The organism is Cupriavidus sp. 30B13, assembly GCF_049059565.2.
Lineage (GTDB): Bacteria > Pseudomonadota > Gammaproteobacteria > Burkholderiales > Burkholderiaceae > Cupriavidus.
The window spans coordinates 563,323-790,711 of the sequence record NZ_CP188224.1 but is presented as its reverse complement, the minus strand read 5'-3'; the positions used below and the strand labels follow the sequence as shown (position 1 = coordinate 790,711).

The following is a 227,389-nucleotide window of genomic DNA, read 5'->3' as shown; positions in this document are numbered from 1 at the left end:
CGGCGCGCCGGCCCATGTCCGGCGTGCTGAGCATCGCCGCGCAGCCGCGCGCGATGTTCGACGCCGCGGTGGCCGGGTCGAAGCGCCGGATCACGGCCAGGCAGCGTTCCGCCGTGGCCTGCGTGTCGGCGAAGGCCTCCACCGCGCGCGCCATGCCAGCCTGCAGCGCGGCGGCGTCGCGCACCGGCACCGCGAAACCGGTCTCGCCTTCCTGCACCAGTTCCGGCACGCAGCCGCAGATGTCGCTGGCCACCGTCGGGCAGCCGTGGCTCAGCGCCTCGTTGACCACCAGGCCCCACGGCTCGCTGTAGCTGGGCAGCACCATGCAGACCGCGCGGTAGTACTCCTGCGACAGGCCCTCGTCCTGCATGCTGCCGACCAGGCTCACCGCGTCCTCGATGCCGAGGCTGGCGGCCATCTGGCGCAGCGTGCCGGCCAGCGGGCCGGTGCCGACCATGCGCAGCGTCGCCGCCGGCATCTGCTTGCGCAGCCCGGCGAAGGCGACCAGCAAGGTATCGAGCCCCTTCTCCTCGGACAGCCGGCCCACGTAGAGGAACACCGGCTTGCCGTCGGCGCGGTGGCTCAGCCGCTGGCGCACCACCTGCTCGGGCTGGTACGTGGCCGGCATGGCGGCAGCCTGGCACGGCGTGAAGATGCGCTCGGGCTTGGCGCCGAGCGACATCAGGTATTCGCGGCTGCGCTCGCCGAAGCCGAAATAGCCGTGGCACAGCGAGAAGAACAGGCGCTTGGGGATCGAGGTCAGCATGCGCCGCGGCCGGTCGTGCCCGGTGGAATCGCAGAACACGGCGCGGCGCTTGCCGGTGACGATGCAGGCCAGCAGCATGGCCCAGTACTCTGGCCGGTGGTAGCCGGGCAGCACCACCAGCTCGCTCTTGGCCTTGATCACTTCCCAGGTCAGGCGCGCGGTCATCTTCCAGCGCGGCACGTCTTCGTAGCAGCCCGAGTAAAGCTGGTGCATCGGGTACTTGTGGAAGGAGTAGTCCACGTCGGAGAAGCCCACCCGGTAGTGCTCGGTCTCGGCGATCTGCACCATGGTGTAGTGGATCGGGCTTGCCACGGACTGGCTGTACAGCGCCGAGAGCACGGCACCCTTGTGGCGCGACCAGACGATGTTATGGAATATGGTGACTGAACCTGCCATGATTCGCTCCTTATCTCGTCACTCGATGACAGCGCTTGCCTGTACGTCGGCCTCGGCCGCCGCACCCCCGGGCAATGCGCCGTCCCTGCGGCTCGCGTACTCGCGATAGACGGCCTCGATGCCTTCGTCGAGCCCGATCGCGGGCTGCCAGCCGAGCCGCGCGAGCCGGGACACGTCGAGCCGCTTGCTCGGCGTGCCGTCCGGCTTGGCGGTGTCGAACACCAGGCCGCCGCGGAACCCGGCCACGCGGCAGATGCGCTCGGCCAGCTCGCGGATCGGCAGGTCCGAGCCGGTGCCGACGTTGAACACGCCTTCGGCGACGTCGTGCTCGAGCACGAACAGCGTTGCCGCGGCAAGGTCGTCGACGTGGAGAAACTCGCGCCGGGGCGTGCCCGTGCCCCATATCTGCAGGCTCGGCGCGTCGTCCTTCACCGCCGTGTAGGCCTTGCTGACCAGCGCCGGCAGCACGTGGCTGGTGGCCAGGTCGTAGTTGTCGTTGGGGCCGTACAGGTTGGTCGGCATCAGCGAGACGTAGTGCGTGCCGAACTGCCGGTTGTAGGCCTCGCACAGCTTCAGCCCGGCGATCTTGGCGATGGCGTAGGCCTCGTTGGTGCGCTCCAGCGGCCCGCTCAGCAGGTACTCCTCGCGGATCGGCTGCGGGCAGTCGCGCGGATAGATGCACGAGGAGCCGAAGAACACCAGCCGGCCCACGCCGGCCTGGTAGGCGGCGTGGATCACGTTGGTCTCGATGACCAGGTTCTCGTAGAGGAAGTTGACCGGCCGCAGCGCATTGGCGAGGATGCCGCCGACGCGCGCCGCCGCCAGCAGCACCACGTCGATGCCCTCGTCGGCGAAGAAACGGTGCACCGCTCCCTGGTCGGTCAGGTCCAGCTCGGCGCGGTCGCGCACGACCAGGTTGCGGTATCCCTCGGCGCGCAGCCGGCGCAGCAGCGCGGAGCCCACCATGCCGTTGTGCCCGGCGATATAGATGACGGCGTCTTTTTCCATGGCTCTTGTCGGTCGGTTCGCTTTTCAATTGGCTCGTGGATGGCGGCCGGGATCACTCGTGGTGTTCCAGCGCCTGGAAGCCGGCCAGCGTCACCAGCGCGTCGCGCCGGGCGATCTGGAAGTCGGCCCGCACCATCTCCTTGACCAGCCTGGAGAACGGCGTGGTGGGCGACCAGCCGAGCTTGTCGTGGGCCTTGGACGGATCGCCCAGCAGCGTCTCCACCTCGGTGGGGCGGAAGTACTTGGGGTCCACGCGCAGGATCACCTTGCCCGGCGAGAGGCGGGTCTCCTTGCCCTGTACCCGCTCGACCACGCCCACCTCGTCCACGCCCGTGCCTTCGAAACGCACCGTCACGCCCAGCTCGGCCGCGGCGCACTGCACGAACTCGCGCACGCTGTACTGCACGCCGGTGGCGATGACGAAGTCCTCGGGCTTTTCCTGCTGCAGCATCAGCCACTGCATCTCGACGTAGTCGCGGGCATGGCCCCAGTCGCGCAGCGCCGACAGGTTGCCCAGGTAGAACTCGTCCTGCAGCCCCGCGGCGATGCGCGAGATCGCGCGCGTGATCTTGCGCGTGACGAAGGTCTCGCCGCGCACCGGGCTTTCGTGGTTGAAGAGGATGCCGTTGCAGGCATACATGCCATAGGCTTCGCGGTAGTTGACCGTGATCCAGTAGGCGTAGAGCTTGGCCACCGCGTAGGGGCTGCGCGGGTAGAACGGCGTGGTCTCCTTCTGCGGGATCTCCTGCACCAGGCCGTACAGCTCGGAGGTGGAGGCCTGGTAGAAGCGCGTCTTCTTCTCCAGCCCGAGGATGCGGATGGCTTCGAGCAGGCGCAGCGTGCCGAGCCCGTCGGCATTGGCGGTGTACTCGGGTTCCTCGAACGACACCGCCACGTGGCTTTGCGCGGCCAGGTTGTAGATCTCGTCGGGCAGCACCTGCTGGATCACGCGCAGCATGCTGGTCGCGTCGGTCAGGTCGCCGTGATGCAGGAAGAAGCGCCGGTCGGGGTCGTGCGGCTCGCGGTAGAGGTGGTCGATGCGGTCCGTGTTGAACAGCGACGTGCGGCGCTTCACGCCATGCACCTCGTATCCCTTTTCCAGCAGCAGCTCCGCGAGATAGGAGCCATCCTGTCCGGTAATGCCTGTGATCAGAGCAACCTTGTGCGACATTGTGTTTCTCCTGCCGTGCGTTGGTGTGACTGGGTGTCGGGTGTCGGGGGTCGGTAGCCGGCTATCGCGCGCTGCCCTGGTATCCGTAGTAGCCGCTGTAGCCCGAGCGCAGCTGCAACGGCGGCTTGGGCACGTCGGTGAGCAGCACGCCCTGCAGCAGCACGCTGCCGTTGTTGAGGCGCCGCGCGGTCTCGGCCACCTCGGCGGCCGAATGGCGGCCGTGCCGCACCACCAGCAGCGTGGTGCCGGCGTGCCGGCCCAGCAGCGCGGCATCGGTCACGGCGAGCACCGGCGGGGTGTCGATGATGACCATGTCGTAGCGCTGCTTGAAGCAGTCGAGCAGGGAGTCCAGGCGGTCGCTCATCAGGAGTTCGGCCGGATCGGCGGGCAGCGTGCCGCGCGGCAGCACGTCCAGCCCCGGCAGCACGTCGTACGTGACCACCGACTCGATGTCGGTGCCCGTCAGCGCGTCCGACAGGCCCGGCACCTGCGGCAGGCCGAAATGCGAGTGGATCTCGCCGCGCCGCATGTCGCCGTCGATCAGCAGCACGCGCTTGCGCCCGGTGGCCACCAGCGCGGCCAGGTTGACCGACATGAACGACTTGCCCGCGTCCTGGCTGGCGCCGGTCAGCATCACCACGTTGTTCCTGGCGCTGGCGAGCGCGCCCTGCAGGCTGGTGCGCAGGCTGCGCACGCCTTCCACGGCGATGTCGTCGGGCGCGCGCGCGGCCAGCACGCTCTGGCGGCTGCGGCCCAGGCGCAACTCGCGCTGCAGCCGCAGCTGGGTGCGGCTGCGCGGCACCACCGCGCAGACCGGCACCCCCAGCATCCGTTCGAGTTCCTGCGGGTTTTCCACGCCGCCCCACAGCCCCTTGCGCAGGAACGCCAGCAGCGCGCCGAGCACCAGGCCCACGCCGCCGCTGATGAGGACCAGCACGGCGCGCTGCGGGCGCACCGGCTCGTCCGCCGGCTCGGCGAAGTCCACCACGCGCACGTTGCCCACCTGGCCGGCCTTGACCACGCGCAGCTGCTGGGCGTTGTTGAGCAGGTTGGTGTACAGCTCCGTGCTGACGCGCACGTCGCGCTCCAGCCGCACCGCGGCCTGCTCGGTGTCGGGCAGCACCGAGACGCGGCGCTTGAGCGTGCCCTGCTGCGCGGTCAGCGCGGCGATCTGCGCGGTGATCGCGGTCACCGCGGGGTTCTGGTCGGTATAGAGCGTGCGCACTTCGGCCAGGCGCGTGGTCAGCTTGTCCAGGGCGGCCTTGTTGTCGACGATCTGCTGCAGCAGCAGCCGGCTTTCCTCGCCCAGGTTGACGGTGCCCTGGCGGTTGCGGAAGGCGTTGTAGCGTTCCTCGGCCTGGTCCACCTGCTTGCGCAGCGCCGGCAACTGCTGGTCGAGGAAGGCCAGCGTGTGCTCGGCCTCGGCCGAGCGGCGGCCGATGTCCTGCTGCACGAACTGGCGCGCGATGGTGTTGATGATGTCGGCGGTGAGCTTGGCGCTGGGCCCTTCGATGCTGGCGCGGATGATGCCGGACTGCAGGGCCAGCTCGCCCACCGAGAGCGCGCGCTGCACGCGCTCCACGGTGCCGACCGTGGAGTAGCGCACCAGCTCGAACTGGGAGCCCTTGCGCCCGGCCAGTTCGTCCACGCGCACGCTGACCGGGCCCAGCGGCGTGGTGCCGCTGGCCTCCTCGCCCACGCGCCCCTGCAGCACGGTCTTGCCTTCGGGGTCGCGCACGGTGAAGCTGCGCTCGCCGTCGGACACCAGCACGAAGCGCTTGCCGTAGTACTTCTGCGGCGTCTCGAACGACGACACCGTGATCGACTCGGCGCCCCAGGCGTAGTCGGACAGGCCCAGCAGCGAGGTCGGCGCCGCCATGCCGCCGTTGAGCGAGGCCAGCAGGCGCCCCACCACCGGGAAGTAGCGCGGCCCCGCGGCGATGTCGAGATGCAGCTTGCGCACCGCCTCTTCCACCACCAGCCGCGAGCGCAGCAGCTCGGTCTCGGCGGCCGCGGTGGACTTGGAGTCGAAGATCGACGACAGCGTCTGCAGCGAGTTCTGGTTCTGGTTGTTCGGATTGCCCTTGCTGTCCTCCACCTGGATCAGCGCGTCGGCGCGGTAGACCGGGCTCTGCAGCAGCGCGAAGGCGGTGCCCGCCAGCAGCGCGATCAGCGTGACCGCCACGATCATGCGCCAGTTCTCCAGCAGCGTGACGAGGTAGTCGGACAGGCGAAGCTCCGTGGCGCTGGAGACATCGACGTACTGGGTATCGAACTTGGCAGCCATAGCAAGCGACTCCCTGGTGGCCATTGCTTCCCGCCGGGGGCTGCGCCAGCGCAGTCCCCGGTCCCCTCTGTGTCAATACGCGTTGCGGTGAATCAGCCCTCTGGCCACGGTGGCCGCGATGATGCGCATGTCCAGCGCGAACGACCAGTTGCCCAGGTAGTACAGGTCGCAGGCGATGCGGCCTTCCATCTTCTCGATGCGGTCGGTCTCGCCGCGAAAGCCGTTGACCTGGGCCCAGCCGGTGATGCCGGGCTTGACGCGGTAGCGGTGGATATAGCCGCTCACCAGCTTCTGGTACTGGTCGTCATGCTCGATGGCGTGCGGGCGCGGGCCCACCACGGACATGTCGCCGCGCAGCACGTTGAAGAACTGCGGCAGCTCGTCCAGGCTGGTGCGGCGCAGGAAGGCGCCCACCCGCGTGATGCGCGGATCGTTGCGGGTGGCCTGCGTGACCACGCCGCGGGCTTCCACGTGCGCGCGCATCGAGCGGAACTTGTAGATGGTGAAGATGCGGCCATCGGCGCTCTTGCGCTTTTGCTTGAACAGCACCGGCCCGGGCGAGGTGAGCTTCACCGCGATGGCGATCGCCAGCAGCAGCGGCGACAGGCCGATCAGCGCGGCGGCGGCGAACAGGCGGTCGAACACGTCCTTCTGCCGCAGCGCGCTGTCGGACAGCGGCGAGGCCACCAGGTTGATGGCGGGCATGCCGATCAGGTTGATGGTGCCGCTGTCGAACAGCGCCAGGCTGCGCAGGTCCGGCATGAAGCGCACGTTGACCAGTTCCTCGCGGAACTCCGCCACGAATTCCAGGATGGTGCGCTCCTCCGACAGCGGCAGCGCCAGCCACACTTCATGGATGTCCTGCGAGCGGATATAGCGGTGGAACGCGGCGCGGTCCTCGAAGGTCGGCACCTTCACGTTGAGGCTGCCGACCGCCGGCGCCACGTTGAACGCCGCCACCACGCGAAAGCCGGAGGCCGGCGCCGCCGCGCTGCGCCGGATGACCCCGCTGCAATGCGCGCCGCATCCCACCACCGCGACCTTGTGCAGGTTCATGCCGGCGGTGCGCATCTGGCCCAGCACGCTGTGCGTGAGCAGGCGCGAGAGAATCAGCAGCGCGCCGGTGGAGGCCGTCCAGTAGGCGAACCACAGCCGCGACACGATGGCGGCATGGTGCAGGGAGAACAGCACCATGATGCCGCACAGCTGCACCAGCAGCCAGGCCAGCGCGAGGTGGCCGGCCAGCCCGATCTTGGAGCGCCCGCGCCAGGAATCGTAGATGCCGAAGGCGGGGAACAGCGCCAGCGTGAAGGCGACCGACAGCGCGAGGAAGACATCGTAGAAGGTGCGCTGCGCCATCTCGTCGAAGCGGATGTGCGAAGCGATGGCAGCACCCGCGAACACCAGCGCGACATCCAGCAGGCGCGCCAGCAAGCCTTCGATCTTCAGCATTTCCCCTCTCCCGATGCCTTCCTGCCCCAACCCGGAACAACCCCTGCGCCACGCCTTGCTGCCTGCTGCTTGCTTTGCTGCCTTGCCGTCCTGCCCTCTCGCTGCCTTGTGCCTCCTGTGTTGTCCCGCGTCCCCACGCGCCCCGGCGCCGCTTCAGGCGCAGCGCCCGTAGGTGTCGTCGACGCGCACGATGTCGTCCTCGCCGAGATAGCCGCCGGACTGCACCTCGATGATTTCCAGCGGCAGCTTGCCGGGGTTCTCCAGCCGGTGGAGCACGCCCAGCGGGATGAAGGTGGACTGGTTCTCGCTGAGCAGGAATTTCTCGTCGCCGCGCACCACCAGCGCGGTGCCGCTGACCACCACCCAGTGCTCGGCGCGGTGGTGATGCAATTGCAGCGACAGGCGCGCGCCCGGCTGCACCACGATGCGCTTGACCTGGAAGCGGTCGCCGTGCTCGATGGAGTCGTAGAAGCCCCACGGGCGCCGCACCTTGCGGTGGGCGTCCGCTTCCGGCGCGTGCTGGATCTTCATGCGCGCCACCACGTCCTTGACGTCCTGCACGTGCGAGCGGTCCACCACCAGCACCGCGTCGGCGGTCTCGACCACCACGATGTTGCTGGTGCCCACGCAGGCCACCAGGCGTCCGTCCGAGTGCACATAGCTGGAGTGCGCGCCTTCGAACACCACGCGCCCGCGCGCGGCGTTGCCGGCGGTGTCCTTGTCCATCGCGTCCCACACCGCATCCCACGAGCCGAGGTCCGACCAGCCGGCCTCGAGCGGCACCACCACGCCGCGGCAGGGCGCGTCGCCGCAGTCGAGCCGCTCCATCACCGCGTAGTCGATCGAATCCGAGGGGCTCAGCAGGAACTGCCTGGGGCACGGGCGGAAGAACTGGCCGTCCTGCTCGCCCTCGGCGGCGGCGGCGACGCACATTTCATGGATGGCCGGGTGCAGCGCCTCGATGGCGCGCAGCCATACCGAGGCGCGCACCACGAAGATGCCGCTGTTCCACCAGTAGTTGCCGCTGGCCACGTATTGCGCGGCCAGCTCCAGCGCGGGCTTCTCGACGAAGCGCTCCATGTGGCGCACGCCGTCGGGCATCACGTCGCCCAGCTTGATGTAGCCGTAGCCGGTATCGGGCCGCGTGGGCGGCACGCCGAGCGTGACGATGGCGCCCTGCTCCGCGTGGCCCGCGGCCAGCGCCAGCGCGCGATGAAAGGCGCCGGTGTCGGGGATGGCGTGATCGGCGGGCATCACCACCAGGATCGCGTCGCTGCCGTCGGCCTGCGCCAGCGAGGCCGCCAGGGTCAGCGCCGGCGCGGTGTTGCGGCGCGCCGGCTCCACCACCAGCCGGCCTTGCATGCCGCCGGCCTGCAGTTGCTCGGCGGTGACGAAGCGGTGCTCGTCGCCGCACACGATGATGGCGGTGGCATCCACCGGGTGCTTGCCGGAGAAGCCCTGCATGCGCCGCACGGTGGCCTGCAGCAGCGAGTCCGGGCCGACCAGGTCGATCAGTTGCTTGGGAAAGTGCTCCCGCGACAACGGCCACAGCCGGGTGCCGGCGCCGCCGGCCAGCACCACCGGGGTGATGCGCAGGCGCGTGGCCGCGTCCTGCGCCTGCGCGGGCACCGCAGCCGGTGCCTGCATGGATTGCGCCGAGTGCGACGATGGCATCGACAACGGGCCGGCTCCGGCTTCCACGAGCGTCTTCGACATTTCCCTGCCCTCCTCGATCGGGAGCCGCGCTCCCGGCGCGCCGCCGTGCGGGGCGCCCGTTGTCCGATGCGGCATCGCGCATGCGCAGCGATGCCGCCTGCGCTGCGCCCTGTGCAGCTGCCGCAGTCCGCGCATGGCCTTACCCCGCGTAGGCGGCGCCGGCCTTGCTGCGCTGGCGGTACTCTGTGGGGGAGATCGACATGCGCTTGCGAAAGATCTTCGCCAGCCGGTCGCCATTGCCCATGCCGCAGCGGCGCGCCACCTTGTCGACCGGCAGCTCCGTCTCGGCGAGGAAGCTGCAGGCCGTGTCGAGCCGTGCATGCAGCAGGTAGTCCGAAGGCGTCACACCCATCTCGAGCTTGAAGCGGCGCAGGAAGTTGCGCTCGCTCATGGTCGCCACCTGGGCGGCGTCGGACACGGAGATCTGCTGTTCGCAGTGTTCGTGCAGCCAGCGCGCGGCGGCGCGGATCTTGTCGCCCACGCTGGTGGTGCCGGTGTCGGCCAGGCGCGGCATCAGGCGCGCGGTCCAGGCCGGCATCACGCGGCTGCCCACCGCGCGCGCCACATCCAGGCCGAGGTCGCGCTTGATGAGGGTGAGCGCGCTGCGCACCAGCTCATACTGCTCGCCCGATTCGTCGGCGCTGTGCAGTCCGTAGACCACATTGCCATGCTCGCCACCCTGCGACTTGAGGATGCCCGCGGCGGCCAGCACCGCGCGCCCCTCCGCGATCGGCCTCACCGTGGCGGTGCGGGGCGTCACCACGCGCAGCCAGCGCAGCAGCCGCTCGTCGGCCGCGGCGTTGCGCGCGCCGGCGCCGCCGGCAATGAACAGCACGTCGAAGCCGGCGAACTCGCGCGGGTCGAGCCCGTCGGTCCAGACCCGCAGCGCGGCCGAGCAGGCCACGCTGCCGCCATCCACGGACAGCAGCTGAACGTCATAGGCCGCTTCCTTGCCCGAGGCAGCCGCGGAGCATTCGTTGGCAGTCTGGAACAGCTCTGCCACCAAACCGGCACCTAATAGTGAAAATCCGTCAAACAGGAGAATACCGACGCGTCGCGCGGCGCACTTTGAACGATTAATTGAAGTACTTATCGAGGAACTGAGCCAACTAACCGTCGCCGGTTCGAGCTGCGCATAGGGCATGGTTTTCCCCCCAATGAATTGACCGTTTCCTTCGAGATTTTTTTAATTGGTGTTGCGTTGCATCGTAGACATCCCGAAACCAGACGAATACGGCGGTGTCGGAAAGTAGCGAGGTGTTGGCGGAAGGCGTCCGTCTATCAGAATAATCCCTGAAAAATCCGTGCGACTCCCACTCCACCAGCAGGATTCAGGCCTGCCAAGCCGGCTCCCGGGCGGCTGTGAACAACGCTCCTGCACTGTAGTGCAGCATGTTGCGAAGCAGCAAATCTATCTTGAAAAGCAGTGCGTGCCAGCGAACATAGTGACCAATTAAAGTGCATGCAGGCATATAGGCAAGCCATTAACTTTTGCTTACAATTTTCTTCATGCGCGCCATGTATCGTTCTGTAGTTATTTACAAATAAAAAAATTCGGAAAAAATAATTAATATGCCGCATTCGATATTGCCGGATGCGGCGCACAGTTCGCGTAGTTCTTCTATTGTTACGGTGTCTTCCGCCGCGTCGGCGGGCGTGCGGGCGCCCCGCGCGCCACCTGGAGCGCCCCCGGTGGCGCGCGGCGCAGGTCCGCGCGCACGGTGGCTCCGGTTGGCGGGAAAAGATAGGCAGCTAGGCGCCGGGCATGCGCACATGCCCTCTCCCGCGTCGCGCAGGGAGGAGCGGAAACTTCCGCGATACAGGCAGAGCGGCGCGGCCGCGCGCCAGGGCTCGCTCAGCCGCTCCAGCGCATGCGCAGGACGTGCAGCACCTCGGCCAGCGCGAAGCCGGATTCGGCGCCGCGCCACTGCGCGAGCGCGGTGACGCCCTCCACCCCGACCAGGTGGCCCGCGCCTTCCTGGATCTGCGAGGCGTGCCTGCGCAGCGCGTCGATCTTGCGCTGCCACGTCGCGCTCACGTCGATGTACAAGGTGCCGCCGGCCACGCTGACGATGCCGCCACCGCCCCAGCACGTGGCCGGGTACTCGTAGGCGGCCACCAGGCCGGGCGCGTGCTTGGCGCGGCTCGGCCGCGTGGCGGCGAGCCCGACCTCCCAGCAATAGCGGTGGTCCTGGTGCGAGGACGCCAGCGGGATCAGCACCTCGTCGGGCTCGAAGCGGTTCTGCAGCATGTCCAGGCGGTGGATCATCTGCGCGCGCGGCACGGTGTCGAGCGCGCCGTCGAAGCCGGTGGTCAGGACCTCGGTGGCCTGCACGCCCAGCACCTGCATCGATTCGAGGAACTCGTTGAGCCGCTCCCGCTCGCCCACCACCCGGCCGAGGTTGAGCGAGCGGCTGGTGCCGGCCGTGGCCAGCACCACCATGACCTCGCCGCCGCCGTCGACGACGCGCGCCAGGTAGCCGCCCACGCCGAGCTCGGCGTCGTCCGCGTGCGGGCTCAGCACAAGTACACGCTTGCGTTCCATATCTGCCTCCTCCGTTCTCCCCGTATGTCTTTCCGTACGCTCCCCCGCTCCCCCGCTCTCCCGCTGCCCCGCGCTCAGGCCGAGCTCACCAGCCGGCGCGCCAGCGCGCGGTACTGGCCGGCGGTATCGTTGAGCGTCAGCCCGTCCAGCGGGCGCGCCATGCGCGGCTGGGCCAGCGCGCGCGTGAGCGCCGCGCCATAGGCGGCGGCGTCGCCCGTATCGAGCAATTGCACGCCCGGGTAATCGCGGGCAAAGGCGAAGGCCGGAATGGCGCTGGCCACGACCGGCACGCCGACGGCCAGCGCTTCCAGGAACGCGATGCTGTGCGCCTCCGAGGCCGACGGCATGGCGAACACGGTGGCCGCCGCCAGCAGCTCCGGCACGTTGTTCTGCGGGCCCTTGACCCACACCTTGTCGCCCAGGCCCAGGCTCGACACCTGCGCGCAGACCTCGGCGTAGTAGGCCGGATCCTCGATCACGCCATACATCTCCAGCCGCGCGTCCGGCACGCTGCGCAGCGCCTCGCGGAACGCCAGCACGGTCTGCAGCTGGTTCTTGATGGCCGCGTAGCGGCCCACCTGCACCACCAGCGGCGCGCGCGCCGGGGCGGCCGGGCGGACAAAGAAGCGCCCGGTGTCCACCCCGTTGGGGATGACCGCCATCAGCGGATGCTCGCCCACCGCGCCGATGTAGTCGCGGATATTGCCCTGGGACACGCCGATCACCGCGCGCGCGCGCGTGGACAGCAGGCGCTCGACGTTGCGGAACAGCTTGCGCTCGAAATCGTTGGCGGCCGAGTGCATCACGTAGACCACCGGCACGCGCGACGGCAGCGCGCGCGCGTAGAACGCCGGGATGGTGGCGTGGGCGAACAGGATGTCGGGCCGGCAGGCGCGCAGCGCGCCGTGCAGGTGCCACAGGCGCCCGGGCAGCTTGTGCGGCCGCGCGGGGAACAGGCAGCGCACGCCGGCGGCGTCGAGCTGGGCGCGCAGCGGCGCGAAGTCGTCCTGCTGCGGCATCAGCGCCGACACACACACGGTGTCGCCGTGGGACTGCTGGTGGATCGCCAGGTCCTTGGCCAGCATTTCCGCGCCCGACAGGCGCGGGGTCAGTACCAGATGGAGAATCCGCATCATGCCTCCTTGGTGTTGCGCAACCCGCGTATCCGGTAAAGCATCCAGCCCGCCGCGCACGACAGGCCCAGCGTCATCGCCCAGGCGATGCCGACCGCGCCCCAGTAGTGCGTGGCGAACGGCACGGTGGCGAGCAGCACGCAGACCTGGATCACCGAGGCCTGCGTGGTGGCCTTGGGCAGGCCCACCGCGCGCAGGTACGCCACCAGCACGGCGATCAGCGCGCCGATCGCCATATAGATGGCGAAAATGCGGAACAACGGCACGGCGCCGAGCCACGCCGGCCCCAGCACCAGCAGGAAAAGCGGCTCCGCCGCCAGCCGCAGCGCCACCACCACGATGGCCAGCCCGAGCCCGCCGAGCAGCACGAAGCGCCGCAGCAGCGTGGCGTCGGAGCCGTCCTGCTTGCGAAAACGCGCGGCGAAGGTGGGGAACAGGTACTGCGACATGGCGATGCCGGCGTCGGCCAGCAGCATCTGCGCGAACTTGGACGACATCTGGTACACGCCGAGCTGCGCCGGCCCGAGCAGCTTGCCGACGATGACCTTGTCGAACTGGTTGAGCAGCAGGTTGACCACGCTGCCGGCCCAGATCCAGCGGCTGAAGCCCATGTAGTGGCCGATGCCCGACCAGTGCGGGCGCAGCCGCGGGCGCGGCTTCATGGCCAGCCAGGTCAGCGCGCTCTTGAGCGATTCGCCGGCCAGCAGGCCGATCAGGATGGCGGCGGCGCCGGCGCCGGCCAGCGCGCAGGCCAGCCCGACCGCGCAGTCGGTGGCGGCAGCCGCCACCTCGACCCCGGCGATCTGCTGGAAGCCGCGCTCGCGCGTGACAATGAAATAGGCCGGCGAGGCCAGCCCGCGGATCAGCGGCAGCGCGGCGGCCATCAGCAGCGGCAGCAGGCCGCCTTCCAGGTGGAACTGCGTCTGCAGCACCGGCGCCAGCGCCGCCAGCAGCAGCGCCACCAGCGCGCCGCGGCAGGTCAGCACGGTCCACAGCGCGCCGAACTGATCGTCGGTGGGGGCCTGCTGGCCCTGCACCACGGCCTGCGGCAGGCCGGTATCGCTGAGCGCCTCGGCGATGGCCACGGCCAACAACGCCACCGCGGCGATGCCGACCGCGGACGGCCCGAGGATGCGGCCCACCATGAGGAACTTGACGGCGACCAGCCCGCGCACCAGCACCTGCTGGCCCAGCACCCACGCGGCCGAGCTCGCGTGCAGCCCGGACAGCGGCAGGAAAGCCGCGCCTTTCAGGGATCTGGCCATGTTTGCTGTGCCCCTCGGTGACGTCGTGAACAGGCGCCCGGCCGCGCCGCCCGCCGCCAACCGCCGGCTTCAGTGACGCAGCGGGCTCTTGCGAGCCATGTGGCCCAATCTACCGTAGCCGCACGGGCAGCAATCGCCAGGGCATAGCTTTAATCCGTCACCCTGGCCACGGGGTCGGGCGCGGCGCCGGCGCGGCGCCGCGGCCCGGTCCTTCCAGTCCTTTTCCGCCAGCCGGGCGCAGATTGGCGGCTGGCGCGGCTGGCGCGGTGCTAATGTGAAACGGAGGATTCTCCGCAACCTGCCGCACGGCGGCCCGCGCCGGGCCCGCTGCGTCCGTGCTGCGTCCGGATACGCCATGCCCGACCCGACCGCCCTGATCATCGAGCACGACTTCACCGGCCACCGCTGGCGCTATGTCGAGTGGGCGATGCAGGCCTACCGCGAAGCCGGCTACCACTGCATGGTAGCCACCGATCCGGCCAACCGCGAGCACCCGCTGGCCCGCCGGCTGCTGGCCGGGCAGCAGCCGCACACCACGCTGCTGTTCGTGCCGGCCCCGGCCGGCGCCGGCAGCGGCGCGGGCCGCGTGTCCTATGTGCGCTTCTGGCGCATGTTCCGCCATGCCTTCCGCATCGCCAGCGCGGAGCGGCCCGCCTCGCTGGTGGTGGTGCCGTATGCCGACTACTTCCTGTACGCGCTGCCGCTGCTGGGCTCGCCGTTCGGCGACGTGCCCTGGGTCGGCATCACCATGCGCGCGAGCTTCCATCACAGCAAGGTGGGGGTGAAAGCGCCGCGCCAGCCGCTGGTCAACGCGGTCAAGACCTGGCTGTTCCGGCGCGCGCTCGACACCGGCGGCATGAAGACGCTGTTGTCGATCGACCCGACCCTGCCGCAGTGGTTCGCGGCGGCCAGCGGACGCGCCCAGGCCATCGCGTATCTCGCGGACCCGTGCCCGGAAGCGCTGCCGGCCGACCCCGCGGCGGCCCGCGCGCGTCTCGGGCTGGGCGCCGGCAAGCACTTGCTGGTGTACGGCGCCATCAGCGAGCGCAAGGGCATCCGCGAGCTGGTGGCGGCGCTGGCCGGCCATCCGCGCGCGCCCGCGCTGGTGGTGGCGGGGCAGCAGGATGCCGGGTTGCGCGCGTTCCTGCGCGAGGCGGCCCGCACGCTGTCGCCGCCGATGGTGGTGCTGGACCGCTTCATCTCCGACGAGGACGAGGCCGCCCTGTTCTGCGCCTGCGACGCCGTGTGGCTCGGCTACAAAGGCCACTACGGCATGAGCGGCGTGCTGGTGCAGGCCTACCGCGCGGGCAAGCCCGTCATCGCCACCGCCGACGGGCTGATCGGCTGGTTCTGCCGCGGGCGCGAACTCGGGCCGGTGCTGGAGGATCTCTCGGTCGCTGCCATCAGGCGCGCGCTGGACCAGATCGACCAGAGCGGCCAGAGCGGCCAGAGCGGCCTGTTCGCGCCGCCCTCGCAGCCGACGCTGCCCGCCGCTGCCGCCGCGGCCCCTGCGCCGCGCGCGCACCTGCTGGCGCGCAATACCCTCAGCGAATTCAAGCAGACGCTGCGCCGCGCGGCTGCCTGAGGCGCCGGCCTTGCGCGCCGTAGTGCCAAGCCGCCAAAACGCCCCTTGCGAAAGGCCAATCCCGACAAATAGCGTTTCGCCCTCTGTTTCACGTTCGATAATTTTCCCGACAGGAACGAAATGAATGAAATCGCGAAGGGTACGCGTAGGGCGAAGGACCGGACATGAAAACCGAAGCTTATGCAGACTACCTGGAGCGCGCGGCCGAGCCGCGCGAGGCCGACGCCCCGGATGTGCGCGATGGCAGCCGCCAGGCATTCGCGGGCCGCGCGGCCGGCCGCGTGGTGGAGCTCGACCTTGCGGGCCCGGGCAACTATGTGCGCCGCCGCGGCGTGCTGGTCGAGGCGATCTGGTTCGTGATCGAGGCCGCCATCATCAGCAACAAGCTGATCCCGTTCTCCGGCCTGCGCGCGGGGTTGCTGCGGCTGTTCGGCGCGCGCATCGGGCGTCACTGCCGGCTGCTGCACCCGATCCGCGTCAAATCGCCGTGGAACCTGGAGGTGGGCGATAGTTGCTGGTTCGGCATGGACGTGTGGATCTACAACCAGGCGCCGGTGCGCATCGGCTCGAACGTGTGCATCTCGCAGGGCAGCTTCCTGACGGCGGGCTCGCACGAGCTGGACGGCAACATGGACCTGCAGGTCGCGCCCATCGTGATCGAGGACGGCGTGTGGATCACGGCGGGCTGCGTGGTGCAGAAGGGCATCACCATCGGGCGCTCGGCGGTGGTCACGCCGCTGTCGGTGGTGCATCGCTCGCTGGAGCCGGAAGGCATCTACGGCGGCAATCCGTGCCGCTTCATCCGCAAGCGCTTCGGCGCGCCGGGCACACCTGGCTAACCCGGCGCGCACTGCATGCGGCAGGCGGCAGGCGGCGCGCCAGCCGCATGCGCCGGCCGGGCCCCGGGGCCGGACCGCGGCAGGCTGCCCGTTCCGCGGCCGGGCCAGGACCATCACGACAGCGCGCTTGGAGGAGAACAGCATGGAAAACCCGGCAACCCGCGGCAAGCACATAGGCAGCCGCTCGATCGAACTGGACTTCGTGCGCGGGCTGGCCATCATCGCCGTGATGGGCATGCACTTCCATACCGTGGGCACCGGCAGCCAGCTGATCGCGCTGATCGAGTACCCGCTCAAGAACTTCGGCCGCGAGGGCGTCAACCTGTTCTTCACGCTGAGCGGCTTCCTGGTGGGCGGGCTGCTGCTGCGCCAGTATGCGCAAAACGGCCACGTAGACGCGCGGCGCTTCATCATCCGCCGCATCTTCAAGATCTGGCCGGCCTACTACGCGCTGATCCTGTTCCACGTGCTCGCGGGCCGGCATCCGACCAGCACCTTCCTGTACCAGAACCTGACCCACCTGCAGAACTACCTGGGCAGCTCCATCAGCCAGACCTGGAGCCTCGCGGTCGAGGAGCACTTCTACCTGTTCCTGCCCGCGGTGCTGCTGCTGGTGGCGCGCCTGTCGCTGCGCGCCGGCACCATCCTGTGGATGACGGCGGCGCTGTGCGTGGTGGTGCTGGCCGCGCGCTGCTTCGCGGTGGCCAGCGGCGACCTCGAAGGCGCCTCGGCCTATACGCAATACCGCATCGACAGCCTGCTGTACGGCGTCATGCTGGCCACGGTCTACTGGATGAAGCCCGAGCTCTACCGTCGCATCGCCAGCCAGAAGATGCTGCTGGTGGCCACCGTGGCGGCGACGGTGGCGTGGCTGGTGCTGCTGCAGCGGAACCTGGTGCTGGAGGAAACCATCGGCTACACCATCCAGTCGATCGGCTTCGCCGCGCTGATCGTGCTGGTGCTCGAATATTCGGGCAAGCTGCGCGGCGCGTGGCTGTACCGCGCCGTGGCCTGGACCGGCGTGTACTCGTACGGGATCTACCTGTGGCATTCGGTGGCGCTGGCGCCCGGCGACATATTCATCCGCAAGGCGACCGCCTTCGGCGTGCCGGCGGTGCCGTTATGGGGCCTTGCGCTGGCGCTGCAGTTCGCCATCGCCATCGTGGTGGGCTATGTCGCCACGCGGGCGATCGAGTTTCCGTTCCTGCGCATCCGCGATGCGCTGTTCCCGGCCAAACGCCGCGGCGAGCCGGCGCTGCAGCCAAGCGAGCGTCCCGCCGCCTAGCGCACCGGCCATCGCATCGCACGGAGAAAACAGGGTGAACCACAGTGGCTAGGTACGCTCAGTCCATCAAGGATCTCGCCGTGGCGCGCATGTTGCCGCCCGAGAACGCCAGCGTCGAGCAGGTCTCGGCCGAGATGCGGATTTCGATGGCGGCGCTCGGGCGCTGGCGCGCCGACGCGCTGGCCATGCCCCCGGCCGACCCGGCCGCGGCGGGCGAGGCCCGGCTCGAGGCCGTGCTCGCCACCGGCGCCATGGGAGAGCAGCAGAAAAGCGAGTGGTGCCGCGAGAACGCCATCGACCCGCTCGAGCTGGAATACTGGCGCCGCAGCGCCGCCGCAGCGCTGTCCGACAGCCGCGGCATGGGCGCGGTGCGGCGCCTGCACGAGCAGGACCAGCGCCGCATCCGCGAGCTGGAGCGCGAGCTGCGCCGCAAGGAGCAGGCGCTGGCCGAGGCCGCCACGCTACTGGTGCTGACCAAGAACGTCACCGCGCTGTTCGAGACTTCCGGGCACAAGTAGCACGCAGGCGGCGCACAAGCGGCGCGCAGGCGGCGCCGCACGCACCGGCTGCCGCGCCGCTACTGCGCCACGTAGCCCTCGGGCGTGGTCACGCCGGCCTGCGCCACCGCGACGTTGGCCGAGATCACGTAGAGCGGCGACTCCGTCAGCGCGAGCGTGAGCGCGCCGTTGGCGTAGGGCACCGCGGCCGCGTTGCCCATCATGTCCAGCACCGTGACGCTGCCGCTGGTGCCGGGCGCGTCCACCGTCAGGGTGTACGGCACGCTGTAGGTCGCGCTGAAGCCGCTCGCGGCGCTCCAGTTGGCATTGTTGTGGGTCCACAGCGCGGTCACCACGCTGTCGCTGCCCAGGCGCTGGAACGCATAACCGTACACGCCCTGCGGCAGGCCCTTGAGCGGCCCCAGCGTGTTGGTGCCGTCGACCAGCCGGGTCATCGCCGCCACCGCCATCGCCGCCGGCTTGGGGCTGACGCGCGCCGGGCCGTGGCTGCCGTTCGGGTTGTCCAGGTTGAAGAAAATGCCGTAGCCCGGTTCGTTGGGCGGATCGGCGGCATAGAACACGAAGCTCACGTCGGCGCCCTCGCCCAGCAGGATCAGGTGCGCGCGCGCGACCACCGCGCCGTGCGCGTAGAGGATGTTCTGGGTCGGGTAGTCGGGGCCGTACACCGCGCCGATGTCGTAGCTGATGCCGGTCTCGGTGACGAACAGGCGGGCGCCGCGCTTGAGGCGCGTGGCCACCACGTGGCGCAGCTCGCGCATGGCCGCCGGCAGGGCATTGGCGGCGTCCGCGGCGCTCGGCGCGCCCACCAGGCGCTCGGGCGGGTGCGACGGCGACGTGCCCGCGTCGTAGTAGCCGTGCGCGCTCACGCCGTCGAGATACTGCGTGAGGCCCAGCGGCACCAGGCGCTCGATCCAGACCGAGTTCTGCCGCAGGAAGGCATTGGTGGTGCCCATCACCACGGCGTTGGGATCGTTGGCGTGGATGCCTTGCCAGGTCGCCTTGTACATGGCCACGAGGTTCGCGTCGGTGTCTTTCCACGGCCGGCCGCCGTCGTAGTCCGGCTCCCAGGTCACCTGGTAGTAGTTGGCCGACTGCGCCGGGAAGTAGCGCGCGCGCGCGGCGGCCGATTCCTGCCCGACGCGCGTCATGTAGTCCTGGTAGGCCGGCAGGGACTTGGGGGCGTAGCCGTAGGTGAGCTGCCCGGTCGGGCTGGCCCAGCCGGGAATGCCGTCGAGCTGGATCAGCCGCATCAGGTCGCCGGGCTGGAAGTGGGCGGCCAGCGGATAGGTGGCCGGGTTGAAGGTGTTGGGACCGCTGGGCTCGGTGACCGACCAGTTGCGGTTGTCGTTGGCCCACGACAAGCCCAGCGCCGGATAGATCGGGCGATAGCCGTCGCCGTCGCAGCAGGTCTGGCCGGGCCCCACGAAAGCCGTGCCCTGCCCGCCGAAGCGGTGCAGGTCCTGGCGCGCGTAGCTGGCCGCCGGCAGCACCGGCGAGACGTCGGGCAGCACGCCAAAGGTGGCGATGCCGTTGGGGCGCGTGCCGCGCGAGCGCAGGCCGCCGCCGGCCGAGGCCAGGCTCACCGACACCGCGAAGTAGCCGGCGGCGGTGGCCTTGCAGTCCATCGTCGAGACGCGCGGGCCGGCATCCACCGGGAACTGCCCGTTCGCCTTGACGCGGCCCCAGGTGTCGGCGATGGACCAGTTCGCGACGTCGGCGGCGGCCGCGCGCGTGGTGACGCTCAGCTGGAAGATGCTGCCCGGCGGGAACATCCGCGAACCGTCGCTGCCGGGCGTGTCCGCCTCGATGGTGTCGCCGTCCGGCTGGGCATCGGTGCTGGCGCCGGGCGCGGCGCAGGTGATGGTGCCGCTGTCCGTCACGCCGGCCGCGGCGGGCGGCGGCGCGCCGCCCGCCCCCGACGGCTTGGACTTGTCGGCGCCGTGGTCGCCCCCGCAGGCCGTGGCGGCGAACAGGAACAGGAAGGCCAGCAGCGCGGCGGGGATGGTGTTTCCCACGGCGCGCCGGCGGCGGCCCGGCGTGCGCGGCATACGGGAAAGCGCGCGGGAAAACGTGCGGAGAAACGCGCGGAAAAGAAACGAGCGGGGAAGAAGCATCGCACTAGCCTCCCTGGTAGCAGATCACTTGAGCGTAATACGGAGAGTAGTGCCAGATGATCTGCTGCAGCGGCGCATGGCGCCCGTAGGCCACCGTGCACAGACCCAGCAGCGCCGCCCCGGCGATCACGCCCCTGCCGAGCCGCAGCGGCGCGCGCGCGCAGGCGCGCACCACCCAGCCGGCGATGGCGGCGCCGAGCAGCCAGCCGGCGACGACCTCGGCCGGCGTGTGCGCGCCGAGCAGCACGCGGCTCAGGCAGATCAGGGTCGCCAGCGCCAGGCCCAGCACGAGGCCGCCGCCGCGCCAGGCCGGCCGGATCCCGCGCAGCAGCAGCGCGAGGAAGACCGACCACACCGCCGCCGAGAGCATCGCGTGGCCGCTGATCACGCGCATGTCGAAGCTCTCCAGCGCCATGCCGCAGCCGGCGTTCAGCAGCTTGCTGGCCAGCACCGCCGCCGCGCCCGCCGCCAGGCACGAGACCCAGCGCAGCGCGGCGCGCCACCCGTCGGCCTGCAGTAGCCACAAGGCCGTGGTCAGCGCCAGCGGCAGCGTCACGGCAGCATCGCCAAGGTCTGTGATGCGATACCAGTTCATCGTTCTTCTTGGTTGTGCACGCGCGCCGGCAAGCACTTGCCTGCGCATGGCCCGACTGTAAGGCCGCCGCGCCGGCCCGGGGAGGCCCTCCTCCCGTGCTGTCTGAATACGGCGAACTGTTGGCAGATGCCCATCTGGCCACGGCGATACGCTGGCTGCACCTGGGCGAGCCGCGGCCGTCCGGAGCGCGGACGCGACGCGGCGGGACCCGGCCACATCGGCGGCCGGATTGGCGACCACATCGGCAGCGACCCGGCAACGGCACGGCAGCCGCCTTGACCGACCAACTACGACACGGGGGTAGATCCATGCTCAAGATCAGGAAAGCCGTATTTCCGGTGGCCGGCCTAGGCACGCGCTTCCTTCCGGCCACCAAGGCAAGCCCCAAGGAGATGCTGCCGGTGGTCGACAAGCCGCTGGTCCAGTACGCGGTGGAAGAGGCCATCGCGGCCGGCATCACCGAACTGATCTTTGTCACCGGGCGCAGCAAGCGCGCCATCGAAGACCACTTCGACAAATCCTACGAAGTGGAGGCCGAACTGTTGGCGCGCGGCAAACAGTCGCTGCTCGACCTGGTGCGCAGCATCAAGCCCGCCCACGTCGACTGCTTCTACGTGCGGCAGGCGGAGCCGCTCGGGCTCGGCCACGCGGTGCGGTGCGCCAGCAAGCTCATCGGCGACGAGCCGTTCGCCGTGATCCTGGCCGACGACCTGCTGGACGCGCGCACGCCCGTGCTCAAGCAGATGATCGAAGTCTTCGACCACTATCACAGCAGCGTCATCGGCGTGGAGGCGATCGCGCCGCAGGATTCGCGCTCCTATGGCGTGATCGACGGCAAGCCGTGGGACGAGCGCGTGTTCAAGATGTCCGGCATCGTGGAGAAGCCCGCGCCCGAGGCGGCGCCGTCCAACCTTGGCGTGGTGGGCCGCTACGTGCTGATGCCGAGCATCTTCGCCCACCTCAACGCGCTCACGCCGGGCGCGGGCGGCGAGCTGCAGCTGACCGATGCGATCCAGGCGCTGCTCGCCCACGAGCAGGCGCTGGCCTACCGCTACGAAGGCCGCCGCTTCGACTGCGGCAGCAAGCTCGGCTACCTGAAGGCCACGGTGGAGTTCGCGCTGCGCCACCCCGAGGTGGCGGCGCCGTTCGCCGAATACCTGCGCACCGAATGCGCGGTGTTCGCGCCGGCGGCCCAGCCTGCCGGCACGCCCGCGAAGGCGGCCGAGGCAGCCGAGGTCACCGGGGCTACGGGGGCGATCGAAGCCGCCGCCAAGGCCGCGCAACGCGCCGGCCTGGTCCCCGAGGCCGCCTGAGCGCCGCCGTGCGGCCGGCACCGGGCCGGGGCCGCTTCAGCGGAAGTAGGCCTTGGTGTTCTCGTGCACGTCGTCGCGGCCGAGCAGTTCCGCCGGGCTCATCCAGCAGTAGGCGCTGTGCTGGTCCGGCGTGCCCACGGCATGCCCGCCCGCCGCGCCGTCCTCCGGCATCGTCCAGGCGTAGGCCAGCACCACATAGTGAGTGGTGACACCCTCCTCGCCGGCGAAGTTGTCCGGGTAGTGATGCTCGAACACCCCGCGCGCCACCGCCCCGGCCCGCTCGGCGCCGGCAACGCCCAGTTCGTCCGCGACGATGCGCCGGAATGCCGCATCGAGGCTTTCGTCCTTGCGGATACGCCCGCCCGGCACGAACCACGTATCGCGCGCGGGGCGGTTGCGGCGGCGGCCGAGCAGCGCGCGGCCCCGGGCATCGGTGACGATCAGGTCGATCGACACCAGCGGGGCGTGGCGCACCACGGCGAGGAAATCCATTGCACCAAGCATGGAGGACGGCTCCTGGCAGTAAGTAAGGGGTGGCGGACGGCGGACGGCGGAACGCGGGGGCCGCGCCGGCGGGAAGAATGACCGGAAACCGCCGGCCCACCCGCGCCGGCAGAAAGGCGCCCCGCCCACCGGGGGATAGGCGAGGCGCAAAACGCGGGCAAGTGGGTCAGACCTGCCCGCGACGTTCCGAGCCTAGCCGTGTCCGCGCGATCATAACGTGGGCTAGCGCACCGCGCGTTGCCACGGGCGAACGATTGGCGGAAGGCGCCGGTCCGCCCCCGTTTTATCGATCCACCCATAGGTTGGGTATCCCTTCAGACTGCCCGGCGGCTGACGTTATTGCGGGAGCGGCCGGGAGTGGCCTGCCGCATGCCCGGCGCCCGCGCCCGGGCACCATCGCGCCGGCAAGGCGCGCCCGAACCCCACGCAGAGCCAAATGCAATCCGACCTGACCCTTCTGGCGGCGCTGTGCTGCGCCTTCACCGCGGTGCTTTTTGCCGCGCTCCGCATTCGTTACCTGCGCAGGCGCTCGCGCGTCGACCTGTGCATTTCCCGGCTGGAGCAGCAACTGCGCGAGCGGCGGCTCAGCCGGTGACCGCCGTGGCGCCGCCTGACGCCACCTCTTGAGGCCAAAAAATCACATCTGCGCGGTAATCGCACAACGACGGCACGAGGCAAGCGCGCGCCAGCGCCGGAATAGAGCGGAAAAATGGCGGCTATTCTCAACACGATGTCTTATAGAGAATACGTATGATTTCCCGCGTGACAAGTCGCAGTACATAGATGAATAAGTTTGACAACTGGACCACCGGCCGGCTGGCCGCGTGGACGACTTGGTTGCCGGTCTTCGCAGCGTGATTCCATCGGGCCCATGCAGGACATAGAGCCAGCAGGGTTGGAACAACGGGGTGTGGATGTCGCGGGGTGTAAAAGGCCATTCTTCGGAATGGCTTTTTTTATGGTTGCCAGGGCGGTGGATTGGGGGACTTTCGGCAAGCGCCACAGGCGCCCATCGCGCATTCAACTGCGGCCACACGTCAATGCCGGATGTGGAGGTCCTTGAGACTGACCATCCCCGCGCTCGCCAGCAACCGAAGCCGCGCTGAGCGCCACTCCGATAGCGCCCGCACTCGCTCTTGCGCCGCATCCGCCCGTGCCATCTGGACACTCAGCATTTCCAGGATATCGACGATGCCCCGGTCATACTTGCGCTGAACGTTGTCCAACGCGTCTTGGGACGCATCGATCAGCCGCGCGGAGGCATCCAGATTCCTCAATGCCGCCACGGCATCCGCATGGGCCTTGACCACCTCACCCAGCACCCGGTTTCGGGTATCGCGCAGTTCCGCCTCTTTGACTTCGATCTGCGCCTGTGCGCCGCGCACCTTATAGGTTCGCCCAAAGCCTTCGAACAGCGAAAAATTCACGGTGATGCCGACGACGGATTCCTCCGTCTGCGTTGCCGACAAACCTTGGCTGGGCCGTCCATTCAGGTATCGGCTTTGCGTGAAGTCCAACGTGGGCAATCCCTCGGAACGCGTTACCGTCAGTCTCTCTTTGGCCGACGCCACCTGAGCGCTAGCGGCTACCAGGGATGGATGGTGCTCCTGCGCCAGTGCCAGCCAGTCTGACAAGTCTTGCCGCAAGGCATCTTCGGTGTCGAGGTAATCCTGGGCCAAAGTGAGGCGGTCCCGGGTCCCGAGCATTTCGGCCGGCAGGCCCAGGGCAACCCCCAATGCGGCCAGCGATCTCTCGTGGCCGCCGATGGCGCGACCGCTCTCCAATTCCGCCTTGGCCAGCGCCATCTTGGCCTGCAACGTATCGGACTGCGCGCCTGCGCCCCGTGCCTCGCGTTTCCTGGCCGTTTCCCATGTTTGTTGCGCCAGAGCCTTGCCCTTTTCCTTGGCTTCCCGGGTGGCCTTGGCCGTCTGCGCGTCGAAATACGCGCCGATCACGTTGGCGAGCATCTCCTGCAGCACCGCGTCGTGGCTGGCCAGCGCGGCGTCGAGCAGGGCGCTGGCCGAGCGGCGATTCGCTCCGCGTCCCCCGAAGTCAAGCAATCGCCAGGTAAGCGTGGCGTACTGCGTCCGGCTCTTGCGTTCCGCATCTGCCAGCACCCGGGAATCGGGATAGCGGGTCTTCTGCCTCAAATCACTCACGCCAACGGTGACGGTCGGCAGATACGCGGCCCGTGCCTCCCCCAGTTGAGCGGCCTGTACCTTGATGGCCGCCCACGCGCTTTGCACCCGCGGGTTGTGGCACAAGGCCAGATCCACCGCCTGCGACAACGTCAACGGCGCCGTGCTGTCATGGCCGCCTTCGCAAACATGGACCTGCGCATCTCCGGGCAGCAGTTGGCCGGCGTCGAGCCGGGGAGGCCGAGCCAGCAACGGATCGGCAAAAGGTGTTGTCGCCAGGTCCGCCCAATCCCGCGCATGGATGCCTCCCGTTACCGACATCGCGAATGCAAACATCGTCGCAGTCACGCTTCGCCGAATGAGCGCGCTACCGCTCATGCAGTGCCTCCCGCTGGTGCCGTATCAGGGGCGACAGTACATACTCGATCACACGCCGCGTACCCGTCTTGATCTCCACATTGACCGACATGCCAGCCGAAAGCGGCAAGGTCTTGCCGGCCACGAGAATGCCGCTGCGATCCAGCGCGATCCTGGCCGCATAGATCAGGCGCCGCTCGTCATCTTGAATGGCGTCGTGCGAAACATGCCTGACCTTGGCTGCAACGGTCCCGTACTTCGTGTAGTCGAAGGCATCGATCTTCACCTGCGCATCCTGGTCGACGTGCACAAAACCCACGTCCTTGTTTTCCAGGAACGCCTCTACCTCGATGACAGTTTCCCTGGGAACAATCTGCATCAGCGGCTGCGCGGCAGGCACCACGCCGCCGACCGTATGCACCGTCAGTTGCTGCACCGTGCCATCCACCGGCGCGGTCAGTCTCAACAGCTTGCTGTGCTCCCCCGCACGGCGCTTGTCTTGCGCTCCGGCGGACATGGTCCTGTTGGCCTCGGCCATGGCCTCGTGCGCTTCCTTGCGGATCTGGGCGATCAGCGCGGCGCGCTGGTTTCTCGCGTCAACCAACTGGCCTTCAAGGTCCAGCCGGGCTTGCTCCTTTTCCAGCCACGCATGGTGCGACACCGTGCGATCCGGCAGCAACGCCTTGAAGTCCTCGGCCCGCTGCGCGGCCAGCGGCAGCGCAGCCGCATAACGAGAGATTTCGCCATCGATCCGCCTGAGCCTGGCGTGAAAATCGCGATACTGGCCATCGAGCTGCAATCTGGCTGACTGCCATTGGGCGGCCGTTGCCCCCTCCACCTCATCCAGACGCGGCGCTCCGTGCCGATCCAGCGCACCAATCATGGCCAGAGAGCGCGCCACCTGCAACTTGGCCTGGACCACGGCATCTGCGGCCTTGTCACGTTCGGCATCGCTGCTGCTGGAGTCCAGCTCAATCAGCACATCGCCAGCGCGCACTTCCTGACCTTCGGTGACATACAACGTCCGCACACTGGCAACGTCCACGGAACCTATCGTCTTGGTGCGCGCCGACGGGATGATCTTGCCGGTGGCGTTCACAATGATGTCCACCTGCCCGAAGATCGACCAAAGCACGCCGAACGCCACCATCGCCATCAGTATCCGCCCGGTCCAGCGCAAAGTCGGAGACCCCGGCACTTCCTGCAACGACAGCCCCGCGGGCAAGAATTCCGCTTCCTGCTTGTTGAAGAAATCGGTCCGCATGGCGTGGCGCATACTCCAGCAATGCGCGAATACAGCGCCATAGCGCCGGACCAGATCACACCAGGCTTGCAGACGATGGCGCGCACTCATGACGATACCTGCGGCGATATTCCGGCTGTGCCGGGAGCAACACTGGCATGGGCATTCTGCAGGCCGTACAGGTGTCCGTAGATGCCCTGCGGAACGCGCAGCAGTTCCTCGTGACTGCCTACCTCCGCGATCTGCCCCCGCTCCATCACCACGATCCGGTTGGCATGGCGCACTGCGCTCAGCCGGTGCGCGATGATGAGCACGGTGCGTCCCGCGCAGATTCTCAGCATATTGTCCTGGATGATCTTCTCCGACTCGTAGTCCAGGGCACTGGTCGCCTCGTCGAAAATCAGGATGCGCGGGTCGGAAATCAAGGCGCGGGCAATGGCAATGCGCTGGCGTTGTCCACCGGACAAGCCCGTACCGTGTTCTCCAACCAGCGTGTCATACCCTTCGGGCAACTCACAGATAAACGCGTGCGCGCCCGCCAGTTTCGCCGCTTCGATGATGGACTCGATCGGCAGTGACGGGTCGGTTAGCGCGATATTGTCTCGGATCGAACGCGAAAACAGCATGTTCTCCTGCAACACCACGCCGACCTGCTGACGCAGCGACGCCGTATCGATGATGGCAATGTCCTGCCCGTCAACGGTTATCCGCCCGCGATCCGGCACATACAGGCGCTGGACCAGCTTGGTCAACGTGCTCTTGCCGGAACCAGAGCGACCCACGATGCCGATGACCTCGCCCGGTTCGATCTTCAGCGCGACAGAACGGATCACGTCCGCCGCGTCGGGCCGGTAGCGGAAAGAGACCTGATCGAACTCGATCGTTCCCGACACACGCGGGATGCGGGTCTTGTTGCCAGTCACTTCGGCGCGGGTATTCAGGATATCGCCCAGGCGGCTCATGGAAATGCCCACCTGCTGGAAATCGTTCCACAGTTGAGCAAGCCGCAGGATCGGGGAGGATACCTGGCCCGCCAGCATATTGAAGGCTACCAACTCGCCCACCGTCATCTTGTTGTCCACCACCAGCAAAGCGCCCAGCCACATGATGCCTGCCGTGACCAGCTTGCTTACCAGACTCACGCCGCCACTAGCCACCAGCGAGATGTTGGTGGTGGATAGCCCTGCGGACACGTAGGCCGCGAGGTGCTTGTCCCATCGCTGCTGCCAGCGCGGCTCCACGGCCATCGCCTTGACGGTATCCATGCCATTCAAGGTCTCCACCAGGAAAGACTGGCTTTCCGCGCTCTTGTTGAATTTGTCGTCGAGCCTGGCTCGCAGGATCGGCGTAAAGACAAGCGACAGGAGCAGGTATGCCGGAATGGAAGCAACCACGATCAGGGTGAGCATCGGGCTGTACCACACCATGACTCCCAGGAACACAAACGAAAAAACGATATCCAGCACCAGCGTCATGGCGTTGCCGGTCAGGAAGGAGCGGATGTTCTCCAGCTCCCGGATGCGGGCTACGGAGTCTCCCACCCGCCGAGCCTGGAAGTAGCTGATGGGCAAGCTCATGAGATGACCGAACAACCAGGTACCCAGCTCCACGTCGATCTTGCTGCTGGTGCTGGCGAACACCGCCGTGCGAATGCCTGTCAATACGGCGTCGAACAGGATGGCTGCGATCAAGCCGATGGCAATGACGTTGAGCGTCTTCATGGCGTGGTTCACCAGCACCTTGTCCATCACCACCTGGAAGAACATCGGTGTAATCAGGCCAACGATCTGCAATACCAGCGAGATCAGCAACACTTCGCCCAGGGCCTTGCGATGCTTGACCACCGCGGGGATGAACCATGTGAAATCGAACTTCGCCATCTCCCCCGCAAAGCTGGCCTTGCTGGTGAAGAAAATCAGTTCCCCAGTCCATTGCGCCACGAAGCTGTCCAGGCCAAGAATCTCGGGAGAGCGCCCGGGGCGCTGAATCAGTACGCGAGCCGGAGCTTGCGCGGCGTCCATCTTGCCCACCAGGAAATAGTCGCCCGCACGGTCGATGCCAATCGCGGGCAGTGGCGCGCGATCGAGGCGCGCGAGCTCCTGCCGCACCCGTCTGGACGTCAGCCCCAGCTTCCTGGCTGCCAGCAGGATCGTCTGCGTCGTGAATTTCTCGCGCCCATATTGGTGCTGCAATTGCACCGCATCGGCGGCTATGCCGTGGAGCCTGGCCATGAGCATCAGGCACTGCAATCCGGTATCCATGGCGGACTGTGCGCCGGAGTCGGTCGTGGAAGAAGCGCTTGTTCCCGTCACGGAAAGGTAGAAGGCGAAAAGATGTTCGTCATACGGCTCAGCAAGGCGAGCCGTCCGGATGCATGATGGCCGGGAGAGGCGGCTCTTCGCCGCCTCTCCCGGCAGGAGCCAGTGCCTCGGGCCGCCTAGTGCGTGACGGTCAACAACACCTGCCCGTTGCTGGCCTGTCCGCTGGTCCAGGAGGTCTGCGCAGCAGTGGGCGGGGCAAATGCGGCCATGGCCTGCACGAACTTCTCCACATCGGTGTTGTACATGGTCAGGCCATCGGCGGTCTTGATGCGCTCCACCTGGTTGTCGCGGCCCGAGGTACCCCCGACATACCAGTCCTTGACGGAAATCTGGTCCGCCGTTCCCATGACCTGGATCTGCAGGTCGTTGCCGACGTGCTTGAACCACAGATTGGTCTGCTTGACGTTTTCCAGGCGCAACACGTCGGCGTTGCCCTTCGTCGCATCGTTTTCCACGATGGTGTCCCGTCCGTCGCCTTTGGTGAATACATAGGTGTCGTTCCCCGCGCCGCCGATCAGCGTATCGTTGCCCTTGCCGCCCGTGAGAACGTTGTTGCCCCGGTTGCCGGTGATGACGTTGTCCAGTTCGTTGCCCGTGCCGTTGATGTTCTCTTCCCACAGCTTGATGGGATCGATGGTGTAAATGGTGTAGGCATTGGTCACATTGGCATCGGCTCGGAAATCGGCAATGGCAACGTAGCGGGTCATGTCGTTGACCTTGCCGCGGCCGGAGTCGGCAATGTAGAAACCGTTGATCGCTCCGGTGGCCTCATTGCAGGCCACGCCCGTCACGGTCACCACGTGGTTGACGCCACCGTTGTCCAGGTACGCGCTGTCCCCCCACAACTTGCCGGCGTTGACGCCGATGATCACGCCGCGCCCGCCTTTGATGAGGTTGGCAATGCCCTGTTCGTTGTAACCCGCGATGATGCCGTTACGGATACCGTAGTTGTCGAGCAAGGCTTGCTGCCCCACGTAATTGGAACCGCCACGCTGGTAGTCCGTCTTGGTGGCATCGGTGACGCACCATTTGTTGTCGATGGCCGTGCGCACCACGTCGGCTTCCGAGCGCGCCTGATTGGCCTGCGTGCTCAGGTTGGCAATGGCCGTCAGTGCGCAAGTGCCCTTGTAGCCCGCCACTGCGTCACCCTGCATGTAATCCAGCTCGAATGCCTTGGGGTAGCCATAGACCAGGATGGAAACCCCATCGGCCAAGCCGCGTTCCGCTTTGGAGAAATCCAGCAAGGTCAGGTTTTCCAGATTCGCGCCCAGCTTGTAGCTGATGCTGGCGTTCACGGTGTCCGTGCCCTCACCGGCCATTTCGGTGGCCTTGTCGCCGGCGTTGTCGACATAGTAGGTGTCGTTGCCCAGGCCGCCGATCATGGTGTCCGCGCCGGTGACACCGTCGAGAATGTTGTCGCGGCTATTGCCAATGATGCGGTTGTTCAGGCGATTGCCCGTGCCGTGGATGTCGTAGCCCTCGACCAGGCGCAATTCCTCGATGTTGGCGTTCAGGATGTCGTTGGCGCTGCTGACGACGGTGTCGTAACCCTCGTCGCGTTGCTCCAGGATCACGTCGTTGACGCTGTTGACGACATAAGTGTCATTGCCGAGACCACCCTCCATGTGGTCGGCACCAGCGCCGCCATCGAGATAGTCATTGCCCAGGCCACCGACCAGAGTGTCGTTGCCGGCGCCGCCATACAGGAAATCATTGTCGCTCTCGCCCGCAGACAGCGTCTGCTTGGCTTCATTGCTGCCGGTGAAACCATAGAGGATGTCGTCGCCGGCCCCGCCGTAAATGACATCATTGCCAGCCTGACCGAAAAGTCTGTCGTTTCCGGCCTCGCCGTACATCACGTCATTGCCGTCGCCACCCTGCATCTCGTCGTTGCCGGTCCCACCCCAAAGCTGGTCGCTGCCCAGGCCGCCGAGCATGAGGTCATCGCCCGCGCCGCCGTACATCACGTCATTGTCGGTCTCGCCGGTAGCCAGTGTCTGCTTGCTGTCGTTGCTCGCGGTAAAGCCCAGCATGATGTCGTTGCCGTCGCCGCCCCACATGCGGTCGTTGCCGACGCCGCCGAACATCTTGTCGGCGCCGGCACCGCCGTCCATGGTGTCGTTGCCCGCGTCGCCGCTGACTTCGTCGTCGGCGGCTGCGCCGAACAGGGTATCGTTGCCGTCGCCGCCGGCCACCAAGTCGTTGCCGGCGCCGCCGTCCATGTAGTCGTTGCCAAATCCGCCATACATCTGATCGGCGCCGTTGCCGCCGAACATGACGTCGTCGTCGGTTTCTCCAGTGCCCAGCGTCTGCTTGGCATCGTTGCTCGGCGTGAATCCCAGCATGACATCGTTGCCTTCGCCACCGTTCATGGTGTCGTTGCCCACGCCGCCGAAGAGCCTGTCGTCGCCGGTGCCACCGTCGAGCTGGTCGTCGCCCGCGCCGCCCTGTAGCTCGTCGCGCCCGTCGCCGCCGGCCAGGATGTCCTGTCCATCCCCACCGAACAAAACGTCGTTGCCTGCACCGCCGTTCAGGACGTCATTGCCCGCGCCGCCGTCGAGCTGATCGTCGCCCTCTTCGCCGTAAAGCTTGTCGTCGCCCGCATAGCCCAGCAGCGTGTCGTTGCCGGTGCCGCCCCACAGATTGTCGTTGCGAGCGCTGCCGCCCATCAGGTCGTTGCCGCCACCGGCATAGAAATTCTGCACAAGGCCAAGGTTGAAGAATTTCCCGTCGTATGCGGCGAAATAGCCAATGTCGAACGAATCGTTGCCGTCGGTGCCCACCATGTTCTGCTGGTTGCTGGACAGCTTGATCTGCGTGGGCAGCCAGTCGATCCACAGTGCGTTGTTGATCCGGAAGCGCTGATCCGTTGCCCGCAGCGTGGCGTAGTTGCTGGCAAGCGCCGCCGGCATGCCGGGTGCGACGCGCGAATTCAGCGGCGCGGACGCGGTACTTTGCGCCACGGTACGGGAATTGGCGTTGCCCGTGGTATGAAAGGCATAGTCGCTGCCGCGCAGGCTGCTCAGGCCCAGGCCAGCCAGTGCCGCGTTCAATGTCGCGAACTCGTTGGCAGCCGTCTCGGACTGGTTCAGAATGCCGTCTTCATTCAGGTCGCTCCAGGCATACAGGTCGTTCAACTCGGCACCGGTGAGCTTGCCGTCGCCATCGGCGTCCCTGGCCGTAAGCTCGGCGGCGGTCACGCTGGCACCGGCACTGGTCACGATGCGGAAGGTCCTCTTGGCAATGGATGCGGCGCTATCCCGGCCAGCGGACTTGCTCTCGTAAAATGCGCCGAAAGGTCCCAGATCCAGCGCATTGCAGACCTGCGGGCGGGTGACCGCGCTGTTCACATAGTAGTCAGTCGATGCACCGAACAGGCTTTGAAATGTGACCTTGTCGATGACGCCTTTGCCAAAACCCGCCCACACCGTATAGTCGGTCGCCAGCGCCGCGGCCATGTTGTCGAAAGCATAGGCAGGCGCGCTCCAGGTGATGCCGTCCGCAGAAGTCTGAGTCACCGTGAGGCCGCTGACATAGGCACCGCCGATACTGTTGACGGTGCGGCTGATCAGGCCCGAGGTGGGGTCATAGCGGAAATTGGAGCTTCCCCCGTTCACCAACGTACCAGCACCGCCGGAGGGATCGAAGCTTCCCACATAAGTGCCGCCCTGATAGACGTGCATCCTGCGATCGACCAGGAAAGAGACATTGCCGTTGGCGGCGATGTTGCCCTGAGATGTCGTGCCATTGGCGCTTTGCATCTGGTACGTGATCTGGCCAGTTCTCGTGTTTGTCGTGGTGACAAAGCTGAACCCCGCCATTGCACCACTGCTGATGGGACTGGTAGTAATCCTGTAGGAGGGCGCCGTACCATTTGGCGCCTTGACGGTGGCAACTGCGGTGACACCACCATTCGGAGCTTGCTGCAGGGAAAGTGAGCTCACCGAACTCACGAAGGCGTTGTCGAGATCCGGACTCACGGAGCCTGTCGCCGTCCTGCCAAATACCGCTTCCTTGAGTGCCCAGAGGGATCTCTTAACCTGTTCGATATTAGCAAGACCAGGGGTCTTATCGATCCAATCCTGCGCGGCACGAGCGATATTCGGATCATTTGAAAACGCTAACTGGCCGACACGGCTGGAAAGCATCGTACTGGCAATAATGCTGTCCGCCCCATCGCCGCCTGTGTCGCGCAGGGATTGCCAGATTTGTTCGAGGGCCGCATCCCCTTGCGCCTTGCGTATCAATGCCATCGGGGTTTCGAGCGTCCAATTGTCGATGCTCAGACCATTGGACTGGAACACTTGGGTGTGAAATGCTTTGGTTTCTTTGAAGTCAATATCTCGGCTTACGATACCACCCTCCCCCTTCGCGATACTAATCAAGGTCGTAACATAGCCGATAGCCATACCGACACGAATAGTTTCGATCTGTGCAGGCGAAAGCTTTCTACAAGCATCTATCCCGATACCCAATAGCGCTGTACTGGAAAGAAAATCTAAGGCCGACACACCCGTAACCGTATTCCCAGTCGCTACCCCCCTAGCCCAGCCCGCATAGTTGTAGCCTTGACCATAGAGCTCGCCATACACCTTTATGACTTCGGAAATTCCGCCGCTCCTAATGCGAGATTCGTAGCGATTTAACTGAACTAGTGACAGGGTCGCTGGCATGAACATTTCTCCTTATTTTCTACGAAAAACAACAACAGATATGGAGAGGTCACGGTGTACCCGGCTGCGCGACCCTCGAAACGGAACTCTTCAAGGCGACTTCGATCTCGAAGCTATGGATAAGATCGCTCACATTACGCTGAATTTTCTGCCATTGTGGCAACCAGTATCGTGGATACTGGATAGAAATCTTTGCATGCATGGACGGCTCAAGATTGATGTACTGATCACAAATCGTGCGCTTCATATTTGGCAAATTTCGGTTGGTGCATTCGATATATACATCGACCTTTCCATCCCTGCCGCGATGAACAAACAGATCTTTTGCATAATCGTCTTCGCGGTATGGCTTCCCAGTTGCCGGATCAATACCTGATGGCGCATACATCGTTAGCCCGTACTCTACCCTTGGCAGACCACCGTAATTTCTATAGGCTAGATTTGGATATCCATCTCGCTCGGCGTTAAATTCAAGCGTAGCATTGACTGTATTCTCCAGAAAATCCTTCCCTGGATATTTCCAACCGCTGCTTATACCAACGTCAATCCAAGGCGAAATTGAATCGTAGTAACCTTTCCAATAGGGATCGCTGTATTTCTCGAAATCACCCCACAACTCAGGACTGGAAAGCCCAGCCATGTCTGGAAAGCGCACCTTGAAGCCAAAGCTCGCCAGCCGGGATTGGTAGGTACGTAGCGGTATCGGTTCTTTGCGTTTTTCCCCAAAACCTGGATCGCCGTCGTACTCGACATAGTTGGCAAAATAATGTGGAATCCTCACTGACACGCCCCCCAGGTCACCAATCACGAAATCCGTCCGCGCATCACGCGCCGCGTTCATCTCGGGTGGAAACAAGGGGTTGCCTTGTCCTCGACTGAGCTGTCCCCACGCATACATCCACTTCAGACAGAGAAACCCCACAATCAACAGCAATCCAAACATAGCGAGAACTGTGAGTTTCCCTTTGGAGAAGGATTTCATGACGTCAGCTTTCCGGCAGTCTGTTTTTTTTGGGACTTACTATTGAATCTGGTGGCCTCTGGATTGGTGGCAATCGGCGGAACAGCGCACCCATGCACACGGAGACACAGTCCAATCACACACATCGACCTATCGTACTGGTCTCATTGCCTCGGATAAATCAGTCATTTCCCAATCTGACATCAGAAATCGACACCCAGAATTCGAAAAAACTTAATTCACCAATTCCGAAGGAATGATCCGCGTTCAGGAAATTTCTTGGAAATATTCATGGATCACAATTTATTACATTGCAGTCAACGCAGCGGACAGGGCGATCTCTTCACACTTGACCTGGACGATTTGTCCCATCCCGGCTAGGCCAGCAGATACATGGAGTACAGTCCGGCAGCGCGATATCGGAGCCTGCGCCCGGCATTGGACCGTTTATTCCACATCTCGAAGCGCTGCTCGGGGCAGACCAGGAGCGAGCCCCTTCTATTGGCTGCGGCGTGATCCTGAGATGTCGCGCCCTCCCCGCTGCGCAATTGACGTTTGGCCTGACCGCTTTTTGCACCAGAGCGGCCGGTTTCGTGTGGGAAGCAGTTACCCGCTCCACGAGAAAGTGCTTTATGGCGCTCTCCCACACAGTCTCGCCCCACACGATCCCGGCCGAGCCATACCCGGCGTGCCAGCAATGGCAGGCGGCCCGTCAGAAAAATCGATGATCCATCCCGGAATCGAGAAAGTGCGAATCGCGCTTGTGCATTTCGCTGCCTATACTGTGGGGACAAACACAAACCCCACCGTTGTCGCCATGCCCAGGAGGGTTTCCATGGTAACGATGAACAGGCGCCAGTTTCTGAAGATAACCGGCGCATCCCTGGCGGGCTCCAGCCTGGCCTTGATGGGATTCTCCCCCGGCCAGGCGCTGGCGGAAGTGCGTGCCTATAAGCTGGCCCGCGCCACCGAGACCCGCAACACCTGCCCGTACTGCTCCGTGGCCTGCGGCCTGCTGATGTACAGCCTGGGGGACGGCGCCAAGAACGCCACCGCCAGCGTGATCCACATCGAGGGCGACGCGGACCATCCGGTCAACCGCGGCACGCTGTGCCCCAAGGGGGCCGGCCTGATCGACTTCATCCACAGCCCCAGCCGGCTGAAATACCCGGAATACCGGGCGCCCGGCTCGGACAAGTGGGAGCGCCTGTCGTGGGACGACGCGCTGGACCGCATCGCCCGGCGCCTCAAGGAAGACCGCGACGCCAACTTCGTCGAAAAGACGGCCGACGGCAAGACGGTCAACCGCTGGCTGACCACCGGCATGCTGGCGGCCTCGGCCAGCAGCAACGAGGTGGGCTACCTCACGCAGAAGACGATCCGCAGCATGGGGATGCTGGGCTTCGACAACCAGGCGCGCGTCTGACACGGCCCGACGGTGGCAGGTCTTGCCCCGACGTTTGGCCGCGGTGCGATGACGAACCATTGGGTCGACATCAAGAACGCGGATGTGGTGCTGGTGATGGGCGGCAATGCGGCCGAGGCGCACCCGTGCGGCTTCAAATGGGTGACCGAGGCCAAGGCGCACAACAAGGCCCGGCTGATCGTGGTAGACCCGCGCTTCACGCGCTCGGCCTCGGTGGCCGACATGTACGTGCCGATCCGCACGGGCAGCGACATCGTCTTCCTGGGCGGCGTGATCAGCCACCTGCTGGCCAACGACAAGATCCAGCACGAGTACGTGAAGAACTACACGGACTTCACCTTCATCGTGCGGGAGGACTTCGCCTTCGACCAGGGCATCTTCTCCGGCTACGACGCCGGCAAGCGCAGCTACGACAAGACCACCTGGGACTACGAGCGCGGCGACGACGGCTTCGTCAGGACCGACCCGACGCTGGCGCACCCCCGCTGCGTCTATAACCTGCTCAAGCAGCACTACGCGCGCTATACGCCCGAGATGGTGGAGCGCGTGTGCGGCACGCCCCGGGACAAGTTCCTCGCGGTATGCGACATGCTGGCGTCCACCGCCACGCCGACGCGCTCCATGACCATCCTGTACGCGCTGGGCTGGACGCAGCACTCGATCGGCTCGCAGATCATCCGCACCGGCGCCATGGTGCAGCTGCTGCTGGGCAATATCGGCGTGGCCGGCGGCGGCATGAACGCGCTGCGCGGGCACTCCAACATCCAGGGGCTGACCGACCTGGGGCTGCTGTCGAACCAGTTGCCCGGCTACATGACCTTGCCGACCGACGCCGAGCAGGACTACGACAAGTACATCGCCGCGCGCGCGCTCAAGCCGCTGCGGCCCAACCAGCTCAGCTACTGGCAGAACTATCCCAAGTTCCATGTCAGCCTGATGAAGTCGTGGTGGGGCGACGCCGCCACCGCGGACAACCACTGGGCCTACGACTACCTGCCCAAGCTCGACAAGCTGTACGACCTGCTGCAGGTGGTCGAGCTGATGAACCAGGGCAAGGTCAACGGCTACATCGCGCAGGGCTTCAACCCGCTGGTGGCCGGCCCCAACAAGAACAAGCTCGCGGCCGGGCTGGCCAAGCTCAAGTTCCTGATCGTGATGGACCCGCTGGCGACCGAGACCTCCGAGTTCTGGCGCCACGCCGGCGAGATGAACGACGTCGACCCGGCCAAGATCCAGACCGAGGTGTTCCGCCTGCCCACCACCTGCTTCGCCGAGGAAAACGGCGCGCTGGTCAATTCCGGGCGCTGGCTGCAGTGGCACTGGAAAGGCGCCGAGCCCCCGGGCGAGGCGCGCAGCGACCTGGAGATCATGGCCGGGCTGTTCCTGCGCATGCGCAAGCTGTACCAGACCGACGGCGGCAAGTTCCCCGACCCGATCCTCAACCTGACCTGGCCTTATGCCGACCCGTACAGCCCCAACCCGGAAGAGCTGGCCCGGGAATACTCCGGCCGCGCCGTCACCGAGCTGAAGGATCCCAAGGACCCCACCAAGGTGACGCGGCGCGCGGGCGAGCAGCTGGCCGGCTTCGCCGAGCTGCGCGACGACGGCAGCACCGCCAGCGGCTGCTGGATCTTCTGCGGCGCCTGGACCGCCGCCGGCAACCAGATGGCGCGGCGCGACAACTCGGACCCCACCGGCATCGGCCAGACCCTGAACTGGGCCTGGGCATGGCCGGCCAACCGCCGCGTGCTGTACAACCGCGCCTCGTGCGATCCGGCCGGCAAGCCGTTCAACCCGGCGCGCAAGCTGATCGGCTGGAACGGCACCAGCTGGGGCGGCGCCGACGTGGCGGACTTCAAGGCGGACGAAGATCCGGCCGGCGGCATGGGCCCGTTCATCATGAACCCGGAGGGCGTGGCGCGCTTCTTCGCCCGCGCCGGCATGGCCGAGGGGCCGTTCCCGGAACACTACGAGCCGTTCGAGACGCCGCTGGGCTACAACCCGCTCAACGACAAGCAGCCGCAGGCCACCAGCAACCCGGCCGCGCGCGTGTTCAAGGACGACCTCGCCGCGATGGGCAAGGTGGCGCAGTTCCCGCACGTCGCCACCACCTACCGGCTCACCGAGCATTTCCACGGCTGGACCAAGCACGCGCGCATCAACGCCATCCTGCAGCCGGAGCAGTTCGTGGAGATCGGCGAAGCGCTGGCCAAGGAAATCGGCATCGTCGCCGGCGACCACGTCAAGGTGTCGTCCAACCGCGGCTTCATCAAGGCGGTGGCGGTGGTGACCAAGCGGCTCAAGGCGCTGCAGGTGGACGGCAAGACGCTGCACACGGTCGGCATCCCCATCCACTGGGGCTTCACCGGGCTGGCGCGGCCGGGCTTCATCACCAACACGCTGACTCCGTCGGTCGGCGACGGCAATACGCAGACGCCGGAATTCAAGTCCTTCCTGGTGAAGGTCGAGAAGGCTTAGGGAAGCACGGGAAAGGCACAGGGACACAGGGGAACGCCATGGCATTGCAGTCTCTCGATATCCTCCGGCGCTCGGCCACCACCACGCCGTCGACGCAGGTGCGCATGCCGGTGACCGGCACCGTCGCCAAGCTGATCGACACCACCAAGTGCATCGGCTGCAAGGCCTGCCAGGCGGCCTGCATGGAGTGGAACGACCTGCGCGACGAAATCGGCCACAACGTGGGCGTCTACGACAACCCGGCCGACCTCAGCGACCATTCGTGGACCGTGATGCGCTTTGCCGAATACGAAAATCCCAACGGCAACCTCGAATGGCTGATCCGCAAGGACGGCTGCATGCACTGCGAGGATCCCGGCTGCCTGAAGGCCTGCCCTTCGCCGGGCGCCATCGTGCAGTACACCAACGGCATCGTCGACTTCCAGGAAGAGAACTGCATCGGCTGCGGCTACTGCATCACCGGCTGCCCGTTCAATATCCCGCGCATCTCGCAGAAGGACCGCAAGGCCTACAAGTGCACCTTGTGCTCGGACCGCGTCGGGGTGGGGCAGGAACCGGCCTGCGTGAAGACCTGCCCGACCGGCGCCATCGTCTTCGGCACCAAGGAAGACATGAAGCAGCATGCCGCCGAGCGCATCGTCGACCTGAAATCGCGCGGCTTCGACAAGGCCGGCCTGTACGACCCCGCCGGCGTGGGCGGCACGCATGTGATGTACGTGCTGCACCATGCCGACCAGCCCTCGCTCTACCATGGCCTGCCCGACGCGCCGCGCATCAGCCCGCTGGTGGGCCTGTGGAAAGGCCTGGCCAAGCCGCTCGCGGTGGCCGGCATCGCGATGACGGCGCTGGCCGGCTTCTTCCACTACATCCGCGTCGGCCCCAACGAGACCACCGAGGAAGACGAGGAAGCCGCGCGCGCGGAGCTGGCCCGCGAAAGCCGCGCGGCCGGCGAGGAGGGACGCCATGAAACCCGCTGACAGGCCCGGCCTGATCCTGCGCTACACGCCCGGGGAGCGCACCAACCACTGGATCGTCGCCATCAGCTTCATCCTGCTGGCGCTGTCCGGGCTGGCACTGTTCCACCCGTCGATGTTCTGGCTGAGCAACGTGCTCGGCGGCGGCACCTGGACGCGCATCCTGCACCCGTTCCTGGGCGTGCTGATGTTCGTCTCCTTCCTGCTGCTGGCCCTGCGTTTCTGGCGCCACAACCTGCTCGACGCCAGCGACGGCGTGTGGCTGCGCCGCATCGGCGACGTGCTCACCAACAACGAAGAAGCGCTGCCCGAGGTCGGGCGCTACAACGCCGGCCAGAAGCTGCTGTTCTTCGTGATGGTGCTGTGCATGCTGTTGCTGCTGCTCTCGGGCATCGTGATCTGGCGCGTCTACTTCACCGCGTACTTCCCCATCACGGTCGTCCGCCTGTCGTCGGTGGTGCACGCCATTTGCGCCTTCGTGCTGATTTGCGGCATCATTGTCCACATCTATGCGGCGTTGTGGATCAAAGGCTCGGTTGCAGCCATGACGCGCGGCACGGTGACCTACGGATGGGCCTGGAAACACCATCGCGCGTGGTTCCGGGAAATCTTCAGGCAGGGCAACAAGTAACGCCGGACGGAGGCTGCCGCCCGCACCGCCGGCGCCTCCGGCGTCCTCCGGGACGCGGTTCCATGAACCCGGGACAGCCATGGTGCAGCGCATCCTCCAGCCCCACGAAATCGAATCGCTCGACCACGTCGCGCTGGCGCGCCTGCGCCTGCCGCCGCGCGCGGGCACCTTCGCCGCGCGCGCGCAGCGCCTGCGCCAGCTCGCGGCCGGCAATCCGCTCGGCCCCTACCTCGCCCTGATGGCCATCGTGGCCGACGCCCAGGAAGCGGCCGCCGGCATCGCGGCCGTGCCGCCGCCGGACGCGCAGGCCATCGTGCTGGCGCGCGAGCACCGCATGCCGCCGCTGGCCGCGGCGGGCGGCCAGGGGCAGGGCACGTGGCATGCCGCGCTGGCGGCGCTGCTGGCGGCGCTGCAGGTGGCGCCCGGCCTGCCGGCAGCCGCCACGGCGGCGCTGGAACGGCTGGCGGCGCTGCCGCCCCATGCCCTGGACGCGCAGGCGCAGGCCCTGCTGGGCGGCCGCGACGACGAGGCCGACCTCGCCATCGCGCCGTTCCTGATGGCCGCGCTGCAGGTCGGCTGGACCGGCCAGGCCAGCCAGCTCGCCGAGGCCGACGTGCCGGCGCTCGACGTGCACACCGTGTGCCCGGTGTGCGGCACGCTGCCGGTGGCCAGCATCGTGCGCATCGGCGGGCGCTACCAGGGCCTGCGCTACCTGCAGTGCGCGCTGTGCGCCACCGAATGGCACATGGTGCGCATCAAGTGCAGCCATTGCGAGTCCACCGCGGGCATCTCCTACCATGTCGCCGAAAACGAGACGCAGCGGCGCGAGACCGGTGAAAAGAGCGATGGCCTGCACGCCGTCAAGGCCGAGTCCTGCGAACACTGTCATACCTACCGCAAGGTCTGCTACATGGAGAAGGACATGGCGGTCGAGCCGGTCGCCGACGACCTCGCCACGCTGGCGCTGGACGTGCTGATGGGCGAAGCCGGCTACGCGCGCGCCAGCGGCAACCCCTTGCTGTGGCAGGGAGCGCAATCTTGAGCGCGCTGGACGACCGCACGCCCGCCATGCCCGCCATGCCCGCCCTCGCCGGGCCGGCGGACATCCCCTCGGTCGACCGCCTGCTGGGCGGCCCCGAACTGCAGCCGCTGCTGGCCAGCCATGGCCGCACCCGGGTCACCGCCACGCTGCGCGGCCTGCTCGACGGCTGCCGCGCGCAGGCGGTGGCCGGCCGGCTCGCGGCCGCCGCGGTGGCGCCCCAGGCCCTGGCCGACGCCACGCGCGCGGCGCTGGAGCGCGCCGACGCGCCGCGCCTGCGCGCGGTGTTCAACCTCACCGGCACCGTGCTGCATACCAACCTCGGGCGCGCCCTGCTGCCCGACAGCGCGGTGCAGGCGGTGGCGCGGGCGCTGACCGCGCCCGCCAACCTGGAGTTCGACCTGGCCAGCGGCGCGCGCGGCGACCGCGACGACCTCATCGAAGACCTGCTGTGCGAGCTGACCGGCGCCGAGGCCGCGACCGTGGTCAACAACAACGCCGCGGCCGTGCTGCTGATGCTCAACGCGCTGGCGCAGCGGCGCGAGGTGGTGGTCTCGCGCGGCGAGCTGGTGGAGATCGGCGGCGCCTTCCGCATCCCGGACATCATGCAGCGCGCCGGCGCGCGGCTGGTCGAGGTGGGCACCACCAACCGCACCCACCCGCACGACTACGCGGATGCCATCGGCCCGCGCACGGCGCTGTTGATGAAGGTCCATTGCAGCAACTACCAGGTGACCGGCTTCACGCGCAGCGTGGAGGTGGCCGAGGTGGCGGCGCTGGCCGCGCCGCACGGCCTGCCGGTGGTGGTGGACCTCGGCAGCGGCACGCTGGTGGACCTGACCCGCTGGGGCCTGCCGCCCGAGACCACGGTGCGCGAGACCATCGAGGCCGGCGCCAGCCTGGTGACGTTCAGCGGCGACAAGCTGCTCGGCGGGCCGCAGGCCGGGCTGATCGTCGGGCGCGCCGACCTGATCCGCAAGATCAAGAAGAACCCGCTCAAGCGCGCGCTGCGCGTGGGCAAGCTGACGCTGGCCGCGCTCGAGCCCGTGCTGCGGCTCTACCGCACGCCGGAGCTGCTGGCCGACAGCCTGCCCACGCTGCGCCTGCTCACGCGCGCGGCGCCGGACCTGCACGCGCAGGCGCTGCGCCTGTGCCCGCTGCTGCAGCCGGCGCTGGGCGACGCCTACCTCGTCGCCGACGCGCCGATGTTCAGCCAGGTCGGCAGCGGCGCGCAGCCAGGCAGCCAGTTGCCCAGCCATGGCCTGGCGATCACGGTGGCCGCGGGCGGGCGCCGCGCCGGCGCCGGGCGCCGGCTGCAACAGCTCGAAGCCGCGCTGCGCGCGCTGCCCCGCCCCGTCGTCGGCCGCATCGCCGACCAGACCCTGTGGCTGGACCTGCGCTGCCTGGAAGAAGCCGACGAAGCCGCCTTCGCCGCCCAGTGGCAGGCGCTGCGCCCATGATCGTCGGCACCGCCGGGCACATCGACCACGGCAAGACCACCCTGGTGCGCGCGCTGACCGGCGTCGACACCGACCGCCTCAAGGAAGAAAAGGAGCGCGGCATCTCCATCGCGCTCGGCTACGCCTACACGCCGCTGCCCAACGGCGACGTGCTCGGCTATATCGACGTGCCCGGCCACGAACGGCTGATCCACACCATGGCCGCCGGCGCCAGCGGCATCGACCTGGCGCTGCTGGTGGTCGCCGCCGACGACGGCGTCATGCCGCAGACGCGCGAGCACGCCGCCATCATCGAGCGGCTGGGCATCGCGCGCGCCGCGGTGGCGCTGACCAAGGCCGACCGCGCCGGCCCGGCGCGCCTGGCGGCCGTGCGCGGCGAGATCGCGGCGCTGCTGGCCGGCACGCCGTTCGCCGGCGCGCCGGTGTTCGCGCTCGACGCCACCCGCGCCGGCGTGGCGGCGCTGCGCGCCTGGCTGCACGAGACCGCCCAGCAGGTGCCGCCGCGCAGCGCGGACGGCCTGTTCCGGCTGGCGGTGGACCGCGTGTTCACGCTGCCCGGGCACGGCACGGTGGTCACCGGCACCGTGCTCGGCGGCCAGGTCCGCGTCGGCGACACGATGCAGGTCGCGCCGTCCGGCAAGCCGGTGCGCGTGCGCAGCATCCACGCCCAGCAGCGCCCCGCCGACACCGGCCTCGCCGGGCAGCGCTGCGCGCTGAACCTGGCCGGCATCGACAAGGACGCGGTCGGCCGCGGCGACTGGGTGGCCGATCCCGCGCTGGTGGCGCCCTCGGTCCGCCTCGACGTCGCACTCACCCTGCTGCCGCACGCGGACCTGCGCCTGACGCACTGGACCCCGCTGCACGTCCACCTCGGCACCACGCACCAGCTGGCCAATGCCGTGCTGCTCGACGCCGAAGCGCTGGAGCCCGGCGGCACCGCGCTGGCCCAGCTGGTGTTCGCCACGCCGGTCTGCGCGCTGCCCGGCGACCGCTTCATCGTGCGCAACGCGCAGGCAAGCCTGACCGTGGGCGGCGGCCGCGTGCTCGACCCGTTCGCGCCCGAGCGCCGCCGCCGCACCGCGCGGCGGCTGGCATGGCTGCAAGCGTTGCGGGAGATGACCGACGGCGCCGGGCTGGCGCCGCTGCTGGCGCAGGCCGCCCACGGCATCGCCACCGCGCGCCTGGCCTGCCTGACCGGCAGCGGCCCGGCCGGCTGGCGGCTGCCGGCCGACGCGCTGACCGTGCCGGCGGCGGGCCATGCCGATGCCTGCGTCATCCTCGCCACGCACTGGCAGGCGCTGCAGCGCACCGTGCTCGACACCATGGCGGCATTTCATGCGCGCATGCCCGACGAACCCGGCCTCGACGCCGGCGCCCTGCGCCGCGCGGCCCTCGCCGGCGCGCCGGCGCTGCCCGACGCGGCCTGGGCGGCGCTGCTCGACACGCTGGTCGAACAGGGAGCGCTGCGCCGCAGCGGCGCGTGGCTGCAGCTGCCATCGCACGCCATCGCGCTGTCCGCGGAAGACCTCGCCCTGGCGCAGCGCATCGAGCCGATGCTGGCCGCCGGCGGCTACGACCCGCCCTGGGTGCGCGAACTCGGCACGGCCCTCGGCGTGCCGGAGGACCGGATGCGCCAGCTATTGCGCAGGATGGCGCGCCAGGGCACCCTGCACCAGGTCGTGCCCGACCTGTTCTACGCCGACGGGCGGGTGCGCGAACTGGCCACGCTGATCGCCACGCTGATCGGCCGGCACGGCAGCGCCGACGCGGTGCGCTTTCGCGACGCCACCGCGCTGGGCCGCAAGCGCGCCATCCAGATTCTGGAGTTCTTCGACCGCGTCGGATACACTCGGCGCGTCGGCAATGGCCGCGTGCTGCGGCCCGGCAATGCATGGCAGGCCGCCCGCGCCGATGCGGCCGAAGGCGGAAGCCCGCCGCCGCGGGATTCCTAGCTTGCGGCCCGTGGCCTGAAGTCTGTAGTCCGAGAAGGAAGGCATGCGTATCCGGTGATGCGGCCGGGCTTCAAACCCGGTTGGGGGCGTCAGCCGTTCCCAGGTAGGTTCGACTCCTGCTGCTTTCCGCCAAGAGGTTTCCGAGGCTCTGTCGGCATCGCAACAAGCGAAGACTGGAAGGCGTATGTGTTCTTCCGCCCGTCTCCCACCGGAGCCTCGCCCGGCCGACCGCCCGCCGGGACACTACCCGGACCACTGTATATCCACACAGTAGACTCAACTATACGCACTCGACCCGGGACGGCTCATACACTGTATATTCGTACAGTACCCAAACCGCTGCATCACCCACCGCAGCCACCATCCGGAGAGTCGCCGCCATGTCCAATACCCGCGCCATCAAGTACATCGTCGTGCCATACCGCCAGGGCAAGGGCGACGCGCTCCAGCCCGGCGAGATCCGCCAGGCCTCCAGCGAGGTCGGCGCCATCCGCATCGCCAACGCGATGGCATCGAGCTTCGCCGGAGTCGCTGCCTACGAAGTGCTGGTCGACGAGGAAACGGGCGAGATGGGATCCCCTCGCATTCTGGTGCAGGAGGGGAGCATTCCGGCTCTCGGGGAGTGAGGCAGGAAGCGGCACGCGGGCGCGAGCGCCGCTTCTCACTCGCTGTCGGCGCGGCCGCACTCTCGCCAGGCAAACAGACATAGCAGCGGGCGCGGCATGACTGATCTTCCCCCAGATGCGGATGGCTTGGCCGAGTGCCGAATGCTCAACTCACCTGTCCGAAATTTGACATTATTTTTCGGACAAATGCCTTGTTTGGCATCTGAAAAAGATATACAAATATCGGACAAGGAGCTCACATGTCCGCCCTCAAGTCCAGAATCTCCGCATCGATCGATTCCGCCGCGCGCGGCCAGGTCTGGGTGCCATCCGATTTCGCCGGTCTCGGCAACCGTGACGCAATCGACAAGGCTTTGCAGCGCATGGTCGCGGCAGGAGAGTTGCGGCGCATCGAGCGGGGACTTTACGACCGGCCCACGACGAACCGGCTGACAAAAAAACCCAGCACACCGGACTATCGTGCCGTGATAGCGGCAATTGCCCGCCGCGATCAGTTGCGTGTATTGGTGGACGGCCTGACGGCGGCCAACGATCTGGGGCTGACCGACGCCGTACCCGCCCGCGTCATCGTCCATACGGATGCGCGACGCCGTGGTATCCGGCTTGGCAATCTGGACGTCCAGTTCAAGCACACTGCGCCAAGCCGGCTCTACTGGGCCGGACGCCCGGCCATGCGCGTGGTGCAGGCCCTTCACTGGCTGAAGGACATGCTGGCTTCCGACCGCGACCGCATCCTCGACCGGTTGCGGGATATCCTCGCCGGCCCGGCAAATGGCGACGAGATTCGCGAGGATCTGGCAAAAGGACTGGGAATGATGCCCGCCTGGATGCAGGAGTTTGTCCGGGATTTGCTCCGCACCGACATGCCACCGGCGCAGAGGAAGCCGGCACCAGGCCCTTTGGCAAACGCAGGAGAGTGAAGAGTTGAACGAGGCTTACCAGGAAATCCTGACGGCTTCCGATGCCGACCGGCGCGACCTGTTCCTGCGCACCGCCACGCGCCTGGGCACGGCGGTCCAGAATGTCGAAAAGGATTTCTGGGTCTGCTGGACCTTGGATGCGCTGTTCAACGGACTGCCCAATGGCGGTCCGAGATTGCTGTTCAAAGGCGGGACCTCCCTGTCCAAGGCGTTCGGCCTGATTACCCGGTTTTCGGAGGACATCGACGTCACGGTCTTCCGCGACGATCTTGGCCAGCAGGCGGATGCCGCCGAACTGGAGACGCTGAGCGCCAGGAAACGCCGGGAGCGGCTCAATGCGATCAAGGAAGCTTGCCAGGCATATATCACCGGCTCCCTGGCGGCGCAATTGAGCGAGTGCGCGCTCGCCGCGATCGGCGAAGGGCGTTTCCGGCTCGAGCCAGACCCGGGCGATGCGGATCGCCAGAGTCTGCTTTTCTGGTATCCCGCTGTCACATCGGACACGGGAGATTACGTCCGCTCGGCCATCAAGATCGAATCGGGCGCCAAGTCGGCCCTCGATCCGCATATCCTTGCCGGCGTCATGCCATACGTTGCCGCCGACGTGCCAGGCCTGGATCTGGCCGTGCCTGACATCACCACGGTGGAGGCGAAACGCACGTTCTGGGACAAGGTCATGATCATTCATGGACTGCGACAGTGGCATGACCGCCGCGCCGAACTCCGGCATGGGGGCCAGCGGGTTTCCCGCCACTACTACGACTTGCACCAGCTCTTGCGGATTGCCACCGCTGAAGGCTGGCTCGGCGATCACTCGCTTGCGGCGGACTGCGCGCGACACGCGCGGCTCTTTTTTGGCAGCGCAGACCTGGGACTCGACACCGCGCAGCCAGGCGCTTTTACCCTGGTTCCGAGCGCGGCCATGCGCGATACGCTTGCCAGGGACTACGCGGCAATGGCTGGCATGGTCTTCGGCGACGCGCCGGAGTTCGACATGGTGCTCGAAGCCACCGACCGCCTCGAGCAGGCTGTCAACGTGATCACCTCGCAAGGGCAAGTGGCCGGCTCACGCCGCGATTGACTGCGCCCGCGCGTCGGTTCTCCTCCCTACCCTACCGCTACCCCTCTGCCGTGCCGCAGCATGCCTGCACGGCACTTTTTGCTCCCCACTTGCGCCCCGGCCGCCTACTATGCATTGGTCAGGCTGACGGCCGGACAGCCCCACTTCGTCCTGGCCACCGAATCGGAGGAATGCAAATGGACCGTCGCTCTTTCCTGAAAGCGGGCGCCGCCGCGCCCGTCCTTGCGGGAGCCGCCGGGATTCCCGGCCTGGCCCGCGCCGGCGCGCAGGGCGCCGAGGCGTTGCCGACCGCCGAGGGCTGGCGTGTCTACGAAGTCACCACGGCGGTGACGCTGCCTCCCACCGCGGCGCCGGCCAGCGTATGGGTGCCGATCACCGCCGGGCGGATCGGCGACTACCAGCGCACGCTGTCCACGACCTGGGCCGCGCCCGGGGCACGGGCCGAGGATGCCCGCGCGCCCGGCTACGACGTGCGCATGCTGGCGCTGAGCTGGCCTGCCGCGGGCGCGGCCGAAGGCCAGCCCTTGCATGCCACGCTGACCAACGTGGTGGCGCTGCGCGACCGCAAGGCCGACCTGGGCCAGCCGCCGTCGTCACGCGGGCCGCGCGAATCGGCCGAGACCTTGCGCGAATACCTGCGGCCCACGCAACTGCTGCCCACCGACGGCATCGTCGAGGCCACCGCGCAGCAGATCACCGCCGGCGCGCCGGACGACATGACGCGCGCCCGCGCGCTCTATGAATGGGTGGTCGACCATACCTGCCGCGAGGCCAGCGTGCGCGGCTGCGGCGTGGGCGACGTGGCGGCCATGCTGCGCACCGGCGGCATCATGAACGGCAAGTGCGCCGACATCAACGCGCTGTTCGTGGCGCTGGCGCGCGCCTCGGGCATCCCGGCGCGCGACGCCTACGGCGTGCGCGTGGACAATTCGGCATATGGCTTCAAGGCGATGGGCAAGGCCGGCGACATTTCCAAGGCGCAGCACTGCCGGGCCGAGTTCTACAATGCCGGCTACGGCTGGGTGCCGGTGGACCCGGCCGACGTGCGCAAGGTCGCGCTCGAAGAAGTGCCCGGCGGGCTGCCGATGACGCACTGGAAAGTGCGCTCGGCGCGCGCCATGCTGTTCGGCGCCTGGGAGATGAACTGGGTGGCCTACAACCACGGCCACGACGTGGCGCTGCCCGGCAGCAAGGCGGCGCCGGTGCCGTTCCTGATGTACCCGAACGGCGAAACCGTCGCCGGCACGCTGGACAGCGTCGATCCCGACGCGTTCGGCTACCGTATCACCTCGCGCCGCGTCGCATAGGGAGACTCATGACGGCAAACACGATGGCCGGCCGGCCGGCTGGAGAGTCGATCAAGCTGACGGCCTTTTCCCACGGCGGCGGGTGCGGCTGCAAGATCGCACCCGGCGTGCTCTCCGAGATCCTCAAGAACACGCGCGGCTTCCCGGCCCCGCCGGCGCTGATGGTGGGCATCGAGACCAGCGACGACGCCGCCGTCTACAAGCTCAACGACACCCAGGCGCTGGTCGCCACCACGGACTTCTTCATGCCGGTGGTGGACGACCCCTACGACTTCGGCCGCATCGCCGCGGCCAACGCCATCTCCGACGTCTACGCCATGGGCGGCACGCCGATCATGGCGCTCGCGCTGGTGGGCATGCCGGTGGACAAGCTGCCGCCGGAGGTCATCGGCACCATCCTGGCCGGCGGCGAGGCGGTCTGCGCGCAGGCGGGCATTCCCGTCGCGGGCGGCCACACCATCGATTCGGTCGAGCCGATCTACGGGCTGGTGGTGATGGGACTGGTGCATCCCGACCACGTCAAGCGCAATTGCGCCGCGCGGCCCGGCGACGTGCTGATCCTCGGCAAGCCGCTTGGCGTGGGCATCATGTCGGCCGCCATCAAGAAGGACAAGCTGGACGCCGACGGCTACCGCGAACTGATCGCCAGCACTACGCGGCTCAATACGCCGGGCCGCCTGCTGGCCGGCCTGCCGGGCGTGCACGCGCTCACCGACGTGACCGGCTTCGGCCTGCTCGGGCACCTGCTGGAAGTCTGCCGCGGCAGCGGCGTGGGCGCGCGCCTGGCAATGGACCGCATCCCGCTGCTGCCCGGCGTGGCGGCGCTGGCCGCCGCGGGTGCGGTCACCGGCGCGTCGGGGCGCAACTGGGCCAGCTACGGCGGCGAGGTCACGCTGACGGCGGGCATCGCGCCGGCGCAGAAAGCCCTGCTGACCGATCCCCAGACCAGCGGCGGCCTGCTGGTGGCCTGCGAGCCGGCCGCGGTGGAGGACGTGCTCGCCGTGTTCCGCGGCGAAGGCTTCGATCATGCCGCGGTGATCGGCGAGACCACGGCGGGGCCGGCGCGCGTCACGGTCTGAACGGCGTCGGCCGCAACGACCGAGCAAGCTATTGCCCCCTCCCGTTCTAAGCTAAGACGAAACCATCAGTTCGCGCGGCGTCGTGCCGTTCCTATACTTGGCGGCCACGCAACAGCCTGGGAACGGGACAATGAAACGATGGCACGCGGCCGCGCTGGCGGCGCTGGCGATGGCATTCGGCGCCGGCGCGGCGCAGGTGCAGGCGCAGGAAAAGACGAAGATCAAGGTCGGCGTCTCGGTCGGCAACGCCGAGCAGACCTTCGAGGTGGTGCGCAAGGTCGCCGCGCGCGACGGCCTGGACATCCAGGTCGTCACCTTCAGCGACTACCTCCAGCCCAACGAGGCGCTCGCCGCCGGCGACCTGGACGCCAACGCCTTCCAGCACAAGCCGTTCCTGGACAGCCAGATCAAGGCGCGCGGCTACAAGATCGTGCCGGTGGGCCTGACGCTGACCGCGCCGCTGGGCATCTACTCCAGGACCTACAAGTCGGTCGCGCAACTGCCGCAGGGCGCGCGCATCGGCATCCAGAACGATCCGTCCAACGGCAACCGCGCGCTGCTGCTGTTGCAGAAGGCGGGGCTGATCAAGCTCAAGCCGGGCGTGGGCGAGAACGGCGTCAACGCCACCCCGCTCGACGTGGTGGAGAACCCGAAGAGGCTCAAGCTGATCGAACTGGACGCCGCGCAACTGCCGCGCGCGCTCGACGACCTCGCCGCCGCCTCGATCAACAACGACTATGCGTACCGCGCCGGCCTGTCCTTGCAGCGCGACACCATCGCGGTGGAAGATGCGCGCGGCCCTTATGCCAACCTGATCGCCACGCGCGCCGAGGACAAGGACAAGCCGTGGGTGAAGAAGCTGGTGAAGGCTTACCAGTCCGAGGAAGTGCGCAAGTTCATCGAAACCGAGTTCAAGGGTTCGCTGATCCCGGCCTTCTGAGCGGCGCCGGCGCGCGGCCCGCGGGCGCCGGCCGATCCCGCCGATGTGTCCTATAGTACAAAGCCGATCCCAAGCGGCGGTACGAGGAGGCACATCATGGCAACCTGGAAGCCCGACCCGAGCTTTTACCCGTCGCCGCGGCTGGCGGCCAAGGCGCCGCCGGAATCACTGGCCTACGTGGCGATGTTCGATCCCACGCGCAGCCAGCCCGACGGCATCGCCGTAGTGGACACGGACCCGGCCTCGCCGTCCTACGCCACCATCGTCGGCCAGGTGGCCATGCCGCACGCCGGCGACGAGCTGCACCACTTCGGCTGGAACGCCTGTTCCTCCTGCCTGTGCCCCAACGCGCCGCACCCGCACATGGAGCGGCGCTACCTGGTGGTGCCGGGCCTGCGCTCCTCGCGCGTCTACATCCTCGATACCAGGCCCGATCCGCTGCACCCCGTCATCGTCAAGATGATCGAGCCGGGCGAGCTGGCCGAGCGCACCGGCTATTCGCGCCCGCACACCGTGCACTGCGGTCCCGCCGGCATCTACATCACGGCGCTCGGCAACGGCGAGGGCAAGGGGCCGGGCGGCATCATGCTGCTCGATCAGGAAAGCTTCGCGCCGCTCGGGCAATGGGAAGTGGAGCGCGGCCCGCAGCATTTCGCCTATGACGGCTGGTGGCATCTCGGCTACGACACGCTGGTGACCAGCGAATGGGGCACGCCGGACATGATCGAGGACGGCCTGGTGCCGGAGATCCTGCTCGGCTCCCGCTACGGCCGGCGCCTGCATTTCTGGGACCTCAACAAGCGCCGTCACCTGCAGGAAATCGACTTCGGCGAAGAGCACCAGTTGGTGTTCGAGCTGCGCCCCGCGCACGATCCGACCAAGGCGTACGGTTTCGTCAATTGCGTGATCAGCCTCAAGGACCTGTCCTCGTCGATCTGGACCTGGTACCGCGACGGCGACAAATGGGCCGTGCGCAAGATCATCGAGATCCCGGCCGAGCCCGCCGACCCGGACCTGCTGCCGCCCATCCTCAAGGGCTTCAAGGCGGTGCCGCCGCTGGTGAGCGACATCGACCTGTCGATGGACGACCGCTTCCTCTATGTGTCGTGCTGGGGCACCGGCGACCTGCTGCAGTACGACGTCTCCGACCCGTTCGCGCCCAAGCAGACCGGCCGCGTGCGCATCGGCGGCATCGTCTCGCGCGCCACGCATCCGGGCGCCGGCGGCGCCGCGCTCAACGGCGGCCCGCAGATGGTGGAAGTGAGCCGCGACGGCCGCCGCGTCTATTTCACCAACTCCCTGTACGGCGCCGTGGACGCGCAGTTCTACCCGGAAGGCATCGACGGCTGGATGGTCAAGCTCGATGCCGCGCCCGAGGGCGGCATCGCCTTCGACCCGCGCTTCTTCCTGCGCTGGCCGGCCGGCCACCGGCCGCACCAGGTGCGGCTGCAGGGCGGCGACTGCTCGTCCGACTCGTACTGCTATCCGTAGCGGCGCGCCATGCCCGCTGCCGCGCCGGACCCCCATCTCGCCACGCAATGGGCGGCGCTGTGGCCGCTCTGGTGGCCGTGGCTGGCCGTGGCCGCGCTCGGCCTGTTCCACGGCGTCAACCCGGCCATGGGCTGGCTGTTCGCGGTCGCGCTCGGGCTGCACCGCGGCCGGCGCAAGGTGGTGCTGCTGGCGCTGCTGCCGATCGCGCTGGGCCATGCGCTGGCGGTCGCGCTGGTGCTGGCCGCCACGCTCACGCTGGGCAGCCTGCTGGACCCGGCCTGGATGGCGCGCGCCGGCGGCGCGGCGCTGATCGGCTGGGCCGCGTGGCACGCGCTGCGCGGCCACCGCCACCGCCCGCGCGTGGGCATGCAGGCCGGCATGGCGGGGCTGGCGCTGTGGTCCTTCCTGATGGCCGGCGCGCACGGCGCCGGGCTGATGCTGGTGCCGGTGATGCTGCCGCTGTGCGGCGCCGCCGCGCCCGCCGGCGGCGCGCTGCTGCCGGCGCTGCTGGCGCTGGGCCTGCACACGCTGGCCATGCTGCTGGCCATCGGCACCGTGGCGCTGCTGGTGTACGACCGCCTCGGCGTGGCCTTCCTGCGCACCGGCTGGATCAACCTGGACCGCGTGTGGACAGTGGCGCTGCTGGCCTGCGGCGCATTGCTGCTATTCGCGGCCGGCCGCTGAGCGGGTACCATCTCGCACCGCACGCCAGTCAGGCGGGAACAAGCATCGGCGAGAACAAGGCATGAGCACCGAACTGAAGATCGAAGACATCGAACCCGGCACCGGCAAGGCGGTCGTCAAGGGCGCCCTCATCACCACCGAGTACACCGGCTACCTCGAAGACGGCACCCGCTTCGACTCCTCGCGCGAGCGCGGCAAGCCGTTCCAGTGCGTGATCGGCACCGGACGCGTCATCAAGGGCTGGGACCTCGGCCTGATGGGCATGAAGACCGGCGGCAAGCGCCGGCTGTTCGTCCCCGCGCACCTCGCCTACGGCGAGCGGCAGGTGGGCGAGCACATCAAGCCGGGGTCGAACCTGGTGTTCGAGATCGAACTGCTGGAGGTGCTGACGCGCGACGACTGAGCGCGCGCGGCGGCCCCGCCCGCGGCGCCGACCGTATAAGGTTTTCACCAATCCTTCGTTGTGCGCGCGGCGCGCCGTGGCTACTGTCATCCGATACGCCACAGCCCCGGAGGAACCGCCGCATGCCATCCCGCCAGCGCGCACCGCGCGCCGAACCCGACCCGCCGGACACCGCCTCGCCAGACACCGCCTCGCTGGACGCCGACGTGCTGGTCATCGGCGGCGGCCCCGCCGGCACCTGGGCGGCCGTCGCCGCTGCCGAGCGCGGCGCGCGCGTGGTGCTGGCCGACAAGGGCTATTGCGGCGCCTCGGGCGCCACCGCGGCGGCCGGCACGGCGATCTGGCACGTCGCGCCCGATCCCGCCGCGCGCGCCGCGGCCAAGGCCAGCCGCTACACGCTGGGCGGCGAGCTCGCGGAGCCCGCCTGGATGGACCGTGTGCTGGACCGCACCCACGCCGGGCTGGAGCGGCTGGCCGAATGGGGCTACCCGTTCCCGCGCGACGAGAACGGGCAAAGCCAGCGCATCTCGCTGCAGGGGCCCGAATACATGCGGCTGATGCGCCGGCGCGTGAAGGCCGCGGGCGGGCGCATCCTGGACCACAGCCCCGCGCTGGAACTGCTGGTGGACGACGGCGGCAGGGTGCGCGGCGCGCGCGGCCTGCACCGCCAGCCGCGCGCCGGCCAGGCAGCGCAATGGCGCGTGCGCGCCGGCGCGGTGGTGATCGCCACCGGCGGCTGCGCCTTCCTCAGCCGCGCGCTGGGCTGCAACGTGCTGACCGGCGAAGGCCACCTGATGGCCGCCGAGGCCGGCGCCGAGCTGTCGGGCATGGAGTTCTCCAACGCCTACGGGCTCGGCCCCGCGTTCGCCTCGGTCACCAAGTCGCTGTTCTACCAGTGGGCCACCTTCTACGACGCGCAGGGCCAGGTGCTGGAAGGCGCGGGCTCCGCGCACGGCCGCGGCGTGATCGCGCGCGCCCTGCAGACGCAGGCCGTTCACGCGCGCCTGGACCGCGCCGACGCCAGGGTGCGCGCCTGGATGCGCAGCGCGCAGCCGAATTTCTTCCTGCCGTTCGACCGGCTCGGCATCGATCCCTTCACGCAGCGCTTCCCGGTCACGCTGCGCCTGGAAGGCACCGTGCGCGGCACCGGCGGCCTGCGCATCGCCGACGCGCAATGCGCCACCGGCGTGCCCGGCCTGTACGCGGCCGGCGACGCCGCCACGCGCGAGCTGATCTGCGGCGGCTTCACCGGCGGCGGCAGCCACAACGCGGCATGGGCGATGTCGTCCGGCTGGTGGTCCGGCGAAGGCGCGGCGGCCTTCGCGCAAGACGCGGGCGCGCCCGGCGGGGAAGACCTGCGCGGCGCCGGCGGCGGCCTCGACGACGGCGCGCCGGCCGCGCCCGATCCGCAGGCGCTGGTCGGCGCCGTGCAGGCCGAGGTCTTTCCCTACGCGCGCAACTGGTTCCGCGACGGCGACGGGCTCACCGCGTCGCTCGCGCGCCTCGACACGCTCTGGCAGCGGTGGAGCCGCTACGCGCCGCCGCGCGACAGCGCGCTGGCGCTGCGCGCGCGCGAAGCCACCGCCATGCTGGCCACCGCGCGCTGGATGTACCGCAGCGCGCTGGCGCGCACGGAAACGCGCGGCATGCACCGGCGCACCGACCATCCCGGACTCGATGCCGGCCAGCGCTACCGCCTGGTCAGCGGCGGCCTGGACGAAGTGTGGACCGCGCGCGAAGCCGTGCGCGACGAGATACATGATGCGGTGTCCGCCGCGCCGCAGGACGGGCCGAAGCCCGCGTGGCGAGCCGCGGCATGATCGAACTGCTCAACGGCGCGCGCTGCACGGGCTGCAATATCTGCGTGCGCGTCTGCCCCACCAACGTGTTCGCCATCGTGCCCGGCAAGATGCCGGCGATCGCGCGGCAGCAGGACTGCCAGACCTGCTTCATGTGCGAGCTGTATTGCCCCGAGGACGCGCTCTACGTGGCGCCCCTGGCGGATGCCTGCCAGCCGCCCGACCATGCCGCGTCGGAGCCGCCGCGCCACGCCGGCAGCTACCGCTCGGCGGTGGGCTGGGGCAAGGGGCGCGCCCCGACCGCCGCGCAGGACGGCAGCCACGCGCTGCTCGCCCTGGCGCGCCCGGCGCCGCGCGCCGGCGACAAGCGCGGCGCGCCATGAAAGACCTGCTCGACTGGATCACCGCCATCGCCGCCGTGGTGCTGGTCTACGCGGCCCTGCGGCATCCGCTCTACCCGCCCCGCGGCGGCAAGGAAAAGGCAACGGCGGAAAAGGACGGCGCGGACGACGCGGACGACGCCGGGCGCTGAGGCCCGCGCCGCGCCGATTTCCGCCGGAAACCGATATTCAAAAATTCTGAACGATAAATCCGGATAAGCACAGTCTCAGGCTTTGGCGGCTCTTCTATAGTTCGTCACATGGACGGCACGCAAACAAGCAACAACGCAGCAGCGACGTCCTGGCAGATGCAGACGAACAATCAACGAAATTCAACGAATTTTCAGATACTGGAGCCCATCATGACCAAGACCTTCGCCCTCAAGCTCGCTTCCACCCTCGTGCTCTCGCTCGCCGCCATCGGCGCCGCACAGGCAGCCTCCACCCAGGACCTCCAGGCTGGCGACAAGTACGGCTACAACTTCCGCACCGGTGTCCCGGCCGACAAGTACGGCTACGACTTCCGCACGCACGACGCCTTCACCGACGGCGCCCGCAGCGGCAAGGCCGATCCGTTCACCGAAGGCGCCCGCATCGCCGGCCTCGACCGCGCCGGCGTCTCGGCCACGCCGGCCCGCAGCTTCGACCCGTACACCGAAGGCGCCCGCGCCGGCAAGGCCGATCCGTACACCGACGGCGCCCGCATCGCCGGCCTCGACCGCAGCGGCGTCTCGGCCGCCCCGGCCCGCGGCTTCGACCCGTACACCGAAGGCGCCAACGCCTGATGCGGACCACCCTCCGCTTCCACCGCGCCCGCGGCGCCGGCTGATCCCGGCGCCGTTTTTGTTTTGGCGGGCCGGATTCACTCCCGCTGCGGGACGGCCAGCTGCAGCGCGCGCACCAGCGCCAGCAGCGGCTCGCTCTGCCCCGTGCGGCGCAGCCACATCGCGCCGACCGCCGGCAGGTCCCAGGTCAGCGTGTGCGGCAGCACCGCGGCGCTGCCGGTGGCGGCCAGCTCGGCCGCCACCCCGCGCGGCACGATGGTGATGGCGCGCGGCTGGGTGCGCAGCAGCGTGGCGATGGTCTTGATCGAGTAGGTCTCCACCATCGGCGTGGGCGGCACCGCGCCGGCGGTGGCGAACAGCGTGTTGATGGTGCGCCGGATCGGCGTATGCCCGGGCGGCAGGATCCAGTCCAGCGCGGCCAGGCGCTGCCAGTCCAGCTTGCCGCGCGCCAAGCGCGCCGCGGCCGCCGGCGGCACCACCAGCGCCGGCTCTTCCCGGTACAGCGGCGCCTGCACGATATCGTCGCCGGGCGCATAGAAAGAGCGCGCGATCACGCAATCGAGCTCGTGCGCGCGCAGCGCCGCCACCAGTTCGTCCGTGGTGCCCTCGCGCACCAGCACCGCCGCGCGCGGCTGCTGCCGCAGGCCATGCGAGCAGACCGCATCCAGCACCACCGGCGCCACGTAGGGAATCACGCCGATGCGCAGCCGCCCGTGCAGGCCGGCGCCGATCACCGCCAGCTCGCGGCCCAGCGCCTCGGTGTCGGCCATCGCCAGGCGCGCGTGGACCAGCACCGCCGCGCCCGTGTCGGTGGGCTCCAGCCCGCGCCGCGAGCGCACGAACAGCGGCACCATGAAGATCTCCTCGATCTCGCGCAGCGCCTTGGTCACGGCGGGCTGGGACAGGTCCATCGCGGCGGCCACGCGCGAGACCGAGCGCTGCCGGTCCAGCGCCAGCAGCAGCGCGAGGTGCTTGAGCCGCAGGCGGGAGATCAGGTTGTGCTGGAGCTTGTCGGCGGATGGCATGGCGTGGTGGTGTGGTGTAGCCCGGTACGTTGTGCAGGATAAGTCGTTCGCAAGGCGTGCGTTCTATAACCAAACGTTCATACAACAATAATTATTCGGCTGCAAACGGTTATTCCGGACTCTTATACTGGCGCTCAGCCCATCCCAACACTGATCGCCCACGGAGTCCCCATGTTCACCACCCGCCCGGAAATCGTCGGTACCTTCGGCGTGGTCTCGTCCACCCACTGGCTGGCCTCGCAGACCGCCATGAGCGTGCTGGAGCGCGGCGGCAACGCCTTCGACGCGGCGGTGGCGGGCGGCTTCGTGCTGCAGGTGGTGGAGCCGCACCTGAACGGCCCCGGCGGCGAGGTGCCGATCCTGCTGTGGAGCGAGCGCGAGCGCGCGGTGCGCTCGATCTGCGGGCAGGGCCCGGCGCCGGCGCTGGCGGACCCGGCCGCGCTGCGCGCCATGGGGCTGGACCTGGTGCCCGGCATCGGCCTGCTGCCAGCCACGGTGCCGGGCGCCTTCGGCGCCTGGCTCGCCATGCTGCGCGACTACGGCACCTGGACGCTGGCCGACGTGCTGGCGCCGGCCATCGGCTATGCGCGCGACGGCTTCCCGCTGGTGCCGCGCATCTCGCAGGCCATCCTGGCGGTGCGCGAACTGTTCCAGCAGGAGTGGCACAGCTCGGCCGAGGTGTGGCTGCCCGGCGGCCGCGTGCCGCGCCCCGGCAGCCTGCACGCCACCCCCGGCGTGGCGCGCACCTACACCCGCATCCTGGAAACGGCCGCGGCCGCCGGCGGCACGCGCGAGCAGCAGATCGACGCGGCCATGGCGTGCTGGTACCGCGGCTTCGTGGCCCGGGAGATCGACGAATTCTGCCGCACGCAGGCGGTGCGCGACACCACCGGCGAGCGCCACAAGGGCCTGCTGCGCGCGGACGACATGGCCGGCTGGACGCCGGCCGTGGAAGCCCCGGCCACGCTCGACTTCGGCCGCTACACGGTGGCCAAGTGCGGCATCTGGAGCCAGGGCCCGGCCTTCCTGCAGCAGCTCGGCATGCTGCGGCACGCCGACCTGGCGGCCCACGCGCCGACCTCGGCGGAGTTCGTGCACCGCATCGCGGAGGCGGCCAAGCTCGCCATGGCCGACCGCCTGGCCTGGTACGGCGACCCGCGCTTCGGCGACGCGCCGCTGCCCGGCCTGCTCGAAGCCGGCTACCTGGCCGCGCGCGCGCAACTGATCGGCCAGCAGGCCTCGCTCGAGATCCGCGCCGGCACGGTGGACGGCCGCGCCCCGCGCCTGCCCGACCTGGGCGCGGCCGAGCGCACCCTGCGCGATGCCGACGTGCGCTTCGGCGTGGGCGAGCCCACCTTCGCGGCGATGCCGCCGGTGACGGAGTGGGCCGAGCGCGAGATCTTCGTCGGCGATACCTGCCATATCGACGTAATCGACCGCCACGGCAACATGGTCGCGGCCACGCCGTCGGGCGGATGGCTGTCTTCCAGCCCGGTGATCCCGGCGCTCGGCTTCGCGCTCAACACGCGCCTGCAGATGACCTGGCTGGAGCCGGGCCTGCCCAACACGCTGGCGCCCGGCAAGCGCCCCTGCACCACGCTGTCGCCCTCGCTGGCGCTGCGCGACGGCGAGCCGTACATGGTGTTCGGCACGCCGGGCGGCGACCAGCAGGACCAGTGGTCGGTGGCCTTCTTCCTGCGCCACGCCGTGCACGGCATGAACCTGCAGGAAGCCATCGACGCGCCGGCCTGGCATATCGACCATTTCCCCGGCTCCTTCTGGCCGCGCTCGGTGGTGCTCAACCGCCTGAGCGTGGAGTCGCGCCTGCCCGAAGAGACCATCGCCGGACTGCGCGCGCGCGGCCACGAAGTGAAGGTGGGCGAGCCGTGGTCGGAAGGCCGCATGTCCGCCTGCACGCGCGAGCGCGACGCGCAGGGGCGGCTGGTGCTGCGCGCCGGCGCCAACGCGCGCGGCATGCAGGGCTACGCGGTCGGGCGCTAGGCAAGGACAAGAAAACAGGACAAGGAGACAAAAGCCGGCGCGCAGCCGCCGCCGGACCACATGAATCAAGGCGGGCCGCCCCGTGCCGCCCGCATCGCCATCGGAGAGTTGAAGACATGAAAGCCGTACTCAAGCGCTGCCTGCTGGGCCTTGCCGCGTTCTCGCTGTGGTGCGCCGCGTCGGGCGCCGGCGCGGCGGATGCCTATCCGCAGAAGCCCATCACGCTGATCGTGCCGTGGGCCGCGGGCGGCTCCACCGACATCCTGGCGCGCGTGCTGTCCGAGCACCTGACGCGCTCGCTGGGCCAGCCGGTGATCGTCGACAACAAGCCGGGCGCCTCGGGCAATATCGGCTCGGCCATGGTGGCGCGCGCCAGGCCCGACGGCTACACGCTGCTGGTCGGCTCGATGAGCACGCACGCGATGAACCCGGCGCTGATGCCCAACATGCCGTTCCGCGGCGTGGAGGACTTCACGCCGCTGGGCCTGCTGGCCTACGTCACCAACACCATGGTGATCCATCCTTCTGTGCCGGCCCGCAACGTCAAGGAACTGATCGCCTACGCGCGCGCCAATCCGGGCAAGCTGGCCTACGCCAGCGCCGGCCCCGGCTCCACCAACCACCTGAGCGCCGTGCTGTTCGAGAAGATGGCCGGCGTGCAGATGCTGCACGTGCCCTACAAGGGCGGCGCGCCGGCGGTGGTGGACACGGTTGCCGGGCAGACCCAGCTGCTGTTCTCGGCCGGCACGCAGACGCTGCCCCACGTGAAAGCCGGCAAGCTGCGCCTGCTCGCCGTCACCGAGAGCAAGCGCTCGCCGCTGCTGCCCGACGTGCCGACCGTGGCCGAGACGGTGCCCGGCTATGAGCTGGCGGTCTGGTACGGCGCTTTCGGCCCGGCCGGCATGCCGCCCGCGCTGGTGGCGCGCCTGAACCAGGAAATCAACCGGATCATGTCGCTGCCCGAGGTGAAGGAAAAGATGAACGCCATCGGCGTGGAAACCGCCACCTCCACGCCGCAGCAGTTCGCCGCCACGCTGCGCCGCGACGCGGACCGCTATGGCAAGCTGATCCGCGAGCTGGGCATCAAGGGGGAATGAGGACGTGAGCGGACGCACTCCCGATACGGCCAGCGTGACGCTGCCCGCGGCCCTGCTGGACACGCTGTGCCGCGCACTGGCGGCGGCCGGCGCGCCGGCCGCCGCCTTCGGCGCGATCGGCGGCGCCACCGCGGCGCTGCTCGGCCCGGGCCTGCTGACCATCAACGCGTGGCGGCGCGACAGCGCCGAGGTGGAGCGGCTGTGGTCCTCGGACCCCGGCGCCTATCCCGTCGGCGGCCGCAAGCACAAGCCCGATTCCCCGTGGTCGCGCCAGGTGCTGGGCCAGGGCGAGGCCTTCGTCGGCGAGGGCGACGACGCGCTGGCCGCCGTGTTCGACGACATCGCGGTGATCCGCGGGCTGGGCCTGTCCGCCGTGGTCAATGTCCCGGTGTGCGAGGGCGGGCGCTGCGTGGGCACCTTCAATTTCCTGGCGGCGCGCGCCGCGTGGACGCCGGGCGAGGTGGCCACGCTGCGCATGCTGGCGCAGATGGCCACACCGGCGGTGATGGCGGCGAGCCGCGCGGACCGAGGCGGCGGCACCGGCGACCTCAGTACGTCAGGCGCAGCGTCGCGGTGACGTTGCGCGGCGCGCCGAACTCGCCGAAGAAGGAGTTGGGCACGCGGGCGTAGTAGTGGCGGTCGGCGATATTGTTCAGCGCCAGGAAGGCTTCGACGTGGCGGTTGAAGCGGTAGCCCACGCGGGCGTTGAACAGCGCGTAGCCGCCCTGCGTCCAGTAGCCGCGCGTGGTGCCGCTTTGCGCCAGCATGCTGGCGCCGAGGAAGGTGCCGGCCAGCGGGCCCGAGGACAGCCGGTAGCTGGTGGCCAGCTTGAACAGGTGGCGCGGCTCCTCGGCGTCGTAGGCGCTGCCCTGCAGCGTGGGGCTGGAGGTGTAGCGCGTGTTCAGCAGCGTATAGCCGGCCGAGATGTTCCAGTTGGGCAGCGGCATGCCGGCGACCTCGGCTTCCCAGCCCTGGCTGCGCACGGCGCCGCTGGCCACCGAGCCGACCGGGTGGTCCTGGTCCTCCACCGCGAGATCGTTGCCGTTGATGCGGAAGGCCGCCACCGACGCGTTCAGGCGGCCGTCGAGGAAGGCGGCCTTCAGCCCTGCCTCGTACTGCTCGCCGGAGAACGGCGGCAGCGCGCCGCCGTCGAAGGTGGTCTGGGTCTGCGGCGAGAAGATCTTGGCGTAGCTGGTGTAGGCCGACAGTTGCGGCGTGATGCTGTAGACCAGCCCGGCATACGGGATGAACTTGTGCTCCTCGGCCGCGGCCACGCTCCAGTCGCTGCCCGGCGCCGGCAGCACGGTGCGGGTCTTCTGCTGGAACCAGACCTCGCGCCCGCCCAGCACCAGCGACAGCGGATCGAGCACCTGCAGCCGGGCCTGGCCGTAGACGCCGTACTGGATGGTGCGCGTATCGGTGCCGTTGTCGAAGTTGTTCAGGTCGGGCCTGGGGATGACCGGGTTGAAGATGTCGTGCGTGCCGAGGTCGGGATAGGTGTTCAGGCTGTCCTGCCACAGCGACGAATAATTGGCGCCGAACAGCAGGTGATGCTCGCGCCCGAACAGCTTGACCGTGCCCGACACGTTGGAGTCGAAGCCCAGCCATTCGTTGGTGTTGCGCTGCCCCTGCCCGAAATAGTCGGCCAGGCCGGTGCCCGCTTCCGGCGTGGCGGCGTAGGCATACGCGCCGCGGCTCAGCGAATGGCGGTAATACAGCGTGGTCTGCGACTTCCAGTCGTTGTCGAAGCGGTGCGTCACCGTGCCGTTGACTTCCTGCATCGACTGGTAGGAGGTGTTCCAGCCCGGCCCGTAGTTCTGCGAGCGGCCGCGCGGCCCGATCACTGGCGTGCCGCTGGTGTCGACGCCCACGCCGTAGTCGAAATTGTCGAGCGGATTGACCTGGTAGGCGGCCGACAGCGACACCGTGGTGCGCGGCGTCAGGTCGTACTCGATGATGCCGTAGCCCAGCCCGAGCTTGCTGCTCTGGCCGTCGACGAAGCTGTTGCTCTTGCTGCCCACCACCACCGCGCGGCCGCGCAGCGTGCCGGCCTCGTTGAGCGGCCCGGTCACGTCGATCATCTCGCGCAGCGCGGCCCAGGAGCCGACCGAGGTTTCGCTGACGAAGCGGAACTTGTCGCCGGGCTGCTTGCGCACCAGGTTGACGCTGCCGCCCAGCGAACCCTGCCCGTCGATCAGGCCGGAGGGGCCGCGGAAGACTTCGAGGCGGTCGTACATGGCCAGGTCGAACTGCGACTGGTACTGGATGCCGTTGAGCAGCGAGATGCCGTCGTACTGCACGTTGACGGGAAAGCCGCGCGCGTTGAAGTAGGCCGAGCCGTCGCCGTAGTTCACCGAGGTCAGGCCGGGCGTGTACAGCAGCGCCTCCTGCAGCGTGCGGATGTCCTGGTCGTCCAGCTGCTGGCGGGTCAGCACCGAGACCGAGCTGGGAATGTCCTTCTGCGCGACGGGCGCCTTGCCGAAGTTCGTCACGGCGCGCGCGCCGTAGCTGCCGCTGCCGTCGGTGGTGGCGCTCAGCTCGCGCTGGCCGCGCACTTCCACGGCGGGCAGCGTGGGCCCGGCGGCCGCGGGTGCCGCGGCGATGGCGGCGGCGCTGGCCTTGCGCAGGCTGTAGCCGCTGCCGGCCTGCGGCACGGCCTCGAGCCCGGTGCCGTCGAGCAGCCGGCGCAGGCCGGCCTCGACGCCGTAGCTGCCGGACAGGCCATGCGTGGCCAGGCCGCCGACGGCGGCGGCGTCATACGACAGGTTGATGCCCGCGGCGCGCGCGAACTGGTTCAGCGCGGGCTCCAGCGGTCCGGCGGCGATGCCGTAGGCATGGGCGTTGGCCGGGGCCGTGGCGGCCTGCGCGCAGGCCATGCGCGGCACGGCCGCGCTGCCCAGCGCCAGGCCCAGCAACGCGGCGCGCAGGGCCAGCGTCAGCGGGCGCGGGGCCGGGGCGGCATCGGCGCGGAGGGAGAGGGCACGGCGGGAGAGGGCACGGCGGGACAAGCGCGAGAAACGGGGGGCAGGAGCGGACATCGGCGGATTCGGGCGGATCGGATACGGCAGGTTGCAGGAGGGCTTCTACTTGTCTGCCGAGCGAAAACGCCAATCCCCTCAGTTTTTCTCCGTTTTTTTTCGGGCGGGCCGCCGCGGGACCGCCCCGGCCCGCTCAGGCCGTGCCGTCCGGGCCCACCATGACCCAGAAGCGCGTGAGGAAACGCACCTTGACCGGCAGCGTCTGCACCAGGAATTGCAGCGTGGCGTCGGTGTCGCCGAGCTGGAACACGCCCGACACGGGCAGCGCGGCCACGCGCGCGTCGCAGCCGACATGGCCGCTGCGGTAGCGGGCCAGCTCGGCCAGCAGCGCGTCCAGCCGCATGCCGCGCGCGGCGATCACGCCGTCCACCCAGCCGGCCGGGTCGGCCGCGGGCGCCGGCACCAGCGAGGCACCGTCGGCGCCGAGCCGGCCGCTCTGCCCGGCATGCACGATGGGCGCGCCGGGATCGGCGGGCAGGCCGGTGGCCGGATGGAGCTGCACCGCGCCCTCCTGCACGCTGATGCGCGCGTCCGCCGCGTACAGCCGCACCGTGAAGCGCGTGCCCAGCGCCTGCATGGCGCCGAACGGCGTGCCGACCCAGAACGGACGCCGCGCGCGCGCCTGCGCATCGTGCCCGGTGGTGACCAGCATCTCGCCGCGGCGCAGCGTGATGCGGCGCTGCACGCTGTCCATGCGCACGTCGACGGCGCTGTCGGTATTGAGCACGACCACGGTGCCGTCCGCCAGCGCGATGGTGCGGCGCTCGCCGGTGGCGGTGCTGTAGTCGGCCACGAGGCGCTGCCACGGTGCGTGGCGGTAGCCGGACCATCCCGCCGCCAGCGCGACGCTGCCGAAGGCCAGCGCGCGCAGGGCGTCGCGGCGCTGGCGCGCGCGCGCCGCGCGCAGGGCGTCGGCGGCGTCGAGGGTGTCGTGCGCGAGCCGCGCCGGCAACCGCGCGAAGTCGGCGTTGAGCGACTGCACCCGCCCCCATGCCGCGGCATGCAGCGGGCTGGCCGCCAGCCAGCGGGCGAACGCCTCGCGGCCCTGCGGCGTGGGCACGTTGAAATCCAGGCGCACCGCCCAGGCGATGGCCTCGTCGACGATGTTGCCGGGGATCTCGGCGGCGTCCGCCGCCGCGGCCATGCCGGCGGACGCGCTGCGGGCCGCGCTCATGCGTGGAAGCGCAACTGGTAGCAGTGGCGCAGCGCGCTGGCGATATAGCGCTCCACCGTCGACAGCGACACGCCCAGGCGCGTGGCGATCTGCGGGCAGGTCAGCCCGTCGAGCTGGGCCAGCAGGAAGGCGGTGCGGACCTTGGGCTTGAGGCTGTCGAGCATGGCGTCCACCGCGATCAGCGCCTCCAGGAACAGTAGCCGGCTCTCGGGCGACGGCGCCTCGGGCTCGGGCAGCGCGGCCAGCGTCTCCAGCCACGCCAGCTCCAGCTCGCGCCGCCGCCAGCGCTCGACCACCAGCCCGTGGGCGATGGTGCTCAGGTAGGCGCGCGGCTCGCGCATCTCGACGGCGGCCGGACGCGCCAGCAGGCGCATGAACACGTCCTGCGCCACGTCGGCGGCGTCGAAGGCGTTGCCCAGCTTGCGGCCGAGCCAGCCCTGCAGCCAGCGGTGGTGGTCGCTGTAAAGCGCGTGGATGTGTTGGTGCGGGAGAGGTGCGGCGGCCGGCATCGTTGTTCCCCTGGCAGGGCTCGTGCCCCCGATTCAATTGCAAATAAGAATTGTTTGCATTCTATCGAAGGGCATACCGGGCTGCAATCGCGGCGCGTCCGCGTTGACTTATGCGAAGATACCTTCTACTATTTTTTGCGAGAATATCCTCGCATATCGACACCTGCAAGCAGAGCGCCAAGATGCCCGACGCCATCACCCGGAACCCGCCCCGCGCGCCGGATTCCGCCACCGGAAAGGCCGGCCGCGTGCTCCGCTGGGTGGCGCTGGCGGGGTTTTCCGCCGCGCTCGCCGCCGCGCTGGAGTGGCTCGGCGTGCCGGCTGCGCGGCTGTTCGGACCGTTGCTGGCAGGCATCATGGCGAGCGCCGCCGGGGCGCGCCTGCGCGTGGCGCCGGCGGCGTTCCTGGTGTCGCAGGGGCTGATCGGCTGCATGATCGCCAGCATGCTGCCGTCATGGTTCTACGGCACGGTCGCCGGGCGCTGGCCGGTGTTTGCCGCCGGCGTGGTCTCGGTGATCGCGGTCAGCGGCGCGCTGGGATGGTGGCTGACGCGCCGGCGCGTGCTGCCCGGCACCACGGCGCTGTGGGGGCTGAGCCCGGGCGCCGCCACCGCCATGATCCTGATGGCCGAATCCTATGGCGGCGACGCCGAGCTGGTGGCCTTCATGCAGTACCTGCGCGTAATCGTGGTGGCCGCGGTCGCCGCCGTGGTGGCCAGGATCTGGGGTGTGGGCGAGCATCATGCGCACCTCGCGGCCGGCTGGTTCGCGCCGGTCCCCTGGCTGCCGCTGCTCGAGACGCTCGCGCTTGCCGTGCTGGGCCCGGCGATCGCGCACCGCTTGCGCATCCGCGCCGGCGCCTTCCTGCTGCCGCTGTTCGCCGGCATGTACCTTGCCCATCATGGCTGGATCCGGCTCGCGCTGCCGCCCTGGCTGCTGATGCTGGCCTACGCCATGGTCGGCTGGCGCATCGGCTTTCGCTTTACCCGGCCGCTGCTCCTGCATGCGGCCCGGGCGCTGCCCCGGCTGCTGATGTGCACGCTCGCGTTGGTCGGCGCATGCGGCGCGCTCGCCGCGCTGCTGGTGCTGGCCACCGGCGTCGATCCGCTCAGCGCCTACCTGGCCATGAGCCCGGGCGGCGCGGACACGGTGGCCCTCATCGCCGCCTCCAGCCATGTCGACGTGCCGTTCGTCATGGCCATGCAGATGCTGCGCTTCCTGGCCGTCCTTCTGCTGAGGCCGCCGCTGGCGAGGTTCTTCGCCGCGCGGGCCGGCCGCCGCGCCTCTCTTTCCTGACCCCGCTCCTCAACCATCACGGCGACGCCATGATCCACTTCTCCACCTTCTTCTGCGGAGCGCTGCTCTGCAACAGCATTCCGCACCTCAGCTCGGGGCTGCGCGGCATGCCGTTTCCCACGCCGTTCGCGCGGCCGCGCGGGGTCGGCGATTCCCCGCCCATTCTCAACAGCTTGTGGGGCTTCGCCAATCTCGTGGCCGGCCTGTTCCTGCTGTCCCGCCATCCGGTCGGGCTGGCGTTCGGCGCGGAGCTGGCGGTGCTGCTGGCCGGCGCGCTGGCGATGGGCGTGTACCTGTCGCTGCATTTCGGCAAGGTCCAGCGCAGCCGGCACCGGGAACGGGCCGCGCGGCCCCCGTGCTAGCATGCCCCGCTCCTCCTATCGCATCCCCGCCGACATGTCTTCCGAACCCTTCACCCAGCCGGGCGCCGGCGCCAACGAACCGAAGCGCCAGCGCGGCCGCATCCGCGTCGCGGCGATCCTGGAGGCGGGCGCGGAGATCTTCCTGGAAAAAGGCTACGAGGCGGCCACCATGACGGAGATCGCGGCGCGCTCGGACACGGCCATCGGCTCGCTCTACCGCTTCTTCCCGTCGAAGGAAGCGCTCGCCGATACCCTGCTGCTGCGCTACGCCAAGCTGGCCGTCGACGGCCTGGCCGAGGTGGAGCAGCGCGCCGCGGCGATGCCGCCCGAGGCGCTGGCGGCCGCGCTGGTGGACTTCATGCTGGCGCTCAAGGCCGAGCGCAGCTTCGCCATCGCACTGCTGGACGCCGGCGCCGGCAGCGACGACAAGCGCGCCCAGTTCCGCGCGGCGATGCGGCACGGTGTGATGGCTATCGTCAAGAAGGCCGCGCCCAACCTGCCCGCGGCGCGCGCGGAAGCGATGGCGGCAGTCCTGCTGCACCTGCTCAAGGGCGTGCTGGGCGCGCGCGGCGCCGATCAGGACAAGCCGGCGCTGCGCCGCGCGGTGGCGAACGAAACGCGCGAACTGGTGCGCATGTACCTCGCATCGGCGCGCGCATTGCCTGCCGCGTAGCCCCCTGTCCGCGCCGATGCCGGCGGACGCCACCGTCGGCGGCGCCGGCACCGGGGAGCGCCGCCGCGCTCAGTTCATGCGCACGTTGGCGTCCTTGACGACCTTGCCCCACTTGGCCACGTCGGTCTTCACCAGCGCGGCAAGCTGTACCGGCGTGCTGGCCTCCAGCACCACGCCCTGGCTGGCCATGCGCTCCGCCAGGTCCGGCGCGGCGACCGCCTTCTGCACCTGCGCGTTGAGCACTTGCACGATCTCCTTGGGCGTGCCGGCCGGCGCCAGCAGGGCGAACCAGTTCTTGACCTCGAACCCGGGCAGGCCGGCTTCGGCAAGCGTCGGGATATCCGGGCTGGTGGGCAGGCGCTTCGCGCCGACCACGCCGAGCGCCTTGAGCTTGCCGTTCTTCACCAGCGGCATCGACGACGGCACGCTGTCGAAGAACACCGAGACATTGCCCGCCAGCAGATCCGGCATGACGTTGTTGCTGCCCTTGTAGGGCACATGCAGGATGTCGACGCCGGCGGCCTCCTTGAACATCTCCAGCTCCAGGTGGGACAGCGTGCCGTTGCCCTGCGACGCCGCGCTCAACTGTCCCGGCCTGGATTTGGCCAGGGCGATCAGTTCCTTTACCGAGTTGGCCGGGACCGACGGATTCACCACCAGCATGTGCGGCACGTGGCCGACCAGCGAGACCGGCGTGAAGCTCTTGATCACGTCGAAGCCAAGCTTGCCGTAGAGGTTGGCCGCGATGGCGAGCGAACCGGATGCCAGCAGCAGCGTGTAGCCATCGGGCGCCGCCTTGGCGACCTGGTCCGAGCCGATGGTGCTGCCCGCGCCGGGACGGTTTTCCACCAGCACCGGCTGGCCGAGGCCTTCCGAGAGCTTCTGGGCGATGGCGCGGCCCAGCACATCGGTCGCGCCGGCCGGCGGGAAGGGCACGATCAGCCTGACCGGCCTGGCCGGATATGGCTGCGCCATGGCGGCGCCGGTGGCCAGCGCGCAGACGGATAGCGCCAGCGTTACCAGGCGCGCGACTTTTTTCCTCATTTGGAGATTTCCCGGAAACCGACGGAAGCGAAATGCCGCGCAGCGGGGCGCGGCGGCCAGCGTGGCACGCAATGTCTGTGCCAGCAGTCATTGACGGTGCCGGCTCGATGGATGGCGCCCCGGCCAGCGCCGCATCCGCGCGATTGCCGCCGCGCGGGCGACAGACTGTCTCCGTGCGCGCCGTTTATCGCGGCCCGGCGCATGGTTATGGTGGCGGGCGATCCGCTGCCCGCAAGCGCGCCCGCGCGCGGGCGGCCTTGCCTTCGTCAACCCCGCCACCTTGAAAACCACAATGACAATCGAATCGTTCCCGCACGTTGCCCACGGCAGCCCGTCCGCCGTGCCAGTCGCGCGCACGGCGAAGCTCTTCGAGCCCGTGCGCATCGGCCCGCTTGCGCTGAAGAACCGCATCGTGATGCCGCCGATGACGCGCACCATGGCGCCCGGTGGCGTGCCCGGCCCGGCCAACGCGGCGTATTACGCCCGGCGCGCGCGCGGCGGCGTGGGGCTCGTGATCACCGAGGGAACCTGGGTTCCCCACGCGGCGGCCGCTAATGAAGAGAACGCGCCGCGCATGTACGGCGACGACGCGTTGCAGGGCTGGGCCGCGGTGGTGCGCGCGGTGCATGCCGAAGACACGCCGCTCATCGCGCAGCTCTGGCACGTCGGCCAGATGAAGCAGCACATGGTCGAGAGCCTGTACGCACCGCGCGCGGCCGGCGACGCGCCGCCGCCGCGGGTCGGCCCGTCGGGCTGGTTCGGCGGCATCGGCCACGCGCTCACGCACGACGGCGAGGCGGCGACGCAGCAGGACATCGACGCCGTCGTCGAGGCCTTCAGGCAAGGCGCGCTGAACGCGCAGGCCGCCGGCTTCGACGGCGTGGAGATCCACGCCGCGCATGGCTACCTGTTCGACCAGTTCTTCTGGCCGGGCACCAACAAGCGCACCGACGAGTACGGCGGCTCATTGCAGAACCGCGTGCGCCTGGCCGCCGATACCGTGCGCGAGATCCGCCGCGCCACCGGCCCCGGCTTCGCGATCTCGCTGCGCTTCTCGCAGTGGCGCGTCCAGGACTTCCATTCGAAACTGTTCGCCGATCCCGGCGAGCTGCTGGGCTTCCTCGAACCGCTGAGCGATGCCGGGGTGGACGTGTTCCATTGCTCGCAGCGCCGGTTCTGGGAGGGCGAGTTCGGCACCGACCGCAACCTGGCCGCCTGGACCCGCGAGCTGTCCGGCAAGCCGAGCATCACGGTCGGCTCGATCGCCATGACGGGCGAACACATCGACACCTTGATGGGACAGGAAAGCGGCGTCACGGGCATCGACCACCTGCTGAAGATGGCCGAGCGCGGCGATTTCGATCTCGCCGCGGTCGGCCGGGGCCTGCTGGTGGATCCCGACTGGGCGCGCAAGGTCCGCGAAGGCCGCCTCGACGAGCTCAAGCCCTGGAGCCGCGAGGTGCTGTCGACCCTGGTCTGAGGGCCGCGGCGCCCGGCGGCAGCGCGCGGCCGCACCCAAACCGGGCGCCCGCCGCACCATCCTGACGCGGCGGCACAAGACCTTTTGATCCAACTTGGACCATTTGGTCAAACAGATGCCGTCGCGATTTTACAAGTAACTGATTTTTATAGGTTTATATATTTGGCACGACGATTGCTAAACGTTCATGCGCCTATCGCACTCACTCTCACCCATGAGGCCCTTCATGAACGTCGGCATCTTCATCCCCATCGGCAACAACGGCTGGCTGATCTCGGAGAACGCACCGCAGTACAAGCCGAGCTTCGAACTGAACAAGCAGATCGCACAGAGCGCGGAACACTACGGGCTGGACTTCGTGCTGTCCATGATCAAGCTGCGCGGCTTCGGCGGGAAGACGGAGTTCTGGGACCATAACCTGGAATCGTTCACGCTGATGGCGGGCCTGGCCGCCGTGACCAGCAAGATCAAGCTGTTCGCGACTTCCGCCTCCCTCGTGATGCCGCCGGCCATCGTCGCGCGCATGGCATCGACCATCGACTCGATCTCCAACGGCCGCTTCGGGCTCAACCTGGTGACCGGCTGGCAACGGCCCGAGTACTCGCAGATGGGCATGTGGCCCGGCGACGAGTTCTTCTCCACGCGCTACGCCTACCTGTCCGAATACATCCAGGTCCTGCGCGACCTGTGGGAGTCCGGCAAGTCCGATTTCAAGGGCGACCACTTCCAGATGGAAGACTGCCGCCTGAGCCCGCGCCCGCAAGCCGACATGAAGGTCATCTGCGCCGGCCAGAGCGATGCCGGCATGGAATTCTCCGCGCAGTACGCCGACTACAACTTCTGCTTCGGCAAGGGCGTGAACACGCCCAAGGCCTTCGCGCCGGCCGCCGAGAAGCTGATCGAAGCCACCGCCAGGACCGGGCGCCACGTCACCACCTACGTGCTGATGATGGTGATCGCCGACGAGACCGACGAAGCGGCCCGCGCCAAGTGGGAGCACTACAAGGCCGGCGCCGACCAGGAAGCCATTGCGTGGCTGGGCCAGCAGGGCGCGGCCGACACCCGCTCCGGCAAGGACACCAATGTGCGCCAGATGGCCGACCCGACCTCCGCCGTCAATATCAACATGGGCACGCTGGTCGGCTCCTACGCCTCCATCGCCCGCATGCTGGACGAAGTGGCCGAGGTCCCCGGCACCGAGGGCGTCCTGCTGACCTTCGATGACTTCGTCGGCGGCGTGAAGGCGTTCGGCGAACGGATCCAGCCGCTGATGAAGAGCCGCGCCGGCGCCGATACGCCGGTGCCGAGCCTGGCGGGACAAACGGCGCTTGCCGCCTGAACGGAGCCAGCCATGACGCCCCCGAAAAACCAGACCCTGACCTCTGATACCGCCGCCGGCCTGCCCTCGCTGCCCGGCACGCCGGCCCCGCTGGTGATACCCGCGCGCCCGGAGCCGCTCGCGGTGCAGCGCGGCAACACGGCGCTGATCGTCGTCGACATGCAGAACGCCTACGCCACGCCCGGCGGCTATGTCGACAGCGCCGGCTTCGACATCTCCGGCGCGCGCGGCGTGATCGACAACGTGGTGCGCGCCGTCGCGGCCGCGCGCGCCGCCGGCATGCCCGTCGTCTTCCTGCAGAACGGCTGGGATGCGGCGTACGTGGAGGCCGGCGGCCCCGGCTCGCCGAACTGGCACAAGTCCAATGCCCTGAAGACCATGCGCCGGCACCCGGAACTGCAGGGCCGCTTCCTCGCCAAGGGCGGCTGGGACTACGCGCTGATCGACGCGCTGGTGCCCCAGGCCGGCGACATCGTGGTGCCCAAGACGCGCTACAGCGGCTTCTTCAACAGCACGCTCGACAGCACGCTGCGCGCGCGCGGCATCCGCAACCTCGTGTTCACCGGCATCGCCACCAACGTGTGCGTGGAATCCACGCTGCGCGACGCGTTCCATCTCGAATACTTCGGGCTCATGCTCGAAGACGCGACGCACGAGCTTGGCGGCCCGGCCATCCAGGCCGCGGCGGTCTACAACGTGGAGACCTTCTTCGGCTGGGTCGCCACGGTCGACGACTTCTGCCGCGCGGTGGCGCACGCCCCCGCCTGCGCCGCCACGGCCGAACCCGCCTGACCCCGCTCTCGCCCCCAAACCCCGCGCACAGGAAACCACCATGCCCAAGCAAGCCCTGATCCCGGCCGGTACCGGCACCCCCATCGCCCCCTTCGTGCCCGGCGTGCTGGCCGAAGGCTTCGTCTTCGTCTCCGGGACGCTGCCGTTCGACAAGGACAACAACGTGGTCCACGTCGGCGACGCCGCGGCCCAGACCCGCCACGTGCTGGACCTCGTCAAAGGCGTGCTGGCCGAAGCCGGCGGCACCCTGGACGACGTCACGTTCAACATGATCATGCTCAAGGACTGGGCCGACTACGCCGCCATCAACGCGGTCTATGCCGAGTATTTCGCCGGCGTGAAACCGGCGCGCTATTGCATCCAGTGCGGCCTGGTCAAGCCCGACGCGCTGGTGGAAATCGCCTCGATCGCCAACGTCGGCAAGCGGGCCTGACCATGACCGTGACCTACGACATCCACGGCACCGGAGATGCCGGCGCGCCCACCGTGCTGCTGTCCTCGGGCCTGGGCGGCGCGGCCGCCTACTGGCGGGCGCAGATCGCCGGCCTGGTGGAAGCCGGCTACCGCGTGCTCGCCTACGACCAGCGCGGCACAGGCCGCAGCGCCGGCGCCCTGCCCGCCGACTATGCCATCGCGCACATGGCCGCGGATGTGATCGAGATCCTCGATGACAGCCATACCGCGCGCTGCCACGTGGTGGGCCACGCGCTGGGCGGCCTCGTCGGCCTGCAGCTCGCGCTCGACGCGCCCGCACGGGTGGCGAGCCTGGCGCTGGTCAACGCGTGGGCGCGCCTGAGCCCGCATACGGCGCGCTGCTTCGCCGCGCGGCTGGCGCTGCTGCACGCGGCGGGCGCGCGCGCCTATGTCGAGGCGCAGCCGCTGTTTCTCTACCCGGCGGCATGGTCGGCCGCCAACGCCGCGCTGGTGCAGGACGAAGTCGACCACGCGTTTGCCCACTTCCCGGGCACGGAGACCATGCTCGCGCGCATCGGCGCGCTCAAGGCCTTCGACGTGCATGCCCGGCTCGGCGAGATCGCCGTACCGGTGTGGGTCAGCGCCGCGCGCGACGACCTGCTGGTGCCCTGGACCAGCTCCCAGGAGCTGTCGCTCGGCCTGGCCCGCGCCACGCTGGAACTCGCGCCCACCGGCGCCCACGCGCACAACGTGACCAGCCCCGCGGCCTTCAACCGCGGCCTGCTCGCCTTCCTCGCCGGCGCGGCAAGCCTCGCCCCCACGACGACGGAGCACGCAGCATGACCACAGCCATCGGCCAGGACGCCCTGGACACGCTCTTCACCGGTGCCCGCAGCCACAATGGCTGGCACGACGAGCCGGTCGCCGACGAACTGCTGCGGCGCCTGTACGGCCTGCTCAGGATGGGACCGACCTCGGCCAACTGCTCGCCGGCGCGCTTCGTTTTCGTCCGCACGCAGGAAGGCAAGCGGCGCCTGGCGCCGGCCCTGTCGAAGGGCAACCTCGAGAAAACGATGGCGGCGCCGGTGACGGTGATCGCGGCGTGGGACACGGCGTTCTACGACAAGCTGCCCGCGCTGTTCCCGCATGCGGACGCGCGCAGCTGGTTCACCGGCAGCCCCGCCGCGGCCCACGAGACCGCGTTCCGCAACGGCACGCTCCAGGCCGCCTACCTGATCCTGGCCGCGCGCGGGCTGGGGCTGGACGCGGGGCCGATGTCCGGCTTCGACAAGGCGCTGGTCGACCAGGCCTTCCTGGCCGGCACCACGTGGACCACCAACTTCCTGATCAACCTTGGCCATGGCGACAGCGCCAAGGTGTTCGGGCGCCTGCCGCGCCTCGGTTTCGACGAAGCCTGCGTGCTGGCCTGACGATCGCGCTTCTGCCAAACCTCTGCCGAACCTCTGCCGAACCGCTGCCGAACCTCTGCCGAACCTCCCGCCCCCCGGACCTCTGGAGCAAGCCATGACCCACCTTCGACCCGCGCAGCCCGCCGCCCCCGCCTGCGCGGCATGGAACGACGCCGATGCGGCGCAGCCAAGCAAGGACGACTTCCGCCATGCGATGTCGCGCCTCGGCGCCGCGGTGAACATCATCACCACCGACGGCCCCGGCGGCCGCGCCGGCTTCACCGCCTCGGCGGTCTGCAGCGTCACGGACGCGCCGCCGACCTTGCTGGTCTGCCTGAACCGCAGCGCCTCGGTCTATCCGGCCTTCGACCAGAATGGCGTGCTCTGCGTCAATGCGCTGCGCGCGGGGCACCAGGCGATCTCCGGCCTGTTCGGCGGCAAGACGCCGATGGCGGAGCGCTTCGCCGCGGGCCGCTGGCAGCGCCGCGCGACGGGAGCGCCGGTGCTGGAGGACGCGGCGGTCTCGTTCGACTGCCGCATCGTCAGCCGCACCAGCGTGGGCACGCATGACGTGCTGTTCTGCCAGGCGCTGGCCATCTCGGTGGGCGACAGCGCGCACGGCCTGATCTACTTCGACCGGCGCTATCACGAGATCGCGCCGGCCTGAGGCCGGGGCCTGCGTGAGACCTAGGACCCGGCCTGCGGCAGCACGCCGTGCAGCACGATACGCTGCACGTTGGCGACGGCCTCCTCGAAGAACCCGGGGTCTTCGAGCGTGCGGCCGGTCAGCGCCTGGACCTGGACGCCGAAGTCGGCGTAATGCTGCGTGGTGGACCACAGCGCGAACAGGAAGTGATGCGGCTCGACCGGCGCCAGGCGGTTGTCCGCCACCCAGGCGCGGATGACCTCGGATTTCTGCTCGACCAGCTCGCGCAACTCATGCGCCAGTTCGTCGCGCAGCAGCGGCGCGCCCTGGACCACCTCCAGGCAGAACAGGCGCGACGCGTCCGGATGGTCGCGCGAGGTGACGAGCTTGCGGCGGATATAGTCGCCGATGGCCTGGCTGGGATCCTGGTCGGCGCTGAAGTCCCGCAGCGGCGCCAGCCACACGGTCAGCAGGTCGCGCAATACGGCGAGGTAGAGCTCTTCCTTGTTGGGGAAGTAATAGAGCAGGTTGCTCTTGGAAACGTCGGCGCGCTGCGCCACCTGGTCGAGGCTGGTGCCGTGCAGGCCGAAGCGGGAAAACAGGCCCAGCGCGGCGCCGATGATGGTCTCGCGCTTGGCGTCGATCTGGCGCTGGCGCCGGTTGATCGCCGACTCGCTGCGCACGGCGGGCGCCCTGGCGGCGCGGCCGCGCGGCGCGGCCGGCTTGGCGGACGGCGCCTTGGCGGCGGCTTTCCCGACCGCGGCGGGGGTGCGCCGCCGGGCCGGCGCCGCGGCGCGGTCGTCCCCATGACCGGCCAAGGTCTCGGCGCCGTCCGGCTGGGTCTTGGTTTTCGGCATGTCTGCCCGGCTCCTGGATACCTGGATTGCTCTCGCGCCCGGCCATGCCGTGCGGCGCGCCGCACGGCGCGCAGGCAGCACTATACCGCCCCTTGAAGCACGGGAAAAAAGCGCGCAAGAAGACTGCGGAAAAGAACCGCGGAAGAGCCTCCGGGAGGCAGGCGCCGCGCGGCTAGAAGCCCGCGGCCTGGGCCGGGCTGGCGACCAGCGACGACAGCGAGGCGATGTCGCTCGCCAGCGCGGCGATATGGCCGCGCATCGCCACCCGCGCGCGTTCGGGATCCATCGAGAAGATCGCCTCGACGATGTCGGCGTGCTCCCGGACCGACTTCTGGATGAGGCCTTCGTGGTAGGAGATCTGCCGCCGGTACGGTTCGAGCCGCACGCGCAGCGCGCGCGCCTGCTGGCGCAGGTAATCGTTGTGCGCGGCCGAGTAGATGGCGTCGTGGAAACGCACGTTGGCGGCGTAGAAGGCGACCGGGTCGGGCCCGGCCTGGGCCGCCTCGCATTCGCGCCGGGCCGCGCCGATGGCCGCGCGGTCGGCGGCGGTGTGGCGGCGGGCCGCCATTTCGGCGCACGCCACTTCGAGCACGCCCATCATCTCGAGCATTTCGGCGATCGACTGCAGCGTCAGCTGCGCCACGTAGGCGCCCTGGTGCTGGCGCACGTCCAGCAGGCCAGACGACGACAGCGCCTTGATGGCTTCGCGCACCGGCGTGCGCGACAGGCCGAAGCGCGCGGCGATCTCTTCCTCGTCCAGCTTCTGCCCCGGGCGCAGCTTGCCCGACACGATGTCCTGCTCGAGCTGCAGCCGCAGGCTCTCCGTCCGGGTCCGGGCCAGGGGCAGCGCGGCTGGGCTGGGCGGCGGTCGACTCATTACTCGTTCACTCCTCGTTCACTCCTCATTCCCGCCTCGGGGCCGCGGCGCGGCCGGCAACAATGGCGGGTCATAGATCGAGCGTCAACGGCGAAGTGGGCACGCAGACGCAGGGCAGGCACCGGCCGCCCGGCACCGGGGCGCTGCCTTCCGGATGCGCCACGCTGCCGTCGATCACCCGGATTATGCAGCTTTCGCACTGGCCTGCGCGACAACCGCTGGCCATGGCCCGGCCCGACGCCGCCAGCTGGTCCAGCAGCGAGCCGCCATCGGGGCGCCACGTCATGGTGCCGCCGGAGCGCGCGAAGGTGACGGCCTGCGGGACCAGGTCCGCGCGGGGCGCCGCCTCGAGGCTCGACGGGCCGAAGGCTTCGGCATGGATGGCGCCGTCCCCGGCGCCGGCATCGCGCAGCGCCCGGGTCAGCGCCCGCACCATCGGGCCGGGACCGCACAGATAGGCATCCATGCCGGGCACGTACCACGGCAGCAGGGCCTGCGCGTCGAGACGGCCGGCCCGTTCGTGCCCGCCGTCCGCGCCGGCCGCCGGCGCGCTGAAGTAGGTCAGCACGCGCACATTCGGCATGGCCGCGCGCAGCGCCTCGAGCTCGGCACGGAAGGCATGGTCGGCCCGCGCGCGCACGCCGTACAGCAGCGTGACAGGCCGCGCCGGATTGCGCCGCCGCGTCTCGTGCAGCATCGACAGCAGCGGCGTGATGCCGATGCCGGCCGCGGCCATCAGCACCGGCGACGCGGTATCCATGTCGCGCAGGTGGAAGCGCCCGGCCGGCGCCTGCAGCGCCAGCACGGCGCCGGCGTCGAGCGCGTGGATCGCCGCCGAGCCGCTGGGCGCGCCCTGGCCCCCACGCGCGTCCCCGCGCGCCAGCTTGACCGAGATCCGGTAAGCCGGCCCGCCGGCCGCACCCGACAGGGAATAGCAGCGCACCAGCGGCGCTGCGCCGTCCGGCGCCGGTATCCGCACCGTGACGTGCTGGCCGCCGCGGAACGGCGGCAGCGGCAGGCCGTCGACCGGCGCCAGCCTCAGCGAGACCACGTCGGCGGATTCCCGCCGCATCGCCTCGACGCGGAAATCGCGCCAGCCTTCCCAGGCCCGCGGCGCCCGGCCGGCCGCAAGGCGCACTTCGCAAAGCCCCGAGCGCAGCCCGACCGAGCCGCTCACGGGATCGGCCTGCGCGTCGGGCAGCACGCGGTTCACGCTGGCGCTGCCGGCCGCCAGCGCATCGTAGCCGGGCAGGCCCAGCGCCGCATTGGCCTGCCACCAGCCGTACTGCGCGCACACCACGCGCGCGTCCAGGCTGCGGTCGAACCTGGCGCGGGCCTGCGCGCCGCCCATCGGCGTCAGCAATTCGATCTCGTCGCCGTCGGCGATGCCGCGCGCGGCCGCCGCGTCGGGGTGCAGGCTGACTTCCGGGTGCGGCGCGCGCCTGCGCAGCGAGGGGATGTCGCGGTGCTGGCCGTGGCAGTACTGCACCACCTTGGCCGAGGTGAGCACCAGCGGGTAGGCGCGCGCGGCCGCATCCGCATCGCGCAGCGGCGAGGCGGCCGGCTCCACGAACGCCGGCAAAGCCGGCTGCCCGGCGAGATGGAACACCTCCGAGTAGATCTCGGCCAGCCCGGTCGCGGTCTTGAAGCCGCGCGTCTCGTATTGCCGGTAGCGGGTCTCGGCAGGATAGGAGATGCCGCCGGGCTGCGCGCGCAGCATGGCGGGCGTCAGGCCCGACGGCGCCAGCACGTGCGCCAGCCCGGCTTCGATGTCGCCCTGCCAGAAGGCGTCGCCCATGCCGAGGCGCCTGGCCAGCTCGAACACCACGAAGCCGTCGGCGCGCGACTCGCCGCGGCTCGGGATCGCGGCCTGCCGCAGTTGCACCAGGCGCTCGGCGGCGGCGCTGCCCTCGAAGCCGACGCGCAGCGATTCGCGCTCCCACGGCGTGTTGATCGGCAGGAAGATGTCGGCATGCGCCGCGGTGGGGTTCATCACCACGTCGCAATGCACGTAGAACTCGAGCGCCGCCAGCGCCCGCGCGCCGCGTTGCGCGTTGGCGTGGTTGACGAGGAAGTTGCGCCCGAAGTTCACCAGCGCGCGCACCGCGTAGGGCTGCTTCTCCAGGATGGCGGCGTACAGCGAGTCGGCGCCGATCCAGCGGTCCCGGCCCGGCCCCAGCGGCGAGCGGGCCAGCTCGATGCACTTGGCGGCCTGCTCGGCCGGCATCCATTCGGCGCCGGACACGTCGGCCGCGGGCGGGCGCCCGAAGCTGACGTTGCCGCCGGGCGCGTCGAAGCTGCCGGTCAGCGCCATCAGGATCGCCAGCGCGCGGTCGGTCTGCGTGGCGTTGGTGTGCTGGCCGATCCCGCTCCACGCGTAATAGCAGACCGGGCCGGATTCGTGCAGCAGCCGGGCCGTCGCCGTGACCTGTTCCGCGGGCACCCAGCACAGCGCTTCGACGCGCGCGGGGGGATATTGGGCGCACAGCGCCTCGTACAGCGTGAAGGCGGTGCGGCAGTCCACCGTGCGGCCGTCGGCCAGTTCCGCCGGCAAGGTGCCGCGCAGGGCGGGCAGGCCGTCCGTGCCGAAGGTGCGCGTGTCCGGCGCGTACGGCACCGGCTCTCCCTTGCCGCCGAGCGCCACCAGGTCGCCCGGCCGGCTGCCCGCGGGCGGCCGGGCCAGCTCGCGCGCGCGCAGGAATTGCCCGTTGTCGTCGCGCACCAGCAAAGGGCCGTTGGTCCAGCGGCGCACGAAGTCCTGGTCGAACCAGCCATTGGCCAGCATCTGGTTCGCGATGCCGAGCGCCAGCGCGCCGTCGGCGCCCGGGCGCACCCGCAGCCACTGGTCGGCGCGCGCGGCGAAGCCGGCGCGGCGCGGGTCCACCACGATCAGCCTGGCACCGCGCGCCACCGCCGCGCCGGTGGCGGTGGCGTGGTCGAGCCAGGTCGCGCTGGGGTTGTGGCCCCACAGCACCACGCAGCCGGTGTGCTCGAAGTCGGGCGAGGCGATCGAGCGGCCGAAGGTATAGGCATGCGCGTGGTCCTTGTGCCAGTTGCAGATCTCGGTGCCGTAGGCCACGTTGGGGCTGCCGAAGATATTGGTGAAGCGCTCGACCCAGCGCAGGTCGTCCGAGAACGGCGTGCCGCTCGGCGTGGTCCAGCCGAAGGCAACGCTCTCGGCGCCGTGCGCGCGGCGCTGCGCGTCGAGCGCGGCGGCGGTGCGATCCAGCGCCTCTTCCCACGAGATGCGGACCCAGCCCGGATCGGCGCTGCCCTTCGGGTTCGTGCGGCGCAGCGGGTAGAGCTGGCGCGACTCGCGGTAGATCATCTCGGCCGCGGCCTTGCCCTTGACGCACAGCGCCTGGCCGGTCGGGTGCGCGGGATTGGGCTCCTGGCGCAGGAAGCGGCCGCCCTCGGTCACCATGACCGAGCCGCAGCGCGACTTGCAGAGGGCGCAGAAGCCCGGTGTCCTGACTTCGCTCATGAAACGACCTGCATCCTGGCGACCGGCGCCGGCACCGCCGGCGCGCCGTCCACGACGCCCAGGAAGCGGCGCGTGCGCTCATGGGACGGCGCGTCGATCACCTGCTCGGGCGGCCCCTGCTCGATCACGCGGCCGCCGTCCATGAACACCACGCGGTCGGCCACTTCGCGCGCGAAGCGGATCTCGTGCGTGACCACGATCATGGTCATGCCGGCGCGGGCCAGCTTGCGCATGACGCTCAGCACTTCGCCCACGAGTTCGGGATCGAGCGCCGAGGTGGGCTCGTCGAACAGCATCACGCGCGGCGAGATCGCCAGCGCGCGCGCGATCGCCACGCGCTGCTGCTGCCCGCCCGAGAGCCGGTGCGGCAGGTGATCGGCATGGCGCTCCAGCCCGACTTCGGCCAGCAGGCGCAGCGCGGTCTCGCGCGCCTCGGGTTCGGGCACGCCGTGCACGCGCACCGGCGCTTCCATGACGTTCTCGAGCGCGGTGAGATGGCTGAACAGGTTGAAGTGCTGGAACACCATGCTGATGCGCGCGCGGGCACGCGCGGCGGCGAGGTCGTGGCGCGGCTTGATGACGCCCATCGGCGACTTGTCGTAGCCCACGTGCTTGCCGCCGACCGTGATTTCGCCGTGGTCCATCGCCTCCATGTGGTTGACCATCCGCAGGAAGGTGCTCTTGCCCGAGCCGCTCGGCCCGAGCAGGACCACCACCTCGCCCGCGTTGACGGTGAGGTCGATGCCGGCGAGCACCTCGCGCCCGTCATATTGCTTCTGCACGTTGCGGCAGACGATCAGCGGCGCGCCGCCGGCATTGGCGCCGGCAACGTCGGAGCGCGGGGAGATCAGGCGCCCCAGCCAGCAAGGCGCTTCGGCCCCGGCCGGCGGCACCGGCGCCGCCGGCACGGGGCTCGCGGCCGCCGGCCGGACTGCGCGGGCGGGCCGGGCCGGCGTCCATCCCAGCAGGCGCCGCCACGGACTCGCCTCCGGCGCCGGGCGCGGACGGTCGAGGTCGAGCCGGCGCTCGAGCCAGCCTTGCACCAGCGAGATCACGCTGGTCATCAGCAGGTAGAGCAGCGCCGCCGCCGCGAACACCGTGAAGAAGCGGAAGTTCTGCCCCACCACCTGCTGCGCGCGGAAGGTCAGTTCCTGCACGAAGACGATGGAGGCGATGGAAGTCAGCTTGAGCATGCTGATGACGTCGTTGCCGATGCCGGGCAGGATGGTGCGCAGCGCCTGCGGCAGGACGATGCGGCGCAGCGTCAGAAACGGCCCCATGCCGAGCGAGCCCGCAGCGACCGCCTGGTTCCGGTTCACCGAAGCGATGCCGCCGCGGATGTTCTCGGCACTGAAGGCGGCCTGGTTGAGGCCGAAGCCGATGACCGCCGTGGCGAAGCTGCCCAGCTTGATTCCCAGCGCGGGCAAGGCGTCGAAGATGAACACCAGCTGCAGCAGTTGCGGCGTGCCGCGCATCAGCCAGATATAGAACCACGCGCCGCCGCGCAGCGGCGCGAAGCGCGAGCCGCGCATCAGCGCCAGCACCAGGCCGAGCGCCAGGCCCATGGCCATCGCCAGCGCCGTGATCTGGACCGCGATCCACGCGCCGCCCCACAGGAAACCGGAGAGCAGGTAGGAAGCGAATTCGTTCAAAGCCGAAGGGGAATTCATGTTCAGCACTCACGACAGCGGTTGGCATCGCCGCGGGCGCCATCGCGCCGGCGCGATGACGGTCCCGCCTGCGGAAAAACAAGGGGGGCGAGGTCCGTCTTCATTCACTCGGCCTTGATGATGCTGGCGGTTTCCAGCGCGGGATCGACGCCGTACTTCTGGAAGATGCGCTTCTGCGTGCCGGCCGCCTGCACCGCGCGCAGGCCGTCGTGGATCGCGTGCAGCAGGTCCTGGCGCTGCTTGGCAACCGCCGCGCCGACCACGAAGCCCTCGGAGACCGAGAACGCGCGCGCGTATTTCTGCTTCTGCGTGCTGGCCAGGTTGTCGACGAAAGCCAGGTCCCACATGATCACGTCCGTGCGGCCGCTGTCGAGCAGGCGCAGGCCGGAGGCCAGGTCCTGGAACGGCACCATGGTGATGGCGGGCTTGCCCGCGGCCACGCAGGCCTCGCTGTGCTTCCTGGTCAGGCCCTCGTTGCTGCTGCCGATGGCGAACGATGCCGTCAGCCCGCACAAGCCGGCCGGCGCGGCGAGCTTGCGCGGATTGCCCGCCGGCACCAGCGCGCCGGTGGCCGCGGTCATGTAGGTGGAAAAGTCCACCACCTTGGCCCGCTCGGCCTTGTAGTAGAGGTCGTCCCACATCACGTCGATCTGGCCGCTCTGCACCGCCGGCAGCAGGCCCGACCACGCACCCAGCACGAATTCGTGCCCGATCCCGATGCAATCGAACACGGCGCGGGCAAGATCGGCGTCCACGCCGACGACCTTCGAGAAATCCGCGGCGTCGCGGTAGACATAGGGCGGCGTCTGCGGGTCCGCGCCGACACGAATGGTCTTGCCTGCCAGCGTCGGATACTTCTCGGCGACCTTGGCGGGCTGGCACGCGGCATCGGCCGCGTGCGCGGCCCCGGTCCAGAGGCCACCGAGGGCCATGAGCAAGACGGCTTTTCTTACCTGGTGATGCAGCTTCATGTTCGCTCCATTCGTTTGGCTGATACGGTCACTGATGAGCACTGATGGGCACCTCGCTTCGGGGACGGCCTCATTATCCAAAGCAAGAGTAATTGCATACAAATATTATGCAATCTGCCTGAAGCAACGACCGTGCCTGTCAAAAGCAACCGATTGCCCGCCTGTTTAGGGTCCGGGAAGCACACGATTTGACCAAACGGTCTGAAATGGAGCGGCAGGCACGCGACCGTGCCCGGGAAGCGAGCGCGCGTGCGCCCGATTGGTGCAAAGGCGCTGCCCAGAGGGAGGCGGGCAAGGCGGGCTGTCGGTCAGGACGGAAAACGGGAAGAGCCCGCACGGACCTGCCGGCGGGCCTGGAGCGGAGAAACGGTGCAGCGGCTGCGATGGGCCGGGCCCGCGCCGGAGGCAAACGGCCGATGCGCTCAGGAAGCTACGCGGCGCCGGCCTTCGCCCTGCTGCGGGGACGGGCGGGGGCAGCCGCCTTCGCCTTCGTCAGGGACGTATCGGGATAGTCCTTGATGACGAGCTCCATCGTGCTGCCGAAGTGCGCGACCAGCAACTGGCACGCCCGGATCGCGTCGCGCGCCAGCACCGCGTCGAGAATGGCCTTGTGCTCCAGCGCGATGTCGCGTTTGCCGCCGTGGTCGCTGCGCAGCGACAGATGCCGGTAGCGGGCGCTCTGGTCGCGCAGGTCGCGCGCGATCCGCATCAGGCAATCCGAGCCGCAGCCGGACAGCACGGCTTCGTGGAACGCGTCGTGGGCGCGCTCCCAGTCGGGATGCATGGTCCCCGCCGCAGGCTCGAACAGGGGAAGGCGCGACAACTGGTGATGCGCCGCCAGCACGCGCGCTTCCCAAGCCACGTCGCCGTTCGCCACGGCTTCCTTCAGGGCCAGGGCCTCGATCTGCTGCCGGGTGCGGGTGATGTCGAGCAATTCCCGGCGCGAGACCGGCGCCACCCGGAAGCCCTTCTGGTCCTCCGCGACGACCATCCCGCTGGCAACGAGGCGGGAAAGCGCCTCGCGCAGCGGAATCACGCCGCCGCCATATCGAGCGGCGACGTCCTTGAGCTTGAGCGACGCGCCCGGGCGCAGCCTGCCGGCGATGATGTCGGCCTTCACCAGCCGCTCGAGCTTCGACGCCGCCGTGGTCCCGGCTTCCGGCGTGCGTGACTGTGCTTTTTCCTCGATGGCCGCCACCGGCATCGCCTGCCTCCAATAGATCCCGCCCGCTCGTGGCGGGCGGCCCCATTGTATGTCAGCGGTATCGGCGCCACCGGCCCGCGCCGCACGGAAAACACCCGCGCCGGAGCGGGGCGGCCGGTGCGACATCACGCGGCCGCCGCCAGCCATGCGTCGTCGGCGTCGAGCAGGGGCCGGACGGTTTCCGGGCGGTCGCTGCCGGCCAGGTCGGCGCTGGGCTGCTCGCCGTTTTCCTCCAGCAGGTAGGCGAGGAAGCGGTAGCTCGGCCGATGGCGCGCCAGGCGCGCCGCATCGATTTCCACCGAGTCAGCCGGATTCACCAGGCTCAGCATGTCGCGCAGATACACGATGCTGAGCCGGCTGATGCGCCACTGGCCGCCGCGCTTCTCCAGCCGCTGGTGCAGGCGCGAATGCGCGGTCACCTCGACCTCCACGCTCCTGAGCCGGGTGCGGATGGAAACCGCGCACGTGGTCTGCGCCAGCGCGCGGCTGCCGTTCTGCGTCACCAGCGTCGGCCCCATCTGGTGCGCGGAGTGTCCGCCGGACTCCAGCATCCGCCGTGAAGCCGCGACGAACTCCGGGCCGCTGCCCGTGAACCAGGACAGGCTCACCACGGCGTCGTCGTGGTACATGCGCAGCATCAGGTCCCATTGCGCCTGGTCGCGCGCCGCGCGCTCGGTCTGCACGATGTCGACGATCTCCGCCTTGTCCAGCAGGCGTTCGAGTTTCTCTTCCATCCGTTCTCCTGTCATGAGTGTAGCCATCCGGTCAGCCGGCATTCTGCGTGGCAACCGCGCCCGCGACACGCTCCGACTGCTTGCCGAGATACAGGCGCATGCCGCCGACCCGGGCGGCCAGCAAGGCCGTGACCGCACAGGCCGCGATGGCCGGATAGAGCGGCACGCCAGGGCCATGGTCGCGCACCAGCCAGGCCAGCATCAGCGGTGTCAGGCCCGCGAACAGCGCGGCCCCGATGTTGTAGGGAAAGGCGTATCCGCTTTGCCGGATATTGGTGGGGAACAGCGCGGCCATGAGGCCGGGCACCAGGCTGATGACGGCCGCCACGGCGACGCCCTGCACTGCGAACGGCACGGCGAGATTGCCATGCGCCGCGGCCACATCCGCGAGGCAGTGGAAGAACCACACGGTGGCCAGCAGCATGGCCGCGGCGCCGGTCGCCAGCGCGCGGCCCCAGCCGATGCTGTCGCTCAGCCGGCCCCAGAACGGCATGGAGACGGCCAGCGCGAAAGTGCCCCACATATTGGCGTTCAGGGCCTCCTGCCGCGGCACGCCGTATTGCGTGATCAGCAGCGTCGGCATGTACTGGAAGAACACCGTCGAGCAGGTCGCCATCACGAACATCAGGCCGAAGCCGAAGCAGCAGGCGCCCGCGTGCTCGGTCAGCACCACCTTCAGCGGGGTGGCCTTGGAGAGCTGCTTCGACTGCTGGATCTCGGCGTACAGGGGCGACTCCTCCAGGTGGCGGCGCAGGTAGGCCGCGGTCAGGCCGAAGATGCCGCCCACGATGAACGGCAGGCGCCATGCCAGCGAGGGGATGCCCGCCTGGGCGGCAATCATGCCGGCCAGCGCCGCCGCGCCCGTGCCCAGCAGCAGGCCGAGGTGGACCACGCCGTGCAGCGTGCCGCTCGCGGTGCCCAGGCGCGAGGCGGACGCGTGCTCGGAGACGAAGACCGCCGCGCCGGGCAGCTCGCCGCCGACCGCGCAGCCTTGCAGCGCGCGCAGGATCAGCAGCCCGATGGGCGCCAGCACGCCGACCTGCTGGTACGTCGGCAGCACGCCGATCAGGAAGGTCGGGACCGCCATCAGGACGATCAGGAAGATGAACATCTTCTTGCGCCCGACCCGGTCGCCGAAATGCGCCATGACGATGCCGGCGACCGGACGCACCAGGTAGCCGATGGCGAAGATGGCGAAGGTCTGTATCTGGCGCACCCAGGGCGAGATGTCGGGCGGGAAGAACACCTCGCTGATGGCGGCCGCCACGAACAGGAAGATCACGAAATCATAGAACTCCAGGGTCGCGCCCAGCGCGGCCAGGCCCAGCGTCCTGGCCTCCTTTTTCTTCATCATCTGTCGTCTCCTCGGTGGCGACGGCTCTTGCGCCATCGCTCGGGTGGTATGTGCGTTGTGGATCTGCTCTTGTATTGCGCTTGGGTTGCGCTTGGGTTGCGGCTCAGTCGCGCGCCACCGCCGCGCTTGCCATGCGCGCGTACTTTCCCCGGTAGAACAGCAGCGGATTCGCATGCTCGTTCTCGACCAGATGCTCGGCTTGGCCGATGAACAGCTTGTGGTCGCCGGCCTGGTGGATGTCGACGACGCGCGCGACGATATGGGCGAGGCTGTCCCGGATGTATGGCGTGCCGGCTTCGTAGCCGATGGGAACATCGATCCCCGCCACGGCGCGGCCGCCGAAATGGGCGCTGAGGTCTTCCTGGTGCTCGGCGAGGAAATTGACGCTGAAGGTATCCCCGGCCGCCACCGAAGCGCAGAAGCGCGATGCGTTGCGTGCCGACACCAGGATCAGTTGCGGCTCGATCGAGACCGAGAGAAACGCGTTTGCCGTCATGCCGGCGGCATCGCCCTCGCGCATATACGTGATGACCGTGACGCCCGTGGCGAATTTCCCCATCACCCGGCGGAACTGTTGGGCGCGCTCGGCAATATTGGTTGCCATATTGTGTCTCCTTCGTGTGGAACGCCGGCCGCCGGCGTTCCGCGTGCTGGCGGCTCAGACGAGGGGGGTGTTGGGGACCTGGCCGCAGAGGATGCGGCCGAACAGTTCGAGGTTGGTGGTCGGGCAGACGATGCCGTGCAGGTTGGCGATGCGCGCGTCGCGCCAGATGCGGTTGAACGGGTTGCGCGAGCCGGCCAGCGAGCCGCCGGAAGCGGTGGCGAGGATATCCACCGCCTCCCAGATCAGCTTGCCCGCGTAGCCGGTATCGCGGCGGATGCGCGCACGCGTCTCGACATCCATGTATTCGCCGCGGGCGGCGCTGGCGTCCAGCTCGTCGACGCAGCGCGCGATCACCAGTTGCGCGGCGTCGATCTTGGCCGAGGCCTCGCCGACCTGCAGGTGGGTCACCGCGGCCTCGGCCTGCTTCTCGTACCAGGTGTACTGGATCGGCCGCCCGGGCAGCTTCTGCAGGAACAGCTCGAGCGCGGCCCGCGCAATGCCCATCGCCGGAAAGACCAGGATGATCGCCAGGAACGGCACGAAGGCGGTACGGTACAGCGCTTCGCCGCCCAGGTGCGCGCTGGCGTATTGCCCTTCGATGGCGGCCGAGAGCGCGGCAATGCGCTCATCGGGCACGAAAACGTTCTTGACCGAGACCGAGGTGCTGCCGCTGCCGCGCAGGCCGATGGTGTCCCAGTCATGCAGCAGCGTGACCTGTTCGGTCGGGATCAGCGCGAGGCCCTGGTCGGCCGCCACGCCGGTCTCGTCGACCAGAGGAATGCCAAGCAGGTCCCATTGCGCGTGATAGACGCCGCTGTTGAACCCCCACAGGCCCTCTTCGATCAAGTAGCCGCCCTGTTCCCGCCGGACCTTCGCCACGCGCGGCGACAGCACGCCCGAGGTCCGGATCTTGCCCCCGGCGGCGAAGATCTCGTCGGTGACGTGCTGCGGGTAAAGCGCCGCCACCATCCAGTTGCAGATATTGATCAGCGCGCAGGCCCAGGCCGCGGAGCCGTCGCCGCGGCCGATTTCCGTGACCACTTCCATGTAGGTCCGCACCGAGGTCTGCAGGCCGCCATGGGTGCGCGGCACCATCAGGTCGAAAATGCGCGCCTCGTCGAGCTCCCGGATGGTCGTTTCGGGGAGCCTGGCCAGGGTGTCCACTTCCGCGGTCCTGGCGCGCAGGGCCGGCACCATGGCGGTGGCGCGGCGCACGAGTTCGGCCGGGGTGGCGGGAGAAGCGGGCGAGAAGGTGCCGTTGCCGTCGATGGTGCTGCCGGTGCTGCTGGTGCCGATGGTTGCCAGGGTCATGGCGGTCTCCTTGGATGTCCGCAGCGCTGCCGCTGCGTGCGTTTCGTGTCAGAATGACGTTTTCGTTATTGTAGTTATGCGATCACGCGCGGCAAGATAGGGTTTTCGCCCTCGTCGGCGTACACAAACGTCACAATGACGACGCGTCATTCATCCCGCAGCGAGCAGGAGCCCGGCATGACCAGCGACCACAGCGGCTTTACCCCGACGGAGCGCGAAGACCATCGCTCGGTCGTCGCGCGCAAGAAGCGCGAGCAGATGCGGGCGCGGATTCTCGCGGCGATGATGGACCTGCTCTCGGACCGCGCGAACGTCTCCACCTCGATCGAGGACGTGGTGAACGCGGCGGGCGTCTCCCGGGGCACCTTCTACAAGCACTTCACCTCGCTGGACGAAGCCTTCGTCGCGGTGGGCCGCGAGGTCACCGACCAGATGACGCTCGGCATCCTGCCCATCTACGACGTGCTGACGGACCCCGTGCAGCGCGTCAGCACCGGCATGCGGCTGTTCCTCACGCGGGCGTTGTCGGACCGGCGCTGGGCCGGCTTCGTGCTGCGCGCCGAGCTGGTCCCGCATGAATCGGTGCTGCTGGACTACCTCATGAACGACCTGCGGGCCGGTGCCTATGAAGGAGCAATGGATTTCGAAGACCTGCAGGCCGCTGCCGACTCGGTGATGGGAGCCACCACCGAAGGCATCCGCACGGTCCTGCTCGGCCGCACCCGCGAGCCGCGACAGTACATCGACAACGCCATCCGCATCACCCTGCGCGGACTCGGCGTGGACAAGGCGCGCGCGCTCGAGGCCACGGCCTTTTCCCGCTCCTACCTGATGGCGCACGCAAGCGGCGCCGTGGACCACTGGGCCACCGTGCCCTGAACGGTCCTGCCAGGCGACACGGACTTCCCCTTCCGGCGGCCCTGCAATGGCGCGCGGCGAGCGGGCGCGCGATTCTCGCACTGCCGTCCGGCACCGTCAATAAATAGGTTTACCACTAAAATATATATTTTTTAGAAATAAACTACGTGGCGAGGTTCGCACGGAGCCGACCGCATCGGCCTCCGGACCGTCACGCGGCCATCGGCTCCCTGCGCGACCTCCCCGGCCCGATCCGGTCCGGGCGGACGCTGCATGAAAGGGATTTGCATGGAAGTCACCGCCATCGTCACCTCGGTCGCCAAACCTGGCGCCGAACACAACTTCGAAGCCGCCATCCGGCGCGTGATGGATGCCACCAGGGACGACCCGGGCTTCATCCGCTACGACGTCTACCGCGACATCGGCCACGCCGGCACCTTCGTCTTTCACGAAATCTGGGAAAGCGAAGAGCATCTCGCCGCGCACCTGCGCACAACGCATGTCGCCGAGTTCCAGGAGACCGCGGCGGCCCTGCTCGAACGCAAGGAGGTCCGGCTGCTGCGCCACGCATTCCCGGCCTAGCCAGCCACCGCGCCGCGCGGCGCTGGGCAGTCCGGCGCGGCCGCAAGAACGAAAAAATCAAGAACACATGGAGGAGAACATGAAGAAAAAATGCCTGGCGGCAATGGCCGCCGCATTGTGCTCGGCCGGGGCGCAGGCCCAGTCGTCCGGCTCCGGACTGGCACTGTACGGACGCACCGACGTCGGCGTCGTCACCCAGACGTCCAGGGCGCCCGGCGGCTCCGCGCAGGCCGTCAACTCCAACGTCTGGCAGCCTTCGTTGTGGGGACTGCGTGGCCAGGAAGACCTTGGGGGCGGCCTGGCCGTCTACTTCAATGCGGCATCCACGATCCTTGTCGACAGCGGCGCGCCCGGCAGCACGGTGCGGTTGTTCGACCGCCACGCTTATGTCGGCCTCACGGACCAGGACCTCGGCACCATCTCGTTCGGGCGGCACGTCAACACCCTGGCCGAACTGTTCTATGTCACCGATCCTCTGCGCGCGAACAATTCGGCCACCAACATGAATGTGCGCTTTGGCTACCTGGGCGGCCCGGGCGCGGTGCTGGCAGGCAATTTCGGCGCCAATGCCGGCATGGCCGGCAACAATCTCGACCGGCAGGACAACACCATCAAGTACGCCTATGTGGGAACCGGCGGCATCGTCGGCATGGCCATGTACTCGTTCGGCGAGAACGCCGGCAATTTCCGCGGCAACAGTTCCGCGGGCTTGCTGGCCGGCTACGACGGCGCCTCGTTCAACGTCCGCGCCGCGGCCATGAAATTCAAGGACGCGGACGGGGTCGCGCTCAATGCATACGCGGTGGGAGGCGCGTACACGGTGGGCGGCCTGAAGCTGAAGGCCACCTGGACGCAGAACAAGGCCGACAGCGGCGTTGCCCCCTACGGCCATCTCAAGACCCAGGTGTACTCGGGCGGCGCCACCTATTCGCTGGCGAAGAGCCTCGACGTCACCCTCGCCTACTATCACGGCAGCCGCAGCCAGGATGCCATGCCAAAGCAGGTGGCAAGGAAGTTCTACCTGACGCCCGAGTATTACCTGTCCAGGCGCACCATCCTGTTCGGCATCCTCGAACTCGAACGGTTCAACGCGACCGGTGCGCTGCTCGATACGGGAACGCCGCTGTCCGCCGGTGCGCGGTCGTCCGTGCAGGTCGCGGTGGGCATCAGCCACTCGTTCTGAGCGGCGGCAACGCTGCAGGCGGCGGGGTGCCGGCGCCTGCAACGCCTCAATTCCAATTTATGGAATTGAGAAATCCCAAGCCTGCCATTCCCGCGCCATGGTGAGCGGTATCACAATGCGCGTAGCGCAACGTTGCCGCTGCAGCCTCCATGCTGGCGCGCCGCGGCGCCGGCGGCCGGCTGCCATGCCGGCCATCCCTCCCCGCTTGACCATCCCCCACGAATCCATGAGAACAATCACGATCAACGGTCAACCGCATTCGGTCGACCTGCCCGACGACGCCCCGCTGTTGTGGGCCGTGCGCGACCATCTCGGCCTGACCGGCACCAAGTTCGGCTGCGGCATGGCGCTGTGCGGCGCTTGCACGATGCATCTGGACGGGCAACCCATCCGCTCTTGCGTGACCCCCATCTCGGCCGTGGCCGGCAAGAAGATCACCACCATCGAGGGCTTGTCCGCGGACAAGACCGGCCAGGCGCTGCAGGCGGCGTGGGAGGAATTCGGCGTGCCGCAGTGCGGCTACTGCCAGGCGGGCCAGCTGATGTCCGCCACGGCCCTGCTCCACTCTAATCCGCACCCGACCGAGGCCGACATCGACGGCGCCATGAGCGGCAATATCTGCCGCTGCGGCACCTATACGCGCATCCGCGCGGCGATCCAGCATGTGGCCAAGTCCGGTGTGGCCGGCACCAAGGCCGGCGCCAGGGCTCCCGCGGCGACCGGCAAGCGGAGCGCCAAATGAACGCCCGCGACACACTCGCGAGCGCAGCCGCCGGCCCGCGCTCGGCCGCGCGCCGCCGCTGGCTCAAGGGCATCGGCGCCCTCGCCGGCCTGACGCTCACGGTAGGCCTGGACGGCATCGTGCTGGCCGCCGAGGAGGGAACCAAGCAATACGGGCGCGACGGCATGCCGGGCGGCGCGGTGGACAGCCCGCTGGTGTTTCTCTCGATCGGGGAGGACGGCAAGGTCGCCATCGTCTGCCACCGCTCCGAGATGGGCCAGGGCGTGCGCACCAGCCTGCCGATGGTGGTAGCCGACGAACTCGAGGCGGACTGGGCGCAAGTGCGCGTGGTGCAGGCTCCGGCCGACGAAACGCGCTACGGCAACCAGAACACCGACGGCTCGCGCAGCGTGCGGCATTTCTTCGACCCGATGCGCCGCGTCGGCGCCAGCGCGCGCAGCATGCTGGAAAGCGCCGCGGCCGCGCGCTGGGGCGTGCCGGTGAGCGAGGTGCAGGCGCGCAACCACACGGTGGTGCACGCCGCCAGCGGCCGCAGCCTGGGCTACGGTGAGCTGGCGAAGGACGCCGCGCGCCTGCCCGTGCCGGCGCCCGCCACCCTCAAGCTCAAGGACCCGGCGCAGTTCCGCTATATCGGCAAGAACAGCACGCGCAGCATCGACGGCCACGACATCGCCACCGGCCGCGCGCAATACGGCATCGACGTGCGCCTGGACGGCATGCTGTACGCCGTGGTGGCGCGCCCGCCGGTGTACGGCGGCAAGGTGACCAGCTTCGACGCCGCGCAGGCGATGAAGGTGCCTGGCGTGGTCAAGGTGGTGGAGATCGCCGGCAGCCCGGCGCCGGCCATGTTCCACCCGCTCGGCGGCGTGGCGGTGATCGCCACCAATACCTGGTCGGCCATCAAGGGCCGCGAGGCGCTCAAGATCCAGTGGGACGACGGCCCCAACGCCAGCTACGAGTCCGCCGCCTTCCGCGCCACCATGGAGAAGGCCGCCAGCCAGCCCGGCAAGGTGGTGCGCAACCAGGGCGACACGATGGCCGCGCTGGCCGGCCCCGGCAAGCGCATCACCGCGCAGTACTACCTGCCGCATATCGCGCACGCCACCATGGAGCCGCCCGTGGCCACCGCGCGCGCTGCCGGCGGCAAGTGCGAGGTGTGGACCTCGGTGCAGGCGCCGCAGGCCACCTGCGAGACCGTGGCCGCGCACCTGGGCCTCAAACCCGCCGACGTCACCGTGCACGTGACACTGCTGGGCGGCGGCTTCGGGCGCAAGTCCAAGCCGGACTTCGCCGCCGAGGCCGCGCTGCTCTCCAAGGCCATGGACGGCAAGCCGGTCAAGGTCACCTGGACGCGCGACGACGATCTGCACCACGACTATTTCCACACCGTCTCGGTCGAGCACATGGAGGCCGTGCTGTCCCCCGACGGCCGCGCGCAGGCCTGGCTGCACCGCACCGCGGCGTCGAGCATCAGCTCGATCTTCGTGGCCGGCTCCAAGAACGAAGCGCCGTTCGAGCTGGGCATGTCGGCGGTCAACGTGCCGTTCGACATCCCCAACGTGCGCGTGGAGAACCCCGATGTGCCCGCGCATACGCGCATCGGCTGGTTCCGCTCGGTGTCGAACATCCCGCATGCGTTCGCCGTGCAGTCGTTCGCGGCCGAGCTGGCCGCCGCGGCCGGGCGCGACCATCGCGACTATCTGCTGGCGCTGCTGGGGCCGGACCGCAAGATCGATCCGGCGCAGTTGTCCGATTCGTGGAACTACGGCGAATCGCCGCAGCAGTATCCGGTCGACATCGCGCGGATGCGCAACGTGATCGAGGTGGCCACGCGCGAGGCGGGCTGGGGCCGGAAGCTGCCGAAGGGCCGCGGCCTCGGCCTGGCGGTGTGCTATAGCTTCGTGACCTATGTGGCGGCGGTGATCGAGGTGGCGGTGGACAAGGACGGCGGCATCACCGTGCCGCGCATCGACATGGCGGTGGATTGCGGCGCGCAGGTCAACCCGGACCGCATCCGCTCGCAGGCCGAAGGCGCCTGCATCATGGGCATCAGCCTGGCCACCACGGGCGAGATCACCTTCAAGGACGGACGTGTCCAGCAGGACAACTTCCACCAGTACGAGGTGATGCGCGCACCGTCCGCGCCGCGCGCCATCCATGTGCACCTGGTGCCGGGCAGTTTCGACGCGCCGCTCGGCGGCGTGGGCGAGCCTGCCACGCCGGTCGTCGCGCCGGCGCTGTGCAACGCCATCTTCGCGGCCACCGGCAAGCGCATCCGCGCGCTGCCGATCCGCGAGCAGTTGAAGGCGTAAGCCCTGGCGCCCTGGCGCCACCGGGGCCGGGCCGGGCGGGCATCCGCCGCGCCCGGCCCTTTTTATTTCGGGCGCCGGACCTTGAGTTCCCGGCACCGCTCCAGCAGTTGCAGCACCGCCGGCGAGCGTTCGTTGCGGCGATGGATCACTGCCAGGTGGGACAGCACGTCGTTGCGCGCGAGCGGCTTGAATACCACGTCCGGCGGCGCGAACGCGCGCATGGAAGCCGGCACCAGCGCCACCCCGAAACCGGCCGCCACCATGCTGATGATGGTGGCCATCTGCCGCGACAGCGCCTCCACGCGCGGCTGGAATCCGGCATTGCCGCAGATGGCCAGCGTGATGGCATAGAAGCCGGTGCCGTGCTCGGTATGGGTGCAGATAAAGGTCTCGTCGCGCAGCAGCGCCACGTCGATGCGCGCGCGGCGCGCCAGCGGGTGCGTGGCATGCAGGGCCACCACCACGGCTTCCGCGGCGATGTCGAGCAGCGCCACGCCTTCGGGCAGCGCGCGCAGCGGCGGCCGCACGAAGCCGATGTCGAGCTCGCCGCGCGCCACCGCCTCCAGCTGCGCCGGCACATCGGTCTCGCGCATGGCCATGCCGACCGCCGGGTGATCCTGGCGGAAGCGGTGCACCAGCCCCGGCAGCAGGCCGGACAGCGCGGCCGAGGCCACATAGCCGATCGACACGCTGCCGACGTCGCCGCGGCTGGCGCTGGCCGTGGCCAGCTCGGCCTGGCGCACCTGCCGCAGGATGCCGGCGGCTTCCTCGTGGAACACGCGGCCGACCTCGGTCAGCGCCAGACGTCGCTTGTCGCGCGCGAGCAGCGGCGCGCCCGCCTCCTGCTCGATCCAGCGGAACTGCTGGCTCAGCGCCGGCTGCGAGATGCCGAGCCGCTCCGCCGCACGGCCGAAATGCAGCTCTTCGGCCAGCGCCACGAAATAGCGGTAATGGCGCAGTTCCAGGTTCATCGCGCGGTTTCCTCCAGGGGGCCGGCGCTTGCCGGTCTTTGTCATATCGATAAGCCTAGCTTATCAAAGATTAAGCCGGCCATACTTGCACCTATGGCGACGCAGGACGCATCATGCTTGCCTTGGCGGCGCGCGGCGCCGCGGCGTGGAGCGGGAGCGAGCCCGGCATGGGACTGGTGAACAAACAGGTGGCCGACTGCGGCGAGGCCGTGGCCGGCCTGCATGACGGCGCCACCGTGATGGTGGGCGGCTTCGGCAGCTCCGGGCTGCCCGGCGGCCTGATCGGCGCGGTGCTGGCGCATGGCGCGCGCGGCCTCACGGTGATTTCCAACAACGCCGGCTACGACGGCGAGGGCGTGGCCAGCCTGATCGCGGCGGGCCGCGTGCGCAAGCTGGTCTGCTCCTATCCGCTGACCGCGGGGGCCACCGACTTCCGCGACGCCTACCGGCGCGGCGAGATCGAACTCGAACTGGTGCCGCAAGGCACGCTGGTGGAGCGCATCCGCTGCGCGGGCGCCGGCCTGGGCGGCTTCTACTGTCCCATCACCGCCGGCACCATCCTCGGCGAGGGCAAGCCCGTGCGCGAGATCGGCGGCGTGCGGCACGTGCTGGAGCTGCCGCTGCATGCGGACTTCGCGCTGATCCGCGGCCGCCACGCGGACCGGCTCGGCAACCTGGACTACCACCTGGCCGAGCGCAATTTCAATCCCGTCATGGCGACGGCCGCGCGCGTGGTGGCGGTCGAGGTGGATGCCATGGTCGAGGCCGGCGCGCTCGACCCCGAACAGGTCGTGACGCCGGGCATCTTCGTGCACCGGGTGGTGGTCGTGCCGCGGCACGGCGGGAGCGGGCAATGACGACAACGACGGCAACGACGGCAACGAAAGAAGCGGCGGCAACGACGGGATGGAGCCGCGAGCAGATCGCGCGGCGCGCGGCGCAGGACATCCCCGCCGGAGCCTACGTCAACCTGGGCATCGGCCTGCCGACCCGGGTCGGCGACCTGATCCCGGCCGGGCGCGAGGTCTTCCTGCACAGCGAGAACGGCATCCTCCACCTCGGCCCGCGGCCGCCGGCCGGCGCGGAGAACCCCGACCTCATCAATGCCAGCAAGCAGCCGGTCACGCTACGCGCGGGCGCGGCGATCTTCGATTCCGCGCTGAGCTTCGCCGTGATGCGCGGCGGCCATCTCGACCTGGCCATCCTCGGCGCCTATGAAGTGGCCGCCAACGGCGACCTCGCCAACTGGACCCGCGGCGACCCGGGCACCCCGCCCGCGGTGGGCGGGGCGATGGAGCTGGCCTACGGCGCGCGCGAGGTGTGGGTGCTGATGGAACACACCACGCGCGACGGCCGCCCACGCCTGCTGCGGCGCTGCAGCCTGCCGCTCACCGCGCGCGGGGTGGTCGGGCGCATCTACACGGACCTGGCGGTGCTGCGCGTCACGTCCGCCGGACTGCACGTCGAAGCGATGGCCGAAGGCATGACGCTGGCGCGCCTGCAGGCGCTCACCGAGGCGCCCCTGCTGGCCTGAGCCTTAGCCGAGCCGCTTCACCACCGCGTCGGTGAACTGCATGGTGGAGGCCGAGCCCTTGAGGTCGCCGGTGCGCACCTGGTCCTGGTTGAGCGCCGCGTCGATGGCGCCGCGCAGGCGCGCGGCCAGGTCTTGCCGGCCCACGTGCTCGAGCATCAGGCCGGCGGCCAGCATCAGCGAGATCGGGTTGGCGATGCCCTTGCCGGCGATGTCCGGCGCCGAGCCGTGCACGGCCTCGAAGATGGCGGCGCTCTCGCCGATGTTGGCCCCGGGCGCCATGCCGAGCCCGCCCACCAGCCCGGCGATCTGGTCGGACAGGATGTCGCCGAACAGGTTGGTACAGAGCAGCATGTCGAACTGCCACGGATTGAGCACGAGCTGCATGGCGCAGGCGTCGACGATGCGGTCGTCCATCTCCACGCGGCCCGCATAGTCCTGCGCCACCTCGCGCGCGGCGTCGAGGAAGATCCCGGTCAGCGCCTTGAGGATGTTGGCCTTGTGCACCACGGTGATCTTCTTGCGGCCGTTCTTCACCGCGTACTCGAAAGCAAAGCGCGCGATGCGCCGGCAGGCGTCGCGCGTGTTGGTGCCGGTGGACACCGCCACTGCGTGCGGGTCGTCGCCCACCGCGATGTAGTAATCGTGCGCCACGTAGAAGCCGCCCACGTTCTCGCGCACCAGCACCAGGTCGATGTCCTCGAAGCGTCCCGGCACCAGCGTGCGCGCGGGGCGCACGTTGGCATAGAGGTTGAACGCCTCGCGCAGGCGCACGTTGACCGAACGGAAGCCCCCGCCCACCGGCGTGGTAAGCGGTCCCTTGAGCGCCAGGCCGGTGCGGCGGATGCTCTCCAGCGTCGCCTCCGGCAGCGGGTCGCCACCCTGCGCGATACCCGCCATGCCGGCCTGCCGCACGTCCCACGAAAACGGCGCACCGAGCGCGTCCAGCAGCTTGACGGTGGCCTCCACGACTTCGGGGCCGATGCCGTCGCCCGGGATCAGGGTGGCGGGGATCTGTTTGGGTGTTTCGGTGACCATTTGGGCGTCCTGTGGTTGAAATCCGGTTTACAAGGATAGTTGATCGGACGCGCGCCAGCGCGCGGGACATGGACGCGCCGTCACGCCAGCCCCGGCGCGGGACGAAACATAAGGTTCACAAAAGCCATGTCCGCGTCGGCTTGACACCCCTATCCCGATCGTCAAGAATGACCGGGTCCGGTTGCCTGCGCGCCAGGCGCACCGCCCTCGGCGCACCGCCGCGGGCATGACAGGCGGGCACGGCGAATGCCGCAGGCATCGCAGGCATCGCCGGCACCGCAGATACCGCAGATACCTCGGACACACCGCAAACATCGACAGTCTGGCCGACAGGCAACAGACGCAGGCTACGGCCAACGTGCAACGCGCACGGCAATACGCATGGCGCCGGGGAAGCAGCGCAGAAACGCCAGGCGATCTTTTCGGGCCCGCTTCCCTTGCATGGGAACAAGCGCAAGCGGGTCGCCACTTCCAGAGAGGCACCCTTGCGCCAGAACGCCCGCAACAATACCAAGCCCGCCGCTGGCGGCGCTTCCTCCGCCGGCCCCGCCGCCAGTCCTGCCGCCACCGTGCCGTTGCCGTCCGGGCCCGTCATCGGCCAGCACGCCGAGCTGGTCACCGAACTGATCGACCTGGCGATTGCCGCCCGGCCCGATCCCCGCGTCCCCGAGCTTGCCGCCCTCATCGAGGTGCTGGGCCAGGAGATCGGCCTGCGCGTGACCAGCGGCTGCGCAGAGCTCGAGAACGTCAGCGCCGGGCTGGACAGCGTGCTGACGCTGGCGGAGATGCAAAGCGAGAGATCGGAGGATGCCTACGGCATGTACTGCCTGCTGAAGCTGCTCAAGCAGCAGCTCGACAAGGCAGCGGGACAGCTCAGGCAGGTGCTCTGAGCCGGGCGCCGCGCAACGCCGCCACGCACGCATGTCGACGCCTGGGCTGCTGCCCGGGACCGAATGTGGAGGGCCGGCGAGGGTCTTTGCGTTTCAGGCGGTGGTGTTCACCATCGAGCCCGAGGCGCCGCCGGTTTCGGCCAGCAATGCCTGGGTCAGCGCGTTCATGGCCGTCTGCAGCGATGCCGAGATGCTGGCGACCTGCGACTGGACCGCGCCCACGGCGGCCGCCTTGGCCTGGTCGTCCATCTTGCTGGCTTCGACGGACTTGAGCTGGCGCTGTGCTTCGGCCAGTTGCTTCTGCAGCTCGGCGATCTGCTTCTTCAACTGCTTGACGGTGTCGGACTCGGTGCTGCTGCTGTCGCTGCCGTCGTCGGCGCTGCTGGCAGGCACGGCGCCCGACAGCGCCGGGCCGGCGATGCTGCCACCCGCGGCTGCGGCGCCGGCGGAGGCGGCCTGGCTGTCCTGGTCCTTGGCAGAGGCGGCGTTGACGGGGGTGCTCGATCCGGGCAGCGTCACCTGCGGGCTGATTGCGCTGATGCTCGACATGTCGGGTTTTCCGTTACGTTTGGGATAACCACATCATCGGCACGATCCCGCAGAACTTTAGGGCGGAAAAACGCGCCTGCCCGCGCCCTCCCGCTCACCGGTCGACGATAGTCCCGAGGTTGGTCCGCACGCGCTGCAACAGGCCAATCAACTGGTCGCGCTCCTGCGCGCTCAGGCCCGCCAGCGCTTCCGCGGCCACCTCGTCGCCGACGCGGCGCGCCTTGTCCAGCGCCATCTCCGCCTTGCCCGTCATGCGCACCACGCGCTCGCGGCGGTCGCCCGGGTTAGGCTGCCGCTCGATCCAGCCGCCCTCCTCCATGCGGTCCAGCAGGCGGCCGGCGGAAATCGGCGCCACCTCCAGCAGGTCGGCCAGGCGGGCCTGGTTGACTTCGCCGTAGTGGCCCAGGTAGGCCAGCACGCGGCATTGCGCGCGGGTCAGGTCGAGCGAGGACTTTGCCAGGTCGTCGAAGCGCTTGCCGCACAGGCGGCCGACATCCGAGACCAGGAAGCCAAAGCGCTTTTCGAGTTTCGTTTCCATGGCGCGATTGTACAAAGATCCCGGCCGCGTCCGCCGCCGGCCGCCCGCACCTTGCCGGCCGGCTGGCGGTTGCCACGCGCGCGCGCCGCGGCCGTATAATAAGCATGCTTATCATCCTGCCAGGCCGTCCCCCAACATGTCCTCCCTAGCGGTGCCTGCGCGCGTCGAGACGCCGCTCAACCGGCCCATGATCACCATCGCGATCATGGCCGCCACCCTGATCCAGACGCTCGACAGCACCATCGCCAATGTTGCGCTGCCGCATATGCAAGGGGCCCTGTCCGCCTCGCAGGACGAGATCACCTGGGTGCTCACCTCCTATATCGTCGCCGCCGCGATCGCCACGCCGCTGACCGGCTGGCTGTCCGACCAGCTCAGCGTCAAGCGGCTGCTGGCCGTCTCCATCGCCGGCTTCACGGTGGCATCGGCCTTGTGCGGCCTGTCGGAGACGCTCACGCAGATCGTCGCCTCGCGGCTGCTGCAGGGTATCTTCGGCGCCTCGCTGGTGCCGCTGTCGCAGTCGATCCTGCTGGACATCAACCCGCGCGAGAAGCAGGGGCAGGCCATGGCGGTATGGGGCATGGGCGTGATGGTGGGGCCGATCCTGGGCCCCACGCTGGGCGGCTGGCTGACCGACAGCTACAACTGGCGCTGGGTGTTCTTCATCAACGTGCCGATCGGCGCCTTCGCGCTGTTCGGCGTGCTGTCGTTCCTGCCGAGCCGGGCGCCGCAGCGCAGCGTGAAGTTCGATGCGTTCGGCTTCGTCACGCTGGGCCTGGCCATCGGCGCGCTGCAGGCCATGCTGGACCGCGGCGAGCAGCTCGACTGGTTCGGCTCGCTGGAGATCCGCATCGAGGCCATCCTGGCGGGGCTGGCCTTCCTGTATTTCATCGCGCACACCGCCACGGCCGGCCCCGGCTCCTTCTTCCGCTACCAGTTGCTCAAGGACCGCAACTTCACCACGGGCGCCTGCTTCATCTTCGTGATCGGCGCGGTGATGTACGCCACGCGCGCGCTGCTGCCGCCGATGCTGCAGAACCTGATGGGCTACCCGGTCGCCACCACCGGGCTGGTGACGGCCCCGAGCGGCGCCGGCACCATGCTGGCCATGCTGCTGGCCGGACGCCTGCTCAAGCGCATCGACGCGCGCCTGCTGCTGCTCAGCGGCTTCCTGATCTCGGCCTTCGCGCTATGGCAGATGATGCAGTACACCATCGTGCTGTCGGTGTCGGACATCGTGTGGCCCGGCATCGTCCAGGGCTTCGGGCTGGGGCTGGTGTTCGTGCCGCTGAGCGCGCTGACCTTCTCCACGCTGGCGCCCGGGTTGCGCGCGGACGGCACCGCCACCTACAGCCTGATGCGCAATATCGGCAGCAGCATCGGCATCTCGGTGATCCAGACCCTGATGACGCGCAACACGCAGGTCGCGCATGCAGACCTGGCCGCCAACGTGAGCATCTTCAACCCGGCCATGCAGTCGATGCTGGCCGGCGGCTCGCGCTACGACCTCGCCGTGCTCAACCAGTCGATCAACCAGCAGGCGGCGATGATCGCCTACCTCAATGACTTCAAGGTGATGTTCGTGGCCACGCTGCTGGTGGTGCCGCTGATCCTGCTGATCCGCCCCAGCCACCACGCCGACGAGGCGGTCGCGCACGCGGCCATGGACTGAGGCAGCCCGCTCGGCCAGATCAGCCCGCGCCGGCCGCGCGCGCCTGCCGGTCGAGGTAGTCCGCCACCGCGCGCTGGAACACCGGCAGCTTGCCGGTGAAGAAATGGTTGGCGCCCGGCACCACCACCACCGGCAGCTCCTGCGGGCGCGCCCAGTCGAACACCGCCTGCAGCGGCACGTTGGCATCTTGCTCGCCATGGATGACGAAGGCGTCGGCGGGCACCGCGGGCGTGTCGTAGCTGCGCCCGCCCGGGGCCGGCCCGGCCGGCATGCCGGCCAGCACCAGGCTCGCCAGCTGGCCGCCGGCGGCCAGCAGCCGCTGCGCCACGCGGGTCTGCACATAGGCGCCGAACGAGAAGCCGGCCAGCGCCAGCGGCAGGCCCGGATGCGCCTGCATGAGCTGCCGGGCCACGGCCTCGGTGTCGTCGGTCTCGCCCTCGCCGACGTCGTGCTGGCCCTGCGTGCCGCCCACCCCGCGGAAATTGGGGCGCACCGCGAGCCAGCCGCGCGCCTCGAACAGCTTCGCCAGCGCCACCGGGATCTTGTGGGTGGCGCTGCCGCCGAGCAGCGGGTGCGGATGGGCGATCACCGCGACGCCCCGGGGGGCGCCCTGCGGCGTGTCCGCCAGGGCCTCGATGCGGCCGGCGGCGCCCTCGAACCAGAGCGTGTTGGCGGATGCGGAAAGCGATGACATAAGGGGCGAAGGGCGGGGAAACGGGAAACGACGCCGCAACGGCGCGCGAACCGGCATTGTAATGCGAGGCGCCGTGGCTGGCGCGGACCGCCAGGCCACGGCGGGCGCCGGCGAGCAGCCTCGCGCGGCGGCAAGTAGAATGCACCTCGCCATACCAAGACAGGAGACAGCCCATGCCGATTCCCGCCACGCTGGCATGCCTTTGCGGCCAGGTCCAGTTGCGCATCGCCGGCGAGCCGGTGGCGAAAGCCAATTGCCATTGCCAGGCTTGCCGCGATTTCTACGCAACCCCGGTATTCGCGGCCACGGCCTGGGAGCCCGCGCAGGTAACGGTCGAACGCGGCGCCGAACACGTGGCCACCTATCATCACGCCACCCGCGCGCAGCAGCGCCAGTTCTGCCGCCATTGCGGCGAGACCTTGTTCGGCATCAACCGGCTGGGCATGTCGGTGGTGTCCAACAGCCTGTTCGCGCGCGCCGCCGGCGGCATGCTGCCCGAGGCCCTGCAGCCGGCCATGCACCTGTTCTACCGCCACCGCGTGGTGGACGTGGCCGATGCGCTGCCCAAGTACCTGGACGACTGGGACGGCCCCCTCCACAAGGCCGGCTTCTGAAGCACCGGCGCAAGCGCCCGCGGCGCGCGCCGCCTACGCGCCCAGCCCGCGCAGGAACGACAGGCTCGGCGCGAAGAAATACTCGCCGCCCTTCATCGTGACGTGCCCGGAGAAATCCAGCGGCGCGCTCAGCGTCTTGCCGTAGACCGCCGGCCAGCGCTGCTTGCCGCCGCCGGCCGGCTGCCCGATGACGGGATCGATGCCGGTGTCGCTGGCCGGGAAGCCGGCGTTGTTGACCCACTTGACCTGCGTGAATTCGAACTGCCTGGCGATGTCGCTCTGGTAAGCCATGAACAGCAGTCCCACGCCGCCGGACGGCTTGTTGTCGGTGCGGCCGTCGTTGGGGCCATCGCTGCGGGTGCCATAGGGAATGCCGCGCCGCGCCATCAGGTGGCTCTTCGCGTTGGCGATGCCGTCGCGCGGGTTGCTCTTGCGGATATGCCCGGCGAACGGGCATTTCAGGCCATCGGGATCGCCCGCGTAGTCGAAGTTGTTGGACACGCCGGGCGCGGCGAACGGCAACTCGCTGGCCGACGCCACCACGGGCGTGCCGTTCTCGAAGCGGCCCACCACGCTGGCCCCGGCCCGCTCGCCGATGCCGCCGAGCGCGTCGGCCAGCGCCTCCTCCCGTTCCTTGAAGGCCTTGACGTCCTGCTCCAGCTTGCGGAACACGAAATAGCTGCCGCAGCTCACCGCGAGCTTGCCGCCCGGGTCCTTGACCAGCACCTGGCTGAGCGGGATGGCGGGGTTCCACTTGTCGATGCCGTCCGTGTTCTGCTCCTCGTTGTCGACGTCTTCCTGCAGCGGCAGCGGCTGGCTGCGGCCATCGACGTAACCGAAATGCTCGATGCCCTGCCGGTCGCCGTTGAACAGCGCGTTGCCCGTCTCCTCGCCGGCGATGCGCACCGCGCCCAGCGTGGCGGCCACGAGCTGGCGGAACTGCGCCGCGTCGCGGTCGCGCTGCGCGGCGGTGCTGCTGGCGATCAGCATCATGGCGTGCACGTCGCCGGCAAACGCCCCGCCCCAGGCCGACGGCGCCGGGTCGCCGAGCTGCCGCGCCTTCATGCCCGCGAGGAAGGCGGCATCGCCGGGCCTGGCGTCGGCGCGGCCCAGCGCGTCGTAGCCCCTGGCAGTGAGCAACAGCGAAACGAACGTGCCCGCGTCCAGCCCCGAGGCCTTGAACACCAGCGCGCCGGTGAGCTGGTCCAGCGCCGAGCCGATCTGCACGGCGAGCGAGGACAGGAAGTGCCGGCTCGCGGCCTGCCTGCCCGGGTCGAACACCAGGAAAAGATTGGCCGTGCTGTGCCGGCCGTGGCCCTTGAGGATGTTCCCCTGCAGGTCGCTGAGCATGGCAAGCTCCGCGGCCGCGCCTGGCGTGGCGGCGGCGAGGCTTTTCTTCCATGACAAGGTCTGGCTGAGATCGAGGTCCATATTTCCTCCTTGCTGGAGATTGGACGTGACCGGTTCCCCCGGATGCGGCCGCTTGCCGTGCAAGGCGCGGCTGGCGCGGCTCAATCACTCTAGGCACTCGGCGGGGTGGTGCAATTAGATCGATTGCATGGGAGTGATGCGGCGTTTCTACTTCGTAAGGATGATGAAACGCGGAGCGGCGCCGGCCTCGCGCAGCCGCGCGCAACAAGCGCCAAAATCGCGAAAGATCCCAGAAACCCGTCAAAAATTCCAGGTCGCGCCAACGCGCACGGTGCGCGGCTCGGCGGGATGGATATGGTGGTCGCCGATGCCCGCGGGCGCGCCGCCGGCGTCGGGCGGCGCGGTCTCGCCCTTGAGCAGCGAGGCGTAGTAGTAATCGATATCGTTGGCGCGCTTGCCCAGCACGTTCAGCACTTCGGCGAAGACCCGCACGTTCTTCAGCACGCGGTAGCCGAGCTTGAGGTTGACCAGGAACGACGACGCCGAGCGCACGCTGTCGTCCTCCACCAGCGGACGCGGGCCGAAGTAGCGCATGCGCGCGCCGAAGGACCAGCGCCCGCGCTCGGCCGACACGCCCATCGACGCGGTGGCCTGGATCGACTCGGGGATGTAGTCGCCCACGCTGTCGTGGTCGCGGTAGCGCGCGCGGGAAAAGGCCGCGTCCGCGTCGACGATGATGCCCGCGGCGGGCACGTAGTACGCCGCCAGCTCGATGCCGGTGCGGCGGCTCGGGCGGCTCGGCTCGGTGGTGCCGCTGTCGCCCGAGAACACCAGCTCGGAGCCGATGTCGAGCCGCCACAGCGAGGCCGACAACTGCAGGCCGGGCAACACGTCGGCGCTGCGCACGCCGAGCTCGTAGCCGGTGGCGGGCACCAGCACGCTGACCTTCTGCGCGGGCGCGCCGGAGGCCGGGTCCACCGTGGTGGTGGCGCCGCGCACGTCGTTGCTGTGATAGCCCCGGCCCCAGTTGAGGAACACGTCGGTGCGCGCGCCCGGCGACAGCGCCAGGCTCAGCTTGGGGCTGAGGATATGGTCGCCGCCGTGGCCGGAGTTGGCCGGATTGTCGCTGGCCACGCCGTACCAGAACTGGTCCGCACGCAGGCCCGCGACCGTGCGCAGCCAGGGCAGCCACTGCACCGAGTTGCGCGCATAGAGCGCGGCGCTGGTTTCGTTGACGCGGTCGCTGCGCACCTGCTGGTAGACCTGCCGCGCCTCGGTGTCGTAGAGCGCGATGGGGTCGAGCCGGTCGTAGCGCAGCTGCGTGCCGATCTCGGTTTCCGCGTCGCTCCCGGCCAGCTTGCCGAACCACACGCGCGCGGCATTGGCGCCGGTGGTCACGCGGTTCTCGAACTGCTCGAACTGGTCGCCGCGCCCGGGGTTGTCGAGCGCATAGGTGAAGTTGGAAAACAGTTGCAGGCGGCTCTTGATCACGTAGGCACTGGCCTTGGCCAGCCCGTCCTGCAGCGGCCGCAGCCAGTCCGCCGACAGGCTGTAGCGCGACGACGCGCCGCCGTCGCTGGGATCGATATAGCCGAAGCGCGAGATCAGGCCCTGGTCGATGGCGCGCTGCGGCACCTGGTCGGTCGACTGCCAGCTGTTCTTGTAGGCCATCGCCGTCACGCCCAGGCGTTCGCCGCCGCCCAGCGGCAGACTGTAGCGCAGCACGCCGTTGAGCTTGCGCACGCCCTCGGGCAGCACCCACGGTCCGTTCTCGCCCATCCATTCCAGCCCGTACAGCAGCGTGCCCGGGCCCGCCTGGAGCGAGTCCGCCAGCAGTCCGCGGCGATAGCCGTGCTGGCCGATCTCGCCCTGCGCGATGCCCTGCGGCAGGCTCGACACGTAGTCCATGCGCACCGCGCCGGCGGCGGAAAAATCGCCTTCCCCGGCATAGTAGGTGCCCTTCTCGTAGGCAATGCCGCCGACCAGTTCGGGGATGACGAAATTGAGGTCCGTGTAGCCCTGCCCATGCGCATGGGTGCGCATGTTGACCGGCATGCCGGCCACGGTGGTGGCGAGGTCGGTGCCGTGGTCGAGGTTGAAGCCGCGCAGGAAGTACTGGTTGGCCTTGCCGTCGCCGCTGTGCTGCGTGACGATCAGGCCCGGCACGGTTTCGAGCAACTCGCCGGGGCGCAGCAGCGGCCGGGTCTCGAGCTGCTCGCGCGTGACATAGCCTTCGCTGGCGCTGTCGCCCGCCAGGGCTTCGGCCAGCGCGCCATGGACCGTCACCGCCTGCAACTGGGCCTCGGGCGGGGCCTGCTGCAGGCCGCCCGCGCCGGCGCCGCCATGCAGTCCCGCGCCGCAGCTTGCCGCCGCCCACAGCGCCAGCCGCAGCGGGCGGCGGCGCCAGCCGCGCGGCAGGCCGGGAATGGCGGGCGCGCCCGCCAGCTCAGGGAAGCGCGCCAGGCGCCCGAGGTAGTCCCGCATCGTTATTTTTTTGCAATATGAAAATGTATGAAGTTTTTAGCAAACTTCATACCAGCGGACGTGCGCCGTCGCGGTGCGGGCGCGCGCCGTCGTCAGTCGTGCGCGTGGGGATGCGGATGCGGGTGGGAGTGCGCCTGGAAGTCGTCGGCCTCGGCCATGACCACGTTCAGCGTTGCCTGGCGCACGCCACGCTCGCTGCCAATGGCGTCGGCCAGGTGCCGGACGGCGCGGGCCGGGCCTTTCAGTATCACCGTCTCGATGCAATTGTCGCTGTCGAGGTGCGCGTGCATGGTCGACACCGTCAGGCCGTGATGCGCATGCTGGATGCGCGTAAGCCGCTCGGCCAGGTCGCGCTCGTGGTGGTTGTAGACGTAGGACAGGTTGGCCACGCAGGGGCCGTCGGCATCGCAGGCTTCGCGCCAGCGGTCCAGGTGGCTGCGCAGGATGTCGCGCACCGCCTCGGAGCGGTTATCGTAGCCGCGCTCGGCGATCAGCCGGTCGAATTCGGCGGCAAGCTGGCTGTCCAGCGAAATGGTGAAGCGTTCCATGGTGGGGGCAAGAAGGCCGGACGGAGTGCGCGCCCGGCACCGGCCCGGTGCATGCTCATGCAGGCTGCGGGCGCGGCTGGCGGCGCGCCACACAATATACCCCCTGTGCGGGCCCGCCGCCGCTATGCCCCGCCGGCGCGGCGCCGCGCCGGCAGCGTCATGGCGGCCACGCCCGTCACCACGCAGGCCAGCCCCAGCCATGCCGGGGCCGCCAGCGATTCGCCCAGGAACACCATGCCGATGGCCACGCCGACCGGCACGCGCAGGTAGGCCTGCGCCGTGGTTCCCACCGGCCCGAGCGTGCGCACCAGCCGGAAGTAGATGACGAAGGCCAGCGCGGTGGAGAACACCGAGAGCGCCAGCAAGGCCGCGAGCGATGCCGGCGAAGGATGCAGCGTCCAGGGACGGTCGAGCGCCAGGCTGGCGGGCACCAGCAACGCCGCGCCGACGACCAGCGACCCCGCGGCCGGCGCGATCGCCGGCAGGTCGCGGAAGCCACGGCCGTAGATCGCCGCGCCCGCGTAGCAGACCGTGGCCGCCACGATGGCCAGTTGCGGCACCAGCTGCCGCCCGAGCCCGTCCAGCGCGCTGGCGCCGACGATCAGGCAGATGCCGGCCAGCCCGGCGGCCACGCCGAGCAGCTTGCGCGCGGTGATGCGCTCGTGCCGCGTGACGAGCCACGTGCCCAGCACCGCGATGACCGGCGAGGAGGAGTTCAGGATGGTGGCCAGCCCGGCCGGCACCGACTGCTCGGCCCAGGCGATCAGCGTGAAGGGCACCACGCTGTTGAGCATGGCCTGCACCGCGAAGCGCCGCCACACCGCCGCGCCGCGCGGCAGCGGCACGCCCGTGGCCGCCATCCACGCGACCAGCAGCGCGCCGGCGATCAGCGTCCTGGCCGCGATCAGCGTCACGGGCGCAATGGTGGCGACGCCGATGCGGATGAAGGTATAGGACGCGCCCCACAGCGTGGACAGCGCCAGCAGGAGCAGCAGTTGCCCCGCGCGGCCGTGCGGGCCCTGGGCGGGATCGGCAATCGCGTCCGCAGGAGTGGTGGCAGAGATGGTGGCAGAAGCGGCCGCAGAGGGGGTCGCACGGGCGGTCGGCAAGGCTGGCATGGGTGTCTTCGCGCAAGAGGTTGCCTCCATTGTGGAAGCGCGGCGCGGGGAAACGTTTCAGCGCGTGCCGAAGCATGGATTGCACGCGGCCGGATGGCGCGCCGGGCCCGGCGGCCCGGCGCATGCCTACTTCGAGCGGCTGCTGTCGCCGCCGAGCGGATCGAGCGTGATCTGCACCTGGCGCAGCACGCCCTGGTCGTCGAAGTAGCAGTTGAACAGCGACGACAGCATGCCGTCCTGGCGGTAGCGGTAGGACCAGACCTCGCGCCGCATCAGCGGGAAGTACTGCACCGGCTCGCGCGGCTTGCCGAAGTGCTCTTCCACGTCGCGCTTGGTCCAGACGTCGACCCGCGCCTGGTAGATTTCCGCGTTGGTCAGCATCTGGCGGAAACCGGTCAGCTTGCCGGCGGCGTCGAAATCGGCCGCGTAGGCCTGGTAGCCGAGCGGCTGCCGGGAGTAGATCCAGCGGGTCGTGCCGCCGGCCAGATGGTAGACGTCGGTGGGGGTGCCGAAGGTGGCCTTGACCGCATCCTCGGGCGCGCCGAGCATCTTTTGTGCCGTTTCAACCGGCTGCAGCACCGCGCAGGCCGGCAGCACCGCGACGGCCGCGCACAGCAGCCAGCCGCCGAGATATCGTGAGGTAGTCTTCATGGTTACGCGTCAGGTCCGGGCCGGCGTGGCGGGCGCGCTGCCCGGCCACGGCACGGTGGCGCGGCGGCCCGGGGCGCCACGCCTGCCTGCAATATAGAGCATCGGCCGGCATGGCGGCCGGGACATTGCGGCCGGGCCGGGCCGGGCGCCTCCCGCTCCGCGCCCGCGCTCAGGCCGCGGCGGCCGCGTAGCCGCGCGCGCCCGCATCCCGGGCCGGTGCCGGACGCCGCCCGCCGCCCGCGCCGGGCAGGCGGAAGAACGCGACCGCCTCGTCGAGGTCGCGGCCCTGCTCCTGCAGCGCGCGCGACGCGCTGGCGGCCTGCTCGACCATGGCGGCGTTCTGCTGCGTGACCTCGTCCATCTGCGAGATGGCCACGTTCACCTGCTCGATGCCGCGGCTCTGTTCCTGCGCGGCGGTGGCGATCTCGTCCACGATGCCGCTCACGCGCGCCACGGCCCTGGTCACCGACGACATGGTCTCGCCCGCTTCGCCCGCCAGCGTGGAGCCGTTCTGGATCTGCTGCATCGAGCCCGCGATCAGTTCCTTGATCTCCTTGGCCGCGCTCGACGAGCGCTGCGCCAGCCCGCGCACTTCGCTGGCCACCACGGCGAAGCCGCGGCCCTGCTCGCCGGCACGCGCGGCTTCCACCGCGGCGTTGAGCGCCAGGATGTTGGTCTGGAAGGCAATGCCTTCGATGATGCCGGTAATGTCCGCGATCTTGGCGGAGCTGGCGCTGATGTCCTGCATGGTATCGACCACGCGGCCCACCGCCGTGCTGCCGCGCTGGGCGATGTCGGCGGCCTCACGGGCCAGCTCGTTGGCCTGGCGCGCATTCTCGCTGCTCTGCCGCACCGTGGTGGTGAGCTCCTCCATGCTGGCGGCGGTCTCTTCGAGCGAGGCGGCCTGCTCTTCGGTACGCCGGCTCAGGTCGGCGTTACCGGCGGCGATCTCGGCCGAAGCGCCGGCGATGCTGCCACTGCCCTCGCGCACGCGCGCCACGATCGCGGTGAGGCGCTCGTTCATGTCGCGCAGCGACATCAGCAGGCGCCCGGTCTCGTCGCGCGAGGTCACTTCGATATGGCTGCCGAGGTCGCCGCGCGCCACCGTCTGCGCCACTTCCACGGCCATCCGCAGCGGCCCGGTGATCGCGCGCGTGATCAGCAGCCCGCCCACCGCGGCCAGCACCACGGCGGCAATCGACATGACGATCAGCAGCCTGCGCTGCGCCACGTATTCCTCTTCGAGCCGGCGCACGGTCTCGGCCTGGCGCGCCTTGGTGAACTCGGTGTAGGCGTCGCTGGCCTTGACCAGCGCCGCCAGCAGGGGCCGGCATTCGTCGTTCATCTTGAGGATGGCCTCGTCGCGCTTGCCGGCCAGCGCCAGGTTGACGATGGCCGTGGCCACCGGACCGTAGCGCGACTCGACGCGGTCGATCTCGCCCACCAGTCCGCGCGCGGTGTCGCTCGCGTCGCTGGCCTGCGCCATCTCCTTGAGCCGCGCCATGCGCGACTGCACGTCGTCGTGCGCGCGCAGCGCCGCGGCTTTTTCCAGGGCCACGTCCTCGGGCCTGGCCACCAGCACCAGGTTGCGCGCGGCGATGGCGCGCTGGTCGACGGCGGTGCGCACCTGCGCGGCCATCTCGGCGCGGGCGTTGATGCCGCGCAGGTAAAGCGTGAAGCCTTCGGTGGTCTGGTAGAGCGCGCTCAGCGAGAGCGCGGAAATGGCCAGCGCGATGAGCGCAAGCAGGCTGAAGCTCATCAAGAGCTTGCTCTTGATGCTCAAGTTGACGAATTTCAAGTCGATCCCCTCTGTCCCTGTCAGGACATTGACGCTGCGAACTGGTCCGCGGGCTTTAGCTTTGCCCACCCGCGGGAAATGGTCTGATGCCAGATACGAACCGTTTGCGCTGCCATCCCGTTCCCAGCTTGACCTCGTGTTTTTTTGTGATGAATAAGGCGAAACGACCGCGCCGCATTCACCGTGAGGTTCGCTGTATTTTTCTTGCTACGAACAGGCTAACGGCAGCAAGCCGCGCAAATCACTCCCTACCGGAGAGGGGGCCGCTTTTCCCGCGGACGGCCATGCCGCACCGCCGCACAAGCGCGTCGCGCCGGGAGAGAAAACAACAGCCGGCAGGGCCAGCCGCAAACCCGGCATTTGCAGGCGCCGCCATGGAAGACGATAATTGCGCGGCCGCGCAAGCCGCGCGGCGCTGTCCTCGCCGCCTCTCTCCCCTCGCTTCCATGCAGCCACACCAAGGCCTACCCCGTCCCCAACGCACCTGGGCCATCCTCACCGTGTTCTGCGGCCTCATCATGGCCGTGCTCGACGGCTCGATCGCCAACATCGCGCTGCCGTCGATCTCGCGCAAGCTCGCCTCCGATCCGTCCAGCACCATCTGGGTGGTCAACGCCTACCAGCTCACCGTCACGGTGTGCCTGCTGCCGCTGTCCTCGCTGGGCGACATCCTCGGCTACAAGCGCGTGTACCGCGCGGGGCTGGCGATCTTCCTGCTCGGCTCGCTGCTGTGCGCGCTTTCGCCCAACCTGCCGATGCTGGTGGCCGCGCGCGTGCTGCAGGGCATCGGCGGCGCCGGCATCATGAGCGTGAACACGGCGCTGGTGCGCTTTATCTATCCGCCCACCAAGCTCGGGCGCGGCATCGGGCTCAATGCGCTGGTGGTGGGCATCACCATTGCCGTGGGCCCGTCGGTGGGCGCGCTGATCCTGTCCGTGGCGAGCTGGCAATGGCTGTTCGCCATCAACGTGCCGGTCGCGGTATTCGCCCTGCTGCTGGCGCGCAGCGCGCTGCCGGCCACGCCGCCGCAGCCGCACGGCTTCGACTACCGCAGCGCGCTGCTGTCGGCGGTGGTGTTCGCGCTGTTCATCCTCAGCGTGGACGGCGCCGGGCACGCCAGCCTGCGCCCGGCGGCGGCCGCGGGGCTGGCCGCGGCGGCGCTGCTGGGCTGGTGGCTGGTGCGCATGCAGCGCGGCAAGCCCGCGCCGCTGGTGCCGGTGGACCTGTTCCGCAGCCGCGCCTTCACGCTGGCGGTGGGCACCTCGTTCTGCTCCTTCATGGCCCAGATGCTGTCCTTCGTGGCGCTGCCGTTCTACCTCGAATACCAGCTCGGCCGCTCGCTGCACGAGACCGGCCTGCTGATCACGCCGTGGCCGCTGATGGTGGCGGTCATGGCGCCGCTGTCGGGCCGCCTGTCGGACCGCTATCCGGCCAGCATCCTGGCCGGCATCGGGCTGGCGCTGCTCGGCAGCGGGCTGGTCGGCCTGGCCATGCTCGGCCCGGACGCGTCGAGCTTCGCCATCGGCTGGCGCATGGCCATGTGCGGGCTGGGCTTCGGGCTGTTCCAGTCGCCCAACAACCGCGCCATGATCGGCGCCACGCCGCCGGCGCGCAGCGGCGGCGCCAGCGGCGCGCAGGCCACCACGCGGCTGCTCGGGCAGACCACCGGCACGGCCATCGTCGCGCTGCTGTTCAGCATCGACCAGTCGGGCGCGGCCCGGCTGGCCCTGTTCGTGGCGGCCACCGTGGCCACCGTGGGCGCGGTGGTGAGCTTCAGCCGGCTGCGCAGCAGCAGCGACACGGGCTCGCAGGCGCGGGGCGCGGCCGAGGCGGATATCTGAGCGCAGGGCGGCCTTTGCAGCGTGCGCGGCGCCGCGAAGGCATTGCTTCGCAGCGCTGCCGCGCTAAACTGTCGGCCTGTTCCGTTTCCCGCCCGCCATGTCGCATCCTTCCCATCTTCGCCAGTGGTATCAGGTACACAAGTGGACGAGCCTGATCTGCACGCTGTTCCTGCTGCTGATCTGCCTGACCGGGCTGCCGCTGGTGTTTTCCGAGGAAATCGACACCCTGCTCGACGGACCCACGCACTACGCGCAGCTTCCCGCCGACACGCCCCCCGCCAGCCTGGACGGCCTGGTGGCCGAGGCGCGCCGGCGCCATCCGCAGGAGACGGTCACCTCCGTCTTCATCGACGACGACGAGCCGCAGGTCATGGTGTGGATGGCGCCGAGCTGGCAGGCCTTCACCGCCGACACGCGCTCCAGCCACGCGGTGCGCTTCGACGCGCGCACGGGCCAGATGCTGGAAGACGGCAAGCCGTCGACCGAGCGCGGCCTGCGCTTCACCGACTGGATGCTGCGCCTGCATACCGACCTGTTCGCCGGCCTCGCCGGAGAGCTGTTCCTCGGCCTGATGGCCGCGCTGTTCGTGGCGGCCACCGTGTCCGGCATCGTGCTGTACGGCCCGTTCATGAAGAAGCTGGACTTCGGCACCGTGCGCACCGGCCGCGCCAGCCGCCTCAAATGGCTCGACCTGCATAACCTGCTGGGCATCGTCACGCTGGCCTGGACCCTGGTGGTGGGCGCCACCGGCGTGATCAACGAACTGTCCACGCCGCTGTTCGCGCTCTGGCAGCGCACCGACGTGGCGGCCATGCTGGCGCCGTGGCAGGGGCAGCCCCGCCCCGGCCCCGGCGAGCTGGCGCCGGTGCAGGCGGCGGTGTCGCGCGCCGGCGCGGCGGTGCCGGGCAAGGCGGTCGTCAGCGTGGTCTTCCCCGGCAGCCCCTTCGGCTCGCCGTTCCACTACGTGATCTGGACCAAGGGCGACAGTGCGCTGACCAGCCGCCTGTTCACGCCGGTGCTGGTCGACGCCCGCAGCGGCGCGCTGAGCGGCGTCGCCGAGATGCCGTGGTACCTGCGCGCGCTGGAGGTCTGCCGCCCGCTGCACTTCGGCGACTACGGCGGCACGCCGATGAAGGTGCTGTGGGTGCTGCTGGACCTGATCACGCTGATCGTGCTGGGCAGCGGCCTCTACCTCTGGTTCGCGCGGCGCCATGCCAACGCGGCGCGGCTCGAACGCCTGGTGGCCGCGCACGCAGCCGCCGGCGCGGCGCCGGCCGAGGCCGGGGCACAGCCCGCGCGGCGCGCGCCGATGGCGGCAGCCCCGGCGATGCCGCGCGGGCCGGGCGCAGAGGGCAAGCCATGACCACCTCCGCCGCCAAAGCCGCGGTCTCGCGCAACGACAAAAGCCGCCGCGGCGGCGCCTGGGCGATCTGGCGGATCCCCGTGGCGCTCGCGCTGCTGACGATGGCCGGCCTGCTGGTGGCGCTGCTGGCGCCGGCCGGCGTGCGCTGGATAAGCTGGATCGCGCTGGCGATACCGGTGCTGGTCGCGCTGGCCTGCGCGCGGCCCGCCTGGCGCCGCAAGGGCCGCCAAGCGTAGGCGGCGACGGCCCCCCGCTCCGCACCTCCGGCAAAGCAAGAGCAGGGAACCGATCGAAGACCGGAGCGCTTGGGCGCCAGCGCACGCGCAAGCGCCCGGCGAGGTATGCCGCCCGCCTACTCCGCCTTCGCCCCCGACTCCTTCACCACCTTCGCCCACTTCGCGATCTCGCTGTGCTGGTAGGCCGCCAGCTTCTCGGGCGTGCCGAGCACCGGGTCGAGGCCCAGCGTCTTGAGCTTGGCCTGCACGTCGGGCAGGGTGTAGATGCGGTTGAGTTCGGCGTTGAGCCTGGCGATCACGTCCTTGGGCGTGTTGGCCGGCGCGAAGATGGCAAACCACGAATCGGCCTCGAAGCCCGGCAGGCCCTGCTCGGCCAGCGTGGGAATCTCCGGCGCCGACGGCGAGCGCCTGGCGCTGGTGACGCCGAGCGCGCGCAGCTTGCCTTCCTTGACCACCGGCAGCGCCGACGGCAGGTTGTCGAACATCATCGTGATATGGCCGCCGAGCAGGTCGGGGATGGCCATCGCGCGGCCCTTGTAGGGCACGTGCGTGATCTTCACGCCCGCCATCGAGTTGAACAGCTCGCCCGCCACGTGCAGCGAAGTGCCGACGCCCGGCGTGCCGAACGTCAGCCCGCCCGGCTTGGCCTTGGCCAGCGCGATCAGCTCCTGCACGTTCCTGGCCGGCACCGCGGGGTTGACCACCAGCACGTTCGGCGTGGACGCGACCAGGATCACCGGCGTGAAGTCCTTGACCATGTCGTACGGCATGCGCGCGTAGAGCGCGCCGTTGATCGAGTGCGTGCCCACCGTGCCCATGGCCAGCGTGTAGCCGTCGGGCGCGGCGTGGGCCACGGCTTCGGCGCCGATATTGCCGCCGGCGCCGGGCTTGTTGTCCACCACCACCGGCTGGCCCAGGGAAATCTTCTCGGAAAAGATGCGCGCCAGGATGTCCGGCGCGCCGCCGCTGGGAAAGCCGACCACGAGGCGGATCGGCTTGGAGGGATAGCTGTCCGCCCGCGCCGCGGGCGCGGCCAGCATGGACAAGGCGGTGCAGGCGGCCAGCATGGCCGCCGCGAGAGGTTTGCTGCGCATGGTTGTCTCCAGGTGTTTTTTGCTTTTTTTGCTTTTCGATGATGCCGATGCTGCGGGGTGCCGCGCGGCGCGCGGCCGTGTTCACACCACGGCGCCGCCGAACTCCGCCATCACTTTATCGTGCAGGCGGCGCATTCCCTTGAGCCAGCGGTCGTAATCCTGGCCCTTGCGCTGGTAATACTCAAGCACTTCGGGGTGCGGCAGGATCAGGAAGCGCTCGTCCTTCACGCCTTCGAGCGTGACCTGCGCCACGTGCTCCGGCGTGACCGAGCCGGCCTGCAGGAAGCCCTTGCGCGAGCCGTCCTCGCCGAACAGCATGTTGGTCTGCACGCCCTGCGGGCAGATGCAGCTTACCTTGATGCCGCGGTCGCCGTAAGTGATCGACAGCCACTCGGCAAAGCCGATCGCCGCGTGCTTGGTCACCGCGTACGGCGCCGAGCCGATCTGCGACAGCAGCCCGGCGGCCGACACGGTGTTGACGAAGTAGCCCTCGCCGCGCGCCAGCATCTGCGGCAGCACCGCGCGCGCGGCGTGGATGTGGGCCATCACGTTGATCTCCCAGATGCGCTGCCATTCCTGCGCGCTGGCGTCGAGGCCCTTGCGCAGGATGATGCCGGCGTTGGAGCAGAACACGTCGACCTGGCCGAAGCGCTCGGTGGCGGCATCGGCCAGCGCCTGCACCGCGGCGGCGTCGGCCACGTCGGTGCGCTGCGCGAAGACCTGGCACGCGGGGCTGGCCTGCGCCATTTCCGCGGCCACCTTGCGCGCGCCGGCTTCGTCGAGATCGGCCACGGCCACGCCGCGCGCGCCGCCGGCCGCCAAGGCCAGCGCCAGCGCGCGCCCGATGCCGGTGGCGGCACCCGTCACGATCACGGTCTTGTTGCGAATCTCCATCGTTGTCTCCTTTGTTTTCTTTGTCTGCAATGCCTGCTGGATGTATGGCCCCTCGGGTGCATGCCCCGCGGAGCCGCGTCGACGCGTTATGCGTTGGCGATGTGCGCGTGGATGATGCTCGTTATCCGTGTCCTTGCCAAAGGCGCCCTTGCAGCGCATCGGCCAGTTCGCGGATGCGCGGGCCGAGATTGCCATCCAGTATCTCCGGCGTGAGCCGCGTGGCGGCGCCGCCGATGTTGATGGCCAGCACTTCCGCGCCGCCCTCCAGCACCACCGGCGCGGCCACGCCGCTCACGGTGCGGTCCCACTCCGCGTGCGCGAGGCAGAAGCCGCGCCGGCCGTAGTCGCGCAGCGCGCGCTCGAGCTTGGCGCGGATGGGCGGCCAGCGCGTGCCGTAGAAATGCTCGAGGTCCGCGATCACCGTGGCGCGCCGCGGCGCTTCGAGCCCGGCCAGCCACGCGCGGCCGATGGCCGAAGTGGCGGTCGGCAGGCGCGAGCCCGGCGCCAGCCGCATCACCAGCGCGCCGCGCGGCTGGCAGACCTCCAGGTAGACCATCTCGTGGCGGTCGGCGGTGGCCAGCGCCACCGTGCAGTCGGTGGCGAACGCGAGCGACTGCATCAGCGGCCGCGCGATCTCGCGGATGCGCGAGCCGGCGAGGTAGCGCTGCCCGAGCACCATCGCGCCCTGGCCGAGACGGTACTTCTCGAGCGACTCGGAATAGATCAGGTAGCCCAGGCTGGTGAGCGTGTAGGTCAGGCGCGAGACGGTGGGCCGCGGAATGCCGGCGCGCCGCGCGAGCTCGGCATTGCCTAGGTAGTCATCGTGCGGGCCGAAGGCGCGCAGCAGGTCCAGCCCGCGCGCCAGCGCGGTGACGAAGTTGCGGTCGTCGCGCGCCGCGTCGGCGGGCGAGCCGGAGACCGCCACCGGCGGCGCATCGGCAACATGGGCGGCGCGGCTGGCATCGGCAGCCGCGGCGGGCGGCGCGCCGGCGGGCGACAGCGGAATCGACGAGGTGCGCTTCATGGATGGCGGCAACGCTTGGCAACGGGCTGCGGGAGGACGCATTCCGCACCGCGCCGGCAGGCCGCGGACGCGGGCCGCGCCGGCTATTTCGCTGTGCGGAAGACTATTCCGTATTCCTTGACTGTGCCTCAGGCCGTATGCAACAGTCAATGAAAACGAACGATCGTGCTGGAACGTGCATATGCGTGAAAACGCAGAGCGCGCTCACCGGCCGCGACGACACCGGCGACGAAGATCCGCCTTCGCCAGCCAATCCGCATTGCGCATGCATTGCACAGGAGACAGAACATGCACCGTACGACCCCGCAAGCCGCACCACCGCCCGGCTGATCCCGTCCTCGCTCGATGAGCGGCCCGCCCCCGCGCGGCGCCGCGCGTGCCACGTCGTCCGCGCCGCGGATTGCGTGCCTTCGTCCGTGATCCGCGGTTCGCGATCCGCAAAGAGGTAAGCCGAGATGTTGTTTCTCCAACAAGTCCTGAACGGCCTCACGCTGGGCGGCGTGTACAGCCTGGTGGCGCTGGGCCTGACGCTGGTCTACGGCATCCTGCACGTGCCGAATTTCGCGCACGGCGCGTTCTACATGGCCGGCGCCTACGTCTCGTACTACATGATGACGGCGCTCGGCATGAACTACTGGCTGGCGATGGGCGTCGCGGCGCTTGCCGTGGCGGCGCTGTCGATGCTGGCCGACCGCCTGGTGTTCCATCCGCTGCGCAACGCGCCCGAGCTGCACGACATGATCGCCGCCATCGGCATCATGCTCTTCCTCGAAGCCGGCGCGCAGGCGCTGTGGGGCGCGGACTTCAACCGCATGCCCACGCCCTACGGCCAGATGGTGGAACTGTTCGGCCTGACCGCGCCGGCGCAGCGCCTGCTGATCATCGGCGCGGCCTTCGGCCTGATGGTGCTGCTGCACCTGTTCCTCACGCGCACCGTGACCGGCTCGACCATCGTGGCGATGGCGCAGAACCGCGAAGGCGCCGCGCTGGTCGGCATCGACGCCACGCGCGTCACGCTGCTGGTGTTCGCCATCTCGGGCGCGCTGGCGGCCATCGCCGCCACGCTCTACGCGCCGATCAACCTGGTCTACCCGAGCATGGGCAACCTGGTCATCACCAAGGCCTTCGTCATCATCATCCTCGGCGGCATGGGCAGCATTCCCGGCGCCATCGTGGGCGGGCTGATCATCGGCATGGCGGAGAGCTTCGGCGGCTTCTACGTGTCCACCGACTACAAGGACATCATCGCCTTCGTGCTGCTGGTGGTCATCCTGTCGGTCCGCCCGCAGGGCCTGTTTGCCGGCAAGGCCGCCTGAGAACGCACTGGAGCACCGCATGACGAAAGCATTGCAAGGAAAGACCGGCTGGGCCCTGCTGCTGGCGCTGGCCATCGCGTTCCCGCTCATCACGCCCAACAGCTACTACCTGACGGTGATGACGCTGGCCTTCATCTACGCCATCGCCACGCTGGGGCTGAACCTGATCACCGGCTACACCGGCCAGCTCAACCTCGCGCACGGCGGCTTCATGGCGATCGGCGCCTACACGCTGGGCATCCTCACGGTGGACCACCAGGTGCCGTTCTGGGTGGCCTTCGTGCTGTCCGGCGCGATGTGCATGGCGGTGGGCTACTTCGTGGGCGTGGTGTCGCTGCGCCTCAAGGGGCATTACTTCTCGATCTTCACGCTGTGCATCGGCTACATCATCTATCTGCTGATCGAGAAATGGGAAAGCCTCACGCACGGCACGGTGGGCCTGATCGGCATCCCGGTGCCGGCCGCGGTGGGGCCGCTGGCGTTCGACAACGTGCAGGCGCAGTACTACCTGGTGCTGTTCTTCCTGGCGGCCGGCACCTTCCTCATGCACCGCATCGTCACCTCGCTGCTGGGCCGCAGCTTCATGGCCGTGCGCAACAGCGACGCGCTGGCCGAGGCGCTGGGCATCGACCTGATGCGCACCAAGGTGCTGTCCTTCGTGCTGTCGGTGGGCTATGCCGGTTTCGCCGGCGCACTGTACGCGGGCCAGGTACGCTTCCTCGGGCCCGATATCGCCCGCACCGACCTGACCTTCGACATGGTGATGGCGATGCTGGTGGGCGGCACCGGCACGCTGCTCGGGCCGCTGCTGGGCGCGGTGCTGGTGCCGTGGGTCACGCAGACGCTGCAGTTCCTGCAGGACTACCGCATGCTGGTGTTCGGGCCGGTGCTGGTGCTGCTCATCATCTTCGTGCCGGACGGCATCGTCGGTTCGTGGCTCAAGCGCCAGGCGCGCCGCGCCGCCGCCGCGCGCCGTGGCGGCAAGGGCCGCGCGCCGGCCGGTGCGCAGGCCGACGCCAACGCAACCGCAGCCAACGCAGAGGCCGACCATGCTTGAGATCCGCAACCTGACCAGGAAATTCGGCGGCCTGACCGCCGTGAACGATGTCTCGGTCACCTTCGAGGCCGGTCACATCAACGCCATCATCGGCCCCAACGGCGCCGGCAAGACCACCTTCTTCAACCTGATCGCGGGCACCCATGCGCCCACTTCCGGCCAGATCCTGCTCAAGGGCCAGGACGTGGCCGGCCTGCGCGCCGACCAGATCGCGCGCCTGGGCGTGGCGCGCACGTTCCAGGCCACCCACCTGTTCGACCGCGCCACGGTGCTCGACAACCTGATCGTGGGCCACCGCCTGCGCACGCACTCGGGCCTGGCCGACGTGCTGTTCAACACGCGGCGGCTGCGCGAGGAAGAGCGCCTGTGCCGCGCCAAGGCCGAGGAAGCGCTGGAGTTCGTCGGCCTCGCCCACCTCGCCCATGAAGTGGCGGCCGACATCACGCAGGAGGAGCGCAAGCGCGTGGCCTTCGCGCTGGCGCTGGCCACCGGGGCCGAACTGCTGCTGCTCGACGAGCCGGCCGGCGGCGTGAACCCCGAGGAAACCGCGGGCCTGGCCGAGCTGATCCGCAAGATGGTCCGCCACGGCAAGACGGTCTGCCTGATCGAGCACAAGATGGACATGATCATGCGGCTGGCCGACAAGATCATGGTGCTCAACTACGGCGAGAAGATCGCCGAGGGCACGCCGGCGCAGGTCCAGCAGGACCCGCACGTCATCGAAGCCTACCTGGGAGCCGACCATGTTGCAGCTTGAACGCGTATCGCTGTCCTACGGCAGCTTCCGCGCGCTGGACAACATCACGCTGCATGCCGGCGCCGGCGAGCTGGTGGTGCTGCTGGGCGCCAACGGCGCCGGCAAGAGCTCGATCTTCCTGGCCATGAGCGGCATCCACCGCATCGGCGGCGGCACCATGCGCTTCGACGGCCGCGAGCTGGCCGGCATGAAGCCCTCGCAGATCGTGCAGGCCGGGCTGGTGCACTGCCCCGAAGGGCGCAAGCTGTTCCCGGCCATGAGCGTGCAGAAGAACCTGACGCTGGGCGCCTACGTGCACCGGCGCGATGCGGCCGGCATCAGGCGCTCGCTCGAGGAAGTGTTCGAGATGTTCCCGATCCTGCGGCAGAAGAAGGACGACCCCGCCGGCTCGCTCTCCGGCGGCCAGCAGCAGATGGTGGCGCTGGGCCGCGCGCTGATGGGCCGCCCGCGCGCGCTGCTGCTCGACGAGCCGTCGCTGGGGCTGGCGCCGCTGGTGGTCAAGCAGATGTTCGAGGTGATCCAGCGCATCAACCGGGCCGGCACCACGGTGCTGCTGGCCGAGCAGAACGCCTACGCGGCGCTGGGCATCGCGCACCGCGCCTACGTGATCGAAAGCGGCCGCATCGTGATGGAAGGCGACCGCGACACGCTGCTCCGGGACGAGGGGGTGAGGCGGGCGTATATCGGGGGCTGACGCCGCCGCGTGTTGCATATGTTTGCTCTCCTCTTCCACTACGCGGGAGAGGGGAGCAAACCGCGGAGCACGAACAACAGGCAGTACCAACACAACAGGAGACAGCCACATGCAAACCAAGACGATCCGCCGCTTCTTCCCGCTTGCCTTCCCGCTCGCCGCCACCGCCATGGCCGCGCTGCTGGCCTCGGGCGCCGCCTTCGCGCAGGAAGTCGTCAAGCTGGGCTATACCGGCCCGCTCTCGGGCGGCGCCGCGCTGTATGGCAAGAACGTGCTGTCCGGCATCCAGATGGCGGTCGACGAGATCAACGCCGCCGGCCTGGAGGTCAAGGGCAAGAAGGTCAAGCTGGAAGTGGCCGCGCTCGACGACAAGTACGCGCCGGCCGAGGCGGCCATCAACGCGCGCCGCCTGGTGCAGCAATACAAGACGCCGGCCGTGTTCGTGCCGCACTCGGGCGGCATCTTCGCGCTGCAGGCCTTCAACGAGCAGGAGAAATTCCTGGTGATGGCGTACTCCAGCGTGCCGCGCATCACCGACGCTGGCAACAAGCTGACCATCCGCATCCCGCCGGCCTACACCGGTTACATCGAGCCCTTCGTCAAGGCGCAGATGAAGCGCTACGGCAAGAACGTGGCGCTGGCACCGGCCGACCACGACTACGCCAAGGCCTGGGTGCAGGCGTTCGTGCCGGCCTGGGAAGGCGCGGGCGGCAAGGTGGTGGCCAACAACCCGATGTCCTACACCAAGGCCACCGACTTCTACAGCGGCGTGTCGCGCGTGCTATCCGACAAGCCGGACGTGATGTTCGTGGGCGGCCCGTCGGAGCCGACCGCGCTGGTGGTCAAGCAGGCGCGCGAGCTGGGCTTCAAGGGCGGCTTCATCGTGATGGACCAGGCCAAGCTCGACGAGATGGCCAAGGTCACCAACGGCCTGGGCATGCTCGAAGGCTCGATCGGCGTGATGCCGCTGGCCAACGACAGCCGCCCGGCCGCGCAGAACTACAACGCGAAGTACAAGAAGCTGCACGACGGACGCGACGCCACCACCGAGATGTCGCTGAACTACACCATGGTGTACGTGCTGGCCAATGCGATGAAGCTGGCCGGCACCACCAGCGACGTGGCCGCGATCCGCGCGCAGATGCCGGAGGCGGTGAAGACGCTGGCCAAGGATGCCAACCCCAACGAGATCGAGGGCATCGACGCCAAGGGCGGCACCGTGGCCGATACCGTGGTGGGCTGGGTGCAGGGCGGCAAGATCGCCCAGGTGCGGCTGTCGGAACTGGCGAAGTAAGGCGTGGCCCCGGACCGGCGCGTGCAACGCGCGCCGGCCGGTCCTGGCGGGCGCCCCGACAGCTAGCCAGCCGCTGTCAGGCACGCACTCTCTTCGTTTCTCCCGCGCGCATTGGGCATACCATGCGGCAGCACGGCTAGGCGTGCTGCTGTTGCCGCTGCATCTCCTGCTGGCGGCGCTGCTGCTCCTGTTGCTGGCGCTGCATGTTCTGCTGCTGGCGTTGCATCTCCTGCTGCTGCCGCTGCATCTGCTCTTGCTGCTGGCGCTGCATCACCTGCTGCTGGCGCTGCTGCTCCTGGATCTGCCGTTCCTGCTGCTGGCGCAGTTGCATGCGCTGCTGCTCCATCTGCTGGCGCTGCATTTCCTGTTGCTGCCGCTGCATGGCCTGCTGTTGCTGCAGCGCCTGCTGGGCGCGCTGCTGCTCGCCGCGCTGGCGTTCCAGTTGCTGGCGCTGCATTTCCTGCTGTTGCTGGAGGGCTTGCTGGGCACGCTGCTGGTCGCCACGCTGGCGCTCCATTTGCTGGCGCTGCATCTCCTGTTGCTGCTGGATGGCTTGCTGAGCGCGCTGCTGGTCGCCGAACTGGCGCGCCTGCTGCTGGCGCTGCATCTCCTGTTGCTGCTGGATGGCCTGCTGGGCGCGCTGCTGGTCGCCGAACTGGCGCGCCTGCTGCTGGCGCTGCATGTCCTGTTGCTGCTGGATGGCCTGCTGGGCATGGAGCTGATCGCCGCGCTGGCGCTCCAGCTGCTCGCGCTGCATCTCCTGCTGTTGCTGGATGGCCTGTTGCTGCTGCATGGCCTGCTGCGCGCGCGCCTGGTCCGGGCGGGTGGTCCATCCGCGTGCGCGCGGGTCGCCGCCCGGCGCCGGGATCTGGGCGCCGGGGGCGGTGCCCACGAAGCCCTGCGGCATGGCGCCGCGCGGACCGCCCTCGGCGCGTTGCGGACCGAAGGCGGGGTTGGTCGGGTTGCCCGGATTGCCCGCCGGGTTGGCCGGATTGCCCCGGCCACCTTCGCCGCGCGCGTGGAACGCCGGCGCGGCCTGGCTCAGCCTGACCTGGCTGCCGGGCGCGGCCGGCATGTTTGCGCCGCGCCATGCCGCACCGGCGCCAGGCACCGTGCCGCCGCCGCGGGCGTAGCGCTGGGCCAGCTCGTCGCCGGCCGGGCGGCCCGGGGCGCGGACCGCGATGGCGGGACGGGCAAAGCCCTGCATGACCGCCGGCGGGGCCGGCCGGCCCGGATGGGCGCCCAGCAGGCTGGCCTTGACCGGCGCCAGCGGCGGCGCGCCGTTGGCCTCGCCGCGCGGCAGGTCGCGCCACGCCTCGTGGCGGGCGCCGGGCGGCACGCGCTGGCCCTGCACGAAGGCGCGCGCCGGCATGCCGGTGATGGCGCCCGGCACGTCGCGGTTGGCATAAGCGCCGCGCGCCCGGTTGCCGGCGATGTCGTGGTTGACCGTGAAGCGGTTGATGCGGCCGATATAGGCTGCGCTGGCACCGTAGGCCGGGCGATAGCTCTCGCGCGGGCCGAGCGGGTACCAGGCCACGCCGGGGCCGCCCCGGCCGCCGCCGACAAACCCCACCAGCGCGGGCGCGTACACGGGGCGCGCCGTGCGCGGCCCGGGCATCCAGCCCCAGCGATCGCCGATGCGGGCCCAGCGCCCGTAGTGGAACGGCGCGAAGCCCCACGGCGCGTCGTCGCACCAGGTCCATCCCCACGGCGCCACCCACGTCCAGGAGCCGGTGCTGTACGGCGCCCAGTCCGCCGCCACCACGCGCGGGAACCATACCGCGCCATAGCCGGGGTCTTCCTGCCAGTCGCCGTATCCGTCCAGCGCCGCGTAGCCGGTCATCTCGGGCGGCACGTAGATGGCCGACGGCGAGACGTCCTCGCGCGCGTCGCGCGCCGCGGTCCAGCGGTCGAACTCGTCCTCGGGCGGATTGCTGGCCATGCCGGCCTCGGCCAGGTCGTTGCCGGCGAAGCGGATCTGCTCGCCGCGGCGCATGTCGCGCGAGCGGCTCTCGCCGTACACCACGGCCGAGCCGTGGTGCAGGGTGACCACGGTGGTGCTGCCGTCGGCGGCCACGTCCAGGCGGTAGTCGCCGGGCTCGCGCGGCACGAAGGCGAGGTTGGGCGTGTCGATCTCGACCGGCTGGTCGGGCGGCAGCGCGCGCACCCGCAACTGCAGCGTGCCCTGGGTCAGCTTGACCTGGGTGGCGCTGTCGTCGAGGTTGAGCACCGTCGCCGCGGTGGCGCTGCCGAGCCGGATCGCGGTGGAGCCGGCATGCAGCTCGGCGCGCCCGCCGTTATCCACCCACAGGCGGTCGCCGGTGGTGATGGGCCGGTTGACCGTGGCCTGTGCCCAGTCGTCGGAACCGGCCGGCGCCAGGCTGAGGTTGCCGGCCGCGTCGGTAATGGTGGCGATGCGGTCGGAAGGGTCGGCGGGATCGGCGGGGCCGGCGGACTGCGCCAGCGCCGGCGCCTGCCAGGTGGCGAAAGCGATACCGAGGGCCAGGAGCAGGGCCCGGGCGCGCGGGCCAAGCCTGCGGGCAGGAAACATGGATGACCTCTTGGGTTCGGTGGGCGCGGGGCCGGCGCCCGTTGTCCCTGTTGTCACGATACTTCGCTTAACGGCAGGCTGCCGGCGCGGCCGTACCTGACTTTGTAAGCACATATTTCCCCGCAACGGCATGCCCGGCAGGCGCCGCGGGCGGCGCTGCGCCCGCATGGCGCGGCGCCATGCGGGCGCCGGCCCGGCGGCGGCGCCAAGGCAGCCGGCGTCAGGACAAAGCCGGAAACAAATTGTCGCCAGCCAGCGGGAGGTGGAAGAAACGGGAAAAACCGGAAAGAACCGGAAAAAACCGGCAGGCGCTGGAGAAACGGAGGAAAGCGCGGGGAGGCGAAGGACGGCGCGCCGGGATGGCCCGGCTCAGCGCGCCTGCAGGAACTCGGTGAACTTGTCGGCCGACATCGGGCGCCCGTACAGGTAGCCCTGGACTTCGTGGCAGCCGTTGTCGCGCAGGAAATCGCGCTGCTCGACGGTTTCCACCCCTTCGGCCACCACGCCGATGCCCAGCGTGCCGCCCACGTTGACCACGGCGCGCACGATGGCCGCGTCGACCGGGCTCTGCGTGACGTTGCGGATGAAGGACTGGTCGATCTTGATGCGGTCGACCGGAAAGGTCTTGAGGAAACTCAGCGACGCGTAGCCGGTGCCGAAGTCGTCGCAGGTCAGGGTCACGCCGTCGCGGCGCAGCGTCTGCAACTGGCCGGAGAACTCGTCGCCCTGCTGCAGGGCGATGGTCTCGGTGATTTCCAGCTCCAGCCGCTCGGGCGCCAGCGCCAGCTCGCGCAGCACGTGGCGCACCTCGGTCAGCAGGCGGCTTTCGCTCAGCTGGGCGGCGAACAGGTTGATGGCCACGCGCGGCGCGTCGGCGAACTCCAGCGACCACATGCGCGCCTGCGCGCAGGCGGTATGCAGCAGCCACACGCCGACGTCGGCCGCCACGCTGCTGGCGGCCAGCGCGTCGATGAAGCTGGCCGGCGTGAGCAGGCCCTGGGTCGGATGGCGCCAGCGCATCAGGGCCTCGGCGCCCACCACGCGGCCGTCGCGCAGGTCGATCTGCGGCTGGTACAGGAGCTCGAACTGGCGTTGCGCGTAGGCGTCGCGCAGCGCCTGCACCAGCGACAGGCGGGTCGTCACGTCGGTGCGCATCTGCGGCTTGAAGAAGCGGATGGTGCGCCCGCCGTCGCGCTTGGCCCGGCCCAGCGCCAGGCTGGCCGAGGCCAGCGCGTCGGAGGCGTTGTCGCCGCCGGCCGGCATCACGCAGGCGCCCAGGCTGGCCAGCACGTGGTGGCGGCGGTTGCTGTATTCGTGGGGCTCGGACTGCAGCGACAGGATGGCGGCGCTGACGTGGCGCACCAGGGTGGGATCGGCGATGGAAGGCAGCAGCACGGCGAACTCGTCGCCGCCGACCCGCCCGAGCACGGCGTCGCGCGGCGAGGCGTCGCGCAGGCGGCGGGCCACCCGGCGCAGGATCTCGTCGCCCTCGGCGTGGCCGTGCATGTCGTTGAAGGCGCGGAAATCGTCGATGCCCAGCAACAAAAGGGCGCAGCGAGGGGCAGCCTCCGTGCGCAGGCGGTCTTCCAGCGTATTCAAGAATGCCTGGCGCGATGCCACGCCGGTCAGCGGATCGATGTCCGCGCTCGGCGAGGCGCCGGCCTTCGCCTCTGACCTGGCCACCATCCCTGCCCTGTTTGTGATTGTCGACATCGGTCCGATCTGTCTATTTGGCAAGTGTGACTAAAACCAGGAAAAAATCAAGCCGCGTCAAACCATGATATTGCGATATGTTGCGGGACGACAAATAGCATAATCGCAAACGCTACCCCTCGCCGGTGCCATTGAAATGGCCGGACCGTTCCAGTACCCTACGCCGCTATAGGCGTACCCCCCGGGGTCCCGTTCCGTTAGTGCCCACTCTCATCTCATGACCCGCCAGACCCGCTGATCCGCGCCCCGCGCGCCGGTGCCGACCTGCCCGGACGCTGCCCGCCGCCGTTCCGGCAAAAAATACAAAAAACATCAAATGGGAAAAAGCTCCGCGACCCTCTGGACCATCCGCACGCGCATCCTGGTGAGTTTCGCCATGATCCTGGCGGTCATTCTGCTGACGTTCGTGATCGCCTATGGCCGCCTGTCGGCCATCGAGACGCACGCCTCCGCGCTGCGCGACGACGCACTGCCGGGGCTTTACTACAGCACCGCCATGCGCGGCGCCTGGGGCGAGACCTACGTGCTGGCCTGGCAGAGCATCACCTCGGCCAGCGACAAGGAGCGCCGCGAATATGCCGACGCCAACGCGGCGCTGCGCAAGCGGCTGGACGAGTTCGAGCAGAAATACGCCGAGTCGATCCGCCGCCCGGACGACCGCCAGCGCTTCGAGAAATACAAGGCGCTGCGCCGCAACTACGACGAGGTTTCGGCCGCGATGTTCGCCGCCGGCAACACCGACTCCGCGTCGCTGGAAGCCAGGCTGCGCGGCCCCGTCCATGCCCTCTGGGACGAGGGCCGGAACGCCCTGCAGAACCTGCTCGACGACAACAACCAGGTCGCGGCGGACGGCGCCACCAGCATCAACCGCGCGGTCGAGACCGCCAAGATCAGCATCGAGGTCTCGCTGATCGCCGCGCTGGTCGGGTCGCTGGTGGCCGGCTACCTGCTGTTCCGCTCCATCACGGTGCCGATGCGCTCGATCGTGGCGCTGCTGTCCGGCATGCGCGGCGGCGACCTGCGCCAGCGCCTGTCGCTCGGCCGCAAGGACGAATTCCTCGAGATCGAGCAGGGCTTCAACCAGATGACCGGCGAGCTGACCGGGCTGGTCGGCCAGGCCCAGCGCTCGGCCATCCAGGTCACCACCTCGGTCAACGAGATCGCCGCCACGGCGCGCCAGCAGCAGGCCACCGCGACCGAGACAGCGGCCACGACCACCGAGATCGGCGCCACTTCGCGGGAGATCTCCGCCACCTCGCGCGACCTGGTGCGCACCATGATCGAAGTCTCCGGCGCCGCCGAGCAGACCGCCGGGCTGGCCGGCACGGGGCAGGTCGGCCTGTCGCGCATGGAAGCGACCATGCACCACGTGATGGAAGCCGCCGGCTCGGTCAACGCCAAGCTGGCCACCCTGAACGAGAAGGCCGGCAACATCAACCAGGTGGTCACCACCATCGCCAAGGTGGCCGACCAGACCAACCTGCTTTCGCTCAACGCCGCCATCGAAGCCGAAAAGGCGGGCGAGTACGGCCGCGGCTTCTCGGTGGTGGCCACCGAGATCCGCCGCCTGGCCGACCAGACCGCGGTGGCCACCTACGACATCGAGCAGATGGTGCGGGAAATCCAGTCCGCGGTGGCGGCCGGCGTGATGGGCATGGACAAGTTCGCCGAGGAGGTGCGGCGCGGCATGTCCGAGGTGACCCAGGTGGGCGACCAGCTCTCCCAGATCATCGGCCAGGTGCAGACGCTGGCGCCGCGCGTGCAGATGGTCAACGAGGGCATGCAGGCCCAGGCCGGCGGCGCCGAGCAGATCAACCAGGCGCTGATGCAGCTCTCCGAGGCGGCCCAGCAGACCGTGGAATCGCTGCGCCAGTCCAGCCAGGCCATCGACGAGCTGACGCTGGTCGCCAACGACCTGCGCACCGGCGTGTCGCGCTTCAAGGTCTGAGGCGCGCGGCGCCCGCCATTTTCCCCATGAAACTCTTCCTGCTGTTCCGCATCGGGCCCGACCAGTACGCGCTCGACGCCAGCGAAATCGAGGAAGTGCTGCCGCTGACCCGGCTCAAGCTGCTGCCCGAGGCGCCGCCCTGGGTCAGCGGGCTGCTGGCCCGCCGCGGCGAAGTGGTGCCGGTAATCGACGTCAACGCGCTGGCCACCGGCGTCCCGGCGGCCAGCCGCACCAGCACGCGCACGGTGCTGGTGCACTACCGCCGCCATGCGGATGCGCCGGCCCGCCTGCTCGGCCTGCGCCTGGAATACGCCACCGAGACCTTGCGCTGCGAGCCCGGCGAGTTCGCCGACAGTGGCGTGGACGCCGCACCGGCGCGCTACCTGGGCCCGGTGCGCAACGGCGCGCAGGGGCTGGTGCAGTGGGTCCGGATCGACGCGCTGCTGCCCGATGACGTGCACGCCCGCCTGTTCCCCGGGCCGGCGGCGCCATGACCACGGCCAGCCATATCGAAGCGCTGCTCAAGGAGCGCATCGGCCTGGACGCCAGCACGGTGGGCGCCGGCATGATCGAGCGCGCGGTGCGCGAGCGCTTGGCCACGGCCGCCGTGCCCGACCACGATGCCTACTGGAACCTGCTGCACTCGCACCCGGACGAGCTGCAGGCGCTGATCGAAGCCGTGGTGGTGCCGGAGACCTGGTTCTTCCGCCACCGCGAAGCCCTGATGGCGCTCGGCCGCTTTGCCGCCATGCGCGTGTTCGGCGAGCCGCGCGGGCACGACGGCGAGGGGCCGCTGCGCATCCTCAGCGTGCCGTGCTCCACCGGCGAGGAGCCTTACTCGATCGTGATGGCCCTGCTCGACGCCGGCGTGCCGGAAAACCGCTTCCAGGTCGATGCCATCGACATCAGCGCGCGCGCGCTCGAACGCGCGCGCATCGGCCACTACGGCAGCAACTCGTTCCGCGGCGGCCAGCTGGACTTCCGCGACCGGCATTTCACCGCGGCGCCCGGCGGTTATGCGCTCAAGTCCAATGTGCTCGCCAAGGTACGCCTGCTGCGCGGCAACCTGCTCGACCCGGCCCTGATGGCGGCCGAGGCGCCCTACCATTTCGTGTTCTGCCGCAACCTGCTGATCTATTTCGACCCGCCCACGCAGCAGCGCTCGCTGCGCGTGCTCGAGCGGCTGAGCCGGCCCGACGCCATGCTGTTCGTGGGGCCGGCCGAAGCCAGCCTGCTGACCCGGCATGGTTTCGTCTCGGCCGGCGTGCCGCTGGCCTTCGCCTTTACCCGGCGCGGCCCGCGCGCGGCGGACCCGCTTCATGCCGGCGCCGGCGCGCGCGCGCCGGGCGGCGGCCAGGCCGTTGCCGCGCCCGCGCCGCGCCGGCCGCCGGTGCCGCCGCAGGCACCACCGTCCTACCGCGCGTTCCAGTCCTTGCCGGCGGCCCCGGCGCGGCCGCCGGCGCCCGTCCCGGCCACATCCTCCACGCCAGCCGCCTCGGCCGGCACCGACCCGCTGGCAAAGATCTCCCGGCTCGCCGACCGCGGCGACCTGGCCGCGGCGGTCTCGGCCTGCCTGGCGCACCTCGATGCGCAAACGCCGTCGGCGGCCGGCTACTGCCTGCTCGGCGTGCTGTACGATGCCACCGGCCGGCCCGCCGACGCGCGCGAGGCCTACCGCCGCGCGCTGTACCTCGACCCGGCCCACCAGGAGTCGCTCTACCATATGGCCGCCATCCTCGAAGCGGACGGCGACGGCGCGGCGGCCGCCCGCCTGAGACAGCGCGCGCAGCGCAACCAACCGACCCGCCATGGCTGAGCCCGCCCCGCTCGCATCGTCCGCCCCGGCCGCCGCCCTGCCGGCCGGCACGCAGCGCATCGCCATCGATGACTGCTGGCGCCGCATCGGCGTGCTGGGCGACGGCAGTTGCCCGCAGCTGGCCGTGCATATCCGTTGCCGCAACTGCCCGACCTATTCGCGCGCCGCGCTGGCGCTGCTCGACAACCTGCCCGCCGGCGAGGCCAGCCTGCCCGCCGAAGCTATTCCCGCCGACAGCACCGCGCACGGCCCCGCCGTGTCCTGCCTGGTGTTCCGCGTCGGCGACGAATGGCTGGCGCTGCCGGCCGCCGCGCTGGCCGAGGTCACCGCGCCGTGCCCGGTGCACACGCTGCCGCACCGCCGCCACGCCGCCGTGCTGGGCCTGGCCAGCGTGCGCGGCAACCTGCTGGTGTGCATCTCGCTGGCGCGGCTGCTCGGCCAGGACGTGCCGGCGGCAGCCAGCGCGCCCGGCAATGCGGCAAGCAGCGCAGGACACGGCGCCCGCCTGCTGGTGCTGGGCCAGGGCCGCGGCGCCATCGCGCTGCCGGTCGACGAGGTGACCGGCATCGAGCGCGTGGCCGAATCCGCGCTGCAGCCGCTGCCCACCACGCTGTCGCGCGCCTCCACGCGCTATGCTCGCGCCCTGCTGCAAAGCGGCGGACGCAGCGTCGGCCTGCTCGATGCCGCCCTGCTGCAGCAGGCCCTGACGCGGAGCCTGGCATGAATCCCGACCAGTTGCGCGACGCCTCCCTGCTCGAGCTGTTCGCACTCGAGGCGCAGTCGCAGGCGGAGGTCCTCAACACCGGCCTGATCGCGCTCGAGCGCAATCCCGGCGCCGCCGACCAGCTCGAGGCCTGCATGCGCGCAGCCCATTCTCTCAAGGGCGCGGCACGCATCGTCGGCCTCGACGGCGGCGTGCGCGTGGCCCACGTGATGGAAGACTGCCTGGTCGCCGCCCAGCGCGGCGAGCTGCTGCTGCGGCCGGTGCATATCGATACCCTGCTGCACGGCACCGACTTGCTGCTGCGCCTGGGCAACCCGCCCGACGGCGACCTGGACTGGGCCGACCACGCCGGCAAGGCCGAGATCGATGCGCTGGTGGCGCGCCTGGGCGCGCTGCTGGCCGGCAAGGAAGTCGACCAGGCAACCTGGGCGCCGGGGCCTGTCGCGCAACAGGCCGCGCAGCCCGGGGCAACCGGCGGCGCCGACCCGGCAAGCGCGGAAACAGGCGATATCGCGCAAACGGCAGCGGCCCAGCCGGCCGGCGACGCCGGCGCCCCGCCCGAGACCCAGGAACGCATGCTGCGCGTGGGCGCCGACACGCTCGACCAGTTGCTCGCGCTGTCCGGCGCGGCCATGATCGAAGCCAGCTGGCTCAAGCCCTTCGGCAACGCCCTGCAGCAGGCGCGCCGCCTGCAGATGCGCGCGCTGCAGGCGCTGGACGCCGCGCAGGTGGCGCTGGCCGGCGGCGGCACCGCCGACGGCACCGCGCAGGCGCGGCTGGCGGACGCGCAGCAACTGCTCGCCGAAAGCCACCGGCAGCTCTCGCAGCGCACCAGCGAGCTCGAACAATACGATCACCGCACCGGCCGCCTGTCGCGCCAGCTCTACGACCGCGCGCTGGCCAGCCGCATGCGGCCGCTGGCCGACGGCCTGGCCGGCTACCCGCGCATGGTGCGCGACCTGGGACGCGCGCTCGGCAAGGCGGTGCATCTCGAACTGGTCGGCGAGAGCACCAAGGTGGACCGCGACATCCTCGAACAGCTCGAAGCGCCGCTGGCGCACCTGCTGCGCAACGCCGTGGACCACGGCATCGAGACGCCCGAGGCGCGCCGCGCCGCCGGCAAGCCCGCCGAGGGCCGCATCACGCTCAACGCGCGCCACAACGCCGGGCGGCTGGTGATCGTGATCGCCGACGACGGCGCCGGGGTCGACCTCGACGCCTTGCGCCGCGCCATCGTGCGGCGCGGCCTGGCGCCCGCGGACACCGCCGCGCGCCTGTCGCAGGCGGAGCTGCTCGATTTCCTGCTGCTGCCCGGCTTCAGCATGCGCGAGACCGTGAGCGAGGTGTCGGGGCGCGGGGTCGGGCTGGACGCCGTGCAGGACATGATCCGCCAGGTGCGCGGCAGCATCCGCCTGGCGCAGGAAAGCGGGCGCGGCATGCAGTTCCACCTGGAGCTGCCGCTCACGCTGTCGGTGGTGCGCGCGCTGCTGGTGGAAGTCTCGGGGGAGGCCTACGCCTTGCCGCTGGCCTACGTGATGCAGGTGCTCCATCTTGAACGCGGCGCGATCGAGCAGCTGGAGAACCGCCAGCATTTCCGCTTCGGCGAGCGCCAGGTGGGCCTGGTGAGCGCGGCCCAGGTACTGCAGCAGGCCGAGGCGCGCCGCGACGAGGACACCGTGCCGGTGGTGGTGCTGGGCGACCACGAGCGCACCTACGGCGTGGCGGTGGACCGCCTGCTGGGAGAGCGCATACTGGTGGTGCAGCCGCTCGCGCCCAGCCTCGGCAAGATCAAGGACATCGCCGCCGGCAGCATCACCGAGGACGGCACGCCGGTGCTGATCTTCGACGTGGAAGACATGATCCGCTCGGTGGAAAAGCTGCTTTCCGAGGGCAAGATCGACCGCATCCTGCGCGCCGGCGCCGAAGCCGCCCCGGTGCGGCGCAAGCGCGTGCTGGTGGTGGACGATTCGCTCACGGTGCGCGAGCTCGAGCGCAAGCTGCTGACCAACCGCGGCTACGAGGTCACCGTGGCGGTGGACGGCATGGACGCGTGGAACGTGCTGCGCGCGGAATCGTTCGACCTCGTCATCACCGACATCGACATGCCGCGCATGGACGGCATCGAGCTGGTCACCCGCATCAAGCGCGAAGCGCGCCTGCAGCAGGTGCCGGTGATGGTGGTGTCCTACAAGGACCGGGAACAGGACCGCCAGCGCGGCCTGCAGGCCGGCGCGGACTACTACCTGGCCAAGGGCAGTTTCCAGGACGCCGCGCTGCTCGATGCGGTACAAGACCTGATTGGAGAGGCGCGCGCATGAAGATCGGCATCGTCAACGACTCACCGCTGGCCGTGGTCGCCCTGCGTCGCGTCATCGCGCTGGATCCGGAGCTGGAAGTCATATGGGTGGCGGAGGACGGCGAGGCCGCCGTGGGCCTGGCCGCCGCGCGCACGCCCGACCTGATCCTGATGGACCTGCTGATGCCGGTGATGGACGGGGTCGAGGCCACGCGCCGCATCATGGCCGCGACGCCGTGCGCCATCGTGGTGGTGACCATGGACCTGGGCCGCAATGCCAGCCAGGTGTTCGACGCCATGGGCCACGGCGCCATCGACGCGGTCGACACGCCGTCGCTGGCGCAGCCCGACTCGCAGCTCGCCAGCGGGCCGCTGCTGCGCAAGATCCGCAATATCGGCCGCCTGCTCGAAGGCCGCGGCGCGTCCCCGCGCGCGCCCGCGCCGCCCGCGCGCAAGGCCGGCGCCGACTGGCTGGTGGCGCTGGGCGCCTCGGCCGGCGGCCCGGCCGCGCTGGCCACGCTGCTGGGCGCGCTGCCGGCCGGCTTCAATGCCGCCGTGATCGCGGTCCAGCACGTCGACGAAGCGTTCGCCGCGGGCATGGCCGACTGGCTGGACGCGCAGTGCAAGCTGCCCGTGCGGCTGGCCCGCGAAGGCGAGGCGCCGCGGCCCGGCACCGTGCTGCTGGCGGGCACCAACGACCACCTGCGCCTGATCGGGCCCGCGCGCATGGTCTACACCGAAGAACCGAGCGACTACCTGTACCGGCCGTCGATCGACGTCTTTTTCGAAAGCGTGGCGCGGCACTGGCGCGGCGACGCGGTGGGCGTGCTGCTCACCGGCATGGGCCGCGACGGCGCGCTGGGCCTCAAGGCCATGCGCGAGCGCGGCTACCTGACCATTGCCCAGGACCAGGCCACGAGCGCCGTCTATGGCATGCCGAAGGCCGCCGCCGCCATCGGCGCCGCAAGCGAAATCCTGCCCCTGCAGCAGATCGCCGCCCGCATCGCACGGGCGTGCGGCACCGGCAGCACCGCCAGCACCGGCAGCACCAGCAGCAACCAGGGGTAGGAAACCGGGCAGCAAGAGGAACACAATGTCGATCTACACAGAACAACAGAACTACGCGCAGCGCCCCGAGGAATACCTGGCCATGGTGCTGCTGGTGGACGACCAGGCCATGGTCGGCGAAGCCGTGCGGCGCGCGCTCGAACCCGAGCAGGACATCGATTTCCACTACTGCTCCAAGCCCGACGAAGCCGTCGCGGTGGCCGAGCGCACCCGGCCCACGGTGATCCTGCAGGACCTCGTGATGCCCGGCATCGACGGCCTGACGCTGGTGCGCCGCTACCGCGCCAACCCGGCCACGCGCGACATCCCGATCATCGTGCTGTCCACCAAGGAAGAGCCGATCATGAAGAGCGCGGCCTTCGCCGCCGGCGCCAACGACTACCTGGTCAAGCTGCCCGACACCATCGAGCTGGTGGCGCGCATCCGCTACCACTCGCGCTCCTACATCAACCTGCAGCAGCGCGACGAGGCCTACCGCGCGCTGCGCCAGAGCCAGCAGCAACTGCTGGAGACCAACCTCGAACTGCAGCGGCTGACCAACTCGGACGGCCTCACCGGGCTGTCCAACCGGCGCTATTTCGACGAGTACCTGGGCGCGGAATGGCGGCGCGCCCACCGCGAGCAGAGCCAGCTGGCGCTGCTGATGATCGACGTGGATTCGTTCAAGGCCTACAACGACACCTACGGCCACGTGGCCGGCGACGAGGTGCTGCGCCGCGTGGCCAGCGTGATCCGCGAGAACTGCACGCGCCCGGCCGACCTGCCGGCGCGCTTCGGCGGCGAAGAGTTCGCCATGATCCTGCCCGCCACCTCGCCCGGCGGCGCGCGCCTGCTGGCCGAGAAAGTCCGCCGCGCCATCGAATCCATGCAGGTGCCGCACAGCGGCTCGCCGGTCGGGCCGCACGTGACGGTCAGCATCGGCGGCACCGCCATCGTGCCGGGCCAGGACGCGCCGTTCAGCCGCCTGGTCGAGATCGCCGACGCCGGGCTCTACCAGGCCAAGCGCAACGGCCGCAACCAGGTCGTGATGACCACCTGAGCGCCACGCGGGGCGCCGCTTGCCGCGGCGCCCCGTTACCGTTCCCTCTTCTTTCCTCCTCCCCTCTTTCCCGTCTGCGCTACGCACCTTCGGCGCCCGCGCGCCGGAGGTGGCCTGCCTCGTCCTGTGGGAATCGTCCGACACGGGTTTCGGAGCCGTGCCAATGTGCCCGCGCGCGCCGCGCGCCTATCGTTGCATCACGGCAGGCGCGCTTTCGCATCCACTCCCATGGCGGCGATCCCGCGGCAACAGGCCTGAACAACAAGCAGCGTGGCATGCAGGGGCAACCTGCCCGCCGCGAGTTCTCTCACTCACCTGCAAGAAGAGGGCATTCATGAAGCTTTCCAAATCCGGCCTGCTAGTGGGCCTCGCTCTGGCCGCGACCGCGGTTCTCTCGGCATGCGGCGGCGGCGGCGACGATGGCATCGACGACCGCCTCGGCATCAGCAAGCCCTCGGTGCGCGTGATCCACGCCATCACCGGCGGCCCCAACATCGACGTGCTGCAGAACGGCACCAAGACCTCGTTCCTCAACGAGCCCTACAAGTTCGTGTCGAACTACTTCGACATCGACACCGGATCGCAGCTGATCGCCTTCAACGTCACCAACACCACCACGCAGCTCGGCAGCGCCACCGTCGACGCCCACACCGGCCACAAGTACACCGTGGTCGCGCTGCCCGGCGCCACCGCGGCCGACGTGCTCACCATCGACGACCCGTACGACAAGAGCCTGCTGTCGGACAAGGCCCGCGTGCGCGGCCTGAACGCCTCGTTCAACGCGCAGAACATCGACATCTACCTCACCACGCCGGCGGCCGACCTCAACGCCGTCTCGCCGAACATGGCGGCGATCGGCTACAAGACGGCGAACCCGGCCACGGGCCAGGACTCGCTCTACCTCGACGGCGGCACCTACCGCCTGCGCATCACCACCGCCGGCACCAAGACCGTGATCTTCGACTCCGGCGCGCTCACGCTGGGCAACAACGCGGACTGGCTGATCACCACCATCCCGGTGGACGGCATCGGCGCCGTGGTGCCGAACAAGATCAAGGTGCTGGTCGCGCAATCGAGCACGGGCGCCGGCGACGCGCAGGAACTGGTTTCGCAGTAGGGACCGGAGAAGTAGCAGGGACGGCAAGGAAGCGGCAGCTTGCCAGGCGCCCGCTGGGCGCCAACGCGCGATCTCCTCACGGAGGGCGCGCAGGCGGGAGGATCCGGCAGGCGGGTCCTCCCGCTTTTCTTTTTGCCGGCCGCGGGGCCTAGCGCCCGGGGGCCGGTTCGATCTCGCCCTGCAGCACGTCGAGATGGGACAGGTACTTGTCGAGTTCGTCCTTGCCGCTGTCGGTGATGCAGTAGACACGGCCGCTGCCTTCCACCAGTTCCGCCGTGATCGCGCGCGCGATCATCAGGCTGCGCAGGATCGGCCGCAGCGAGCGGATATTGTTGTCGATGCCGTGCTCGCGCAGGCGCTCGACCAGGGTCAGTACGGTGGACGGGCTCGACTGGACGAGCTTGAGGACGTATAGCCGCGAAACGAAGCGGTCTAGCGCCGGCGTCTTCATGCGGCGCCCGCGGCGCGCCAGCCAGTGGCGCGATAGAGCTGAATGGAGCGGATCATCTTGCGCAGGCCCGGCACTGCCAGCGCAGCCGGGCAGGTTCACTGCGAGCGTGCCGGCGGGGGCCGGAACGCGCCCTGCAAAAAAAAGCGGGGTGCGCGAGGCACCCCGAATCTTGCGTTGTTCGTACCGGCGTATGGCGGCACCGGCACGGGGGCTTCGAAAACTATTCTTCCTGGAACGCTTCTTCGCGCTTGGCCTTGATCGAGGGCAGCGCCACGACGGCGACCAGTGCGGCCGCGGCGATCAGCAGGCCCATCGACAGCGGGCGCGTCACGAACACGGTGAACTCGCCACGCGACAGCAGCAGGGAGCGACGGAAGTTTTCTTCCATCATCGGTCCGAGCACGAAACCGAGCAGCAGCGGCGCCGGTTCGCACTTGAGCTTCAGGAACAGGTAGCCGATGATGCCGAAGCCGGCTGCCATGAACACGTCGAAGGTCTGGTTGTTGACCGAGTACACGCCGATGCCGCAGAACACCAGGATGGCCGGGTACAGGAAGCGGTAAGGCACGGTCAGCAGCTTCACCCAGATCCCGATCATCGGCAGGTTCAGGATGATCAGCATCAGGTTGCCGATCCACATCGAGGCGATCAGGCCCCAGAACAGCGCGGGGTTGCTGGTCATGACCTGCGGGCCCGGCTGGATGTTGTGGATGGTCATCGCGCCGACCATCAGCGCCATCACGGCGTTGGGCGGGATGCCCAGCGTCAGCAGCGGGATGAAGGAGGTCTGCGCGGCCGCGTTGTTGGCCGATTCCGGACCGGCCACGCCTTCGATGGCGCCCTTGCCGAACTCATGCGCGTACTTGGAGGTCTTCTTTTCCAGCGAGTAGGCCGCGAACGAGGCCAGCGCCGCGCCGCCGCCGGGCAGGATGCCCAGCGCCGAGCCCAGCAGCGTGCCGCGCAGCACCGCGGGCGCCATGCGCTTGAAGTCTTCCTTGGACGGCCAGAGGTTCGTCACGCGGTCGGTGAAGGTCTCGCGGTCTTCCTTCTGTTCCAGGTTCGCCACGATTTCGGCGAAACCGAACATGCCCATGGCCAGCGCGACGAAGTCGATGCCGTCGGTCAGTTCGGGGATGTCGAAGGAAAAGCGCGCGGCGCCCGAGTTCACGTCGGTGCCGATCAGGCCCAGCAGCAGGCCCAGCACGATCATCGCCACGGCCTTCGGCAGCGAGCCCGAAGCCAGCACCACGGCGCCGATCAGGCCCAGCACCATCAGCGAGAAGTACTCGGCGGGACCGAACTTGAACGCCAGCTCCGACAGCGGCGTGGCGAACGCAGCCAGGATCAGGGTTGCCACGCAGCCGGCGAAGAACGAGCCCAGGCCGGAGGTGGCCAGCGCCACCCCTGCCCGTCCGCGCCGCGCCATCTGGTAGCCGTCGATGGTGGTCACCACCGACGACGATTCGCCGGGCAGGTTGACCAGAATCGCGGTGGTGGAGCCGCCGTACTGCGCGCCGTAATAAATACCGGCCAGCATGATCAGCGCGGCCACCGGGGGCAGCGTGTAGGTCACCGGCAGCAGCATGGCGATGGTGGCCAGAGGCCCCAGGCCCGGCAGCACGCCGATCAGGGTACCCAGCACGCAGCCGAGGAAGGCGTATGCGAGGTTTTGCAGTGACAGTGCCGTGGAGAATCCCAGGGCAAGGTGATCGAACAATTCCATTGTGGCCGACTCCTTAACCGGTAATGAAAGCAGGCCACACCGGCATCTGCAGGTTGATGCCGTAGACGAAGGCGCCCATGCTGATCAGCACCAGCACCACGGCGTTCGCCAGGGCGCCCTTCCAGCTGAATTCATGGCTGGCCATCGACGAGACCAGCACCAGCACGAACACCGACAACACCATGCCGAGCGGCTTGAGCAGCAGGCCGAACAGCACCACCGAACCCAGGATCCACAGCAGCGTCTTCAGGTCCCAGCGCGCGAGCTGGTCCTGCTCGCCCTTGCTCGACAGCGAGCCGATCAACACGAATGCTCCCAGCACGGCCAGTACCAGCCCGAGCAGGAACGGAAAATATCCGGGGCCCATCTTTGCGGCAGTTCCCATGGAATAGCCGCGAGCGACCCAGGAAAAGCCCAGACCGACCAGGACGAACATCAGGCCGGAGGCAAAGTCCTTTTGGCTGCGTATGCGCAAAACGATTCTCCTCAAAGTACGTAAAAGCATTCGGCTGCGCGCGCAGGCTCTTGCATGCGCAGACGGTTTGATCGGCAGGCGCGAAGGGCTCTCCTGCAGGATGGATGCAACCTTAGAGAGGCGATCTTTCAGCTTGCTTTCATTTGTCCCGGCTTAGGGGTATTCACCGATACGGGAAGAAATCCGCCGCAAACGCCAAATATCACAACGTGATGTGTTTCGCCGAAACACGCGAAATCGCTCGGAAAATCGGGAGAGAAGGCGCACCTGCGGGCACCGGTGCCGGATCGTGCGGATGGATGCGCGGGCCGGCCGGGGAGCCCGCCGCGCAGCAATGCGGTGCGAATCGCGCGAGGATGCCGCGCGGAAACGATGGAGCGGGCGTGCACCGGAGACCGCACGGGACACCACGCTGAAAGCTGCTTGAAAGGCAGCGCAAGACCGCGCCGCCTCGATCACGGCCGCACGATGCCAGAGCGAGCTTTCGTTTGCCTTTCAGGCGGCGTCCGCACCGGCGCGCTGGCGCCGCCGCGGCTCTGCGATAATCTCAGAGCACGAATACACCGGTGCCAGCCAGGCCCGTTCCTTCCACGCCAACTCCGGACGAACCATGAGCAAATCCGCACGGCCAGCCAACGCGGGCGGCGTCGCGCCCGCCGTGCCCGCCCTTCCCCGCGCCGGCGAAGGCAAGCGCGGCGAGGCCGGTTATCTCGGCTACCTGCTGCGCCAGGCCGGCGCCGCCAACCGCCTGCGCATGGAGCGCGCGCTGAGCGACCTGGGCGTCACCTCGCCGCAATTCGTCGTGCTGACCATGCTGGGCGCCTATCCCGGCTTGTCCAATGCCGACCTTGCCCGGCTGGCGCTGCTCACGCCGCAGACGGTCAGCGTGATCGTCGCCAACCTGGAAAAGGCCGGTTCGATCCGGCGCCAGCCGCACCCGGTGCACGGCCGCATCCAGAACATCGCGCTGACGCCGGCCGGCGAAGCGCTGCTGGCGACCTGCCGCGAGCGCGCGCTGCGCAACGAGGCGCGCCTGCGCGCCGGGCTTTCGGCGGACGAGGAACAGGTGGTGAGGCGCTGGCTGGCGGGACTGGCGCGCGGCGCGGAGGCCGAGGGCCTCGATGGTGCGGACGACGCGGCGGCGGCCCGCGCCTAGCGCCACGCCAGCCGCCGCGGATCAGCGCGGGCGCTGCCCGCCCGGCGCGGCGGCGGCAACCTCCGCCAGCGCCTGCGCCTCGCCGGTGCCCGCCGTGGTCAGGGCCTCCTCGCACGGCGTGCCCATGCTGGTGTCCGGCGCCTGCGGCGCGAACTCCTGCTGCGGGGCCGGCGCCGCCGGCGTCACCGGCAGGATATGGCTGGCGCGCCAGTTGCCGAAGCGGTAGTAGGCCACCGCCAGCGTCACCGATACCACCGAGCCCAGCGGAAAGCTCCACCAGATCGCATCGGCGCCGTAGTCGCTCGCCAGCAGCGAGGCGAACGGCAGGCGCACCACCCACATGGAGACGAACAGGATCACCAGCGGCGCCATCACCGCGCCGGTCGCGCGCACCGTGCCGAACAGCACGATGGTGAAGCCGAACAGGATGAAGGACCACAGCACGATCGCATTGATATGCTGCGCGATGCCGATCGCGGTGCCGTCGTCGGGCAGGAACAGGCCCAGCGAATGGCGGTTGAACAGGTAGATCAGGCCCACCAGCGCGCCGGTCATCAGCAGGTTGAACAACATCCCCACGCGCGTGATGCGCGTGACCCGCTCCCACAGGCCGGCGCCCACGTTCTGCGCCACCATCGACGACACGCTCGCGCCCACTGCCAGCGCCGGCATCTGCACGTAGGTCCACAACTGCGACGCCACGCCATAGGCGGCCGTGGTCTGCGAGCCGTAGCGGTTGACCAGCGACATCATCACGATCGCCGACGACGAGATCACCACCATCTGCAGGCCCATCGGGAGGCCCTTGGCCACCAGCGCGCGCAGGATGCCCAGGTCGGGCCGCAGGTAGCCGAGCTGGTGGCGGCGCAGCGCGAGGAAATGGCGGCGCCGGTACAGCACCGCCAGCATCGCCGCCAGGCTCGCCACCTGCGCGATCAGCGTCGACAGCGCGGAGCCGGCGATGCCGAGCTCGGGAAACGGCCCGAGGCCGAAGATCAGCAGCGGGTTGAGCACCACGTCCAGCCCGACCGACAGCAGCATGAAGTAGAACGGCGTGCGCGAATCCCCGGCCCCGCGCAGCGTCATCATCACGAAGTTGTAGAAATACATGAACGGCAGCGCCAGGAAGATGATGCGCAGGTAGCTGACGGCCAGCGGCCTGGCGTCGGCCGGCGTGTCCATGGCCGCAAGGATGGCGGGCGTGAAGACGTAGCCCAGCGCCGCCGCCAGCACCGAGAGCGCGATGAAGAAGGTGGTGCTGGTGCCCACCACGCGGCGTGCCTCGTCGAGGTCGCGCGCGCCCACCGCCTGCCCGATCATGATGGTGTTGGCCATGCTGATGCCGAACACCACGCCGAGCAGGAAGAACAGGATGATATTGGCGTTCGAGGTGGCGGTAAGCGCGGCCTCGCCGAGGAAGTGCCCCACCCACACCGAGTTGATCGACGCGTTGAGCGACTGCAGGATATTGCTGCCCAGCACGGGCAGCGAGAACAGCAGCAGGGTGCGGCCGATCGGGCCGGTGGTCAATGACTGCGCTTTGGATTTGGTCGGCATGTCGCGGGTTGTCTCGTGCTGTTTTTGCTGTTCTTGCTGTACTTGCTGTTCTTCGTCATTTCGCCTCCGCGCGGCATGCGCGGGCGGGCCGTGCGCCCCTGACGGCCACTATCGGCCACTATCTCACAATCCGCCGGCAGACCTTGTCAGCAGCCGTCTGTCAGACGACCAGCCAATTGTAAGCAGTTGTCCGGATCGGGCACGCGCGGCGAAAAGCGCCGGTCAAACAGGGGCGAAATGCGCAAACCGAGGAGCGCCGGCGCCTGGCGGCATTGCAGCACCCATGCCGCATCCGGCCGGCGCGTCGTACCGATCCATCAACAGTGAGGTCTACTATGTCGCAGAACAAGCCCATTCGCTTCTTGCAAGCTTCCACCGCCGTGGCCGCCGGCCTGCTGTGCGCCGCTGCCTTCGCGCAGAGCCCCGCCATTCCCGCCGACAATGCGAACACCGCCGCGCCGGCCGGCATGACCCAGGTGGAGCCGCCCAAGGATCCGCTGGTGCAGCGCCGCGAAGCCAACAAGCAGGCATCGGATGACTACAAGGCCACCAAGAAGGCCGCGAAGCGCGAGTACAAGCAAGACGTGAAATCCGCGAAGCAGGCAAAGAGCGCGGAAAAGAAGGCCAACGACGCGACGGCCAGGCAGGAGTTGTCGGGCGGCACGGCGCAGAACTGACCGCGCCGGCTGCCCATTCATGCGCCGCCAATGAAAATGCCCCGGGCCGTCCCGGGGCATTTTTGCGTCGGGCGTGGCCCGGTGCCGCTGGCTCAGCCGGCGGACGAGGCGCGATAGGCCGCGATGCGCGCCTTGATGCCGGGCCGCGCGGCGGAACGTACCAGGTCGGCAAGCTGCCGGGCCGCCGCCGCGCCGTCCGCGCCGTCGCCGGTGGCGGCGTGAATGGCCGCCTGCGTGCCGGGGTCCAGCCGCCGCGCGCGCTGTGCCAGCGCCGCCACCGTGGCGGCGCGCGCCGCCGCACCGGCTTCCAGCACGCCCGTGGCGAAGCCGCTCGCCAGCGCGGCCTCGGCATGGAACGCGCCGCCGCCGGTGATCCATTCCCGCGCCCGCGCCGCGCCGACCAGGCGCGCCAGCCGCGCGCTGCCCAGCACCAGCCCGAACGCCGCGCCCGGAAACGCGAAGCTGCTCCCCGCTTCCACCCAGCGCTGCTCGCACGCGGCCGCGAGGTCTGCCCCCGCGCCCATCGCCCGCCCCTGCACCAGCGCCAGCGTGGCGAACGGCGCCGCATGCACGCTTTGCAGCAACAGTTCCACGCGCACGAAGCGCGCCAGCAGGGAGTCGTCGCTCTCGGCGTCGAGGTCGCCCAGGTCGAAGCCGGTGCAGAAATGCTTGCCCGCGCCGTCCAGCACCAGCAGGCGCGTGCCGTCGCTGTAGCAGGCTTCCACCGCCGCCGACAGCGCCGCCACCAGTTCGCGCGACAGCGCGTTGCCGCGCGCGGGGCGGTTGAGCGTCAGGCGCGTGACGCCGTCTTCCTTGCCGGTCAGCAGAATGTCGCCGTGGTCCGCGCTCATGCTCATGCCTTTGCCGCCGGCGCCCACAGGTTGGGCACCAGCGCGTTGGAGTAGCCCGAGACGAAGGGCTTGGGCGCGCCGCTGGCGGCATCGTAGACATGGCGCCGGATGCGGCCGATATTGCCGCCGTACAGGTGCACGCTGATCGAGACGCGGTCGTCATAGGCATTGCGCACGCGATGCACGTCGCCCAGCGTGGGCGACACCGCGGCCACCTGGCCGGCGCCCAGCAGCACCTCCTCGCCGTCGGCCACCAGCCGCCCGCCGTCGACGCGATAGCGCTGGTCGATCTCCGCGCCGCGCAGCACGCCGATCAGGCCCCACACCGTGTGGTCGTGCACCGGCGTCTGCTGGCCCGGGCCCCACACGAAGCTGACCAGCGAGAAGCGGTCGAGCGGGTCGCCGTAGAGCAGGTGCTGCTGGTAATAGACCGGATGCGGGCGGGCCATTTCCTCGGGCAGCCAGTCGTCCTGCGCCACCAGCGCGGCCAGCGCGCCGGAGGCCTGCGCCAGCACGGCGGCCTCGCCGCCGCCCTCCTGCCCGGCCTGCGTGACCAGGCGGCTGACGGTGGCCACGAATTCGCGCAGCCGTTCGATGTTGTCGCTCATGTCTGCTCCTTCAGGCTTTCATCAGGCTGTTTCGTCCGCGCCGGCCACATCCGCGCCATAGCGCGCGCGCACCGCCGCATTGTGCTCGCCCAGCGCCGGCGGGTCGCGGCGGATCGGCAAACCCTGCCCGTCGAAGCGCAGCGGCGAGGCGAAGGTACGCGTGCGGTGGCCGCCCGGCAGCGTCAGCGGGCGCACCCAGTCCATATGCTCGACCTGGGGATCGTCCAGCGCGGCGGCATAGTCGTTGATGCGCGCGTGCGGCACGCCGGCCGCGTTGAAGGCGGCGATCCAGTGGTCCACGCCCGCCGTGGCGAAACGCTCCTCCAGCAATACCTTGAGCGCCGCCTGGTTGGCGGCGCGATCGCGCGTGGTGGCGAAGCGCGCGTCCTGCGCCAGCGCGGGCAGCTCCACCACGCGCACCACCTCCAGCCAGAGTTTCTGGTTGCCGGCGGCGATGGCGAAGTAGCCGTCGGCCGCCTGGAAAGCCTGGTAAGGCGCGTTGCGCGGATGGGCCGAGCCGAGCTTGGCCGGGCTGCGGCCGTTGCCGAAATACTCGCTGGTCTGCAGCGCGGCAATGCCGAGCGTGCAGCCGTACATCGGCACGTCGATATGCGTACCGGCGCCGCCCGCGCGCACGCGCGCCAGCGCGCTGGCGATGGCGAACGCGCCATACAGGCCCGAGGCGAAATCCGCCAGCGGCACGCCGCATTTCACCGGGGCGCCGTCGGGCTCGCCGGTCACGCTCATCACCCCGGCGGCGGCCTGGATGGTCAGGTCGAAGCCGCCCTCGCCGGCGCGCGGCCCGCTCTGCCCGTAGGCCGACACCGAGCAATACACCAGGCCGGGCTTTTCTTCGCGGAAGCTGGCATAGCCGAGGCCCAGCCGGTCCATCACGCCCGGGCGGTTGTTCTCGATCACCACGTCGGCATCGAGGATCAGGCTGCGCGCCAGCGCCAGGTCGGCGGCATCCTTCAAATTCAGCGCCACCGACTGCTTGTTGCGGTTGAGCGAGGCGAAATTCTCGGAGTAGCCGTCCGACAGCGGCGGCCATTGCCGCAGGGTGTCGCCGTCGGGCGGCTCGACCTTGACCACTTCGGCGCCCATGTCGGACAGCAGCATGCCGCAGAAGGGGCCGGCTGCGACGGTACAGAATTCCACCACCTTGACGCCCAGCAGCGGCAGGTCGTGTTGCGGGAGATCGCTCATCGGGAAAGCACCGGGAAGGCAAGCATGGAAGATGCGAGGATTATAGGGACGTTGCCAAATACGGTACTATCGTTCCACATTTGAGAACACATATGCGTCGCCCGCATATGCTCGGATCCTCACCGCCGCCGCAGGAGGCATCGCGCCCATGAACAACACCTTGATCAAGGGGCTCGGCGTGGTCGAGCTGCTCGCGCACAGCGCGCGCCCGCTCGGCCTGACCGAGATCGCCGCCCACATGGGCCTGGCCAAGAGCAACGTGCACCGCCTGCTGCAAGCGCTCACCGACATGAACTACGTGATCCGCGATGCCTCCGGCACCGGCTACAGCCCCTCCATCAAGCTCTGGGAGCTGGGCTCCGCCGTGCTGGCGCGGCTGGACCTGCGCCGCCATGCCGAAGCCTGGATGGACCAACTGATGCACACCAGCGGCGAAAGCGTCCACCTGTCCGTGCTCGACGGCGGCGAAGTGGTCTACGTGCACAAGATCGACAGCCCCAACCCGGTGCGCGCCTATACCCAGATCGGCGGCCGGGCGCTGGCGCACTGCGTGGCCACCGGCAAGGCCATGCTGGCGTTCCAGCCGGAGGCCGCGCTGCAGCGGATGTCGGCCGCGCTGGTGCCGTCCACGCCCAACAGCATCGTCGACCCCGCGCAGTTCCTGCAGGAAATGGCCAAGGTGCGCAAGCAGGGCTACGCGGTCAACCGCGGCGAGTGGCGCGAGACGGTCTGCGGCGTGGCCGCGCCGATCAGCGACGGCAACGGCCAGGTGATCGCCGCGGTGGGGCTGTCCGGCCCCGCCGAGCGCTTCAGGCCGCAGCGGATCAAGGGCTTCGCCGAGCTGGTGCGCGGCTCCGCCGCGGAGATCTCCGACAGCCTCGGCGGCGGCTCGCGCCACGGCGCGCTGGCGCTGGCGGCGCGCGGGATGGCCACGCTGCGGCGCGGCTGAGCCGCCCCGGGGGCTGCAGATATCGGCCCGACGCGTTAAGCTTGCGGCTTCGTCCAGGAATTCCTGGCCCGGGCGGCCATCGCCCTGGCCAACCTGCGGCACCACCGGCTCCGGAGTGCCGCACTCACTACAATCAGGAGAAAGGCATGTACCAGGATCTCGCCCTCTACATCGATGGAGAATTCATCAAGGGAGGGGACCGGCGCGAGCAGGACGTCATCAACCCGGCCACCCAGGAACTGCTCGGCAAGCTGCCGCACGCCAGCCGCGCCGATCTGGACCGCGCCCTGGCCGCGGCGCAGCGCGCCTTCGAAAGCTGGAAGAAGACCTCGCCGCTGGAGCGCTCCAGGATCCTGCGCCGCGTGGCCGAACTGACCCGCGAACGCGCCAAGGACATCGGCCGCAACATCACGCTGGACCAGGGCAAGCCGCTGGCCGAAGCCGTCGGCGAAGTCATGGTCTGCGCCGAGCACGCCGAATGGCATGCCGAGGAATGCCGCCGCATCTACGGCCGCGTGATCCCGCCGCGCCAGCCCAACGTGCGCCAGCTCGTGGTGCGCGAGCCGATCGGCGTGTGCGCCGCCTTCACGCCGTGGAACTTCCCGTTCAACCAGGCCATCCGCAAGATCGTCTCGGCGGTCGGCGCCGGCTGCACGCTGATCCTGAAGGGCCCGGAAGACTCGCCCAGCGCCGTGGTGGCGCTGGCCCAGCTGTTCCACGATGCCGGCCTGCCCCCGGGCGTGCTGAACATCGTGTGGGGCGTGCCGGGCGAGATCTCCACCTACCTGATCGAATCGCCGATCGTGCGCAAGATCTCGTTCACCGGCTCGGTGCCGGTGGGCAAGCAACTGGCCGCGCTGGCCGGCGCGCACATGAAGCGCGTGACGATGGAGCTGGGCGGCCACTCGCCGGTGCTGGTGTTCGACGACGCCGACATCGAGCCGGCCGCCGAGATGCTGGCCCGCTTCAAGCTGCGCAACGCCGGCCAGGTGTGCGTCTCGCCGACGCGCTTCTACGTCCAGGAAAAGGCCTACGACAAGTTCCTGGCGCGCTTCACCGAAGTGATCGGCTCGATCAAGGTCGGCGACGGCCTCGAAGACGGCACCCAGATGGGCCCGCTCGCGCATGAGCGCCGCATCGCCTCGATGGAGCAGTTCCTGGACGACGCCAGCCACCGCGGCGGCAAGGTAGTGGCCGGCGGCTCGCGCATCGGCGACAAGGGCTTCTTCTTCGCGCCCACCGTCGTCACCGAACTGCCCGACGACGCCAAGCTGATGGTGGACGAACCGTTCGGCCCGGTCGCCCCGGTCACCCGCTTCAAGGACGCCGAGGAAGTGCTGCGCCGCGCCAACAGCCTGCCGTTCGGCCTGGCCTCCTACGTCTTCACCAACTCGCTCAAGACCGCGACGCTGGTGTCCAACGGGCTGGAAGCCGGCATGGTCAACATCAACCATTTCGGCATGGCGCTGGCCGAGACACCGTTCGGCGGCATCAAGGACTCGGGTATCGGCAGCGAAGGTGGCCAGGAAACGTTCGATGGGTATCTGGTGACCAAGTTTATTACGCAGGTTTGACAGGGCGGAGTGGAAGTCGGGCCTGGAGGTTGGCTGCTTGTGGCCCCTCCGGGCCTTGTCGTTTTTGGGGCTTGCTTCTCGGCCTGGCGGTTTGAGATCGATTGGTCTATTTAGGTGTATTCTTGGATCTGCTTGTGTTTGTGGGCCTGGCGGCTTGGGCTTGATAGCCCGTTCGCACACATGTAAGTGTCACTTTTCTTTTCTCGAAAAGAAAAGTAACCAAAAGAAAGCGATTCTTGCAGAAGGCTGGGCGCTCAGACTTTAAGTCTGATTTGGGTTTCGTGGTGGGCGCGACGGCTTCGATGAGGCTGCTGACGCTACCGGCGCTAGCCACGGTGCTATATCGAATGGTGTCCGATTCGTGGTGGCGCTGCATGATGGCGTAGGCCCCGGTGGTTCAAGCTGCTGCCGCGACCGGAGCGGATGCCACGTCATAGGCACGACACTGATTTCGTGGTGGGCGCGGTGGCACCAGTTTGAAACGTAGCCGCATACACCCGCGCCCCGGTCCACGACGCCCACCACGAAAACACGAGGGTGCTACGTCGTGGCCGCCAAAACCGGTAACGGCAGATGGCCGGACAAGCAGTGCACCCGCCATCATAGGTCTGACCCCGAAACCACTGCCGCCAGCAAGATCGTGGCGAATCGCACCGGTAACGGCAGGATGCCAGCAGAACCGCAGTCCCCACCACGAAACCACCAACAATCAGCAATCCCAACGTTTCTGCCCCTGCCGGCCAGGCAGTCCGCTTTCTTTGCCTACTTTCTTTTCGGAAAAAAGAAAGTAGGTCGCTCCGGGGGAGCGAAAGCCTTTGACTTTGAAGTTGACTTTGACTTTGACTTTGAAGTTGATTTAAATCTTTTAAAGATTTTGACTTTTAAATCGACTTAAAACCTTTAAAACCAAAACCTCACCCCCTCCTCCCCCTAGCCACCCGATAATCCTCCGCAAAACCCCTCCACTGCTTCTGCGCCATCTCACACCCATGCCGCGCCAGCTTCAGCACCGGCGCACGCCAGTGCTCCCCGGCGGCGAATTCCTGCAGTTGCTCGATCCGGTCGGCCGCCTCATGCCCGCAGCCGCGCAGGTGCGCCCACGCTGCAACACGCGCCATCGTCAGCAACACCTCCCGCAGTTGGGTACGGTCGGTCTGGGAACCGATGTTCACGCGGTCGGCGGTGGGCTGGAGCCCTTTCACGACGTAGGATGAAGAATCCATCGCCACCGCCGACAACAGCGCCGGCGATGCTGCCTGCATGGCATGCTGGATCTGCACCACGCGCGCGGCTTCGCTGTGCCAGTGGGGCTGCGCGCGCAGGGGCATGCTTTTCCAGGCGCTGGGCGCGGCCCGCTTGATGTCGATCAGGCGCTGGACGGCAGGCGTGGCGCCGCTGTGGGCCAGCACCACATAGCGCTCGAGCCCGAGGCTGCCCACGCCGGCGATGCGGCGCGCGGCGTCGTCCGCGACCAGGCGCCCGTGGTGCGACTGCTGACCGAACTCGCGCAGGATGGCGGCGGCGCGCTTGCGCTGGCCCTTGAGCGGCGCCAGCGCGTGCTTGCCGTCGACCAGCAGGCCGCGCTTGCCGCCGCTGCGCACGGTGCGCTCGGCCAGCAGTTCGCCGCGGCGCCGGCGCTTGACCCGGCGCAGCAGCGTGGCGACCATGCCGGTGGCGGTGGCGCGCTCCACCCAGCGCGGCTTGCCGGAGGCCAGCACGGCGGCGTAGGCGTCGAGCATGCGCTCCGCGCCGGCGTGCGCGTCGGCCTCGGACAGCCCGAGCTGCGGCGCGGCGATCATCAGGCTGGAGAGCAGGCGCACGAGGTCCACCGTGAGCGGTGCGACCAGGGCGTCGTCGAAGTCGTTGAGGTCGAAGTAGACCAGGCCGTTGTCGCCCTTGAAGCTGCCCAGGTTTTCCAGGTGGAGGTCGCCGCAGACATAGGTCACGGGCGCTTCGATCAGTGCCGCCTCGCCGCCCACGGCGGCGGCGTAGAGGTGGTTGGTGCCGCGCAGGAAGGCGAAGGGATCGGCCGCGATCGCGGCCAGCTTGCGCGTGAGCCGCTCGGGATCGCGGCCCTGGTTGTAGATCAGGATGGCTTCCGTGGCAGGGTGCATGGCTTCCTCTGGTGGACCGGCAACCTGCCAAGTGTACCTCCGCCTTTCAGTGGAAGAACGTGCCGCGCAGCAGGAACGTGTAGTCCGCCTCGGCCGCCATCAGCCCGACCAGCACCAGCAGGCACAGCGGCGGCAGCAGGATGGCGCAGATCAGCGCCAGCCGCTCCCATGCCATGTGCATGAACACGGCGACGATCAGCCCCGCCTTCATCACCATGAACAGCAGGATCAGCGTCCAGCGCAGGTAGCCCTCGAAGTGGAAGTAGTCCACCAGGTACGACAGCGTGGAGAGCACGAACAGCAGCGCCCAGATCTTCAGGTACAGGCCGATGGGATGCTGCTGGCCGTGCGCGGCGGGCGCGGGCGGTGCGGAGGGCGCCGCCGGCGTGGCGGGCGTGGAAGACGGTGCCGGAATGGCCATGGCGAGCCTCACCAGAGATAGAACAGCGCGAAGATGAACACCCACACCAGGTCCACGAAGTGCCAGTACAGCCCGGCGATCTCCACGATCTGGTAGTTGCCGCTGGCTTCGTAGCGCCCGCGCAGGACCTTGGTCGCCACCACCAGCAGGTAGATCACGCCGCAGCTCACGTGCAGGCCGTGGAAGCCGGTGATCATGAAGAAGGCGGAACCGAACTGCGCCGCGCCCATCGGGTTGCCCCACGGGCGCACGCCCTCCTGCACGATCAGCTTGGTCCATTCGAAGGCCTGCATGGAAACGAAGGCCACGCCGAACAGCGCAGTGATGAACATCAGGGTGGCGCATTTCACGCGGTCGCGCCGGTAGGCGAAGTTCACCGCCATCGCCATCGTGCCGCTGCTGCTGATGAGCACGAAGGTCATGATGGCGATCAGCAGCAGCGGCACCTCGGCATTGCCGACATGCAGGGCGAAGACCTCGCTGGGGTTCGGCCACGGCACGGTGTTGGCGATGCGCACCGTCATGTAGCCGGTCAGGAAGCAACTGAAGATAAAGGTGTCGGACAGCAGGAAGATCCACATCATGGCCTTGCCCCACGACACCCGGAAGGCCTGCTGGTCGGAGCCCCAGTCGGCCACCAGCCCGCGCCAGCCCGCGACCGCCGGAGCGGGCGCGGAGACCGGCGCGGAGACGGGCGCGGAAGAAGCGGGTTGCGATGACATCGGCTTACCTCCCTCGGCGTCGGCCCGGCCCTCAGCCGCGGCCGCAGATAAAGCGCACGAATTCCGGCGTCAGCCAGCCCAGCGCGGCCAGCAGCACCAGCCACACCGCCAGCAGGAAATGCCAGTAGCGCGCGCACAGCGCGATGCGCAGCGCCATGCGCGTGCCCGGCGCGGCGCGCATGGCGAGCACCCACCCGGCCAGGCCGCCCAGCACGTGCAGGCCATGCATCGCGGTCAGCAGGAAGAAGAAGCTGCCGGCCGGATTGTTGGCCGGCGCCACGTGGATGGCGAGCAGGGCCTGCCACGCCCACAGCTGCGAGCCGACGAAGGCCGCCGCCGCCAGGCCGCCCCAGCGCAGCGCGCGATGCGCCAGCGACAGGCGGCCCGCGCGCGCGGCGCGCGCCGCCGCCTGCATGACCGCGCTGCCTGCCGCCAGCAGCGCGGTGGACAGCCACACCTGCCACGGCAGCGCCACCGGATGCCAGTCCGGCGAATCCATGCGCATGGCGTAGGCGGTGACGAACAGCGCGAACAGCGAGCTCACCACGCCCATGAACACCCACAGCCCGATGCTGGCCGGCGCCGGGCCGGTGCGCTGCCGGCCCACGTCGCCGGGGCCGGGGCCGCCGCGGCGCTCGCCGCCGCCGTCGGTGCGATAGATCAGGTTCGCGTTCATGCCACGGCTCCGTGGCTGGAGTATGGCTCGGGCTCGGCGCCGCCGGCTTCGGGCGGCGCGTTCTGCGCGATGAAGTCTTCGCTCGCGCCGGGCACGCTGTAGGCATAGGCCCAGCGGTACACCACCGGCAGCTCCGGCCCCCAGTTGCCGTGCGCGGGCGGCGTCTGCGGCGTCTGCCATTCGAGCGAGGCGGCCCGCCACGGGTTGGCGCCGGCCGGCCGGCCGCGCCGCACGCTCCAGGCCAGGTTGAAGATGAACACCAGCTGCGCCGCGGCCACGATAAAGGCGGCGATCGAGATATACGCGTTCATGGTGTGCGCCGACTCGGGAATGAAGGAGTAGTTGTCGTAGGCGTAGTAGCGCCGCGGCATGCCGAGCACGCCGAGGTAGTGCATCGGGAAGAAGATCGCGTAGGTGCCGACGAAGGTGACCCAGAAGTGCAGGCGGCCCAGTGTGTCGTCGAGCATGCGGCCGGTCACCTTGGGATACCAGTGGTAGATGCCGCCGAACACCACCAGGATCGGCGACACGCCCATCACCATGTGGAAGTGCGCGACCACGAAGTACGTGTTCGACAGCGGGATGTCCACGCTGACGTTGCCGAGGAACAGCCCGGTCAGCCCGCCGATGACGAAGGTGCTGATGAAGGCGATGGCGAACAGCATCGGCACCGTGAAATGGATGTCCGCGCGCCACAGCGTGAGCACCCAGTTGTAGACCTTGATGGCGGTGGGAATGGCGATGATCAGCGTGGTGGTGGCGAAGAAGAAGCCGAAGTACGGATTCATGCCGCTGACGAACATGTGGTGCGCCCACACCACCACCGACAGCACGCCGATGGCCAGGATCGCCCACACCATGGTGCGGTAGCCGAAGATGCTCTTGCGCGAATGCACGCTGACCAGGTCGGAGACGATGCCGAAGGCCGGCAGCGCCACGATGTACACCTCCGGATGGCCGAAGAACCAGAACAGGTGCTGGAACAGCAGCGGGCTGCCGCCCTTGTAGTCGAGATGCTGGCCCATCGACACCATCGCCGGCATGAAGAAGCTGGTGCCCAGCGTGCGGTCGAGCAGCATCATCACGCCCGACACGAACAGCGCCGGGAAGGCCAGCAACGCCAGGATGGTGGCCATGAAGATGCCCCACACCGCCAGCGGCATGCGCATCAGCGTCATGCCCTCGGTGCGCGCCTGCAGCACGGTGGTGACGTAGTTGAGGCCGCCCATGGTGGCCGCCGCGATGAAGATCAGCAGCGACACCAGCATCAGGATGATGCCCCACTCATAGCCGGGCGTGCCGGGCAGGATGGCCTGCGGCGGATAGAGCGTCCAGCCCGCGCCGGTGGGCCCGCCGGGCACGAAGAAGCTCGCCAGCAGGACCAGCACGGACACCAGGTAGACCCAGAAGCTCAGCATGTTGAGGAACGGGAACACCATGTCGCGCGCGCCCACCATGAGCGGGATCAGGTAGTTGCCGAAGCCGCCGAGGAACAGCGCGGTCAGCAGGTAGATCACCATGATCATGCCGTGCATGGTGACGAACTGGTAATAGCGGTTGGCGTCGATGAAGGCGAAGTGCCCCGGGAAACCGAGCTGCAGGCGCATCAGGTTGGACAGCAGCACGCCGATCAGCCCCACGAAGATGGCGACCAGCGTGTACTGCACGGCTATCACCTTGTGGTCCTGGCTCCAGATATAGCGGGTGAAGAAACTGGTGGGGCCGTGGATGTCGTGGTCGGCGTATGCCATTGCGGTTCTCCGGTTCTCCTGTCGGCTTACCGGGCGGCCGCGCCCGATGCGGCGGCCGCCGGAGCGCCGGCCTGCGTGCCGCCGGCCTGCGCGCCGTTGGCGCGGATGTAGGCGATCAGCGCGCTCACTTCCTCTTCGCTCAGGGGAATCTTCGGCATCACCGGCCCGAAGCCCTTGACCAGCCGTTGCTGCGGTTCGGTGATCTCGGTCTTGAGGTAGCCGTCGTCCACCTTGGCGCTGCTGCCGTCGGCAAAGGTCTCGGTGCGCCCGTACAGGCCCTTCCAGCTCGGCCCCACGCCGGCGGTGCCGTCGATGCTGTGGCAGCCGATGCAGCCCTTGCTCTGCGCCAGCGCGCGGCCCTGCGCCGCGAGCGTGTCGGCGGGCGAGCCGCCGGCTCCTGCCACCGCGCCCGGCGCGGGCGCCTTCAGCATGGTCAGGGCAAAGGTCGGCTGGCGCGCCAGCCAGGCCTGGAACGCGGCATCGTCCTCCACCACCACCTTGCCGCGCATGTTGTAGTGCCCCACGCCACAGAGCTGCGCGCACAGGATCTCGTAGGTGCCGGTCTTGGTGGGCGTGAACCAGAACGAGGTCACCATGCCCGGCACCATGTTCATGCGGGCGCGGAACGGCGGCACGTAGAAGTCGTGCAGCACGTCCTTGGAGCGCAGCAGCACCTTGACCGGGCGGTTCAGCGGCAGGTGCACCTCGGGCCCGGCCACGATGATGTCGTCCTGCCCGCGCGGATCGTCGGGGTTCACGCCCAGCGGATTGGCGGCGGAAACGAAGCGTGCATCGGAAGTGCCGAGCTGGCCGCCCTGGCCGGGAAAGCGGAAGCTCCATTGCCATTGCTGCCCCACCACTTCCAGCACCATCGCATTGGCGGGCGGGCGCACGTACTCGGCATACACGAACAGGCCCGGCGCCAGCAGGGCGATCACGCCGAGCGTGGTGCCGGCGGTCAGCCACAGCTCGAGCTTGCGGTTTTCCGGCTGGTAGGCGGCGCGCGCGCCGGCGCGGTGACGGTAGCGCCAGACGATGTAGCCGACGAAGAAATTGATGACGACGAAGAAGATGCCGGTGATGACCAGCGTGATGGTCAGCGTATCGTCCATCTGCTTCCAGTTCGAAGCAAGCGGGGTCGCCCACCACGGACTCAGGAAATGGAAGAGCACCGAAGCGACGACGATGACGACGAGTGCAATGGCGAGCGCCATACCGACCCTCCCCCTCGCGCATGGCTGACCGCGAACTCAGCGCGAGGTTGAGATAAGCCTAGTGCATGTGGTCCGCCGCGTGCAAGGCGCCGCCCGCATCGCTTTGGGTGCGCCGCCGCATGAACGCGCCGCGGGCAGGGCGCCGCCGGCGTGAGGCAGCCGGATAAAAAGCGGCGAAGGAAAGCCAGGGCCTTCCTTCGCCGCCGGTGGACCGCGCCGCCCGTGTAGTGGCAATGCGCAAGACCGAAAACCTGGCCCCGCCCCCTGCTTGCCTTTCTGTCGGCCGGCGGGATCGCGTGGGCCGTGCTCAGTGCGATACATCCTTGCTTTCGAGCTTCCAGTAGGCGATGGCCGCGGTCATGCCGAAGATCAGGTGGCCCACCAGCGTGTGCCACCCGCGCGCATCGGCGAACCAGGAGAAGAAGCGGGTCATGCCGTAGAAGTTGAGCAGGTAGACCACCAGCCCGAACGCCGCGCCGGTCAGCAGCACCATGCCGATGCTGGAGTCGAAGTGGAACGGCGCGATGATGGCCGCCAGGACCATGCCGAGCACCGCGCCCAGCACGAAGTGGATGACCAGTGCCGCCGCTACCGTGCCCACGCTGAACAGCGAGGTCTGCAACACGTCCGGGCCCATCACGATGGCGGCGATCATGCGTGTGGTGCCCCACGGGTTGACGCCGGCCACCATGGTGGACCAGAACAGCTCGACCACCATCAGCAGCGCGCCGGCCGCGAGGCCCGACACCGCCGCCGCCATCCAGTCAGGCAGACGACGCACGTAATGGTGCGATTGCATGTGAAGTTCCATAGCCACCTCCGATACGCTGGTTTGCCGCAGTCGTGCTGCCGCGAGCGCCGCGGCCCGTTTGCCGACCTGCCTGCATGTTGGTCAGCATAGGACACGCGGGCCTGTCCGTTAGACCGCTTGGCCGCAAATATGTGCATGCGGTGGGCGGCCGCAACGCGTGGGCGGCGAGGCGGGCGAGTGCGTGTGGCAGCGCCGGTACTTGCCGTGGCAGCGCGGCAATGGCGGTGTTCGATGGCGGCGGGAATGCTGCAGCGCCGCGTACGGTCAGTGCCGCGGCGGCATGTGCGCCGCCCCGAAAGCGCGTATGTGCCGCTTAGGTGACAACCCCGACGCAATCGGACTTGGCGTCCCCGTGACACTTTCTATACTGGAAGCACAAGTAGAGAGACAGGAGACAGCCGTGCTGCACTTCACGTCACATGATCTTGTGTTCCTGATCCCGATGGCGCTGGTTGGCATGATCGCTTTCGGCGGGATTCCGTTCACGGCCCGGGCCTTGCGCATCAGTTGTCGCGCGGCGGGCGCCATCTTCGGAGCCCTGCTGGCGGTGGCCTTGCTGGAAGCCTTGCCGTTGCTGATCTGAGCGCCGTCGGACGCCGCGCGCGTTCGCTGGGGACTGCGGGCTGACTGTAGAAAGGAGGCCGCGATGACGCTTGGCCTGTTGGCCGCCATGATGGCGGCGCTGCTGCTTGTCACCGTGGTCGCCGCGATCTGGCGCTGCAGCCATCCCTATCGCATGCGCTATCGCCGCTGCGCGCAACGCAGGCGGCGCGCCGGCCTGTGCCGGGAAATGCAGCGCCGCCAGCCGCCGGGCCTTACCTGAGAAACCAGAAAGACAGCGCGCGGGCCGTCAGATCTCGATCATGGCGAACTCGCCCTTGCCCACGTCGCATTCGGGGCAGCGCCAGTCTTCGGGAATGTCTTCCCAGCGCGTGCCGGGGGCGATGCCGTCTTCCGGCCAGCCTTGTTCTTCGTCATAGACCCAGCCGCAAATCAGGCAGACCCAGGTCTTGTAGGCAACGACTTCCTGCTGCAAAACGCACTCCTGTTTTCTATTCCGGGCAAGATCATACAAGCTTTTGGGCCGCCGGCGGCTTTCGTCGCCGGCGCGGCAACGCCGCGCAGCGACGACGCGGGGATCTTCCTGGAACGACTTCCTAGTCGCGGATGGCGAAGTCGACGCGGTTGGGCGCGCCCTTGTCCTTGATGCCCTCGGCATCCAGCTTCGGCGCGGTCAGGAACAGGCGGCTTTCCGGCACCTTGCCGTCGCGCTCGAGCGACTGCTTGACCGCCAGCGCGCGCTGCTCGGCAAGCTGGCGCAACTCGACGTTGGTCACCGGCGCGTTTTCCAGCAGCAGCTTTTCCATCTCCTGCGGCGGCAGCGACTTGGCCAGGCCGATCACGTTGCGCGGCTTCTTGAACGAAGCGCGCTTGTAGACCGCCTCCAGGTACTTCGGATATTCCTGCGGCGACACGGTCAGCCTGGCGCCCTGCTCGCCCTCCTCGCCGTCTTCCGCCACGCCGCCCTCGCGGGCATTGGCGCGCAGGTCGCGCGCCTTCTGCTCGGCCACGCGCGCATCGAGCCACGCGCGTTGCGCGCCTGCCATGTCGGTAGCCGGATCGATGCGGCCGCTGATCTCCAGCCGCAGCGACGGGCGGTCGGCCAGCGCGCGGCCGAGCGTGTCGATCTTCTGCCTGGCCGCCGGCGTGAGCGTGGCGGTGCCGGGCGGGAACTCGACGTAGCCCAGTTCGTCGCCGCCGCCACCGAAGGCCGAGGCGATCAGCGAAAACGGCGAGGTGATGGCCTTGGTCAGCAGGTTCACGATCACCCGCACGATCACGCCGCCGATGCTGAACTCGGGGTCCGACAGCGAGCCCGAGACCGGCAGGTTGATGTCGATCACGCCATTGCGGTCCTTCAGCAGGGACACCGCCAGCAGCACCGGCAGCTTGGTCGCGGTCGGGCTGTCGACCTTGTCGCCGAAAGTGAGCTGGTCCAGGTAGAGATGGTTGCGGGCGTCCAGCTTGCCGTTCTCGATCTTGTAGGCCACGTCCACCGTGAGCTTGCCCTTGGTGATGGGATAGCCGGCGTACTTGGCCGCGTAGGGCGTGAGCCGCGTCAGTTCCACGCCGGCAGCCTTGGCGGCGATGTCGAGATAGAGCGGGTCGGCCAGCGGGTTGAGCTTGCCGTCGATATTGACCGGGGCGTCGTCGTCGATGCGGCCCGCCAGCGTGAGATCCGCCGGGGCCGGTTCGGTCGAGGACACCTTGGAGACCGAGCCCTTCATGTCGGTCAGGTTGGCCGTGTAGTTGGGCCTGACGAAGAAGTCCGAGAAGTTGATGTTGCCCTTGTCCACCGTCACGCCGCCCACGCGGATCTGCGGCCTGGCCGCCGCCGTGGCGGCCGGCGCCGGCGCGGGGGTGGCGGCCGGCGCGCTGGCCGGCGGCGCCGAGGCGGGGTTGGCCTGCGTCAGGCTGGTGCTGGGCGCGGCTTCGCCCTTGGCGGCGCCGCCCGCCATCACGTCCTGCAGGTTCAGGCGGCCGTTGGCGTTGAGGATAACGCGCGCGTAGAAATCGGACAGCGCCACGCTGCCCACGCCCACTTTCATCGGCCCTTTCGACTCGTCCATGGCGAAGTCGATGCCGTTGACCGCCAGCGAGCGCCAGCGCAGGAAATCGTCGCCGGTGACGCGGTCCACGGTGCGCACGTTGCCGAGCTGCGCGTTGCCGGCGAAACGCGCGGCGATCGGCTTGCCGCTCGGCGCGTCGACGCCCAGGCGCCCCTTGACGGTGGCGGTGCCGCCGCGCAGCGCGGCATTGAAGCGGTCGGCCAGGTAGGGCTGCAGCGGCGCCAGGTCGATCTCGCGCAGGTCCACCTGCATCTGTACCGCCGGCGCCGTGGGCAACACGGTGCCGTCCAGCGCCATCGCGCCGCGGCGGCCGGTCTCGGCCTTGAGCTTGAGCGGGATCGCGCCGGGGGCCAGCGGCCATTGCAGCGCGCCGGTGCCCAGGCTGACGTTACGGTACTGGTGGATCACCGGGCGGTCGCGGTTGGCGGCGGCCGGCGCATAGTCGGTCAGCCGCACGCTGCCGCCGTCGAGCGTGAATTTGCCCAGCTGGGCTTTCCACGGCAGCGGCCTGGCGGCCGTCGGGCTCTCGGGCTGGGCGGCCTTGGCGGTGACCGTGGCCGAGCGCTGGCTGGCCTTCTGTTCGGACTGCGCCGCCCACAGGCGCGCGCTTTCGAGCAGCTCGCCGCGGTGGTCGCGCGTGAGCGCGACCTGCGGCTTGGCCACCACCAGCTCGCCGGCCCGGAAGGTATGCCCGGCAAGGTCGAAGCCGATGTCTTCGAGCGCCACGCGCTCGGCGCGCATGACCGGCAGGCTGGCGGTGTCGTCGTTGCCCGTGCGCGCGCGTGCGCGGCGCGCCTTGCCGGCGCCGGCGGCGGCCTTGTCCGTGGCGGCGGCAGCGGCGGCAGCGGCGACAGGCGCGGCAGAGGCGGCAGCGGCGGCCACGGCCACCGGCTCGCGCGTGGTCAGGTAGAGCGGCGCCAGTTCCACGCGCGACTTGTCCAGCGAGAACGCGAAGGCCGGGCCGCCCCACGCCATCTTGTAGTGCAGCTCGGCGTTGACCGCGGTGTCGCCCAGCTGCGTGCGCAGCTCGGCCGGCCACCATGCGGCAAACCCTTGCGGCTTCACGCCGCTGGCCTGCAGCGTGCCGGCCATGGTGCCGCCGCGCAGCGTCAGCTCGCCCTCGTGGCTGAGGCTCTGGCCTTCGCCGAGGCCGAGCTTGGCCTGCACCTTGGCCGGCTTGTCGCTGTCGCCCGACAGGCCCGCGACTTCGGCATCCAGCGGCCCGAGCGCCAGCGTGCCGGGCCCGGAGGCGGCAAGCTCGTCGCGCAGCGCGAGGCTGGCCTGCTTGACGCTGATCTGGTCGATCGCATAGGACCACGGCTTGGGCGCCGGCTGCGGCTGGGCGATGCCTGCCGCGGCGGGCGCCGAGGCGGGGGCCGCCTTCGCGGCGGGCGCGGATGCCGCGGGAACGGGGGCGGATGCCGCCGGCTTGGCCGCCGGGGCCTGCGGCAGGAAAGCCTGGGCCAGGTCGAGCGTGCCGTCGGCCCGGCGCGCGGCGTTCACGGCCAGCCCTTCCACGGTCACGTTGCGCAGGTGCGCCTTCTGCGCCAGCGGCTCGATGCGGTCGATGTCGACCGCCACGCGGCCGGCCTTCACCAGCGGCGAGCCGTCGCGCTTGCGGATGTCGGCCTCGCGCAGCGCCGCGGTGCCGGCCAGGAAGACGTCCTGCTTGTCCTTGTCCTGGATGAAGCCGAGCGTCAGGCGCGTATCGAGCAGGCCGCCCTTGACCTCGGCATCCTTGAGCGCGGGCGCGAACGCCATATAGCGCGGCAGGTCGAGGCCGTCGAGATTCAGGTTCAGGTGCGTCTCGCGCGAGGCGGCGAACGGCAACATGGTGCCGTCCAGCGCCAGCGCGGAACCGTTGATGCGCGCACTCAGGGAAGGCCGCGTGACGATCTCCACGTCGTGCGGCAGGTTGGACAGGAACGGCAGCGTGATGGTGAGGTTGTCGACGCGCTGCGTCTGCCCGAGCAGCTTGTCGTCGAACACCACGCTGCCGCCGGTCAGGGCGATGTTGTTGACCGAGAAACGCGCCGGCTCGGACTTGGGCGCGGCCGGCCTGGCGGCAAAGCGCTCCTCGATGTCGGCGTAGTTCATGCGGCCGCTGGCGTCGCGCGCCAGGCGCAGCGCGGGCCGGTCGATGTGCACCGCGTCCACCACCGGGGCCATGTGCCACAACGAGGCAATGGCGCCGTCGATCTCGGCCTCGCCCAGCGTCAGCATGGGCGTGGTGCCGTCGGGTTCGTAGATGGTGACGTCCGACACGGTGACCGCGAGCGAGAAGGGACGCACCTGGGCGCCACCGAAGGTGACCTTGCGCCCGAGCGCCTCGCTGGCCTGTTTCGCCACGAAGGACTTGATCAGCGGCGGCCCGCCGAAATACCCGGCCAGGCCGAATACCGCGAGCGCCGCCACGATGCCGCCGGCCACCCGCACGCCGGCCCTGCGCCGGGGCGTGGCGGTGGCCGCCTGCATGGAGAACTTGATTGCCATGTGATCCTAGAGAGTTCGACCCCGATACCGATATCCGATATCCCGTCATGCCGGCATCCCTGTATGCGGGCTCGCCGATGCTTCGCACTAAACTCGCGGGGCCACGCGCGCAAAAGCCCGGCGCGCGGGATTTTCAGCGAATCGGCCGCTTTGTGGCCCGAATTTCACTTTTTATCCACATTATGGCAACGGATTGGGGCAATGCAAAGGCATTCAAACTAATCCCTAAGCGATTTCAAGACTGCAAAAAATCCATTCAGCCGGACTTGTCCGGGCCGGTGTCCCGCCGATCTGGTATTGTTCCGCTTTTGCGAAGCGTCATGTCGCAAGCCAGCGGCTTACCCGCCACTTAGTGCCTGCTTCTCCCGCGCTGTAACCCTCCGGCCAGAACCCTCCACGTCAACCGTGTTGCGCGCTTCGCATGCGAACTTTTTCCATGCGAGTCTTCTCATGTCGATCACCAGCAGTACTGCCGGCACGGACGGCGCGCGCAACAGCGCGCAGCCGCGCCCCCTGACCAGGCAGGATTACAAGACGCTTGCCCTGGCCGCCCTCGGGGGCGCGCTTGAATTCTACGATTTCATCATCTTCGTCTTCTTCGCCACCGTCATCGGGCAGCTGTTCTTCCCGCCGTCGGTGCCGGACTGGCTGCGCCAGCTGCAGACCTTCGGCATTTTCGCCGCCGGCTACCTGGCTCGTCCGCTGGGCGGCATCATCATGGCCCACTTCGGCGACCTGCTCGGGCGCAAGAAGATGTTCACGCTGTCCATCCTGCTGATGTCGGTGCCGACGCTGCTGATGGGCCTGCTGCCGACCTACCACGCCATCGGCCTGCTGGCGCCGCTGGCGCTGCTGATCCTACGCGTGATGCAGGGCGCCGCCGTGGGCGGCGAAGTGCCCGGCGCCTGGGTGTTCGTCTCCGAGCACGTGCCGGCGCGCCGCACCGGCTACGCCTGCGGCACGCTGACGGCGGGGCTGACCGCCGGCATCCTGCTGGGCTCGCTGGTGGCCACCGGCATCAACAGCATCTTCACCCCGGCCGAGCTGACCGACTGGGGCTGGCGCGTGCCGTTCCTGCTCGGCGGCGTGTTCGGCATCGGCTCGATGTACCTGCGCCGCTGGCTGCATGAGACGCCGGTGTTCGCCGAACTGCAGCAGCGCAAGGCGCTGGCCGCGGAAATGCCGCTCAAGGCGGTGGTGCGCGATCACCGCGGCGCGGTGGCGGTGTCGATGCTGCTGACGTGGATGCTGTCGGCCGGCATCGTGGTGGTGATCCTGATGACCCCCACCTTCCTGCAGAAGATCTACGGCTTCGACGGCCGCACGGCGCTGATGGCCAACAGCGTGGCCACGCTGTGCCTGACCGCGGGCTGCGTGGTGGCCGGGCTGATGGCGGACAAGATCGGGGCGCGCGTGACGCTGTTCGTGGGCGGCCTGCTGCTGGCGATCAGCGTCTATGTCTTCTACAGCACGCTGCACACGCGCCCGGACCTGCTGGTCCCGCTGTACGCGGTGACCGGTTTCCTGGTCGGCACCATCGGCGCGGTGCCGTACGTGCTGGTGAAGGCCTTCCCGCCCCAGGTGCGCTTCTCGGGCCTGTCGTTCTCGTACAACGTGTCGTATGCGATCTTCGGCGGCCTGACGCCGATGATCGTCACGCTGATGCTGAAGAACGACCCGCTCGCACCCGCCTACTACGTGGTGGCGCTGTGCGCGCTGGGCATGGTGACGGCGCTGTTCGTCAAGGACCGCTCGCACGCCTGAGCGCGGCTCCGCGCGATGAAAAAGGGCAGCCGAGGCTGCCCTTTTTCATTGCGGCGGCGGCTTCAGCGGCGATGCTGCTTGAAGAACTGCCACATCAGCGCGCTGGCGTCGGGGCCCAGCGGCGAATGGTAGGCGTAGTCGCCGTCGCCGCCGCTCCAGGCATGGCCCAGGCCGGCGATCTCGCACACTTCCACCATGTCGCGGTTCCACACGCCGAAGCTGGCTTCGAGGTAGTCGCCGGCGGGCAGGCTCGCCGCGGGCGGGTCTTCGGCGGCCATGTCGGCATCGACGGCGCTCTGCGCCACGTCGGCGGTGGCGGCCATTTCCACCGCGGCCAGGGCCTGCCCGGCGTGGGCGGCGCGCCGCGCGGCGTTGCCGCTCATGCGCTCGTCCACGCGGTCCGTCATGCCGTTGTAGGCCAGGAACTGCCGCGCCAGCAGGCGCGCGTTGACCGGATGCACCGCTTCGTCCGCCATGCCGTGCAGGATGATGGCAGGCATCTTGGCGCCGCCCGGCATGGCGCCGGCGGCGTCCAGCAACACCGCCGGATCGGCGCTGGTGCCGTGCTGCATGGCGCGCAGGCCGTCGCGCGGCGTATGTCCGGCGCCGATCACCACGCCGGAATGCAGGCCCACCGCGGCGATCTTGCCGGGATAGCGCAGCGCCACCACCGCCGCCATGCTGGCGCCAGCGGACAAGCCGGCCAGGTAGACCTGGTCGGGGCGCACGTCGGGCCGCGCCTTCAGCGCGTCGATCAGCACCGACAGCGCCTGCGCCTCGCGCCCGCCTTCGGTCGCGCCGAGGTCGAACCATTGCCAGCATCGCTGCATCTGGCGCCGCAGCGGCTGCTGCGGGTACGCCACCATGAAGCCCTCGCGCTCGGCCAGCGCGTTCATGCGGGTGCCGGCGGCAAGGTCCTCCGGCGTCTGCCGGCACCCGTGCAGCATGACGACCAGCGGCATGGGACGCGGCGCCTTGCGCGACGGCACGTACAACCAGTAGGACAGGCGCGGCACCAGCTCGCCCGGCATCGGCGTGAGGTCGTGGTGATGGGCCGCCCACTCGCCCGGCAGCGGCCGCCGCGGCGGCAGGGGCAGGCGCAGCGGCGCGGGGGAACGCGCCCGCAGGCGGGGGGAAGCGGGGTTAAGGGTAGCGATACGCTCGAACCATGTCTTGAGTTGGTGCGCGGACTGCGGTTGCGCCCGGCTGATGTGCCGGAGCTGCGCATGCCAGTCTGCCGAAAGGCTTTTGGCCATGAAGACTCCTGCTGTCTACATTGTTGCGATGCAGCATATCACAGCCTCCGAGGCGAGGTCGGCGTCGCTTTTTGGCAACATGTTATTCATGAAATACATTATTGCCGTCCACGTGAAGCAGCGGGCGCATGGTGGTTAACGTCACAGTATCGAAAAAATTGAATTCCCCGTTCGAAATCATGCAGATCAGCATCAGATAGCCGCAGAAGCCCCCCGGTTATACTGGGTTCGCGTCTATCCAGGCGTATGGAGAGCTCATGGCCACGCCCGAATCAGATATTTCGAGCTGTTCGCTGTGTTTATTCCGGCCGGTCTGCCGAAAGGCGGAAACCGCACCTGGGCAAGGCCCGCAGGAACGCCCCTTGCTGCCTGCCAGCGCCCTCTGGCGGGCCGGGGAAACGGTGTTCCGCCAGGGACGGCCGGTGCAAGCGGCCTTTCCCATCCGCCAGGGAGGCACCAAGGCGGTATTCGAGTCGCCGCTGGGCTGGCGGCAGGTCACCGCGTTTGCCCATCCCGGCGAAGTCCTGGGCCTGGAAGACCTCGACAGCCAGGTCCATTGCACCAGCGCCGTCGCCATGCGGGACACCCGCTGCTGCGTGGTGCCACTCGAGACCGCGCGCGAACACCTGCGCCATGCGGCGTGCCGCGAGCCGGCGCTGGATGCGCTGCGCCGCAACGCAGAACGCCAGCGCACGCTGCTGGTCGCGATCGGGTCGATGAAGGCGGCGCAGCGCCTTGCCATGCTGCTGCTGGACCTGGCCGGAGAACAAAGCCGCCGGGGCCACGCCGGCGAAGCCATGACGCTGGCCATGTCGCGCAACGATATCGCCAGCTATCTCGGCCTGACGCTGGAAACCGTATCGCGCCTGCTGGCGCGCTTCGCCAGCGTGGGGCTGATCACCGTGCGGCAGCGGCAATTGCGCCTCGTCGACCTGGCCGGACTGGGCGCCGTCTACGAGGATCCCGAACGCGTGCCGATCCGCCCGCCGGCGGGCGCTGCGGCCCTGTCGCCGCGCCACCGCGCGGAGCCTGGGCGCGCGGCGCCGGCGTAGGACGGACACTGACAGCAAGCCCGCGCAAACGCGGCTATGGTCAGGTTAAGCCGCCGCGTGCGGAGGAAGGCGCCAGCCGGCGTCTTCGGCGCGACAGGCGGCACCCCGACCTAGCTTCCGGTATCTGTATGCGGGATTTCCTCTTCGCCGTGCGCCTGCGCGCGGCTGCGCTGGCCTTCCTGACGATCGCCGGATTCGCGCCGGCCGCCGGAGCGCAAGCGAACGCGCCGGCGTCGCTTTCCAAGCTGGCCAGGCTTCTGCTTGGCACCGTCGAGGGCAAAAGTACCGGCATGAGCGGAGTGACGCGGCTGACCGGCGGCGGCAGCGCCCCGGATGCCGAACTGGTCGCCGCATGCCAGGAACTGACGCACGCGGGACCGTTCACGCTGGACAACGCGACCCGGCTCGAGGGATGCAACGTCTCGCCCGGCAAGCGCGTGGTATTCCGCCTGAGCCTGGTCGGCGTCGATGCCTCGCGCGAGGGGACCGTGGCCTTCATGGCCAGCGCGGGACCGGTACTGGTAAAGGGGATCTGCCGCAACCCCGACGTGCCGGTGCTCGGCCGCCTGGGCATTACGCTGAATTACCGCTACCTGGGCAACGGCAACCAGCCCGTGGGCGAAGTCACGATCTCGCCCGAACGCTGCGAGGCCCGGTAAGGCGGGGCCAGGGCCCGGCACTCAGCGCCTTGGCACCTCAGCGTTTCTCCTGGGCACATTCCTGCCGGTAGGCTTCATTGAGCTTCTTGCGGTCGGCCTGCCGCTCGATCATCGGGTGGGTGCTGCCGTCGGCCGTGGTCACCGTGGATTTGCCGGTGGACCATTGCGTGCCCGCGGGCAATCCGCTGATCTGGTTCAGCAGGTTCTCGCAGTGGGTCCGCTGGGTCGGCGTAAGGGTGCCGTCGGCGGCGGGACCGGCGTTGTCGGTGGCAGGGTCGAGCATCAGCGGCGGCGGCGGCGCGACCATCGGCGCGGGCACCTCCAGCGCCGCAGCCATGCCTGCCTGGCCGCCAAACAGCCCGAAGCCCAGCAAGGCGGCCATGGCAATCGAAGCCCGTTTCATTTCCATTCTCCCCGGCGGGAGGCGCAACGCGCCATCCCTGATGATCTGTTCATGGCCCCCGGCGGCGGCACGCACCAGCGAAACAAGGCAGCACCGGAACCGGACTTAGTTTCGCTCCTTGCCGTTGCCGCCCCGGCCATTGCCATGGCGATTGCGCAGCAGTTCGAGCTTGAGCAGCGCATCTGCAAGCATACTCTTAAGGCGGGTGTTCTCCTCCTGCAGCTCGCGCAGCTTGCGGCTTTCTCCACGCGTCTCCCCGCCCGCACCCTGGGCATACTTGATGCGCCAGCCATAGAACGACGCATCGCTGAAGCCATAGCGCGCGCATAGCTCACGCACCGGCACGCCGGCCGCCGCTTCCGCCAGGTAGCCGCGGATCTGCTCCTCGGAAAATCGTCTGTTCACTGCCAGTCTCCGCTCGCCAAGGCCGCCCGCGCCGTGCAGCCGCGTGCGTGGCCAGTTCTACCCCTGCCGCAAAGTTACCACCCGCACGGCAAAAGGCAATTCAGTGTGTTCATGGCGCGAGTTAAGCAATTTGAAAAGCCCGGGACCGGCGTGACCCCGGCGCATCCCCTTGCGCGAAGGCCGATTCCAGGCATGCCGCCGGCGCCCGGCACGGCCTTCGGAAAAGGCAATTGAACATTTTACACTCGTGAATTTAGTTATTTTAAGATCGACCCGGACAGGTTACCAAAACATAAAAAAACCATAAAAAAACACGACATTAATCGGTTAATTAATTCCATCCATTTTGAAATGGACCGAGCAACCGCGGGCGGGAGCCCACGAAAACCGGCGCAAACCGGCCGTCACCGCCCGCCTCAACCTCTTTCCGCCGCAGGAAGGGCGGAATTATGGCGCCAGAAACACATATGCGGGCCATTGTCTCCATGTGATAACAAGAAGGATTGTGCACCGCATTTAAAGAATCCCGGCTAAAGTACCCTAGTAAGTTTCAAAGTTATGTATTAACCTTGTCTGGCATTAACTAAATTTCGATCGGCAGCGGCCGGGCCTCGCGCCCCGTGCACGACTGGCGACGGGACTCCCTCGCGAAGCCCAGGTCGGCTGTTTTCTCGGCGCTGGAGTCTATATACCGGGCAGCCATTTTGACATTTTGAGGAAACGCATCTTCATGGATCCCGCGCGAGCCGGGACATTTTGAAGAGGCACCGTGCAATGCGGAGGCATCGCCTCGCGCCGGCCTTCGCCGCCCCCCGGCGGCGGCCCGGGAACCGGCCACAGAGAAGAAAGAAACAAAAAAAAGAAAACCAAATTTCCAAATCGGGAGAAGTGACCATGCGGCACGTCAGCACCAAGCTTCTGCACGTCTTCGTCCTGCTGATGGAATATCGTGACCTCAGCGCCGTTGCCGCCTGCACGCAAGGCCGGGTCCCGACCATCGCCTACAGCCTGGCGCGGCTGCGCGAGATCACCGGCGATCCGCTCTTCATCCGGCGCAACGGCACGCTCGAGCCGACCGCGCACGCCTTGCGGCTGGAGCAGACCGCGCGGCAGATCCTGTCGAAGTGGTCGCACCTGGTGCGGCCCGCGCCACCCGCGGCCCGGGCCGCCAGCCGGCAGCGCCGCATCTCCATCGGGTTTTCGCCGTCGATCGGCGACCCGGCCATCACCGAAATCCTCACCTCGCTGTGCGAGCAGTTTCCCGAAGACCGCTTCATGACGCGGCCGGTCTTCGCCGATGCGGCATTGGCCAGCCAGCTGCGCAACGGCGAACTGGACTGCGCGTTCGTGGTGGACAGCCACTTCGTGCCCGAGCAGGTCGCGCTGCATAGCATCATGGCCACGCCGCGGCGGCTGGTCAGCGTGCTGCGGCCCGGCGGCGCGCCGGAAACCGAGAGCAGGAACGAATGGATCCTGCTGCAGGAAGACACCGAAGCCGGCAGCTCCCTGCAGGCTTTCCTGAACCGGCTCGCCCACGATCCGGCCTACCGCGAGACGGTGGTGCCATCCTGGCATACCCAGGTGGCGCTGCTGCTCGCGGCGGGCGGCATCTGCCCGCTGCTGGACTTCAACGTGCCGCTGCTTACGCGCAGCCACAGGACGCGGCTGCTGGCGCCGCCGGCCGGCTTTCCCGAATGGGCGGCCCTGCATTTCTGGGCGCCGGCACACGCCGCGGCCGGCAATGCCCTGCGCGGCATCATGGAAATCGGCAGCGCGGTCCTGCGCGACCCGGTCGGGGCCATCGACCGCCGCCACGAAGCCCGCGAGACCCGCACGGCCCACGCCGCCTGAGCCGCGCGCAGGCATGCCGTAGGCGGCCCGACGCCGCCCGGCCACCCCGATATTTCTCCTGCAGTTTGAGAATAGTCTCAGGCCATATGCCGAAAACGGCGCTTATTCTGCCTGGGCACCCGCCGCGTGGAAACCGCGCGCCTGCCCAGGAAGATTGCCATGTCATTGAGAATCCTGATTGCCGATGACCATCCCGCCATCGCACTGGCGGTCAGGAGCCAATTGCGCGGACAGACCGGCTGGGAGATCTGCGCCGACGTGCGCGGCGCCACCGAACTGCTCCAGGCCACGCGCGTATTCCGGCCCGACCTCGTCGTCACCGACTACCACATGCCCTGCGCCGACGCCAGCGACGGCATCCGCCTGCTTGCCAACCTGCGGCGGCATCACCCTGCGGTGGGCGTGGTGGTCCTCACCATGATCACCAATCCCCTGGTACTGCGCGCGATCCTCAACTCGGGCGCCCACGGCCTGCTGCTCAAGGACTCGCAACTGGACGAGCTGGTGACGGCCATCATCCGCGTCGAGCGCGGGCTGCGCTTTATCGGCGAGTCCGCGGCGCGCGTGCTGGAACAGTCGGGCGCGCACTACGCGCCGGGCCGCGCCGGCACCGTGAGCCTGTCGGTGCGGGAATCGGAAGTCCTGCGCCTCTATCTCAGCGGCAACTCCATCACCGGCATCGCCGGGCAGCTTTGCCGCAGCGTGAAGACCATCAGCCGCCAGAAAAACAGCGCCATGCGCAAGCTCGGCGCCAACAACGAGCGCGAACTGTTCGATTTCGCCGCGCAGCAGGGCCTGGTGCTGCCGCTGCGCGACGACGGGCCTGGCGCGCCGGGCCATACCGAATGGCTATAATCGCAGCGCCCGCCGCCACCGCCATCCTTCGCCGCTCTCATCATGCCCGCCCCCGCCAACGCGTCCACGGACCAGCCACCCCCTCATGCAGGCAGCCTGCGCGTGCCCGCCCTGCTGGTCGCGGCCCCCGCCTCGGGGCAAGGCAAGACCACGGTCACCGCCGCGCTGGCGTGGCTGCACCGGCGCCAGGGCCGCACGGTGCGCGTCTTCAAGAGCGGCCCGGATTATCTGGACCCGTCCATCCTGGCGGCAGCGAGCGGCGCACCGGTCCACTCGCTCGACTTGTGGATGACCGGCGCCGGCGATGCCGCGGCTCGCCTGGCGCAGGCCGCCTCCGAGGCAGACCTGATACTCGTGGAAGGGGTAATGGGCCTGCACGACGGCACGCCGAGCAGCGCGGATCTCGCGCGCCATTTCGGACTGCCCGTGCTCAGCGTGATCCAGGCGGGCGCGATGGCCCAGACCTTCGGTGCCGTGGCCTACGGCCTGGCGGGCTATGGCCAGCCGCTGGCGTCGATGCAAGTGCTGGCCAACGGCGTGGGCTCGACGCGCCATGCCGACATGCTGCGCGCAAGCCTGCCCGCCCATATCGGCTGGGCCGGAGGCCTTGCCCGCGACAAGGACGCATCGCTGCCCGAGCGCCACCTCGGCCTGCACGCGGCCGACGAACTGCCCGACCTGCCCGCCCGCCTGGACCGGCTGGCCGATGCGCTGGCGGGGCAGCCGATCGGCGCCCTGCCGCCGGCCGTGGCGATCGCGGCCGCCGCGCCGCTGCCGGCATTGCCGCCGCTACTGGCGGGCAAGACCATCGCGGTAGCCCGCGACGCGGCGTTCCGCTTCCTCTATCCGGCCAATCTCGACACCCTGCGCGCGCTCGGCGCGCGCCTGGCCTTTTTCTCGCCGCTGGACGACGCGGCCCTGCCCGCCTGCGATGCGCTGTGGCTGCCCGGCGGCTACCCCGAACTGCACGCGGCGCGCCTGGCGGGCAACGCCGCCATGCTGGCCGCGCTGCGCGCCGCCCATGCGGATGGCGTGCCGATGCTGGCCGAATGCGGCGGCATGATGACGTTGTTCGAATCGCTGGCGGACAAGGGCGGACAAGTGCACGCCATGGCCGGCCTGCTGCCCGGCAAGGTCGCCATGCAGCCGCGCCTGGCGGCGCTGGGCCACCAGTTGCTGGCGCTGCCCGAAGGGACCCTGCGCGGCCATACCTTCCATTACTCCAGCGTGCAGACGCCGCTGGCGCCCTGCTGCCACGCCACGGCGCCGCGCGACGGCTCGCGCGGCGAGGCGGTGTTCCGGCACGGCGCGCTGACCGCCTCGTACACCCACCTCTATTTCCCCTCCAACCCGCTGGCGGTGGCGCGCCTGTTCGGCGCCACGGCGGGCTAGCGGGCGCTCCTCAGGCGGCGTCGGCGGCGTCGGCCGCATCCGCCTTTTCCTGCTGCTGGGTGCGCTGCACTGCCACGGCAATGCCGGATTCGAGCTGCTCCAGGCCCTTGGACAGGTTGCGCATGGTCGTTTCGGAAACGTTTTCCAGCACGTCCTGCAGGAAGGACGAGCGCAGCGGCAGCGCCTGCTCGACGATGCCGCGGCCCAGCTCGGACAGCGTGACATTGGTCACGCGGTTGTCGCGCTCGCTGGTGTTGCGCTCCACCCAGCCAAGCTCCTGCAAGGCCTTGAGCTGGCGCGTGAGCGCGCCCGGATCCATGCCCACGCGATCGGCCAGCGGCTTCTGCGCGATCGGCCCGGCGTGCCCGTGCAAGGCATAGAGAATGCGCCAGCGCGGCAAGGGATGGCCGATGCGCTGCTCGAACGCAGCCGCATAGGCCCGGTAAGTCCGTCCGAACTGCTGTAGTACAGCCAGGCTTTGTCGCTCCAGTTCCAATCCAGTCTCCTGCTTGGACCGCCGCACGGCATCCGTGCGATGCGTGCGGCGGCCTCGTCAACCAACGGAACAGCCCGGCGTCCCGGCATGCCCCGGGACAGTCCCCGGCGCTGCCCAGGGGTAAATCATTTAGCGGCCATGACCTGCTGCTTGACCGCGCGCTCCAGCTTCACCGGCGGCACGCGGCGCGAGCGCCACAGGCCCACCACGGCGATCACCGCGGCCAGCGCCAGGCCCATGTGGATCGCGCCGACCAGCGACAGCCTAGCCTGCTCGAGCAACAACGCGCCATTGTGGCCGGCCGCCTGCAGTTGCGACAGCAGATCCGACTGCGCGGCCCGGTCGATCAGGATCTGCGGATCGGCCATGCGCGCCTGCCACTCGCCCGCGCCCGCGCTTTGCAACGCATCGTGCACGCCGCTGATATAGCTGCGCGTGACCAGCGTGCCGACCAGAGCCGTGCCGATCATGCCGCCCACCATGCGCAGCGACTGCAGCATGGCCGTGGCGATGCCGAGATGCTCGCGCCCGGCGGTCTGCTGCGCGAACACCGTCAGGTTCGGCATGATGAAGCCCAGCCCGAAGCCGCCCAGCAGCATGATGCCGAACAGCAACTGATGCGGCATCCCGCGCGTGACCTGCGACAACCCCAGGCAGGCCAGCGCCAGCATCGCGAAGCCAGCGTACAGCATATTGTTGGGCAGGCGGATGCGCGTGATGATACGGCCATTCAGGATGCTGCCCAGCGTGATGCACACCACCAGCGGCGTCACCAGCACGCCGGCCTCCTTGGGCGAGTAGCCGAACCCGCCCTGGAACAGCAGCGGCGCGTACAGCAGCAGCGAGAACATCGCGAAACCGACCAGCACCGCCAGCAGGAACAGCGGCGCCAGCCCCGGATTGCGGAACATTTCCAGCGGCAGGATCGGGTTCGGCGCGCGCTGCTCCCAGCGCCACAGCGCCACCAGCGCGCACACCGACATCGCCAGCAGCCCGCCCGTCACCAGGCCGAAGCCGCGCTCGGGCATCAGTTCCACGCACAACTGCAGGCCGCCCAGGCCCACGCCGATCAGCGCCGCGCCCAGCCAGTCCACCTTGATCGAACCCGTGTGCGTCTGCTGGCGCAGATGCGGCAGGTAGCGCCAGGCGAACAGCAGCCCCAGCAAGCCCACCGGCAGGTTCACGTAGAACACCGCGCGCCAGCCATACGCCTCGGTCAGCAGCCCGCCCAGCGACGGCCCCACCGCGTTGGCGATGCCGAAGGCCGCGCTCATCATCACCTGCCAGCGCAGCCGCACATGCGAATCGGGAAAGAGATCGGGAATGCACGCGAAGGCCGTGCCCACCAGCATGCCGCCGCCGATGCCTTGCAGGCCCCGCGCCAGCACCAGGAACGGCATGCTCGGCGCCATGCCGCACAGCGCCGACGCCGCCGTGAACACCACGATCGACGCCATCACGAACGGCTTGCGCCCGTAATAGTCGCCCAGCCGCCCGAAGATCGGCACAGTGATCACCGAGAACAGCAGATAGGCCGTGGCCACCCAGGCGTAGTACTCGAACCCCTGCAACTCCGCCACCACGGTGGGCAGCGCGGTCCCGACCACGGTCTGGTCGAGTGCCACCAGCATCACCACGAACGCGATGCCCAGCATCGCCAACAACGACTCGCGGAACGGCAACACCTGCCCGCTGCTATGCGCCTGGTGAGGCTGGGAAATCATTTTCTATTGCCCGGTCAATGATTGTAGAGTCAATCATTATAGGCCAGTTGACCGGGATGCGAGGAGGCGATGCCGAGATTCGTCATGGCAGGATCAGAACGCCAGGGCCATCGCACGCGCCTGCGCCTTCGCCCGCTCGATGGTTTCCGGTGCCTTGGCGTCCCAGGTGTGTTCCACCGTGATGCTTTTGATTTCGTCGACGCCGATGAACCTGAGCCAGAAGTCGATGTAATCGGCTTGATGCTTGAACCCGGGACTGCCGGCACCCGCGCCTTTGTCGTGGCTTTGTCCCCGAACATGGATGACCAGCGCCCGCGGAATCTTCAGCATCGGACCGTATGCCTCGCCGTCGAAGGTAAACAGCATATTCCGCTGGCTGACGAGATCGATCAGTTGTTTCAGCTTGTAGGGATAGCCAAAGTTCCACATCGGAACACCGAGGACGATCCGGTCAGCTTCCTGGAAACGCTTCACCAGAGACTGTATCCGGACCCAGATCGACAATTCGTGGCTGTCCATCGGTTCTTTCGAGACCCCTTTGTACTTGACGCTGATTGCCTGACTGTCGAACTCGGGCAAGTCTTCTTCCCAGACGTTCAACGTATCGGTTTCAAGCGAAACGGAGGCCTTACCGTACGCATCGAGAAACGCATCGGCGATGGCGATGGAGGCTGACCTGGCACCACGGGGAGAAGACACGATGTTTAGCAGACGCATGATGCATAACCCGATGAGAAAGCATGAAGAAGGGAAATGGACGACGGCGCCCGTTGGATCCCGGGCCGGGGAGCGGCGCGCCAGCGGCATCGACCGTGCATGAGCCCTGCCGACGGTTCACTTGCTGGCGCCCGCTCTTGCCGGGGGCGGCGGCGCAACAATCTTTGTCACGCGAGGGACGGATCGGCCTTCTCCGCCGACACACCGTAGCGCTGCATGGCCTGCGTGACGACATGATGCGGCACCGCGCCGTCGTCGGCCAGTGCCTTGAGCGCGGCCACGGCGATGAAGTGCCGGTCGACCTCGAAGAGGCTCCGTAGCGCCTCGCGCGTGTCGGAGCGGCCGAATCCGTCGGTGCCCAGCGCCACCATGCGGCGGCGGCCGATAAAGGGACGGATCTGGTCGGCCACGATCTTCATGTAGTCGGTGGCCACGACCAGCGGGCCGGGATGGCCGGCCAGGCATTCCTGTACGTAGGGCACGCGCGGCTCCGCTTCGGGATGGAGCAGATTCCAGCGCTCGGCCGCGAGGCCATCGCGGCGCAGCTCCGTCAGGCTCGTGGCGCTCCAGATATCGCTGGCTACGGCGAAGTCGTTCGCCAGCAACTGCGCCGCGTGGATCACTTCGTTGAGGATGGCGCCGCTGCCGGCCAGTTGCACGCGCGCCTGCTGCTTGCGGTCCGGCTCGGCCGAACGCAGTGCGTACCACCCTCGCAGGATGCCGGCTTCGCTCCCCGGCCGCAAAGCCGGGTGAGCGTAGTTTTCGTTGAGCAGGGTGATGTAGTAGAAGATGTCTTCCTGTTCCACGTACATGCGGCGCATCCCGTCATGAACGATCACCGCCAGCTCGCAGGCGAAGGCCGGATCGTACGAGACGCAGCAGGGGATGACCGACGACAGGACGTGGCTGTGGCCGTCATCGTGCTGCAGGCCTTCGCCCATGAGGGTGGTCCGCCCCGATGTCGCGCCCAGCAGGAAGCCGCGTGCGCGCGCATCGCCGGCCGCCCAGGCCAGGTCGCCCACGCGCTGGAAGCCGAACATCGAGTAGTAGATATAGAAAGGCATGGCGTTGACGCCATGATTGCTGTAGGCCGTGGCCGCCGCGATCCATGCCGACATGGCGCCCGATTCGTTGAGGCCCTCCTGCAGGATCTGCCCGTCGCGGGTTTCGCGGTAGTAGCTGAGCTGGTCGGCATCCTGCGGCTTGTAGAGCTGGCCGACGTGGGAATAGATGCCGACCTGGCGGAACATCCCCTCCATGCCGAAGGTACGCGACTCATCGGGAACGATAGGCACGACATTGCGGCCCAGCGCCTTGTCCTTGAGCAGCACCGCCAGCATGCGGACGAATGCCATCGTCGTCGAATAAGCGCGCGTGCCGGAGTCATTCAACTGCGTGGCGAACATCGAGAGCGCGGGTAGCGCCATCGGCGTGGCAACGGTGCGGCGGGACGGAACGTGCCCGCCAAGTGCCGCGCGGCGCCGGTGCAGGTAGCGGGCTTCCTCGCTGTCGGGACCGGGCTTCAGATAAGGAATGTCGTCGAGCTGGTCGTCGCCCACCGGCAGTTCAAAGCGGTCGCGGAACGCGCGCACGGCATCGGCATCGAGCTTCTTCAGTTGATGGTTGATGTTCTGGCCTTCGCCTGCCTCGCCCATGCCGAAGCCCTTGACGGTCTTGGCCAGCACCACGGTGGGCTGTCCCGCGTGGCGCACTGCGGCGGCGTAGGCGTTGAACACCTTGGACGGTTCGTGGCCGCCGCGCGTCAGCGCCCAGATCTCGGCGTCGCTCATGTCGGCCACCAGCTCGCGCAGCGCCGGGTACTTGCCAAAGAAGTGTTCCCGGATGTAGGCGCCATCCTGTGACTTGAAGGTCTGGTATTCACCGTCGACGCACTCCATCATGCGCCGGCGCAGCAGCCCGGATGTGTCGCGCGCCAGCAGCTCGTCCCAGCCGCTCCCCCAGATCACCTTGATCACGTTCCAGCCCGCGGCGCGGTACAGGCCCTCGAATTCCTGGATGACCTTGGCGTTGCCCCGGACCGGGCCGTCCAGCCGCTGCAGGTTGCAATTGACGACGAAAATCAGGTTGTCGAGCCGCTCGCGCCCCGCCATGGCCACGGCAGCCAGGGACTCGGGCTGGTCCATCTCGCCATCGCCCAGGAATGCCCAGACCTTGCGGCCCTGGGCCGGTACGAGCTGGCGGTCTTCGAGGTAGCGCATGAAGCGCGCCTGGTACGCGGCGGTGATCGGCCCGAGGCCCATCGAGACGGTGGGGAACTGCCAGAAGCCCGGCATCAGCCGGGGATGCGGATACGACGAGATGCCATCACGCTGCGCTTCACGGCGAAAGTTGTCGAGCTGCGCCTCGCTGAGCCGGCCTTCCAGGAAGGCGCGTGCGTAGATGCCGGGCGAAGCGTGGCCCTGCAGGTAAATGAGATCGCCCGCGAAGCGCTCGGTACGGCCGCGGAAAAAATGGTTGAAGCCCACTTCGTACAGCACGGCCGCCGACGCATACGTGGCAATGTGGCCGCCGACGTTGGAATGCTTGCCGGCGCGCAGGACCATCGCCATGGCGTTCCAGCGCGCCATGGCGGCCAGGCGGCGCTCGATCTGCATGTCTCCCGGGTAGCTCAGTTCGCGCGCCGCGGCGATCGTGTTGACGTAGGGCGTGGTGACCGCAGTGCGGAAATCGCCGTGCAGAGCCGCATCGAAATCGTGCAGGCGGTCCAGCAGATAGTGTGCGCGGCCGCGGCCCTCCACGCGGGTCACGGCGGCCAGCGCCTCGATCCATTCCTGCGTTTCCTGCGGATCCACATCCAGGGCCAGGGTGTCGGGCGGTAGCTCGGGGGCATTCATGTCTGTCTCCATGGGATTGACGGGATGCCGATGGCATGAGACGCCGCCGGGTAGGCGGGCTGCTGCCATCGCATGAATTGCAATTGCAATCGTTAGCGGATTGTGAGCGTTTTGCGGTACGATTGCAACTGCAACTATGAGGAGACAGTCATATCCATGACACACCCGGATCTGTGGTTTTCGTTCGTGCGCTCGCATCGGGCACTGATACGCGAGATCGACCGGCGCCTGTCGGAAGAAGGTCTTCCGGCGTACGCGTGGTACGACGTGCTATGGGGGATCGAAAGCGGAACGGATGGCAGCCGCCGGATGCATGAGCTGGCCGACGTGCTGGCGATCGAGCGCTATAACCTCACGCGCGTGGTGGACCGGCTCGAGCGGGAAGAACTGGTCACGCGCACGCGTTCTGCGGAGGACGGCCGGGCGGCGTTCGTGACGGTCACGCGGCAGGGCAAAGCGCTGCGCAAGAAGATGTGGGCGGTCTATCAGGCCGCCGTCGACGAGTTGTTTCTTGCCCAGTTCGGGCAGGAGGACATCGAGCGCTTCTCGCGCGCACTGGACGTGGCAGCGGCGAAGGCAGGCCGGCCAAGATAGTCTCGGCCGGCGCATGGACCGCCGGCGGCCGCGGCCGCCGGCGCCGGATGACCGCGCATGGCGGCGTTTCCGCCTTGCCGTGCCGCGGGCGTGGTCCGGTGGCCTGGCGCGGCTCAGGCCCGGGCCGGCAACGGCAGCCCGAGGTTCCCCCGCAGCGTATCGGCCTCGTATTCGCGCCGGAACACGCCGCGCTCCTGGAGGATGGGCACCACCTCGGCGGTGAAGTCCTCCAGCCCGCCGGGGAAGTAGGCCGGCATGATATTGAAGCCGTCCGCGCCGCCGCCGTCGACCCAGTCGATCATGTGCTGCGCGACCTGCGCGGCGGTGCCGACCACGATCTGGTGTCCGCGCGCGCTGGCCACCAGGTGGTAGAGCTGGCGCAGCGTCAGGCCGCGCTCGCGCGCAAGCTGGAGCAGCAGCACGCTGCGGCTGTGGGCACCCGCCTCGAGCGCGAGGTCGGGCAGCGGGCCGTCGAGCGGGTAGCCCGAAACGTCGATCATCAGTTGCTCGGTCAGGATGGCGAGCGCGTTGGACTGGTCGGTAAACGACTGCAGCAGCGCCAGCTTGTCGTGCGCCTCGGCCTCGGTGCGGCCGATGATGGGCATCAGCCCCGGCATGATCAGGCAGTGCGCGGGGTCGCGCCCCTGCGCCGCCACCTGGGCCTTGAGCCCCTGCGCGAACGCGCGCGCGGCGGGCAGGTCCTGCTGCGCGGTGAAGACCACCTCGGCGTGGCGCGCGGCCAGCGCCTGGCCCGGGCCGGACGAGCCGGCCTGGATCAGCACCGGATGCCCCTGCGGGCTGTTGGTGACGTTGAGCGGCCCGGCCACCGAGAAATGGCGGCCGCGATGGTTCAGCGCGTGCATCCTGGCGACATCGATGTAGACGCCGGCCTGCTTGTCGAGCACGTAGGGATCGGGGTCCCACGACTGCCACAGGCCCTTGACCACGCTGACGAACTCCTCGGCGATCTCGTAGCGCTGGTCGTGGTCCGGGTGGCGCTCGCGGCTGAAGTTGATCGAGCCGTCGGCGAAGGTGGTGACGATGTTCCAGGCCGCCCGGCCGCGCGAGAGTTTGTCCACGGTGGCCAGCGTGCGCGCCAGGTTGAACGGCTCGCTGTAGGTGGTGGAGGCGGTGCCGGCCAGGCCGATGCGGCTCGTCACCATCGACAGCGCGGCCAGCATGGCGAGCGGGTCGGGCCGGGTGATCATCGACGGATGCGAATCGGCGGTCGTCAGCAGGCGGTCGCCGAAGAACACCATGTCGAACTTGGCGCGCTCGGCGGCCTGCGTCATGCGGACCACCAGGTCGACGTTTTCGGTGCCGGCCTCGGCGCCGGGGTAGCGCCAGCCGGCGGCATGATGGCCGGCGGCCAGCAGGAACAGTCCCAGTTTCATCGGAGGATCTCGGGGGGAGGAAAAGTAAGGGGGCGACTGTGTAAGACGGGGGCCGGCGACCGCGCTCAGTTGGCCTGCACGCCGCCGGCCTGCACCACGCGCTGGGCGAGGTCGTGCACGGCGCGCACCTTCTGCGCGGTCTGCTCGGGCGTGAGCGCCTGCACCTCGACCTGCACCCGCGCGAGCGCCTCGATGGTGTCGGGCTCGCGCAGGATCTCGGCAATCCACTGGCGCAGCCGCGCCAGCACCTCGGGCGGCGTGCCCTTGGGCGCGGTGATGAAGAACGAGCCGGCGAGCGCGTTTTCCCACTCGGGCAGGCCGGCCTGGCGCATCGACGGCACGCCGGGCAGCTCGGGCGCGCGCGTGCCGCCGAAGTAGGCCAGCGCGCGCAGCTTGCCGGCCTTGATGAACGATGCGCTGAGCGGGTCGAACACGATGTCCACGTGGCCCGCCACCACGTCGCCCACCGCGGGCGCGCTGCCCTTGTAGGGCACGTGGCGGATGTCGATGCCGGCGAGCCGCTTGAGCAGTTCCCCGGCCAGGTGGCCGGGCGTGCCGTTGCCCGAGCTGGAGTAGGTCAGCTGCCCCGGATGCGCGCGCGCGTAGGCGATGAGCTGCTGCAGCGTCTGCGCCGGCACCGCCGGGTTCACCGCCAGCGTAGCCAGCGAGTTGCCGACGTAGGCCACCGGCACCAGGTCGGTGAACGGATCGAACTTGACCTTCATGAGCTGCGGCGCGATCGCCAGGTTGCCGATCGAGGTGTTCAGCAGCGTGTAGCCATCGGCCGGCGCGCTGGCCACGAAACCCGCGCCCAGCGTGCCGCCGGCGCCCGGCTTGTATTCGAGCACGACCGGCTGGCCGCTTTTCTCGGCCAGGCGCCGGGTGATGATGCGCGCGACGTTGTCGTTGGTGCCGCCGGGCGTATAGGGCACCACGTAGGTGATCGGCTTGGCCGGGTAGCCGGCGTCGGCCAGGGCCGGGACGGCGGCGCAGGCGAGCAGCAGCGATGCCAGGGCATGGCGCCGGAGGGAAGACAGTAGCGAGGACATGGACGATGAGGAGGTGGAAGGCAGGGGACGCGGACACACGGGGCAGCAGCGGCGAGGGCCCGGCTGCGCCGCCCGCCGGAGACGACAGCGACGGCACGAAAACAATGCGCCGCCTATCCTAGGCGCTGGCGCCGGCAAACAGAACGACCGATATCGCATATCCATAGCCGTTGCGCGCGCATCAGGAAACACATATCCGTATGCGAAATGGGCGCTTGGTGCGGTGCCGCCAACGCGCAACAATCGCCGGTTCCGATGTTTCCGTCGCGCGCCCATGCCGGCCGCGCGGCCCGCCTTGCCATGCCTCGCCCGGTCCGCCAGATCCGTTTCAACGCCTTCATGATGAATTGCGTGGTGCACCTAGCACCCGGCCAGTGGACCGCGCCGGAAGACAATTCCGTCGGCTACCTGGACCCGGACTACTGGGTCGCGCTGGCCAGGAAGCTCGAGGAAGGGCTGTTCGACAGCCTGTTCCTGGGCGACATCACCGGCGTCTACGACGTGTTCGGCGATGGGCCCGACGCCGCGCTGCGCACCGCCGCGCAGGTGCCGATGAACGACCCGGTCCCGCTGATCCCGCTGATGGCGCACGCCACCCGGCACCTCGGTTTCGGCGTCACGGTCTCGGTCGCCTACGAGCCGCCCTACCTGCTGGCGCGCCGCCTGACCACGCTGGACCACCTGAGCGGCGGCCGCGTGGCGTGGAACGTGGTCACGTCCTACCTGGAAAGCGGCGCGCGCAGCCTGGGCCAGCGCGAGCTGCGCGCCCACGACGAGCGCTACGACCGCGCCGACGAATACCTGGAAGTCTGCTACAAGCTGTGGGAAGGCAGCTGGGAAGACGGCGCGGTGCAGCGCGACCGGGCAAGCGGCGTCTACGCCGATCCCGCGCGCGTGCACGCGGTGCGGCACGAAGGCCGCTACTTCAGCCTGGACGGCATCTTCCAGTGCGAGCCGTCGGCGCAGCGCACGCCGCTGCTGTTCCAGGCCGGCGGCTCGGCGCGCGGCACGCGCTTCGCCGCCCGCCACGCCGAGTGCATCTTCGTCGGCGCGCCCACGCGCAACGGCCTGCGCCGCTCGGTGCAGGCGCTGCGCGACGCGCTGGCCGAGGCCGGCCGCGCGCCGGACAGCGCGCTGCTGTTCGCCATGTTCACGGTCATCGTCGACGAAACCGCGGAGAAGGCGCAGGCGCGCTATGCCGCCTACCGCGAGCGCGCCAGCTACGACGGCGCGCTGGCGCTGCTGTCCGGCTGGACCGGCATCGACCTGTCGCGCTACGCGCCGGACGACACGCTGGAATACGTCGACACCAAGGCCGGCCAGTCGGCGCTGGCCTCGTTCAGCAAGCTCGACCCGCAGCGCACGTGGACCGTGCGCGATGCCGTGGAGTTCGTCGCCATCGGCGGCCGCGGCCCGGTGGTGGTGGGCGATCCGGTGCAGGTGGCGGACGAGCTGCAGGCGTGGATGGAAGACACCGGCATCGACGGCTTCAACCTGGCCTGGGTGGAATCGCCGCGCACCTTCCACGACGTGGTCGACTTCCTGGTGCCGGAACTGCAGCGGCGCGGCGCCTACAAGACCGCCTACGCGCCGGGCACCCTGCGCGACAAGCTGCTCGGCAACGGCCCGCGCCTGCAGCCGCCGCACGTCGGCGCCGGCTTCCGCGCGCCGGACCGGGACGGCTGATGCGGTGCCGCGGCCGACGCCCGCATTGCAGCCCGCATGCCTTGCGCCGCGCCTCCGCGCCTCGACTCTTCCTCCGGCCTCTCTCTCTCCTTTCACCAGCAGGACCACACATGCCACGCATCAGCGAACTCGACCCCGCCACCTTCGACCCGGCCCGCCGCGAGCTGTTCGACCAGTTCACCGGCAACGGCGCCCATTTCGCCGACCAGTTCTCGGTGCTGGCCCACGTGGCGCCGGCCGTGGAGCACCTGCCGCGCATGCTGCTCGAGCTCAAGGCGCGCAACGCCGTGTCGTACCGCTATATCGAGCTGGCCATCGTGGTGGTGTCCCTGCTCAACGACTGCGACTACTGCGTGCGCAGCCACGCGCCGCGCCTGGCCGTGGAGGGCATCAGCGAGGAAGGCGCGCGCCGCCTGCTCGACTACGCCGCCCATCCCGAACTCGATGAGGTGGACAAGCTGGTGGTGGAATACGCGATCGCCGTCACGCAGGCGCCGCAGCGCATCCGCGACCAGGTCTTCACGCGGCTGCGCGCGCATTTCAGCGAAGCGCAGGTGGTCGAGCTGACGCTGCGCATCTCGCTGTGCGGCTTCTTCAACCGCTTCAACCAGGCGCTGCAGATCGGGGAAGACGCCACCGCCGTCCATCCGCGCTGAGGCGCCGGCCCGGAGCTTCCTCCCGCCCTTCTTCCGATTCCGACCCCGACTCCGACCCAGATTCCGATCCCGACTTGCCATGACTGATTCTTCTTCGTTCGAGCGCCGCGCCTTCCTGCGCATCGCGGGCGCATCGCTGGCCGCGCTGGCCGCGCCGCAACTGGCGCTGGCCCAGGGCAGCGGCCCCATCCGCATCGGCGTGCTGGTGCCGCTGTCCGGCGGCGGCGGCGCCTACGGCCAGGGCATGGCCAACGCCGCGCGCAAGGCCGCCGACTACATCAACGCCGAGGCCGGCGGCGTGCTGGGCGGGCGCAAGCTGGAGATCCTGGTGGAGGACAGCGAAAGCAATCCCACCGCCGGCGTGGCCGCGGTGCGCAAGCTGCTGGAAGTGGGCAAGGTCTCGGCCATCGTCGGCGTGTGGAGCAGCGCCGTGGCGATGGCGATCAAGCCGCTGACCATCGAGAAGGGCATCCCGCTGCTGGTCAGCGGCTCCGGCGACGAGGTCACGCAGGGCGACAACAAGGGGCTGGTGTGGCGCTTCCAGGCGCGCGGCAGCGACTGGGGCGCGGTGTTCGCGCGCGCCGCGCTCAAGGACGGCGCGCGCAAGGCCTCGCTGCTGGTGCTGCAGACGCCGTTCACGCTGAGCATGGTCGAGCCGTTCACGGCCGAGTTCCGGAAGGGCGGCGGCCAGGTGCTCGACACGGTGTTCTACAACCCCAACCAGCCGTCGTATCGCGCCGAGGTGGAGAAGGTGTTCGGCAAGAAGCCGGACGCGGTGTTCCTGCCCAGCTACCTGCCCGACCTGTCTGCCATCGCGCGCGAGGTCTACCGCAGCGGCTTCAGCGATACCCGCATCTACGCCAACTCGTCGTCGGCCGACGCCGAAGGCGCCTTCATCAAGAACGTGGGCAAGGCGGTGGCCGAGGGCATCCACCATATCCAGTCGATCCCGCCGGCCGACTCCACCGCCTACAAGACCTTCGCGCGGGTGGCCGGCATCCCGGCCGGCACGCTGGCCATCTTCCCGTCCAATGTGTGGGACGAGGTCTCGGTGCTCGCGCTGGCCATCGAGCGCGCCGGCAGCGCCGACCCGCAGGTGTTCGCCAAATCCATCCTGCCGGTGGTCAACGGCCCGGGCAAGGCGGTGGAGAATCCCCTCGACGGCCTCAAGGCGCTGCGCGCCAGGCAAGCGATCGCCTACAGCGGCGCCGGCTCGCACTTCCAGTTCACGCCGACCGGCGACCAGTTGAACCGCGAATACGGCCACTTCGTGATCCGCAACGGCGCCAACCAGCTGATCGACACGCTCAAGTGATGACGCAGGCAGCCCTGGACGCCAGCCCCGCCGCGCCGGCCCGCGCCGCGCACCACCAGCACGCGCAGGGCACGCAGCGCGTGCTGGCGGCCGAAGCGGTCAGCGTGTCCTTCGGCGGCGTGCACGCGCTGGACGGCGCCTCGGTGAGCCTGGCGCCGGGGCGCATCACCGGCCTGGTGGGGCCCAACGGCGCCGGCAAGTCGACCCTGTTCAACGTGCTGGCCGGCACGCTGCGGCCGCGGCGCGGCACGGTGCGGCTGGCCGGCGCCGACATCACGCGCATGCCGGTGCACCGGCGCGCCCACGCCGGCATTGCCCGCACCTTCCAGCTCGCGCGCGAACTGGACAGCCTGAGCGTGCTGGAGAACCTGCTGCTGGCCGCGCCGCGCCAGCCCGGCGACAGCCTGGGCCAGCTGCTGTTCCGGCGCGCCGCCGTGCGCCGCGCGGAAGCGGCGGCCATCGAGCGGGCGCTGGCGCTGCTGGGCCGCGTGCGCCTGACGCGGCTGGCCGACCAGCCCGCCGGCGCGCTGTCGGGCGGCCAGAAGAAGCTGCTGGAGCTGTGCCGCGCGCTGATGCTGGAGCCGGACATCGTGCTGCTCGACGAGCCCGCCGCCGGCGTCAATCCGGCGCTGATCGAAGAGCTGTGCCAGTTCATCCTGGCGCTGCGCGGCGAGGGCAAGACCTTTGCCATCGTCGAGCACAACATGGACATGGTGGCGGCGCTGTGCGACCACGTCTACGTGCTGGCCGAAGGCCGGGTCCTGACGCAGGGCAGCTTCGGCGAGGTGACCGCCGACACGCGCGTGCGCCAGGCCTACCTGGGAGAGCCATGATGGACACGCCGCAAGCACTGGTGGTGGCGGGCATGTCGGCCGGCTACCGGGGCAAGGACATCCTGCACGGCGTGAGCTTTACCGTGCCGCCGGGCGGCGCGCTGACGGTGATCGGCCCCAACGGCTCGGGCAAGTCCACGCTGCTCAAGGCGGTGGTCGGCCTGCTGCCGCTGTCGGCCGGCAGCGTGCGCCTGGGCGAACGCGACCTCGGCCCGCTCGACGCCCCGGCACGCGCGCGGCTGGGCCTGGCCTACGTGCCGCAGGAGGGCAATGTGTTCGCCAACCTCAGCGTGGCCGACAACCTGCGGCTGGGCTGGGAGTTCCTGCATGCCGGCCGGCGCGCCGGCAGCGCGGCGCGCCGCCAGCGCCAGGAATACGTGCTGGAGCTGTTCCCCGAGATCCGCGCCCGCCTGTCGGGCAGCGCCGGCCTGCTCAGCGGCGGCCAGCGCCAGATGGTGGCGATGGCCTCGGCGCTGATGCAGGCACCCGCGCTGCTGGTGCTCGACGAACCCTCGGCCGGCCTGTCGCCGCGCAACGCGGCGCTGCTGTTCGAGGTCATCGCGCGCATCCGCGCCACCGGCATCACGCTGCTGATGATCGAGCAGAACGTGCGCCTGGGACTGGCCGCGGCCGACACCGGCCTGGTGCTGGCCGCCGGCCAGGTGCGGCTGGTGGCGCCGGCCGCGGGACTGGCCGGCGACGACGCGGTGCGCCAGCTCTACCTCGGCACGCGCGCGCACGACACCCGCCTCGCCGGTGCCGCGGCCGCTTCATAAAAGGCCCATCCATGCTTCAACTCGTTTTCAACGGCCTGGTCTCCGGCCTGCTGGTGGCGCTGCCGGCACTGGCGCTGGCGCTGAGCTTCAGCGTGCTGCGCTTCGCCAATTTCGCCATCGGCGCCATGCTGACGCTGGGCGCCTACCTGATCTACCTGTTCAACGCGGTGCTGGGCTGGCCGCTGCCGTGGGCCGCCGCGGCCGGCGTGGCGCTGGGCGGCGTGGTGGCGGTGGCGGTGGACTGGCTGGTCTACCGCCGCCTGCGCGAGCGCTCCGGCGTGACGCTGCTGGTGGCCAGCATGGGCGTGGCCTTCGTGCTCGAGAACGCCGTGCGCTTCGTCGCGGGCAGCACGCCGCTGGGCTACGACACCGAGCCGACGCGCCCGTTGCGCGTCGCCGCGCTGGATCCGCTGGGCGGCCTGCGCGTCAACTACGAGCAATGGCTGATCGTGCTGGTCGGCGCGGCCAGCCTGGCGCTGGTGTGGCTCGTGTTCCGCTGCACGCCGCTGGGCCGCGCCATGCGCGCGGTGGCGGACAATCCCGCGCTGGCGGCCGTGCGCGGCATCTCGCGCGCGCGCGTGGTGGCGCTGACGTGGTTCCTGTCGGGCGCGCTGGCCAGCGCGGCGGGCCTGCTGGTGGGGCTGGACGCCACGCTCGATCCGCAGATGGGCTGGAACTACGTGCTGCCGGTGTTCGCCGCGGCCATCCTCGGCGGCATCGCCAACCCGATGGCCGCGGTGTTCGGCGCGCTGGTGATGGGCGTGGCCGCCGAGGCGTCCACGCTGGCGCTGCCGTCGCACTACCGCACGCTGGTGGCCTTCGCCGTGCTCGGCGTGCTGCTGCTGGTGCGGCCGTGGGGCGTGTTCGGCCGCGCGCCGGTGCAGAAATAAGAGGGACGGACCATGAGCACCTACCTGATCTCCATCCTGATGCTGGTCTCCATCGCCGGCATCGCCGCGCTCGGGCTGAACCTGCAGTGGGGCCTGACCGGACTGGTCAACTTCGGCCTGTTCGGCTTCTACATGCTGGCGGCCTATGCCTGCGCCCGGCTCGCGCAACTGGGCTGGAACCCGTGGCTGGCCTTGCTGGCCGCCACCGTGCTCGCCATGCTGGCCAGCGCGCTGACCAGCCTGATCTCCGCGCGGCTGTCCGAGGACTACCTGGCCATCGTCACGCTGGGCTTCGCCGAATGCCTGAAGCTGGTCGCCATCCACGAGGAATGGCTCACGCGCGGCAGCCTCGGCATCGCCAACATCCCGCGCCCGGTGGCGGGCGACGGCGCGCTGCTGGCCGTCACGCTGGCGCTGCTGGCGGCGGTCTTCGCGCTGTTCGAGCTGGTCGCGCGCGCGCCGCTGGGCCGCACCGCGCGCGCGCTGCGCGACGACCCGCTGGTGGCCGCCACGCTGGGCAAGCCGGTGCTGTGGCTGCGCCTGCGGCTGTTCGCGCTGGGCGGCGGCGCCATCGGCTTGGCGGGCGGCATGCACGCGTTCTACTACCAGTACATCGACCCGACCCAGTTCGGCCCCATCCTCACCGCCTATGCCTTCATGGCCGTGATCATCGGCGGGCGCGGCAGCAACCGCGGCGTGCTGCTGTCGGCCTTCACCGTGGTCGCGCTGCTGGAAGGCACCCGCTTCGTCAACGACTACGTGGCGTGGCTCAGCGCCAGCCAGCTCGCCTCGCTGCGGCTGATGCTGATCGGCCTGGGGCTGATCGTGGCGCTGATCTACCGCCCCGCCGGGCTGGTGGCCGAATACCGCCTGCAGGTGGCCAGGGGAGCCGGCGCGCCGCCGGCCTGAGCGCGGCGCGCGCCCGCTATGCGGGAGCGCGCTGCCCCAGCCCCCGCTCGATTTCCCGCACCGTCTCCACCAGCCGTGCGCGGACCGCGCCCAGCAGCCGCCCGGCCGGAAAATACTGCGCCGCGCCGGCGACGCTGACCGCCATCATCGGCAGGCCGTGCCCCGGGCTGAACGGCATGGCGACGGCGTGCACCTCCTGCATCCAGTCGCCCAGCGAGGAAGCGCATCCGGTGGCCTTGCACTCTTCCACCGCCAGGTCGATGCCCTGCTTCAGCGCCGGCCAGCTGGCCTCGTCGAGCGCGCGGATGCGCTCCGTCAGTTCGGCGCGCTCCGCCGCCGGCAGGCCGGCCAGGTGCGCGCGCCCGGCGGCCGTGGTGGCCAGCGGGATGCGCGATCCCACGCCGAGGCTGAGCGTGACGATCGAGCCGCCGCGCGCGCATTCCAGGTACAGCATGGAGAGGCGGTCGCGGGTGGTGAGCGCGACCACGGCGTCGGTCTCGGTGGCCAGTTGCTGCATGAGCGGCCGCGCCACCTGCCGCACGTCGAGGTCGGCCAGCATCGCGCTGCCGAGCGCGGCGGTGGCCGTGCCGAGCCGGTACTTGCCGCTCTCGGGCACCAGATGCAGGTAGCCCAGTCTGGTGAGCGTGTAGGTCAGCCGGGTGATGGTCGACTTGGGCAGGCCGCAGCGCTCGGCGATCTCGTGGTTGGCGAGGAAGCTGTCGCCGCTGCGAAAGCTGCTCAGCACTTCCAGCCCGCGCGCGAGCGCGGTCACGAAATGGCGGTCCGCGCCGCCTTCGGCCGGCAGTTCCGCGTCGTCCGCATCGGCCGCATCGGCCGCCTCGTGCACCTCACGCGCATCATGCGCCCGCCCGCGCGCCGCTTCGTCCGGTTCCCGTCCTGCCGGAGCGCCTTCCTTGTTTCTCGCCATTTGCCTCTTGTCCCGTTCAGCCGATATCCGCGGCCCCGGCAAAATACCACAGACGTTTCCCGGACCGCAATGCAGTTTTCCATACCGCACTGTGTTTGGGTGCAAACCCGCGGCCAGCCTTGCACGCAGCATTTTTTGCTGCGTCGCGCGTCGTCGCCGGCTTGACTTCGCTCCATCGTCTACTCATACTTTGGACCGCTGTGCAGTTTTTAATTCCGCAAAAATCGTCCAGCAAGGATGAACGGAGGAAGACAATGACCCAGAAGAAGGCCGTGCTCGTGATCGGCGCCGGCGACGCCACCGGCGGCGCGATCGCCCGCCGATTTGCCCGCGAGGGCTACATCGCCTGCGTCACGCGCAGGAATGCGGACAAGCTGGCGCCGCTGGTGGCGCAGATCGAGGCCGAAGGCGGCACCGCGCATGCGTTCGGCTCCGACGCGCGCAAGGAGGAGGACATGACCGCGCTGTTCCGGGAGATCGAGACCAATATCGCGCCGGTCGAGGTCGCCATCTTCAACATCGGCGCCAACGTGCGCTTCGACGTGGTGGACACTACCGCGCGCGTCTATTTCAAGGTCTGGGAAATGGCCTGCTTCGCCGGCTTCCTGATGGGCCGCGAAGCGGCCAAGGCAATGCTGCCGCGCCAGCGCGGCTCGATCTTCTTCACCGGCGCCACCGCCAGCCTGCGCGGGCGCGCGGGCTTTTCCGCATTCGCGGGCGCCAAGCACGGCCTGCGCGCGCTGGCCCAGTCGATGGCGCGCGAGCTCGGCCCCAAGGGCCTGCATGTAGCACACCCGATCGTCGACGGCGCCATCGACACGGAGTTCATCCGCGAGAATTTCCCCGAGCGCTACAAGCTCAAGGAACAGGACGGCATCCTCAATCCGGAGCACATCGCCGACGCCTACTGGATGCTGCACCAGCAGCCGCGCGACGCATGGACGCACGAGCTGGACCTGCGCCCCTGGATCGAGAGCTGGTGATGCCGCGGCAGGCCGGCGGCCCCCCAGCGCGCCCGGCCTGCCCTTGCCCGCGCCGCTCATCCTCCCGCGACAAAAAACAGAGACACAAAGACAGAGACCGACAAATGCCCGACGTGAAAGTGCAGTTCCTCTTCGATTTCGGCAGCCCCAACGCCTATCTCAGCCACAAGGTCATCCCCGCCATCGAAGACCGCACCGGCGTGCAGTTCGAATACGTGCCGATCCTGCTGGGCGGCCTGTTCCGCCTGACCGGCAACCGCTCGCCGGCCGAAGCGTTCGGCGGCATCAAGAACAAGCCCGAATACGACCTGCTCGAAATGCGCCGCTTCATCCGGCGCCACGGCATCGCCGGCTTCCGGCGCAACCCGCACTTCCCCGTCAACACGCTGCAGATCATGCGCGGCGCGGTGGCGGCCCAGCGCGACGGCTTCTTCGCCAAATACGTGGACGAAGTCTTCGCCGACATGTGGGAGCGCGAAAGGAAGATGGACGAGCCGGACGTCATCAAGGCGGCGCTGGATGCGGCGGGGCTCGACGGCGCGCACCTGCTCGCCCGCATCCTCGATGCCGACGTGAAGGCGCAGCTGCTTGCCAATACGCAGGACGCATTCGAGCGCGGCGCGTTCGGCTCGCCCACCTTCTTCGTGGACGGCGAAATCTATTTCGGCAAGGACCGGCTGCGCGACGTGGAAGAGGAAATCGCGCGCCGCCGCGGCGGCTGAAGCGCCAGGCGTCCGCGCGCGGCGCGCAGAGGCTATCATCGGGTCCGATGCATCCCGCGCCCGGCCATCGCCGATGGCCGCGGCGCACACCTCCGCGGGAGACCCCCATGCTGCTCTTGACCATCGAAGAATGGCTGGCGACCAGGACCGAGCCGAACGTCGACACCTTCGTCAGCTCGCGCACGCGCCTGGTGGCCTACGCAACCCGGCTGGAACTGAGCGACGCGCTGCGCCTGCTCAAGCGCTACAGCGACGTCTACAAGCAGAAATACTCGATGACGGCGGTGGCGTTCCGCCTGGTCAGCGTGGCGCAGATCGCCGACAACACCGACGAACAGGCGTTGCGCGACCTAGATGTCCAGATGATCGCCCGCGACTTCGCCGACCGGCTGGCCGACGCCTAGGCATGGCAGCCGTGTCAGACAGCCACCGATGGTAAATCCGCGCCGGCTGCGCACAATAGAGCCATATTCGGCTACAGGAAACGCCATGCCCGCGCAATATCTTCATGTCAGGCCCTACGGCGACGGCTGGGATGTGATCCACGACGGTGCCCGCTACGCCAACTCGCACCATGCCACGCAGGAAGCCGCCATCCGCGCCGGCACGCGCGACGCGCGCCGGGAAGGGGTGGAGCTGCTGATCCACGAGGCCGACGGCCGGATCTGCAACCAGTGCGTGCTCGAGCAGGACGCGTTCGCGCTGGCCTGAGCCGGCTTCCCCGGCGGCCCGGCAGCTTCCCTTGCGGGGGCTGCCGGTCGCTGCCGCTAGCTGCCGGCAACTGCCCAGGCCTCACCGGGCCCGGGCCGCGCCCGGCCACAGCCGCACGGCCAGCGCCGCGCCCGCGGTGCCGGTCGACAGTGCCGTGACCGCCACCCATCCCCACTGCGCCAGCAACACGCTGCCCAGCGCGGCGCCGGTCGCCATGCCGATGAACATGCCGCCGAACAGCACCGCATTGAGGCGGCTGCGCGCGCCCGGCTCGATGCCATAGACGATGGTCTGGTGCGCCACCAGCGTCACCTGCACGCCCAGGTCGAAGCCCAGCGCGCTGGCGCCGATCAGCCACAGGCGCGCATGCGGCGCCACCAGCGGCGCGAACAGCATCATCGCGAACGACAGCGCGGTCAGCGCGGTGCCCAGGCGGGTGACCAGCTCCGGCCCGCGGCGGTCCGCCAGGCGGCCGGCCAGCGGCGCGGCCAGCGCCCCGGCAGCGCCGGCCAGGCCGAACGCGCCGGCGGCGGCGCTGCCCAGGTGGAACGGCGCGCCATGCAGCATGACCGCCAGCGTCGACCAGAACGCGCTGAACCCCACCGACAGCATCCCCTGCGCCAGCGCCGCGCGGCGCAGCGCGCCGTGCTTGACCCACAGCTTGCCGAGCGAACCGAGCAGCGCCCGGTACGGCAGGTGCGTGGTGGGCCGGAAGCGCGGCAGCCCGCGCCAGGCCACCAGGCCGATCAGCGCGATGCTGGCCGCCGCGATCACATACATGGCGCGCCAGCCGAAATGCTCGGCCACGAAGCCGCTGGCCACTCGCGACAGCAGGATGCCGAGCAGCAGCCCGGTCATCACCGTGCCGACCACCTTGCCGCGGTGCGACTCCGGCGCCAGCGTGGCGGCCGCCGGCACGATGTCCTGCGCCATCGTCGCCGCCAGGCCCGTGGCCAGGCTGGCGGCCAGCAGCAAGCCGATGCCCGAGGCCGCGCCGCCGACCAGCAGCGCGACGCTCAGCGCGGCGGCCTTGGCCAGGATGATGCGCCGGCGGTCGTAGCGGTCGCCCAGCGGCGCCAGCAGCAGGATGCCCAGCGCATAGCCCAGCTGCGTGAGCGTGGGCACCAGGCCGACGGTAGCCTCGGAGGCGCCGATGTCGGCACCCAGGACCCCCAGCATCGGCTGGCTGTAGTAAAGCGCCGCCACCGACAGGCCGGCACCGGCGGCAAGCAGCAGGATCAGGCTCGCCGGCAGGCGCGGCGCCTCGCTCTCATGGTGCCGGGCGCCCGGGTGCGGGTCGGCGGCGGCTGGTACGGCTTGGACGGATGTCATGGTGTTTACCCTTGGCTCGAACAGAGGCCCCGAGTGTGCGGTCATGGCGGCGCGCATGGTAGTACCGCGCTTCGCACAACTGATATACGCTTCGCGTATGAAAGGCGCCCCCACCCCTCCCCAGCCCCCCGCGACGCCCGCGACGCCCGCGCGCAGCGCGGCCCAGCCGGCTTCGGCCTCCACGGACCGCGTCGAGCTGATGCAGACCTTCGTGCGCATCGTCGAGGCTGGCAGCCTGTCGGCGGCCGCCGCGCAGATGGGCACCACCCAGCCCACCGTCAGCCGCCGCCTGCAGATGCTGGAGCGCTCGCTGGGCCTGCGCCTGCTGCAGCGCTCCACGCATGCGATGAAGCTGACCGAGGATGGCGAGCGCTGCTATGGCCGCGCCAAGGAACTGGTGGGCAGCTGGGAAGCCTTCGAGGCGGACCTGCGCGGCGCCCGCGACGAGCCGGAAGGCACGCTGCGCGTGGTGGTGCCGCACGCATTCGGCCAGCAGCAACTGGTGGGACCGCTCTCGGAGTATCTGGGGCGCCACCCGCGCGTGAACGTGGAATGGCTGCTGCACGACCGCACGCCCGATTTCATCGCCGACGGCATCGACTGCGCCATCCACGTGGGCGAGGTCAGCGATCCGGCCGTGGTGGCCATCCATCTCGCGGAGGTGCCGCGCATCGTGGTGGCGGCGCCGTCGCTGCTGGCGGGCGCCGCGCCGCCGACGCAGCCCGACGTGCTGGCCGCGCTGCCCTGGCTGTCGATACGTACCTTCTACCGCACCGAGGTGTCGCTCACCCACGCGGCCAGCGGCGAGACCCGGCAACTGGCGTTCCGCCCGCGCGTGAGCACCGACAGCCTCTATGCGCTGCGCAGCGCGGCCCTGCTGGGGCTCGGCGTCTGCGTGGCCTCGGCGTGGATGCTGGCCGACGACATCGCCCAGGGCCGCCTGGTCCACCTGGTGCCACAGTGGCAGGCATCGTCGCTGCCGCTGCAGCTGGTCTACCCGTATGCCCGTTTCTACCCCGCCAAGCTGCGGCGCTTCGTGGAAACCATGCGCGAAGCGGTGCCGCGGGCGATGGCGGCCACCGCCGGGGCAGCGGGAAGGTGACTGCGCGGCACGCAGCGGAACCGGCGTCCGCCGCGCGATGTCGAACCCTGCGGCATTCACCATATCGGGAACCCGCCATGCGCTCCGCTATCCGCTCCTGCCTCACCGCCGCCGTGCTGGCGGCCCTGCCCCCGATGGCCGCGCTGGCCGCCTCCCCTGCCGCTCCTTCCGCCCCGCCTGCCGCCTCGCCTTCCGTCCCCGCCGAAGGAAAGCTCTCGGTCACCTTCGTCGACGCGCAGCACTACACCGACGCGGCCTATACGCATCCCTACGCCAGCGACAAGGATCTGGCCGCGGTCGAGGGCGACATCTTCCGCCACCTGCAGAAACTGGCCAGGCGCGGCCTGCCGCCCGGCGACACGCTCAAGATCGAGGTGCTCGACATCGACCTGGCCGGCCGCTTCGAGCCGTGGCGCTTTCCGGGCACCGACCTGCGCGTGGTGCGCGACATCACCTGGCCGCGCATGACGCTGCGCTACACGCTCAGCCGGGGCGACCGCGTGCTGGCCAGCGCCGAGGAACGGATCTCCGACATGAATTTCATGATGTCGGCGAACCTCTATCCGGACAGCGATCCGCTGCGCTACGAAAAGGCCATGCTGGACGACTGGTTCGACACCCGCATCGTGAAGCGGGTGGCCACGCAGGCCTCGCGCGCGGAACCGGGTTAGCAGCAAGCGGGGCCGGCAAGCGCGGCCGGCGCGCGCTGCCTGTAGGACGCAGCCCGATTGCCGGGGGCGCGCGCGCCGCCTACGCTTCGTGCATGAGGTACTTGCCCGCAAGGGCACGCAGAGGTACGCAAATGCTCGAGGATTTCGCGGTACTGCCCACGCGGGCGGGCTGGGTGCTCAAGGCGGCCGGCGCGGCCACCGCGATCGTGCAATACGATACGCGCGAGGAAGCGGAACAGGCCGGCGCGGCGCTGGCCCGGCGGCATGCGGTCAGGCTCATCGTCGAAGAACCCGAATGCCGCGCCGAAGCGGCCCTCGCCGCGCCCTAGGCGCGGCGCCACCGGCAATCGCCAGCAACGGCCAGCAACGGCCGGCAGCCGGCCTCAGACCGAATCGGGCACCTTGTCCAGGTCCGCAAGCCACACCACCGACTCCGAATCGCTCGGCGCGCGCCAGTCGCCGCGCGGCGACAGCGAGCCGCCCGAGCCCACCTTGGGCCCGTTCGGCACGCACGAGCGCTTGAACTGGCTGGTGCGGAAGAAGCGGTCGAGGAAGATGCGCAGGTTGCGCTTGATGTCGGCCACTTGGTATTGGTTGCGCGCCACGTGCTGGCCTTCGGGCCAGTTGCCCCGCTCGCGGTCGCCCCAGGCGCTGAGCGCCAGGAAGGCGATCTTGCTCGGCGTGAAGCCGAAGCGCAGCGTGTAGTACAGGTTGAAATCCTGCAGTTCGTACGGCCCGATGAAATGCTCGGTCTTCTGCTGCGGCGCGCTGGCCGAGTCTCCCGGCACCAGCTCCGGGCTGATCTCGGTCTCCAGCACGTCGATCAGCACGTCCGAGCCGGCCTCGCCGATCTGGCCGGTCTCGGCCACCCAGCGCACCAGGTGCGAGATCAGCGTCTTCGGCACGCTGGCGTTGACGTTGTAGTGCGACATGTGGTCGCCCACGCCGTAGGTGCACCAGCCCAGCGCCAGTTCGCTCAGGTCGCCGGTGCCGATCACGATGGCCTGGTTGTGGTTGGCGAAGCGGAACAGGTGGTTGGTGCGCTCGCCGGCCTGCACGTTCTCGAAGGTCACGTCGTAGACCGGCTCGCCCGCCGCATACGGATGGCCCAGGTCCTTGAGCATCTCGATGCAGCTCGGGCGGATGTCGATCTCCTTCGCCACGCAGCCCACCACGTCCATCAGCTTGCGGGCCTGCACCAGCGTGCGGTCGCTGGTGGCGAAGCCCGGCATGGTGATGCCGATGATGTTGCTGCGCGGCAGCCCGAGCCGGTCCATCGCCTTGGCGCAGACCAGCAGCGCGTGCGTGGAGTCCAGCCCGCCGGATACGCCGATCACCACCTTGCGGATGCCGCTGGCCGACAGCCGCTGCACCAGCGCCTGCACCTGGATGTTGTAGACCTCGTGGCAGCGCTCGTCGCGGCGCCGCGCGTCGGACGGCACGTAGGGAAAGCGCTCGAGCTTGCGGCGCAGCGGCAGCGCATCCTGCGTGCCGATGCCCGCTTCATAGCCGATCACCCTGAACTTCGCCACCTCGGCGGCATGGCGCCGCACCGAATGGCCGAACGTGGTCTGGTGCATGCGCTCGCGCGACAGGCGCTCCAGGTCGACGTCGGCAAAGGTCAGGTGCGCCTCGTCGGCAAAGCGCTCGGACTCCGCCAGCAGCTCGCCGTTCTCGTAGATCAGCGCCTGCCCGTCCCAGGCCAGGTCGGTGGACGACTCGCCCTTGCCCGCCGAGCTGTACAGGTAGGCCGCCAGGCAGCGCGCCGACTGCTGGCTGACCAGCTGGTGGCGGTAGCCCGACTTGCCCACCACGATATTGGACGCCGACAGGTTCACCAGCACCGTGGCGCCGGCCAGCGCCGCGAACGACGACGGCGGCACCGGCACCCACACGTCCTCGCAGATCTCCACGTGGAAGCGGAACGAGGCGATGTCCCCGGCCTCGAACAGCAGGCCCGCGCCGAACGGCACCTTCTGGCCCAGCAGCTGTATCTCGTCGACCGAGGCGTTGTCGGCCGGGCTGAATTGGCGGGCCTCGTAGAACTCCCAGTAGTTCGGCAGGTAGCTCTTGGGCACCACGCCCAGGATGCGCCCGCCGGCCACCACCGCGGCGCAGTTGAACAGCAGGTGCTCCACCCGCAGCGGCAGCCCCACCACCAGCGTGGTGGCGAGCGTGCGCGAAGCCTCGACGATCTCGCCCAGCGCCGCCTCGCAGGCATCGAGCAGGGCGCGCTGGTGGAACAGGTCGTCGCAGGTGTAGGCGGACAGCCCGAGCTCGGGAAACGCCACCAGCGCCGCGCCCTGGCCGGCCGCCTGCCGCGCCAGCGCGATCGTGCCGGCCGCGTTGAAGGCCGGGTCCGCGACGCGGCAGACGGGCACGCCCACCGCCACGCGGGCGAAGCCGTGGGAATAGATATTGAGGAATTTGTCGGTCATCTCGTTCGTCCTTGCGCCTGGCCGCGTCCGGCGGCCGGCGCGGGGAAAGGCGCGGCGGCGCGAGCGCGCCGCCCGCGTGGCAACGGTGCAATTCTACGATGCGCGCCGGCCGCGCGCGCGGGGCGCTATGCGCCGCGCACGGCCGGCCGCCCGGCGGTGGCCAGCAGCGTCTGCAGCTGGCCCAGCTCCAGGGGCTTGACCATGTGCGCGTGAAAGCCCGCGCCCTGCGTGTCCGCCTGGTCGGCCGGCTGCCCGAACCCGGTCATCGCCACGAACATGGTGCCGGACAAGCCCGCGTGCGCGCGCAGCAGCTTCAGCAGCTCGTAGCCGTCCATCACCGGCATGGCGATGTCGATCAGGGCAAGATGCGGCAGGAAGCGCGCCGCCAGCGCCTGCGCGGTTTCGCCCTCGTAGGCCACCCACACCTCGTGCCCCAGCATTTCCAGCAGCATGCCGAGGCTGTCGGCGGAATCGCGGTTGTCGTCCACCACCAGCACGCGCAGCGCGCCGGCGGGCGCGGCGGCCCCGGGCTGCGCCACCGGCTGCTCCGGCGGGGTGCACGGCAGCCGCACGGTGAAGGTGCTGCCCTTGTCCGGTCCCGCGCTGGCCGCGCTGATGGTGCCGCCGTGCAGCTCCACCAGCGAGCGGCACAGCGACAGCCCGATGCCCAGCCCGCCATTGAGCGCATGGCCGGCGGGCGTGCGCTGCACGAACAGGCGGAAGATGTCGTCCAGCGCCGTGGCGGGGATGCCGCAGCCGGGGTCCGACACATGCAGCTCCAGCAGCCGGCCGCTGACGGCGGCGCGGACCGCGATCCGGCTGCCCGCCGGGGAAAACTTCGAGGCATTGTGCAGCAGGTTCTGCAGCACCTGGACCAGGCGGGTCAGGTCGCCGCGGAACGTCACCGGCTGCGCCGGCAGGCTTACCTCCACCTGCTGTCCGCGCAGGTCCAGCGCCGGGCGCGCGGATTCGATGGCGCGCTCCACGAGGTCGTGCAGCTCCACGTTGCGCAGGCGCAGGCCGACCTTGCCCGAGGTGATGCGCCCGACGTCGAGCAGGTCGTCCACCAGCCGCGTGAGATGGCTGATCTGGCGGTCGATCATGTCGCGGCAGCGCACCGCGTCCGGGCCCAGGCTGGTATCGAGCCGCAGCAGGTTGACCGCGTTGCGCACCGGCGCCAGCGGGTTGCGCAGCTCGTGCGAGAGCGTGGCCAGGAACTCGTTCATGCGCCGGCTCGATGCCTCGATCTCCTCGAGCCGCTTGCGCTCGCTCATGTCGCGCACCACCTTGGCAAAGCCGCGTATCGTGCGGTCCTCGCCGAAGATCGGCGTGATGGTCACGTTGGCCCAGAACTGCGAGCCGTCCTTGCGCACGCGCCAGCCCTCGTCCTCGAAACGGCCTTCGTCGACGGCGCGCCGCAGCTCGTATTCCGGCCAGCTCCTGGCGACGGCCTCCGGCGTATAAAACGCCGAGAAATGGCGGCCCAGGACTTCGGCCGCCGCATAGCCTTTCATGCGCTGCGCGCCCGGGCTCCAGCTCGAGACATGGCCGCTCGCGTCCAGCGTGTAGATGGCGTAGTCCTGGATGGCATTGACCAGCGCGCGGTAGTCGGTCTCGCCCGGCTTGTCCAGCGGATCGAGCTGGGCAAGCTGGTCCGGCTGGCCGCGCACGGCGGCTGGCGCAAGCTGCGCGGGCGCCTCGCCGACGACGGGCGGCACGGGACAGGCGGTCGGGCGGCTAGGCTCTTTCATGGCAGTCGGCATGGGCTCAGGGGAACGGCGGACCGCCGCCTTCGGCAACGGTCCGCCGCGATACGCAGCGCACACAAAATTGTGGCACGGTTTGGCCCCGCCTGCGCTGCCATCTCGCATGCCGCCCGGCCCGCGCCCGGGCCAGCGCGCCGGCGCGGACCGCAGCTATGGCTGCGCGCCCGGCTTGTCCTTGCGCACGAAGCTCACGGTGCCGTCGCGCTCCACCACGATGCGCGCGATATCGTCGGTGGACTCCGAGTGCAGCGAGCCGCGGATGTTGGTGGCGAGGTCCTCCTGGCTGATCAGCGCGCGCCGGACCGCCTCGGGGTCCAGCCGGCCATCGCGCAGCAGCTCGATGGGCCGGCCGCCCACCACGCGGTCGAAGCCGGCATGGCGCACCGAGATCCAGCCGATCATCCGGTGCAGCAGCACCAGCACCAGCGACGACGCCAGCGCCGCCGCCATCGAGGTCGCCCCCACCACCGCGCGCGACAGCACGGCGCCCAGCAGCAGCATGATGCACAGGTCGAACGACGTCTTCTGCGCGAACGAGCGGCGCCCGGCGATGCGCAGCAGCGCCCACGCCGCCAGGAATACCACGGCCGCGCGCACCGCGGCCTGCCACCACAGCAGGTGTTCGTTGGTGTCGAGCAGTCCCTTCAGCAACGCTTGCAGGTCGGCATGCATGGCGGTCAACGGTGATGGGAATGCCGGTCGGAGCCGCAGGATTCGTGCCATCGGCACCCCATGAACGGTTCCTTCCCGGGGCCGCGCCCGCCCCGCCAGATACTGTATATTCATACAGTTCCGATCCATTCCGCCTTGCCAGCCGTGTCTTCCGCCCACAAGTGCGCGCCCCGGCGCACGCCGCCCCGATGATCTATGCCGTCGCCGTGCGCGCGCTGTGCGAGTTCACCGCCAAGCAGGGCGACCTCGACATCCGCTTCACGCCTTCGCCCAGCGCCGCCGAGGGGCAGGCCGCGCACGCGCTGGTGCAGGGCCGGCGCGGCGCCGGCTACCAGGCCGAGATCGCCCTGCAGGGCCAGTACAAGGACCTGCTGGTGCGCGGCCGGGCCGACGGCTACGACGCGGGCGCCAACCTGCTCGAGGAAATCAAGACCGTGCGCGGCGACTGGGCCGCGCTGCCGGAGAACCACCGGCAACTGCACCTCGCGCAGGCCCGGATCTATGCCTGGCTGATGTGCTGCAAGCTCGGCCTGCCCGCCATGCGCATCGCGGTGGTGTACTTCGACATGGCGAGCCAGCGCGAGTCGGCCTTGCGCGAGGAACGCGACGCGGCCTGGCTGCGGGCCTTCTTCGAGGAGAAGTGCGAGCGCTTCGTGGCGTGGGCGGAGCGCGAGGCGGCCCACCGCGCCGCGCGCGACGCCGCGCTGGCCGAGATGGCCTTTCCGCATGCGGCGTTCCGGCGCGGCCAGCGCGAGCTGGCCGAGGCGGTGTACCGCGCGGGGCGCGGCGGGCACTGCCTGCTGGCGCAGGCGCCCACCGGCATCGGCAAGACCGGCGGCACGCTGTTCTCCACCCTCAAGGCCGCGCCGCGGGGCGGGCTGGACAAGGTGTTCTACCTGACCGCCAAGACCACCGGCCGCCAGATGGCGCTCGACGCGGCGCAAGGCCTGCGCGCGGCCAACCCCGGCCTGCCGCTGCGCGTGCTGGAACTGGCCGCGCGCGAGAAATCCTGCGAGCATCCGGGCCAGCCCTGCCACGGCGAAGCCTGCCCGCTCGCGCGCGGCTTCTACGACCGCCTGCCCGCCGCGCGCCAGGAAGCCGCCGCGCGGCCCATGCTCGACCGCGCGGCGCTGCGGCAGGTAGCGCTGGCCCACGACGTGTGCCCCTACTACCTCGGCCAGGAAATGGCGCGCTGGGCCGACGTGGTGGTGGGCGACTACAACTACTACTTCGACCGCGGCGCCATGCTGCACGGCATGGCCGCCGCCGGCGACTGGCGCGTGGCGGTGCTGGTGGACGAAGCCCACAACCTGCTCGAGCGCGCCCGCAAGATGTACTCCGCGGAGCTGGACCCGGCCGTGCTGCCCGGGCTGCGCCGGGCCGCGCCGAAACCGCTGGCCGGCGCGCTGCGCCGTCTCGGCACGCAATGGCGCGCGCTGGGCCGCGCCCGGGAAGCCGCGGACACGGCCGATGCGGCCGGCGCCGGCATCCCGCCCGCGTTCCTCGCCGCGCTCGAGCGCACCGCCGCCGCCATCCTCGACCAGCTCGCCGAGGCGCCCGCCAGCGTCGGCCCCGCGCTGCAGCGCTTCTACTTCGACGCGCTGCACTTCTGCCGCCTGGCCGAGTCGTTCGGCCCGCATTCGGTGTTCGACGTCGGCAACGACGGCACCGCGCAGGGCCGCCCCGCGGTGCGCAACCTCATCCCCGCGCCCTTCCTCGCGCCGCGCTTCGGCGCGGCGCGCAGCGCCACCCTGTTCTCGGCCACGCTCTACCCCGCGCGCTTCGTCTGCGACACGCTCGGCCTGCCCCGCGACACGGTATGGCTGGAAGTGCCCTCGCCGTTCCGCGCCGGCCAGCTTGCGGTGCGCATCGCCAGCGGCATCTCCACGCGCTACCGCGACCGCGCGCGCTCGGTGCGCCCCATCGCCGAACTGCTGGCCGCGCAGTACGGCGAGCGCCCGGGCAACTACCTGGCGTTCTTCAGCAGCCACGACTACCTGCGGCAGGTGGCGGACGCGTTCGAGCTCGGCTGGCCCGGCATTCCCGTGCGGCGGCAGGCGCGCGCCATGAGCGAGGCCGAGCAGGCCGGCTTCCTCGCCGCCTTCGAGCCCGGCGGCCGGACCCTCGGCTTCGCGGTGCTCGGCGGCGCCTTCGCCGAAGGCGTCGACCTGCCCGGCGACCGCCTGGTGGGCGCCTTCATCGCCACGCTCGGCCTGCCGCAGTTCAACGAGGTCAACGAACTCACGCGCGAGCGCATGGAAGCCCAGTTCGGTCACGGCTACGAATACGGCTACCTCTATCCCGGCCTGCAGAAGGTCGTGCAGGCCGCCGGCCGCGTGATCCGCACCGAAGCCGACCGCGGCGTGGTCCACCTGATCGACGACCGCTTCGCGCGCCCCGAGGTGCGGGCGCTGCTGCCGGCATGGTGGGAAGTGCAGGCCGCCGGCAGCCGCGCGCCGGCACGCCCGGGCGCTGGCATGGATTCTGCGGACCAGACTGATCCCTGACACTGCCCCCGCCGCCGGCCCCGGCCGCGCGTGCGCGGGCCTGGAAATAGGAGGCAGTCATGAAGCGTTTCGAGGACAAGGTGGTAATCGTTACCGGTGCCGGCTCGGGCATCGGCGCCGGCACGGCGCTGCGCTTCGGCGCCGAGGGCGCGAGCGTGGTGCTGGCCGGGCGCACGCGCGAGAAGCTGGAGAAAACCGCGGCCGGCATCCCGCACGGCAAGAGCCTCGCGCGCGTGACCGACGTGGCGAAGCTGACCGAGGTCGAAGGCCTGGTGCACGACGCGCTGGCCGCGTTCGGCCGGCTCGACGTGATGGTCAACTGCGCCGGCGTGGCGCCCGACGGCCGCATCACCGAGGCCAGCGTGGCCGACTGGCGCGAAGTGATGGCGATCGACCTGGACGGCGTCTTCCACGGCTGCCGCGCCGCCATGCCCGAGCTGCTCAAGACGTGCGGCTGCATCGTCAACGTGTCGTCGGTCTCGGGGCTCGGCGGCGACTGGGGCCTGAGCTTCTACAATGCCGCCAAGGGCGCCGTCACCAACTTCACGCGGGCGCTGGCGATGGACTACGGCCGCGACGGCGTGCGCGTCAACGCGGTGTGCCCGAGCCTGACCCGCACCGGCCTGACCGAGGACATGTTCGCCGACGAGGCGCTGCTGGCCAGGTTCCACGAGCGCATCCCGCTGGGCCGCACCGCGGAGCCGGACGACATCGCCGCGGTGATCGCCTTCCTGGCCAGCGACGACGCGCGCTTCGTCACCGGCGTGAACCTGCCGGTGGACGGCGGCCTGAGCGCCTCCAACGGACAGCCGCCGCAATGAAGCGGCAGGCCCTGGGCCATGCCATGCGCCAGGTGTCCAGGTGCCCTACGTGCACTACGCCATGAGCTTGTCGAGCGTCACCGGCAGATCGCGCACGCGCCTGCCGGTGGCGTGATACACGGCGTTGGCGATGGCCGCGCCCACGCCGACGATGCCGATCTCGCCGATGCCCTTGGCACCCAGCGAATTGATGTGCGGGTCATCCTCGTCCACCACGATGATCTCGATGCTGCCGACGTCGGCATTCACCGGCACGTGGTACTCGGCCAGGTTGGCATTGGCCACGCGGCCGCTGGCCGGGTCGATCTCGGTCTTCTCCAGCAGCGCCAGGCCGATGCCCCACACCAGCCCGCCCATGAGCTGGCTGCGGCCGGTCTTCCGGTTGAGCAGGCGCCCCACGCCGTAGCTGCCGACGATGCGCTGCACGCGGATCTCGCCCAACTCCGGGTCCACGCGCACCTCGGCGAACACCGCGCCGAAGGAATGCATGGAGAAATTCTGCTTCTCGTCTCCGGGGCGAGCGCTCATCTGCACCTCGACCGGCTTGCCGCCGTTGCGGGCAAGCGGCGCGGCCACCGGTTCGCGCCGCTCGGGCGCTGAGCGGCGCAGCAGCCAGCCGTCCACGATGTCGATGTCGTCCAGCGGCGCGCCGTACAGCGGCGAGGCGGCGTCCGACATGGCCAGCTTCGCCAGCTCCAGCCGCGCCGCCAGCGCGGCGGCGCGCACCGCGGGCGACACGCTGGCGACCGACTGCGAGCCGCCCGACACCGGCGCTTCGGGGAAGTCCGTGTCGCCGAGTTCGAAGCGCACGCGCTGCGGCGGCAAGCCCAGCGCGTCGGCCGCCACCTGCGTCATCACGGTGTAGGTGCCGGTGCCGAGATCCTGCGAGCCGGAGCGCACCAGCGCCGTGCCGTCCGGCAGGATCCGCACCATCGCGCTGGCCGCCTGCCGGTTGGCCGGATAGGTGGCGGTGGCCATGCCCATGCCGACCAGCTTGCCGTCGGCCATCATCGAGCGCGGCGCCGGATTGCGCCGCGCCCAGCCGAAGCGCTCCGCGCCCAGCCGGTAGCATTCGCGCAGCGACTTGCTGGAGAACGGCTTGTCCTTGCCGGGATCACGCTCGGCATGGTTGCGCAGCCGCAGCGCGACCGGGTCCATGCCGAGCTGGTAAGCCAGCTCGTCCATCGCGGACTCCAGCGCGAAGCTGCCGCTGGCCTCGCCCGGCGCGCGCATGAAGGTGGGCGTGCCGATGTGCATCCTGGCCAGGCGGTGGCTGGTGCGCTGGTTGGGGCAGTCGTAGAGCATGCGCGTCATCAGCGCCGACGATTCAAGCCAGTCCTCCAGGTACGAGGTGCAGGCCACCACGTCGTGCTGCATGGCCTGGAGCTGCCCGTCGGCCGCGGCCGCGGCGATGAAGTGCTGCTCGGTGTCGGGCCGCGCGCCCACCTCGCCGAACATCTGGGGACGCTCGATGGCCAGCTTCACCGGCCGCCCCGCGCGCTGCGCCGCCATCGCGGCCAGCACCACGTGCGACCACACCGAGCCCTTGCAGCCGAAGCCGCCGCCGACGAAGGGGCACACCACGCGCACCTTGCCGGGCGGGATGCCGAGCGTCTTGGCCACGGTCTTGCGCGCGCCGGTCACGTACTGGGTGGAATCGTAGAGCGTGAGCGCGTCGCCCTCCCACACCGCGATGGTGGCGTGCGGCTCCATCGGGTTGTGGTTCTGCATCGGCGTGGTGTAGACCGCTTCCACGCGGACGGCGGCGGCCCGCAGCCCGGCCGCCATGTCGCCGCGCTGCGTATCGGCGGATTCGTCCTTGACCTTGTCCGGCTTGTGGGTGGTGGCCTTGTCCAGCGCGAAGTCCACCGGCGCGCTGCCGGCGCGCTCGTAGCGCACGCGCACCCGGCTGGCGGCGTCGCGCGCCTGCGCCTGCGTGTCGGCCACCACCACCGCGACGGGCTGGTTGTTGTAGGCCACCGTGGTGTCCTGCAGCAGGCTGAGGATGCGCCCGGCCGGCGGCACGCCCGCCGCGGCCTTGCCGCCCTCGGGCAGCCGCGGCGCGTTGAACGGCGTCATCACCAGGCGCACGCCGGGCATGCGCTCGGCCGCGCCGGTGTCCATGGCGACGATGCGCCCGTCGGCGATGGTGCTGGTGACCATCACCGCATGGGCCAGGTTGGGAAAGCTGTGGTCGGCCGCGTAGCGCGCGCGGCCGGTGACCTTCAGCACGCCGTCGACGCGGTCGAGGGGAGCGCCGATCATGTTCATGCCATGCCTCCCGCCACGCCCAGCGCGCGGATCACCGCGCGCCGCGCCAGCTCCACCTTGAAGGCGTTGTGCGCCTGCGGCTGCGCGCCGCGCACCATCAGCGCTGCGGCCTGCGCCGCGGCGGCGGCGTCGAGCGGGCGGCCCAGCAGCGCCTGCTCGGCCTGCGGCACGCGCCACGGCTTGTGCGCCACGCCGCCCAGCGCGATGGCGGCCGCGCGCACCGTGCCGCCGTCCATCTCCAGCCCGGCCGCCACCGAGACCAGCGCGAACGCATAGCTGGCGCGGTCGCGCACCTTCAGGTAGTGCGAGTGCGGCGCCAGGCGCGACGGCGGCAACTCCACCGCCACGATCAGCTCGCCCGGCGCGAGGTTGGTGTCGCGCTGCGGCGTGTCGCCGGGCAGGCGGTGGAAATCGCGCAGCGCGAGGCGGCGCTCGCCGCCGGCGCCGCGCGCCACCACCACGGCATCGAGCGCGGCCAGCGCCACGCTCATGTCGGACGGGTTGACGGCGATGCACTGCGCGCTCGCACCGAGGATGGCGTGGATGCGGTTCACGCCCGCGCGCGCGGGGCAGCCCGAGCCGGGCAGGCGCTTGTTGCACGCCTCGAAGCCGGTGTCGTAGAAGTAGTGGCAGCGCGTGCGCTGCATCAGGTTGCCGCCGACCGTGGCCATGTTGCGCAACTGCGGCGAAGCGCCGGCCAGCAGCGCCTGCGCCAGCAGCGGATAGCGCTCGCGCACCAGCGAGTGGCCGGCCACGTCGGCATTGCTCATCATCGCGCCGATGCGCAGGCCCCCGCCGGGCAATTCGGTCACCGCCGCCAGCGGCAGCCGGCTCACGTCGACCAGCCGCTGCGGCTGCTCCACGCCCGCCTTGACGAGGTCGAGCAGGTTGGTGCCGCCGCCGATGAAGCGCGCGCCGGGCTGCTGCGCCAGGCGCAGGGCCTCGTCCACGCTGCCGGCCCGGTCGTAGGAAAAAGCAAGCATGCCGATGCTCCTCTCAGGCCTTGCGGCCGGTGGCGACCGCGCGGATGGCCGCGACGATGTTCGGGTAGGCGCCGCAGCGGCACAGGTTGCCGCTCATGCGCTCGCGGATCTCCGCCTCGCCGAGCAGCGCGGGCAATTCGCGCGGCGGCGGCTGCACGGTGCTGGCCACGCCGGCGCGGTACTCCGCCAGCATGCCCACCGCCGAGCAGATCTGGCCGGGCGTACAGTAGCCGCACTGCAGCGCATCGTGCGCGACGAAGGCGGCCTGCATCGGGTGCAGGCTGTCGCCCGTGGCGAGGCCTTCGATGGTGACGATGTCGCGGCCCTCCTGCATCACGGCCAGCGCCAGGCAGGCATTGATGCGGCGGCCGTCGCTGAGCACCGTGCACGCGCCGCACTGGCCGCGGTCGCAGCCTTTCTTGGTGCCGGTCAGCCCCATGACGTCGCGCAGGGCATCGAGCAGCGTGACGCGCGGCTCGACCACCAGCGCGTAGACCCGGCCGTTCACGCGCAATTGCAGCTGCCGGGCCGGCGCGGCCGGCGGCGGGACCGGCTCCGTGGCTTGCGGGGCCGCCGCGCGCGCGGCGCCGGCCACCGGCACCACCGCGGCCGAGGCGGTCAGCGCGGCCGACTGCATGAAGCGGCGGCGCGCCGGGCGCGCCGGCCCCGCCGCGCCGTAGCCGCCGTCGCCACCGGCGTGGGGCTCGTGCGGCTCACTGCATTCGCTGTGCTTGCTGGTCATGCGTGGTCCTTGCGTGCGGCGCGGTGCGCGTCGGGCACAGTGGCTGCAAATTCAGTGCCCGCTTCAATCGCCGGCGCGCGCCGCTCCCGCGCGGCGCGCACGGCACGCGCCAGGCGCCGCATCCGGCGCACGCGGCCCACGGCCCGGGGCATGCCCTTGCCATGCCATTCTTGCAGCGCGTGTAGAAACTGCACTGGGCCGGCCCGCGCCGCCGCCAGCCCGGAATCGCCGGCTGCACTATCATGTCGGGCATCCGAAGACCGCATCACATGACATTCCTATCCGTGGTACCCCGCCTGGCGGCCATGCTGCTGCTGGGCGCAACGCTGGCGGCGGGACCCGCCCGCGCCGGCGCGAATCCGGGCGCCGGCCGCGCCGGCGCCTTCCCGCAACGGCCGATCCGGCTGGTGGTGACGTTCCCGCCGGGTGGCGGCACCGACACGCTGGCGCGCATCGTCGGCACCGAGATCGGCCGCAGCCTGGGCCAGGCCGTGGTGGTGGACAACCGGCCCGGCGCCAGCGGCAACATCGGCGCCGAGCTGGTGGCGCACAGCGCGGCGGACGGCTATACGCTGCTGGTGGTCAACAGCAGCTTTGCCATCAATCCGGCCGTGTTCGGCAAGCTGCCGTTCTCGCCGCGCAAGGATTTCGGCGCGGTCATCGCCTTTGCCTCGGTGCCATCGGTGATCGCGGTGCCGGCGCATTCGCCCATCCACGGCTTCGCCGACCTGCTGGCCGCGGGCCATGCGCCGCATCCGCCCAGCTATGCCTCGTGCGGCAACGGCACGCCGCAGCACCTGGCCGGCGAGCTGCTCAAGATCTCGGCGCGGATCGACCTGCTGCACATTCCCTACAAGGGCTGCGCGCCGGCGCTCACCGACGTGCTGGGCGGCCAGGCCGACATCAGCATCAATACGCTCACCAACACCCTGCCCTACCTCAAGAGCGGCAAGCTGCGCGCGCTGGCGGTGACCTCGCGCCAGCGCTCGCCGTTCCTGCCGGAGGTGCCGACCGTCGGCGAGCTGGGCCTGCCCGGCTACGACGTGGACCAGTGGTTCGGCATCCTGGCGCCGGCGCGCACGCCGCCCGAGGTGGTGCGCAAGCTCAACGTGGAAATCGCGCGCGCGGTCGCCCGGCCGGAGATCCGCGCCAACCTGGCGCAACTGGGCTTTGCCGCCACCTACAGCACGCCGGCCGAATTCCAGGGCGTGGTCGACGCCGACATCGCGCGCTGGCAGAAGCTGGCGCTGCGGATCGGGCTGCGGGCGGACTAGCGGCGCGCGCCGGATTCGGCGGCAAGATGCGGAGTGACCCGATGCCGCCGGCGAGGTAGCCTTGCGCATCAGCGTTTATGGCAGGGGAGTCCATCGTGACAGTCATGCAGGCGGGCGCGGCGCGGGTCGACATGCTGCGCTGGGAGGCCATCGGGCAGGAACTCGACCAGCACGGCTACGCCGTCGTCGCGGGCCTGCTGGCGCCGCCGGCGTGCGACGCGCTGGCCGCGCTCTACCCGCGCGACGAGCTGTTCCGCTCGCGCGTGGCGATGAGCCGCCACGGCTTCGGCCGCGGCGAGTACAAGTATTTCGGCTATCCGCTGCCCGGCCCGGTCGAGGACCTGCGCGGCGCGCTCTATCCGCACCTGGCGCCGGTGGCCAACCGCTGGCACGCCGCGATGGGCATCGGCGCGCGCTACCCGGAGCGGCACGCCGATTTCCTGCGGCGCTGCCATGAGGCGGGGCAAACGCGCCCGACCCCGCTGCTGCTGCAATACGGCCCGGACGACTACAATTGCCTGCACCAGGATCTCTATGGCGAGCATGTGTTCCCGCTCCAGGCGGCGGTCCTGCTGTCCGAGCCGGGCGAGGACTTCACCGGCGGCGAGTTCGTGCTGACCGAGCAACGCCCGCGCATGCAGTCGCGCGCGGAGGTGGTGCCGCTGCGCAAGGGCGACGCGGTGGTGTTCGCGGTGAACCAGCGCCCCGTGCAGGGCGCGCGCGGCAGCTACCGCGTCAGGCTGCGCCACGGCGTGAGCCGGCTGCGCTCCGGCCGGCGGTATGTGCTGGGCATCATCTTCCACGACGCCGCGTAGCCACCTGGCCACCTGGCCACCTGCGGGAATTCGACCGCAAGCGCCGGAGTGCGCGGCGCGCGGCGGCGGCATACAGTGAGCCCATGACGAAACCGACCCGCACCCCGCTGCGCATCCCGACCGAACACGATCCCCGCTGGGCCCGCGTGCTGGCGCGCGACCCGGCGGCCGACCGCGATTTTGTCTATGCCGTGAAGACCACCGGCGTCTACTGCCGCCCGAGCAGCGCCTCGCGCCTGCCGCGCCCGGAGAACGTGGAGTTCTTCGACACGCCGCAGGCCGCCGAGGCCGCCGGCTACCGCCCCAGCAGGCGCGCCGCCGCCGACCAGTCGGCCACGGCGGCGCAGCACGCGGCGCTGGTGGCCGAAGCGTGCCGCCGCATCGAGCAGGCGGGCGAGCCGCCCGCGCTCGACACGCTCGCGCGCGCGGCCGGCCTGAGCCCGTTCCATTTCCATCGCGTGTTCAAGGCCGTCACCGGGCTGACGCCCAGGGCCTATGCCGGCGCGCATCGCGCGCGCCGCCTGCGCGACGGCCTGGGCCGCGCCGGCTCGGTGACCGAGGCCATCTACGAAGCCGGCTTCAACTCCAGCAGCCGCTTCTACGAGGCCGCCGGCCAGATGCTCGGCATGACCGCCAGCCGCTACCGCGCGGGCGGCGCCGACACCCACATCCGCTTCGCCGTGGGCGAGTGCTCGCTCGGCGCCATCCTGGTCGCGCAGAGCGAGCGCGGCGTCTGCGCGATCCTGCTCGGCGACGATCCCGATGCGCTCGCGCGCGAACTGCAGGACCAGTTTCCCCGCGCCAACCTGATCGGCGGCGACGCCGGCTTCGAGCAACTGGTCGCGCGCGTGGTGGGCCTGATCGAAGCGCCATCGCTGGGCCTGGACCTGCCGCTCGACGTGCGCGGCACCGCGTTCCAGGAGCGCGTGTGGCAGGCGCTGCGCGAGATCCCGCCCGGCGCCACCGCGAGCTATGCAGAAATCGCCGCGCGCATCGGCGCGCCCAAGGCAGTGCGCGCGGTGGCGCAGGCCTGCGGCGCGAACCATATCGCCGTGGCCATCCCCTGCCACCGCGTGGTGCGCAGCGACGGCCAGCTCTCGGGCTACCGCTGGGGCGTGGAGCGCAAGCGGGAACTGCTCGAACGCGAGAAGCAGGCCTGATGGCCTGACGGCCTGGCCCCGCTCACTCGCCGGTGAAGCGCGCCGGGCGGCGCTCGATGAAGTGCGCCACCCCCTCCTTGAAGTCGGCGCTCTGGATGCTGGCGAACATCGCCTCGTTGGCGTCCCGCGTGGCCTCGGCCAGGCTCTGGAACGGCACGTCGCCCAGTTGCCACTTGATCACGCCGAGCGAGCGCGGCGAGACGTTCTGCGCCAGGTCTTCGGCGTAGCGCAGCGTCTCGGGCAGCAGGCTGTCGGCATCGTAGAGCCGGTTCACCAGTCCCATCTGCAGCGCTTCCTGCGCCGGAACCTTGCGCGCCGAATAGAGCAGGTCGGCCGCGTGGCCCGGCCCCACCACGCGCGGCAGCATCCATGCGATGCCGTGCTCGGCGATCAGGCCGCGCTTGGCGAACGCGGTGCTGAAGGCGGCCTTGTCGCTGGCGAAGCGGATGTCGCTGTACAGCGCGAACACCAGCCCGAGCCCGGCCGCCGCGCCGTTGACGGCGGCGATGACGGGCTTGCGCATGGCCGGGAAGTAGCCGTAGCGGGTCTGGTAGTCGGGGCGCCGGTTCATGTCGAACGGGCGCATCCATTGCGCGGCGCGGATGTCGCCGGGCGGCAGGATTTCCAGCTCGTCGATGTCCATGCCGGCGCAGAAGCCGCGGCCGGCGCCGGTGAGCACCACCACGCGCACGGCGGCGTCGCGGTCGGCCTCTTCCATGGCCTGGCGCAGCTCGGCCTCCATGACCCTGGTCAGCGCGTTGAGCTTGTCGGGCCGGTTGAGCGTGACGACGGCGATGCGGCCGTCGGTGCCGGCGCGGGAAAGCTGGATTTCGTTGTACATGGTTGTGTCCCGGTCGGGTCCTGGTTCAAAGGGGTATTCAGACGGGCAGCTGGATGGACTTGGGCTCGAGGAACTCCTCCAGCCCGTAGGCGCCGCCTTCGCGGCCGACGCCCGACATGCCGAAGCCGCCGAACGGCGCCAGCGCGTTGAAGCGGCCGCCGTTGACGTCGACCTGCCCGGCGCGCAGCTCGCGCGCGACCGCCACGCCCTGCTCCGCCGTGGCGGCCCACACCGTGGCGGCGAGGCCGTAGGGCGTGGCATTGGCCAGCGCGATGGCGTCGTCCTGCGAGTCGTGGCAGAGCACCGCCAGCACCGGCCCGAACACTTCCTCGTTGGCCAGGCGGCTGTCGGGCGGCACCTCGCCGAACACCGTGGGCGCGACGAAATGCCCGCTGCCCGGCACCGCGGCCGCGCTGCCGCCGGCCACCACGTCGCAGCCGGCCTGCTCGGCTGCGCGGATGAAGTCCAGCACGCGCGCCTTCTGCGCGGCCGAGAGCAGCGGCCCCACGCGCGTGGCGGGGTCGGCGGGGTCGCCCAGCGTCAGCGCCGCCACGCCCTCCCGCAGCAGCGCGCGGCATTGCGCGTAGTCCGCGCGCGGCACCAGCAGGCGCGTGGTGGCGCTGCAGGTCTGGCCGCTGTTGAGCATGCACGAGGCCAGCGTGGCCTTGACCGCGCGCGCGAGGTCCGCGCCGGGCAGCACCACGGCCGCCGACTTGCCGCCCAGCTCCATCGACAGCCGCTTCATGTCGCCGGCCGCGGCCGCGGCGATCCGGCGCCCGACCGCGGTGGAGCCGGTAAACGACAGCATGGCCACGCCGGGATGCGCCACCAGCGCCTCGCCGACGGCGGCGCCGCCGAGCACCACGTTGAGCACGCCGCCGGGCAGGCCCGCGCGTTCGGCGGCCGCGATCAGCCGCGCGGTGGTGGCCGGCGCCAGCTCCGACGGCTTGAGCACCACCGTGCAGCCGGCCAGCAGGGCCGGCGCGAGCTTGGCGGTGATCTGGTGCAGCGGGTAGTTCCACGGCGTGATGGCCGCCACCACGCCGGCGGGCTCGAGCACGATGCGCGAGTTGCCCACCGTGCGCTCGAAGGCGAAGCTGTCCGCCAGCGCTGCGGTGGCGCGCCACGCGGCCACCGGCGCATCGACCTGGATGCGCTGCGCCAGCTTGAGCGGCATGCCCACCTCGCGCGAGATCTCGCGTGCGAGTTCGCCCGACACGGCCTCCAGCGCGTCGGCGATGGCCAGCAGGAACGGCGCCCGGCCGCGCGCGCCGAGCGCGCGCCACGCCGGCAGCGCCAGCCGGGCGGCGCGCACGGCGGCGCCCGCGTCGGCCTCGTTGCCGAGCGTCACGGTGGCCAGCGGCGCGCCGGTGGCGGCATCGCCGACATGGACCTCGCCGGCCGGCGTGGCGGGCACGCGCGCGCCGCCGATGTAGTGGTGGGCGATCCGCATTCCGGCAGCGGCCGCCGGCGTCGCGGTGGTCGCTGCATCTGCCGCTGTCATCGTTACTGTTACCGTCATTGTCCTTGCTCCTTGCTCGTGCGTTTTTCCAGGAAGGCCGCCATCACGCGCTGGGGCTCGCCGTCGGCATAGCATTCGAGCTGCGCGCGGATCCCCGCCACGCAGGCCTCGTCGAAGCCGGGCTGGCTCATGGCGCGCAGGCGCTGCTTGGACAGCCGCACCGCCGTCGGCGGCAGCGCGGCCAGCGCGCGCGCGCGCGCCAGCGCGGCGCCCGTCAGCGCGTCCGCCGCGGTGAGTTCCGTCACCAGCCCGATCTCATAGGCGCGCTGCCCGCTCACCAGGTCGCCCGACAGCGACATCTGCGCGTTGTGGGTATGGCCCACGTGCAGCGTCATCAGGTAAGAGCCGACGATGCTGGCCAGGCCGGCCTTGACCTCGGGCTGGCCCCAGCGGCTGTCCGGCGTGGCGATGCGCCAGTCGGCGCACAGCGCCACCTGGAAGCCGGCGCCGGCGGCCACGCCCTGCACGGCGGCCACGCACGGCTTGTCGAGATCGCGCACGGCCTGGTACATGGCGCGCTGCCGGTTGAGCCACGGCACGATCTGCTGCCACGTGACCGCCGCCGCCTCGTCGAGGTCCTGCCCCGCGCAGAACGCGCGGGCGCCGGCGCCGGCCAGCACCACCGCGCGCACCGCCGGCGCGCGGTTGAGCTCGTCGAGGCTGGCGATCAGTTGCGCGCGCAGCGCATCGTTGACCGCGTTCATGCGCCCGGGGCGGTTCAGCGTGACCACGGCGACGCCGCCGTCCAGCGCGACCGTGACTTCGTTTTCAGGCATGTCTGTGCTCCGTCTTTGGTTGTTGGGGGATGGCCGCCGCGGCGCCTCAGCGCATTTCCACCACCGCGTCGACCGCCACCACGCCCTGCCCGGCCGGCATCACCATCAGCGGATTGATGTCCACGGCCTTGAGCGAGGCGCGATAAGCCAGCGCGAAATCGCCGAGCGCAACGGCCGCCGCCGCGAGCGCGTCGAGGTCGAGGGCCGGCATGTCGCGATAGCCGCCGAACAGCGGCGCGACGCGCAGGCGCCGGCACGCCGCGCGCGCCTCGTCCGCGCTGAACGGCGCCAGCAGCGTGACGATGTCCTGGCGCAGCTCCAGCAGCGTGCCGCCTTCGCCGATCATCACCAGCGGGCCGAGCGCGGGATCCACGGTGACGCCGAGCGCGAACTCGTGCGTGCCCTTGACCATCCGCGCCACCACCACGCGCGGCGCGGCCTCGCCAAGCCCGGCCAGCTTGTCCAGGCAGTCCTGCGCCGCCGCGCGCACGCCGGCGGCATCGGCCAGGCGCAGCCGCACCAGGCCGTGCTCGCTCTTGTGCGGCACGCCCGCCGCGCAGCCCTTGACGGCCACCGCTCCGCCGCCCAGCGCGGCGAACGCGGCCACCGCCTCGGCGCCGCTGGCGCATTGCCGGTGCGCGACCACCGGCACGCCGTGCTCGGCCAGCAGGGCCAGGCTCGCGTGTTCGTCGAGCAGGCCGCGGCCGGCCCACGCCCGCGCGGCGGGCAGCGCCCGGGCGGCGCCGGCGCCGCCGAGCTGCCGGTGCGCGGCGTACTGGCCGAGCGCGCCGATGGCGTCGGCCTCGGTGATGAAGGCGGGGATGCCGCGCGCGGCGAAGGCCGCGCGCACGTCCTGCTGCGGCGCGCTGACGACGAGCGGCTTGGCGTGCCGCGCGAGAAACGCGGCGGCGTCGCGCGCCAGCGCCGGCACGTCGTAGCCCGGCCCGGCCACGGGGATGCCGATCATGACCATGTCCGCTTCGGGATCGCTGCCCAGCACGTCCAGCACGCGCGGAAACATGTCGCCCTTGCCGAGCAGCGCGGCGGTCATGTCGAGCGGGTTGTTGACGCTGCCGAACTCCGGCAGGATCGCGGCCAGCCCCTGCCGGGTGGCCGGGGCCAGCTCCGCCAGCGGCAGCGCGGCGCGCTCGGCCAGGTCGGCTGCCATCACGCCCACCGCGCCGCTGTGGCTCATCACCACCGTGCGGCCGGCCGCCGGATCGTGGCCTTGCAGGTACAGCGGCGTGGCGCGGATGAACTCGTTCATGTCGCGCGCGCGCCAGATGCCGTGGCGCGCGAGGAACGCGTCGATGGCGGCGTCGTTGCCGACCAGCGCGCCCGTGTGCGAGGCCGCGGCCACCGCGCCGCGCCGGCTGCTGCCACTCTTGAGCGCCACCACGTGCGCGCCGCGCGCGCGCGCCACGGCCGCCGCGGCGGCCAGGCGCCCGGGGTCGGACAGCGTCTCCAGGTAGACCAGGATCACGCGGATGGCGGGATCGGCCGCGACCGCCTCGGCCATCGCGCAGGCATCGAGGTCGGCGTCGTTGCCGGTGGCGACCAGGTAGCGCACGCCGAAGCCGGCCTGGCGCAGCAGCGCGTACGGCATCACGCTGGCCGCGCCGCTCTGGCTGATGATGGCGATGGGGCCGTCGGCGGGCGCCACTTCCATGAACATGGTGCTGAAGTTGAGCACCGCGCCGCTGGCGAAGTTGGCCGTGCCCTGCGCATTGGGCCCCACCAGGCGCATGCCGCCGGCATTGGCCGCGGCCACCAGCGCGGCCTGCCGCTGGCGGCCGGCCTCGCCGATCTCGCCGAAGCCCGAGGCCATCACCACCGCCGCCTTGACGCCGAGCTCGCTGCACTGGCGCACCTGCGCCAGCGTGGCGTCGCCCGCCACCGCGATCACCACGGCGTCCGGCACCGCGCCGATCTCGCCGACGCTGGCATACGCGCGGTGGCCCTGGATCTCGGCGCGGCCGGGATTGACCGGGTAGACCTGGCCGGCGAAGCCGAAGCGGTTGAGGTAGTGGATCGGCCGGCCGCCGACCTTGTTGGGGTTGTCCGAGGCGCCGATCACGGCGACGGAGCGAGGGCGGAACAGGGCTTCGAAATGCGGAGTCATCGAGGTGCTTGCGTGCGTGCTGTGCGGGGAATCGGCGCGGGGATGCATGGCCACGCGCCTTCAGTCGAGGCTGGCGCCGGAGGCCTTGACCACGGCCGACCACTTGCCCGCGTCGCGCTGGACGACCTGCGCGAAATCCTGCGGGGTGCCGGGCATCGGCCTGGCGCCCAGCGCGGCCAGCTGCGATTTCACCTCGGCCTGGCCGAGCACCTTCTGCAGCTCGCCGTTCAGGCGCCCGATCACCGCGGGCGGCGTGCCCTTCGGCGCGGACAGCCCGAACCAGATCGTCACGTCGAAGCCGGGCAGGCCCGACTCCGCCACCGTGGGCACCCTGGGCAGCGCCTCCGAGCGCGCCGGGCCCGTCACGGCCAGCGCGCGGACCTTGCCGGCGCCGATGTACTGCGCCTGGCTGGAGACGGTGTCGAACATCATCGAGATGCGCCCGCCCAGCAGGTCGGTGAAGGCGGCGGCCGAGCCCTTGTAGGGCACGTGCACGATGTCGATGGCGGCCATCGACTTGAACAGCTCGCCGGACAGGTGGTTGGAGCTGCCGTTGCCGGCCGAGCCGAACGTCAGCGTGCCCGGCTTCTGGCGTGCCAGCGCGATCAGGTCCTTGACGCTGGCCGCGGCGGACGCGGGCGGCACCACCAGCACGTTCACGGTGGAGGCCACCGAGCCGACGGCGTCGAAGGCCTTGACCGGGTCGATCTTGAGCGTCTTGTACAGCGAGGGGTTGATCGCCATCGTCCCGGTGGTCGAGAAGAACAGCGTGTAGCCGTCCGGCGCGGCCGCGGCGACGGCTTCGGTGGCGATGGTGCCGCCGGCGCCGCCGCGGTTGTCGATCACCACCGGCTGGCCGAGCTGCTGCGACAGGTGCTGGCCGATCAGGCGGGCCATGGCGTCGGTCGGGCCGCCGGCCGGAAACGGCACCACCAGCCGCAGCGGCTTGTCGGGATAGGCCGTGGCGGCGGCGGCCGGGCCGGCGAGGCTGGCGAGCGCCAGCACGGCAGGCGCGATCCGGCGCAGGAAGAATGCGGAAGGTCTCACGAATTGTCTCCATCGTTGTCTTGCGCTGGCTCGATGTGCCGAATGGCCAGGCGTGAGCGCAGTGTAGAGACCCCGACGGAAATGCATAAGCGTAGAATCGGATATACCTGATATCCACTATTTGCATGGGCTGGCGCGGCGCCTGCCTTCCACGACATGAACATCAAGCAACTCGAAACGCTGGTGCTGGTGGCGGAGCTCGGCTCGCTGTCGCGCGCCGCCCGGGCCACCGGCGTGGCCCAGTCGCTGGTCAGCCGCAGCATCGGCCAGCTCGAGGCGCAGTGGGGCGACCGGCTGTTCGAGCGCACCGGACGGGGCGTGGTGCTGTCGGAATTCGGCCGGCGCATCTTTCCGCAGGTGCAGTTGCTGCTGGCGCAGTCGGCACGGCTGCAGGACGAGGTGAAGGACGCGGCGGGAGTGCCGTCGGGCGTGGTCCGCGTGGGCGTGCTGCCGTCGATGGCGCGCCGGCTGGTGACGCGGCTGTTCGAGGACACGCAGGCGAAGGCGCCCGGCGTGCTGCTTCATATCTCGGAGGGATTCAGCGGCCAGCTCGACGAGCAGCTCGTCTCGGGGCGCATCGACATGGCGGTGGTCAGCCGCTACGGCCACGGCCCGCGCCAGGACGAGGACATCGTCGGCCAGGTCGGCACCTACCTGATCTGCGCCGGCACCCATGCGCTGGCGCGGCGGCGCGAGCTCGCGCTGCGCGAGCTCGCCGGCCTGCCGCTGGTGCTGCCGTCGGCGCCCAACGGCCTGCGCTCGATCCTGGACCAGCATGCGCGCCAGCATGGCATCGCGCTGAACGTGGTGCTGGAGGTCGAGTCGCTGGCGACCATGAAGCAGGTCGTCATGGGCGGGCACGCCATGACCATCCTGCCGCTGCTCGGCGTGGACGACGAGCTCCACGCGGGGCAGCTCGGCGCGCTGGAGATCCGCAAGCCGGAGATACCGCGCACGATCGCCATCGGCATCACGCGGCACCACCCGCTGTCGCGCGCGTCGCGCTACGTGCTGTCGCGGCTGCACGACGTGGTGCCGGCGCTGATCGCGGCCGGCACCGGCGGCGCGCCCGCGCCGAAGTAGGCGCGCGGGCCTGCGCGCCCGCCTCAGCGCCGGGCCTGGGCCAGTTGCGGCACGCGCTCGGCGCCGGCCGCGGGCGCATTGCCTTCCACCGGCCTGCCGCGCTGCGAGGCATGCCACGGCAGCAGCTTTTCCTCCGCCCATTCGAGCGCCTTGAACAGGATCACGCCGAGCGCGCACAGCAGCGCCAGCGCGACGAACACGGTGGGCGTGTCGAAGCTGCCCTGCGCCACCAGGATCACGTGGCCGAGGCCGGTCTCGCCAGCCACGAACTCGCCCACGATGGTGCCCACCAGCGCGAACGACACGCCGACCTTCATGCCCGCGAAGATGCTCGGCAGCGCGCTGGGAAAGCGGATCTTCCACAGCACCTTGCTGCGCGAGGCCTGGTTGGCGCGCGCCATGTTGAGCATCTCGGGATCGACCGACTTCAGCCCGAGCACGGTGTCGATCAGGATCGGGAAGATCGCGATCAGCATGGCGATGGCGACCTTGGGCGCCGAGCCGGTGCCGAGCCAGATCACGAACAGCGGCGCCAGCGCGACCTTGGGCACGGCGTTGAGCGCCACCATCAGCGAGTACAGCGTGCGCTCCAGGAAGCGCGAGTAGACGATGCCGATGGCCGCGCCCACGCCCAGCAGCACGGCGATGGCAAAGCCGGCCAGCGTGGTCTGCAGGGTGTCCAGGCTCTGCATCAGCAGGAAGCCCGGCTGCGACAGGAACTGCGCGAAGATCTTGCTCGGCGGCGGCAGCAGGAACTCGCGCACGCCGAACGCGCGCACCGCGCCTTCCCACACCAGCAGCAGCACCACGATGGTGAGAACGGCCAGGCGGCTGTTCTCGGAACGTTTCCAGATCCGCTTCATTGCTTCATCCCCCCTCATCCCCTGTAGATGCCAAGCTCGCGGAAGATCTGGCGGATCTGCGCGACATAGCCCGCGAACGCTTCGGTTTCCCGCACCGCCAGCCCGCGCGGGCGCTCCAGCTCGATCGGAATCACCGCGGCGACGCCGCCGGGATTGCGCGACATCACCACCACCCGGTCGCTCAGGTAGACCGCCTCCGAGATCGAGTGCGTGATGAACAGCACGGTCTTGCCGGTGGCCAGCCAGGTGCGCTGCAGTTCTTCGTTGAGATCGTCGCGCGTGAACGGGTCGAGCGCGCCGAACGGCTCGTCCATCAGCAGCAGCTGCGGGTCCACCAGCAGCGCGCGGCAGATCGAGGCGCGCTGGCGCATGCCGCCGGACAGCTCCCACGGATAGCGGTCGGCGAACGCGCCCAGGCCGAACAGGTTGAGCACGGCGCGCGCGCGCTCCTCGAAATCGCGCCGGTCGAGGTCGTGGAACTCGGCGGCGATCAGCACGTTGTCGAGGATGGTGCGCCAGTCCAGCAGCAGGTCGCGCTGGAACACCACGCCCATGTTGGCCGGCGGCCCCACGATGGGGTCGCCCTGCAGCGCGAGGTGGCCGCTGGAGATGGGCTCCAGCCCGGCCACGCACTTGAGCAGCGTGCTCTTGCCGCAGCCGCTGGGCCCGACGATGCTGACGAACTCGCCTTCCTCGATGTCGAGGCTGACGTCCTTGAGCGCGTAGAGCGGCTCGCGCTGCGAATGATAGATCTTGTTGAGCTGCCCGATCTGCAGGAATGCCGACATCTTTCCGTCTCCCGCGCCTAGTTCGCCAGCATGGCGTTGGTGTAGTAGTCGGCCGGCTTGTGGCCGGGCTTGATCATGCCGGCCTGCTCCATCGAGCGGATCGCGGCGGCCCAGTCGGCGTCGTCCTGGCGGCCGAACGGCAGGCTCTTCTGCGTGGGGCTGTCGAAGAACGGGCGGTAGGCCTGGATCTGCGCCTGCAGGATCTGCGGGTCGAGCTTGACGTTGGGCCGCTGCGCCTGGATCGCCGCCACGCCTTCGTCGACGTGGCCGTTGTAGATGTACTCCCACGCGCGCACCTGGATTTGGGCGAACTTCCGGATCGCCGCGCCCTTCTCGGCCAGCCGCTGCGGCGTGGCCACCAGGCCGTAGCTGGGAAAGTTGATGCCGCTGTCGGACAGCAGCAGCGCCTTGGCCGGGCGCACCTTGGACACCATCGGCTGGCCGAACGGCGCCTGCGAGAGGAAGCCGTCGCTGTTGCCCGAGGCGTAGGTGGAGATCATCGCCGCCGGCGCCACCATCACGATGCTGGCCTTGCCCTTGGCGATGCCGTTGGCCTTGAAGTAGGGATCGATGAACGGCGCCCACGGGCTGGTGGTGAAGCACACCAGCTTCTTGCCGACCAGGTCCTGCACCGACTTCACGCCGAGCTTCTCGTCCACCATCACGGCCAGGTCGCCCTTGCGCGCGAAGCCGGCGATGGACATCAGGTCCAGCCCGTTTTCCTTGGCCACCGCCATGGTGCCGAGCTGCACCTGGCCCACGTCGGCCTGGCCGGCGGCCAGCAGTTGCAGGGTGTTGATGGTGCCGGTGCCGTCCTGCACCTCCACGTCGAGCCCGGCCTCCTGGAACCAGCCCTTTTGCCTGGCCAGGTGCATGGCCGCGTGCATGCCCCACGGCGAGTAATCCATCCGCACCAGCAGCTTCTGCTCGGCGGCCTGCGCCATGGAGGCGGCCGTCAGCAGCATCGATGTCGCGGCGGCGGCGCAGGCGCGCCAGGCCAGTTTCATGACAGAAGAACGCATCGTAGTTTCCTTGTGGGCGTGGGCGGGTATCGATGTGTACCCGCCTCCGGTGTGACCGTGAATCCGTGAAAGCGTGAATCCGTGAATCCGTGAATCCGTGAATCCCTGCCGCGGTGCCGCCGCGACCGGGCCGCGCCTACGCCGCCCTGGCCAGCCGCTGCGCGCGCAGCGCGGCGGTGGCGGCGACGTCGACCTCGCCGGTGGCGGGGTCCGCCACCACATGGTAGTGCTCGCGCACGAAGCCGGCGCTGAGCTTGTGGTTCCACACGTCCTCGCGGATGCGGCCCAGGTCGCGCGCGAGCGGATCGCCGAAGCCGCCGCCGCCGGGCTGGATGTGCGTGACCAGGTCGCCGCGCGCGATCGTCATGCCGATCTTGCTCGGCAGCTCGGTGGTGGCCCCGTCATGCTCAAGCAGGTTGCGTGCCGGCCTGGCCGCCTCGCCGCCGGCCAGTCCGTATGGCGAGAACTTCATGCGGTCCGCGCGCAACTGCAGCAGCGCGTCCGGCGCCAGCACGCGGTAGCTGCGGCGGATGCCCAGGCCGCCGCGGAACTGGCCCGCGCCGCAGGAGTCCTCGACCAGCTCGTAGGCTTCCACGCGCACCGGGTGCTGCGCCTCGAGCGTTTCCACCGGCGTGTTGGACAGGTTCTGCGAGGCGTTGGTGATGGCCTCGATGCCGTCGCTGGCCGGCCGGCCGCCCCAGGCGCCGCAGATCATGTCGACGATGATGTAGGGCTTGCCGTTGTCGCCCTTGCCGGACAGGCACACCACGGTGTTGCCGCCCTCGCCGGCGGCGGGGATGCGGTCCGGCACGATCTGCGCGAGCGCGCCGAGCATGGCGTCGAACACGCGGTAGCCGGTCAGCGCGCGCGCCGCCACCGCGCTCGGCGGCAGCGGGTTGAGCACCGAGCCTTCGGGCACGTGCACCTCGATGCAGCGGAACACGCCCGCATTGTTGGGCACGTCGCCCTTGAGCGCGCAGCGCACGCTCAGGTAGGTGCACGACTTGGTGTACGACAGCGTGGAGTTGATGGCCGCGCGCACCTGCGGCGACGAGCCGGTGTAGTCCGCGCTGACGTGGTCGTCGTGCACGGTCAGCGCCACCTGGATCGGGATCGGCTCGGGCGAGAGGCCGTCGTCGTCGATGTAGTCGGTGAAGTGGAAGGTGCCCTTGGGCCATTTGCGGATTTCCTCGCGCGTGAGGCGCTCGGCGTAGTCCAGCAGTTCGTTCAGGTAGGCGCGCGTGTCCGCGCGGCCGTAGCGGTCGAACAGCGCGGTCAGCTCGCGCACGCCGACCTGGGTGGCGGCGTACTGCGCCTTGAGGTCGCCCAGCACCCGGTCCGGCACGCGCACGTTCTGCGCGATGATGCGCTCGAGCGTGTCGTTGACCTGGCCGGCCTCATAGAGCTTGAGCACCGGGATGCGCAGGCCTTCCTGGTAGATCTCGGTGGAGTCGCTGGCGTTGGAGCCCGGCACGCGGCCGCCCACGTCGGTGTGGTGGCAGATCACCACGCACCAGCCCTCGAGCTCGCCGCGGTAGAAGAACGGCACGAACATGAAGATGTCCGGCAGGTGCATGCCGCCCTGGTACGGGTCGTTGACGATGACCGCGTCGCCGGGGCGCAGCGCGTCGCCGTAGCGCGCCTGCACCGCTTCCATGGCCTCGGGGATGGCGCCCAGGTGCAGCGCGATGGTCTTGGCCTGGGCCACCATGCGGCCGTGGCGGTCGCAGATGGCGGCGGAATAGTCCATCACGTCCTTGACGATCTCCGAGCGCGCGGTGCGGATGACCGTGTAGGCCACTTCGTCGACGATGGAATCCATCGCGTTCTTGACGACCGCGAAGGTCACCGGGTCGAACTGCGTGCTCATGCTGCCTCCTGGGGGCTGTCGATGTCGATGATGATGTTGCCGATCTTGTCGGCGCGCGCCGAGGCGCCGGGCGGCACCACGATGGTGGTGTCGTAGGACTCGATGATGAGCGGCCCCTGGCGCGGCGCGGCGGTGATGGCCGAGCGCGGCACCAGCTGCGTTTCGCGCGGCGCCTGGTCGCGCCCGAAGCTCACCGGGCGCGTGCCGGCCACGCCGTGCAGCGCGCTGGCGTCGACCTGGATGGCGTCGAAGTCCAGCCGCTGGTCGCTGCGGCCGTAGGCGCTCAGGCGGATGTTGACCAGCTCGAGCGGCTCGTCGTTGCGGTAGCCGAAGGTCTGCTGGTAGAGCGCGCCGAAGTCTTCCACCAACCGCGCGATGGCGGCCGCGTCGGGCGCGGCGCCGTCGCGTCCGCCCGCCAGCGGGATGGTCAGCTCGGAGCTCTGGCCCAGGTAGCGCAGGTCGATGCCCACGGCGATTTCCACCGCCTCCTGCCCGTAGCCTTCCAGCGCGAGCACCGCCAGGCCCTGCTGGCGCAGCTCCGCGATCACCGCGCCGATGCCGGCCGCGTCGCACTCGGCCAGCGGGCGCAGGATGGCCTTGACGAAGTTGTGCTCGGCGTCGGCGCACAGCATGCCGGCCGAGCAGAACACGCCCGCCATGACCGGCGCGATCACGCGCCTGATGCCGAGCAGCATGGCCACGTCCACCGCGTGCAGCGGGCCGCCGCCGCCGAAGGCGATCATGGTCATGTCGCGCGGGTCGCGCCCGCGCTCCACCGTCACGGCGCGCAGCGCGCGCGCCATGCTGACGTTGGCCACGTGGCGGATGCCGTGCGCGGCGGCCAGCGTGTCGAGGCCGAGCGGGGCGCCGATGTGCGTGTCGATGGCGCGCACCGACTGCGCCGGGTCCACCTTGAGGCTGCCGCCGGCGAGCGCGGCGGGATTGAGATAGCCGAGCACCATGTTGGCATCGGTCACGGTGGGGCGGTCGTTGCCGCGGCCGTAGCAGGCCGGGCCCGGATTGGCGCCGGCCGACTCCGGCCCCACGCACAGCAGGCCGCCGGCATCGATCCACGCCAGCGAGCCGCCGCCCGCGCCCACCTCGGCGATGTCGATGGCGGGCACCTTGAGCACGTAGCCGCCGCCCTTGACGAAGCGGCTCGGCGCGCTGATGCCGTCGCGGAACTCGTATTCGGTGGTCAGCGACGGCACGCCGTCGGTGATGATGGAAGCCTTGGCGGTGGTGCCGCCCATGTCGAACACGATCAGGTCGCTGCCGCCGCCGAGCGCGCCGATCTGCGCCGCGCCGGCCACGCCGCCGGCCGGGCCGGAGGCCACCGCGAACACCGGCTTGTCGCTGGCGCTGCCCACGCCCATCATGCCGCCGTTGGAAGCCATCACCTGCAGCGACGCGGTCACGCCCATGCGGCCGAGGTCGTCCTTGAGGCGGCGCAGGTAGGTGCGCATGGCCGGCAGGATGTAGGCGTTGACCACCGTGGTGCTGGTGCGCTCGTACTCCTTGATCTCCGGCAGCACGTCGCACGACGCGGTCACCAGCAGGCGCGGGAACTCGCGCTCCAGGCGCGCCTTGGCCTGCAGCTCGTGCACCGGGTTGATGTAGCTGTTGATGAAGCAGATCGCCAGCGCCTCCACGCCCTCTTCCACCAGCCCGCGCGCCACGCGCAGCACCTCGTCGGCGTCCAGCGGCACCACGATGTTGCCGCGCGCGTCGATGCGCTCGTTGAGGCCGCGGCGGTAGCGCCGCGGCGCCAGCGGCAGCGGCTTCTGCCAGCCCAGGTCGAACATGGTGGGCGTGCGGATGCGCCCGATCTCCAGGACGTCGCGGAAGCCCGCCGTGGTCAGCACGCCGGTGCGCGCGCCCACCTTCTGCAGGATGGTGTTGGAGGCCGTGGTGGTGCCGTGCACGATCTCGGTAATGTCGCCCGGCGCGATGCCGGCCTGCGCGATCAGCGCCTTGAGACCGGTCACGATGGCCTCGCCGAGATCGTGCGGCGTGGTCGAGGTCTTGTTGACGAACAGGCGGCCGTCCGGCATGGCCAGGACGATGTCAGTGAAGGTACCGCCGATGTCGCAGCCGACGCGCACGCCCGCCTTGCTTCCTGCTTGAACCATGTCCTCTCCAGATTCCAGATTTGTGAGGCGCGGGCAACTTGCCCGTGCCGCGCGATCCCTTGCCGGGGACTGCGCACCGATTCATCAGCTAACTAACTAGTCAGTACAATAGAAGACGCGTTTTGGCTTGTCAACCGGGTTTTCACGGAGCACAAGAATGTTGCCTGGCAAGGCTTTGCGCATGTTTTTTGTGCATGCCGGGCGGTGTACACTAACCATCTGGTTAGCGCACGCACCATCACGGCGCAGCGCTTCGCACAACTTCAAGGAAACCATCGCCATGCCAGCCACCGCCAAGACCGCGCGCAAGCCCAAGCCCCGCGATGCCCAGGCCACGCGCGAAAAAATCCTGCAGATGGCGTCGAAGGAATTCGCCGCCAAGGGCTTCGACGGCGCGCGCGTCGACAGCATCGTGGCGCGCAGCAAGATCAGCAAGAACCTGGTCTACCACTACTTCGACAGCAAGGAAGCGCTGTTCATCGAAGTCATGGAGCGCGCCTACGCCGCCATGCGCGAGCGCCAGAACGAGCTCGGCCTGACCGGCGACAACCCGGTCGACGACATGCGCGCGCTGGTGATGCACACCATCCAGCATTTCATCGAGCAGCCCGAATTCATCCTGCTGCTCGGCACCGAGAACCTGCACAAGGCCGAGCACATCCGCCAGTCCAAGGTGATTCCGGCCATGTTCAATCCGCTCAAGAGCGCGCTGGCGGAAATCCTCGAGCGCGGCAAGGCGCAGGGCGTGTTCCGCCCCGACGCGGACTGGGTCGATCTCTACGTGTCGATCTCGGGGCTGGGTTCCTACTTCATCTCGAACCGCTACACGCTGTCCTTCGTGCTGGGCGTGGATCTTGCCGCGCCGGAGCGCGTGGCCTCGCGCCTGCGGCATGTGCCGGACATGGTGATGAGCTACCTGTGCAATTTCGGCGAAGCGCGCGCCGGGGCGCCGGGCTGTCCGCAGGCGGCGGCGCAGCCCGCCGAGGCGGAGGCGCCGCAGCCCTGAGCGCGAGGCGCGCCACATTTTCCTGCGCCTGCGCGGCATCAGGCATACCATAGGCAGTGGACCAACCACCAAGCCAGGGGGTGCCATGCGCGACCGCTATCTTTCCCATCTGCGCGACACGCTCGACGCCATCCGCGCCGACGGCTTCCACAAGACGGAGCGCGTCATCGCCAGCCCGCAGGCGGCCGATATCCGGCTGGCCGGCGGCGAGCACGTCCTGAACTTCTGCGCCAACAACTACCTGGGCCTGGCCGACGACCCGCGCCTGGTCGCGGCGGCGCGGCGCGGACTCGAGCAGGACGGCTTCGGCATGGCATCGGTGCGCTTCATCTGCGGCACGCAGTCGGTGCACAAGACGCTGGAGGCGGCGCTGGCGAAATTCCTGCGCACCGGCGACAGCATCCTCTACTCGAGCTGCTTCGACGCCAACGGCGGCCTGTTCGAAACGCTGCTCGACGACCAGGACGCGGTCATCAGCGACGAGCTCAACCACGCCAGCATCATCGACGGCGTGCGCCTGTGCAAGGCGAAGCGCTACCGCTACCGCAACAACGACATGGCCGGCCTGGAAGCGCGCCTGCAAGAGGCCGATGCCGCCGGCGCGCGCTTCAAGCTGATCGCCACCGACGGCGTGTTCTCGATGGACGGCATCGTCGCCGACCTGCGCGCGATCTGCGACCTGGCCGACCGGTACGGCGCGCTGGTGATGGTGGACGACTCCCACGCGGTCGGCTTCGTCGGCGAGCACGGGCGCGGCACGCCCGAGCTGTGCGGCGTGGAGGGCCGCGTGGACATCGTCACCGGCACGCTCGGCAAGGCGCTGGGCGGCGCGTCCGGCGGCTACGTGGCGGCGCACCGCGAGATCGTGGACCTGCTGCGCCAGCGCTCGCGCCCCTACCTGTTCTCCAACTCGCTGGCGCCCAGCATCGCCGCGGCCACGCTCGAGGTGCTGGAGCTGCTGGCCAGCGGCGAAGGCGCCGCGCTGCGCCGGCGCGTGCGCGAGAACGGCGAGCACTTCCGCCGCGAGATGAGCGCGCTCGGCTTCACGCTGGTGCCCGGGCAGCACCCCATCATCCCGGTCATGCTGGGCGACGCAGCGCTCGCCACCGGCATGGCCGACGCGCTGCTGGCCGAGCACGTGTACGTGGTCGGCTTCTCCTTCCCGGTGGTGCCCAAGGGCCGCGCGCGCATCCGCACGCAGATGAGCGCCGCGCACACCCCCGCCCAGATCGAGCGCGCGGTCGCCGCCTTCGCCAAGGTGGGCCGGCAGTTCGGCGCCATCGCCTGAGCCGGCGAGCCGCATCGGTACAGCACAGCAAGGAGCCCAGCCATGAAAGCCCTCGCCAAGACCGAACGCGCGCCCGGCCTGGCCATGACCGACGTGCCGGTGCCGGAGGTCGGCCACAACGACGTGATGATCCGCATCCGGCAGACCGCCATCTGCGGCACCGACATCCACATCTGGAAATGGGACGAGTGGGCGCAGCACACCATCCCGGTACCGATGCAGGTAGGGCACGAATACGTCGGCGAAATCGTCGCCATCGGCCAGGAAGTGCGCGGCCTGGCCATCGGCGACCGCGTCTCCGGCGAAGGGCACATCACCTGCGGGTTCTGCCGCAACTGCCGCGCCGGGCGCCGCCACCTGTGCCGCAACTCGGTGGGCGTGGGCGTCAACCGGCCCGGCGCCTTCGCCGAATACCTGGTGATTCCCGCCTTTAACGCCTTCCGCATCCCCGACGACATCCCGGACGAGATCGCCGCCATCTTCGATCCGTTCGGCAACGCCACCCACACCGCGCTGTCGTTCAACCTCGTCGGCGAGGACGTGCTCATCACCGGCGCCGGCCCGATCGGCATCATGGCCGCCGCCATCGCCCGCCACGTGGGCGCGCGCAACGTGGTGATCACCGACGTCAACGACTACCGCCTCGCCCTGGCCCGCAAGATGGGCGCCACGCGCGCCGTCAACGTGCAGCACGAAAACCTCGGGGACGTGGCCGCCGCGCTGCACATGACCGAGGGCTTCGACGTCGGCATGGAGATGTCGGGCGTGCCGAGCGCGTTCGCCACCATGCTCGAGCACATGAACCACGGCGGCAAGATCGCCTTGCTCGGCATCCCGCCGTCGCAGATGGCGATCGACTGGAACCAGGTCATCTTCAAGGGCCTGGAAATCAAGGGCATCTACGGCCGCGAGATGTTCGAGACCTGGTACAAGATGGTCGCCATGCTGCAAAGCGGGCTCGACCTGACGCCCATGATCACGCATCGCTACAGCGTGGACGATTTCCAGGACGGGTTCGCGGCCATGCTGTCGGGCAACAGCGGGAAGGTGGTGCTGGACTGGACCGGCGGCCGCACACTGCGCGCCGGCGGCACTTCATAGCGTGATGACGCTTCTCCCCGTGGCGCCCTGCGGGACGAACTGATGGATTGTCTTGCCCGCCATCACACCGGGCTGGGCGGTGAAAGCGACGCCGTCCAGATGGGTTCCGGCAGCCCCGACAATGGAAAACGCGGTCGATCCGAATTGCCCCGGAGCCAGCTTGTAATCACTCTCCAGCTCGGGAAAATCCTCGCGAACCTTGTCCTGGAAGGCGCCGTATTCCGGACGCGTGATCAGCTTCGTCACGCCGGGACCATCGATGTTGTATCCCGACAGGCCAAAGAACTTGCCGACCATTTCGGCCAGTGCGCCGCCGAGGGAGTGGCCGGAGACGTCGACTTCCTCACGTACTTCTTCAAGCGTAGGCGGACGTTTCAGTCTGAATTGGAGATCGCCGGCGATTATCTTCATGGCTTCGTATGAGAATGACAACGCATCAGTCATCTCTGGATGCCATCTCACTGCATGCAAATCCTGTCCAGCCAACACAAGATCTGCGATGGCATCGCCTTTTAGATCATCGGTACCAGCAATAGCGATGTGATATTTTCCACTCTGGCTATCCTTGTAAAGTGCCGCCTGGAAATCGGGAGAGGTGGCTTTGAATTTTTGAACCGTCACTGGATCACTCCAACCGACCGATAGCGGATTTGTTCCAGGCCCTGTACCATATGCACCTTTGGCAAAAGGTATGTATTTTATTATTGCCCCATAGTCAGTCGCCATAGCCTTGCCGCCCTCCAGTCACGAACAGATTTATCTATTATTTTATCGATTGACGATGAAGAAATCCTTCGACCAGCGCTCTGTAATTAAGGCCGCGCGCCTTATCGATCATGCGGACCTTATCGGTGAATGATTCAGGCAACTCAACAACATGGGCAAACTCACTTAGTAAGCGATCATCATCTCTGTAAGTCTTGTCCCCTATAATACGAAAATCTATAACGAATTTCCGTACATCCTGCGCCTCCATCCGCGGATTGGTAAACATACCCGTACTTCCCTCTACAGCCAGATAGTCAATACCGGCAAATACATGTGCAAAGTATGCTTGTTCATGCAACGTGGTAATCGGCCAGACAATTCGGCCTTCCTTGATACCAGATATCCCGATTTGGGATATTTCGAATGCCTTGATTGGTATTTCACGATCAGGAGACTCGGCACGTAGCACCTCACTCATCCTTTTCCTTGACCGTGCCACCATATAGGTGGACGGAAGAGAAGGAACCAGCGCAATCGAGGTCTCAATCCTTTTTGGAAGAGACACCTCCGACTTGAAATACAACTCGAACCTCAGAGATTTTGGAGCGCCGCATTTCTCTTCCACTCCATTAAACCTGCAACGCTCTTCGTCCCTGTTTTCCGAAATGGCAAATGCTACCGCCTCGGCCCCCTTCAGTTCCTTGCTGACGAACTCGGGCGGCATGCAATATCGCTCGGCGAACTCCGGCGTTACGGTCCAGATATAGTGATCCTTCGTATAAACACCTTTTCCAGGACGCGGCCCCGTGTAATAACCGTCCGGGCAGCTCTGGTACTTGGCCCGGATTTCCGCCTCGTCCAGCCGCTGGAATGGTGCCTTTGGCAGTTCTTGCGCAGGAATGACTTCCGATGCCAAGGCAGCGGCGACGAGAAAAACCGCCGTGTACGGGCGCTTCAATCCGAGACATGCGGTGAAATGAGTCCACACCCGTCTTCCGTTAATGAGCATAGATCCCTGCTGGACATGCATTTGCGCCGGTCTCCCAATCGCCGTTTCATTGCTGCACCGGAAGCCACCGCACGGTCGCATCCGCTAAGCATGTGATAACGGATGCTATCTCCCGACGCACGCCTTTGGTTCTCGGAAAAGTCTATTTATAAAGAAGAAATTTCCGAAAATAATCCGATAATCTGGCGGCACGGAATTTATCGCCGGAAGCCCCCGGGCATCTGCGCGAGCGCCTTTCCATGCTTCCGCAGTCCGGCTCTGCTCATCCACGCCGGAGCCGGCCTGCCACACAATCTGCGCCAGCGCCAAAAACTTCCCCACCGCCGTCACAACCCCATTCCCTCCGCCGTCTTGTAATCACGCGAGGCACACAGGGCGCCCGCGCAACCAGGCAAAGGGAATCCCATGACTACCGCACGTCTCAATTTCTTTCAGCTCGCCACGCCAATCGCCAGCGGTCCGACCATGGCGAAGTAATCCGCCAGCACACCGGGCTGGGCGGTGAAAGCGACGCCGTCCAGATGGGTTCCGGCAGCCCCGACAATGGAAAACGCGGTCGATCCGAATTGCCCCGGAGCCAGCTTGTAATCACTCTCCAGCTCGGGAAAATCCTCGCGAACCTTGTCCTGGAAGGCGCCGTATTCCGGACGCGTGATCAGCTTCGTCACGCCGGGACCGTCGATGTTGTATCCCGACAGGCCGAAGAACTTGCCGACCATTTCGGCCAGTGCGCCGCCGAGGGAGTGGCCGGAGACGTCGACTCGTGCGCGGATGTCGGTGAGTTCCGGCGGACGGCCAAGTTCCCGCTCCAAATCGCTCCGAATCTGCTTAATAGCCTCATACGAGAATGACAATGCATCGGTCATCTCTGGATGCCATCCGACCGCATACGCATCCTGCCCGGCCAATACGAGGTCCGCCATGGCATCGCCTTTGAGATCGTCTGTTCCGGCAATGGCGATATGGTATTTCCCGCTTTGACTGTCTTTATAGAGTGCTGCCTGGAAGTTTGGAGAAGTGGCTTTGAAGTCAGTCACCGTGACCGGTTGATTCCAGCCTACGGCCAGCGGCTGCGTACCTGAGCCGGTGCCATAGACGCCCTTCGCAAACGGCATGTATTTTATGATTGCACTGTAATCACTAGCCATTCTCTCTTTCTCCGATAGTCGCAGATAGAACTACTGTTTATCTTTGCGATCTTCGGCGCAGATATTCTTCAACCATTGCCTTGTAGTTCAATCCTCGCACCTTGTCGATAGCCCGAATCTTGTTTGAGAACGACTCCGGCAACTCTACTAAATATGCAAAATCATCTAGCTTTCTGCCGTCATTGGAAGGAGTCTGATCACCCAATCTTCTTATCGTGATCGCAAACCTTCGTACATCCAATGCTTCCATCCTCGGATTGGTAAACATGCCGGTGCTTCCCTCCACCGCCACGTAGTCAATACCATCGAAAACGCGAGAGAAATAGGTCTGTTCATGCAGCGTAGTGATCGGCCAAACTATCTTTCCATCCTTTACACCGGATATTCCGATCTGCGATCGCTCGAATGCCTTGGTCGGTATCGTTCTCTCTGGCTTGTTCTTTCTTAGCTTTTGATATTGACTTTCCGACATGCCGATCATGAAAACGGAAGGCACATTTGGCACAGTCGCCACAGTGGTATCCACTGCCTTGGGCAAAGAGATATCAGACCTGAAATAGAGCTCAAACCGCATTCCCTTCTCAA

General features: G+C 69.3%; 197 protein-coding genes, 1 tRNA gene and 1 pseudogene (2 of these 199 running past the window's edge). 103 read left to right on the top strand and 96 right to left on the bottom strand.

The window, feature by feature from the left end:
* The 10 genes from ACKI2N_RS22865 to ACKI2N_RS22820 form a co-directional block, all read right to left on the bottom strand.
* A protein-coding gene (locus ACKI2N_RS22865) for a glycosyltransferase (RefSeq protein WP_420993033.1) crosses the window boundary here: on the bottom strand, positions 1-1,162 show its 5' portion. Its footprint begins 14 nt before the window's first position; only the first 1,162 of its 1,176 coding nucleotides appear in the window; its start codon is at positions 1,160-1,162; its stop codon lies beyond the left edge, outside the window.
* 18 nt (positions 1,163-1,180) lie between these two features.
* On the bottom strand, positions 1,181-2,170 hold the full coding sequence (locus ACKI2N_RS22860) for a GDP-L-fucose synthase family protein (protein ID WP_420993032.1): 990 nt from the start codon (positions 2,168-2,170) through the stop codon (positions 1,181-1,183).
* A 52-nt stretch (positions 2,171-2,222) separates the two neighbouring features.
* Complete coding sequence (gmd, locus tag ACKI2N_RS22855; RefSeq protein WP_420993031.1) at positions 2,223-3,341, bottom strand: GDP-mannose 4,6-dehydratase; 1,119 nt, start codon at positions 3,339-3,341, stop codon at positions 2,223-2,225.
* A 61-nt stretch (positions 3,342-3,402) separates the two neighbouring features.
* A complete protein-coding gene (locus tag ACKI2N_RS22850) occupies positions 3,403-5,628 on the bottom strand; it encodes a polysaccharide biosynthesis tyrosine autokinase (protein WP_420993030.1) in 2,226 nt (741 codons plus the stop codon).
* Between the two features lie 72 nt (positions 5,629-5,700).
* Entirely contained in the window at positions 5,701-7,080 is a 1,380-nt protein-coding gene (locus tag ACKI2N_RS22845) for an undecaprenyl-phosphate glucose phosphotransferase (protein WP_420993029.1), read from the bottom strand.
* A 153-nt stretch (positions 7,081-7,233) separates the two neighbouring features.
* On the bottom strand, positions 7,234-8,727 hold the full coding sequence (locus ACKI2N_RS22840; RefSeq protein ID WP_420993190.1) for a mannose-1-phosphate guanylyltransferase/mannose-6-phosphate isomerase: 1,494 nt from the start codon (positions 8,725-8,727) through the stop codon (positions 7,234-7,236).
* Between the two features lie 208 nt (positions 8,728-8,935).
* Entirely contained in the window at positions 8,936-9,940 is a 1,005-nt protein-coding gene (locus ACKI2N_RS22835; protein WP_420993028.1) for a GlxA family transcriptional regulator, read from the bottom strand.
* 711 nt (positions 9,941-10,651) lie between these two features.
* The gene (locus ACKI2N_RS22830; RefSeq protein ID WP_420993027.1) at positions 10,652-11,341 is read right to left on the bottom strand and encodes a PIG-L deacetylase family protein; all 690 of its coding nucleotides are present in this window, start codon (positions 11,339-11,341) and stop codon (positions 10,652-10,654) included.
* A 74-nt stretch (positions 11,342-11,415) separates the two neighbouring features.
* On the bottom strand, positions 11,416-12,474 hold the full coding sequence (locus ACKI2N_RS22825) for a glycosyltransferase family 4 protein (RefSeq protein WP_420993189.1): 1,059 nt from the start codon (positions 12,472-12,474) through the stop codon (positions 11,416-11,418).
* A complete protein-coding gene (locus ACKI2N_RS22820; protein WP_420993026.1) occupies positions 12,474-13,739 on the bottom strand; it encodes an oligosaccharide flippase family protein in 1,266 nt (421 codons plus the stop codon). Before ACKI2N_RS22820 ends, ACKI2N_RS22825 begins: the two co-directional genes overlap by 1 nt.
* A gap of 355 nt (positions 13,740-14,094) precedes the next feature.
* On the opposite strand from ACKI2N_RS22820, the gene ACKI2N_RS22815 reads away from it, so the two are divergent.
* The 4 genes and pseudogenes from ACKI2N_RS22815 to ACKI2N_RS22800 form a co-directional block, all read left to right on the top strand.
* A complete protein-coding gene (locus tag ACKI2N_RS22815) occupies positions 14,095-15,324 on the top strand; it encodes a glycosyltransferase (protein WP_420993025.1) in 1,230 nt (409 codons plus the stop codon).
* Between the two features lie 164 nt (positions 15,325-15,488).
* Entirely contained in the window at positions 15,489-16,163 is a 675-nt protein-coding gene (locus ACKI2N_RS22810; RefSeq protein ID WP_420993024.1) for a DapH/DapD/GlmU-related protein, read from the top strand.
* 142 nt (positions 16,164-16,305) lie between these two features.
* Positions 16,306-17,448 carry an acyltransferase family protein gene (locus ACKI2N_RS22805; RefSeq protein WP_420993023.1) on the top strand — a complete coding sequence of 381 codons (1,143 nt, stop codon included), beginning with the start codon at positions 16,306-16,308 and terminating at the stop codon, positions 17,446-17,448.
* Between the two features lie 44 nt (positions 17,449-17,492).
* Positions 17,493-17,927: pseudogene (locus tag ACKI2N_RS22800) on the top strand (IS3-like element ISAzo10 family transposase); the annotation flags it as partial.
* A gap of 98 nt (positions 17,928-18,025) precedes the next feature.
* On the opposite strand, the gene ACKI2N_RS22795 reads toward ACKI2N_RS22800, so the two are convergent.
* Both ACKI2N_RS22795 and ACKI2N_RS22790 read right to left on the bottom strand, forming a co-directional pair.
* The gene (locus tag ACKI2N_RS22795; RefSeq protein ID WP_420993022.1) at positions 18,026-20,014 is read right to left on the bottom strand and encodes a hypothetical protein; all 1,989 of its coding nucleotides are present in this window, start codon (positions 20,012-20,014) and stop codon (positions 18,026-18,028) included.
* Positions 20,015-20,084: 70 nt separating this feature from the next.
* The gene (locus ACKI2N_RS22790) at positions 20,085-20,675 is read right to left on the bottom strand and encodes a phosphatase PAP2 family protein (protein WP_420993021.1); all 591 of its coding nucleotides are present in this window, start codon (positions 20,673-20,675) and stop codon (positions 20,085-20,087) included.
* 308 nt (positions 20,676-20,983) lie between these two features.
* On the opposite strand from ACKI2N_RS22790, the gene galU reads away from it, so the two are divergent.
* A complete protein-coding gene (galU, locus tag ACKI2N_RS22785) occupies positions 20,984-21,988 on the top strand; it encodes a UTP--glucose-1-phosphate uridylyltransferase GalU (RefSeq protein ID WP_420993020.1) in 1,005 nt (334 codons plus the stop codon).
* A 36-nt stretch (positions 21,989-22,024) separates the two neighbouring features.
* Here the strand turns inward: galU and ACKI2N_RS22780 are convergent, their stop codons facing one another.
* Positions 22,025-22,492 carry a GDP-mannose mannosyl hydrolase gene (locus ACKI2N_RS22780; RefSeq protein WP_420993019.1) on the bottom strand — a complete coding sequence of 156 codons (468 nt, stop codon included), beginning with the start codon at positions 22,490-22,492 and terminating at the stop codon, positions 22,025-22,027.
* A 436-nt stretch (positions 22,493-22,928) separates the two neighbouring features.
* Here ACKI2N_RS22780 and ACKI2N_RS22775 point away from each other — a divergent pair, with 436 nt between their 5' ends.
* Positions 22,929-23,087 carry a hypothetical protein gene (locus tag ACKI2N_RS22775; RefSeq protein WP_420993018.1) on the top strand — a complete coding sequence of 53 codons (159 nt, stop codon included), beginning with the start codon at positions 22,929-22,931 and terminating at the stop codon, positions 23,085-23,087.
* Positions 23,088-23,529: 442 nt separating this feature from the next.
* Here the strand turns inward: ACKI2N_RS22775 and ACKI2N_RS22770 are convergent, their stop codons facing one another.
* From ACKI2N_RS22770 to ACKI2N_RS22750, 5 genes are all read right to left on the bottom strand, one after another.
* A complete protein-coding gene (locus tag ACKI2N_RS22770; protein ID WP_420993017.1) occupies positions 23,530-25,008 on the bottom strand; it encodes a TolC family protein in 1,479 nt (492 codons plus the stop codon).
* A complete protein-coding gene (locus ACKI2N_RS22765; protein ID WP_420993016.1) occupies positions 24,998-26,341 on the bottom strand; it encodes an HlyD family type I secretion periplasmic adaptor subunit in 1,344 nt (447 codons plus the stop codon). Before ACKI2N_RS22765 ends, ACKI2N_RS22770 begins: the two co-directional genes overlap by 11 nt.
* Positions 26,338-28,491, bottom strand: a complete 2,154-nt coding sequence (locus tag ACKI2N_RS22760) for a type I secretion system permease/ATPase (RefSeq protein WP_420993015.1) — start codon at positions 28,489-28,491, stop codon at positions 26,338-26,340. Before ACKI2N_RS22760 ends, ACKI2N_RS22765 begins: the two co-directional genes overlap by 4 nt.
* 176 nt (positions 28,492-28,667) lie before the next feature.
* Entirely contained in the window at positions 28,668-33,224 is a 4,557-nt protein-coding gene (locus tag ACKI2N_RS22755) for a calcium-binding protein (RefSeq protein ID WP_426990937.1), read from the bottom strand.
* A 49-nt stretch (positions 33,225-33,273) separates the two neighbouring features.
* Positions 33,274-34,206 carry a hypothetical protein gene (locus ACKI2N_RS22750; protein ID WP_420993014.1) on the bottom strand — a complete coding sequence of 311 codons (933 nt, stop codon included), beginning with the start codon at positions 34,204-34,206 and terminating at the stop codon, positions 33,274-33,276.
* A gap of 814 nt (positions 34,207-35,020) precedes the next feature.
* On the opposite strand from ACKI2N_RS22750, the gene fdnG reads away from it, so the two are divergent.
* The 20 genes from fdnG to ACKI2N_RS22650 all read left to right on the top strand — a co-directional run bounded on the left by fdnG (position 35,021) and on the right by ACKI2N_RS22650 (position 55,640).
* Entirely contained in the window at positions 35,021-38,089 is a 3,069-nt protein-coding gene (fdnG, locus tag ACKI2N_RS22745; protein ID WP_420993013.1) for a formate dehydrogenase-N subunit alpha, read from the top strand.
* A 38-nt stretch (positions 38,090-38,127) separates the two neighbouring features.
* Positions 38,128-39,066 carry a formate dehydrogenase subunit beta gene (fdxH, locus tag ACKI2N_RS22740; protein WP_420993012.1) on the top strand — a complete coding sequence of 313 codons (939 nt, stop codon included), beginning with the start codon at positions 38,128-38,130 and terminating at the stop codon, positions 39,064-39,066.
* Positions 39,053-39,694: a formate dehydrogenase subunit gamma gene (locus ACKI2N_RS22735; protein ID WP_420993011.1), complete on the top strand. Its 642-nt coding sequence runs from the start codon at positions 39,053-39,055 to the stop codon at positions 39,692-39,694. The genes fdxH and ACKI2N_RS22735 overlap by 14 nt, the downstream gene beginning before the upstream one ends.
* Before the next feature lie 79 nt (positions 39,695-39,773).
* Positions 39,774-40,736, top strand: coding sequence for a formate dehydrogenase accessory protein FdhE (gene fdhE, locus ACKI2N_RS22730; protein ID WP_420993010.1), 963 nt, complete (start codon positions 39,774-39,776; stop codon positions 40,734-40,736).
* A gap of 26 nt (positions 40,737-40,762) precedes the next feature.
* Positions 40,763-42,193, top strand: coding sequence for an L-seryl-tRNA(Sec) selenium transferase (gene selA / locus ACKI2N_RS22725; protein WP_420993187.1), 1,431 nt, complete (start codon positions 40,763-40,765; stop codon positions 42,191-42,193).
* Positions 42,190-44,145, top strand: coding sequence for a selenocysteine-specific translation elongation factor (gene selB / locus ACKI2N_RS22720; RefSeq protein WP_426990936.1), 1,956 nt, complete (start codon positions 42,190-42,192; stop codon positions 44,143-44,145). The genes selA and selB overlap by 4 nt, the downstream gene beginning before the upstream one ends.
* 36 nt (positions 44,146-44,181) lie before the next feature.
* Positions 44,182-44,277, top strand: a tRNA-Sec gene (locus ACKI2N_RS22715).
* A gap of 248 nt (positions 44,278-44,525) precedes the next feature.
* Positions 44,526-44,771 (top strand): hypothetical protein, encoded by a 246-nt coding sequence (locus tag ACKI2N_RS22710; RefSeq protein ID WP_420993008.1) that lies wholly within the window; start codon positions 44,526-44,528, stop codon positions 44,769-44,771.
* Between the two features lie 239 nt (positions 44,772-45,010).
* On the top strand, positions 45,011-45,691 hold the full coding sequence (locus ACKI2N_RS22705) for a DUF6088 family protein (RefSeq protein WP_420993007.1): 681 nt from the start codon (positions 45,011-45,013) through the stop codon (positions 45,689-45,691).
* 4 nt (positions 45,692-45,695) lie between these two features.
* Complete coding sequence (locus ACKI2N_RS22700; protein WP_420993006.1) at positions 45,696-46,772, top strand: nucleotidyl transferase AbiEii/AbiGii toxin family protein; 1,077 nt, start codon at positions 45,696-45,698, stop codon at positions 46,770-46,772.
* 176 nt (positions 46,773-46,948) lie between these two features.
* Positions 46,949-48,079, top strand: coding sequence for a transglutaminase-like domain-containing protein (locus tag ACKI2N_RS22695; RefSeq protein ID WP_420993005.1), 1,131 nt, complete (start codon positions 46,949-46,951; stop codon positions 48,077-48,079).
* Between the two features lie 8 nt (positions 48,080-48,087).
* Entirely contained in the window at positions 48,088-49,158 is a 1,071-nt protein-coding gene (gene selD, locus ACKI2N_RS22690; protein WP_420993004.1) for a selenide, water dikinase SelD, read from the top strand.
* 169 nt (positions 49,159-49,327) lie between these two features.
* Complete coding sequence (locus ACKI2N_RS22685; protein WP_420993186.1) at positions 49,328-50,098, top strand: MetQ/NlpA family ABC transporter substrate-binding protein; 771 nt, start codon at positions 49,328-49,330, stop codon at positions 50,096-50,098.
* Positions 50,099-50,194: 96 nt separating this feature from the next.
* Positions 50,195-51,589, top strand: a complete 1,395-nt coding sequence (locus ACKI2N_RS22680) for a selenium-binding protein SBP56-related protein (RefSeq protein ID WP_420993003.1) — start codon at positions 50,195-50,197, stop codon at positions 51,587-51,589.
* Positions 51,590-51,598: 9 nt separating this feature from the next.
* Complete coding sequence (locus tag ACKI2N_RS22675; RefSeq protein WP_420993002.1) at positions 51,599-52,273, top strand: hypothetical protein; 675 nt, start codon at positions 51,599-51,601, stop codon at positions 52,271-52,273.
* 61 nt (positions 52,274-52,334) lie between these two features.
* Positions 52,335-52,676 carry an FKBP-type peptidyl-prolyl cis-trans isomerase gene (locus ACKI2N_RS22670; protein WP_420993001.1) on the top strand — a complete coding sequence of 114 codons (342 nt, stop codon included), beginning with the start codon at positions 52,335-52,337 and terminating at the stop codon, positions 52,674-52,676.
* 122 nt (positions 52,677-52,798) lie between these two features.
* Entirely contained in the window at positions 52,799-54,496 is a 1,698-nt protein-coding gene (locus tag ACKI2N_RS22665) for an FAD-dependent oxidoreductase (protein WP_420993000.1), read from the top strand.
* Positions 54,493-54,858, top strand: a complete 366-nt coding sequence (locus tag ACKI2N_RS22660; protein WP_420992999.1) for a 4Fe-4S dicluster domain-containing protein — start codon at positions 54,493-54,495, stop codon at positions 54,856-54,858. Before ACKI2N_RS22665 ends, ACKI2N_RS22660 begins: the two co-directional genes overlap by 4 nt.
* A complete protein-coding gene (locus ACKI2N_RS22655; protein WP_420992998.1) occupies positions 54,855-55,007 on the top strand; it encodes a hypothetical protein in 153 nt (50 codons plus the stop codon). Before ACKI2N_RS22660 ends, ACKI2N_RS22655 begins: the two co-directional genes overlap by 4 nt.
* A 210-nt stretch (positions 55,008-55,217) precedes the next feature.
* A complete protein-coding gene (locus ACKI2N_RS22650; protein WP_420992997.1) occupies positions 55,218-55,640 on the top strand; it encodes a hypothetical protein in 423 nt (140 codons plus the stop codon).
* A gap of 77 nt (positions 55,641-55,717) precedes the next feature.
* Here the strand turns inward: ACKI2N_RS22650 and ACKI2N_RS22645 are convergent, their stop codons facing one another.
* The gene (locus ACKI2N_RS22645) at positions 55,718-56,665 is read right to left on the bottom strand and encodes a LysR family transcriptional regulator (RefSeq protein ID WP_420992996.1); all 948 of its coding nucleotides are present in this window, start codon (positions 56,663-56,665) and stop codon (positions 55,718-55,720) included.
* A 171-nt stretch (positions 56,666-56,836) separates the two neighbouring features.
* On the opposite strand from ACKI2N_RS22645, the gene ACKI2N_RS22640 reads away from it, so the two are divergent.
* The 3 genes from ACKI2N_RS22640 (at position 56,837) to ACKI2N_RS22630 (ending at position 60,340) form a co-directional block, all read left to right on the top strand.
* Positions 56,837-58,666, top strand: a complete 1,830-nt coding sequence (locus ACKI2N_RS22640; RefSeq protein WP_420992995.1) for a gamma-glutamyltransferase family protein — start codon at positions 56,837-56,839, stop codon at positions 58,664-58,666.
* A gap of 116 nt (positions 58,667-58,782) precedes the next feature.
* On the top strand, positions 58,783-59,763 hold the full coding sequence (locus ACKI2N_RS22635; protein ID WP_420992994.1) for a Bug family tripartite tricarboxylate transporter substrate binding protein: 981 nt from the start codon (positions 58,783-58,785) through the stop codon (positions 59,761-59,763).
* 4 nt (positions 59,764-59,767) lie between these two features.
* Positions 59,768-60,340 (top strand): GAF domain-containing protein, encoded by a 573-nt coding sequence (locus ACKI2N_RS22630; protein WP_420992993.1) that lies wholly within the window; start codon positions 59,768-59,770, stop codon positions 60,338-60,340.
* On the opposite strand, the gene ACKI2N_RS22625 is transcribed toward ACKI2N_RS22630, so the two are convergent.
* The 3 genes from ACKI2N_RS22625 to ACKI2N_RS22615 form a co-directional block, all read right to left on the bottom strand.
* Entirely contained in the window at positions 60,312-62,801 is a 2,490-nt protein-coding gene (locus ACKI2N_RS22625) for a TonB-dependent siderophore receptor (RefSeq protein WP_420992992.1), read from the bottom strand. The two genes, ACKI2N_RS22630 and ACKI2N_RS22625, sit on opposite strands and share 29 nt — an antisense overlap.
* Positions 62,802-62,934: 133 nt before the next feature.
* Positions 62,935-63,975, bottom strand: a complete 1,041-nt coding sequence (locus ACKI2N_RS22620; RefSeq protein WP_420992991.1) for a FecR domain-containing protein — start codon at positions 63,973-63,975, stop codon at positions 62,935-62,937.
* On the bottom strand, positions 63,972-64,484 hold the full coding sequence (locus ACKI2N_RS22615) for a sigma-70 family RNA polymerase sigma factor (protein ID WP_420992989.1): 513 nt from the start codon (positions 64,482-64,484) through the stop codon (positions 63,972-63,974). Before ACKI2N_RS22615 ends, ACKI2N_RS22620 begins: the two co-directional genes overlap by 4 nt.
* 182 nt (positions 64,485-64,666) lie before the next feature.
* Between ACKI2N_RS22615 and ACKI2N_RS22610 the strand changes: the two genes are divergently transcribed.
* Genes ACKI2N_RS22610 through ACKI2N_RS22600 form a run of 3 tightly spaced genes read left to right on the top strand, consistent with a single transcriptional unit; the run spans position 64,667 to position 66,814 of the window.
* Positions 64,667-65,779: an AbrB family transcriptional regulator gene (locus ACKI2N_RS22610; protein WP_420992988.1), complete on the top strand. Its 1,113-nt coding sequence runs from the start codon at positions 64,667-64,669 to the stop codon at positions 65,777-65,779.
* 29 nt (positions 65,780-65,808) lie between these two features.
* Entirely contained in the window at positions 65,809-66,141 is a 333-nt protein-coding gene (locus ACKI2N_RS22605) for a hypothetical protein (RefSeq protein WP_420992987.1), read from the top strand.
* 34 nt (positions 66,142-66,175) lie between these two features.
* Positions 66,176-66,814, top strand: coding sequence for a TetR/AcrR family transcriptional regulator (locus ACKI2N_RS22600; protein WP_420992986.1), 639 nt, complete (start codon positions 66,176-66,178; stop codon positions 66,812-66,814).
* Positions 66,815-66,883: 69 nt separating this feature from the next.
* Here ACKI2N_RS22600 and ACKI2N_RS22595 read toward each other — a convergent pair whose 3' ends face one another.
* Positions 66,884-67,858 carry a Bug family tripartite tricarboxylate transporter substrate binding protein gene (locus tag ACKI2N_RS22595; protein ID WP_420992985.1) on the bottom strand — a complete coding sequence of 325 codons (975 nt, stop codon included), beginning with the start codon at positions 67,856-67,858 and terminating at the stop codon, positions 66,884-66,886.
* Positions 67,859-68,150: 292 nt separating this feature from the next.
* Between ACKI2N_RS22595 and ACKI2N_RS22590 the strand changes: the two genes are divergently transcribed.
* The 7 genes from ACKI2N_RS22590 (at position 68,151) to rutF (ending at position 73,959) form a co-directional block, all read left to right on the top strand.
* Positions 68,151-69,338, top strand: a complete 1,188-nt coding sequence (locus ACKI2N_RS22590; RefSeq protein WP_420992984.1) for a 12-oxophytodienoate reductase — start codon at positions 68,151-68,153, stop codon at positions 69,336-69,338.
* A gap of 226 nt (positions 69,339-69,564) precedes the next feature.
* A complete protein-coding gene (gene rutA, locus ACKI2N_RS22585) occupies positions 69,565-70,677 on the top strand; it encodes a pyrimidine utilization protein A (protein ID WP_420992983.1) in 1,113 nt (370 codons plus the stop codon).
* Between the two features lie 12 nt (positions 70,678-70,689).
* On the top strand, positions 70,690-71,469 hold the full coding sequence (gene rutB / locus ACKI2N_RS22580) for a pyrimidine utilization protein B (RefSeq protein WP_420992981.1): 780 nt from the start codon (positions 70,690-70,692) through the stop codon (positions 71,467-71,469).
* A gap of 40 nt (positions 71,470-71,509) precedes the next feature.
* Positions 71,510-71,902, top strand: coding sequence for a pyrimidine utilization protein C (gene rutC, locus ACKI2N_RS22575; protein WP_420992980.1), 393 nt, complete (start codon positions 71,510-71,512; stop codon positions 71,900-71,902).
* 2 nt (positions 71,903-71,904) lie between these two features.
* Positions 71,905-72,726 carry a pyrimidine utilization protein D gene (gene rutD, locus ACKI2N_RS22570; protein ID WP_420992979.1) on the top strand — a complete coding sequence of 274 codons (822 nt, stop codon included), beginning with the start codon at positions 71,905-71,907 and terminating at the stop codon, positions 72,724-72,726.
* Complete coding sequence (locus ACKI2N_RS22565; RefSeq protein WP_420992978.1) at positions 72,723-73,313, top strand: malonic semialdehyde reductase; 591 nt, start codon at positions 72,723-72,725, stop codon at positions 73,311-73,313. Before rutD ends, ACKI2N_RS22565 begins: the two co-directional genes overlap by 4 nt.
* A 193-nt stretch (positions 73,314-73,506) precedes the next feature.
* Positions 73,507-73,959 carry an NADH-dependent FMN reductase RutF gene (gene rutF, locus ACKI2N_RS22560; protein WP_426990958.1) on the top strand — a complete coding sequence of 151 codons (453 nt, stop codon included), beginning with the start codon at positions 73,507-73,509 and terminating at the stop codon, positions 73,957-73,959.
* A 20-nt stretch (positions 73,960-73,979) separates the two neighbouring features.
* On the opposite strand, the gene rutR is transcribed toward rutF, so the two are convergent.
* The 10 genes from rutR to ACKI2N_RS22510 all read right to left on the bottom strand — a co-directional run bounded on the left by rutR (position 73,980) and on the right by ACKI2N_RS22510 (position 87,004).
* Positions 73,980-74,795, bottom strand: coding sequence for an HTH-type transcriptional regulator RutR (gene rutR / locus ACKI2N_RS22555; protein WP_420992976.1), 816 nt, complete (start codon positions 74,793-74,795; stop codon positions 73,980-73,982).
* 172 nt (positions 74,796-74,967) lie between these two features.
* The gene (locus ACKI2N_RS22550) at positions 74,968-75,672 is read right to left on the bottom strand and encodes a GntR family transcriptional regulator (RefSeq protein ID WP_420992974.1); all 705 of its coding nucleotides are present in this window, start codon (positions 75,670-75,672) and stop codon (positions 74,968-74,970) included.
* A 70-nt stretch (positions 75,673-75,742) separates the two neighbouring features.
* Positions 75,743-79,156: a molybdopterin-dependent oxidoreductase gene (locus ACKI2N_RS22545; protein ID WP_420992973.1), complete on the bottom strand. Its 3,414-nt coding sequence runs from the start codon at positions 79,154-79,156 to the stop codon at positions 75,743-75,745.
* Entirely contained in the window at positions 79,153-80,826 is a 1,674-nt protein-coding gene (locus ACKI2N_RS22540) for an amino acid ABC transporter permease/ATP-binding protein (protein WP_420992972.1), read from the bottom strand. Before ACKI2N_RS22540 ends, ACKI2N_RS22545 begins: the two co-directional genes overlap by 4 nt.
* Before the next feature lie 104 nt (positions 80,827-80,930).
* On the bottom strand, positions 80,931-81,797 hold the full coding sequence (locus ACKI2N_RS22535) for an ABC transporter substrate-binding protein (protein WP_420992970.1): 867 nt from the start codon (positions 81,795-81,797) through the stop codon (positions 80,931-80,933).
* Between the two features lie 430 nt (positions 81,798-82,227).
* Positions 82,228-83,001: an FCD domain-containing protein gene (locus ACKI2N_RS22530; RefSeq protein ID WP_420992969.1), complete on the bottom strand. Its 774-nt coding sequence runs from the start codon at positions 82,999-83,001 to the stop codon at positions 82,228-82,230.
* A 125-nt stretch (positions 83,002-83,126) separates the two neighbouring features.
* Positions 83,127-83,735, bottom strand: coding sequence for a nuclear transport factor 2 family protein (locus ACKI2N_RS22525; protein ID WP_420992968.1), 609 nt, complete (start codon positions 83,733-83,735; stop codon positions 83,127-83,129).
* Positions 83,736-83,766: 31 nt separating this feature from the next.
* Positions 83,767-85,089 carry an MFS transporter gene (locus ACKI2N_RS22520; protein ID WP_420992967.1) on the bottom strand — a complete coding sequence of 441 codons (1,323 nt, stop codon included), beginning with the start codon at positions 85,087-85,089 and terminating at the stop codon, positions 83,767-83,769.
* Positions 85,090-85,192: 103 nt separating this feature from the next.
* Positions 85,193-85,693 carry a flavin reductase family protein gene (locus tag ACKI2N_RS22515; RefSeq protein ID WP_420992966.1) on the bottom strand — a complete coding sequence of 167 codons (501 nt, stop codon included), beginning with the start codon at positions 85,691-85,693 and terminating at the stop codon, positions 85,193-85,195.
* Positions 85,694-85,747: 54 nt separating this feature from the next.
* Positions 85,748-87,004 (bottom strand): acyl-CoA dehydrogenase family protein, encoded by a 1,257-nt coding sequence (locus tag ACKI2N_RS22510; RefSeq protein WP_420992965.1) that lies wholly within the window; start codon positions 87,002-87,004, stop codon positions 85,748-85,750.
* Between the two features lie 177 nt (positions 87,005-87,181).
* Between ACKI2N_RS22510 and ACKI2N_RS22505 the strand changes: the two genes are divergently transcribed.
* The 5 genes from ACKI2N_RS22505 (at position 87,182) to ACKI2N_RS22485 (ending at position 92,681) form a co-directional block, all read left to right on the top strand.
* Positions 87,182-87,883, top strand: coding sequence for a TetR/AcrR family transcriptional regulator (locus ACKI2N_RS22505; protein WP_420992963.1), 702 nt, complete (start codon positions 87,182-87,184; stop codon positions 87,881-87,883).
* A gap of 267 nt (positions 87,884-88,150) precedes the next feature.
* Positions 88,151-88,444, top strand: a complete 294-nt coding sequence (locus ACKI2N_RS22500; protein WP_420992962.1) for a putative quinol monooxygenase — start codon at positions 88,151-88,153, stop codon at positions 88,442-88,444.
* A gap of 79 nt (positions 88,445-88,523) precedes the next feature.
* Positions 88,524-89,627, top strand: coding sequence for a porin (locus ACKI2N_RS22495; RefSeq protein ID WP_420992961.1), 1,104 nt, complete (start codon positions 88,524-88,526; stop codon positions 89,625-89,627).
* 226 nt (positions 89,628-89,853) lie between these two features.
* Entirely contained in the window at positions 89,854-90,369 is a 516-nt protein-coding gene (locus ACKI2N_RS22490) for a (2Fe-2S)-binding protein (RefSeq protein ID WP_420992959.1), read from the top strand.
* Positions 90,366-92,681 carry a molybdopterin cofactor-binding domain-containing protein gene (locus ACKI2N_RS22485; protein ID WP_420992957.1) on the top strand — a complete coding sequence of 772 codons (2,316 nt, stop codon included), beginning with the start codon at positions 90,366-90,368 and terminating at the stop codon, positions 92,679-92,681. Before ACKI2N_RS22490 ends, ACKI2N_RS22485 begins: the two co-directional genes overlap by 4 nt.
* Before the next feature lie 62 nt (positions 92,682-92,743).
* Here the strand turns inward: ACKI2N_RS22485 and ACKI2N_RS22480 are convergent, their stop codons facing one another.
* Entirely contained in the window at positions 92,744-93,652 is a 909-nt protein-coding gene (locus ACKI2N_RS22480; RefSeq protein WP_420992956.1) for a LysR family transcriptional regulator, read from the bottom strand.
* 167 nt (positions 93,653-93,819) lie between these two features.
* On the opposite strand from ACKI2N_RS22480, the gene ACKI2N_RS22475 reads away from it, so the two are divergent.
* Positions 93,820-94,509, top strand: a complete 690-nt coding sequence (locus ACKI2N_RS22475) for a CoA transferase subunit A (RefSeq protein ID WP_420993185.1) — start codon at positions 93,820-93,822, stop codon at positions 94,507-94,509.
* On the top strand, positions 94,506-95,186 hold the full coding sequence (locus ACKI2N_RS22470) for a 3-oxoacid CoA-transferase subunit B (RefSeq protein ID WP_420992955.1): 681 nt from the start codon (positions 94,506-94,508) through the stop codon (positions 95,184-95,186). Before ACKI2N_RS22475 ends, ACKI2N_RS22470 begins: the two co-directional genes overlap by 4 nt.
* 3 nt (positions 95,187-95,189) lie before the next feature.
* Here ACKI2N_RS22470 and ACKI2N_RS22465 read toward each other — a convergent pair whose 3' ends face one another.
* Positions 95,190-96,221, bottom strand: a complete 1,032-nt coding sequence (locus tag ACKI2N_RS22465; RefSeq protein WP_420992954.1) for an isocitrate/isopropylmalate dehydrogenase family protein — start codon at positions 96,219-96,221, stop codon at positions 95,190-95,192.
* A 485-nt stretch (positions 96,222-96,706) separates the two neighbouring features.
* On the opposite strand from ACKI2N_RS22465, the gene ACKI2N_RS22460 reads away from it, so the two are divergent.
* A complete protein-coding gene (locus ACKI2N_RS22460; protein ID WP_420992953.1) occupies positions 96,707-97,111 on the top strand; it encodes a DUF1484 family protein in 405 nt (134 codons plus the stop codon).
* Between the two features lie 93 nt (positions 97,112-97,204).
* Here ACKI2N_RS22460 and ACKI2N_RS22455 read toward each other — a convergent pair whose 3' ends face one another.
* Together ACKI2N_RS22455 and ACKI2N_RS22450 are read right to left on the bottom strand one after the other, a co-directional pair.
* Positions 97,205-97,660: a hypothetical protein gene (locus ACKI2N_RS22455; RefSeq protein WP_420992952.1), complete on the bottom strand. Its 456-nt coding sequence runs from the start codon at positions 97,658-97,660 to the stop codon at positions 97,205-97,207.
* A gap of 94 nt (positions 97,661-97,754) precedes the next feature.
* On the bottom strand, positions 97,755-98,198 hold the full coding sequence (locus ACKI2N_RS22450) for a MarR family winged helix-turn-helix transcriptional regulator (RefSeq protein ID WP_420992951.1): 444 nt from the start codon (positions 98,196-98,198) through the stop codon (positions 97,755-97,757).
* 136 nt (positions 98,199-98,334) lie between these two features.
* On the opposite strand from ACKI2N_RS22450, the gene ACKI2N_RS22445 reads away from it, so the two are divergent.
* Positions 98,335-99,870, top strand: a complete 1,536-nt coding sequence (locus ACKI2N_RS22445) for a DHA2 family efflux MFS transporter permease subunit (RefSeq protein WP_420992950.1) — start codon at positions 98,335-98,337, stop codon at positions 99,868-99,870.
* A 19-nt stretch (positions 99,871-99,889) separates the two neighbouring features.
* Here the strand turns inward: ACKI2N_RS22445 and ACKI2N_RS22440 are convergent, their stop codons facing one another.
* Complete coding sequence (locus ACKI2N_RS22440) at positions 99,890-100,564, bottom strand: alpha/beta hydrolase (RefSeq protein ID WP_426990935.1); 675 nt, start codon at positions 100,562-100,564, stop codon at positions 99,890-99,892.
* A gap of 173 nt (positions 100,565-100,737) precedes the next feature.
* Between ACKI2N_RS22440 and ACKI2N_RS22435 the strand changes: the two genes are divergently transcribed.
* Positions 100,738-101,178 (top strand): GFA family protein, encoded by a 441-nt coding sequence (locus tag ACKI2N_RS22435; RefSeq protein WP_420992947.1) that lies wholly within the window; start codon positions 100,738-100,740, stop codon positions 101,176-101,178.
* 33 nt (positions 101,179-101,211) lie between these two features.
* Here ACKI2N_RS22435 and ACKI2N_RS22430 read toward each other — a convergent pair whose 3' ends face one another.
* The 6 genes from ACKI2N_RS22430 to ACKI2N_RS22405 all read right to left on the bottom strand — a co-directional run bounded on the left by ACKI2N_RS22430 (position 101,212) and on the right by ACKI2N_RS22405 (position 109,148).
* The gene (locus ACKI2N_RS22430; protein WP_420992945.1) at positions 101,212-102,609 is read right to left on the bottom strand and encodes a Dyp-type peroxidase; all 1,398 of its coding nucleotides are present in this window, start codon (positions 102,607-102,609) and stop codon (positions 101,212-101,214) included.
* 240 nt (positions 102,610-102,849) lie between these two features.
* Positions 102,850-105,033 carry a TonB-dependent receptor gene (locus ACKI2N_RS22425; protein WP_426990934.1) on the bottom strand — a complete coding sequence of 728 codons (2,184 nt, stop codon included), beginning with the start codon at positions 105,031-105,033 and terminating at the stop codon, positions 102,850-102,852.
* A gap of 92 nt (positions 105,034-105,125) precedes the next feature.
* Positions 105,126-105,581: a nickel-responsive transcriptional regulator NikR gene (gene nikR / locus ACKI2N_RS22420; protein WP_420992943.1), complete on the bottom strand. Its 456-nt coding sequence runs from the start codon at positions 105,579-105,581 to the stop codon at positions 105,126-105,128.
* Between the two features lie 122 nt (positions 105,582-105,703).
* The gene (locus ACKI2N_RS22415; protein ID WP_420992941.1) at positions 105,704-106,699 is read right to left on the bottom strand and encodes a DMT family transporter; all 996 of its coding nucleotides are present in this window, start codon (positions 106,697-106,699) and stop codon (positions 105,704-105,706) included.
* A gap of 126 nt (positions 106,700-106,825) precedes the next feature.
* Positions 106,826-107,350: a hypothetical protein gene (locus ACKI2N_RS22410; protein ID WP_420992940.1), complete on the bottom strand. Its 525-nt coding sequence runs from the start codon at positions 107,348-107,350 to the stop codon at positions 106,826-106,828.
* Between the two features lie 169 nt (positions 107,351-107,519).
* The gene (locus ACKI2N_RS22405; protein ID WP_420992939.1) at positions 107,520-109,148 is read right to left on the bottom strand and encodes a methyl-accepting chemotaxis protein; all 1,629 of its coding nucleotides are present in this window, start codon (positions 109,146-109,148) and stop codon (positions 107,520-107,522) included.
* A gap of 446 nt (positions 109,149-109,594) precedes the next feature.
* Here ACKI2N_RS22405 and ACKI2N_RS22400 point away from each other — a divergent pair, with 446 nt between their 5' ends.
* From ACKI2N_RS22400 to ACKI2N_RS22390, 3 genes are all read left to right on the top strand, one after another.
* A complete protein-coding gene (locus ACKI2N_RS22400) occupies positions 109,595-110,989 on the top strand; it encodes an MFS transporter (protein WP_420992938.1) in 1,395 nt (464 codons plus the stop codon).
* Positions 110,990-111,086: 97 nt separating this feature from the next.
* Positions 111,087-112,352, top strand: a complete 1,266-nt coding sequence (locus ACKI2N_RS22395; RefSeq protein WP_420992937.1) for a PepSY-associated TM helix domain-containing protein — start codon at positions 111,087-111,089, stop codon at positions 112,350-112,352.
* Positions 112,349-112,588 (top strand): hypothetical protein, encoded by a 240-nt coding sequence (locus tag ACKI2N_RS22390; RefSeq protein WP_420992936.1) that lies wholly within the window; start codon positions 112,349-112,351, stop codon positions 112,586-112,588. Before ACKI2N_RS22395 ends, ACKI2N_RS22390 begins: the two co-directional genes overlap by 4 nt.
* A 116-nt stretch (positions 112,589-112,704) precedes the next feature.
* On the opposite strand, the gene ACKI2N_RS22385 is transcribed toward ACKI2N_RS22390, so the two are convergent.
* The 3 genes from ACKI2N_RS22385 to ACKI2N_RS22375 form a co-directional block, all read right to left on the bottom strand.
* Entirely contained in the window at positions 112,705-113,682 is a 978-nt protein-coding gene (locus tag ACKI2N_RS22385) for a Bug family tripartite tricarboxylate transporter substrate binding protein (RefSeq protein ID WP_420992935.1), read from the bottom strand.
* An 81-nt stretch (positions 113,683-113,763) separates the two neighbouring features.
* On the bottom strand, positions 113,764-114,576 hold the full coding sequence (locus ACKI2N_RS22380) for an SDR family NAD(P)-dependent oxidoreductase (protein WP_420992934.1): 813 nt from the start codon (positions 114,574-114,576) through the stop codon (positions 113,764-113,766).
* A gap of 121 nt (positions 114,577-114,697) precedes the next feature.
* On the bottom strand, positions 114,698-115,600 hold the full coding sequence (locus tag ACKI2N_RS22375; protein WP_420992933.1) for an IclR family transcriptional regulator: 903 nt from the start codon (positions 115,598-115,600) through the stop codon (positions 114,698-114,700).
* 455 nt (positions 115,601-116,055) lie between these two features.
* Here ACKI2N_RS22375 and ACKI2N_RS22370 point away from each other — a divergent pair, with 455 nt between their 5' ends.
* The 5 genes from ACKI2N_RS22370 to ACKI2N_RS22350 all read left to right on the top strand — a co-directional run bounded on the left by ACKI2N_RS22370 (position 116,056) and on the right by ACKI2N_RS22350 (position 120,718).
* Positions 116,056-116,916, top strand: a complete 861-nt coding sequence (locus ACKI2N_RS22370) for a branched-chain amino acid ABC transporter permease (RefSeq protein ID WP_420992932.1) — start codon at positions 116,056-116,058, stop codon at positions 116,914-116,916.
* 19 nt (positions 116,917-116,935) lie between these two features.
* Positions 116,936-117,973: a branched-chain amino acid ABC transporter permease gene (locus ACKI2N_RS22365; RefSeq protein WP_420992931.1), complete on the top strand. Its 1,038-nt coding sequence runs from the start codon at positions 116,936-116,938 to the stop codon at positions 117,971-117,973.
* Complete coding sequence (locus ACKI2N_RS22360) at positions 117,966-118,730, top strand: ABC transporter ATP-binding protein (protein ID WP_420992930.1); 765 nt, start codon at positions 117,966-117,968, stop codon at positions 118,728-118,730. Before ACKI2N_RS22365 ends, ACKI2N_RS22360 begins: the two co-directional genes overlap by 8 nt.
* Positions 118,717-119,424, top strand: coding sequence for an ABC transporter ATP-binding protein (locus tag ACKI2N_RS22355; RefSeq protein ID WP_420992928.1), 708 nt, complete (start codon positions 118,717-118,719; stop codon positions 119,422-119,424). Before ACKI2N_RS22360 ends, ACKI2N_RS22355 begins: the two co-directional genes overlap by 14 nt.
* Positions 119,425-119,533: 109 nt before the next feature.
* Positions 119,534-120,718 carry an ABC transporter substrate-binding protein gene (locus tag ACKI2N_RS22350; protein WP_420992927.1) on the top strand — a complete coding sequence of 395 codons (1,185 nt, stop codon included), beginning with the start codon at positions 119,534-119,536 and terminating at the stop codon, positions 120,716-120,718.
* Positions 120,719-120,854: 136 nt separating this feature from the next.
* Here ACKI2N_RS22350 and ACKI2N_RS22345 read toward each other — a convergent pair whose 3' ends face one another.
* Together ACKI2N_RS22345 and ACKI2N_RS22340 are read right to left on the bottom strand one after the other, a co-directional pair.
* Positions 120,855-123,269, bottom strand: a complete 2,415-nt coding sequence (locus tag ACKI2N_RS22345; protein WP_420992925.1) for a DUF6600 domain-containing protein — start codon at positions 123,267-123,269, stop codon at positions 120,855-120,857.
* A 369-nt stretch (positions 123,270-123,638) separates the two neighbouring features.
* A complete protein-coding gene (locus ACKI2N_RS22340; RefSeq protein WP_420993184.1) occupies positions 123,639-124,955 on the bottom strand; it encodes a putative bifunctional diguanylate cyclase/phosphodiesterase in 1,317 nt (438 codons plus the stop codon).
* Positions 124,956-125,298: 343 nt separating this feature from the next.
* On the opposite strand from ACKI2N_RS22340, the gene ACKI2N_RS22335 reads away from it, so the two are divergent.
* From ACKI2N_RS22335 to ACKI2N_RS22300, 8 genes are all read left to right on the top strand, one after another.
* Entirely contained in the window at positions 125,299-126,930 is a 1,632-nt protein-coding gene (locus tag ACKI2N_RS22335) for a methyl-accepting chemotaxis protein (protein WP_420992924.1), read from the top strand.
* 26 nt (positions 126,931-126,956) lie between these two features.
* Positions 126,957-127,424: a chemotaxis protein CheW gene (locus ACKI2N_RS22330; RefSeq protein ID WP_420992922.1), complete on the top strand. Its 468-nt coding sequence runs from the start codon at positions 126,957-126,959 to the stop codon at positions 127,422-127,424.
* Entirely contained in the window at positions 127,421-128,746 is a 1,326-nt protein-coding gene (locus ACKI2N_RS22325; RefSeq protein ID WP_426990933.1) for a CheR family methyltransferase, read from the top strand. The genes ACKI2N_RS22330 and ACKI2N_RS22325 overlap by 4 nt, the downstream gene beginning before the upstream one ends.
* Positions 128,739-129,470 (top strand): chemotaxis protein CheW, encoded by a 732-nt coding sequence (locus ACKI2N_RS22320; RefSeq protein ID WP_420995685.1) that lies wholly within the window; start codon positions 128,739-128,741, stop codon positions 129,468-129,470. The genes ACKI2N_RS22325 and ACKI2N_RS22320 overlap by 8 nt, the downstream gene beginning before the upstream one ends.
* On the top strand, positions 129,467-131,788 hold the full coding sequence (locus tag ACKI2N_RS22315) for a hybrid sensor histidine kinase/response regulator (RefSeq protein ID WP_420995684.1): 2,322 nt from the start codon (positions 129,467-129,469) through the stop codon (positions 131,786-131,788). The genes ACKI2N_RS22320 and ACKI2N_RS22315 overlap by 4 nt, the downstream gene beginning before the upstream one ends.
* Entirely contained in the window at positions 131,785-132,834 is a 1,050-nt protein-coding gene (locus ACKI2N_RS22310; RefSeq protein ID WP_420995683.1) for a chemotaxis response regulator protein-glutamate methylesterase, read from the top strand. The genes ACKI2N_RS22315 and ACKI2N_RS22310 overlap by 4 nt, the downstream gene beginning before the upstream one ends.
* A 25-nt stretch (positions 132,835-132,859) precedes the next feature.
* A complete protein-coding gene (locus ACKI2N_RS22305) occupies positions 132,860-133,873 on the top strand; it encodes a diguanylate cyclase (RefSeq protein WP_420995682.1) in 1,014 nt (337 codons plus the stop codon).
* Positions 133,874-134,207: 334 nt separating this feature from the next.
* Positions 134,208-134,990, top strand: a complete 783-nt coding sequence (locus ACKI2N_RS22300; RefSeq protein ID WP_420995681.1) for a DUF4397 domain-containing protein — start codon at positions 134,208-134,210, stop codon at positions 134,988-134,990.
* Between the two features lie 148 nt (positions 134,991-135,138).
* Here the strand turns inward: ACKI2N_RS22300 and ACKI2N_RS22295 are convergent, their stop codons facing one another.
* From ACKI2N_RS22295 to ACKI2N_RS22285, 3 genes are all read right to left on the bottom strand, one after another.
* On the bottom strand, positions 135,139-135,441 hold the full coding sequence (locus tag ACKI2N_RS22295; RefSeq protein WP_420995680.1) for a transcriptional regulator: 303 nt from the start codon (positions 135,439-135,441) through the stop codon (positions 135,139-135,141).
* A 220-nt stretch (positions 135,442-135,661) separates the two neighbouring features.
* Complete coding sequence (locus ACKI2N_RS22290) at positions 135,662-137,164, bottom strand: tripartite tricarboxylate transporter permease (RefSeq protein ID WP_420995679.1); 1,503 nt, start codon at positions 137,162-137,164, stop codon at positions 135,662-135,664.
* A gap of 13 nt (positions 137,165-137,177) precedes the next feature.
* Complete coding sequence (locus tag ACKI2N_RS22285; RefSeq protein ID WP_420995678.1) at positions 137,178-137,639, bottom strand: tripartite tricarboxylate transporter TctB family protein; 462 nt, start codon at positions 137,637-137,639, stop codon at positions 137,178-137,180.
* Between the two features lie 610 nt (positions 137,640-138,249).
* On the opposite strand from ACKI2N_RS22285, the gene ACKI2N_RS22280 reads away from it, so the two are divergent.
* Positions 138,250-138,795, top strand: coding sequence for a MarR family winged helix-turn-helix transcriptional regulator (locus tag ACKI2N_RS22280; protein WP_420995677.1), 546 nt, complete (start codon positions 138,250-138,252; stop codon positions 138,793-138,795).
* 21 nt (positions 138,796-138,816) lie between these two features.
* On the opposite strand, the gene ACKI2N_RS22275 is transcribed toward ACKI2N_RS22280, so the two are convergent.
* Positions 138,817-140,352 (bottom strand): MATE family efflux transporter, encoded by a 1,536-nt coding sequence (locus ACKI2N_RS22275; RefSeq protein ID WP_420995676.1) that lies wholly within the window; start codon positions 140,350-140,352, stop codon positions 138,817-138,819.
* Between the two features lie 335 nt (positions 140,353-140,687).
* Between ACKI2N_RS22275 and ACKI2N_RS22270 the strand changes: the two genes are divergently transcribed.
* A complete protein-coding gene (locus tag ACKI2N_RS22270; protein WP_420995675.1) occupies positions 140,688-141,029 on the top strand; it encodes a hypothetical protein in 342 nt (113 codons plus the stop codon).
* Between the two features lie 92 nt (positions 141,030-141,121).
* Here ACKI2N_RS22270 and ACKI2N_RS22265 read toward each other — a convergent pair whose 3' ends face one another.
* Genes ACKI2N_RS22265 through ACKI2N_RS22255 form a run of 3 tightly spaced genes read right to left on the bottom strand, consistent with a single transcriptional unit; the run spans position 141,122 to position 143,694 of the window.
* Positions 141,122-141,880, bottom strand: a complete 759-nt coding sequence (locus tag ACKI2N_RS22265) for an enoyl-CoA hydratase/isomerase family protein (RefSeq protein WP_420995674.1) — start codon at positions 141,878-141,880, stop codon at positions 141,122-141,124.
* 2 nt (positions 141,881-141,882) lie between these two features.
* Positions 141,883-142,488, bottom strand: a complete 606-nt coding sequence (locus tag ACKI2N_RS22260) for a cysteine dioxygenase (protein ID WP_420995673.1) — start codon at positions 142,486-142,488, stop codon at positions 141,883-141,885.
* Between the two features lie 21 nt (positions 142,489-142,509).
* Positions 142,510-143,694, bottom strand: a complete 1,185-nt coding sequence (locus tag ACKI2N_RS22255; RefSeq protein ID WP_420995672.1) for a CaiB/BaiF CoA transferase family protein — start codon at positions 143,692-143,694, stop codon at positions 142,510-142,512.
* Between the two features lie 148 nt (positions 143,695-143,842).
* Between ACKI2N_RS22255 and ACKI2N_RS22250 the strand changes: the two genes are divergently transcribed.
* The 3 genes from ACKI2N_RS22250 to ACKI2N_RS22240 all read left to right on the top strand — a co-directional run bounded on the left by ACKI2N_RS22250 (position 143,843) and on the right by ACKI2N_RS22240 (position 147,112).
* The gene (locus ACKI2N_RS22250; protein WP_420995671.1) at positions 143,843-144,643 is read left to right on the top strand and encodes an IclR family transcriptional regulator; all 801 of its coding nucleotides are present in this window, start codon (positions 143,843-143,845) and stop codon (positions 144,641-144,643) included.
* A 146-nt stretch (positions 144,644-144,789) separates the two neighbouring features.
* Positions 144,790-146,217 (top strand): NAD-dependent succinate-semialdehyde dehydrogenase, encoded by a 1,428-nt coding sequence (locus ACKI2N_RS22245; RefSeq protein WP_420995670.1) that lies wholly within the window; start codon positions 144,790-144,792, stop codon positions 146,215-146,217.
* Between the two features lie 547 nt (positions 146,218-146,764).
* Positions 146,765-147,112: a hypothetical protein gene (locus ACKI2N_RS22240; protein WP_420995669.1), complete on the top strand. Its 348-nt coding sequence runs from the start codon at positions 146,765-146,767 to the stop codon at positions 147,110-147,112.
* Between the two features lie 19 nt (positions 147,113-147,131).
* Here the strand turns inward: ACKI2N_RS22240 and ACKI2N_RS22235 are convergent, their stop codons facing one another.
* From ACKI2N_RS22235 to ACKI2N_RS22205, 7 genes are all read right to left on the bottom strand, one after another.
* On the bottom strand, positions 147,132-148,331 hold the full coding sequence (locus ACKI2N_RS22235) for a DUF2252 family protein (RefSeq protein ID WP_420995668.1): 1,200 nt from the start codon (positions 148,329-148,331) through the stop codon (positions 147,132-147,134).
* A gap of 46 nt (positions 148,332-148,377) precedes the next feature.
* Positions 148,378-148,752 carry a cytochrome C oxidase subunit IV family protein gene (locus ACKI2N_RS22230; protein ID WP_420995667.1) on the bottom strand — a complete coding sequence of 125 codons (375 nt, stop codon included), beginning with the start codon at positions 148,750-148,752 and terminating at the stop codon, positions 148,378-148,380.
* Between the two features lie 8 nt (positions 148,753-148,760).
* Positions 148,761-149,474, bottom strand: coding sequence for a heme-copper oxidase subunit III family protein (locus ACKI2N_RS22225; protein ID WP_420995666.1), 714 nt, complete (start codon positions 149,472-149,474; stop codon positions 148,761-148,763).
* Positions 149,475-149,505: 31 nt separating this feature from the next.
* The gene (locus ACKI2N_RS22220; protein WP_420995665.1) at positions 149,506-150,150 is read right to left on the bottom strand and encodes a bb3-type cytochrome oxidase subunit III; all 645 of its coding nucleotides are present in this window, start codon (positions 150,148-150,150) and stop codon (positions 149,506-149,508) included.
* Positions 150,147-151,901 (bottom strand): cytochrome c oxidase subunit I, encoded by a 1,755-nt coding sequence (gene ctaD, locus ACKI2N_RS22215; protein WP_420995664.1) that lies wholly within the window; start codon positions 151,899-151,901, stop codon positions 150,147-150,149. Before ctaD ends, ACKI2N_RS22220 begins: the two co-directional genes overlap by 4 nt.
* 26 nt (positions 151,902-151,927) lie before the next feature.
* On the bottom strand, positions 151,928-153,115 hold the full coding sequence (locus ACKI2N_RS22210) for a cytochrome c oxidase subunit II (protein WP_420995663.1): 1,188 nt from the start codon (positions 153,113-153,115) through the stop codon (positions 151,928-151,930).
* Positions 153,116-153,422: 307 nt separating this feature from the next.
* On the bottom strand, positions 153,423-153,926 hold the full coding sequence (locus ACKI2N_RS22205; RefSeq protein WP_420995662.1) for a hypothetical protein: 504 nt from the start codon (positions 153,924-153,926) through the stop codon (positions 153,423-153,425).
* A 400-nt stretch (positions 153,927-154,326) separates the two neighbouring features.
* Between ACKI2N_RS22205 and ACKI2N_RS22200 the strand changes: the two genes are divergently transcribed.
* The gene (locus ACKI2N_RS22200) at positions 154,327-154,509 is read left to right on the top strand and encodes a hypothetical protein (RefSeq protein ID WP_006163669.1); all 183 of its coding nucleotides are present in this window, start codon (positions 154,327-154,329) and stop codon (positions 154,507-154,509) included.
* A 63-nt stretch (positions 154,510-154,572) separates the two neighbouring features.
* Positions 154,573-154,749 carry a hypothetical protein gene (locus ACKI2N_RS22195; RefSeq protein ID WP_420995661.1) on the top strand — a complete coding sequence of 59 codons (177 nt, stop codon included), beginning with the start codon at positions 154,573-154,575 and terminating at the stop codon, positions 154,747-154,749.
* Between the two features lie 27 nt (positions 154,750-154,776).
* Here ACKI2N_RS22195 and ACKI2N_RS22190 read toward each other — a convergent pair whose 3' ends face one another.
* Positions 154,777-154,962, bottom strand: a complete 186-nt coding sequence (locus ACKI2N_RS22190; protein ID WP_020206294.1) for a rubredoxin — start codon at positions 154,960-154,962, stop codon at positions 154,777-154,779.
* 121 nt (positions 154,963-155,083) lie between these two features.
* Complete coding sequence (locus ACKI2N_RS22185) at positions 155,084-159,049, bottom strand: DUF748 domain-containing protein (RefSeq protein WP_420995660.1); 3,966 nt, start codon at positions 159,047-159,049, stop codon at positions 155,084-155,086.
* Positions 159,050-159,096: 47 nt separating this feature from the next.
* Here ACKI2N_RS22185 and ACKI2N_RS22180 point away from each other — a divergent pair, with 47 nt between their 5' ends.
* Positions 159,097-159,402 (top strand): hypothetical protein, encoded by a 306-nt coding sequence (locus tag ACKI2N_RS22180; protein WP_426990932.1) that lies wholly within the window; start codon positions 159,097-159,099, stop codon positions 159,400-159,402.
* A gap of 97 nt (positions 159,403-159,499) precedes the next feature.
* On the top strand, positions 159,500-160,813 hold the full coding sequence (locus tag ACKI2N_RS22175; protein WP_420995659.1) for an MFS transporter: 1,314 nt from the start codon (positions 159,500-159,502) through the stop codon (positions 160,811-160,813).
* A 62-nt stretch (positions 160,814-160,875) separates the two neighbouring features.
* On the opposite strand, the gene ACKI2N_RS22170 is transcribed toward ACKI2N_RS22175, so the two are convergent.
* Entirely contained in the window at positions 160,876-162,069 is a 1,194-nt protein-coding gene (locus ACKI2N_RS22170) for an extracellular catalytic domain type 1 short-chain-length polyhydroxyalkanoate depolymerase (RefSeq protein ID WP_420995658.1), read from the bottom strand.
* A 365-nt stretch (positions 162,070-162,434) separates the two neighbouring features.
* On the opposite strand from ACKI2N_RS22170, the gene ACKI2N_RS22165 reads away from it, so the two are divergent.
* Positions 162,435-163,121 carry a Crp/Fnr family transcriptional regulator gene (locus tag ACKI2N_RS22165; protein WP_420995693.1) on the top strand — a complete coding sequence of 229 codons (687 nt, stop codon included), beginning with the start codon at positions 162,435-162,437 and terminating at the stop codon, positions 163,119-163,121.
* A gap of 128 nt (positions 163,122-163,249) precedes the next feature.
* Positions 163,250-163,780 carry a hypothetical protein gene (locus tag ACKI2N_RS22160; protein ID WP_420995657.1) on the top strand — a complete coding sequence of 177 codons (531 nt, stop codon included), beginning with the start codon at positions 163,250-163,252 and terminating at the stop codon, positions 163,778-163,780.
* 37 nt (positions 163,781-163,817) lie between these two features.
* On the opposite strand, the gene ACKI2N_RS22155 is transcribed toward ACKI2N_RS22160, so the two are convergent.
* Complete coding sequence (locus tag ACKI2N_RS22155) at positions 163,818-164,183, bottom strand: hypothetical protein (RefSeq protein WP_420995656.1); 366 nt, start codon at positions 164,181-164,183, stop codon at positions 163,818-163,820.
* Between the two features lie 105 nt (positions 164,184-164,288).
* The gene (locus ACKI2N_RS22150; RefSeq protein ID WP_420995655.1) at positions 164,289-164,588 is read right to left on the bottom strand and encodes a transposase; all 300 of its coding nucleotides are present in this window, start codon (positions 164,586-164,588) and stop codon (positions 164,289-164,291) included.
* A gap of 894 nt (positions 164,589-165,482) precedes the next feature.
* Here ACKI2N_RS22150 and ACKI2N_RS22145 point away from each other — a divergent pair.
* From ACKI2N_RS22145 to ACKI2N_RS22135, 3 genes are all read left to right on the top strand, one after another.
* Positions 165,483-166,439, top strand: a complete 957-nt coding sequence (locus ACKI2N_RS22145; protein WP_420995654.1) for a LysR substrate-binding domain-containing protein — start codon at positions 165,483-165,485, stop codon at positions 166,437-166,439.
* Positions 166,440-166,598: 159 nt separating this feature from the next.
* Positions 166,599-167,294, top strand: a complete 696-nt coding sequence (locus ACKI2N_RS22140) for a response regulator (RefSeq protein WP_420995653.1) — start codon at positions 166,599-166,601, stop codon at positions 167,292-167,294.
* Positions 167,295-167,336: 42 nt separating this feature from the next.
* Positions 167,337-168,686 (top strand): cobyrinate a,c-diamide synthase, encoded by a 1,350-nt coding sequence (locus ACKI2N_RS22135; protein WP_420995652.1) that lies wholly within the window; start codon positions 167,337-167,339, stop codon positions 168,684-168,686.
* A 10-nt stretch (positions 168,687-168,696) separates the two neighbouring features.
* Here ACKI2N_RS22135 and ACKI2N_RS22130 read toward each other — a convergent pair whose 3' ends face one another.
* From ACKI2N_RS22130 to aceE, 4 genes are all read right to left on the bottom strand, one after another.
* On the bottom strand, positions 168,697-169,182 hold the full coding sequence (locus tag ACKI2N_RS22130) for a MarR family winged helix-turn-helix transcriptional regulator (protein ID WP_420995651.1): 486 nt from the start codon (positions 169,180-169,182) through the stop codon (positions 168,697-168,699).
* 125 nt (positions 169,183-169,307) lie between these two features.
* Positions 169,308-170,906 carry an MFS transporter gene (locus ACKI2N_RS22125; RefSeq protein ID WP_420995650.1) on the bottom strand — a complete coding sequence of 533 codons (1,599 nt, stop codon included), beginning with the start codon at positions 170,904-170,906 and terminating at the stop codon, positions 169,308-169,310.
* A 93-nt stretch (positions 170,907-170,999) separates the two neighbouring features.
* Positions 171,000-171,623 carry an FMN-dependent NADH-azoreductase gene (locus tag ACKI2N_RS22120; RefSeq protein ID WP_420995649.1) on the bottom strand — a complete coding sequence of 208 codons (624 nt, stop codon included), beginning with the start codon at positions 171,621-171,623 and terminating at the stop codon, positions 171,000-171,002.
* A gap of 167 nt (positions 171,624-171,790) precedes the next feature.
* Positions 171,791-174,478: a pyruvate dehydrogenase (acetyl-transferring), homodimeric type gene (gene aceE / locus ACKI2N_RS22115; protein ID WP_420995648.1), complete on the bottom strand. Its 2,688-nt coding sequence runs from the start codon at positions 174,476-174,478 to the stop codon at positions 171,791-171,793.
* A gap of 150 nt (positions 174,479-174,628) precedes the next feature.
* Here aceE and ACKI2N_RS22110 point away from each other — a divergent pair, with 150 nt between their 5' ends.
* Complete coding sequence (locus ACKI2N_RS22110) at positions 174,629-175,072, top strand: MarR family winged helix-turn-helix transcriptional regulator (protein ID WP_420995692.1); 444 nt, start codon at positions 174,629-174,631, stop codon at positions 175,070-175,072.
* A gap of 113 nt (positions 175,073-175,185) precedes the next feature.
* Here ACKI2N_RS22110 and ACKI2N_RS22105 read toward each other — a convergent pair whose 3' ends face one another.
* Positions 175,186-176,466 (bottom strand): LLM class flavin-dependent oxidoreductase, encoded by a 1,281-nt coding sequence (locus tag ACKI2N_RS22105; RefSeq protein ID WP_420995647.1) that lies wholly within the window; start codon positions 176,464-176,466, stop codon positions 175,186-175,188.
* Positions 176,467-176,531: 65 nt separating this feature from the next.
* Positions 176,532-177,515 (bottom strand): Bug family tripartite tricarboxylate transporter substrate binding protein, encoded by a 984-nt coding sequence (locus ACKI2N_RS22100; protein ID WP_420995646.1) that lies wholly within the window; start codon positions 177,513-177,515, stop codon positions 176,532-176,534.
* 300 nt (positions 177,516-177,815) lie between these two features.
* Here ACKI2N_RS22100 and ACKI2N_RS22095 point away from each other — a divergent pair, with 300 nt between their 5' ends.
* The 7 genes from ACKI2N_RS22095 to ACKI2N_RS22065 all read left to right on the top strand — a co-directional run bounded on the left by ACKI2N_RS22095 (position 177,816) and on the right by ACKI2N_RS22065 (position 184,580).
* Complete coding sequence (locus ACKI2N_RS22095) at positions 177,816-179,201, top strand: LLM class flavin-dependent oxidoreductase (protein ID WP_420995645.1); 1,386 nt, start codon at positions 177,816-177,818, stop codon at positions 179,199-179,201.
* A gap of 110 nt (positions 179,202-179,311) precedes the next feature.
* Positions 179,312-179,857 carry a carboxymuconolactone decarboxylase family protein gene (locus ACKI2N_RS22090; RefSeq protein WP_420995644.1) on the top strand — a complete coding sequence of 182 codons (546 nt, stop codon included), beginning with the start codon at positions 179,312-179,314 and terminating at the stop codon, positions 179,855-179,857.
* A gap of 79 nt (positions 179,858-179,936) precedes the next feature.
* Entirely contained in the window at positions 179,937-181,172 is a 1,236-nt protein-coding gene (locus ACKI2N_RS22085) for an ABC transporter substrate-binding protein (RefSeq protein ID WP_420995643.1), read from the top strand.
* Positions 181,172-182,005, top strand: a complete 834-nt coding sequence (locus ACKI2N_RS22080; protein ID WP_420995642.1) for an ABC transporter ATP-binding protein — start codon at positions 181,172-181,174, stop codon at positions 182,003-182,005. Before ACKI2N_RS22085 ends, ACKI2N_RS22080 begins: the two co-directional genes overlap by 1 nt.
* Positions 182,002-182,781, top strand: coding sequence for an ABC transporter ATP-binding protein (locus tag ACKI2N_RS22075; RefSeq protein WP_420995641.1), 780 nt, complete (start codon positions 182,002-182,004; stop codon positions 182,779-182,781). The genes ACKI2N_RS22080 and ACKI2N_RS22075 overlap by 4 nt, the downstream gene beginning before the upstream one ends.
* Before the next feature lie 11 nt (positions 182,782-182,792).
* Positions 182,793-183,671: a branched-chain amino acid ABC transporter permease gene (locus ACKI2N_RS22070; RefSeq protein WP_426990931.1), complete on the top strand. Its 879-nt coding sequence runs from the start codon at positions 182,793-182,795 to the stop codon at positions 183,669-183,671.
* Positions 183,672-183,683: 12 nt separating this feature from the next.
* Positions 183,684-184,580: a branched-chain amino acid ABC transporter permease gene (locus ACKI2N_RS22065; RefSeq protein WP_420995639.1), complete on the top strand. Its 897-nt coding sequence runs from the start codon at positions 183,684-183,686 to the stop codon at positions 184,578-184,580.
* 16 nt (positions 184,581-184,596) lie between these two features.
* Here ACKI2N_RS22065 and ACKI2N_RS22060 read toward each other — a convergent pair whose 3' ends face one another.
* Positions 184,597-185,508 carry an IclR family transcriptional regulator gene (locus tag ACKI2N_RS22060; RefSeq protein ID WP_420995638.1) on the bottom strand — a complete coding sequence of 304 codons (912 nt, stop codon included), beginning with the start codon at positions 185,506-185,508 and terminating at the stop codon, positions 184,597-184,599.
* Between the two features lie 254 nt (positions 185,509-185,762).
* On the opposite strand from ACKI2N_RS22060, the gene ACKI2N_RS22055 reads away from it, so the two are divergent.
* From ACKI2N_RS22055 to ACKI2N_RS22040, 4 genes are all read left to right on the top strand, one after another.
* Positions 185,763-186,491 (top strand): SDR family oxidoreductase, encoded by a 729-nt coding sequence (locus ACKI2N_RS22055; protein ID WP_420995637.1) that lies wholly within the window; start codon positions 185,763-185,765, stop codon positions 186,489-186,491.
* A 104-nt stretch (positions 186,492-186,595) separates the two neighbouring features.
* On the top strand, positions 186,596-187,213 hold the full coding sequence (locus ACKI2N_RS22050; RefSeq protein ID WP_420995636.1) for a 2-hydroxychromene-2-carboxylate isomerase: 618 nt from the start codon (positions 186,596-186,598) through the stop codon (positions 187,211-187,213).
* Positions 187,214-187,320: 107 nt separating this feature from the next.
* Positions 187,321-187,617 (top strand): hypothetical protein, encoded by a 297-nt coding sequence (locus ACKI2N_RS22045; protein ID WP_420995635.1) that lies wholly within the window; start codon positions 187,321-187,323, stop codon positions 187,615-187,617.
* An 85-nt stretch (positions 187,618-187,702) separates the two neighbouring features.
* Positions 187,703-187,924 carry a DUF2188 domain-containing protein gene (locus ACKI2N_RS22040; protein ID WP_420995634.1) on the top strand — a complete coding sequence of 74 codons (222 nt, stop codon included), beginning with the start codon at positions 187,703-187,705 and terminating at the stop codon, positions 187,922-187,924.
* Positions 187,925-188,005: 81 nt separating this feature from the next.
* On the opposite strand, the gene ACKI2N_RS22035 is transcribed toward ACKI2N_RS22040, so the two are convergent.
* Positions 188,006-189,256, bottom strand: a complete 1,251-nt coding sequence (locus tag ACKI2N_RS22035) for an MFS transporter (protein WP_420995633.1) — start codon at positions 189,254-189,256, stop codon at positions 188,006-188,008.
* A gap of 97 nt (positions 189,257-189,353) precedes the next feature.
* Between ACKI2N_RS22035 and ACKI2N_RS22030 the strand changes: the two genes are divergently transcribed.
* The 3 genes from ACKI2N_RS22030 to ACKI2N_RS22020 all read left to right on the top strand — a co-directional run bounded on the left by ACKI2N_RS22030 (position 189,354) and on the right by ACKI2N_RS22020 (position 191,358).
* Positions 189,354-190,358, top strand: coding sequence for a LysR family transcriptional regulator (locus ACKI2N_RS22030; protein ID WP_420995632.1), 1,005 nt, complete (start codon positions 189,354-189,356; stop codon positions 190,356-190,358).
* A gap of 77 nt (positions 190,359-190,435) precedes the next feature.
* Complete coding sequence (locus ACKI2N_RS22025; protein ID WP_420995631.1) at positions 190,436-191,029, top strand: DUF3016 domain-containing protein; 594 nt, start codon at positions 190,436-190,438, stop codon at positions 191,027-191,029.
* 131 nt (positions 191,030-191,160) lie between these two features.
* Complete coding sequence (locus tag ACKI2N_RS22020; RefSeq protein ID WP_420995630.1) at positions 191,161-191,358, top strand: DUF2188 domain-containing protein; 198 nt, start codon at positions 191,161-191,163, stop codon at positions 191,356-191,358.
* 54 nt (positions 191,359-191,412) lie between these two features.
* Here ACKI2N_RS22020 and ACKI2N_RS22015 read toward each other — a convergent pair whose 3' ends face one another.
* The 3 genes from ACKI2N_RS22015 to ACKI2N_RS22005 all read right to left on the bottom strand — a co-directional run bounded on the left by ACKI2N_RS22015 (position 191,413) and on the right by ACKI2N_RS22005 (position 195,905).
* Positions 191,413-193,467, bottom strand: coding sequence for an NAD(+) synthase (locus ACKI2N_RS22015; RefSeq protein ID WP_420995629.1), 2,055 nt, complete (start codon positions 193,465-193,467; stop codon positions 191,413-191,415).
* Between the two features lie 125 nt (positions 193,468-193,592).
* Positions 193,593-195,218, bottom strand: coding sequence for an ATP-binding protein (locus ACKI2N_RS22010; protein WP_420995628.1), 1,626 nt, complete (start codon positions 195,216-195,218; stop codon positions 193,593-193,595).
* 165 nt (positions 195,219-195,383) lie between these two features.
* A complete protein-coding gene (locus ACKI2N_RS22005) occupies positions 195,384-195,905 on the bottom strand; it encodes a DUF421 domain-containing protein (RefSeq protein ID WP_420995627.1) in 522 nt (173 codons plus the stop codon).
* A 188-nt stretch (positions 195,906-196,093) separates the two neighbouring features.
* Between ACKI2N_RS22005 and ACKI2N_RS22000 the strand changes: the two genes are divergently transcribed.
* Together ACKI2N_RS22000 and ACKI2N_RS21995 are read left to right on the top strand one after the other, a co-directional pair.
* A complete protein-coding gene (locus ACKI2N_RS22000; protein ID WP_420995626.1) occupies positions 196,094-198,412 on the top strand; it encodes an ATP-dependent DNA helicase in 2,319 nt (772 codons plus the stop codon).
* A gap of 59 nt (positions 198,413-198,471) precedes the next feature.
* Positions 198,472-199,233, top strand: a complete 762-nt coding sequence (locus ACKI2N_RS21995) for an SDR family NAD(P)-dependent oxidoreductase (protein ID WP_420995625.1) — start codon at positions 198,472-198,474, stop codon at positions 199,231-199,233.
* 54 nt (positions 199,234-199,287) lie between these two features.
* Here ACKI2N_RS21995 and ACKI2N_RS21990 read toward each other — a convergent pair whose 3' ends face one another.
* From ACKI2N_RS21990 to ACKI2N_RS21980, 3 genes are read right to left on the bottom strand one after another with little or no spacing between them, the layout of a single operon-like run.
* Positions 199,288-201,504, bottom strand: coding sequence for a xanthine dehydrogenase family protein molybdopterin-binding subunit (locus tag ACKI2N_RS21990; RefSeq protein WP_420995624.1), 2,217 nt, complete (start codon positions 201,502-201,504; stop codon positions 199,288-199,290).
* Positions 201,501-202,487: an FAD binding domain-containing protein gene (locus ACKI2N_RS21985; protein ID WP_420995623.1), complete on the bottom strand. Its 987-nt coding sequence runs from the start codon at positions 202,485-202,487 to the stop codon at positions 201,501-201,503. Before ACKI2N_RS21985 ends, ACKI2N_RS21990 begins: the two co-directional genes overlap by 4 nt.
* Before the next feature lie 13 nt (positions 202,488-202,500).
* Positions 202,501-203,229, bottom strand: a complete 729-nt coding sequence (locus ACKI2N_RS21980; protein ID WP_420995622.1) for a (2Fe-2S)-binding protein — start codon at positions 203,227-203,229, stop codon at positions 202,501-202,503.
* 269 nt (positions 203,230-203,498) lie between these two features.
* Between ACKI2N_RS21980 and ACKI2N_RS21975 the strand changes: the two genes are divergently transcribed.
* The 3 genes from ACKI2N_RS21975 (at position 203,499) to ada (ending at position 206,478) form a co-directional block, all read left to right on the top strand.
* Entirely contained in the window at positions 203,499-204,503 is a 1,005-nt protein-coding gene (locus tag ACKI2N_RS21975) for a tripartite tricarboxylate transporter substrate binding protein (protein ID WP_420995621.1), read from the top strand.
* A gap of 131 nt (positions 204,504-204,634) precedes the next feature.
* A complete protein-coding gene (locus tag ACKI2N_RS21970) occupies positions 204,635-205,318 on the top strand; it encodes a 2OG-Fe(II) oxygenase (RefSeq protein WP_420995691.1) in 684 nt (227 codons plus the stop codon).
* Between the two features lie 83 nt (positions 205,319-205,401).
* Positions 205,402-206,478: a bifunctional DNA-binding transcriptional regulator/O6-methylguanine-DNA methyltransferase Ada gene (gene ada, locus ACKI2N_RS21965; RefSeq protein WP_420995620.1), complete on the top strand. Its 1,077-nt coding sequence runs from the start codon at positions 205,402-205,404 to the stop codon at positions 206,476-206,478.
* A 22-nt stretch (positions 206,479-206,500) separates the two neighbouring features.
* On the opposite strand, the gene ACKI2N_RS21960 is transcribed toward ada, so the two are convergent.
* From ACKI2N_RS21960 to ACKI2N_RS21940, 5 genes are all read right to left on the bottom strand, one after another.
* Complete coding sequence (locus ACKI2N_RS21960; RefSeq protein ID WP_420995619.1) at positions 206,501-207,319, bottom strand: enoyl-CoA hydratase; 819 nt, start codon at positions 207,317-207,319, stop codon at positions 206,501-206,503.
* Positions 207,320-207,356: 37 nt separating this feature from the next.
* The gene (locus ACKI2N_RS21955) at positions 207,357-208,772 is read right to left on the bottom strand and encodes an aldehyde dehydrogenase family protein (RefSeq protein ID WP_420995618.1); all 1,416 of its coding nucleotides are present in this window, start codon (positions 208,770-208,772) and stop codon (positions 207,357-207,359) included.
* 65 nt (positions 208,773-208,837) lie between these two features.
* A complete protein-coding gene (locus ACKI2N_RS21950) occupies positions 208,838-209,617 on the bottom strand; it encodes an enoyl-CoA hydratase/isomerase family protein (RefSeq protein ID WP_420995617.1) in 780 nt (259 codons plus the stop codon).
* A gap of 46 nt (positions 209,618-209,663) precedes the next feature.
* Positions 209,664-211,739, bottom strand: coding sequence for an acetate--CoA ligase family protein (locus tag ACKI2N_RS21945; RefSeq protein WP_420995616.1), 2,076 nt, complete (start codon positions 211,737-211,739; stop codon positions 209,664-209,666).
* 60 nt (positions 211,740-211,799) lie between these two features.
* Entirely contained in the window at positions 211,800-212,786 is a 987-nt protein-coding gene (locus tag ACKI2N_RS21940; RefSeq protein ID WP_420995615.1) for a Bug family tripartite tricarboxylate transporter substrate binding protein, read from the bottom strand.
* A 156-nt stretch (positions 212,787-212,942) separates the two neighbouring features.
* On the opposite strand from ACKI2N_RS21940, the gene ACKI2N_RS21935 reads away from it, so the two are divergent.
* The gene (locus tag ACKI2N_RS21935; protein WP_420995614.1) at positions 212,943-213,869 is read left to right on the top strand and encodes a LysR family transcriptional regulator; all 927 of its coding nucleotides are present in this window, start codon (positions 212,943-212,945) and stop codon (positions 213,867-213,869) included.
* A 23-nt stretch (positions 213,870-213,892) separates the two neighbouring features.
* On the opposite strand, the gene ACKI2N_RS21930 is transcribed toward ACKI2N_RS21935, so the two are convergent.
* The 5 genes from ACKI2N_RS21930 to ACKI2N_RS21910 all read right to left on the bottom strand — a co-directional run bounded on the left by ACKI2N_RS21930 (position 213,893) and on the right by ACKI2N_RS21910 (position 220,544).
* Positions 213,893-214,732 (bottom strand): ABC transporter permease, encoded by an 840-nt coding sequence (locus tag ACKI2N_RS21930; protein ID WP_420995613.1) that lies wholly within the window; start codon positions 214,730-214,732, stop codon positions 213,893-213,895.
* Positions 214,733-214,746: 14 nt separating this feature from the next.
* The gene (locus ACKI2N_RS21925; protein ID WP_420995612.1) at positions 214,747-215,520 is read right to left on the bottom strand and encodes an ABC transporter ATP-binding protein; all 774 of its coding nucleotides are present in this window, start codon (positions 215,518-215,520) and stop codon (positions 214,747-214,749) included.
* Positions 215,521-215,537: 17 nt separating this feature from the next.
* Positions 215,538-216,542, bottom strand: a complete 1,005-nt coding sequence (locus ACKI2N_RS21920; protein WP_420995611.1) for an ABC transporter substrate-binding protein — start codon at positions 216,540-216,542, stop codon at positions 215,538-215,540.
* A gap of 136 nt (positions 216,543-216,678) precedes the next feature.
* The gene (locus ACKI2N_RS21915; RefSeq protein WP_420995610.1) at positions 216,679-218,412 is read right to left on the bottom strand and encodes a hydantoinase B/oxoprolinase family protein; all 1,734 of its coding nucleotides are present in this window, start codon (positions 218,410-218,412) and stop codon (positions 216,679-216,681) included.
* Positions 218,409-220,544 carry a hydantoinase/oxoprolinase family protein gene (locus ACKI2N_RS21910; protein ID WP_420995609.1) on the bottom strand — a complete coding sequence of 712 codons (2,136 nt, stop codon included), beginning with the start codon at positions 220,542-220,544 and terminating at the stop codon, positions 218,409-218,411. Before ACKI2N_RS21910 ends, ACKI2N_RS21915 begins: the two co-directional genes overlap by 4 nt.
* Before the next feature lie 280 nt (positions 220,545-220,824).
* On the opposite strand from ACKI2N_RS21910, the gene ACKI2N_RS21905 reads away from it, so the two are divergent.
* The 3 genes from ACKI2N_RS21905 to tdh all read left to right on the top strand — a co-directional run bounded on the left by ACKI2N_RS21905 (position 220,825) and on the right by tdh (position 223,939).
* Positions 220,825-221,550 (top strand): TetR/AcrR family transcriptional regulator, encoded by a 726-nt coding sequence (locus tag ACKI2N_RS21905; protein WP_420995608.1) that lies wholly within the window; start codon positions 220,825-220,827, stop codon positions 221,548-221,550.
* A gap of 85 nt (positions 221,551-221,635) precedes the next feature.
* Positions 221,636-222,838: a glycine C-acetyltransferase gene (locus ACKI2N_RS21900; protein ID WP_420995607.1), complete on the top strand. Its 1,203-nt coding sequence runs from the start codon at positions 221,636-221,638 to the stop codon at positions 222,836-222,838.
* A gap of 42 nt (positions 222,839-222,880) precedes the next feature.
* Positions 222,881-223,939 (top strand): L-threonine 3-dehydrogenase, encoded by a 1,059-nt coding sequence (gene tdh / locus ACKI2N_RS21895; protein ID WP_420995606.1) that lies wholly within the window; start codon positions 222,881-222,883, stop codon positions 223,937-223,939.
* Here tdh and ACKI2N_RS21890 read toward each other — a convergent pair.
* From ACKI2N_RS21890 to ACKI2N_RS21875, 4 genes are all read right to left on the bottom strand, one after another.
* Positions 223,934-224,560: a hypothetical protein gene (locus tag ACKI2N_RS21890; protein WP_420995605.1), complete on the bottom strand. Its 627-nt coding sequence runs from the start codon at positions 224,558-224,560 to the stop codon at positions 223,934-223,936. The two genes, tdh and ACKI2N_RS21890, sit on opposite strands and share 6 nt — an antisense overlap.
* Positions 224,561-224,702: 142 nt before the next feature.
* Positions 224,703-225,677 (bottom strand): hypothetical protein, encoded by a 975-nt coding sequence (locus tag ACKI2N_RS21885; RefSeq protein ID WP_420995604.1) that lies wholly within the window; start codon positions 225,675-225,677, stop codon positions 224,703-224,705.
* 410 nt (positions 225,678-226,087) lie between these two features.
* On the bottom strand, positions 226,088-226,804 hold the full coding sequence (locus ACKI2N_RS21880) for a hypothetical protein (protein WP_420995603.1): 717 nt from the start codon (positions 226,802-226,804) through the stop codon (positions 226,088-226,090).
* Positions 226,805-226,841: 37 nt separating this feature from the next.
* Positions 226,842-227,389, bottom strand: partial view of a hypothetical protein gene (locus tag ACKI2N_RS21875; protein ID WP_420995602.1) — the 3' portion only. 337 nt of this gene lie beyond the right edge of the window; 548 of the gene's 885 nt are visible here — the last part of the coding sequence; its start codon lies beyond the right edge, outside the window; the stop codon is at positions 226,842-226,844.

Coding starts and splice junctions, on each gene's coding strand:
- ACKI2N_RS22860 (WP_420993032.1), bottom strand. CDS start 2,170: ATGGAAAAAGACGCCGTCATCTATATCGCCGGGCACAACGGCATGGTG.
- gmd (WP_420993031.1), bottom strand. CDS start 3,341: ATGTCGCACAAGGTTGCTCTGATCACAGGCATTACCGGACAGGATGGC.
- ACKI2N_RS22850 (WP_420993030.1), bottom strand. CDS start 5,628: ATGGCTGCCAAGTTCGATACCCAGTACGTCGATGTCTCCAGCGCCACG.
- ACKI2N_RS22845 (WP_420993029.1), bottom strand. CDS start 7,080: ATGCTGAAGATCGAAGGCTTGCTGGCGCGCCTGCTGGATGTCGCGCTG.
- ACKI2N_RS22840 (WP_420993190.1), bottom strand. CDS start 8,727: ATGCAGGCACCGGCTGCGGTGCCCGCGCAGGCGCAGGACGCGGCCACG.
- ACKI2N_RS22835 (WP_420993028.1), bottom strand. CDS start 9,940: ATGCCCTATGCGCAGCTCGAACCGGCGACGGTTAGTTGGCTCAGTTCC.
- ACKI2N_RS22830 (WP_420993027.1), bottom strand. CDS start 11,341: ATGGAACGCAAGCGTGTACTTGTGCTGAGCCCGCACGCGGACGACGCC.
- ACKI2N_RS22825 (WP_420993189.1), bottom strand. CDS start 12,474: ATGCGGATTCTCCATCTGGTACTGACCCCGCGCCTGTCGGGCGCGGAA.
- ACKI2N_RS22820 (WP_420993026.1), bottom strand. CDS start 13,739: ATGGCCAGATCCCTGAAAGGCGCGGCTTTCCTGCCGCTGTCCGGGCTG.
- ACKI2N_RS22815 (WP_420993025.1), top strand. CDS start 14,095: ATGCCCGACCCGACCGCCCTGATCATCGAGCACGACTTCACCGGCCAC.
- ACKI2N_RS22810 (WP_420993024.1), top strand. CDS start 15,489: ATGAAAACCGAAGCTTATGCAGACTACCTGGAGCGCGCGGCCGAGCCG.
- ACKI2N_RS22805 (WP_420993023.1), top strand. CDS start 16,306: ATGGAAAACCCGGCAACCCGCGGCAAGCACATAGGCAGCCGCTCGATC.
- ACKI2N_RS22795 (WP_420993022.1), bottom strand. CDS start 20,014: ATGCCGCGCACGCCGGGCCGCCGCCGGCGCGCCGTGGGAAACACCATC.
- ACKI2N_RS22790 (WP_420993021.1), bottom strand. CDS start 20,675: ATGAACTGGTATCGCATCACAGACCTTGGCGATGCTGCCGTGACGCTG.
- galU (WP_420993020.1), top strand. CDS start 20,984: ATGCTCAAGATCAGGAAAGCCGTATTTCCGGTGGCCGGCCTAGGCACG.
- ACKI2N_RS22780 (WP_420993019.1), bottom strand. CDS start 22,492: ATGCTTGGTGCAATGGATTTCCTCGCCGTGGTGCGCCACGCCCCGCTG.
- ACKI2N_RS22775 (WP_420993018.1), top strand. CDS start 22,929: ATGCAATCCGACCTGACCCTTCTGGCGGCGCTGTGCTGCGCCTTCACC.
- ACKI2N_RS22770 (WP_420993017.1), bottom strand. CDS start 25,008: ATGAGCGGTAGCGCGCTCATTCGGCGAAGCGTGACTGCGACGATGTTT.
- ACKI2N_RS22765 (WP_420993016.1), bottom strand. CDS start 26,341: ATGAGTGCGCGCCATCGTCTGCAAGCCTGGTGTGATCTGGTCCGGCGC.
- ACKI2N_RS22760 (WP_420993015.1), bottom strand. CDS start 28,491: ATGGATACCGGATTGCAGTGCCTGATGCTCATGGCCAGGCTCCACGGC.
- ACKI2N_RS22755 (WP_426990937.1), bottom strand. CDS start 33,224: ATGCCAGCGACCCTGTCACTAGTTCAGTTAAATCGCTACGAATCTCGC.
- ACKI2N_RS22750 (WP_420993014.1), bottom strand. CDS start 34,206: ATGAAATCCTTCTCCAAAGGGAAACTCACAGTTCTCGCTATGTTTGGA.
- fdxH (WP_420993012.1), top strand. CDS start 38,128: ATGGCATTGCAGTCTCTCGATATCCTCCGGCGCTCGGCCACCACCACG.
- ACKI2N_RS22735 (WP_420993011.1), top strand. CDS start 39,053: ATGAAACCCGCTGACAGGCCCGGCCTGATCCTGCGCTACACGCCCGGG.
- fdhE (WP_420993010.1), top strand. CDS start 39,774: ATGGTGCAGCGCATCCTCCAGCCCCACGAAATCGAATCGCTCGACCAC.
- selA (WP_420993187.1), top strand. CDS start 40,763: ATGCCCGCCATGCCCGCCCTCGCCGGGCCGGCGGACATCCCCTCGGTC.
- selB (WP_426990936.1), top strand. CDS start 42,190: ATGATCGTCGGCACCGCCGGGCACATCGACCACGGCAAGACCACCCTG.
- ACKI2N_RS22710 (WP_420993008.1), top strand. CDS start 44,526: ATGTCCAATACCCGCGCCATCAAGTACATCGTCGTGCCATACCGCCAG.
- ACKI2N_RS22705 (WP_420993007.1), top strand. CDS start 45,011: ATGTCCGCCCTCAAGTCCAGAATCTCCGCATCGATCGATTCCGCCGCG.
- ACKI2N_RS22695 (WP_420993005.1), top strand. CDS start 46,949: ATGGACCGTCGCTCTTTCCTGAAAGCGGGCGCCGCCGCGCCCGTCCTT.
- selD (WP_420993004.1), top strand. CDS start 48,088: ATGACGGCAAACACGATGGCCGGCCGGCCGGCTGGAGAGTCGATCAAG.
- ACKI2N_RS22685 (WP_420993186.1), top strand. CDS start 49,328: ATGGCATTCGGCGCCGGCGCGGCGCAGGTGCAGGCGCAGGAAAAGACG.
- ACKI2N_RS22680 (WP_420993003.1), top strand. CDS start 50,195: ATGGCAACCTGGAAGCCCGACCCGAGCTTTTACCCGTCGCCGCGGCTG.
- ACKI2N_RS22675 (WP_420993002.1), top strand. CDS start 51,599: ATGCCCGCTGCCGCGCCGGACCCCCATCTCGCCACGCAATGGGCGGCG.
- ACKI2N_RS22670 (WP_420993001.1), top strand. CDS start 52,335: ATGAGCACCGAACTGAAGATCGAAGACATCGAACCCGGCACCGGCAAG.
- ACKI2N_RS22665 (WP_420993000.1), top strand. CDS start 52,799: ATGCCATCCCGCCAGCGCGCACCGCGCGCCGAACCCGACCCGCCGGAC.
- ACKI2N_RS22660 (WP_420992999.1), top strand. CDS start 54,493: ATGATCGAACTGCTCAACGGCGCGCGCTGCACGGGCTGCAATATCTGC.
- ACKI2N_RS22655 (WP_420992998.1), top strand. CDS start 54,855: ATGAAAGACCTGCTCGACTGGATCACCGCCATCGCCGCCGTGGTGCTG.
- ACKI2N_RS22650 (WP_420992997.1), top strand. CDS start 55,218: ATGACCAAGACCTTCGCCCTCAAGCTCGCTTCCACCCTCGTGCTCTCG.
- ACKI2N_RS22645 (WP_420992996.1), bottom strand. CDS start 56,665: ATGCCATCCGCCGACAAGCTCCAGCACAACCTGATCTCCCGCCTGCGG.
- ACKI2N_RS22640 (WP_420992995.1), top strand. CDS start 56,837: ATGTTCACCACCCGCCCGGAAATCGTCGGTACCTTCGGCGTGGTCTCG.
- ACKI2N_RS22635 (WP_420992994.1), top strand. CDS start 58,783: ATGAAAGCCGTACTCAAGCGCTGCCTGCTGGGCCTTGCCGCGTTCTCG.
- ACKI2N_RS22625 (WP_420992992.1), bottom strand. CDS start 62,801: ATGTCCGCTCCTGCCCCCCGTTTCTCGCGCTTGTCCCGCCGTGCCCTC.
- ACKI2N_RS22620 (WP_420992991.1), bottom strand. CDS start 63,975: ATGAGCGCGGCCCGCAGCGCGTCCGCCGGCATGGCCGCGGCGGCGGAC.
- ACKI2N_RS22615 (WP_420992989.1), bottom strand. CDS start 64,484: ATGCCGGCCGCCGCACCTCTCCCGCACCAACACATCCACGCGCTTTAC.
- ACKI2N_RS22610 (WP_420992988.1), top strand. CDS start 64,667: ATGCCCGACGCCATCACCCGGAACCCGCCCCGCGCGCCGGATTCCGCC.
- ACKI2N_RS22605 (WP_420992987.1), top strand. CDS start 65,809: ATGATCCACTTCTCCACCTTCTTCTGCGGAGCGCTGCTCTGCAACAGC.
- ACKI2N_RS22600 (WP_420992986.1), top strand. CDS start 66,176: ATGTCTTCCGAACCCTTCACCCAGCCGGGCGCCGGCGCCAACGAACCG.
- ACKI2N_RS22595 (WP_420992985.1), bottom strand. CDS start 67,858: ATGAGGAAAAAAGTCGCGCGCCTGGTAACGCTGGCGCTATCCGTCTGC.
- ACKI2N_RS22590 (WP_420992984.1), top strand. CDS start 68,151: ATGACAATCGAATCGTTCCCGCACGTTGCCCACGGCAGCCCGTCCGCC.
- rutA (WP_420992983.1), top strand. CDS start 69,565: ATGAACGTCGGCATCTTCATCCCCATCGGCAACAACGGCTGGCTGATC.
- rutB (WP_420992981.1), top strand. CDS start 70,690: ATGACGCCCCCGAAAAACCAGACCCTGACCTCTGATACCGCCGCCGGC.
- rutC (WP_420992980.1), top strand. CDS start 71,510: ATGCCCAAGCAAGCCCTGATCCCGGCCGGTACCGGCACCCCCATCGCC.
- rutD (WP_420992979.1), top strand. CDS start 71,905: ATGACCGTGACCTACGACATCCACGGCACCGGAGATGCCGGCGCGCCC.
- ACKI2N_RS22565 (WP_420992978.1), top strand. CDS start 72,723: ATGACCACAGCCATCGGCCAGGACGCCCTGGACACGCTCTTCACCGGT.
- rutF (WP_426990958.1), top strand. CDS start 73,507: ATGTCGCGCCTCGGCGCCGCGGTGAACATCATCACCACCGACGGCCCC.
- rutR (WP_420992976.1), bottom strand. CDS start 74,795: ATGCCGAAAACCAAGACCCAGCCGGACGGCGCCGAGACCTTGGCCGGT.
- ACKI2N_RS22550 (WP_420992974.1), bottom strand. CDS start 75,672: ATGAGTCGACCGCCGCCCAGCCCAGCCGCGCTGCCCCTGGCCCGGACC.
- ACKI2N_RS22545 (WP_420992973.1), bottom strand. CDS start 79,156: ATGAGCGAAGTCAGGACACCGGGCTTCTGCGCCCTCTGCAAGTCGCGC.
- ACKI2N_RS22540 (WP_420992972.1), bottom strand. CDS start 80,826: ATGAATTCCCCTTCGGCTTTGAACGAATTCGCTTCCTACCTGCTCTCC.
- ACKI2N_RS22535 (WP_420992970.1), bottom strand. CDS start 81,797: ATGAAGCTGCATCACCAGGTAAGAAAAGCCGTCTTGCTCATGGCCCTC.
- ACKI2N_RS22530 (WP_420992969.1), bottom strand. CDS start 83,001: ATGCCGGTGGCGGCCATCGAGGAAAAAGCACAGTCACGCACGCCGGAA.
- ACKI2N_RS22525 (WP_420992968.1), bottom strand. CDS start 83,735: ATGGAAGAGAAACTCGAACGCCTGCTGGACAAGGCGGAGATCGTCGAC.
- ACKI2N_RS22520 (WP_420992967.1), bottom strand. CDS start 85,089: ATGATGAAGAAAAAGGAGGCCAGGACGCTGGGCCTGGCCGCGCTGGGC.
- ACKI2N_RS22515 (WP_420992966.1), bottom strand. CDS start 85,693: ATGGCAACCAATATTGCCGAGCGCGCCCAACAGTTCCGCCGGGTGATG.
- ACKI2N_RS22510 (WP_420992965.1), bottom strand. CDS start 87,004: ATGACCCTGGCAACCATCGGCACCAGCAGCACCGGCAGCACCATCGAC.
- ACKI2N_RS22505 (WP_420992963.1), top strand. CDS start 87,182: ATGACCAGCGACCACAGCGGCTTTACCCCGACGGAGCGCGAAGACCAT.
- ACKI2N_RS22500 (WP_420992962.1), top strand. CDS start 88,151: ATGGAAGTCACCGCCATCGTCACCTCGGTCGCCAAACCTGGCGCCGAA.
- ACKI2N_RS22495 (WP_420992961.1), top strand. CDS start 88,524: ATGAAGAAAAAATGCCTGGCGGCAATGGCCGCCGCATTGTGCTCGGCC.
- ACKI2N_RS22490 (WP_420992959.1), top strand. CDS start 89,854: ATGAGAACAATCACGATCAACGGTCAACCGCATTCGGTCGACCTGCCC.
- ACKI2N_RS22485 (WP_420992957.1), top strand. CDS start 90,366: ATGAACGCCCGCGACACACTCGCGAGCGCAGCCGCCGGCCCGCGCTCG.
- ACKI2N_RS22480 (WP_420992956.1), bottom strand. CDS start 93,652: ATGAACCTGGAACTGCGCCATTACCGCTATTTCGTGGCGCTGGCCGAA.
- ACKI2N_RS22475 (WP_420993185.1), top strand. CDS start 93,820: ATGGGACTGGTGAACAAACAGGTGGCCGACTGCGGCGAGGCCGTGGCC.
- ACKI2N_RS22470 (WP_420992955.1), top strand. CDS start 94,506: ATGACGACAACGACGGCAACGACGGCAACGAAAGAAGCGGCGGCAACG.
- ACKI2N_RS22465 (WP_420992954.1), bottom strand. CDS start 96,221: ATGGTCACCGAAACACCCAAACAGATCCCCGCCACCCTGATCCCGGGC.
- ACKI2N_RS22455 (WP_420992952.1), bottom strand. CDS start 97,660: ATGTCGAGCATCAGCGCAATCAGCCCGCAGGTGACGCTGCCCGGATCG.
- ACKI2N_RS22450 (WP_420992951.1), bottom strand. CDS start 98,198: ATGGAAACGAAACTCGAAAAGCGCTTTGGCTTCCTGGTCTCGGATGTC.
- ACKI2N_RS22445 (WP_420992950.1), top strand. CDS start 98,335: ATGTCCTCCCTAGCGGTGCCTGCGCGCGTCGAGACGCCGCTCAACCGG.
- ACKI2N_RS22440 (WP_426990935.1), bottom strand. CDS start 100,564: ATGTCATCGCTTTCCGCATCCGCCAACACGCTCTGGTTCGAGGGCGCC.
- ACKI2N_RS22435 (WP_420992947.1), top strand. CDS start 100,738: ATGCCGATTCCCGCCACGCTGGCATGCCTTTGCGGCCAGGTCCAGTTG.
- ACKI2N_RS22430 (WP_420992945.1), bottom strand. CDS start 102,609: ATGGACCTCGATCTCAGCCAGACCTTGTCATGGAAGAAAAGCCTCGCC.
- ACKI2N_RS22425 (WP_426990934.1), bottom strand. CDS start 105,033: ATGCGGGACTACCTCGGGCGCCTGGCGCGCTTCCCTGAGCTGGCGGGC.
- nikR (WP_420992943.1), bottom strand. CDS start 105,581: ATGGAACGCTTCACCATTTCGCTGGACAGCCAGCTTGCCGCCGAATTC.
- ACKI2N_RS22415 (WP_420992941.1), bottom strand. CDS start 106,699: ATGCCAGCCTTGCCGACCGCCCGTGCGACCCCCTCTGCGGCCGCTTCT.
- ACKI2N_RS22410 (WP_420992940.1), bottom strand. CDS start 107,350: ATGAAGACTACCTCACGATATCTCGGCGGCTGGCTGCTGTGCGCGGCC.
- ACKI2N_RS22400 (WP_420992938.1), top strand. CDS start 109,595: ATGCAGCCACACCAAGGCCTACCCCGTCCCCAACGCACCTGGGCCATC.
- ACKI2N_RS22395 (WP_420992937.1), top strand. CDS start 111,087: ATGTCGCATCCTTCCCATCTTCGCCAGTGGTATCAGGTACACAAGTGG.
- ACKI2N_RS22390 (WP_420992936.1), top strand. CDS start 112,349: ATGACCACCTCCGCCGCCAAAGCCGCGGTCTCGCGCAACGACAAAAGC.
- ACKI2N_RS22385 (WP_420992935.1), bottom strand. CDS start 113,682: ATGCGCAGCAAACCTCTCGCGGCGGCCATGCTGGCCGCCTGCACCGCC.
- ACKI2N_RS22380 (WP_420992934.1), bottom strand. CDS start 114,576: ATGGAGATTCGCAACAAGACCGTGATCGTGACGGGTGCCGCCACCGGC.
- ACKI2N_RS22375 (WP_420992933.1), bottom strand. CDS start 115,600: ATGAAGCGCACCTCGTCGATTCCGCTGTCGCCCGCCGGCGCGCCGCCC.
- ACKI2N_RS22370 (WP_420992932.1), top strand. CDS start 116,056: ATGTTGTTTCTCCAACAAGTCCTGAACGGCCTCACGCTGGGCGGCGTG.
- ACKI2N_RS22365 (WP_420992931.1), top strand. CDS start 116,936: ATGACGAAAGCATTGCAAGGAAAGACCGGCTGGGCCCTGCTGCTGGCG.
- ACKI2N_RS22360 (WP_420992930.1), top strand. CDS start 117,966: ATGCTTGAGATCCGCAACCTGACCAGGAAATTCGGCGGCCTGACCGCC.
- ACKI2N_RS22355 (WP_420992928.1), top strand. CDS start 118,717: ATGTTGCAGCTTGAACGCGTATCGCTGTCCTACGGCAGCTTCCGCGCG.
- ACKI2N_RS22350 (WP_420992927.1), top strand. CDS start 119,534: ATGCAAACCAAGACGATCCGCCGCTTCTTCCCGCTTGCCTTCCCGCTC.
- ACKI2N_RS22345 (WP_420992925.1), bottom strand. CDS start 123,269: ATGTTTCCTGCCCGCAGGCTTGGCCCGCGCGCCCGGGCCCTGCTCCTG.
- ACKI2N_RS22340 (WP_420993184.1), bottom strand. CDS start 124,955: ATGGTGGCCAGGTCAGAGGCGAAGGCCGGCGCCTCGCCGAGCGCGGAC.
- ACKI2N_RS22335 (WP_420992924.1), top strand. CDS start 125,299: ATGGGAAAAAGCTCCGCGACCCTCTGGACCATCCGCACGCGCATCCTG.
- ACKI2N_RS22330 (WP_420992922.1), top strand. CDS start 126,957: ATGAAACTCTTCCTGCTGTTCCGCATCGGGCCCGACCAGTACGCGCTC.
- ACKI2N_RS22325 (WP_426990933.1), top strand. CDS start 127,421: ATGACCACGGCCAGCCATATCGAAGCGCTGCTCAAGGAGCGCATCGGC.
- ACKI2N_RS22320 (WP_420995685.1), top strand. CDS start 128,739: ATGGCTGAGCCCGCCCCGCTCGCATCGTCCGCCCCGGCCGCCGCCCTG.
- ACKI2N_RS22315 (WP_420995684.1), top strand. CDS start 129,467: ATGAATCCCGACCAGTTGCGCGACGCCTCCCTGCTCGAGCTGTTCGCA.
- ACKI2N_RS22310 (WP_420995683.1), top strand. CDS start 131,785: ATGAAGATCGGCATCGTCAACGACTCACCGCTGGCCGTGGTCGCCCTG.
- ACKI2N_RS22305 (WP_420995682.1), top strand. CDS start 132,860: ATGTCGATCTACACAGAACAACAGAACTACGCGCAGCGCCCCGAGGAA.
- ACKI2N_RS22300 (WP_420995681.1), top strand. CDS start 134,208: ATGAAGCTTTCCAAATCCGGCCTGCTAGTGGGCCTCGCTCTGGCCGCG.
- ACKI2N_RS22295 (WP_420995680.1), bottom strand. CDS start 135,441: ATGAAGACGCCGGCGCTAGACCGCTTCGTTTCGCGGCTATACGTCCTC.
- ACKI2N_RS22290 (WP_420995679.1), bottom strand. CDS start 137,164: ATGGAATTGTTCGATCACCTTGCCCTGGGATTCTCCACGGCACTGTCA.
- ACKI2N_RS22280 (WP_420995677.1), top strand. CDS start 138,250: ATGAGCAAATCCGCACGGCCAGCCAACGCGGGCGGCGTCGCGCCCGCC.
- ACKI2N_RS22275 (WP_420995676.1), bottom strand. CDS start 140,352: ATGCCGACCAAATCCAAAGCGCAGTCATTGACCACCGGCCCGATCGGC.
- ACKI2N_RS22270 (WP_420995675.1), top strand. CDS start 140,688: ATGTCGCAGAACAAGCCCATTCGCTTCTTGCAAGCTTCCACCGCCGTG.
- ACKI2N_RS22265 (WP_420995674.1), bottom strand. CDS start 141,880: ATGAGCGCGGACCACGGCGACATTCTGCTGACCGGCAAGGAAGACGGC.
- ACKI2N_RS22260 (WP_420995673.1), bottom strand. CDS start 142,488: ATGAGCGACAACATCGAACGGCTGCGCGAATTCGTGGCCACCGTCAGC.
- ACKI2N_RS22255 (WP_420995672.1), bottom strand. CDS start 143,694: ATGAGCGATCTCCCGCAACACGACCTGCCGCTGCTGGGCGTCAAGGTG.
- ACKI2N_RS22250 (WP_420995671.1), top strand. CDS start 143,843: ATGAACAACACCTTGATCAAGGGGCTCGGCGTGGTCGAGCTGCTCGCG.
- ACKI2N_RS22245 (WP_420995670.1), top strand. CDS start 144,790: ATGTACCAGGATCTCGCCCTCTACATCGATGGAGAATTCATCAAGGGA.
- ACKI2N_RS22235 (WP_420995668.1), bottom strand. CDS start 148,331: ATGCACCCTGCCACGGAAGCCATCCTGATCTACAACCAGGGCCGCGAT.
- ACKI2N_RS22230 (WP_420995667.1), bottom strand. CDS start 148,752: ATGGCCATTCCGGCACCGTCTTCCACGCCCGCCACGCCGGCGGCGCCC.
- ACKI2N_RS22225 (WP_420995666.1), bottom strand. CDS start 149,474: ATGTCATCGCAACCCGCTTCTTCCGCGCCCGTCTCCGCGCCGGTCTCC.
- ACKI2N_RS22220 (WP_420995665.1), bottom strand. CDS start 150,150: ATGAACGCGAACCTGATCTATCGCACCGACGGCGGCGGCGAGCGCCGC.
- ctaD (WP_420995664.1), bottom strand. CDS start 151,901: ATGGCATACGCCGACCACGACATCCACGGCCCCACCAGTTTCTTCACC.
- ACKI2N_RS22210 (WP_420995663.1), bottom strand. CDS start 153,115: ATGGCGCTCGCCATTGCACTCGTCGTCATCGTCGTCGCTTCGGTGCTC.
- ACKI2N_RS22205 (WP_420995662.1), bottom strand. CDS start 153,926: ATGGAACTTCACATGCAATCGCACCATTACGTGCGTCGTCTGCCTGAC.
- ACKI2N_RS22195 (WP_420995661.1), top strand. CDS start 154,573: ATGACGCTTGGCCTGTTGGCCGCCATGATGGCGGCGCTGCTGCTTGTC.
- ACKI2N_RS22185 (WP_420995660.1), bottom strand. CDS start 159,049: ATGGCAATCAAGTTCTCCATGCAGGCGGCCACCGCCACGCCCCGGCGC.
- ACKI2N_RS22180 (WP_426990932.1), top strand. CDS start 159,097: ATGCCGGCATCCCTGTATGCGGGCTCGCCGATGCTTCGCACTAAACTC.
- ACKI2N_RS22175 (WP_420995659.1), top strand. CDS start 159,500: ATGTCGATCACCAGCAGTACTGCCGGCACGGACGGCGCGCGCAACAGC.
- ACKI2N_RS22170 (WP_420995658.1), bottom strand. CDS start 162,069: ATGGCCAAAAGCCTTTCGGCAGACTGGCATGCGCAGCTCCGGCACATC.
- ACKI2N_RS22160 (WP_420995657.1), top strand. CDS start 163,250: ATGCGGGATTTCCTCTTCGCCGTGCGCCTGCGCGCGGCTGCGCTGGCC.
- ACKI2N_RS22155 (WP_420995656.1), bottom strand. CDS start 164,183: ATGAAACGGGCTTCGATTGCCATGGCCGCCTTGCTGGGCTTCGGGCTG.
- ACKI2N_RS22145 (WP_420995654.1), top strand. CDS start 165,483: ATGCGGCACGTCAGCACCAAGCTTCTGCACGTCTTCGTCCTGCTGATG.
- ACKI2N_RS22140 (WP_420995653.1), top strand. CDS start 166,599: ATGTCATTGAGAATCCTGATTGCCGATGACCATCCCGCCATCGCACTG.
- ACKI2N_RS22135 (WP_420995652.1), top strand. CDS start 167,337: ATGCCCGCCCCCGCCAACGCGTCCACGGACCAGCCACCCCCTCATGCA.
- ACKI2N_RS22125 (WP_420995650.1), bottom strand. CDS start 170,906: ATGATTTCCCAGCCTCACCAGGCGCATAGCAGCGGGCAGGTGTTGCCG.
- ACKI2N_RS22120 (WP_420995649.1), bottom strand. CDS start 171,623: ATGCGTCTGCTAAACATCGTGTCTTCTCCCCGTGGTGCCAGGTCAGCC.
- aceE (WP_420995648.1), bottom strand. CDS start 174,478: ATGAATGCCCCCGAGCTACCGCCCGACACCCTGGCCCTGGATGTGGAT.
- ACKI2N_RS22105 (WP_420995647.1), bottom strand. CDS start 176,466: ATGAAACTGGGACTGTTCCTGCTGGCCGCCGGCCATCATGCCGCCGGC.
- ACKI2N_RS22100 (WP_420995646.1), bottom strand. CDS start 177,515: ATGTCCTCGCTACTGTCTTCCCTCCGGCGCCATGCCCTGGCATCGCTG.
- ACKI2N_RS22095 (WP_420995645.1), top strand. CDS start 177,816: ATGCCTCGCCCGGTCCGCCAGATCCGTTTCAACGCCTTCATGATGAAT.
- ACKI2N_RS22090 (WP_420995644.1), top strand. CDS start 179,312: ATGCCACGCATCAGCGAACTCGACCCCGCCACCTTCGACCCGGCCCGC.
- ACKI2N_RS22085 (WP_420995643.1), top strand. CDS start 179,937: ATGACTGATTCTTCTTCGTTCGAGCGCCGCGCCTTCCTGCGCATCGCG.
- ACKI2N_RS22080 (WP_420995642.1), top strand. CDS start 181,172: ATGACGCAGGCAGCCCTGGACGCCAGCCCCGCCGCGCCGGCCCGCGCC.
- ACKI2N_RS22075 (WP_420995641.1), top strand. CDS start 182,002: ATGATGGACACGCCGCAAGCACTGGTGGTGGCGGGCATGTCGGCCGGC.
- ACKI2N_RS22070 (WP_426990931.1), top strand. CDS start 182,793: ATGCTTCAACTCGTTTTCAACGGCCTGGTCTCCGGCCTGCTGGTGGCG.
- ACKI2N_RS22065 (WP_420995639.1), top strand. CDS start 183,684: ATGAGCACCTACCTGATCTCCATCCTGATGCTGGTCTCCATCGCCGGC.
- ACKI2N_RS22060 (WP_420995638.1), bottom strand. CDS start 185,508: ATGGCGAGAAACAAGGAAGGCGCTCCGGCAGGACGGGAACCGGACGAA.
- ACKI2N_RS22055 (WP_420995637.1), top strand. CDS start 185,763: ATGACCCAGAAGAAGGCCGTGCTCGTGATCGGCGCCGGCGACGCCACC.
- ACKI2N_RS22050 (WP_420995636.1), top strand. CDS start 186,596: ATGCCCGACGTGAAAGTGCAGTTCCTCTTCGATTTCGGCAGCCCCAAC.
- ACKI2N_RS22045 (WP_420995635.1), top strand. CDS start 187,321: ATGCTGCTCTTGACCATCGAAGAATGGCTGGCGACCAGGACCGAGCCG.
- ACKI2N_RS22040 (WP_420995634.1), top strand. CDS start 187,703: ATGCCCGCGCAATATCTTCATGTCAGGCCCTACGGCGACGGCTGGGAT.
- ACKI2N_RS22035 (WP_420995633.1), bottom strand. CDS start 189,256: ATGACATCCGTCCAAGCCGTACCAGCCGCCGCCGACCCGCACCCGGGC.
- ACKI2N_RS22030 (WP_420995632.1), top strand. CDS start 189,354: ATGAAAGGCGCCCCCACCCCTCCCCAGCCCCCCGCGACGCCCGCGACG.
- ACKI2N_RS22025 (WP_420995631.1), top strand. CDS start 190,436: ATGCGCTCCGCTATCCGCTCCTGCCTCACCGCCGCCGTGCTGGCGGCC.
- ACKI2N_RS22020 (WP_420995630.1), top strand. CDS start 191,161: ATGCTCGAGGATTTCGCGGTACTGCCCACGCGGGCGGGCTGGGTGCTC.
- ACKI2N_RS22015 (WP_420995629.1), bottom strand. CDS start 193,467: ATGACCGACAAATTCCTCAATATCTATTCCCACGGCTTCGCCCGCGTG.
- ACKI2N_RS22010 (WP_420995628.1), bottom strand. CDS start 195,218: ATGAAAGAGCCTAGCCGCCCGACCGCCTGTCCCGTGCCGCCCGTCGTC.
- ACKI2N_RS22005 (WP_420995627.1), bottom strand. CDS start 195,905: ATGCATGCCGACCTGCAAGCGTTGCTGAAGGGACTGCTCGACACCAAC.
- ACKI2N_RS22000 (WP_420995626.1), top strand. CDS start 196,094: ATGATCTATGCCGTCGCCGTGCGCGCGCTGTGCGAGTTCACCGCCAAG.
- ACKI2N_RS21995 (WP_420995625.1), top strand. CDS start 198,472: ATGAAGCGTTTCGAGGACAAGGTGGTAATCGTTACCGGTGCCGGCTCG.
- ACKI2N_RS21990 (WP_420995624.1), bottom strand. CDS start 201,504: ATGAACATGATCGGCGCTCCCCTCGACCGCGTCGACGGCGTGCTGAAG.
- ACKI2N_RS21985 (WP_420995623.1), bottom strand. CDS start 202,487: ATGCTTGCTTTTTCCTACGACCGGGCCGGCAGCGTGGACGAGGCCCTG.
- ACKI2N_RS21980 (WP_420995622.1), bottom strand. CDS start 203,229: ATGACCAGCAAGCACAGCGAATGCAGTGAGCCGCACGAGCCCCACGCC.
- ACKI2N_RS21975 (WP_420995621.1), top strand. CDS start 203,499: ATGACATTCCTATCCGTGGTACCCCGCCTGGCGGCCATGCTGCTGCTG.
- ACKI2N_RS21970 (WP_420995691.1), top strand. CDS start 204,635: ATGCTGCGCTGGGAGGCCATCGGGCAGGAACTCGACCAGCACGGCTAC.
- ada (WP_420995620.1), top strand. CDS start 205,402: ATGACGAAACCGACCCGCACCCCGCTGCGCATCCCGACCGAACACGAT.
- ACKI2N_RS21960 (WP_420995619.1), bottom strand. CDS start 207,319: ATGTACAACGAAATCCAGCTTTCCCGCGCCGGCACCGACGGCCGCATC.
- ACKI2N_RS21955 (WP_420995618.1), bottom strand. CDS start 208,772: ATGCGGATCGCCCACCACTACATCGGCGGCGCGCGCGTGCCCGCCACG.
- ACKI2N_RS21950 (WP_420995617.1), bottom strand. CDS start 209,617: ATGCCTGAAAACGAAGTCACGGTCGCGCTGGACGGCGGCGTCGCCGTG.
- ACKI2N_RS21945 (WP_420995616.1), bottom strand. CDS start 211,739: ATGACTCCGCATTTCGAAGCCCTGTTCCGCCCTCGCTCCGTCGCCGTG.
- ACKI2N_RS21935 (WP_420995614.1), top strand. CDS start 212,943: ATGAACATCAAGCAACTCGAAACGCTGGTGCTGGTGGCGGAGCTCGGC.
- ACKI2N_RS21930 (WP_420995613.1), bottom strand. CDS start 214,732: ATGAAGCGGATCTGGAAACGTTCCGAGAACAGCCGCCTGGCCGTTCTC.
- ACKI2N_RS21925 (WP_420995612.1), bottom strand. CDS start 215,520: ATGTCGGCATTCCTGCAGATCGGGCAGCTCAACAAGATCTATCATTCG.
- ACKI2N_RS21920 (WP_420995611.1), bottom strand. CDS start 216,542: ATGCGTTCTTCTGTCATGAAACTGGCCTGGCGCGCCTGCGCCGCCGCC.
- ACKI2N_RS21915 (WP_420995610.1), bottom strand. CDS start 218,412: ATGAGCACGCAGTTCGACCCGGTGACCTTCGCGGTCGTCAAGAACGCG.
- ACKI2N_RS21910 (WP_420995609.1), bottom strand. CDS start 220,544: ATGGTTCAAGCAGGAAGCAAGGCGGGCGTGCGCGTCGGCTGCGACATC.
- ACKI2N_RS21905 (WP_420995608.1), top strand. CDS start 220,825: ATGCCAGCCACCGCCAAGACCGCGCGCAAGCCCAAGCCCCGCGATGCC.
- ACKI2N_RS21900 (WP_420995607.1), top strand. CDS start 221,636: ATGCGCGACCGCTATCTTTCCCATCTGCGCGACACGCTCGACGCCATC.
- tdh (WP_420995606.1), top strand. CDS start 222,881: ATGAAAGCCCTCGCCAAGACCGAACGCGCGCCCGGCCTGGCCATGACC.
- ACKI2N_RS21885 (WP_420995604.1), bottom strand. CDS start 225,677: ATGCATGTCCAGCAGGGATCTATGCTCATTAACGGAAGACGGGTGTGG.
- ACKI2N_RS21880 (WP_420995603.1), bottom strand. CDS start 226,804: ATGGCTAGTGATTACAGTGCAATCATAAAATACATGCCGTTTGCGAAG.